Annotated in this window: 244 protein-coding genes, 1 tRNA gene, 4 pseudogenes and 1 riboswitch (1 of these 250 cut by a window edge); of the genes and pseudogenes, 201 read left to right on the top strand and 48 right to left on the bottom strand. The window is 43.5% G+C overall.

Annotated elements, in window-relative coordinates:
- The 5 genes from ACHBIE_RS00005 to ACHBIE_RS00025 form a co-directional block, all read left to right on the top strand.
- Positions 1-252: IS30 family transposase (locus ACHBIE_RS00005; protein WP_394732406.1), on the top strand; the 252-nt coding region annotated here is incomplete at its 5' end.
- A gap of 49 nt (positions 253-301) precedes the next feature.
- The gene (locus ACHBIE_RS00010; RefSeq protein ID WP_394732407.1) at positions 302-1,132 is read left to right on the top strand and encodes a DNA/RNA helicase; all 831 of its coding nucleotides are present in this window, start codon (positions 302-304) and stop codon (positions 1,130-1,132) included.
- Between the two features lie 50 nt (positions 1,133-1,182).
- Positions 1,183-4,443 (top strand): DEAD/DEAH box helicase family protein, encoded by a 3,261-nt coding sequence (locus ACHBIE_RS00015; RefSeq protein WP_394732408.1) that lies wholly within the window; start codon positions 1,183-1,185, stop codon positions 4,441-4,443.
- A gap of 211 nt (positions 4,444-4,654) precedes the next feature.
- Positions 4,655-5,068 (top strand): hypothetical protein, encoded by a 414-nt coding sequence (locus ACHBIE_RS00020; RefSeq protein WP_394732409.1) that lies wholly within the window; start codon positions 4,655-4,657, stop codon positions 5,066-5,068.
- Between the two features lie 19 nt (positions 5,069-5,087).
- The gene (locus tag ACHBIE_RS00025; protein WP_105123571.1) at positions 5,088-6,791 is read left to right on the top strand and encodes a hypothetical protein; all 1,704 of its coding nucleotides are present in this window, start codon (positions 5,088-5,090) and stop codon (positions 6,789-6,791) included.
- Positions 6,792-6,907: 116 nt separating this feature from the next.
- On the opposite strand, the gene ACHBIE_RS00030 is transcribed toward ACHBIE_RS00025, so the two are convergent.
- Both ACHBIE_RS00030 and ACHBIE_RS00035 read right to left on the bottom strand, forming a co-directional pair.
- Positions 6,908-8,773, bottom strand: coding sequence for a heavy metal translocating P-type ATPase (locus ACHBIE_RS00030; RefSeq protein ID WP_394732410.1), 1,866 nt, complete (start codon positions 8,771-8,773; stop codon positions 6,908-6,910).
- 148 nt (positions 8,774-8,921) lie between these two features.
- Positions 8,922-9,380: a Fur family transcriptional regulator gene (locus ACHBIE_RS00035; protein ID WP_394732411.1), complete on the bottom strand. Its 459-nt coding sequence runs from the start codon at positions 9,378-9,380 to the stop codon at positions 8,922-8,924.
- A 162-nt stretch (positions 9,381-9,542) separates the two neighbouring features.
- Between ACHBIE_RS00035 and truA the strand changes: the two genes are divergently transcribed.
- The 11 genes from truA (at position 9,543) to ACHBIE_RS00090 (ending at position 18,301) form a co-directional block, all read left to right on the top strand.
- A complete protein-coding gene (gene truA / locus ACHBIE_RS00040) occupies positions 9,543-10,292 on the top strand; it encodes a tRNA pseudouridine(38-40) synthase TruA (protein ID WP_394732412.1) in 750 nt (249 codons plus the stop codon).
- Positions 10,282-11,043 (top strand): bifunctional hydroxymethylpyrimidine kinase/phosphomethylpyrimidine kinase, encoded by a 762-nt coding sequence (locus ACHBIE_RS00045; RefSeq protein WP_394732413.1) that lies wholly within the window; start codon positions 10,282-10,284, stop codon positions 11,041-11,043. The genes truA and ACHBIE_RS00045 overlap by 11 nt, the downstream gene beginning before the upstream one ends.
- Entirely contained in the window at positions 11,033-11,512 is a 480-nt protein-coding gene (locus tag ACHBIE_RS00050; RefSeq protein WP_394732414.1) for an ECF transporter S component, read from the top strand. Before ACHBIE_RS00045 ends, ACHBIE_RS00050 begins: the two co-directional genes overlap by 11 nt.
- Positions 11,499-12,062 carry a TIGR01440 family protein gene (locus ACHBIE_RS00055; protein ID WP_394732415.1) on the top strand — a complete coding sequence of 188 codons (564 nt, stop codon included), beginning with the start codon at positions 11,499-11,501 and terminating at the stop codon, positions 12,060-12,062. The genes ACHBIE_RS00050 and ACHBIE_RS00055 overlap by 14 nt, the downstream gene beginning before the upstream one ends.
- Positions 12,063-12,170: 108 nt before the next feature.
- Positions 12,171-12,599, top strand: a complete 429-nt coding sequence (locus ACHBIE_RS00060) for an Rrf2 family transcriptional regulator (RefSeq protein WP_172066956.1) — start codon at positions 12,171-12,173, stop codon at positions 12,597-12,599.
- 76 nt (positions 12,600-12,675) lie between these two features.
- Positions 12,676-13,677: an NADP-dependent oxidoreductase gene (locus ACHBIE_RS00065; protein WP_105111371.1), complete on the top strand. Its 1,002-nt coding sequence runs from the start codon at positions 12,676-12,678 to the stop codon at positions 13,675-13,677.
- Positions 13,678-13,688: 11 nt separating this feature from the next.
- Complete coding sequence (locus tag ACHBIE_RS00070) at positions 13,689-14,525, top strand: alpha/beta fold hydrolase (RefSeq protein ID WP_394732416.1); 837 nt, start codon at positions 13,689-13,691, stop codon at positions 14,523-14,525.
- 134 nt (positions 14,526-14,659) lie between these two features.
- Entirely contained in the window at positions 14,660-15,259 is a 600-nt protein-coding gene (locus ACHBIE_RS00075) for a DUF1349 domain-containing protein (protein WP_394732417.1), read from the top strand.
- Between the two features lie 102 nt (positions 15,260-15,361).
- Positions 15,362-16,645 carry a trigger factor gene (tig, locus tag ACHBIE_RS00080; RefSeq protein WP_105123578.1) on the top strand — a complete coding sequence of 428 codons (1,284 nt, stop codon included), beginning with the start codon at positions 15,362-15,364 and terminating at the stop codon, positions 16,643-16,645.
- 164 nt (positions 16,646-16,809) lie between these two features.
- Entirely contained in the window at positions 16,810-17,940 is a 1,131-nt protein-coding gene (locus ACHBIE_RS00085; protein ID WP_105111367.1) for an ABC transporter ATP-binding protein, read from the top strand.
- Positions 17,941-18,082: 142 nt separating this feature from the next.
- Positions 18,083-18,301: a hypothetical protein gene (locus ACHBIE_RS00090; RefSeq protein WP_002942208.1), complete on the top strand. Its 219-nt coding sequence runs from the start codon at positions 18,083-18,085 to the stop codon at positions 18,299-18,301.
- On the opposite strand, the gene ACHBIE_RS00095 is transcribed toward ACHBIE_RS00090, so the two are convergent.
- Both ACHBIE_RS00095 and ACHBIE_RS00100 read right to left on the bottom strand, forming a co-directional pair.
- Positions 18,298-19,266, bottom strand: coding sequence for an aromatic acid exporter family protein (locus ACHBIE_RS00095; RefSeq protein WP_394732418.1), 969 nt, complete (start codon positions 19,264-19,266; stop codon positions 18,298-18,300). The genes ACHBIE_RS00090 and ACHBIE_RS00095 overlap by 4 nt on opposite strands.
- A gap of 74 nt (positions 19,267-19,340) precedes the next feature.
- Positions 19,341-19,730: a DUF1761 domain-containing protein gene (locus tag ACHBIE_RS00100; protein WP_105111365.1), complete on the bottom strand. Its 390-nt coding sequence runs from the start codon at positions 19,728-19,730 to the stop codon at positions 19,341-19,343.
- Positions 19,731-19,876: 146 nt separating this feature from the next.
- On the opposite strand from ACHBIE_RS00100, the gene rlmB reads away from it, so the two are divergent.
- From rlmB to rpsI, 6 genes are all read left to right on the top strand, one after another.
- Entirely contained in the window at positions 19,877-20,605 is a 729-nt protein-coding gene (gene rlmB, locus ACHBIE_RS00105) for a 23S rRNA (guanosine(2251)-2'-O)-methyltransferase RlmB (protein ID WP_394732160.1), read from the top strand.
- Complete coding sequence (locus ACHBIE_RS00110; RefSeq protein WP_105123580.1) at positions 20,605-21,126, top strand: NYN domain-containing protein; 522 nt, start codon at positions 20,605-20,607, stop codon at positions 21,124-21,126. Before rlmB ends, ACHBIE_RS00110 begins: the two co-directional genes overlap by 1 nt.
- Entirely contained in the window at positions 21,123-21,986 is an 864-nt protein-coding gene (locus ACHBIE_RS00115; RefSeq protein ID WP_394732419.1) for a DegV family protein, read from the top strand. The genes ACHBIE_RS00110 and ACHBIE_RS00115 overlap by 4 nt, the downstream gene beginning before the upstream one ends.
- Positions 21,987-22,040: 54 nt before the next feature.
- Positions 22,041-22,934 (top strand): PEP phosphonomutase, encoded by an 894-nt coding sequence (locus ACHBIE_RS00120; protein WP_105161027.1) that lies wholly within the window; start codon positions 22,041-22,043, stop codon positions 22,932-22,934.
- 184 nt (positions 22,935-23,118) lie between these two features.
- Entirely contained in the window at positions 23,119-23,565 is a 447-nt protein-coding gene (gene rplM / locus ACHBIE_RS00125; RefSeq protein WP_257104088.1) for a 50S ribosomal protein L13, read from the top strand.
- Between the two features lie 19 nt (positions 23,566-23,584).
- The gene (gene rpsI / locus ACHBIE_RS00130; RefSeq protein WP_002942223.1) at positions 23,585-23,977 is read left to right on the top strand and encodes a 30S ribosomal protein S9; all 393 of its coding nucleotides are present in this window, start codon (positions 23,585-23,587) and stop codon (positions 23,975-23,977) included.
- A gap of 107 nt (positions 23,978-24,084) precedes the next feature.
- Here rpsI and xerC read toward each other — a convergent pair whose 3' ends face one another.
- The 5 genes from xerC to ACHBIE_RS00155 form a co-directional block, all read right to left on the bottom strand.
- Positions 24,085-25,302 (bottom strand): tyrosine recombinase XerC, encoded by a 1,218-nt coding sequence (xerC, locus tag ACHBIE_RS00135; protein ID WP_394732420.1) that lies wholly within the window; start codon positions 25,300-25,302, stop codon positions 24,085-24,087.
- A 64-nt stretch (positions 25,303-25,366) separates the two neighbouring features.
- Positions 25,367-25,630 carry a helix-turn-helix domain-containing protein gene (locus ACHBIE_RS00140; protein WP_105106609.1) on the bottom strand — a complete coding sequence of 88 codons (264 nt, stop codon included), beginning with the start codon at positions 25,628-25,630 and terminating at the stop codon, positions 25,367-25,369.
- Between the two features lie 195 nt (positions 25,631-25,825).
- A complete protein-coding gene (locus ACHBIE_RS00145; RefSeq protein ID WP_105106610.1) occupies positions 25,826-27,193 on the bottom strand; it encodes a hypothetical protein in 1,368 nt (455 codons plus the stop codon).
- Between the two features lie 120 nt (positions 27,194-27,313).
- A complete protein-coding gene (locus tag ACHBIE_RS00150; protein ID WP_105106611.1) occupies positions 27,314-27,913 on the bottom strand; it encodes a hypothetical protein in 600 nt (199 codons plus the stop codon).
- Positions 27,914-27,981: 68 nt separating this feature from the next.
- Entirely contained in the window at positions 27,982-28,947 is a 966-nt protein-coding gene (locus ACHBIE_RS00155) for a site-specific integrase (RefSeq protein ID WP_029170893.1), read from the bottom strand.
- A 633-nt stretch (positions 28,948-29,580) separates the two neighbouring features.
- Here ACHBIE_RS00155 and ACHBIE_RS00160 point away from each other — a divergent pair.
- Positions 29,581-29,991: a hypothetical protein gene (locus tag ACHBIE_RS00160; RefSeq protein WP_105106613.1), complete on the top strand. Its 411-nt coding sequence runs from the start codon at positions 29,581-29,583 to the stop codon at positions 29,989-29,991.
- Between the two features lie 169 nt (positions 29,992-30,160).
- Here ACHBIE_RS00160 and ACHBIE_RS00165 read toward each other — a convergent pair whose 3' ends face one another.
- Positions 30,161-30,508, bottom strand: coding sequence for a helix-turn-helix domain-containing protein (locus ACHBIE_RS00165; protein WP_029170891.1), 348 nt, complete (start codon positions 30,506-30,508; stop codon positions 30,161-30,163).
- A 159-nt stretch (positions 30,509-30,667) separates the two neighbouring features.
- Here ACHBIE_RS00165 and erm(B) point away from each other — a divergent pair, with 159 nt between their 5' ends.
- From erm(B) to ACHBIE_RS00195, 6 genes and pseudogenes are all read left to right on the top strand, one after another.
- Complete coding sequence (gene erm(B), locus ACHBIE_RS00170) at positions 30,668-31,405, top strand: 23S rRNA (adenine(2058)-N(6))-methyltransferase Erm(B) (protein WP_088196767.1); 738 nt, start codon at positions 30,668-30,670, stop codon at positions 31,403-31,405.
- Between the two features lie 169 nt (positions 31,406-31,574).
- A pseudogene (locus tag ACHBIE_RS00175) lies at positions 31,575-31,835 on the top strand (topoisomerase DNA-binding C4 zinc finger domain-containing protein); the annotation flags it as partial.
- 48 nt (positions 31,836-31,883) lie between these two features.
- Positions 31,884-32,162 (top strand): hypothetical protein, encoded by a 279-nt coding sequence (locus tag ACHBIE_RS00180; protein WP_153047870.1) that lies wholly within the window; start codon positions 31,884-31,886, stop codon positions 32,160-32,162.
- A 232-nt stretch (positions 32,163-32,394) separates the two neighbouring features.
- Positions 32,395-33,153 carry a DUF6414 family protein gene (locus ACHBIE_RS00185; RefSeq protein WP_105107987.1) on the top strand — a complete coding sequence of 253 codons (759 nt, stop codon included), beginning with the start codon at positions 32,395-32,397 and terminating at the stop codon, positions 33,151-33,153.
- 50 nt (positions 33,154-33,203) lie between these two features.
- Entirely contained in the window at positions 33,204-34,277 is a 1,074-nt protein-coding gene (locus ACHBIE_RS00190; RefSeq protein ID WP_238142209.1) for an AAA family ATPase, read from the top strand.
- 53 nt (positions 34,278-34,330) lie between these two features.
- Positions 34,331-35,086 carry a hypothetical protein gene (locus ACHBIE_RS00195; protein ID WP_105107989.1) on the top strand — a complete coding sequence of 252 codons (756 nt, stop codon included), beginning with the start codon at positions 34,331-34,333 and terminating at the stop codon, positions 35,084-35,086.
- Positions 35,087-35,355: 269 nt separating this feature from the next.
- Here ACHBIE_RS00195 and ACHBIE_RS00200 read toward each other — a convergent pair whose 3' ends face one another.
- The 3 genes from ACHBIE_RS00200 to ACHBIE_RS00210 all read right to left on the bottom strand — a co-directional run bounded on the left by ACHBIE_RS00200 (position 35,356) and on the right by ACHBIE_RS00210 (position 36,744).
- A complete protein-coding gene (locus ACHBIE_RS00200) occupies positions 35,356-35,763 on the bottom strand; it encodes a type II toxin-antitoxin system death-on-curing family toxin (protein WP_105106820.1) in 408 nt (135 codons plus the stop codon).
- On the bottom strand, positions 35,760-35,981 hold the full coding sequence (locus ACHBIE_RS00205) for an AbrB/MazE/SpoVT family DNA-binding domain-containing protein (RefSeq protein WP_105106819.1): 222 nt from the start codon (positions 35,979-35,981) through the stop codon (positions 35,760-35,762). The genes ACHBIE_RS00200 and ACHBIE_RS00205 overlap by 4 nt, the downstream gene beginning before the upstream one ends.
- Positions 35,982-36,453: 472 nt before the next feature.
- Positions 36,454-36,744 carry a helix-turn-helix domain-containing protein gene (locus ACHBIE_RS00210; RefSeq protein ID WP_394732421.1) on the bottom strand — a complete coding sequence of 97 codons (291 nt, stop codon included), beginning with the start codon at positions 36,742-36,744 and terminating at the stop codon, positions 36,454-36,456.
- Between the two features lie 197 nt (positions 36,745-36,941).
- Here ACHBIE_RS00210 and ACHBIE_RS00215 point away from each other — a divergent pair, with 197 nt between their 5' ends.
- The 14 genes and pseudogenes from ACHBIE_RS00215 to ACHBIE_RS00280 all read left to right on the top strand — a co-directional run bounded on the left by ACHBIE_RS00215 (position 36,942) and on the right by ACHBIE_RS00280 (position 48,114).
- Entirely contained in the window at positions 36,942-37,841 is a 900-nt protein-coding gene (locus ACHBIE_RS00215) for an ROK family protein (protein WP_394732422.1), read from the top strand.
- Between the two features lie 112 nt (positions 37,842-37,953).
- Positions 37,954-38,796, top strand: coding sequence for an HAD family hydrolase (locus ACHBIE_RS00220; protein WP_394732423.1), 843 nt, complete (start codon positions 37,954-37,956; stop codon positions 38,794-38,796).
- A 94-nt stretch (positions 38,797-38,890) separates the two neighbouring features.
- Positions 38,891-40,321: a 6-phospho-beta-glucosidase gene (locus ACHBIE_RS00225; RefSeq protein WP_172008953.1), complete on the top strand. Its 1,431-nt coding sequence runs from the start codon at positions 38,891-38,893 to the stop codon at positions 40,319-40,321.
- A 203-nt stretch (positions 40,322-40,524) separates the two neighbouring features.
- On the top strand, positions 40,525-40,854 hold the full coding sequence (locus tag ACHBIE_RS00230) for a hypothetical protein (RefSeq protein WP_125265994.1): 330 nt from the start codon (positions 40,525-40,527) through the stop codon (positions 40,852-40,854).
- Between the two features lie 112 nt (positions 40,855-40,966).
- Positions 40,967-41,206, top strand: coding sequence for a SemiSWEET transporter (locus tag ACHBIE_RS00235; protein WP_125265995.1), 240 nt, complete (start codon positions 40,967-40,969; stop codon positions 41,204-41,206).
- Positions 41,207-41,448: 242 nt separating this feature from the next.
- Positions 41,449-41,766 (top strand): PTS cellobiose transporter subunit IIB, encoded by a 318-nt coding sequence (locus ACHBIE_RS00240; protein WP_125265996.1) that lies wholly within the window; start codon positions 41,449-41,451, stop codon positions 41,764-41,766.
- A gap of 53 nt (positions 41,767-41,819) precedes the next feature.
- The gene (locus ACHBIE_RS00245) at positions 41,820-43,811 is read left to right on the top strand and encodes a BglG family transcription antiterminator (protein WP_394732424.1); all 1,992 of its coding nucleotides are present in this window, start codon (positions 41,820-41,822) and stop codon (positions 43,809-43,811) included.
- Positions 43,808-44,122, top strand: coding sequence for a PTS cellobiose transporter subunit IIA (locus ACHBIE_RS00250; protein ID WP_125265998.1), 315 nt, complete (start codon positions 43,808-43,810; stop codon positions 44,120-44,122). The genes ACHBIE_RS00245 and ACHBIE_RS00250 overlap by 4 nt, the downstream gene beginning before the upstream one ends.
- A gap of 12 nt (positions 44,123-44,134) precedes the next feature.
- Positions 44,135-44,623, top strand: a complete 489-nt coding sequence (locus ACHBIE_RS00255; RefSeq protein ID WP_394732425.1) for a hypothetical protein — start codon at positions 44,135-44,137, stop codon at positions 44,621-44,623.
- A gap of 11 nt (positions 44,624-44,634) precedes the next feature.
- Entirely contained in the window at positions 44,635-45,990 is a 1,356-nt protein-coding gene (gene celB / locus ACHBIE_RS00260; protein WP_172008947.1) for a PTS cellobiose transporter subunit IIC, read from the top strand.
- A 167-nt stretch (positions 45,991-46,157) separates the two neighbouring features.
- Positions 46,158-46,337 (top strand): annotated as a pseudogene (locus tag ACHBIE_RS00265) (hypothetical protein).
- A gap of 158 nt (positions 46,338-46,495) precedes the next feature.
- Positions 46,496-46,825 (top strand): Fic family protein, encoded by a 330-nt coding sequence (locus tag ACHBIE_RS00270; protein WP_394732426.1) that lies wholly within the window; start codon positions 46,496-46,498, stop codon positions 46,823-46,825.
- Positions 46,826-46,992: 167 nt separating this feature from the next.
- Complete coding sequence (locus ACHBIE_RS00275; protein WP_394732427.1) at positions 46,993-47,160, top strand: hypothetical protein; 168 nt, start codon at positions 46,993-46,995, stop codon at positions 47,158-47,160.
- Positions 47,161-47,271: 111 nt separating this feature from the next.
- On the top strand, positions 47,272-48,114 hold the full coding sequence (locus ACHBIE_RS00280) for a hypothetical protein (RefSeq protein ID WP_394732428.1): 843 nt from the start codon (positions 47,272-47,274) through the stop codon (positions 48,112-48,114).
- A 112-nt stretch (positions 48,115-48,226) separates the two neighbouring features.
- Here ACHBIE_RS00280 and ACHBIE_RS00285 read toward each other — a convergent pair whose 3' ends face one another.
- Positions 48,227-48,556 (bottom strand): antibiotic biosynthesis monooxygenase, encoded by a 330-nt coding sequence (locus tag ACHBIE_RS00285; protein WP_172066968.1) that lies wholly within the window; start codon positions 48,554-48,556, stop codon positions 48,227-48,229.
- A 249-nt stretch (positions 48,557-48,805) separates the two neighbouring features.
- Entirely contained in the window at positions 48,806-49,720 is a 915-nt protein-coding gene (locus tag ACHBIE_RS00290) for a helix-turn-helix domain-containing protein (protein WP_394732429.1), read from the bottom strand.
- Between the two features lie 111 nt (positions 49,721-49,831).
- Between ACHBIE_RS00290 and ACHBIE_RS00295 the strand changes: the two genes are divergently transcribed.
- The 10 genes from ACHBIE_RS00295 to ACHBIE_RS00340 all read left to right on the top strand — a co-directional run bounded on the left by ACHBIE_RS00295 (position 49,832) and on the right by ACHBIE_RS00340 (position 59,821).
- The gene (locus ACHBIE_RS00295) at positions 49,832-51,313 is read left to right on the top strand and encodes a family 1 glycosylhydrolase (protein WP_257104099.1); all 1,482 of its coding nucleotides are present in this window, start codon (positions 49,832-49,834) and stop codon (positions 51,311-51,313) included.
- Positions 51,314-51,359: 46 nt separating this feature from the next.
- Positions 51,360-51,743: a VOC family protein gene (locus ACHBIE_RS00300; protein ID WP_125266004.1), complete on the top strand. Its 384-nt coding sequence runs from the start codon at positions 51,360-51,362 to the stop codon at positions 51,741-51,743.
- A gap of 11 nt (positions 51,744-51,754) precedes the next feature.
- The gene (locus ACHBIE_RS00305) at positions 51,755-53,236 is read left to right on the top strand and encodes a 6-phospho-beta-glucosidase (protein WP_394732430.1); all 1,482 of its coding nucleotides are present in this window, start codon (positions 51,755-51,757) and stop codon (positions 53,234-53,236) included.
- An 8-nt stretch (positions 53,237-53,244) separates the two neighbouring features.
- Positions 53,245-53,847 (top strand): histidine phosphatase family protein, encoded by a 603-nt coding sequence (locus ACHBIE_RS00310; RefSeq protein WP_394732431.1) that lies wholly within the window; start codon positions 53,245-53,247, stop codon positions 53,845-53,847.
- Between the two features lie 11 nt (positions 53,848-53,858).
- Positions 53,859-54,476, top strand: a complete 618-nt coding sequence (locus ACHBIE_RS00315) for a histidine phosphatase family protein (protein WP_172063960.1) — start codon at positions 53,859-53,861, stop codon at positions 54,474-54,476.
- Positions 54,473-55,912, top strand: coding sequence for a 6-phospho-beta-glucosidase (locus tag ACHBIE_RS00320; RefSeq protein ID WP_105138495.1), 1,440 nt, complete (start codon positions 54,473-54,475; stop codon positions 55,910-55,912). The genes ACHBIE_RS00315 and ACHBIE_RS00320 overlap by 4 nt, the downstream gene beginning before the upstream one ends.
- A gap of 87 nt (positions 55,913-55,999) precedes the next feature.
- Positions 56,000-56,989 carry a lipoate--protein ligase gene (locus ACHBIE_RS00325; protein WP_172021242.1) on the top strand — a complete coding sequence of 330 codons (990 nt, stop codon included), beginning with the start codon at positions 56,000-56,002 and terminating at the stop codon, positions 56,987-56,989.
- Positions 56,990-57,138: 149 nt separating this feature from the next.
- The gene (locus ACHBIE_RS00330; protein ID WP_394732432.1) at positions 57,139-57,987 is read left to right on the top strand and encodes an S-adenosyl-l-methionine hydroxide adenosyltransferase family protein; all 849 of its coding nucleotides are present in this window, start codon (positions 57,139-57,141) and stop codon (positions 57,985-57,987) included.
- Positions 57,988-58,011: 24 nt separating this feature from the next.
- A complete protein-coding gene (locus ACHBIE_RS00335; protein WP_172021244.1) occupies positions 58,012-58,563 on the top strand; it encodes an ECF-type riboflavin transporter substrate-binding protein in 552 nt (183 codons plus the stop codon).
- Between the two features lie 274 nt (positions 58,564-58,837).
- On the top strand, positions 58,838-59,821 hold the full coding sequence (locus tag ACHBIE_RS00340; protein WP_105110867.1) for a rhodanese-related sulfurtransferase: 984 nt from the start codon (positions 58,838-58,840) through the stop codon (positions 59,819-59,821).
- Between the two features lie 76 nt (positions 59,822-59,897).
- Here the strand turns inward: ACHBIE_RS00340 and ACHBIE_RS00345 are convergent.
- The 6 genes and pseudogenes from ACHBIE_RS00345 to ACHBIE_RS00370 form a co-directional block, all read right to left on the bottom strand.
- Positions 59,898-60,259: pseudogene (locus ACHBIE_RS00345) on the bottom strand (transposase); the annotation flags it as partial.
- Between the two features lie 238 nt (positions 60,260-60,497).
- Positions 60,498-60,833 (bottom strand): hypothetical protein, encoded by a 336-nt coding sequence (locus ACHBIE_RS00350; protein WP_105110868.1) that lies wholly within the window; start codon positions 60,831-60,833, stop codon positions 60,498-60,500.
- Positions 60,834-60,837: 4 nt separating this feature from the next.
- Positions 60,838-61,164 carry a hypothetical protein gene (locus ACHBIE_RS00355; RefSeq protein WP_394732433.1) on the bottom strand — a complete coding sequence of 109 codons (327 nt, stop codon included), beginning with the start codon at positions 61,162-61,164 and terminating at the stop codon, positions 60,838-60,840.
- On the bottom strand, positions 61,161-62,264 hold the full coding sequence (locus ACHBIE_RS00360) for a DUF3278 domain-containing protein (RefSeq protein ID WP_394732434.1): 1,104 nt from the start codon (positions 62,262-62,264) through the stop codon (positions 61,161-61,163). The genes ACHBIE_RS00355 and ACHBIE_RS00360 overlap by 4 nt, the downstream gene beginning before the upstream one ends.
- A gap of 11 nt (positions 62,265-62,275) precedes the next feature.
- Positions 62,276-62,494, bottom strand: coding sequence for a hypothetical protein (locus ACHBIE_RS00365; protein ID WP_172021249.1), 219 nt, complete (start codon positions 62,492-62,494; stop codon positions 62,276-62,278).
- Positions 62,495-62,509: 15 nt separating this feature from the next.
- Positions 62,510-62,698 (bottom strand): helix-turn-helix transcriptional regulator, encoded by a 189-nt coding sequence (locus tag ACHBIE_RS00370; RefSeq protein ID WP_105122471.1) that lies wholly within the window; start codon positions 62,696-62,698, stop codon positions 62,510-62,512.
- A gap of 207 nt (positions 62,699-62,905) precedes the next feature.
- On the opposite strand from ACHBIE_RS00370, the gene rsmH reads away from it, so the two are divergent.
- The 20 genes from rsmH to ACHBIE_RS00470 all read left to right on the top strand — a co-directional run bounded on the left by rsmH (position 62,906) and on the right by ACHBIE_RS00470 (position 84,400).
- Positions 62,906-63,856, top strand: a complete 951-nt coding sequence (gene rsmH, locus ACHBIE_RS00375; RefSeq protein WP_394732435.1) for a 16S rRNA (cytosine(1402)-N(4))-methyltransferase RsmH — start codon at positions 62,906-62,908, stop codon at positions 63,854-63,856.
- Positions 63,857-63,865: 9 nt separating this feature from the next.
- Positions 63,866-64,189: a cell division protein FtsL gene (gene ftsL, locus ACHBIE_RS00380; RefSeq protein ID WP_105110874.1), complete on the top strand. Its 324-nt coding sequence runs from the start codon at positions 63,866-63,868 to the stop codon at positions 64,187-64,189.
- Entirely contained in the window at positions 64,189-66,438 is a 2,250-nt protein-coding gene (gene pbp2X / locus ACHBIE_RS00385) for a penicillin-binding protein PBP2X (RefSeq protein WP_394732436.1), read from the top strand. Before ftsL ends, pbp2X begins: the two co-directional genes overlap by 1 nt.
- A gap of 7 nt (positions 66,439-66,445) precedes the next feature.
- Positions 66,446-67,444, top strand: a complete 999-nt coding sequence (gene mraY, locus ACHBIE_RS00390) for a phospho-N-acetylmuramoyl-pentapeptide-transferase (protein WP_394732437.1) — start codon at positions 66,446-66,448, stop codon at positions 67,442-67,444.
- Positions 67,445-67,611: 167 nt separating this feature from the next.
- Positions 67,612-69,189 carry an ABC transporter substrate-binding protein gene (locus ACHBIE_RS00395; RefSeq protein WP_394732438.1) on the top strand — a complete coding sequence of 526 codons (1,578 nt, stop codon included), beginning with the start codon at positions 67,612-67,614 and terminating at the stop codon, positions 69,187-69,189.
- Positions 69,190-69,480: 291 nt separating this feature from the next.
- Positions 69,481-70,440: an ABC transporter permease gene (locus ACHBIE_RS00400; RefSeq protein WP_394732439.1), complete on the top strand. Its 960-nt coding sequence runs from the start codon at positions 69,481-69,483 to the stop codon at positions 70,438-70,440.
- Positions 70,440-71,273, top strand: a complete 834-nt coding sequence (locus tag ACHBIE_RS00405; protein ID WP_172094727.1) for an ABC transporter permease subunit — start codon at positions 70,440-70,442, stop codon at positions 71,271-71,273. Before ACHBIE_RS00400 ends, ACHBIE_RS00405 begins: the two co-directional genes overlap by 1 nt.
- Positions 71,273-72,133 (top strand): ABC transporter ATP-binding protein, encoded by an 861-nt coding sequence (locus ACHBIE_RS00410; RefSeq protein ID WP_394732440.1) that lies wholly within the window; start codon positions 71,273-71,275, stop codon positions 72,131-72,133. Before ACHBIE_RS00405 ends, ACHBIE_RS00410 begins: the two co-directional genes overlap by 1 nt.
- Positions 72,126-73,007 carry an ATP-binding cassette domain-containing protein gene (locus ACHBIE_RS00415; protein WP_394732441.1) on the top strand — a complete coding sequence of 294 codons (882 nt, stop codon included), beginning with the start codon at positions 72,126-72,128 and terminating at the stop codon, positions 73,005-73,007. Before ACHBIE_RS00410 ends, ACHBIE_RS00415 begins: the two co-directional genes overlap by 8 nt.
- A gap of 86 nt (positions 73,008-73,093) precedes the next feature.
- Positions 73,094-73,783 carry a gamma-glutamyl-gamma-aminobutyrate hydrolase family protein gene (locus ACHBIE_RS00420; protein ID WP_257104109.1) on the top strand — a complete coding sequence of 230 codons (690 nt, stop codon included), beginning with the start codon at positions 73,094-73,096 and terminating at the stop codon, positions 73,781-73,783.
- Positions 73,784-73,956: 173 nt separating this feature from the next.
- Positions 73,957-74,838, top strand: a complete 882-nt coding sequence (locus tag ACHBIE_RS00425) for a MetQ/NlpA family ABC transporter substrate-binding protein (protein WP_105122480.1) — start codon at positions 73,957-73,959, stop codon at positions 74,836-74,838.
- A 73-nt stretch (positions 74,839-74,911) separates the two neighbouring features.
- On the top strand, positions 74,912-76,291 hold the full coding sequence (locus tag ACHBIE_RS00430; RefSeq protein WP_394732442.1) for a M20/M25/M40 family metallo-hydrolase: 1,380 nt from the start codon (positions 74,912-74,914) through the stop codon (positions 76,289-76,291).
- A complete protein-coding gene (locus tag ACHBIE_RS00435; RefSeq protein WP_105122482.1) occupies positions 76,284-77,345 on the top strand; it encodes a methionine ABC transporter ATP-binding protein in 1,062 nt (353 codons plus the stop codon). Before ACHBIE_RS00430 ends, ACHBIE_RS00435 begins: the two co-directional genes overlap by 8 nt.
- Position 77,346: 1 nt before the next feature.
- Positions 77,347-78,039, top strand: a complete 693-nt coding sequence (locus tag ACHBIE_RS00440; RefSeq protein WP_105110886.1) for a methionine ABC transporter permease — start codon at positions 77,347-77,349, stop codon at positions 78,037-78,039.
- Positions 78,040-78,120: 81 nt separating this feature from the next.
- Positions 78,121-79,206, top strand: coding sequence for an iron-containing alcohol dehydrogenase family protein (locus ACHBIE_RS00445; protein ID WP_105122483.1), 1,086 nt, complete (start codon positions 78,121-78,123; stop codon positions 79,204-79,206).
- Positions 79,199-80,140, top strand: coding sequence for an L-lactate dehydrogenase (locus tag ACHBIE_RS00450; protein WP_105122484.1), 942 nt, complete (start codon positions 79,199-79,201; stop codon positions 80,138-80,140). The genes ACHBIE_RS00445 and ACHBIE_RS00450 overlap by 8 nt, the downstream gene beginning before the upstream one ends.
- A 587-nt stretch (positions 80,141-80,727) precedes the next feature.
- Complete coding sequence (gene glyQ, locus ACHBIE_RS00455) at positions 80,728-81,645, top strand: glycine--tRNA ligase subunit alpha (protein ID WP_002939388.1); 918 nt, start codon at positions 80,728-80,730, stop codon at positions 81,643-81,645.
- Entirely contained in the window at positions 81,645-83,681 is a 2,037-nt protein-coding gene (gene glyS, locus ACHBIE_RS00460; protein ID WP_394732443.1) for a glycine--tRNA ligase subunit beta, read from the top strand. Before glyQ ends, glyS begins: the two co-directional genes overlap by 1 nt.
- A gap of 29 nt (positions 83,682-83,710) precedes the next feature.
- Positions 83,711-84,124, top strand: a complete 414-nt coding sequence (locus ACHBIE_RS00465; RefSeq protein WP_394732444.1) for a hypothetical protein — start codon at positions 83,711-83,713, stop codon at positions 84,122-84,124.
- Between the two features lie 18 nt (positions 84,125-84,142).
- Complete coding sequence (locus tag ACHBIE_RS00470; RefSeq protein ID WP_044681104.1) at positions 84,143-84,400, top strand: DUF896 family protein; 258 nt, start codon at positions 84,143-84,145, stop codon at positions 84,398-84,400.
- A gap of 38 nt (positions 84,401-84,438) precedes the next feature.
- Here the strand turns inward: ACHBIE_RS00470 and ACHBIE_RS00475 are convergent, their stop codons facing one another.
- From ACHBIE_RS00475 to recX, 3 genes are all read right to left on the bottom strand, one after another.
- Positions 84,439-84,756, bottom strand: a complete 318-nt coding sequence (locus ACHBIE_RS00475) for a DUF960 domain-containing protein (RefSeq protein WP_105122486.1) — start codon at positions 84,754-84,756, stop codon at positions 84,439-84,441.
- Between the two features lie 60 nt (positions 84,757-84,816).
- Positions 84,817-85,350 carry a DUF402 domain-containing protein gene (locus ACHBIE_RS00480; protein WP_105110663.1) on the bottom strand — a complete coding sequence of 178 codons (534 nt, stop codon included), beginning with the start codon at positions 85,348-85,350 and terminating at the stop codon, positions 84,817-84,819.
- A 76-nt stretch (positions 85,351-85,426) separates the two neighbouring features.
- Positions 85,427-86,203: a recombination regulator RecX gene (gene recX, locus ACHBIE_RS00485; protein WP_105122488.1), complete on the bottom strand. Its 777-nt coding sequence runs from the start codon at positions 86,201-86,203 to the stop codon at positions 85,427-85,429.
- Between the two features lie 37 nt (positions 86,204-86,240).
- On the opposite strand from recX, the gene rlmD reads away from it, so the two are divergent.
- On the top strand, positions 86,241-87,593 hold the full coding sequence (rlmD, locus tag ACHBIE_RS00490) for a 23S rRNA (uracil(1939)-C(5))-methyltransferase RlmD (RefSeq protein WP_394732445.1): 1,353 nt from the start codon (positions 86,241-86,243) through the stop codon (positions 87,591-87,593).
- A 152-nt stretch (positions 87,594-87,745) separates the two neighbouring features.
- Positions 87,746-88,477: a GntR family transcriptional regulator gene (locus ACHBIE_RS00495; RefSeq protein WP_105123070.1), complete on the top strand. Its 732-nt coding sequence runs from the start codon at positions 87,746-87,748 to the stop codon at positions 88,475-88,477.
- A 123-nt stretch (positions 88,478-88,600) separates the two neighbouring features.
- On the opposite strand, the gene ACHBIE_RS00500 is transcribed toward ACHBIE_RS00495, so the two are convergent.
- Positions 88,601-88,900, bottom strand: a complete 300-nt coding sequence (locus ACHBIE_RS00500) for a DUF3270 family protein (protein ID WP_172009369.1) — start codon at positions 88,898-88,900, stop codon at positions 88,601-88,603.
- 158 nt (positions 88,901-89,058) lie between these two features.
- Between ACHBIE_RS00500 and ACHBIE_RS00505 the strand changes: the two genes are divergently transcribed.
- Together ACHBIE_RS00505 and ACHBIE_RS00510 are read left to right on the top strand one after the other, a co-directional pair.
- Positions 89,059-89,988 (top strand): peptidase U32 family protein, encoded by a 930-nt coding sequence (locus ACHBIE_RS00505; RefSeq protein ID WP_105110674.1) that lies wholly within the window; start codon positions 89,059-89,061, stop codon positions 89,986-89,988.
- A 536-nt stretch (positions 89,989-90,524) separates the two neighbouring features.
- Positions 90,525-91,811, top strand: a complete 1,287-nt coding sequence (locus ACHBIE_RS00510) for a U32 family peptidase (RefSeq protein ID WP_105123072.1) — start codon at positions 90,525-90,527, stop codon at positions 91,809-91,811.
- Between the two features lie 18 nt (positions 91,812-91,829).
- Here the strand turns inward: ACHBIE_RS00510 and ACHBIE_RS00515 are convergent, their stop codons facing one another.
- Positions 91,830-92,150 (bottom strand): hypothetical protein, encoded by a 321-nt coding sequence (locus ACHBIE_RS00515; RefSeq protein WP_105123073.1) that lies wholly within the window; start codon positions 92,148-92,150, stop codon positions 91,830-91,832.
- Positions 92,151-92,242: 92 nt separating this feature from the next.
- On the opposite strand from ACHBIE_RS00515, the gene ACHBIE_RS00520 reads away from it, so the two are divergent.
- Complete coding sequence (locus ACHBIE_RS00520) at positions 92,243-92,455, top strand: YdbC family protein (RefSeq protein ID WP_105123074.1); 213 nt, start codon at positions 92,243-92,245, stop codon at positions 92,453-92,455.
- 13 nt (positions 92,456-92,468) lie between these two features.
- Here the strand turns inward: ACHBIE_RS00520 and ACHBIE_RS00525 are convergent, their stop codons facing one another.
- On the bottom strand, positions 92,469-93,008 hold the full coding sequence (locus ACHBIE_RS00525) for a biotin transporter BioY (RefSeq protein WP_105123075.1): 540 nt from the start codon (positions 93,006-93,008) through the stop codon (positions 92,469-92,471).
- 208 nt (positions 93,009-93,216) lie between these two features.
- Between ACHBIE_RS00525 and ACHBIE_RS00530 the strand changes: the two genes are divergently transcribed.
- Positions 93,217-93,954 (top strand): cyclase family protein, encoded by a 738-nt coding sequence (locus ACHBIE_RS00530; RefSeq protein WP_105123076.1) that lies wholly within the window; start codon positions 93,217-93,219, stop codon positions 93,952-93,954.
- 46 nt (positions 93,955-94,000) lie between these two features.
- On the opposite strand, the gene gorA is transcribed toward ACHBIE_RS00530, so the two are convergent.
- Complete coding sequence (gorA, locus tag ACHBIE_RS00535; RefSeq protein ID WP_105123077.1) at positions 94,001-95,350, bottom strand: glutathione-disulfide reductase; 1,350 nt, start codon at positions 95,348-95,350, stop codon at positions 94,001-94,003.
- A 286-nt stretch (positions 95,351-95,636) separates the two neighbouring features.
- Between gorA and ACHBIE_RS00540 the strand changes: the two genes are divergently transcribed.
- The 5 genes from ACHBIE_RS00540 (at position 95,637) to ACHBIE_RS00560 (ending at position 100,588) form a co-directional block, all read left to right on the top strand.
- Positions 95,637-96,803, top strand: coding sequence for an efflux RND transporter periplasmic adaptor subunit (locus ACHBIE_RS00540; protein ID WP_394732446.1), 1,167 nt, complete (start codon positions 95,637-95,639; stop codon positions 96,801-96,803).
- On the top strand, positions 96,784-97,479 hold the full coding sequence (locus tag ACHBIE_RS00545; RefSeq protein ID WP_105123079.1) for an ABC transporter ATP-binding protein: 696 nt from the start codon (positions 96,784-96,786) through the stop codon (positions 97,477-97,479). The genes ACHBIE_RS00540 and ACHBIE_RS00545 overlap by 20 nt, the downstream gene beginning before the upstream one ends.
- Positions 97,479-98,729, top strand: a complete 1,251-nt coding sequence (locus ACHBIE_RS00550; RefSeq protein ID WP_105123080.1) for an ABC transporter permease — start codon at positions 97,479-97,481, stop codon at positions 98,727-98,729. Before ACHBIE_RS00545 ends, ACHBIE_RS00550 begins: the two co-directional genes overlap by 1 nt.
- Before the next feature lie 111 nt (positions 98,730-98,840).
- Positions 98,841-99,899 carry an LLM class flavin-dependent oxidoreductase gene (locus ACHBIE_RS00555; RefSeq protein WP_105123081.1) on the top strand — a complete coding sequence of 353 codons (1,059 nt, stop codon included), beginning with the start codon at positions 98,841-98,843 and terminating at the stop codon, positions 99,897-99,899.
- A gap of 104 nt (positions 99,900-100,003) precedes the next feature.
- Positions 100,004-100,588: a 3'-5' exonuclease gene (locus tag ACHBIE_RS00560; protein ID WP_105123082.1), complete on the top strand. Its 585-nt coding sequence runs from the start codon at positions 100,004-100,006 to the stop codon at positions 100,586-100,588.
- Positions 100,589-100,795: 207 nt separating this feature from the next.
- On the opposite strand, the gene lysS is transcribed toward ACHBIE_RS00560, so the two are convergent.
- From lysS to ACHBIE_RS00590, 6 genes are all read right to left on the bottom strand, one after another.
- A complete protein-coding gene (gene lysS, locus ACHBIE_RS00565) occupies positions 100,796-102,286 on the bottom strand; it encodes a lysine--tRNA ligase (RefSeq protein ID WP_105123083.1) in 1,491 nt (496 codons plus the stop codon).
- Between the two features lie 89 nt (positions 102,287-102,375).
- Entirely contained in the window at positions 102,376-102,999 is a 624-nt protein-coding gene (locus ACHBIE_RS00570) for a histidine phosphatase family protein (protein ID WP_105110687.1), read from the bottom strand.
- 1 nt (position 103,000) lies between these two features.
- A complete protein-coding gene (locus ACHBIE_RS00575) occupies positions 103,001-103,480 on the bottom strand; it encodes an aminoacyl-tRNA deacylase (protein WP_105110688.1) in 480 nt (159 codons plus the stop codon).
- 11 nt (positions 103,481-103,491) lie between these two features.
- Positions 103,492-104,334: a DUF368 domain-containing protein gene (locus ACHBIE_RS00580; RefSeq protein ID WP_105123084.1), complete on the bottom strand. Its 843-nt coding sequence runs from the start codon at positions 104,332-104,334 to the stop codon at positions 103,492-103,494.
- Positions 104,335-104,417: 83 nt separating this feature from the next.
- Complete coding sequence (thiT, locus tag ACHBIE_RS00585; RefSeq protein ID WP_105123085.1) at positions 104,418-104,975, bottom strand: energy-coupled thiamine transporter ThiT; 558 nt, start codon at positions 104,973-104,975, stop codon at positions 104,418-104,420.
- 48 nt (positions 104,976-105,023) lie between these two features.
- A riboswitch (TPP riboswitch) is annotated at positions 105,024-105,119 on the bottom strand.
- Positions 105,120-105,128: 9 nt separating this feature from the next.
- On the bottom strand, positions 105,129-105,974 hold the full coding sequence (locus ACHBIE_RS00590; RefSeq protein WP_394732447.1) for a glycoside hydrolase family 25 protein: 846 nt from the start codon (positions 105,972-105,974) through the stop codon (positions 105,129-105,131).
- 222 nt (positions 105,975-106,196) lie between these two features.
- Here ACHBIE_RS00590 and ACHBIE_RS00595 point away from each other — a divergent pair, with 222 nt between their 5' ends.
- From ACHBIE_RS00595 to tpiA, 8 genes are all read left to right on the top strand, one after another.
- Positions 106,197-106,685 (top strand): hypothetical protein, encoded by a 489-nt coding sequence (locus ACHBIE_RS00595; RefSeq protein ID WP_394732448.1) that lies wholly within the window; start codon positions 106,197-106,199, stop codon positions 106,683-106,685.
- Positions 106,682-107,074 carry a DUF4430 domain-containing protein gene (locus ACHBIE_RS00600; protein ID WP_105123088.1) on the top strand — a complete coding sequence of 131 codons (393 nt, stop codon included), beginning with the start codon at positions 106,682-106,684 and terminating at the stop codon, positions 107,072-107,074. The genes ACHBIE_RS00595 and ACHBIE_RS00600 overlap by 4 nt, the downstream gene beginning before the upstream one ends.
- Before the next feature lie 270 nt (positions 107,075-107,344).
- Positions 107,345-108,577: an FtsW/RodA/SpoVE family cell cycle protein gene (locus ACHBIE_RS00605; protein ID WP_105110288.1), complete on the top strand. Its 1,233-nt coding sequence runs from the start codon at positions 107,345-107,347 to the stop codon at positions 108,575-108,577.
- Positions 108,578-108,585: 8 nt separating this feature from the next.
- Positions 108,586-111,282 carry a phosphoenolpyruvate carboxylase gene (gene ppc, locus ACHBIE_RS00610; protein WP_105110289.1) on the top strand — a complete coding sequence of 899 codons (2,697 nt, stop codon included), beginning with the start codon at positions 108,586-108,588 and terminating at the stop codon, positions 111,280-111,282.
- Positions 111,283-111,404: 122 nt separating this feature from the next.
- The gene (locus ACHBIE_RS00615; protein WP_394732538.1) at positions 111,405-111,902 is read left to right on the top strand and encodes an RNA polymerase sigma factor; all 498 of its coding nucleotides are present in this window, start codon (positions 111,405-111,407) and stop codon (positions 111,900-111,902) included.
- Complete coding sequence (locus ACHBIE_RS00620) at positions 111,889-112,842, top strand: anti sigma factor C-terminal domain-containing protein (protein WP_105123092.1); 954 nt, start codon at positions 111,889-111,891, stop codon at positions 112,840-112,842. The genes ACHBIE_RS00615 and ACHBIE_RS00620 overlap by 14 nt, the downstream gene beginning before the upstream one ends.
- Before the next feature lie 123 nt (positions 112,843-112,965).
- On the top strand, positions 112,966-114,162 hold the full coding sequence (gene tuf, locus ACHBIE_RS00625; RefSeq protein WP_012775011.1) for an elongation factor Tu: 1,197 nt from the start codon (positions 112,966-112,968) through the stop codon (positions 114,160-114,162).
- Positions 114,163-114,335: 173 nt separating this feature from the next.
- A complete protein-coding gene (gene tpiA, locus ACHBIE_RS00630; protein ID WP_044760247.1) occupies positions 114,336-115,088 on the top strand; it encodes a triose-phosphate isomerase in 753 nt (250 codons plus the stop codon).
- A 53-nt stretch (positions 115,089-115,141) separates the two neighbouring features.
- Here tpiA and ACHBIE_RS00635 read toward each other — a convergent pair whose 3' ends face one another.
- The 7 genes from ACHBIE_RS00635 to ACHBIE_RS00665 form a co-directional block, all read right to left on the bottom strand.
- On the bottom strand, positions 115,142-116,782 hold the full coding sequence (locus ACHBIE_RS00635) for an oligosaccharide flippase family protein (protein ID WP_394732449.1): 1,641 nt from the start codon (positions 116,780-116,782) through the stop codon (positions 115,142-115,144).
- A 27-nt stretch (positions 116,783-116,809) separates the two neighbouring features.
- Positions 116,810-117,871, bottom strand: coding sequence for a peptidoglycan bridge formation glycyltransferase FemA/FemB family protein (locus ACHBIE_RS00640; protein ID WP_394732450.1), 1,062 nt, complete (start codon positions 117,869-117,871; stop codon positions 116,810-116,812).
- 187 nt (positions 117,872-118,058) lie between these two features.
- Complete coding sequence (locus ACHBIE_RS00645) at positions 118,059-119,288, bottom strand: aminoacyltransferase (protein WP_394732451.1); 1,230 nt, start codon at positions 119,286-119,288, stop codon at positions 118,059-118,061.
- 9 nt (positions 119,289-119,297) lie between these two features.
- Positions 119,298-120,533, bottom strand: coding sequence for an aminoacyltransferase (locus ACHBIE_RS00650; RefSeq protein ID WP_105123096.1), 1,236 nt, complete (start codon positions 120,531-120,533; stop codon positions 119,298-119,300).
- Positions 120,533-121,750 (bottom strand): aminoacyltransferase, encoded by a 1,218-nt coding sequence (locus ACHBIE_RS00655; protein WP_172067581.1) that lies wholly within the window; start codon positions 121,748-121,750, stop codon positions 120,533-120,535. The genes ACHBIE_RS00650 and ACHBIE_RS00655 overlap by 1 nt, the downstream gene beginning before the upstream one ends.
- Positions 121,750-122,559, bottom strand: a complete 810-nt coding sequence (gene yidA / locus ACHBIE_RS00660; RefSeq protein WP_105123098.1) for a sugar-phosphatase — start codon at positions 122,557-122,559, stop codon at positions 121,750-121,752. Before yidA ends, ACHBIE_RS00655 begins: the two co-directional genes overlap by 1 nt.
- Complete coding sequence (locus ACHBIE_RS00665) at positions 122,549-123,862, bottom strand: HD domain-containing protein (protein ID WP_125265770.1); 1,314 nt, start codon at positions 123,860-123,862, stop codon at positions 122,549-122,551. The genes yidA and ACHBIE_RS00665 overlap by 11 nt, the downstream gene beginning before the upstream one ends.
- A 100-nt stretch (positions 123,863-123,962) precedes the next feature.
- On the opposite strand from ACHBIE_RS00665, the gene ACHBIE_RS00670 reads away from it, so the two are divergent.
- From ACHBIE_RS00670 to ftsX, 9 genes are all read left to right on the top strand, one after another.
- Positions 123,963-124,880 carry a TSUP family transporter gene (locus ACHBIE_RS00670; RefSeq protein ID WP_394732452.1) on the top strand — a complete coding sequence of 306 codons (918 nt, stop codon included), beginning with the start codon at positions 123,963-123,965 and terminating at the stop codon, positions 124,878-124,880.
- On the top strand, positions 124,858-125,244 hold the full coding sequence (locus ACHBIE_RS00675) for a DUF1934 family protein (protein WP_172067583.1): 387 nt from the start codon (positions 124,858-124,860) through the stop codon (positions 125,242-125,244). Before ACHBIE_RS00670 ends, ACHBIE_RS00675 begins: the two co-directional genes overlap by 23 nt.
- A 211-nt stretch (positions 125,245-125,455) precedes the next feature.
- Positions 125,456-128,140, top strand: coding sequence for a cation-translocating P-type ATPase (locus ACHBIE_RS00680; protein ID WP_394732453.1), 2,685 nt, complete (start codon positions 125,456-125,458; stop codon positions 128,138-128,140).
- A gap of 91 nt (positions 128,141-128,231) precedes the next feature.
- Positions 128,232-128,645 (top strand): TM2 domain-containing protein, encoded by a 414-nt coding sequence (locus tag ACHBIE_RS00685; protein WP_394732454.1) that lies wholly within the window; start codon positions 128,232-128,234, stop codon positions 128,643-128,645.
- Positions 128,646-128,835: 190 nt separating this feature from the next.
- Positions 128,836-129,324, top strand: a complete 489-nt coding sequence (locus ACHBIE_RS00690) for a VanZ family protein (protein WP_394732455.1) — start codon at positions 128,836-128,838, stop codon at positions 129,322-129,324.
- A gap of 38 nt (positions 129,325-129,362) precedes the next feature.
- On the top strand, positions 129,363-130,490 hold the full coding sequence (gene queG / locus ACHBIE_RS00695; protein WP_394732456.1) for a tRNA epoxyqueuosine(34) reductase QueG: 1,128 nt from the start codon (positions 129,363-129,365) through the stop codon (positions 130,488-130,490).
- A 35-nt stretch (positions 130,491-130,525) separates the two neighbouring features.
- Positions 130,526-131,621 (top strand): peptide chain release factor 2 gene (gene prfB, locus ACHBIE_RS00700; protein ID WP_105110303.1). Its coding sequence is split into 2 segments (ribosomal slippage): positions 130,526-130,597 and positions 130,599-131,621, totalling 1,095 coding nucleotides; the frame shifts between segments, so codons are not numbered across the junction.
- A gap of 125 nt (positions 131,622-131,746) precedes the next feature.
- Positions 131,747-132,424, top strand: a complete 678-nt coding sequence (gene ftsE / locus ACHBIE_RS00705; protein ID WP_105110314.1) for a cell division ATP-binding protein FtsE — start codon at positions 131,747-131,749, stop codon at positions 132,422-132,424.
- Entirely contained in the window at positions 132,417-133,346 is a 930-nt protein-coding gene (gene ftsX / locus ACHBIE_RS00710; RefSeq protein WP_125265766.1) for a permease-like cell division protein FtsX, read from the top strand. Before ftsE ends, ftsX begins: the two co-directional genes overlap by 8 nt.
- Before the next feature lie 44 nt (positions 133,347-133,390).
- On the opposite strand, the gene ACHBIE_RS00715 is transcribed toward ftsX, so the two are convergent.
- Positions 133,391-134,026, bottom strand: coding sequence for an MBL fold metallo-hydrolase (locus ACHBIE_RS00715; protein ID WP_105123105.1), 636 nt, complete (start codon positions 134,024-134,026; stop codon positions 133,391-133,393).
- A gap of 103 nt (positions 134,027-134,129) precedes the next feature.
- Here ACHBIE_RS00715 and ACHBIE_RS00720 point away from each other — a divergent pair, with 103 nt between their 5' ends.
- The 4 genes from ACHBIE_RS00720 (at position 134,130) to proC (ending at position 139,966) form a co-directional block, all read left to right on the top strand.
- A complete protein-coding gene (locus tag ACHBIE_RS00720; RefSeq protein ID WP_394732457.1) occupies positions 134,130-136,592 on the top strand; it encodes a bifunctional DnaQ family exonuclease/ATP-dependent helicase in 2,463 nt (820 codons plus the stop codon).
- A gap of 93 nt (positions 136,593-136,685) precedes the next feature.
- The gene (proB, locus tag ACHBIE_RS00725; protein WP_394732458.1) at positions 136,686-137,762 is read left to right on the top strand and encodes a glutamate 5-kinase; all 1,077 of its coding nucleotides are present in this window, start codon (positions 136,686-136,688) and stop codon (positions 137,760-137,762) included.
- Positions 137,763-137,932: 170 nt separating this feature from the next.
- Entirely contained in the window at positions 137,933-139,171 is a 1,239-nt protein-coding gene (locus ACHBIE_RS00730) for a glutamate-5-semialdehyde dehydrogenase (protein WP_394732459.1), read from the top strand.
- 9 nt (positions 139,172-139,180) lie between these two features.
- Positions 139,181-139,966 (top strand): pyrroline-5-carboxylate reductase, encoded by a 786-nt coding sequence (gene proC, locus ACHBIE_RS00735; protein WP_394732460.1) that lies wholly within the window; start codon positions 139,181-139,183, stop codon positions 139,964-139,966.
- A gap of 172 nt (positions 139,967-140,138) precedes the next feature.
- Here proC and ACHBIE_RS00740 read toward each other — a convergent pair whose 3' ends face one another.
- Positions 140,139-140,543 (bottom strand): TetR/AcrR family transcriptional regulator, encoded by a 405-nt coding sequence (locus tag ACHBIE_RS00740; RefSeq protein ID WP_394732461.1) that lies wholly within the window; start codon positions 140,541-140,543, stop codon positions 140,139-140,141.
- Between the two features lie 129 nt (positions 140,544-140,672).
- On the opposite strand from ACHBIE_RS00740, the gene ACHBIE_RS00745 reads away from it, so the two are divergent.
- Positions 140,673-141,518 (top strand): DegV family protein, encoded by an 846-nt coding sequence (locus ACHBIE_RS00745; protein ID WP_394732462.1) that lies wholly within the window; start codon positions 140,673-140,675, stop codon positions 141,516-141,518.
- Between the two features lie 125 nt (positions 141,519-141,643).
- Here the strand turns inward: ACHBIE_RS00745 and ACHBIE_RS00750 are convergent, their stop codons facing one another.
- Positions 141,644-142,894, bottom strand: coding sequence for a PLP-dependent aminotransferase family protein (locus ACHBIE_RS00750; protein ID WP_394732463.1), 1,251 nt, complete (start codon positions 142,892-142,894; stop codon positions 141,644-141,646).
- A 110-nt stretch (positions 142,895-143,004) separates the two neighbouring features.
- On the opposite strand from ACHBIE_RS00750, the gene yaaA reads away from it, so the two are divergent.
- From yaaA to ACHBIE_RS00850, 20 genes are all read left to right on the top strand, one after another.
- Positions 143,005-143,736 (top strand): peroxide stress protein YaaA, encoded by a 732-nt coding sequence (yaaA, locus tag ACHBIE_RS00755; RefSeq protein WP_394732464.1) that lies wholly within the window; start codon positions 143,005-143,007, stop codon positions 143,734-143,736.
- Between the two features lie 122 nt (positions 143,737-143,858).
- Positions 143,859-145,301 carry an LCP family protein gene (locus ACHBIE_RS00760; RefSeq protein WP_394732465.1) on the top strand — a complete coding sequence of 481 codons (1,443 nt, stop codon included), beginning with the start codon at positions 143,859-143,861 and terminating at the stop codon, positions 145,299-145,301.
- A 1-nt stretch (position 145,302) separates the two neighbouring features.
- Entirely contained in the window at positions 145,303-146,031 is a 729-nt protein-coding gene (locus ACHBIE_RS00765; protein ID WP_394732466.1) for a CpsB/CapC family capsule biosynthesis tyrosine phosphatase, read from the top strand.
- A gap of 15 nt (positions 146,032-146,046) precedes the next feature.
- Complete coding sequence (locus ACHBIE_RS00770; protein ID WP_394732467.1) at positions 146,047-146,736, top strand: YveK family protein; 690 nt, start codon at positions 146,047-146,049, stop codon at positions 146,734-146,736.
- A 9-nt stretch (positions 146,737-146,745) separates the two neighbouring features.
- Positions 146,746-147,447: a tyrosine-protein kinase gene (locus tag ACHBIE_RS00775; protein ID WP_394732468.1), complete on the top strand. Its 702-nt coding sequence runs from the start codon at positions 146,746-146,748 to the stop codon at positions 147,445-147,447.
- A gap of 16 nt (positions 147,448-147,463) precedes the next feature.
- Positions 147,464-148,105 (top strand): sugar transferase, encoded by a 642-nt coding sequence (locus tag ACHBIE_RS00780; protein WP_394732469.1) that lies wholly within the window; start codon positions 147,464-147,466, stop codon positions 148,103-148,105.
- Between the two features lie 15 nt (positions 148,106-148,120).
- Entirely contained in the window at positions 148,121-149,572 is a 1,452-nt protein-coding gene (locus ACHBIE_RS00785) for a flippase (protein ID WP_394732470.1), read from the top strand.
- Positions 149,573-149,581: 9 nt separating this feature from the next.
- The gene (gene glf, locus ACHBIE_RS00790) at positions 149,582-150,691 is read left to right on the top strand and encodes a UDP-galactopyranose mutase (RefSeq protein WP_394732471.1); all 1,110 of its coding nucleotides are present in this window, start codon (positions 149,582-149,584) and stop codon (positions 150,689-150,691) included.
- A gap of 51 nt (positions 150,692-150,742) precedes the next feature.
- Positions 150,743-151,534, top strand: coding sequence for a DUF4422 domain-containing protein (locus tag ACHBIE_RS00795; RefSeq protein ID WP_394732472.1), 792 nt, complete (start codon positions 150,743-150,745; stop codon positions 151,532-151,534).
- A 9-nt stretch (positions 151,535-151,543) separates the two neighbouring features.
- Positions 151,544-152,737 (top strand): polymerase, encoded by a 1,194-nt coding sequence (locus ACHBIE_RS00800; RefSeq protein ID WP_394732473.1) that lies wholly within the window; start codon positions 151,544-151,546, stop codon positions 152,735-152,737.
- A 45-nt stretch (positions 152,738-152,782) separates the two neighbouring features.
- A complete protein-coding gene (locus ACHBIE_RS00805) occupies positions 152,783-153,775 on the top strand; it encodes a glycosyltransferase (protein WP_394732474.1) in 993 nt (330 codons plus the stop codon).
- A 3-nt stretch (positions 153,776-153,778) separates the two neighbouring features.
- On the top strand, positions 153,779-154,726 hold the full coding sequence (locus ACHBIE_RS00810; RefSeq protein ID WP_394732475.1) for a beta-1,6-N-acetylglucosaminyltransferase: 948 nt from the start codon (positions 153,779-153,781) through the stop codon (positions 154,724-154,726).
- 21 nt (positions 154,727-154,747) lie between these two features.
- Positions 154,748-155,818, top strand: a complete 1,071-nt coding sequence (locus tag ACHBIE_RS00815; RefSeq protein ID WP_394732476.1) for a glycosyl transferase — start codon at positions 154,748-154,750, stop codon at positions 155,816-155,818.
- A gap of 1 nt (position 155,819) precedes the next feature.
- Positions 155,820-156,812: a Stealth CR1 domain-containing protein gene (locus tag ACHBIE_RS00820; protein WP_394732477.1), complete on the top strand. Its 993-nt coding sequence runs from the start codon at positions 155,820-155,822 to the stop codon at positions 156,810-156,812.
- A 13-nt stretch (positions 156,813-156,825) separates the two neighbouring features.
- On the top strand, positions 156,826-157,884 hold the full coding sequence (locus ACHBIE_RS00825; protein WP_394732478.1) for an acyltransferase family protein: 1,059 nt from the start codon (positions 156,826-156,828) through the stop codon (positions 157,882-157,884).
- Between the two features lie 254 nt (positions 157,885-158,138).
- Positions 158,139-159,629, top strand: coding sequence for a nucleotide sugar dehydrogenase (locus tag ACHBIE_RS00830; protein WP_394732479.1), 1,491 nt, complete (start codon positions 158,139-158,141; stop codon positions 159,627-159,629).
- A 227-nt stretch (positions 159,630-159,856) separates the two neighbouring features.
- Entirely contained in the window at positions 159,857-161,677 is a 1,821-nt protein-coding gene (mltG, locus tag ACHBIE_RS00835) for an endolytic transglycosylase MltG (RefSeq protein WP_394732480.1), read from the top strand.
- A gap of 74 nt (positions 161,678-161,751) precedes the next feature.
- Complete coding sequence (gene greA, locus ACHBIE_RS00840; protein WP_105111151.1) at positions 161,752-162,234, top strand: transcription elongation factor GreA; 483 nt, start codon at positions 161,752-161,754, stop codon at positions 162,232-162,234.
- Positions 162,235-162,351: 117 nt separating this feature from the next.
- Positions 162,352-164,700 (top strand): DNA translocase FtsK, encoded by a 2,349-nt coding sequence (locus ACHBIE_RS00845; protein ID WP_394732481.1) that lies wholly within the window; start codon positions 162,352-162,354, stop codon positions 164,698-164,700.
- Positions 164,700-165,086 (top strand): VOC family protein, encoded by a 387-nt coding sequence (locus tag ACHBIE_RS00850; RefSeq protein ID WP_394732482.1) that lies wholly within the window; start codon positions 164,700-164,702, stop codon positions 165,084-165,086. Before ACHBIE_RS00845 ends, ACHBIE_RS00850 begins: the two co-directional genes overlap by 1 nt.
- 37 nt (positions 165,087-165,123) lie before the next feature.
- Here ACHBIE_RS00850 and ACHBIE_RS00855 read toward each other — a convergent pair whose 3' ends face one another.
- The gene (locus ACHBIE_RS00855; protein WP_172009321.1) at positions 165,124-165,477 is read right to left on the bottom strand and encodes a DUF3397 family protein; all 354 of its coding nucleotides are present in this window, start codon (positions 165,475-165,477) and stop codon (positions 165,124-165,126) included.
- Positions 165,478-165,632: 155 nt separating this feature from the next.
- Between ACHBIE_RS00855 and rplK the strand changes: the two genes are divergently transcribed.
- From rplK to ACHBIE_RS01055, 40 genes are all read left to right on the top strand, one after another.
- The gene (gene rplK / locus ACHBIE_RS00860; RefSeq protein ID WP_172079570.1) at positions 165,633-166,058 is read left to right on the top strand and encodes a 50S ribosomal protein L11; all 426 of its coding nucleotides are present in this window, start codon (positions 165,633-165,635) and stop codon (positions 166,056-166,058) included.
- Between the two features lie 43 nt (positions 166,059-166,101).
- On the top strand, positions 166,102-166,791 hold the full coding sequence (rplA, locus tag ACHBIE_RS00865) for a 50S ribosomal protein L1 (RefSeq protein ID WP_004194879.1): 690 nt from the start codon (positions 166,102-166,104) through the stop codon (positions 166,789-166,791).
- 93 nt (positions 166,792-166,884) lie between these two features.
- Positions 166,885-167,172, top strand: a complete 288-nt coding sequence (locus tag ACHBIE_RS00870; RefSeq protein WP_105123133.1) for a hypothetical protein — start codon at positions 166,885-166,887, stop codon at positions 167,170-167,172.
- A gap of 11 nt (positions 167,173-167,183) precedes the next feature.
- Positions 167,184-167,972: a glutathione-dependent disulfide-bond oxidoreductase gene (gene yghU, locus ACHBIE_RS00875; protein WP_172021508.1), complete on the top strand. Its 789-nt coding sequence runs from the start codon at positions 167,184-167,186 to the stop codon at positions 167,970-167,972.
- A 104-nt stretch (positions 167,973-168,076) separates the two neighbouring features.
- Positions 168,077-168,808 carry a UMP kinase gene (gene pyrH, locus ACHBIE_RS00880; protein WP_161943050.1) on the top strand — a complete coding sequence of 244 codons (732 nt, stop codon included), beginning with the start codon at positions 168,077-168,079 and terminating at the stop codon, positions 168,806-168,808.
- A gap of 23 nt (positions 168,809-168,831) precedes the next feature.
- A complete protein-coding gene (gene frr / locus ACHBIE_RS00885) occupies positions 168,832-169,389 on the top strand; it encodes a ribosome recycling factor (protein WP_105111144.1) in 558 nt (185 codons plus the stop codon).
- Between the two features lie 162 nt (positions 169,390-169,551).
- Positions 169,552-170,406: an RNA-binding virulence regulatory protein CvfB gene (gene cvfB / locus ACHBIE_RS00890; protein ID WP_105161049.1), complete on the top strand. Its 855-nt coding sequence runs from the start codon at positions 169,552-169,554 to the stop codon at positions 170,404-170,406.
- 10 nt (positions 170,407-170,416) lie between these two features.
- The gene (locus ACHBIE_RS00895) at positions 170,417-171,337 is read left to right on the top strand and encodes a 2-dehydropantoate 2-reductase (protein ID WP_394732483.1); all 921 of its coding nucleotides are present in this window, start codon (positions 170,417-170,419) and stop codon (positions 171,335-171,337) included.
- 60 nt (positions 171,338-171,397) lie between these two features.
- On the top strand, positions 171,398-172,747 hold the full coding sequence (locus tag ACHBIE_RS00900) for a DUF1958 domain-containing protein (protein ID WP_394732540.1): 1,350 nt from the start codon (positions 171,398-171,400) through the stop codon (positions 172,745-172,747).
- A 445-nt stretch (positions 172,748-173,192) separates the two neighbouring features.
- Positions 173,193-173,408, top strand: a complete 216-nt coding sequence (locus ACHBIE_RS00905) for a YozE family protein (RefSeq protein WP_105111139.1) — start codon at positions 173,193-173,195, stop codon at positions 173,406-173,408.
- Positions 173,409-173,726: 318 nt separating this feature from the next.
- Positions 173,727-174,749: a PhoH family protein gene (locus ACHBIE_RS00910; protein WP_394732484.1), complete on the top strand. Its 1,023-nt coding sequence runs from the start codon at positions 173,727-173,729 to the stop codon at positions 174,747-174,749.
- The gene (locus ACHBIE_RS00915) at positions 174,739-175,236 is read left to right on the top strand and encodes a GNAT family N-acetyltransferase (protein ID WP_394732485.1); all 498 of its coding nucleotides are present in this window, start codon (positions 174,739-174,741) and stop codon (positions 175,234-175,236) included. Before ACHBIE_RS00910 ends, ACHBIE_RS00915 begins: the two co-directional genes overlap by 11 nt.
- Positions 175,237-175,297: 61 nt before the next feature.
- Positions 175,298-175,370: transfer RNA gene (locus tag ACHBIE_RS00920), tRNA-Thr, on the top strand.
- A gap of 268 nt (positions 175,371-175,638) precedes the next feature.
- On the top strand, positions 175,639-177,369 hold the full coding sequence (locus ACHBIE_RS00925) for an ABC transporter ATP-binding protein (protein ID WP_394732486.1): 1,731 nt from the start codon (positions 175,639-175,641) through the stop codon (positions 177,367-177,369).
- On the top strand, positions 177,366-179,105 hold the full coding sequence (locus ACHBIE_RS00930) for an ABC transporter ATP-binding protein (protein ID WP_394732487.1): 1,740 nt from the start codon (positions 177,366-177,368) through the stop codon (positions 179,103-179,105). The genes ACHBIE_RS00925 and ACHBIE_RS00930 overlap by 4 nt, the downstream gene beginning before the upstream one ends.
- 226 nt (positions 179,106-179,331) lie before the next feature.
- Positions 179,332-179,490, top strand: a complete 159-nt coding sequence (locus ACHBIE_RS00935; RefSeq protein ID WP_161948244.1) for a hypothetical protein — start codon at positions 179,332-179,334, stop codon at positions 179,488-179,490.
- Between the two features lie 425 nt (positions 179,491-179,915).
- Positions 179,916-180,155, top strand: coding sequence for a GlsB/YeaQ/YmgE family stress response membrane protein (locus ACHBIE_RS00940; protein ID WP_105110353.1), 240 nt, complete (start codon positions 179,916-179,918; stop codon positions 180,153-180,155).
- Between the two features lie 21 nt (positions 180,156-180,176).
- Positions 180,177-180,752 carry an alkaline shock response membrane anchor protein AmaP gene (amaP, locus tag ACHBIE_RS00945; RefSeq protein WP_105123188.1) on the top strand — a complete coding sequence of 192 codons (576 nt, stop codon included), beginning with the start codon at positions 180,177-180,179 and terminating at the stop codon, positions 180,750-180,752.
- Between the two features lie 8 nt (positions 180,753-180,760).
- Entirely contained in the window at positions 180,761-180,952 is a 192-nt protein-coding gene (locus ACHBIE_RS00950; protein WP_105123189.1) for a DUF2273 domain-containing protein, read from the top strand.
- A gap of 34 nt (positions 180,953-180,986) precedes the next feature.
- The gene (locus ACHBIE_RS00955) at positions 180,987-181,484 is read left to right on the top strand and encodes an Asp23/Gls24 family envelope stress response protein (RefSeq protein ID WP_394732488.1); all 498 of its coding nucleotides are present in this window, start codon (positions 180,987-180,989) and stop codon (positions 181,482-181,484) included.
- Positions 181,485-181,508: 24 nt separating this feature from the next.
- On the top strand, positions 181,509-181,700 hold the full coding sequence (locus tag ACHBIE_RS00960) for a CsbD family protein (RefSeq protein ID WP_105101041.1): 192 nt from the start codon (positions 181,509-181,511) through the stop codon (positions 181,698-181,700).
- A 29-nt stretch (positions 181,701-181,729) separates the two neighbouring features.
- The gene (locus ACHBIE_RS00965; protein WP_105110349.1) at positions 181,730-182,254 is read left to right on the top strand and encodes an Asp23/Gls24 family envelope stress response protein; all 525 of its coding nucleotides are present in this window, start codon (positions 181,730-181,732) and stop codon (positions 182,252-182,254) included.
- Between the two features lie 137 nt (positions 182,255-182,391).
- On the top strand, positions 182,392-183,018 hold the full coding sequence (locus ACHBIE_RS00970; RefSeq protein WP_394732489.1) for a TrkA C-terminal domain-containing protein: 627 nt from the start codon (positions 182,392-182,394) through the stop codon (positions 183,016-183,018).
- Positions 183,019-183,034: 16 nt separating this feature from the next.
- Positions 183,035-183,736, top strand: coding sequence for an HAD family hydrolase (locus ACHBIE_RS00975; RefSeq protein WP_105123257.1), 702 nt, complete (start codon positions 183,035-183,037; stop codon positions 183,734-183,736).
- A 198-nt stretch (positions 183,737-183,934) separates the two neighbouring features.
- A complete protein-coding gene (locus tag ACHBIE_RS00980; RefSeq protein WP_105123190.1) occupies positions 183,935-185,443 on the top strand; it encodes a PTS transporter subunit EIIC in 1,509 nt (502 codons plus the stop codon).
- A gap of 197 nt (positions 185,444-185,640) precedes the next feature.
- Entirely contained in the window at positions 185,641-186,342 is a 702-nt protein-coding gene (locus ACHBIE_RS00985) for an N-acetylmannosamine-6-phosphate 2-epimerase (RefSeq protein ID WP_105123191.1), read from the top strand.
- Positions 186,343-186,396: 54 nt separating this feature from the next.
- The gene (locus tag ACHBIE_RS00990) at positions 186,397-187,710 is read left to right on the top strand and encodes an ABC transporter substrate-binding protein (RefSeq protein WP_105123192.1); all 1,314 of its coding nucleotides are present in this window, start codon (positions 186,397-186,399) and stop codon (positions 187,708-187,710) included.
- Between the two features lie 94 nt (positions 187,711-187,804).
- Positions 187,805-188,692, top strand: coding sequence for a carbohydrate ABC transporter permease (locus ACHBIE_RS00995; RefSeq protein WP_161943016.1), 888 nt, complete (start codon positions 187,805-187,807; stop codon positions 188,690-188,692).
- 13 nt (positions 188,693-188,705) lie between these two features.
- Complete coding sequence (locus ACHBIE_RS01000; protein ID WP_105110344.1) at positions 188,706-189,536, top strand: carbohydrate ABC transporter permease; 831 nt, start codon at positions 188,706-188,708, stop codon at positions 189,534-189,536.
- A gap of 331 nt (positions 189,537-189,867) precedes the next feature.
- Positions 189,868-190,317 carry a YhcH/YjgK/YiaL family protein gene (locus ACHBIE_RS01005; RefSeq protein ID WP_105123193.1) on the top strand — a complete coding sequence of 150 codons (450 nt, stop codon included), beginning with the start codon at positions 189,868-189,870 and terminating at the stop codon, positions 190,315-190,317.
- 9 nt (positions 190,318-190,326) lie between these two features.
- Positions 190,327-190,953 (top strand): DUF624 domain-containing protein, encoded by a 627-nt coding sequence (locus ACHBIE_RS01010; protein WP_105123194.1) that lies wholly within the window; start codon positions 190,327-190,329, stop codon positions 190,951-190,953.
- A 43-nt stretch (positions 190,954-190,996) separates the two neighbouring features.
- Positions 190,997-191,917, top strand: a complete 921-nt coding sequence (locus ACHBIE_RS01015) for a dihydrodipicolinate synthase family protein (RefSeq protein WP_105123195.1) — start codon at positions 190,997-190,999, stop codon at positions 191,915-191,917.
- 12 nt (positions 191,918-191,929) lie between these two features.
- Positions 191,930-192,826, top strand: a complete 897-nt coding sequence (locus tag ACHBIE_RS01020) for an ROK family protein (protein ID WP_105123196.1) — start codon at positions 191,930-191,932, stop codon at positions 192,824-192,826.
- A gap of 4 nt (positions 192,827-192,830) precedes the next feature.
- On the top strand, positions 192,831-193,799 hold the full coding sequence (locus tag ACHBIE_RS01025) for an acetylxylan esterase (protein WP_105123197.1): 969 nt from the start codon (positions 192,831-192,833) through the stop codon (positions 193,797-193,799).
- A 116-nt stretch (positions 193,800-193,915) separates the two neighbouring features.
- Complete coding sequence (locus ACHBIE_RS01030) at positions 193,916-194,851, top strand: manganese-dependent inorganic pyrophosphatase (protein WP_394732490.1); 936 nt, start codon at positions 193,916-193,918, stop codon at positions 194,849-194,851.
- A gap of 43 nt (positions 194,852-194,894) precedes the next feature.
- A complete protein-coding gene (locus tag ACHBIE_RS01035) occupies positions 194,895-195,359 on the top strand; it encodes a phage tail protein (RefSeq protein ID WP_105123199.1) in 465 nt (154 codons plus the stop codon).
- A 151-nt stretch (positions 195,360-195,510) separates the two neighbouring features.
- Positions 195,511-196,464, top strand: coding sequence for an ABC transporter permease (locus ACHBIE_RS01040; RefSeq protein WP_394732491.1), 954 nt, complete (start codon positions 195,511-195,513; stop codon positions 196,462-196,464).
- Positions 196,461-197,429: an iron chelate uptake ABC transporter family permease subunit gene (locus ACHBIE_RS01045; protein ID WP_105160637.1), complete on the top strand. Its 969-nt coding sequence runs from the start codon at positions 196,461-196,463 to the stop codon at positions 197,427-197,429. Before ACHBIE_RS01040 ends, ACHBIE_RS01045 begins: the two co-directional genes overlap by 4 nt.
- The gene (locus tag ACHBIE_RS01050; RefSeq protein WP_394732542.1) at positions 197,429-198,181 is read left to right on the top strand and encodes an ABC transporter ATP-binding protein; all 753 of its coding nucleotides are present in this window, start codon (positions 197,429-197,431) and stop codon (positions 198,179-198,181) included. The genes ACHBIE_RS01045 and ACHBIE_RS01050 overlap by 1 nt, the downstream gene beginning before the upstream one ends.
- A gap of 13 nt (positions 198,182-198,194) precedes the next feature.
- On the top strand, positions 198,195-199,160 hold the full coding sequence (locus tag ACHBIE_RS01055) for a siderophore ABC transporter substrate-binding protein (protein ID WP_394732492.1): 966 nt from the start codon (positions 198,195-198,197) through the stop codon (positions 199,158-199,160).
- A 50-nt stretch (positions 199,161-199,210) separates the two neighbouring features.
- Here ACHBIE_RS01055 and ACHBIE_RS01060 read toward each other — a convergent pair whose 3' ends face one another.
- Positions 199,211-200,527: a DUF2974 domain-containing protein gene (locus ACHBIE_RS01060; protein ID WP_394732493.1), complete on the bottom strand. Its 1,317-nt coding sequence runs from the start codon at positions 200,525-200,527 to the stop codon at positions 199,211-199,213.
- 98 nt (positions 200,528-200,625) lie between these two features.
- Here ACHBIE_RS01060 and ACHBIE_RS01065 point away from each other — a divergent pair, with 98 nt between their 5' ends.
- The 7 genes from ACHBIE_RS01065 (at position 200,626) to ACHBIE_RS01095 (ending at position 206,728) form a co-directional block, all read left to right on the top strand.
- Positions 200,626-201,309 carry a response regulator transcription factor gene (locus tag ACHBIE_RS01065; RefSeq protein ID WP_105123205.1) on the top strand — a complete coding sequence of 228 codons (684 nt, stop codon included), beginning with the start codon at positions 200,626-200,628 and terminating at the stop codon, positions 201,307-201,309.
- The gene (locus ACHBIE_RS01070) at positions 201,302-202,282 is read left to right on the top strand and encodes a sensor histidine kinase (protein WP_394732494.1); all 981 of its coding nucleotides are present in this window, start codon (positions 201,302-201,304) and stop codon (positions 202,280-202,282) included. Before ACHBIE_RS01065 ends, ACHBIE_RS01070 begins: the two co-directional genes overlap by 8 nt.
- A gap of 210 nt (positions 202,283-202,492) precedes the next feature.
- On the top strand, positions 202,493-203,251 hold the full coding sequence (locus tag ACHBIE_RS01075; RefSeq protein WP_394732495.1) for an ABC transporter ATP-binding protein: 759 nt from the start codon (positions 202,493-202,495) through the stop codon (positions 203,249-203,251).
- Between the two features lies 1 nt (position 203,252).
- Positions 203,253-205,256, top strand: coding sequence for an ABC transporter permease (locus ACHBIE_RS01080; RefSeq protein ID WP_394732496.1), 2,004 nt, complete (start codon positions 203,253-203,255; stop codon positions 205,254-205,256).
- 188 nt (positions 205,257-205,444) lie between these two features.
- Positions 205,445-205,609 (top strand): hypothetical protein, encoded by a 165-nt coding sequence (locus ACHBIE_RS01085; RefSeq protein WP_105123209.1) that lies wholly within the window; start codon positions 205,445-205,447, stop codon positions 205,607-205,609.
- Positions 205,606-205,923 (top strand): PadR family transcriptional regulator, encoded by a 318-nt coding sequence (locus ACHBIE_RS01090; RefSeq protein WP_105123210.1) that lies wholly within the window; start codon positions 205,606-205,608, stop codon positions 205,921-205,923. The genes ACHBIE_RS01085 and ACHBIE_RS01090 overlap by 4 nt, the downstream gene beginning before the upstream one ends.
- Before the next feature lies 1 nt (position 205,924).
- A complete protein-coding gene (locus tag ACHBIE_RS01095; protein WP_105123211.1) occupies positions 205,925-206,728 on the top strand; it encodes a hypothetical protein in 804 nt (267 codons plus the stop codon).
- A gap of 253 nt (positions 206,729-206,981) precedes the next feature.
- Here the strand turns inward: ACHBIE_RS01095 and ACHBIE_RS01100 are convergent, their stop codons facing one another.
- On the bottom strand, positions 206,982-207,074 hold the full coding sequence (locus ACHBIE_RS01100; RefSeq protein WP_153047860.1) for a type I toxin-antitoxin system Fst family toxin: 93 nt from the start codon (positions 207,072-207,074) through the stop codon (positions 206,982-206,984).
- Positions 207,075-207,327: 253 nt separating this feature from the next.
- On the opposite strand from ACHBIE_RS01100, the gene ACHBIE_RS01105 reads away from it, so the two are divergent.
- From ACHBIE_RS01105 to ACHBIE_RS01160, 12 genes are all read left to right on the top strand, one after another.
- Positions 207,328-207,564: a DUF2829 domain-containing protein gene (locus ACHBIE_RS01105; RefSeq protein ID WP_105123212.1), complete on the top strand. Its 237-nt coding sequence runs from the start codon at positions 207,328-207,330 to the stop codon at positions 207,562-207,564.
- Positions 207,557-208,255 carry a 3-oxoacyl-ACP reductase gene (locus ACHBIE_RS01110; protein WP_105123213.1) on the top strand — a complete coding sequence of 233 codons (699 nt, stop codon included), beginning with the start codon at positions 207,557-207,559 and terminating at the stop codon, positions 208,253-208,255. Before ACHBIE_RS01105 ends, ACHBIE_RS01110 begins: the two co-directional genes overlap by 8 nt.
- Positions 208,252-208,533 (top strand): hypothetical protein, encoded by a 282-nt coding sequence (locus ACHBIE_RS01115; RefSeq protein ID WP_105123214.1) that lies wholly within the window; start codon positions 208,252-208,254, stop codon positions 208,531-208,533. Before ACHBIE_RS01110 ends, ACHBIE_RS01115 begins: the two co-directional genes overlap by 4 nt.
- 95 nt (positions 208,534-208,628) lie before the next feature.
- Positions 208,629-208,895, top strand: a complete 267-nt coding sequence (locus ACHBIE_RS01120) for a hypothetical protein (protein ID WP_330836917.1) — start codon at positions 208,629-208,631, stop codon at positions 208,893-208,895.
- 15 nt (positions 208,896-208,910) lie between these two features.
- Positions 208,911-209,219: a DJ-1/PfpI family protein gene (locus ACHBIE_RS01125; RefSeq protein WP_330836918.1), complete on the top strand. Its 309-nt coding sequence runs from the start codon at positions 208,911-208,913 to the stop codon at positions 209,217-209,219.
- A 124-nt stretch (positions 209,220-209,343) separates the two neighbouring features.
- On the top strand, positions 209,344-209,889 hold the full coding sequence (locus ACHBIE_RS01130) for a GNAT family N-acetyltransferase (RefSeq protein WP_105123215.1): 546 nt from the start codon (positions 209,344-209,346) through the stop codon (positions 209,887-209,889).
- A complete protein-coding gene (locus tag ACHBIE_RS01135) occupies positions 209,889-210,329 on the top strand; it encodes an ASCH domain-containing protein (protein WP_105123216.1) in 441 nt (146 codons plus the stop codon). The genes ACHBIE_RS01130 and ACHBIE_RS01135 overlap by 1 nt, the downstream gene beginning before the upstream one ends.
- Positions 210,330-210,721: 392 nt before the next feature.
- Complete coding sequence (locus tag ACHBIE_RS01140) at positions 210,722-211,033, top strand: hypothetical protein (protein WP_125265667.1); 312 nt, start codon at positions 210,722-210,724, stop codon at positions 211,031-211,033.
- A 301-nt stretch (positions 211,034-211,334) separates the two neighbouring features.
- A complete protein-coding gene (gene glmU, locus ACHBIE_RS01145; RefSeq protein ID WP_394732497.1) occupies positions 211,335-212,717 on the top strand; it encodes a bifunctional UDP-N-acetylglucosamine diphosphorylase/glucosamine-1-phosphate N-acetyltransferase GlmU in 1,383 nt (460 codons plus the stop codon).
- Positions 212,718-212,726: 9 nt separating this feature from the next.
- Entirely contained in the window at positions 212,727-213,272 is a 546-nt protein-coding gene (locus tag ACHBIE_RS01150) for an NUDIX hydrolase (RefSeq protein ID WP_105123219.1), read from the top strand.
- Between the two features lie 8 nt (positions 213,273-213,280).
- On the top strand, positions 213,281-213,604 hold the full coding sequence (gene macP / locus ACHBIE_RS01155; protein WP_105123220.1) for a cell wall synthase accessory phosphoprotein MacP: 324 nt from the start codon (positions 213,281-213,283) through the stop codon (positions 213,602-213,604).
- 8 nt (positions 213,605-213,612) lie between these two features.
- A complete protein-coding gene (locus ACHBIE_RS01160; protein ID WP_105123221.1) occupies positions 213,613-214,302 on the top strand; it encodes a 5'-methylthioadenosine/adenosylhomocysteine nucleosidase in 690 nt (229 codons plus the stop codon).
- Positions 214,303-214,328: 26 nt separating this feature from the next.
- Here ACHBIE_RS01160 and ACHBIE_RS01165 read toward each other — a convergent pair whose 3' ends face one another.
- A complete protein-coding gene (locus ACHBIE_RS01165; RefSeq protein WP_172079434.1) occupies positions 214,329-215,138 on the bottom strand; it encodes a peptidylprolyl isomerase in 810 nt (269 codons plus the stop codon).
- Between the two features lie 122 nt (positions 215,139-215,260).
- On the opposite strand from ACHBIE_RS01165, the gene ACHBIE_RS01170 reads away from it, so the two are divergent.
- The 16 genes and pseudogenes from ACHBIE_RS01170 to ACHBIE_RS01245 all read left to right on the top strand — a co-directional run.
- Positions 215,261-215,617, top strand: a complete 357-nt coding sequence (locus tag ACHBIE_RS01170) for a DUF2500 domain-containing protein (protein ID WP_105110993.1) — start codon at positions 215,261-215,263, stop codon at positions 215,615-215,617.
- 258 nt (positions 215,618-215,875) lie between these two features.
- Positions 215,876-216,286 carry a VOC family protein gene (locus tag ACHBIE_RS01175; RefSeq protein ID WP_105123258.1) on the top strand — a complete coding sequence of 137 codons (411 nt, stop codon included), beginning with the start codon at positions 215,876-215,878 and terminating at the stop codon, positions 216,284-216,286.
- Positions 216,287-216,368: 82 nt separating this feature from the next.
- Positions 216,369-216,917 (top strand): hypothetical protein, encoded by a 549-nt coding sequence (locus ACHBIE_RS01180; protein ID WP_394732498.1) that lies wholly within the window; start codon positions 216,369-216,371, stop codon positions 216,915-216,917.
- A 373-nt stretch (positions 216,918-217,290) separates the two neighbouring features.
- Positions 217,291-218,280 (top strand): LacI family DNA-binding transcriptional regulator, encoded by a 990-nt coding sequence (locus ACHBIE_RS01185; protein ID WP_394732543.1) that lies wholly within the window; start codon positions 217,291-217,293, stop codon positions 218,278-218,280.
- Between the two features lie 156 nt (positions 218,281-218,436).
- Positions 218,437-219,357, top strand: coding sequence for a sugar ABC transporter permease (locus ACHBIE_RS01190; protein ID WP_105110989.1), 921 nt, complete (start codon positions 218,437-218,439; stop codon positions 219,355-219,357).
- Positions 219,358-219,366: 9 nt separating this feature from the next.
- A pseudogene (locus ACHBIE_RS01195) lies at positions 219,367-220,253 on the top strand (carbohydrate ABC transporter permease).
- A gap of 46 nt (positions 220,254-220,299) precedes the next feature.
- The gene (locus tag ACHBIE_RS01200; RefSeq protein WP_394732499.1) at positions 220,300-221,910 is read left to right on the top strand and encodes an ABC transporter substrate-binding protein; all 1,611 of its coding nucleotides are present in this window, start codon (positions 220,300-220,302) and stop codon (positions 221,908-221,910) included.
- A 17-nt stretch (positions 221,911-221,927) separates the two neighbouring features.
- Complete coding sequence (locus ACHBIE_RS01205; RefSeq protein WP_394732500.1) at positions 221,928-223,289, top strand: glycoside hydrolase family 32 protein; 1,362 nt, start codon at positions 221,928-221,930, stop codon at positions 223,287-223,289.
- A 132-nt stretch (positions 223,290-223,421) separates the two neighbouring features.
- Positions 223,422-224,450: a YeiH family protein gene (locus ACHBIE_RS01210; protein WP_394732501.1), complete on the top strand. Its 1,029-nt coding sequence runs from the start codon at positions 223,422-223,424 to the stop codon at positions 224,448-224,450.
- Positions 224,451-224,598: 148 nt separating this feature from the next.
- Positions 224,599-225,474 (top strand): tRNA pseudouridine(55) synthase TruB, encoded by an 876-nt coding sequence (truB, locus tag ACHBIE_RS01215; RefSeq protein ID WP_394731885.1) that lies wholly within the window; start codon positions 224,599-224,601, stop codon positions 225,472-225,474.
- Between the two features lie 33 nt (positions 225,475-225,507).
- Positions 225,508-226,431, top strand: coding sequence for a bifunctional riboflavin kinase/FAD synthetase (locus ACHBIE_RS01220; protein ID WP_394732502.1), 924 nt, complete (start codon positions 225,508-225,510; stop codon positions 226,429-226,431).
- Positions 226,424-227,155: a potassium channel family protein gene (locus ACHBIE_RS01225; RefSeq protein ID WP_105110984.1), complete on the top strand. Its 732-nt coding sequence runs from the start codon at positions 226,424-226,426 to the stop codon at positions 227,153-227,155. Before ACHBIE_RS01220 ends, ACHBIE_RS01225 begins: the two co-directional genes overlap by 8 nt.
- Positions 227,156-227,234: 79 nt before the next feature.
- Positions 227,235-227,636, top strand: a complete 402-nt coding sequence (locus ACHBIE_RS01230; RefSeq protein WP_105110983.1) for a Spx/MgsR family RNA polymerase-binding regulatory protein — start codon at positions 227,235-227,237, stop codon at positions 227,634-227,636.
- A gap of 6 nt (positions 227,637-227,642) precedes the next feature.
- Positions 227,643-227,921, top strand: coding sequence for a UPF0223 family protein (locus tag ACHBIE_RS01235; protein WP_394732503.1), 279 nt, complete (start codon positions 227,643-227,645; stop codon positions 227,919-227,921).
- Positions 227,911-228,672, top strand: coding sequence for an inositol monophosphatase family protein (locus ACHBIE_RS01240; RefSeq protein WP_394732504.1), 762 nt, complete (start codon positions 227,911-227,913; stop codon positions 228,670-228,672). Before ACHBIE_RS01235 ends, ACHBIE_RS01240 begins: the two co-directional genes overlap by 11 nt.
- A protein-coding gene (locus tag ACHBIE_RS01245) for an RsmF rRNA methyltransferase first C-terminal domain-containing protein (RefSeq protein ID WP_172010044.1) crosses the window boundary here: on the top strand, positions 228,669-229,939 show its 5' portion. 31 nt of this gene lie beyond the right edge of the window; only the first 1,271 of its 1,302 coding nucleotides appear in the window; the start codon lies at positions 228,669-228,671; the stop codon falls past the right edge of the window. Before ACHBIE_RS01240 ends, ACHBIE_RS01245 begins: the two co-directional genes overlap by 4 nt.

Below are 229,939 nucleotides of genomic sequence, written 5' to 3' on the forward strand. Positions count from 1 at the left end.
GCGGAGTTTAGTTTACTCTCAGACCTGGAAGCCGTTGATGTTTACTTTGCACATCCTTATTCTTCACATGAGAGAGGAACAAACGAGAACTTCAATGGTCTCCTCAGAGAATATATCCCTAAAGGAGTCTCACTTAATTCACTAACCTCTGAAGAACTGGACAAGTATATCACTGCCATCAATGAGCGCCCCAGACGACTTCTTCAATATCAATCCTCGAAATTTCTGTTTGGGCTAGCCCAGACAGCTTAACCTCTGGATCTCTAGTTATCAATGAACTTGTTGCACTTGACTTGACAATGTGCGACAAGTAAAAGTTGTGAAGTATTGGTTAAAAAGTAATGAGGTATTTTCTGCGACAGATATAAAAGGTGGAGTTGCTATAACCTATAGAGATTCTGAAAATATCTTTGGGAAAATTGGGACATTTACAGTTTTTGAAACATTGAATAGCATTGTTCAGAAAGTTGAAAACAGAAGTGATTTCTCACCTTTTTCAGAAATAGTTTATCCACAAGGAATTTATAGATTCTCAAATAAATTTTTTGAAGACTTTCCTGAGGCAGAGCAACTACAAGGTAAAGGTACAAAGAATAAAATTGTATCCAAATCATTTACAAATTTCGATTTTGCCTTTTTTAATAATGTTGAGAACGAAGATGCGTATGTTAAGATTTTAGGTCGTTCGGGCACGGAAAGAACATATAAATTTATAAAAAAAGAGTACATAGATTTTCCAGAACCCTTTGCAAACTATAATATATTTGTTCCTGAAGCGAATGGTAGCGGAGCTTTAGGAGAAGTGTTAAGTACACCCCTAATCGGGGAACCCCTAATCGGGCATACTGATACGTTCTTAACTATTGGCAATGTAACAACAGAATTTGAAGCAAATGCCTTATTAAAATACATAAAGAGTAAGTTTGCGAGAGCATTATTAGGTGTTTTAAAAATTACTCAGCATAACTCCCGCTCCACTTGGGCAAAAGTCCCTCTCCAAGATTTTACGTCAAGCTCGGACATCGACTGGTCCCAGTCGGTGGCGGAGATTGACGCCCAGTTGTATAAAAAATACGGCCTTTCTCAGGAAGAGATTGACTTTATTGAATCCAAAGTAAAAGCCATGGATTAGTCCTTGTTCATTAGGATATGAAAAGCTAGAAAAAGAGAAGTAGGTAATCTATGTCCGTTTTGATTAAAACTTCAGAAGAGATTTCTCCAAAAATCTACGCCTATACCACACCCCATGTGACGACCAATGACGGCTGGATCAAGATTGGTTATACCGAGCGTCAGGTGGAGCAGAGGATTAAGGAGCAGACCCACACGGCGGGGATTGAGCCGTCTATTCTGTGGCAGCAAGAGGCTAGGTACATCGAAGAGCCTGACAAAGGCAAGCCTTTCAAAGACCATGACTTCCACCAGTTTTTGAACTTCCATGCCATCGAACGCCGTTCCAAGACCGAGTGGTTTTATTTCAATGGCCATCCAGAACAGGCCAACCTCCTGTTTGACAGGTTTGTCCGTCATGATGTTTCAGGTTACCAGCCTGGGGAGCAGGTAGACTACCAGCTCAGACAGGAGCAGGAAGAAGCTGTCCAGCAAACCTTGACCTATATCCAGACCAATCAGGACGCGCGTAAGAAAGAGTTTCTCTGGAATGCCAAGCCACGCTTTGGCAAGACCCTGGCCACCTATGACTTGGTCAAGCGACTCAACTGTGACCGAGTCTTGATTGTGACCAACCGCCCAGCCATCGCCAATTCCTGGTTTGATGATTTTCATAAGTTTATCGCGGGATCGACCTCCTATAAGTTTGTTTCGGAGTCGGATTCCCTCAAGGGCAGACCATCCCTATCACGAGAGGACTTCCATAAACTCCTCTTTACCGAGGAAGACGCTAAGGAAATCGCCTTTTTAAGCCTTCAAGATCTGAAAGGGTCCAAATACTTCGGCGGCGCTTATGATAAATTGCAGTGGGTAGCCAAGACCCAGTGGGATCTCTTGGTCATTGATGAGGCCCATGAAGGAGTGGATACGGAAAAAACAGATGTTGCCTTTCACCAAATCCAGCGCAACTTTACCCTCCACTTGTCTGGAACTCCCTTTAAGGCTCTAGCCAAGGGCAAATTTTCGGAAAACCAGATATACAACTGGTCCTATGCGGATGAGCAGGCTGCCAAGCAAGATTGGCTCTCAAGCTCCGAGCAAGAAAATCCCTATGAAAACCTTCCCCAGCTCAACATGTTCACCTACCAGATGTCCAAGATGATCACGGACAGGGTTCGAGATGGTGCGGATTTTGGCAGTGAAACGGTTGATTTTGCCTTTGACTTGAATGAATTTTTTGCGACCAATGAATCAGGCAGCTTTATCCATGAGAGAGAAGTCAAAGAATGGCTGAACACCCTGACCACTAATGAAAAATACCCATTTTCAACTAGAGAGCTCCGTCGGGAAATCAAGCACAGCTTTTGGCTATTAGACCGAGTGGCCTCTGCCAAGGCCTTGAAAGACTTGTTGGAAGACCATCCAACCTTTGACCGGTATAAGATTGTGCTGGCTGCAGGTTCTGTCAGTCAGCGAGAAGCTGAGGATACAGAAGCCAATGGCAAGTCGCTCGATATGGTCAGGAAGGCCATTGCTGAGTATGACTATACCATCACCCTGTCTGTCGGTCAGTTGACGACTGGTGTGACCATTCCAGAGTGGACAGCAGTCTTGATGTTGAGCAATCTTCAATCTCCAGCCCTCTATATGCAGGCTGCCTTTCGTGCCCAAAACCCTTACAGTTGGGTGGAAGGAGACAAGGTTTACCGCAAAGAGCGGGCCTATGTCTTTGATTTTGCTCCTGAACGGACCCTGTCACTCTTTAGTGACTTTGCCAATAACCTCAGTCTAGCGACAGCGGGTGGTGCAGGAATCAGTCAAACTAGAGAAGAAAATATCCGCAACCTGCTCAACTTCTTCCCTGTTATCGCAGAAGATAGGGAAGGCAAGATGGTGGAAATTGACGCTCAGGCAGTCATGACCATTCCAAGCCAGATACGAGCAGCAGAAGTCATCAAGCGTGGCTTTATGTCCAACTTCCTATTTGACAATATCGCAGGCATTTTCCGTGCTAGTCAGCTAGTCTTGGACATCTTGGATGAACTCCCTGTTGAGCAACAAGGGAAAATCAGTCATGCACCTGATACACTTGAATTTCCAGATATTGAGGTGGATGAAGAAGGACAGGTTCAGGTGGCAGAAGACTTGGTCATCAACCGTCAAGAAGTCCTTTTTGGGACAAAAGTTTATGATCTGTTAGACACTGTGGAAGAGTTGGTTGACCAGGTAGAAACAGTTGACAAGGCTTTTGTAAAAACGGTTCAGAAAGAAATATCTTCTACCTTGGTGGCAGACCTAACTGCTGGCTATGACTTGACCAACCGGGAAAGTAAACAAATTGAGAAGCAGATTCATACGGAGATTGAAAGCCTCATCCAGCGTAGCGAAAAAGAATTTGATATTCAGCAGGCTCATCTCGAAAATGAATACCAAGAAGCCTTGAAGGAAACGGTGGATAGTCAGCAACAAGAGGAACTAGAGCAGGCCTATCAAGCCAAGAAGATAGAAGCGCACCAAGCCCATCAAGCAGAGTTACGGCAACGGCTGGCAGAAAAAGTGCAGGATTTGCCGCATGATCTGGTCAAACAACAGGAAGTCAAACAGCGAGAACGCACCAAGGCTCAGGCTGAGGACGAGATTCGCGGTCACTTACGTGGCTTTGCACGCACCATTCCAAGCTTCATCATGGCTTATGGAGATGAACATCTAACCCTAGCAAACTTCGATAGCTACGTACCAGATGAAGTCTTCATCGAGGTAACGGGCATCAACCTCAACCAATTCCGTTATTTGCGTGATGGTGGACCTGAATTTGCCGGCCATCTCTTTGACCAGCCGACCTTTGATCAGGCCATCCAAGAATTTTTACGGAAAAAAGCAGAGTTGGCAAACTATTTTGAAGATAGGACAGAAGACATCTTTGACTATATTCCACCTCAAAAGACCAACCAAATCTTCACACCGAAGAAGGTGGTTCAGAAAATGGTGGATGAGTTGGAAAAGGAAAATCCTGGTATCTTCGACGACCCATCCAAAAACTTTATTGACCTCTATATGAAATCAGGGCTATATATCACAGAGTTGGTCAAACGCCTCTATAATAGCCAAGGCTTACAAGCAGCCTTTCCAGAAGGGCATGAGCGGCTCAAGCATATCTTGGAAGAGCAAGTTTACGGCTTTGCGCCAACGGCTATTATCCATAAGATCGCTTTGGAGTTCATCTTTGGCACCTTACCTGACACCATTAGCCGGAAAAACTTCTTACAAGTAGATACTGTTCCTTATGCCAAGGAAGGCATGATGCAGGAGTTGATTGATAAATCTTTTGGATAAATTGAAGGAAAACTTGTCATTTTTGGCAAGTTTTTTCAGATAAGGTGCTATACTAAAACTAGGAATGGAGGGTGGATATGTTATGGCAAATTATGTTTATCAACAGGTCATTTGTTCCAAAGATTTTTTTGAAACCTACTTTTTAGATTACTACCCGATAGACGAAAAAAGGATTGATCCACCGTATATTAGTTTTAATAAACTTGTCTGTGTGAAAAATATTGGTGAATATAGGGAACAATTCGGTGAATACATCTATTATGGTTATGGCTTCACTCATAAGATACGGTCAGATGGCTTGATGGTCCTAAAGTTTGCGACAAAACGTGATGTTCCTATCGCTGCGATTAGAGCCGCTATTCAACTGGACCATAGCTTGGAGTGGTATGCGGTTGAAGAAAATTGTATCTATGTTTCTCGTTTTTATTGGAATCATGGTGTCCAAGAAGAGATTTATTTACTAGATGATGATGATGACTTTGGAAGATGGGTAGAGGCTAGATATGAGTTTGAAGAAGCACTGGCCGACTCAGATCATATTGTCTGGTATTATTTATTGGAGAATAAGAATAACTGGCTCGACAGGGCTACCTTGCTTGACCTACCGAGATATTATGAGGAGTGATTTGTGAGAGGAGAATATCATGTGGACAAAGAGAATAGGGTACATTACCGAACCTGGGAAATTGGTTGATTATTTCTTATCTGTTGGACAGTTTCATGATTATTTGATTGGTTCTTTTTCCTATGATAGTCAGTCAGCTAGTCTACGTTTAACCATTGAGGAGGATTGTTTAGCAGAAAGTCCTTCTAATGCGCCAGCCTTGGTTTGGGATTTGGAATGCCAGGGAGTGACAGATTTTAGAATGCAAGACATGGAGGGACTTTCGAGGTGGTGGATTTATGAAGTTTTATATGATGGCACTACTTGTCAATTTCAGCTTGTAAATGGCTATTTTTCCTTCTCGGCAGAAAGTTTTAAGTTGGGAATTCCCCATAAACCGACTACAGTAGGGCATCCAGCCATTACTCGTTTGCAGTATGATTATTTCTTGCAAGAATTTGAGGCGGGGATGAATGTTGATGAGACTGCTTTTCGTTTTGAGACAGATAATCAGGATACTCTTCGATATATTGGATATTCAGGAAATGAAGCTCCCTACTGGGCAGGTTTGTCAGATCTACCAGATGGAGGTAGATTTAATACAGCTCAGGAGCTCTTTGAGGCAAAAATCTATGATGGTCAATCTCTCAAGGAGAGATGGAGTGAGGTCAAGATTTATAGTATTCTTTCTTTGCCTTTGGATGACTGGTTGAGTTGTGTACCGCATTCTGTTGAAACGCATGTGTATGAACCGGAGGATGACTATGGTCTCTATATCAATGGTGTTGAATTAGATGGTTTTATCGATGAGGATGGGAAGCCTTGTCCATCTTGTGGTATAGCCCCATGTTATTTAGATGATTATGACGAACATTTTTGTCCTTATTGCAATAGCTGGATGACGGAGGACTGGTGGGATAGAGATGAGGTACACTACTTTGAAAAACGACCTCTTGAGCCGGCTCTCTTATGGAAACCGAATAAAATGCTACGATTTTGCCAGGTACAATTTTCAGTTGACGGCAAACCCTATACCTACTATTGTCCTGACCAAACGATAGAAAGGGGAGACTGGGTGGAAGTTTTAGTTGGCAAGCAAGCTATAAAAAAAGCTGTTCCAGTAGTGGCTATCATTACCGCGCCAGCAGACCGTCCTCCCTATCCTCTCAACAAGATAAAAACTGTGCTTGGTAAGTCAAGAGAGTGGTCGGAAATAATTGCCGAAAAACTGGAGAATTTACTAACTCACGGCTATATCTGTGATCTATCGGAAGAAAAAATCCCAGCCGATTCATCGGTAGCTTACGACCTCTTGAAAACTCCGATCGGCAATTTCTGGTTGGAATTTAATGGTCAGCCCATAAAAATGTCCATTATAGCTCGGTATCCAAATCTTGAGGATACGTACTTTGTGGAAGGAAGTTATCATCTGAAACCTTTTGCGCCGGATTTTGTTGATTTTAAGAGTTTATCGATTTGTACAGATATTGACTTTAGAACTGGCAGATTGATTGACAACTTAGGCGGTGAACATCAATACGGGAACAATTGGCAAGTTGGGGATTACGATATTGGAGTTGTCGCGCACCCATACTCATACGATGAAGCTGAAGTAGATGAAAACATGTTAGGAATTCCCTATTTTCGTGAATGGATAGAAGACTATCAGCATCTAACTTGCTTTTCGGTTGCTTGGAAATACTATGCTTCCGATGAGGATTTATCCATCTGGTTCAATGTCTAACTGAATGAAGCACCTTCTGTATGAGCTAGGCTAGGTTGTAAATCTCTATTCATTTCAATAATAAAAGTATTTTTCCATATCAATAAAGAAACCGCCAACTATATGGCGGTTTGAAGCTATTTAAAATACAAGAGTCTCAACCCGTTCAAAATCACCAAAATCGTTGATCCTTCGTGGCCCACCACACCGAGTGGCAGGTTGATAGACTGGAAGAGGTTGGAGATGATAAGAAGGGCAATGACAGATAGAGCAAAGATGATGTTCTGCTTGATGATGCCCCGCATTTTCTTAGAGAGACGAATAGAGTAAGGAATTCTCGTCAGGTCTTCCATGAGTACGATGTCAGCTGACTCCATAGCGATGTCCGTTCCGCTTCCCATAGCATAGCTGACATTGGCTTGAGCCAGGGCGGGAGCGTCGTTGATGCCGTCTCCGACCATGCCGACAGACGCAAACTCGGTTTGTAATTCTTGGATAACAGCAGCCTTATCCGTCGGCAGACAGTTGGCAATCACACGGTCAATACCGACCTGACTCGCCACGTAACGAGCCGTCTTTTCTTGGTCGCCCGTCAAGAGAATTGGCGTCACTCCCATTTCTTTCAACTGGGCCATTAGCTGCTTGCTCTCAGGTTTCAAACTATCTTCCACCATGAAGATCGCCACCAGCACATCATTTTGGCTGACATAGACCAGGGTTTTCCCAGTACTTTCCGCCTCATCGATCTGTGCCAGCAAGCCAGCAGACAGGGGACTGACCAAGCTGTCCACCACAAAGCCCGCCTTACCGATTTTCCAGCTGTCGCCCTCATAGCCAGCCACCAAGCCTTTTCCGGTCACGTCTTCTAGGCTTTGGAGGGCAATGGCAGAGCTGTCAGCCGTATAGGTCATGAGGGCCTGAGCAATCGGGTGGCTAGATTGTTTTTCGACAGCTTGGACCACCTCTTTGATCAAATCTTGCTCCCCAAGATAAGTAGCATCGACAACCTGAGGTTTCCCGATGGTTAAGGTGCCTGTCTTGTCAAAGACAATGGCCTCCAGTCCAGCGATATTATCTGCAATATCACCGCCCTTGATAATCATGCCCTTACGAGCAGCTCGGCTGATGGCTGCCAAGGTAGCTGGAGAAGAAGATGCCACCAAGGCGCAAGGAGAAGCAATGGTCAATAAAATCATACCGCGATAGAAGGCGGTCAACCATTCCCAACCCAAAGCAAAATGAGCAAAGAGGATGAACAGTGGGACTACAGCAAGCACAATCTTGACGTAGGTATCTTCCATGTTTTCAATAAAAGTAGCTGTTTTTGACTTGTTCTCTTGGGCGTTTTCCACCATCTGAACAATCTTATCAAAAAGGGCGTCGCCCTTTTCGGCAGTTACTTGCACCAGAACAGTTGGACCTTGGTTGATGGTCCCTCCGATGACCGTCGCGCCTTCTACTTTTTCCGCAGGCAATGGTTCACCAGTAATCATAGATTCATCAAAAATAGACTGAGGGCTGAGCAAGGTGCCGTCAAGTGGAACGGTGTCGCCTTTACGAACCTGAATGGTATCACCGACATGAATAGATGCCGTATCCAGAACAGTAATCTCACCATTTTCATCGACTTTTCGTGCAGTTGGCGGTGTCATATTCATGAGTGAGGCGATAGCATTTCTGCTCTTTTCCATGGCCAATTCTTCCAGAGTAGAAGAAAGGGAGAAGATAAAAATGAGCAGGGCACCTTCCATCCAGTAGCCGATAATGCCAGAGCCGATGGCTGCCAAAATCATGAGAACGTCGACAGACAGGTGCTTGTCGAAAATCAGCTCAGAAAGTCCTGCCTTGGCAGACAGGTAGCCACCGATGACAAAGGCCAAAATGAAGGAAGGTGCTGCAAGTGCCTCTTGTCCTGTGTTGAGCAAGATGATACCAACGATAATGAAGAAGAGACAGAGTGCAGTCGTGATAATATGGATATTTTTCTTTAATTTGTCTAACATTGTTTTAAGTTCCTTATCTATTAGGATAAGTTAATTATAACAATTCTAAATAAAAAGTCAATACTTATTTAGAATTATTTTAAATAAGAGTTGTCAGACAATTCCCATAAAACGAAAAAACGACCGCTGTGGTCGTTTTTTCGGATTCTCACTTAGTTTGGCAATCCGGGCAAATCCCGTAGATAGACAGGACTTCCTTGGTAATTTTGTAACCTGTTTGTTCGTGGGCTTCGCGTTTGAGGCTAGGGATTTCTACGTCCATGAAGTCGGTAATCTTCCCGCATTTTTCGCAGATGACATTGAGATGTTCGTGGCCCATAAAATCGTAATAAGTCGTATTGTCACTGGTTCGTTTGATTTCTGTTACAAATCCTTCTTCCAACAGAAGTTTCAGATTGTTGTAAACAGTGGCTAGGCTCATTCCCGGGTAGTCTGGTAGAAGATCTTGGTAAATCATTTCTGCACTAGGATGGGCATCGGTCTCGATGATATAAGCCACGACAGCTTTACGCGTTTCTGTGATGCGGACGCCTTTTTCCTTTAAGTGTCGAATAACATGCTCAAAGGCAGTTTGGTTTTCTGCATTCAGGTGAGAATGTAGCTCCATTCCGGCCTCCTTTTCTTTTTATAATAATTCTAATTTATTCTTCTTCATTATAGACTTTTTTTTCAGGGCTGTCAAATGTGAATTTGGTAGCTTTCTTCTGTGCTAGGACAGTTGTAATTTCCTTCTCTTTTTTTCCAGTATCTTTTATGCTACAATCAGAACATGACACGATTTAAGGCAATTATTTCCTACGACGGACATGACTTTTCTGGTTTTCAACGCCAGCCCCATGCCCGTACCGTTCAGGAAGAAATCGAAAAAACACTAGTAAGACTAAACAGTGGCCAGCGGGTGACAGTGCATGGTGCAGGTCGGACAGACGCAGGAGTGCACGCTTATGGTCAGGTGATTCATTTTGACTTGGCTGGCAGTCGAGATGCTGAGAAGCTCCGCTTTGCTCTTGATACTCAAACACCTGAGGACATTGATGTGGTCAGTGTGGAGCAGGTAGCGGATGATTTTCATTGCCGCTATGCCAAGCACAGCAAGACCTATGAGTTTCTGGTGGACATTGGTCGGCCCAAAAATCCCATGATGCGGCACTATGCGACCTTTTATCCCTATGATTTGGACTTGAGCTTGATAGAAGAAGCCATTCAGGACTTAGTTGGGACCCATGACTTCACAGGCTTTACAGCTTCGGGGACATCGGTCGAGGACAAGGTACGGACCGTCACAGCGGCGACAATGGAGTATGACCAGCGGCGGCAGTTTTTGATTTTTACCTTTTCAGGCAACGGTTTTTTGTACAAGCAGGTGCGGAATATGGTCGGGACCTTACTGAAAATTGGTAATGGTCGGATGCCTGTGGGGCAGATCAAGCGGATATTAGCGGAAAAGGATCGGAACTTGGCAGGTCCAACTGCGGCAGGCAACGGCCTCTATCTAAAGGAGATTATCTATGAAGACTAAGTATATTTTGGCGCTTTCGGGCAATGATATTTTCAGCGGTGGCGGTCTCCATGCAGACTTGACCACCTACACTGTCCATGGCCTGCATGGTTTTGTGGCGGTGACCTGCTTGACAGCTATGACGGAAAAAGGTTTTGAGGTTATTCCGACAGATGCAGCGGTGTTTGCCCAGCAGTTGGCTAGTTTGAAGGATGTGCCCTATTCGGCTATTAAGATTGGATTGCTTCCGACGGTGGAAATAGCAGAGCAGGCTTTGGAGTTCATCAAGGCTCGTCAAGATATTCCTGTGGTCTTGGATCCAGTCTTGGTCTGCAAGGAAACACACGATACAGAGGTCAGTCAGCTTCGCGATGAACTCTTGAAGTTCCTTCCCTATGTCAGCATCACCACGCCAAATCTGGCAGAAGCTCAGCTATTGCTCCAAAAGGACATCAAAACGGTGGAGGATATGAAGCAGGCGGCAGTGGCCTTGTATGACTTGGGAGCCAAGGCGGTGGTCATCAAGGGAGGCAATCGTCTGGGCGGCTCAGAGGCGGTCGATGTTTTCTACGACGGTCAGGAAGTGGTGGTGCTCCAGTCGCCTCTGTTGCCAGAAAATAATGTAGGGGCAGGCTGTACCTTTGCGTCTAGCATTGCCAGTCAGCTTTTGCTGGGTCAAGATTCTTTAGAGGCAGTCAGACTATCCAAGGATTTTGTCCATGCGGCGATTGAAAAATCAGATGATTATGGGGTGATTCAATATGAGAAATAAAAAAACACAAGAATTAGTATTATTAGCCATCTTAACAGCCTTGACCCTGGTCTTGGCCCATGTCCATATGCCGACCCTATCCGGCTTTGTCACACTTTTGGATGTGGGAGTTTACTTTACAGCCTTTTACTTGGGCAAGAAAGAAGGAGCTATTGTCGGCGGTTTGTCTGGACTCTTGATAGATTTCTTGCTGGGCTATCCCCAGTGGGCATTCTTTAGTCTAGTCTTCCACGGAGCTCAGGGTTATTTTGCGGGTTGGACAGGCAAGAAACGGATTTTCGGTCTAGTCTTGGCGTCACTCTCTATGGTTGGGGGTTACTACCTGGCATCTCGGATTTATTTTAATGACCTCAAAGCCATTGAAAGTGTTTTTGGCAATAGCATGCAAAATTTTGTCGGTATGGGCTTAGGGTTTGCAGTGGTCAAATTAGTAGAGAAAAGTGGAGCTATTGGCTATGTCACTCGATAAAATCAAAGTTCAAACCCAGCACGTTGTGCAAGAAGTCCTAGAACTCAGCAATCTTCAAAAGGGTCAGATATTTGTATTGGGTCTGTCTTCTAGTGAGGTGATAGGGGGGCATATTGGCAAAAATTCCAGTCTGGAAGTTGGTGAGGCGGTTGTTGAAACCATCTTGGAAATTCTGGAGCCAAAAGGTATTTATCTAGCTGTCCAGGGCTGCGAACACCTCAATCGTGCCTTGGTGGTGGAGCGTGAATTGGCTATTCAGAAAGACCTGGAAATTGTTAATGTCTTGCCAACCCTTCATGCAGGTGGTTCCGGTCAGTTGGCGGCCTTCAAGTATATGACGGATCCGGTGGAAGTCGAGTTTATCACCGCTCAGGCTGGTGTAGACATCGGCGACACAGCTATCGGCATGCACATCAAGCACGTCCAAGTTCCGATTAGACCTAGCCTGCGTGAGATTGGTCAGGCTCATGTCACCGCCCTTGCCAGCCGTCCTAAACTGATCGGCGGTGCCCGTGCAGCTTATCTGGAAGATCAAATACGGAAAAATTAATCACAGCCAGAAGGTTGTGATTTTTTTGAATACAAAATCCTTGCCAAGTAGATTTCTTTTTGCTAAACTTGTTCTTGTGGTTGATACAAGTTCAAAGGGAGGATTTCCATGGATACCAAATTTTCAGTAGCTTTGCATATCTTGACCATGATTAGCGAGAGTAGTGATGTCATGACGTCGCAGGCCTTGGCAACCAGTGTCGGTACCAATGCCAGTTATATCCGCAAGGTCATCGCTCTCTTGAAGAATGCAGGCATCATACAGTCCCATCAGGGCAAGGCTGGCTATGAGTTGAGCAAGGATCCGTCGGACATCAGCCTCCTGGACATCTACTATGCCACCCAGGAAGTCACGCATATCCAGCTCTTTCAGCAGCACCAACACGCCAATCAATCCTGCCCAGTTGGTCGGCACATTGCAGGGGCTGTCCAGCCAATCTTTGCGACCATTGAGCAGGATTTGCAGGATAGATTATCCCAAGAAAGCTTGGCCCAGGTCATTGCTAACTTGTATCAAGAGGCAAAAAAATCCAACTGACTTTTACAAGTCAGTTTCTATTTCGCACAACTTGGACTTGTATCAGATACAAGTCTGTAAATAAAAGGAGTAAACCATGAAAGCAGCACAACACACATCTTATAACAAAGACAATATCGCACTCAACCTAACAGACATTGCTAAGCCAAACATCAAACCAGACCAGGTCCTTATCAAAGTGACCGCAGCAGGTGTCAATCCTTTGGACAACATGATTTCTCGTGGAGATGTCAAGATGATTGTCCCTTACAAATTGCCACAAACAGCGGGCAATGAGGTCGTTGGCTTGGTGGAAGAAGTCGGCTCAAGCGTGACCAATTTTGCAGTTGGTGACCGTGTCTTTGGTCGTCTTCCTCTCGACAATATCGGTGCCTTTGCCGAGTATGTAGCGGTGGAGGCTGCTGCACTTGCTAAAGTTCCTGCCTATCTGACGGATGTGGAAGCGGCTGCCGTTCCCCTGACTGCCCTGACCATTATGCAGGCATTGGACCTCATGGGTGCAGAGGCTGGCAAGACCATTTTCATCTCAGGTGGTACAGGCGGTGTCGGTGGTATGGCCATTCCCATTGCCAAAGCCAAGGGTTTGACGGTCATTACCAACGGTGATGGGGCAAATGCAGAGCGGGTATTGGCGTTGGGTGCCGACCAGTTTATCGACTACAAGACAGAAGATTACACTAAAACCCTCTCCCAAATCGACTATGTACTGGACACACTTGGTGGTGCAGAAACCGAAAAACAAATGTCGATTATGAAAAAAGGCGGTCAGTTGGTTTCCCTCCGTGCTATGCCAAATGGCGAATTTGCCAAACGCATGAACCTACCAAAATGGAAACAATTCCTCTTTGGTTTGGTTGGTCGCAAATTTGACAAGATGGCGGAAAGCTACGGTGTGCACTACCATTTCATCTTCGTAGAAAGCAATGGTCAACAGTTGCAAGAGGTAGCAGACATTTTCAGCAAGTTAGAAATCAAACCGTCTATCGATACCGTTTATCCATTTGAAGAAGTCAACGCAGCCTTGGACAAGGTCGCAAACGGTCGCTCACGTGGAAAAACTGTCCTCAGTTTTAAATAGTAGGAGTACTTATGTCTTATATCACAACTAAAAATCAATACATAACTGTCGCTGGCAATCAGATTGCCTACCGTGAACTAGGTAAAGGCAAGTCTAAACTGCCCTTGGTCATGTTAGTCCATTTGGCCGCAACCTTGGATAACTGGGATTCAAAATTGCTGGATTTACTGGCTGAAAAAGAGCACATCATCGTCCTTGATTTGCCTGGCGTCGGAGCCAGTCAAGGCAAGGTAGCTCCTACGATTCCAGGAATGGCAGAGCAGGCTCATGCTATTATCAAGAACTTGGGGCATACGAAAATTAACCTGCTCGGTCTTTCTATGGGTGGTTTTATTGCCCAAGAAATCGTCCGTCTTGATAGTCAAATGGTTAACCGCTTGATTCTAGCAGGAACAGGACCTCGTGGCGGTGTTGAAGTCGATAAGGTGACAGGAAAAACTTTTCGCTATATGCTGAAGGCTGGTATGGAGCGCGTGGATCCAAAACGCTACATTTTCTACAACCACGATGAAGCAGGCCGACTGGAAGCTGAAAAAGTTTTGGGTCGTATGGGAGAAAGAAAAGCCGAGTATGCAGACAAGGACATGAATGTCCCAGGATTTTTAACACAGCTGAAGGCAATCAAACGCTGGGGTAGAGATCCTCAAGACGATATGACCTTTATCACGCAACCAACGCTGATCGTCAACGGTGACAAGGATATGCAAGTTCCGACTGAGAACTCTTATATCATGCATGAGAAAATCAAAAACAGTCAACTCATCATCTATCCCAATGCAGGTCACGGGTCTATCTTCCAAAATGCAGATGACTTTTCAACAGCCTTGATAGACTTTTTGGAGGAATAGTCCCTATTACTCTTGCATATACAAGGCCTGCAAAGTCCCCAAAATCACCTTAGCCTGCTCTTGAAAGAGTTGATTGAGTTACTTGTCTTCCTTATCTTTTGTCTGTATAATAATCTAAAACGAAAGGAAATCAAATGAACACAAAAGATTTTTACTGGGTACGAGAACCAGAAAACTATCAGATTTCGGAAAAAGAAATTAGAATCACAACCCAAGCTCATACAGACTTGTGGCAGAAAACCTACTACCATTTTATCAATGATAATGCTCCCCTGCTCTTGATGGACACAGAGGAAGAGTATTTTTCCTTTACGGTTAAGACGGATTTTTCCAATAGCCATACTCGTTTCGATCAGTGCGGTGTAGTAGTCTATCAGGATTCGGAAAACTGGATTAAGGGCTCGATTGAGTATGAAAATGAAGATTTTCAGCACCTAGGTAGCGTCGTGACCAATCAGGGCTTTTCAGACTGGGCAACTCAGGAAGTACCTGCTTCTGTCAAGTCAATCTATTACCGTTTGAGCCGAAGGGGTAGCGATTTCTGCATTGAAAACTCTAAAGACGGTGTCCATTTTGAGCAGATGCGGATTTGCCACTTACATGAAGGTAATGGTAAAATCCATTTTGGTATCTATGCTTGCTCGCCAGAAGATTCTTCTTTTGAAGCGGTCTTTTCCGAAATGAGCTTGACTGACTGCAAGTGGTTGGCCCACGACGGTCAGCAACCAGATTAGAAGCTCTGCCATTTCCCAAAAGTCCGTTATAAAATCGTTGAAATCCTTGTCAATTGTGTTATAATGAAGAGTATGCAATAAAATTTTAAGGAGAATGACAGAATGTCTGTATCATTTGAAGCAAAAGAAACAAACCGCGGCGTTTTGACTTTCACAATCGGTCAAGATGCCATCAAACCAGAATTGGACCGCGTTTTCAACAAAGTTAAGAAAGATATCAATCTTCCAGGTTTCCGTAAAGGTCACTTGCCACGTGCCGTCTTCAACCAAAAATTTGGTGAAGAGTCATTGTACCAAGATGTCGTAAATGCATTATTGCCAGCAGCTTATGAAGCAGCAGTTGCTGAAGCTGGTCTTGAAGTCGTTGCACAACCAAAAATTGATGTAGTGTCAATGGAAAAAGGTCAAGACTGGACAATCACTGCGGAAGTTGTGACAAAACCTGAAGTAAAATTGGGTGACTACAAAAACTTGGCAGTTTCAGTAGAAGCTACTAAAGAAGTAACTGACGAAGAAGTAGATGCGAAAATCGAACGCGAGCGCAACAACTTGGCTGAGTTGGTCATCAAAGAAGATGCAGCAGCTGAAGGCGATACAGTGGTAATCGACTTCGTAGGTTCAGTTGACGGCGTTGAATTTGACGGCGGTAAAGGTGAGAACTTCTCACTTGGACTTGGTTCAGGTCAATTCATCCCAGGTTTTGAAGCACAATTGGTAGGTCACGCAGCTGGTGAGGAAGTAAACGTTGAAGTGACTTTCCCAGAAGACTACCAAGCAGCAGACCTTGCTGGTAAACCAGCCCTCTTCGTAACAAAAATCCACGAAGTAAAAGCAAAAGAAGTTCCAGCCTTGGATGACGAATTGGCAAAAGACATCGACGAAGAAGTAGAAACACTTGATGAGTTGAAAGCTAAATACCGCAAAGAATTGGAAGCAGCAAAAGAAGTTGCCTTTGACGATGCAGTTGAATCAGCAGCTCTTGAATTGGCTGTAGAAAACGCTGAAATCGTTGAATTGCCAGAAGAAATGATTCACGAAGAAGTTCACCGTGCCATCAATGAATTCTTGGGTGGTATGCAACAACAAGGTATCTCACCAGATATGTACTTCCAAATCACTGGTACAACTCGTGATGACCTTCATAAACAATACGAAGCAGATGCTGAAAAACGTACTAAGACAAACTTGGTTGTTGAAGCAGTAGCTAAAGCAGAAGGATTCGAAGCAACTGACGCTGAAATCGAGAAAGAAATCGAAGACTTGGCAGCAACTTACAATATGGAAGTGGCACAAGTTCGTAGCTTGCTTTCACCAGAAATGCTCAAACACGACATCGCTGTGAAGAAAGCTGTAGAAGTAATTACAAGTACAGCAACTGTAAAATAGGATTGACATGAACAAAGGTTGGGCAATTTTCCCAGCCTTTTTTCAATGCGAAGGATTTTTGGTAGAGTTGCACAAAAACGTTTTGCTATTTTTGTATACCTTGACCTAGTTTCTACAAACGCTTTCATTTACAATATAACTATCAAAGAAAGAGAGGATTGAACATGGTTCAATTAAATTTAAAAAACATTTACAAAAAATACCCAAACAGCGAGCATTATTCTGTTGAAGACTTCAACTTGGACATCAAGGACAAGGAATTTATCGTATTCGTAGGTCCTTCAGGATGTGGTAAGTCTACAACCCTACGTATGATTGCTGGTTTGGAAGACATCACAGAAGGGGAAGCTTACATTGACGGCGTGTTGATGAACGATGTGGCACCTAAAGATCGTGATATTGCCATGGTATTCCAGAACTATGCTCTTTATCCACACATGACTGTATTTGACAACATGGCCTTTGGTTTGAAATTGCGTAAGTACAGCAAGGACGAAATCAAAAAACGTGTGGAAGAAGCGGCACAAATCCTTGGATTGACAGAATTCTTGGAACGCAAACCAGCTGACCTTTCAGGAGGACAACGCCAACGTGTTGCCATGGGGCGTGCCATCGTTCGTGATGCAAAAGTATTCTTGATGGATGAACCTTTGTCAAACTTGGATGCCAAACTGCGTGTTTCCATGCGTACAGAGATTGCTAAAATTCACCGCCGTATCGGTGCAACAACCATCTACGTAACCCACGACCAAACAGAAGCCATGACCTTGGCTGACCGTATCGTTATCATGTCTGCGACTAAAAACCCAGCAGGTACCGGTACAATCGGTCGTATCGAGCAAATCGGTAGCCCAGAAGAGCTTTACAACCGTCCAGTCAACAAGTTTGTTGCTAGCTTCATCGGTAGCCCTGCTATGAACTTCTTCACAGTGACACTTCAAGATGGTGTTCTTGTTGGAGATGGTTTCAAAGTGGATCTTCCAGAAGGTCGTCGCAAGCACTTGGAAGAAAAAGGCTACAATGGCAAATCATTTACCCTCGGTATCCGTCCAGAAGACATCAAGGCTTCTCAGTTGGAATTAGACACATACCCTTCTTCTATCGTGGAAGCAGAAGTGGTGGTATCTGAGCTTCTCGGTGCAGAAACTATGCTTTACTCTAAAGTCGGTAGCACAGAGTTTGTATCTCGCGTTGATGCGCGTGATTACCACAACCCAGGCGAAACTGTTCGCTTGACCTTCAACCTTAACAAGGCTCACTTCTTCGATGATGAAACAAGCAAGGCGATTGTCTAACCTTTCTAAAATCGTTCATAAAACACCTGACCGCTAGATGAAAATCTGGCGGTTTTTTTGGGGGTTAAGAACGCATAAATACTTGTTTTTTTTGTTAAATTCTATATAATAAATATAGAAAACACTTACAGGAGGTCCCCTTATGAAGAAGCTACTGAGAAAAATTCGTATAACGGCTCTTTATATTTTGCTTTACAATCTCATTTTAATCCTCTCCATTTGGCTAGGAAAGGTATCTTCCAAGGAAGAATTTATGATTGCAGTCGCAGGGAATGCGGTCATGATGGGCCTATCTTTCGTGCATTTGCACAACCAAGTGTCAGATGAATTTCATGGAAAAGTAGAAGAACCGTCGGCTTAAACTGACGGTTCTTGGTCTTTATAGACTTCGTAAAAATCAACCTTGAGGCGAATAAAAGCCTCCATATCGTGTAGGAGTTGGAAGAGGGTGGCCCGGGTTTCAAATTCTTCTCGGGTTTGCGGTAGAGGTCGCTCGCGGAAGGTGGCATGGAAGAGCTCGATGTCTAGGAGTAGTTCCTTGGCAGAATTTTCTCGGCTCAGTTGTTGGGCTGCTCGCTCGAAGAGGCTGGACAGGATGACATTTTCTCTGCCTTCCAGTAAACATTTGTTGATATTTCCTGCCATGGTCCGCAGGATTTTGTTTTGTGCGGCCCGCATTTCAAAGTAATGGACCTGGTAGTTGGTCTGCTGGAAGAGCTGGTTGTGGCGGTCTAGGTAGACGACTTTCAGGGCCTCATTCAAGGTCTGATCCAGCTGCGTAATCAATTCTGCCTCGTTTCGTCCGTCGCCGTTGAGTAGAAAGGCTTCAAAGCGGAGGAGAATCTGCTTGAGCAGGTCTTCGACTTGGTCGTGATAGGCCTGGATTTTCTTTTCTTGCGAAGGCATATAGAGGTTAAACAAAAGTGCCAGTCCTGCCCCAATCAGAAAAAGCGTTAGCTCATTTCCCAAAAAAATCAGTGAAATATCCTGCTCCAGCAAGAGATGGGTAACGAGGACGGTTGATGGGGCAATACCTGCCTCCCAGTTGAAATGGTAGGCCAGGGGGACGTAGAGGGCTAGGTAGATGCCTAGGGTCCAGATGCCGAAGCCAAATAGGGCGAAGGTCAGGACGGCTATGGTCAGGGCCAGGAGGGTGGAAAAGAGACGGTTACGGGCCATTTTGAAGCTGGACTTGCGGGTGTCCAAGATGCTGAGGATGGCGATAATCCCAGCCGACGTCGCATAGGACAATCCCAGCGCTGTCGCTAGGTAAACGGCTAGGACGGTGGCAAATATCAGTTTGATAGTGCGGAGGGAGATTGACATGATAGCTCCTTTGGTCTTGTTCTCTTTCTATTGTACCACAAAACAAAATCCTCCTAAAGCTAGGAGGGGAATGGTTATGCAAATAGAGCTAGGACACCAACTACCAAGTAGCAGACCAATTTGTAGCTTTCATTGATAAGGATGAGCTGGATAGAACGTTGCTCAAATAAATAATTTTTCAGCGATGAAATGATAGCGAATACACCCATGCCACCTGCTGCATGAAGTGGTGATACGCCAAGTGTTTGGATGTAAATCATTAACAAGACCGCAAAGATGACCTCGATAATGACAGACAGCATCATTTCTTTTTGTCCATTTTTACCAGCCTGACGATCAGCCTCAATCTTTTTCATATCAATGCCAGAGGCCTTAATCCAAGCATCGCGGAAAATCAAACCATACCACAAACCACCAATAGCAAAGGCTACAAGCCCTGCAACAATACCTAAAATAATCGACATAAGTTCTCCTTAATAGTTCCGCTTGTACGGACAATTTTTGAGATAAGGATACCACAGGGAGATGGGAAAGTCAAGATTAGAAAATAAATCGATAGTCAAAAGTGACTTTGACCTTTTTTGCGGGCAATCTATGCTATAATGGCAATATGGAAACAAATGACATCGTATATGGCGTGCACGCCGTTGTGGAGAGTTTGGAGGCCAACACTGGCAACAAGCTCTACATCCAGGACGACCTGCGCGGTAAAAATGTAGAAAAAATTAAAAATCTGGCAGCAGAAAAGAAGGTGTCCATTTCTTGGATGCCCAAAAAGACCCTGTCTGACATGACAGAAGGTGCGGTCCACCAAGGCTTTGTCCTGCGGGTGTCTGAGTTTGCCTATGCGGAACTTTCGACTATTTTGGACATAGCAGAGCAGCAAGACAATCCCCTTATTCTCATCTTGGATGGTCTGACAGACCCCCACAACTTCGGCTCAATCTTGCGGACGGCAGACGCTACTCAGGTAGCTGGGATTATCATTCCCAAGCATCGTGCCGTTGGCGTGACGCCGGTTGTGGCCAAGACGTCGACAGGTGCGGTGGCCCATGTGCCCATTGCCCGTGTGACCAATCTTAGTCAAACCCTTGATAAGCTCAAGGAGGCTGGTTTCTGGGTATTTGGTACCGATATGAACGGAACTCCAAGCCACAAGTGGAATACAGCTGGTAAGTTGGCGCTGATTATTGGCAACGAAGGTAAGGGGATTTCGCCCAATATCAAAAAACAGGTGGATGAGATGATTACTATTCCTATGAAGGGACATGTCCAATCCCTTAACGCCAGTGTGGCAGCCGCTGTTCTCATGTATGAAGTGTTTCGGAAGAAAATCTGATGAAGGAAAAAGTGCTCATTGTCGATGGCTACAATATGATTGCCTTCTGGCAGTCCACCAAGCAGGATTTTAAGAAGGGAAATCTGGATGCAGCTAGGACGTATTTACTGAGGACCTTGTCCCATTACGCAGCCTTTGAACATTTAGAAATCATCTGTGTCTTTGACGCCCAACATGTGCCCGGCCTTCGACAGACCTATGACGAATACAGGCTGACGGTGATTTTCACTGAGGAAGAGGAAACAGCTGACAGCTATATTGAGCGTTTGAGTGCAGAGCTTAATAGCAACCGGTGCAGGCAGGTTTCGGTGGCAACCAGCGACCTCAATGAACAGTGGGTGGTTTTTTCGCAAGGTGCCTTGCGTGTTTCTGCGCGAGAACTAGAGGAACGGACCAGGGTGGTCAAAAAAGATTTAGATAAATTTGTGGACCAGGTGGACCTCTACACGCCTAGATTATCTCCCTGGTCCCAAGGAAATTTACAAGATTTGCAACATTTAATGGAGGAATTGGATTCGTGACTTTTAAGATTGTAACAGACTCAACGTCTGATTTGCCACAGGAGTGGTTAGCAGAAAATGATGTGACCGTGCTCGGTTTGACCATCAATTTGGACGGAACGACCTATGAAACGGTAGGATCAAATCGACTAACAAGTGCAGAGCTGCTCAAAAAAATGGAGGCGGGTAGTCAGCCGACGACCAGCCAGGTCAATGTTGGTCAATTTGAAGAGGTATTCGAAGAGGCTGCTAAGGCAGGACAAGATGTGCTTTACCTAGCTTTTTCAGCAGCCCTATCCGGAACCTACCAGAGCGGTGTCATTGCGTGTGACATGGTCTTGGACCAGTATCCAGAAGCAAGTATTGAGATTGTCGATACCAAGGCAGCTTCTATCGGTGAAGGTTATCTGGTAATGAAGGCGGCAGCAGCGCGTGCGGAGGGTAAGACTCTGGCAGAAACTAAGGCACTTATTGAAGAATTGGTGCCACGCTTGCGGACCTATCTCTTGGTCGATGACCTCAACCACCTGGTGCGTGGTGGTCGCTTGTCCAAGGCAGCTGCTCTCATTGGCGGTCTAGTCAATATCAAACCTCTTCTTGCTCTCAATGCGGAAGGGAAGTTAGATGCCATTGCCAAAATTCGTGGCCGTAAAAAAGGGATAAAGGAAATGTTGAACCTGACCTTGGATAATTTGGATCATTCAACGGTTATGGTCGCTTACACAGGTGATTTGGCAGCAGCCCAGGACATTCAGTCTACCCTTTTGGAAAATGACCAGGTAACCGATGTTATCTTGACCGAGTTGGGACCTATTATTGCTACACATACAGGTACAGGTTCCCTAGCCATTTTGTCTATTTCTACCGAGAAGAGAGCCTAGTATCAGCTCTCTTTTTACCAGTTTTGGAATAAAGCGCTTACAAGGAGAATGCATATGAAACGTTTACTATCTGCTTATGCCAGCGAGATTGCTCAGATGACTCCTGCCCAGCTCAAGCAGGCTATTTTGGCCAGCGAAGGCCGGACTGTTCTGGGGGAAACGGTCGTTACGGCTGCCCCGCTGATTGCGGGTGTTTCCAATGCCGAGATGATGGCAGCTTTTAGCTGTGATTTGCTGGTGCTCAATGAATTGGATGTTTTTTCTCCCCAGATTGTCGGTTTTTATGATTGCGACAATCCCATTGCAGAGCTGAAACGATTGACAGGTCGGCCCATAGGGATTAACTTAGAGCCAGTTGATGAGGAGCAGGATTTACTTGAAGAACGCATTTCCCTCTCCGAAGGTCGTCTGGTCAGTCCAGTCAGTCTTAGAATGGCAGAGGAGCTGGGCGTAGACTTCATCATGCTAACTGGAAATCCAGCTACGGGGGTATCCTTGTCGGCTATCCGCTCTGCCATTTCCCAAGCAAAAGAGCACTTCAAGGGGCTAGTCTTTGCTGGGAAAATGCACGGTGCTGGTCTGGGCGAGTCGGTGGTCAATGAAGAGGTTCTGCTGGACTTTGTTGCTTTGGGAGCAGATGGTGTTTTAGTTCCTGCTGTCGGGACGGTTCCGGGAGTGCGAGAGGAGCTGGTCGCACCGATTGTCGAGAAAATCAAGGACAAGGGTGGCTTGGTTATTTCGACCATTGGGACCAGTCAAGAGAGTGCGGATCCGCAGACCGTGCGGGAATTTGGGCTTAGTAACAAGCGGGTCGGTGCGGACATTCATCATATCGGAGACGGCGGTTTTGGCCGTATGCCAGACCCTGAAAATATCTTGGCCTTGTCCCTGGCGGTCAGAGGCAAGCGCCATACTTACTTTAAGATAGGACAATCTGTGAGACGATAAAACGCGGTTCAAAAAGTGAAAAAAGTAAAGTAAAATATCTTGACGCCGACTGCTAGATTTGATACAATGGTAGACGGTATTGTTTACCCCATTTGAAAGGCCCCGGAACCTTCCAAATACCTTTGGTGGGACGGAACACCCGCCACACTGTAAACAAATAATCGCACTATATATAGGAGAAATCATGAACAAAACAACTTTTATGGCTAAACCAGGCCAAGTTGAGCGCAAATGGTACGTAGTTGACGCTACTGATATACCTCTTGGACGTCTTTCTGCAGTAGTTGCTAGCGTACTTCGCGGAAAAAACAAACCAACTTTCACACCTCACACTGATACTGGTGACTTCGTTATCGTTATCAACGCTGAGAAAGTGAAATTGACTGGTAAAAAAGCAACTGATAAAATTTACTACACTCACTCAAACCACCCAGGCGGATTGAAATCAATCTCAGCTGGTGAATTGCGTTCTAAAAACGCTGTTCGTTTGATCGAAAAATCAGTTAAAGGTATGCTTCCACACAACACACTTGGTCGTGCACAAGGCATGAAATTGAAAGTGTTTGTAGGTGCTGAGCACACTCACGCTGCACAACAACCAGAAGTACTTGATATTTCAGGTCTTATCTAAGGGAAAGGACGTAATCTAAATGGCACAAGCACAATACACAGGTACTGGTCGTCGTAAAAACGCGGTTGCACGCGTACGTTTGGTCCCAGGTACTGGTAAAATCACAGTTAACAAAAAAGATGTAGAAGAGTACATCCCACACGCTGACCTTCGTTTGGTTATCAATCAACCATTCGCAGTAACTTCAACACAAGGTTCATACGACGTTTTCGTTAACGTGAACGGTGGTGGTTATGGTGGTCAATCAGGTGCGATCCGTCACGGTATCGCGCGTGCATTGCTTCAAGTAGACCCAGACTTCCGCGATTCATTGAAACGCGCAGGCCTTCTTACACGTGACGCTCGTATGGTTGAACGTAAGAAACCAGGTCTTAAGAAAGCTCGTAAAGCTTCACAATTCTCAAAACGTTAATATACCGCGATATATCAACGTTTCAAAGCACTCGCAGGGTTTCCCCTACGGGTGCTTTTTTCGTGATTTTTTGAAAAGTTCACCTCAAAATTTACCTTATTTTTACCTTATTGTTTCAGAGAGTTTAAGGCAAATTCTCCAACCGCCATAGGGATGACATTGGAGGTATTGACATAAATTTGAGTTGTAGTAGTATCGCTGTGGGTTAGAGCCTGTGAAATAGCTTCTAAGCTCATACCTGCTTGTTTAGCAAGTGTTGCTCCAGTGTGCCGTAATTTATGAGGTGTAGCGTGTGTCAAATATGGGTGACGATTTTTAACTGTTCTCATCTTATTGTTAAGATAATCTGCGTGTAGGGGTTTATTTACGTTTCCTTTAGTATCTACATAGGTAAATACAAATTGCTCAGAGTTCGTAATGATACCAAACTTTGCAAGTTCACGCCTTTGTTGTTTTTTCCAACTACGGAGAAGTTGAAGTAATTCAGCTGAAATAGCAAAGATTGTTTTCTTATTCCCTTTAGTTGCTTTCGTATCGCCATATCTGTCTAGTGCCTGGAGTAGCTGAATTTGAGATTTTTCAAAGTCAATGTGTTTCCATTGAAGAGCGTAGCTTTCGGATTTTCTATCTCCTAAGAAGAAGGTAAGATAGAAGAGTAAATAATCTTTGAGAGAAATTTTTTCATTAGCCAAATCCTCTTGGAAGGCTAAGAACCATTCCTGTAACTGCTCATGTGTTAGGTAGAGGTCTTCATCTCGCCTAGCTTCTGCCAACTGGATTTTCTTGGTTGCTTTGATACGACGCAAGGTTTTAGCAACTTTATTTGATTCTATATATTCTAATTCCTCTGCCCAATCAAATATGGAAATTACATAGCTTCTCAAGGTCTTGAAATTGGCGTATTCATTAGCTTTAGCAGTCATCAAGTTTAGAATAACTTGCTTGTTCTGATTGAGAAATTGAATAGTGTAATTACCTAGCATAGGTAAAATATGTTTTTTGAAACAAGTTTTTGTATTGGCTATAGTTGACCTGCTTGGGGGCTTTGTAGTTGAAGTGGTCTGTCCTGCTTTATAATACTCCCACCAGACATTTTCGTAAAAATCTTTGAATAGAATGTCTATCTTGCCTAGCCCTGTAAACTCATTGTTCTCAATCTGATTGATTTTTGTTAAAAGGTCTATCTCTGCTTGTCGTGCCTCCTTTTTACTTTTGAAACGCTTATCAAAATAGTTATTATTGACGATACCAAGTGGCATCCGTGCTTCCGTTGGAATATACACTTTTAAGCGATATGTTCCGTTTTTTGTCTTAGTGATAGTCATGATATTCTCCTCTTTTCGAACCAGAAAATATCAAGACAATTATAAAATAAAAAGTTAGATATTTCTAGTTTTGCGAAAGTAGCCATGAGTCGATGGCTTGTTTGTTGAAACGAACTGTTTTTCCGATCTTAATAGATGGAAGCCCTTTGCGAATCCATTCATCCAACGTGTTATTTGAAATTCCAAGGTAGTCACATGCTTGTTTTTTGTTTAAGTATGAATTGTCTATATTTCGATGATGAATTTGTTTTTCAATTTCTGATGTAATTAAACTTGAAATTAATATCTGAATTTGTTTGATCTGATCGTCTGGTAAGATAACTTGCATTTTAACCTCTTTTCTCGTAAAATTTGCAATTGTTTTTTGATATTAGTTATTATGCCACAGTGTGAACTAAAAACTGTTATTTTTGGAAAAAATTAGAAGAATGCTGTTAATTTGTCTTCTGTTTCGGAAGACAATTTTTTTACGAAATGCTGTAATATCAACGTTTTGGAGGTTTTACAAAGTTGTAAAATCATATTAAAAACCGTTAAATAATTCTTTTAAATTCAACAATCGATTCAAAATTAATTTATATAAATCAATTTTATAATGATGTTTTCGACGTAATTTATTGTTCAATGAGTATATTTCATTTCTGAATTCTTTTGTAAACTTTGGGATTTGAACAAAGTGTAATTCATTTGTGTTGTAATTTTTGTGACAACCTAAACCATGTTCCTTTGCAAAATCAAGAGCATCAAACATCAATCGTATAACAATTAATACATTCCACGTTATCATCTCGGATAAATAAAATGATTCCGAATTAATATTTAATTCTTTCTGACTTTTGGCAATCAAATTTTTTCTATAACGCGATCTATTTTCTTTCGAAACAAATTTAGCATTTATAAGACTAAGTATTTCTTCATCTAAAACTAGCGGAGTGTTTGTTGAATGTGACACGTTAATCTGTTTTTTCAACAATTCTTCGAATGTCGCACGTGGTTTTGCTTTGAAAATTTTGGATAATTCTCTGTCAGTATTTATTACTGATTGTTCGATTTCTTTTATGAAATTGAAGACTCCACTAGAAACTAATTCTTCTAAGTATTGAATGATTTTCAGATCATCAATTTCTGCTAGAACACAGGTACGAAGAAAGGATTTAATCTTATCTTTTTGCAAAACGGTCTCGAAACGATACACTTCAAAATCTTCTGTTTTTGCTTTATCAAGTTGTCCAAGCTTTTTGGCTTTCTTAGTTTTATTGTAAAGAACTTGCTGATTGTTTTTATAGGCATTGGTCGTCAAACGATCATAATCTTTGTCTTTGATACTTTTTGAAGAGGAAGCAAAATTCACTTTCTTATGTGTCAGACAACGTAGAAGTAATGCTCTTGTTTGCAAATGGAAAGCTGAATGTATTGCCATTGTAAATGCAAGTTCAATTTCGTGGAATTCGCAATGATATATTGTACATGAAATTCCTATTTCAAGTTCCAACAATGACAATGCTCTATTTAATCTTTGATAGATACCTTCGATTGAATCTGTGGATATGTTTAAACCACAGTGGATCAATTCAATACGATAAAAATAACTGCTGTCAAATGGATTTTTTCCCATAAAGAATGAACCAAAAGTAGATGATTTGACAAATAATTCGGAGACAGTACCTGAACTGTCATATTGCTTCTCGATAGTAAAATTGTTATTTTCATAATTAGCTAGCTCGAATTTCTGGTTATTAATGTGAATCTGTCCTTTTACATTAAGAACGACCTTGTCGATGCCCCAGTAGGCATTTGTTACAGAAAAACAACTTTCCATTTCCTTTGCATTCTCATCGTAGATTTTTTGTTTTTCCTCTTCGGACATACCTCTTGTAATTTTTGAGACCATTTTTTCCTCTTTCTTTTTTCGAAAGAATTATGCCACATTCAGAACTTCGTCAGAGAAAAAAATACAAAAAATGACAAAAAATAGAGATAAATTCCAAAAAGAAATTTATCTCTATACTTTCTATTTTTGTTCTACCACTATATCTTCAAGTATATAATTCTCAAAGATAAACATTTCCTCATGAATTGTCTTTTGAATGGATATAGGTAAGGCTGATAAATACACATAATCCCCTATTTCAAAATTTGTTTCATTGACACGCATTTTTGTGCTGTATTGTACTTTGACTCTATTTTCACAGTTATCCTTGATAATCATTTCGATCCAATTCGAATTTGGTTTTAAATGTTTATCAATAACTTTTCCAAAAACAAACATCTTTGCGAAATGGCTTGGATATGCAAAACCGAAGTTAGGCTTTTTATTGAAGAATACCGCCAGTTCAGTCTGCTCTTCTTGGATGGAATCTATAATAATTTCGTAGCTATTCTTTGTATTAATGTTTTCGATATGACCTGATATCGATACCGTCATTCCCTTCTTCAATTGAAATTTTTCACGATTAAAATAACATTTCAAATATGTGTGCTTACGACCGGCGCCGTTTCTGATAAAGAGACCAAGATATGGCACGATATCTTGGTCATTTACTTCAACGATTTTTCCTCTTGCTAAAATTGTGTTTCGATTTATTTTTTGTAGATTATTTTGATTCCTCATTATATGTCCTCCATTTGATCAATTTTCTACACAATCATTATGCCTGAATCTTAAAATCAAAAAATTCGTTACAAAATATAATTAGTAACCGTAACAGAAAGACGCCAATGCGACAGATTTAAAACCGAAACAGCCATTAGTGCAAGTCGATTATAAGCAATTGGCATTCCTGACGCTAATGCTTTGGATTTGTTTGTGCCGCGTAGAATATACAACTCATCACGTAGATCATAAATAAAATTTCTACGCTGTCTTTCGTATTTGCTTTGTGATTCCTTTTTCAATTTCTGATGGCCATTTTCCCATCTTTGAATTAGAAGAGATTTCAATGAATGTTTAATGTTTGGATTAGAATTAATTTTATCAAGATAGTAGAAATAGCTATCTCTTGAATGTTGAGCGCGTAATGCATGTAAATTAATCTGATTGTTCATCTCTTCTTCTGTGAAAATAGGCTCATTTTCTCCTATTCCAGAAAAAGTCTGTTTCACTAGCTTGATGTCTTTTGGCAATATATACTGCATTTGTTTCTTACCACCTTTGCCACGTTTGACGAAAATATAGCAGTTACCATACTCGTCTATTTTCAGGTCTTGACCGGTTAGGTTTTTGAGTTCATTACGGCGAATTCCAACGACTTTCTGGAATTCGATTAGGCGAGAGAAGAGAGAGTTCAATTCTTGTCTTTTCCCTTGTTGATTCGCTTCATGTTTTCGTCCTCTAACTATTTTATCACTTGTGCGTTTTTGTTTTCGAATTCGGTTTAAATTGATTCCTGCTGCCTTCGCAATTGGCGCAAGGTATGTATGAATTGTTGCTGCGGTATATTGTTTTGGGTCTTGTTGAAGATCATCATGATATTGTTGAAGAACCTCTTCGGTGATATCTGAAATACTCTTAATGTTATTTTCTTTTGCCCATTTCGCAAAACGTGTTGCAGAACGTTTGTATGATGTTCGTGAGGTATTGTTTGTAACATCTTTTGTTGCTGCGACGAAAATGTCGTGTTTCAAAGAATTTCGTTTTCTAGGCATTTTCTTTCTCCTTTCTTTCCTAAAATGCTTATTATTGGTAAACTGCCTCCCACCCTTTTTTAGATCGAGCTGGGTATGCTCTGAAAATTTCCGATGAGGCTGTCCTATGGGACTATCGTTTTCAATACTCTTCAGTAGCACCGTCGAATATCTCTGAAATCTTCGTTTGTCATTGAACTGGTTATTTTTCAAACCGAACTTTCTACTTTTACTTTCACTAAACATCTTTTACTGTACTATATTATGTGATAAATGGTTATTCTGTACTTCATTTCATTCCGCAGAATAACCATTTATTCTATTCTTGTTCATTCCCTTATCAGTCAATGACAGCTGACAAGAGATATCCATATCAATTGAAAATATGATTTACACCGAGCCCAGTGCGTATTTTCAAAAGAATATAGTGTTATCACTCCTTTCTCTATTTACTTCAATATGTTCAATTGTATTATGTCACTTTTTCAAAAAAATAAAAAAACGAAAAACATTTCTCGCTTACATTGATTCGCAACACGATTTTTTTGTTTTGAAAAAAAGTGGCATACTAATAACGAATCAGATTGGAGGTGTGTATATGGAATAAAATATTTTCTAAACACATAACAATATTAAAGGAAAGGAGTGAGTATTATGACTGATGAAGTTCTAATTGAAGAGATAGTATCAATTATTGTTGATGTGGAAATGAAGTGTAAGAAATTTCTGCTATTAAATGGACATTGTATCGATGTTGTCAGTGATTATTATTATTCAGATGAAGATTGTGCGACGATTTCTTTTTCAAGAAATAATGATAAATTGACCATTCGATTTGATAATCAGCAATGTATTGTTACTGTAGAAAATGAAATATTTACTGTTACTTCAGAAGTAATTGAAGAAGGTATTGAAATTCAAATTGAGATTTTGATAAAGCAGGCTATTCTTGGAAAATGGAAAATGTTTATGAATGATGTAAAGAATAATTCATTATTTGAAGCTATTCAAAAACATAGATTCGATGATTATTCAAGTGGTCCTGATTCGGTAATATATTACTAGCACGCTTAAAAACGAACTAGAAAAAATGTCTAGCAATTAGAAAAATAATTCTCAAAAGACGAATGAATAAAACTAAACAAATAGAAAAACGCGTAAATCCTAAAAAGTTGGATCTATGCGTTTTGTTTTGTATGAATATATAACATATTTTATTATGTGCATTAAAGGATTACATGTTCTCTACATTTATTATTGCCTCAAACAATGTTAAATATTCCTTCCGCTTTTTTTGAGAAATTGGGAGGAGCGTTTTTTGAAACTTCTCAAATGATGGATCGTTTGAGGTGTTTTCGTTTTTATCTTGGACATGTTGTTGGAAGAATGTACTCATTGATATTCCAAAAGCATCAACAATTTTTTCTAATGTATTCACCTTAATATTAGAGCGTTCGCCACGCTCTATTTTTGCTATTGAAGAAACATCTAAGCCAGCTGCCTCAGCCAATTGCTCCTGAGTTAGATGAAAGTCTTTCCGTAAAGTTTGAATTCTTTTTGCGACAAATTGATCTAAAGCCATTATCTGTCCTCCTTTTATTTAAGGATATAGGTTTTAAAGGACAGTTGAAAGGTTACGAAAGGCTAGTTATTCTATCCTTTTAAGGACTTATTGTGGTATAATATATCTATTGAAGTTAAATTAGATGCTAAAAATTTGTAATTAAGAAGGAGTGATTACATGAACAAAAATATAAAATATTCTCAAAACTTTTTAACGAGTGAAAAAGTACTCAACCAAATAATAAAACAATTGAATTTAAAAGAAACCGATACCGTTTACGAAATTGGAACAGGTAAAGGGCATTTAACGACGAAACTGGCTAAAATAAGTAAACAGGTAACGTCTATTGAATTAGACAGTCATCTATTCAACTTATCGTCAGAAAAATTAAAACTGAATACTCGTGTCACTTTAATTCACCAAGATATTCTACAGTTTCAATTCCCTAACAAACAGAGGTATAAAATTGTTGGGAGTATTCCTTACCATTTAAGCACACAAATTATTAAAAAAGTGGTTTTTGAAAGCCATGCGTCTGACATCTATCTGATTGTTGAAGAAGGATTCTACAAGCGTACCTTGGATATTCACCGAACACTAGGGTTGCTCTTGCACACTCAAGTCTCGATTCAGCAATTGCTTAAGCTGCCAGCGGAATGCTTTCATCCTAAACCAAAAGTAAACAGTGTCTTAATAAAACTTACCCGCCATACCACAGATGTTCCAGATAAATATTGGAAGCTATATACGTACTTTGTTTCAAAATGGGTCAATCGAGAATATCGTCAACTGTTTACTAAAAATCAGTTTCATCAAGCAATGAAACACGCCAAAGTAAACGATTTAAGTACCGTTACTTATGAGCAAGTATTGTCTATTTTTAATAGTTATCTATTATTTAACGGGAGGAAATAATTCTATGAGTCGCTTTTTTAAATTTGGAAAGTTACACGTTACTAAAGGGAATGGAGATAAATTATTAGATATACTACTGACAGCTTCCAAGAAGCTAAAGAGGTCCCTAGCGCCTACGGGGAATTTGTATCGATAAGGGGTACAAATTCCCACTAAGCGCTCGGGACCCCTTGTAGGAAAATGTCCTAAGTGTGGCAACAATATTGTATTAAAAAAATCGTTTTATGGTTGTTCAAATTATCCTGAATGTAAGTTTACTTTAGCTGAACATTTTAGAAAGAAAAAACTAACCAAAACGAATGTAAAAGAATTACTGGAGGGAAAAGAAACCCTGGTAAAAGGAATCAAAACGAAAGATAGAAAGTCCTACAATGCCGTTGTAAAAATCGGAGAAAAGGGATATATTGATTTTATATCTTTCTCAAAATAAACATAAAATGTGTTGTTGGTAATTTCGCAACTATTGCCATTCAATATTATGAATAAATTCTTGCTTGCGACACCAGCTTTTGCTGATCATCCTATAGTTTCATCGGTAATATGGATAGTTGCATTTTTACTAGTATCAAATTTATTACAAGGTAATACAAATAATGTAAGACGTTATGCAATTATTGAAATTGCTTCAGTATTAATTTGGAATCCATTTTATGTTTATAGATTCGGAACTCCTGGATTGGGTTATCTAATCTATCTAGTTGGATTGGGATTGTTAGTTTATTCTATTTTCGGAGCAAAGTTGAAAACTGTTAGTTGATAAAAGCCATTTTATTTTAATATCAATACAAAAACGCTCTAGATTTCTAGGGCGTTTTAAGGTGCATTGTGAAGTGGAAGAAGTTGTTACAATTATCTATTCTCTGGATATAGAGATTAAATAATAATTTTTTGAGTTTAGTGATTTAAGTACGTAGAGGAGTAGTTTTTAGGAATTTTGGTATAATAGGATTGCTCAAATAGTCTGAAAATATAGTAACAAGGAGGAAGTAATGGCCAATTTTTTTGCTGGGAAAATTGTTTATCTTGATGAGCAAGCCGTTTTTGATTTTTTAGAATTACATCAAAATGGGATACAATCTGATATCATAAAACGTGTGTCCGAAAATATGGTTGAGGTAGATGCCGAGGGAAGGGTTGGTATGAATTTCTTTTCTCGATTTAAGATAGGACTCTCTGGTAATGCTTCATATCAACGAAGTGGTGTAGTAGAATCACAGATTACCTCTACATTGCTAAGTAACTTTAAAAAGTTTGTAACCAATAAAAAAGGTTCTTCAAAAGTAGAATGTTTAGATAACGTTAAGTTGTTTATTGAAAAAGATTCTCCTGCTTTTTACCGTAACATCACTCCTGTTCTCGATATGATTAGTGATATTACTAAAATGAATAGTATTACGGATGATGATAAAAATAATTTTCAAGGTATTGAAATAAAGAATATTGAACGAACTTTAGACCGACTTTCTGGATATTATGAAATTAGGGGTATTAGCTCTGAGAGTAAAGAAAGTGTTTTTAGATTCAATATATCGGGTCTACGTAATAATTATACGTTGAGTGACTTAACCAAGATGGATATCAAACTCTATGGAATTAAGGTTGGAGAAGTAGATTCGATTGATTTAAGTTTTAATACCATGATAGATAGATTATCAAGCAATAGGCGGTCGCAACTTGGAACTGACTTTGATGAAGAACAAGATAATGAGAAAATACCGATATATGATGTTCTAGTGGCAGGTGTGTAATGGTAAGATTTAATATTTTTTTTGAGCCGGTTCAAAAGTTTAATGAAAGAGTGGCTAAATTAGATAACTACGTTTCGTTTAATGAAGTACTTATAAACTGGACAAATGGAGCTAAAATTCAGGAAATAGCAGAACCACTAGTGGGAAAGGATTACTGTGTTTTTAGGATGGACTCATATTCGTTATCGACAAGTTTAGTTTTTGAAAATATCGATTTATTAGTAAAAATATTTGAATTTGCCGATATTCTAGAAGTGTACCTTCATAATCCGCCTAAAAAATTTTTCCACTTAATTAGGCAACAAATTCCTTCAGAGAGTGTACATATTGAACAAAGTACTTTTAAGAAAATTGAAAAGAAACAGTTTCAAGACGTTATACATGACTTAAATGAAAATATAATTGGCCAAGGAGAAGCTAAGAAAAGTTTATTAAGAAAACTAGTTGCTCAACTAATACGTCCAAGTTCAAAACCATTAGTTTTAATGTTCTATGGTGAACCAGGGATTGGAAAAACGGAGACAGCAAAACAACTATCAACGACACTATATGGGAATGACAATATTATTAGAGAACAAATGTCGATGGTTGGTGGTGAATCAAGCGTAAAATATTTTAAATCAACAAATCATAGCGAAGACTCATTTTCTAAAACATTATTAAACAGAGAATCTAATGTTATTTTGCTTGATGAGTTTGCTCTGGCACCTGCATTTTTTCATAGTACCTTCTTTCAAATGTTTGATGAAGGCATCTATGAGGACCAAAATTATAAGGTAGATCTCAGTAACTCAATCATTATTTGCACATCTAATTTTAAAAATCTTTCAGAAATGGAGAATAATATTGATGTAGCATTATTAAGTCGATTCGATGGTTTTGTTAAATTTTCTCCTTTATCTTTTGATGAGAAAAGGCAGATTTCAAAGATAGTCTATTCAAAAATTATTGACTCAGAATCCATGACTAAGGAGTATAAGGGATATTTAGATGAAGTTAAGATTTTAGAAATCTTGGAATCTAAATTAAATGCACTTCCTAACGTTCGAGCGATAAGAAAGTATGTTGAAGATATTGTTGCAGATAAGCTATTGGAAGTAATTATAAAGGATAAATCATGCTGACTATGTTAATTCTCTGAGAACATACGATAGAAACATGAGGTGGTGAACTTAATTTGAAAAAACAATATTTCTATAAAAATTTTTGGTTCTGGGTGGCGCTATCCTTATTGATTTATGTATTGAGGCAGTCTGAAGTATCAGGTGTTGAATTATTAGTTAATATAATTGTTTATGTTTATAAGCAGGTTATAAGTGAACCAATTGCATTTTTGGCATTTCTTATTAGTATAATTACTGTATACATAGAAAGAATTAATGTTTTGAAAACTGATAGGAGAGCTAAGCTATCTATTTCTTATAAAATAGAAGGTAAGTCGAAAGTAAAAGCTTCATTCAATGGTGCGGAGAAGGAAATCGAGGTGCCTAGAATCAGGATGTATGAAAATTCAGGAACAATAAAGTCTACCTATATGCTTACACCGTATGTTAAAGAAAATAATCTAAATATAGATACTATAGATAGTGATTATTTTTCGTTTAATGCAGTACATATACATTTAAACGAAAATACTAACTCTTTTAAACCAGATGATTTACATCATGAGAATTACATATTTCCTAAATCATTTATTTCAAATAACCCAAATGAAAACCAATCTCATTTTATCTTTTGTCTATTCGAGGGAGAAGATGGTTCATTTAAACTATTATTACTTGTCTATTTAAAAAATATAGTCGGGAATTATTATCTTGAAGTAATTGATAGAGTAGATGCTCTAAATAAAAATGCAAAAGATTTACAACAGTATTATGATCAGTTTAAAAAATGTGAACAATATCTTTTTGAAAATAAAATAATTATCTCTTAAGCTCAATGTAAATAGACTTCTTTAGTGAATATTATAAAAATAATACTCAGAGAAAGTAAACGAACATATGGCTGCATCATTAACTGAACTTATTAGTGATGGCCTCCTAGAAATCCTAGAATTACCTGAACTCTGATTTAGTTTGGCTGAGTCTAAGTAAAAATGACTGCAATCAATGTTGATAAGTAATTGCAGTCAGGTTACTATTGGTAATAAGAATACTGTAGAAAGTAAAAAGTGGATATCAACTTTGGTCGATAACCACTTTTCTATTTTTTGTATACTCGATTTTCTTCTTTCAAAAACTGGATAATCCTATCTTTTAATTCCACGAAGTCACCTTGAAACGTAGCAATATCAATCGTTTTTTCCAGTCCATCGTTTAAGGAAAGATTGGATTGATATCCATTCATTGCTAGAAACATATGTAAAGCAAGCACTGCAGTTCGCTTGTTGGCGTTCTTAAATGGGTGTTTTTTGATCAGGTTTATCCAGATAATGGCAGCCTTACTATAAATGTCGGGATAGAGTGTTTTTCCAAAAATCTCTTGTTTTGGCTGCTCAATAATCATCTGTAGGCTGTTTGAATCAGCAATCCCAACGGGCTCTTTTGGGGAATATCTTCCAATAACCATGACATTGATTTTGATAATGTCTTCGGCGGTTAGGTATTTCATTTATCTACCAACTCTTTCAATAATTCATCGTATTGATTCATGGCTTTTTCAAGTTCTCTATCAAAATCAAATTTTGGCTCAGCTTTACGAATAATGACATTATTTCCTGAAGTGACGAATTCGATTTCTTCACCAATTTCTGCACCAAGTGCTTCTTTTATAGCGTTTGGGATAGTGATAACAGTGCTGTTACCTGTTTTGCGTAATAAAACATTCATCGGATATACCTCCTGTATTTGTAAATACATTATACATGATATATACAAAAATTAAAAGTGAATACTTCTGTTTGACACATTTTCTAGAATCAAGAATAAGGTAAACTTTTATATTTTCTGGTCCGATTTTGCATATTTTGATTGAAAATTTACCTTATTTTGATGAAATTAGTTGAAATTGGATGAAATTTTGAGTTTTGAAAACTCGTGTAAACGTTGATATTAAAAGGTTTTGAAATTGATTGAAATAAAAGATGCTCCAACCAGGTCTTAAGAAAGCTCGTAAAGCTAGCCAGTTCTCTAAACGTTAAGAACCAGCTACATTACAGCATTTACAACACTTCATGGTTCACACCATGGGGTGTTTTTTGATGATTTTTTAGCAAAATTCACCACGTTTTCTTCTAGTTATTTAATATTCAGGTAGCTTATTAACACTAATGAAGCGTTTTGATAATGTGAATGATTGCTTTCACAGTCTCCTTTTATTTTTAGGCAGTTCAGCCAATAGCAGTATCAATTCGTTGATATTTTCATCTTGGCTGACTTGAACATCAAAGAAAGCAGGGATATCTATTTCGAGCGTATCAATAATTTTATGCAGTGTGTGGATGGTGATGTTGCTTCTCTTGTTCTCTAGCTTATTGATGTAATTGAAACCAAAATCAGCCTTTACTTCCAACTCTGTCTGCGTCATACCGGCCTGAATGCGTAATATTTTTATTCTGTTAGCAATGAAATATTGTAAATTATTTATCATCATAAAATCCTCCAATAAACAAAAAAGTAATATCTATTGCTTGAAACAAAAAAGGCAAAATTGTGTCAAGAAAATGATTTCATCAGGAAATACTCTTTGTATCAATTGTCACCAAAATTTAGGGAATGAAGTGCTGTATCACGGCCTTGTCATTTACCTAGCTTTTGATACAATAGAATGAAAAGAGAAAGGAGCAAGTTATGAAAAAATATCTTTCCATTGACATTGGGGGTACTCTAATTAAATATGGGGTACTGTTAGAGACCGGGGAGCTACTTTATAAGAAGGATAGACCAACGCCTTCAGACTTGGAAGCAATGAAGCTGGCGCTGGAGTCTATCTATCGTGAGACTGCGGATAACGAGGAGCTGGAAGGAATTGCCATTTCCTGTCCAGGCAAGGTAGATAGCCGTGAGGGAGTCGTTTATTATGGTGGAGCGCTGACCTATCTTCATCAATTTCCTATCGCAGATTTCATGAAGAATTTGAGTGGCAAATCTGTCGTCGCTATCAATGATGGCAAGGCTGCTGCCCTAGCTGAAAAATGGCAGGGAAATTTAGCAGACGTTGAAAATGGTATGGCTCTTGTCCTTGGAACAGGGCTTGGAGGAGGGATTATTTTGAATAATCAGCTCTTGCAGGGCCACCATTTCCAGGCTGGAGAATTCAGTTTTCTCCTTCCAAATGATGAACACCCAGATGGTGAACACGGTGCTGGCTTCCGTTATTCGCCTGTGCAAATGATTGGGAAAATTGCAGATGTACTTGGCTTGCCAGATAAGAAGGACGGCCGACAAGTATTTGAGTACATTAACGCAGGAAATGAAGAAGCTCTTGCTATCTTTAAGCAATTTTGTAAATACTTGGCTATTCTCATTTATAATACCCAAGCGATTATCGATACCCAGAGGGTTGTAATCGGGGGAGGCATTAGCGCCCAGCCTATTTTGCTCCAAGAAATTGAAAAGCAATATAGAGACCTGCTAGCAGGCCTGCCTTTTGTAGGGGCTATGATTACTCCGGTGGAAATTTTACCATGTAAATTTGGCGGTGATGCGAACCTAATGGGTTCTTTGTATCAATTATTGCAGGAAAACTAGGCCCATGTGTCTAGTTTTTTTCATAGAATAGTATCACTTTATCACATTTTTTTACTATTTTTTTCTATAAATACATACTATACTAGAATTAAGAAAAACATGAGGTGAAGAAATGTCGAAAATTATTTTTCTAGATGTAGACGGTACCTTGGTTGATTACCACAATCGTATTCCTCAATCGGCTATCGAGGCCATCCAGCAGGCACGCCAAAATGGGCACCTTGTCTATGTCTGTACAGGTCGCAGCCGAGCTGAAATGCAGCCAGAATTGTGGGATATCGGCTTGGATGGCATGATTGGTGGCAATGGATCCTATGTAGAGCACCACGAGGAAGTGGTCATGCACCAAATGATTTCAGAAGAGGATTCCAAGGCCATTGTAGATTGGCTCCAAGGCCGTGGCTTGGAATTTTATTTGGAAAGCAACAACGGTCTATTTGCCAGCGAGAATTTCCGTGAACGTGCGCGTGAAACGCTCAAGATTTACAGTATGTCTAAGGGGAAAACGGCCGAAGAGGTGGCTCATCAAGAAGTAGAAGATGTCATGCATGGCATGGTATTTGGTGGTCAGCTCTATCGCAATGACCTCAATAAAGTCAGCTTTGTCCTCGATTCTTATCAGGATCATCTGGATTCAAAAGCAGCCTTTCCGCACTTGAAGGCCAATACTTGGGGAGGACGCGGCGAGACGGCCTTGTTCGGTGACCTGGGAGTAGCCAATATTGACAAGGCCCATGCTGTTGAGGTTGTCCTGGAGCATTTGGGAGCCTCGCAGGCAGATACCATTGCGTTCGGCGATGCTAAAATTGACATTCCGATGTTGGAATACTGTGCGATTGGTGTTGCCATGGGAAATGGCGGTCCTGAGATTCTAGCCATGGCTGATATGGTGACAGACGATGTGGAGGAGGATGGCCTCTACAATGCCTTTGAAAAATTGGGGTTGTTAGACTAAGAGCGTTCACTTCCGTATCAGTGAGGAAGAAAACGCTATCAACATTTCAAAAGGAATAGTTTATACTAGACTCATCAATAACAGGAGGGACAAGATGTCTACATTTAAAGAAGGATTTTTATGGGGTGGAGCTGTTGCAGCTCATCAACTTGAAGGTGGCTGGCAAGAAGGTGGTAAAGGTATCAGTGTTGCCGATGTGATGACCGCTGGACGTCATGGAGTTGCGCGTGAGATAACGCCAGGTGTCTTGGAAGGCAAATATTATCCGAACCATGAGGCGATTGATTTCTATCATCGCTATAAGGAAGATATTGCTCTATTTGCAGAATTAGGATTTAAATGCTTCCGTACATCAATTGCATGGACCCGGATTTTCCCAAAAGGTGATGAATTAGAGCCAAATGAAGAAGGCCTACAATTCTATGATAATCTTTTCGATGAATGTTTGAAGCATGGCATTGAGCCAGTGATTACATTGTCACATTTTGAAATGCCCTATCACTTGGTTACAGAGTATGGTGGTTGGAAAAATCGTAAGTTAATTGATTTCTTCGTACGATTTGCTGAGGTTGTATTTAAACGTTATAAGGACAAGGTTAAATACTGGATGACCTTCAATGAAATCAATAACCAAGCCAACTATCAAGAAGATTTTGCTCCATTTACAAACTCAGGGATTGTTTACAAAGATGGAGATAATCGCGAGGAAATCATGTACCAAGCTGCTCATTATGAGTTGGTAGCATCTGCACGTGCTGTTAAAATCGGTCACGAGATTAACCCAGATTTCCAAATTGGCTGTATGATTGCTATGTGTCCAATCTATCCAGCAACTTGCAATCCAAAAGATATTTTGTTGGCACAAAAAGCAATGCAAAAACGCTATTACTTTACAGATGTGCATGTGCATGGTTTCTATCCAGAACATATCTTTAAGTACTGGGAGCGTAAAGGCTATCAGATCGATATCACAGAAGATGATAAGCTAGACCTATTGGCAGGATGTGTAGATTATATCGGCTTCAGTTATTACATGTCATTTGCGATTAGTTATCACCGTGAAAATCCTCATTATGATTATTTGGAAACAGAGGATTTAGTGCGGAATGAATATGTGAAGGCCTCTGATTGGGACTGGCAGATTGACCCAGAAGGACTTCGCTATGCACTCAACTGGTTTACAGACATGTATCATCTACCGTTATTTATTGTTGAAAATGGTTTTGGGGCCATCGACCAACTAGAAGAAGATGGTATGGTCCATGATGATTATCGGATTGATTATCTTGGTGCCCATATTTCTGAAATGAAAAAAGCAGTGGTAGAAGACGGTGTCGATCTCATGGGTTATACACCGTGGGGTTGTATCGACCTAGTGTCTGCAGGAACTGGTGAAATGCGTAAACGGTATGGATTTATCTATGTAGATAAGGATGATGAAGGAAAAGGGACATACGCTCGTAGTCCGAAGAAATCCTTTGCTTGGTACCAAGAAGTCATTAAGACAAATGGTGCTAATCTATAAGTAGCCCCCTAAAAACTTCTCTAATGTTAGAGGAGTTTTTTTATAAAAACTATTGAAAAGGTTTTTAAAAAGAGTTATACTGTAACTATAATAAAGACGTTTTAGGCGATGTAGCGATATAAGATGTGTTAGTTCTATATTGCCACATTTAGAGTAAGCAAATAATATAGTTAAGCGAGAGAATCGTTAGAAAGAGGTCACATATGAAATTTATTAACTTACTCATATTAGTATCTGCGATGATTTTGGTGGTCTGGGGCTCGCTGATTTTAATCTTTTGGTTACTAAGGCTTGGTATAAAAGCAACGAAAGATAGGAACATCTATTTCTTCAAGTTCAATCCTAAAGAAAAAAAGCTGACAGTGTCATCAACTGAGGCTTATGTGGTCACTTATGCAGGTAAGAATCAACTTTCCGTTCGATCATATTTGGCACCAGATCAGCTTTTAGAACTTCTAAAAAGAGACTATCAGCTGACCGACGACGAAATCAGCCTACAAACAATGCCCTTCTTTCTTTTTCCTAGCTGGTAATACTCCTGCCGATTGCAGGAGTATTTCCGTATCCTAAGGAAAATATTTCTATGAAGCTATTTCCTGGAATGTACTATACTAGCTACAATTGACGCATTGAAAAGGAGAAGCAATGATTGGATTTGTAGCAGCATGTTTAACTACATTTGGTTTTTTACCACAGGTAATCAAAGTTATTCAGACTAAGGATACCGCAGCTATATCACTCGGCATGTATAGTATGTCTGTAGCTGGTATTAGTTTATGGCTTATTCATGGGATAATGATTGGAGACTTAGCTTTAATATTGGCAAATGGTGTTTCGGTCATTCTATCTGGCATAATTTTGTTGCATAAGCTAAAATATAAGTAATCGGGTTTGTTGTAACTGGTCTAGGAATTTACTCCAGATAGGCATTCTGTCGTAGTAGTAATATAAAAACTGAGTAAATACACTTTATTCATATTCAACATATGGCTGGGCTTAGGCTCAGCCAATTTTAATGTTTTATACAAAACAAATTCCATTTCCGCTTTGAAACGGAAAAAGACTCTATGGAGAATGACAACGCTTTCTTTTATAATAAATGTATTAAAGAAAAGGAGAATAAAATTATGAAGAAAGCATTAATTATTTGTGCAGCAGGTATGTCATCATCCTTGATGGCTAAGAAAACTACAGAGTTATTTAAAAGCAAAGGTGTAGACATCGAAGTGGATGCAATCAATGCTACTGAGGGAGGTAAAGCTATTGCAAATGCAGACTTTGACCTATACCTTGTAAGTCCTCAAACCAAAATGTTCTTCAAGCAGTTTGAAGAGGCAGCGCAAAAAGTTGGAAAACCAGTTGCGCAAATTCCGCCACAAGCCTATATTCCAATTCCAATGGGAATTGAGAAGATGGCTACCTTGATTACGGAGAACATTGGATAGAACTTGAGTTGATGATATAATAGGTCTATTACGATTTTTTGGAGGGGTATTCCATGTTAAGTAAAAAAGAACGCCAACTGCTTCAGTATTTAGAGAATCATCGGGATTCTTATACGACTAGTAAGCAGTTGGCGGACTACCTATCGTGTTCAGATAGGACAGTCAGGACCTATTTAAAACAAATCAATGAAGTAATAGAATCCCCAACCTACTCTAATGTATTGATTATCCACTCTAAGCAAGGATACGGTTATCAACTTGAAATTATGGATGAAGGACGCTTTCAGGAAATGATGAGTGAGTCTACTAATCTAGATGGGATGAGTGATAGTCATGGTCGTTACCATTATATTCTAAACAAATTATTATTTGAGCAAGCTGAGTTATATTTTGATGATTTGGCAGATGAATTATTTATTAGTCGCTCTACTTTGTCGCATGAATTTAAGAAAATCCGTCGCGACTTAAGTAAATACAATTTGATTATAGAGAGTAAGGCCAATAAAGGTGTCTATGTTTTGGGAGATGAATGGGACAAACGTCGCTTTATCATGGATTATTTCTTTAGAGATAATTTTTTCAAAAGCATGCATAATTATATTGGTGGTAATATTGGTCAATCTCCAATTAGTCTTGAAGAATTGACATTGATTGTTCTAGATGAGTGTCGGGAAGCCAATTTAAAACTATCTGATTTTGTGATTCAAAACCTGGTTATCCATATTTCTCTAGCCTTGAGACGAATTAGCGAAGGTTTTAGAATGGCTCCAATTGAAGAGCTTGCTTCGGAACTCTACCAAGCAGAGCAGATGACCGCACAAAAAATATTGGATAGGATTTATAAGGCAACAGGGATTATGTGTCCCAAAGAAGAGATAGACTATATTACCTTGCACCTTGTATCAAAGGGGAAATTACTTGCGAAAGAAAGTCACCAAGACGAAGAAATGCAGCTGAGAGAAGAGTTGGTCTCTGTCCTTGAAAGTTCAAGTTTGGCAAAAGAATATCAGTTCCAACAAGATTCGCAATTGTTGGAGGGTGTGGTTACTCACATGACGACCTTGTTGGTCAGATTGAAAACAAAAGTTCATCTAGAAAATCCATTGCGCGATGAAATTAGAGAACAGTATTCACAAGCTTTTGAATTGACCAGAACTATTTTGCAGGAGATGCCACTCCTATCTGCTTTTCACATTTCAGATGATGAGGTTGCTTATGTAGCTTTGCATTTTATGGCAGCTATGGAGCGCTTGAAAGAGAAGTATAAATATCGGATTTTGGTGATTTGTGCGACAGGTTATGGTAGTGCACAGCTGTTGCGAAACCGAATTGAGCGTGAATTGGGGAATATGGTCCATATTGAAGATGTTATTGGCTACTATGACTTGAGTGATGCTCGGCTGGAGAATATTGATTTCATTATTTCATCAATTGACTTATCAAATTTAGTGTTTAGTGTTCCAGTATTTACGGTTAGTGTCTTTTTAACATCTGACGAAGCAAGACAGATTAAGCAGTCGGTCAAAGAGCTACGATTTTCTTCGCGTCCGACAATTGATTTTGAGAGACGACGTTTTTCAAATCTTGAAACTCTCTTTGAGCAGTATTTCTCAGAAACTTGTTTTATGAAAGTGGAACGGATTGATAAGGAGAGTTTGCTACAGGAGATGGCCAAACAATTATCGCTTGGAGAAGCTCCAGACTTTGCTGGTAACTTGCTAGATCATATCCACCAACGGGAACAGATGAGTTCAATTGTATTTAGTGAACGGATTGCTGTGCCTCACCCAATTAAGCCGATTTCTAATCGTCATAAGATTGGAGTAGCAATTATTTCAGATGGTTTGAAGTGGAATGAGGCTAGCCCATCAATTCAATTAGTATTTTTACCCTCACCGTCTGTGTACCAGAATGAGGGAATGGTGCAATTAACATCGCAAATTGTAGCTTTATTGGAGGAAGAAAATCTACAGCAAGAAATGCTGGCTTGTCAGACCTTCCAAGAATTTAAAGAGATATTTTTAAAAATAGGAGATAAAAAATGAATCAGGAAGAATTGCAAGTAGCAGCCTTTGAAATTATCTTGCACAGCGGAACTGCACGAACGGAAGTTCATGAAGCGTTTGCTGCCATGCGTGCCGGTGATTTTGAAGCTGCTTATGAAAAGTTAGAAATTGCCAACAAGGAACTGGTGGAAGCCCATCATGCCCAAACCCATTTACTACAAGAATATGCAAGTGGTGTTGAGATAAAAATTGAAATTATCATGGTACATGCTCAGGATCATTTGATGACTACGATGACATTGAGAGAAGTTGCTCTCGAAATGCTAGAACTGTATAAAAAGATAGGATAGGAGAAAGTCAAGATGCAGAAAAGTACGCTTACAAGTATGAAGGAACAGCAGGCTGCGAAAAATAGAGCTTTTCAACGCTTTATGCTCTTTCGCTACAGTATAGCTCTTTTCTTCTTTGCAAATTGTTACTGGCTCATCCAGTTATGGTTTCAAAAATCTTGGCTCTTAGCCTTTCCTCTTATTTTACTAGTTTTTTGGGTGATGGCTAGTGCTGAACAGATGGCCTTATATGGTCGTAAAAATATTTCTTTACGATTAACTTCACGAGCCTTGCTTGTTCAAATAGTGACCAATATTGGATTGTGTCTAGCAGTCGGAATTGGTTTCGGTAAACAATTGTTTCCTATATTTTCGGATCGCCCAGCGACATGGTTGGTTCTGATTGGACTTCTCTTGATTGGACTTGGCATCTTAGCTTTTAATCGCAAGCGAATTGAACAAATCAAAATCAATCGTGATCCATACTATTTACGGTTTCAAAATATAATCTATCACACATAAAGGAGTTTATTATGGAAGAACAAAACGGATTGTTCGGTCTCTTAGAAAAACATTTGATGGGACCAATGGGTAAATTAGCCCAAATGAAGATTGTACGTGCTATTACAGCAGCAGGTATGGCTGCCGTACCTTTCACAATTGTGGGTTCAATGTTTTTGGTGTTCTCAATCATTCCACTCGCATTCTCATTCATCCCTGCTATTCAAACATTCTTTGATGCGACAATTGCAAACTATACATCAATGTATATGGTTGCCAATACAGCTACGATGGGTATCCTAGCTCTCTACTTTAACCTTGCAATTGGTTATGAGTTGACAAAGATTTATGCTGAAGAAGAAGGATTAAACTTGACACCACTGAATGGTGCTCTCCTTTCCCTCTTTGCTTTCGTTATGTCTGTTCCAGAAGTTATCTTCGGAAATGGCACTTCTAGTCTAGTTACAAATTTGGATCCAGATAAAGGCGCTATTGTAGTTGATGGTTTCCAAGTTGGTGGAGGAATTGCTCGCTTTGGTACATCTGGTATCTTTACAGCGATTATCATGGCAGTTGTTGCAGTTCTGCTTTACCGTCTCTGTGTAAAACGTAACTGGGTAATTAAAATGCCCGATTCTGTGCCAGAAGGTGTGTCTCGTGGTTTCACTGCTTTGGTACCAAGTTTTGTCATTGCATTTGCTGTCATCATTGTAAATGGTGCTCTTGTATTGATGGGAACAGATATCTTCAAAGTGATTGCTATCCCATTTGGCTTTGTTACTAGCTTGACTGATACTTGGATTGGTCTCATGGTTATCTATCTCTTGACCCAGTTGCTCTGGCTTGTTGGTATTCACGGCGCAAACATTGTCTTTGCCTTCGTTAGCCCAATCGCTCTGGCGAATATGGCGGCAAATGCTGAGGGGGCACGTTTTGTAGTAGCAGGTGAATTCTCAAACATGTTCGTTATTGCTGGTGGTTCAGGTGCGACTCTCGGTCTGTGTATTTGGTTAGCAACACGTGCACGCTCAGAGCAATTAAGTGCTATTGGTAAAGCTGCACTTGTTCCAGGTATCTTCAATATCAACGAACCATTGATTTTTGGTCTCCCAGTTATTTACAATCCAGCTTTGGCAATTCCGTTTATTCTTGCACCAATTGCATCAATGACTGTATACTATGTTGCGATGAAACTCAACATGATTAATGCAGTTATTGCTCAAGTTCCATGGCCTACACCAGTAGGTATCGGTGCTTTCCTTGGAACAGCTGACGTGAAAGCGATTGTTCTAGCTTTGGTTTGTGCACTCACTGCCTTCTTGGTTTACTACCCATTTGTTCGTGCTTATGATAAGAAACTCTTGGCAGAAGAGCAAGCACAAGCTTAAACAATATCAATTGATTTGAAACAGTGAAGAGGAGCCGTCATAGGTTCCTTTTTACTGTTTGCTTAATGTGACTAGGTGATTAGTTGCATTCTTTCATCGAGAATAGAGTCATTTTTGGGCCTCAAAATGTGTAAAAATGATATAATCATGATAGATAGAGGTTGAAGATGACTCTAGAAGTAAACAAAGATGCGATGACGATAATGGGTGTGACTTTTGAGAATTGAATGGTTTTTAAAAGTGTTTGGTATGCACTCAATACCAATATGATTGAATGTTGGGTACCAACAGTTGAAGATGTCGAGCGTTTGCGGACAGAAGCAATGGCTCTAAGGGTGCCGTGGTGATACGAAAGCATTATGATGATTATGACCATATAGACCCAACTAATATTTAGACCTATCCTGGAACTTCAGTCCTAATCAATAAATTTGGTGTAAGGGATGCAAAAAGAGTTAGTGAGCAGGAGTTTAGTTTTGTGGCGAGTCAAAGCATCAAACTCTTTATGTCACCAATTGAAGTGCATAGTGTCTCTGATATTTTACAAATCCACAAAGTGCTCTTTGGAGAAATCTATGGTTGGGCTGGAGAATATCGACGGGTCAATATTTCTAAAAGTGGCCATGCCTTTATGCCAATTCAATCCTTTGGAACAGCAGAGGAGTATTTGAACCGTTTAATTCGCCATCATATTGAAGAAGCCAGTAGCCGGTCAGAGATTTGCAAGAGCTTGGTAGATATTTTGGACAATCTATATTATTTTCACGCTTTTCGTGATGGCAATGGTCATACCCAACGTGAGGTCATTCGTTCTCTAGCACTTATGAAACAATAGGAATGTGAAATTTCCATTGGTGAAGATGATGAAGATATTTTTGCAACTGCACTAGCTCCATTAGTAGTAGAAGACGGGGTAAAGTCCACAGAGCTTGAAGAAAAAGAATGGTTGTTATCTAACGATCGTCAAGTAGCTGATTATCTTTTGGAACAGCAGAGGAGTATTTGAACCGTTTAATTCGCCATCATATTGAAGAAGCCAGTAGCCGGTCAGAGATTTGCAAGAGCTTGGTAGATATTTTGGACAATCTATATTATTTTCACGCTTTTCGTGATGGCAATGGTCATACCCAACGTGAGGTCATTCGTTCTCTAGCACTTATGAAACAATAGGAATGTGAAATTTCCATTGGTGAAGATGATGAAGATATTTTTGCAACTGCACTAGCTCCATTAGTAGTAGAAGACGGGGTAAAGTCCACAGAGCTTGAAGAAAAAGAATGGTTGTTATCTAACGATCCTCAAGTAGCTGATTATCTTTATGGACTTCCTGCGGAGCGTTTGGCTTCGTTGATGGGAAATGCTGGTATTCGTATGTCTGTCTTTCCGCACCTGTATAAAGATGGGGTAGTCATTCCGAAGGAAGGATTTGATACTTCAAATTATAATGATGTGCCTCTACTTTTAATAACAGGAACTAGTGAATTTTCTTTATTCACAGCTTTCGATCCCTATTTTGCAAATTCTGTGACAGATGGCAGTCTATTTTCAGATGCTGACAAATTAAAAGAATTTATATTTACTGAATCATATGGTAGTGCTCTGTATCGTCTGTCTAACACTGTAAATAGTGCTAGAAAATTGCAAGGAACATATAAATTACCAATATACATTGGAGAAATTTCTTATGGAGATAATGCAGAGACTACTCCAAAAACAGCTCAGTTGTTGGGTGCGTTTCATGGAGTATTTGAACCCTTGCTTCAACAACCATCAAATTATGCAACATTTATTGGTGAGGATTTTGAAGCCGACGGTAGCAAGCAATTAATTCAACAGTTTAAAGCATATTTGAAAGAATTCATCGCAAATGGTAGTCCTAATGGAAAAGATTTACCACAATGGAAAAAGTGGATAGCAGGTGGGAATCAAGTGATGAAGTTTGACGCTAGTCTAGAAAATGCAGAAATTGAATTGGGTGAAGATTCACAAACTGCTGAGGATATTGTCGTGAACCTTCGAGCAGATAGCACTTTATCTGCAGATAAAAAACAAGTTTTAATTGACAATGTGTTGAACGGTCGCTGGTTCAGTCAACCATTGGATGGTTTGAAGGTTAATGAATAGTTTATTTTTGATGTATTAAAAAATATAAAAGTAAAAAGCAACACAAGGTGTTGACAACGGTCAAATAAAAAATAAAGTGGTTGGCAGTGCCAATCACTTTTTTGAATCTTGTTTAGCAATGAAGAAAATCCTTATCTCGCTCAGGAATGCCCGCCTCATCACTCTGATAGCGTTCAGCGGTGACAGTCAGCTGGTACTTGCTTCGCAAGTCTAAGATCTCCTGCATCATTGGGGAAGCATGGTGGATATCTAAGGCGGTTTGGTCCGTCCAACTATCGACCAAGAGGATGGAATGGGGATCATCGAGCGGTGCAAAGTATTGATAATGTGTATTCCCAGCCTGCTGGCGAATGCGGTCAGCAATGCCACTAGCTTCCATTTCCTGAGCGAAAGCACGCGCATTGCTAGCTGGTCCAGTGTAGTAGAGGTGCATGGTGATCATAGTATAAGATATAGAGGGCGCTAAGCGGACACTGACAAAATATAGTCTTTTAGTTTACTTTTAGTACTAGGCAATGAGCTGCAGGCAGTACTGAAGTACGGCAAAGCGAATTAACGAAGTAATAAAAGAAAAACTAAATGACGTAGGAAACAGAACGACGATGCAAGCGTCGAGTTCTCGTTTATCTTTTTATCACAGTCCGTAGCCCGTATTTAGTTCAACCAAATATGGAGGCCCTAGTCCTTTCTATTATTTATCAAAATTAGTATAGGTCCTATTCTTCCGCAATTGTTTGCGATAGCTGCTAGGGGTGGTATGGTAGTATTGTTTGAACTGGCGGTTGAAATTGGATAAATTATTAAAGCCAACTTCGGTCGCAATTTCAAGCACAGGTTTGAGAGTGTTTGTCAGGAGCTCGGTGGCTGCCCGCAATCGAACTTGGATGATAAATTCCATACAGGAAGTTCCTGTTTGTTGCTTGAAGATTGTCATAAAATGGGTTTTTGTATAGCCCATTTGCTCTGCTAGCTGCTCGATGGTGAGATTTTCTGCATAATGGTGTTGGATGTATTCAATCAACAACCGCAGTTTTTCATTTTTCCGATACATATCATCGGTATTTTTTCGGACGATGTAGCGGTAGCGGTAGAGCAGGTAGAAGAAGTCAAAGAGTCGGCTCTTGAGAGGTAGCTCAAAGTAAGGTGGCTGGTGTCTGACCAACTCAAAAATGGTGAGCAGGCATTGTCTAATTTCTGTGTAGCCAGGGTCTTGGGGCTGGATGCGTGGAATACACTTGAAAACATCTGTCTGTAAGGGTTGCAGGTAGAGCATACTGGTCTGATCCAGGTGAGATGCCCCCAGCATATCCAAGTGAAAGAGAAGGGTATCCGTTTCATGCCCCCGTTGCTCAATCGGATGGATGGAATGCGCAGCATTGGGTCGAATCAGGATAATATCACCAGCTTGACTATTGAAATAATCATAGTCGATATGGTAACGGGCCGTCCCTCCGTAAACATAGTTGATTTCAAATTCATTGTGCCAATGAAAGAGAATGTCAGGAATACCATCCATGACACAGGTATGGTAATACTTGTAGGGTAACAAACGACTATCGTAGTCAATGGTGTGCTTAAACTGTTTATCCGTTAATGGCGGTTGCATATATTCCTCCTATTCGTAGGATAGTATCATTATAGCATATTATTTGAGAAGAAAAGGGTTTCAAATCTGTTTATACTATATTTGTTAGAAAAAAGATAAGGGAGAAGGAACATGTCACGATTTCCAAAAAATTTCCTCTGGGGAGGAGCTATCGCAGCCAACCAGGCGGAAGGTGCCTATAATGTGGACGGACGCGGTTTAGTCCAGACAGACGTTACAACAGGAGGAACTGTCAACAGCCCCCGCTATACAACCTACATTGATAAGGACGGCAAGCCAGGTAAATATGCTTCTATGGGGCATGCTGGCGGTCATCTGCCAGAAGGGGCGACCTATGCCGTCCTAGAAGACCACTATTATCCAAACCACAAGGCTGTGGACTTCTACCACCGCTATAAAGAAGATATCAAGCTCTTCGCAGAAATGGGTTACTCCGTTTTCCGCTTGTCAATTTCATGGGCACGGATTTTCCCAAACGGTGATGATGCAGAGCCAAACCAAGCAGGTCTTGATTTCTATCGTTCTGTCTTTGAAGAATGCCGCAAATATGGTATTGAGCCATTGGTTTCCATTTGGCACTTCGATACACCTTTGAGCTTGGAGCAACGCTATGGTGGTTGGACCAATCGTAAGTTGATTGATTTCTATGTCCGCTATGCTGAGACAATTTTTAATGAATATAAGGGGTTGGTGAAATATTGGATTACCTTCAACGAGATTAACAACACTATCATGTTTTTGGATATGTTTAGTGAACCAACGGATTCTGATTACCAAGATGCCTACCAACACTTACATCACCAGTTTGTTGCCTCTGCCAAGGCTGTAAAATTAGGACATCAAATTGATCCGAACTATCGATTCGGAAACATGATTTGTGGCATCACTTTCTACCCAGGAACCTGTGACCCTGCGGATATTTTAGAAAATCAACACAAATGGGAACAGAATATTTTCTATTGTAGTGATGTTCAAGCCAAAGGTCGCTATGGTTCCTATGCAAACAGATTGTGGAAGGAACACAATGTGGAATTGCAAATGGAAGAGGGAGACCTAGAAATCCTTGCTGAAGGCAAGGTGGATATGTATACCTTCTCTTATTACATGTCAACAGTTGTGACCACTCATAAAGTGGAAGACACGGTTTCAGGCAACTTCTCAATCGGTGCCAAGAACCCTTACTTGACCTATTCAGACTGGGGTTGGGCTCAAGATCCGACAGGACTTCAATACTACCTTGAGAAAATCTACGACCGCTATGAAATTCCGATGATGATTGTAGAAAATGGTTTGGGAGCTTTGGATACAGTTGAAGAAGATGGCTCTATTCACGATGATTACCGTATTGACTACCATCGTGCCCATGTCAATGCTATGGCAGATGCCATTGCCAATGGTGTTGATTTGATTGGCTATACGACTTGGGGCTGTATTGACCTAGTATCAGCAGGAACAGGTGAAATGCGGAAACGCTACGGCTTTATCTACGTTGATATGGATGACGCTGGAAATGGGACACTTGCTAGAACACCAAAAGATTCATTCTACTGGTACAAGAAAGTCATTGCCAGCAATGGTGAAGATGTAGAATAGGAAAACGGCAATGTGCCGTTTTTCTTGAAGAAAGGTTGAAAATTTCGTGAAAATAGAACACCTTGCCATTTATACTCAAGATTTAGATGGCTTGCGTATCTTTTTTGAATCTTATTTTGGCGCAGAGTCGAATCAGCTTTATCATAATAAAAAAACGAGTTTCAAATCGTATTTCCTGACATTTGAACATGGAGCACGTCTTGAAATTATGACAAGAGATGATGTGATAGATAAGCCAAGCCAACTCAATCACCTAGGTCTCATTCACCTCGCTTTTAGTTTAGGGAGCAAAGAAGCGGTGGATAACTTAACAGCAAGACTTCAGCAGGATGGTTATCCCATTCTTAGTGGACCACGGGTAACTGGCGATGGCTACTACGAATCGTGTGTGTTAGGTTTTGATGATATTCAAATAGAATTAACATTATAAGGAGGTAAACAATGTCAAAAAAACAATTTCCAGAAGGTTTTCTGTGGGGTGGTGCAACAGCAGCCAATCAATACGAAGGTGGTTGGGATTTAGGTGGTCGTGGTCCTGCAACTTCGGATACTTCGCGTGCAGTGGCACCAGAAGAACGCAAAAGTATGGGAAGTGAGTTTACCAGCCCAATGACGCGTGAAAAGTTGGATTTTGCGCTTAACGATACGGAAGGACTATATCCAAAACGATGGGGTTCAGATTTCTATCATCGCTACAAAGAAGACATCTCTTTATTTGCAGAGATGGGTTTCAAAACTTTCCGTTTGTCAATTTCTTGGTCACGAATTTTTCCGAAAGGTGATGAACGTGAACCAAATGAGGAGGGACTAGCATTTTACGATGCTGTCTTTGATGAGTTGAATAAATATGGCATCGAACCTTTGGTCACATTGTCCCACTATGAGTTTCCAATTCATTTAGTTACAGAATATGGTGGTTGGAAAAATCGTAAAGTGATTGATTTCTTTGTTCACTATGCTGAAACAGTTTTCAATCGTTACAAGGGAAAGGTTAAATATTGGCTAACTTTCAACGAAATCAATATCCTTGGTATGACTGGTTACTTGTCAGGAGGCTTATTATTTGAAGATGGTCAACTGCATTTAGATGAGATGTATCAAGCAGTCCATCATCAGTTTATTGCTTCAAGTTTAGCAACTAAAGTAGCCCATGAGATTGATCCAGAGAATAAGGTTGGTTGTATGCTGGCGCGAATGGAGGCTTATCCGGCAACCTGTCATCCTGATGATGTGATGCATGCTATTCAAAAAGATCAGAGCAATCTCTTTTATTCTGATGTGCAAGTACGTGGGGCTTATCCACGCTATATGAAGCGTTTCTTTAAGGAAAACAATATTCAAGTACAGTTTGAACCAGGCGATGAGGCGATTTTGAAACAATATCCAGTCGATTTCATGAGTTTCTCCTATTATATGACTTCTGTTACACGGCATCCAAATAACCTAACACCAGAGCAAAAATCAACTGCAGGTAACTTGATTTTGGGAGAAGCAAATCCCTATTTAGAAGCTTCTGATTGGGGCTGGCAAATTGACCCAGTTGGGTTGCGTGTGACGCTGAATAAGCTATATGATCGCTATCAAATTCCACTTTTCATTGTAGAGAATGGATTGGGTGCTTTGGATACTGTTGAAGAAGATGGAGCTATTCATGATCCATATCGGATTGACTATTTGGAACGACATATTCAACAAATGTATGAAGCCATTGAAGATGGTGTGGAGCTTATGGGTTATACACCTTGGGGATGTATTGACTTAGTTTCTGCTTCAACGAGTGAAATGTCTAAACGCTATGGCTTTATCTACGTTGATGCAGATGATCAAGGCAACGGCAGTTTTGACCGTTCACGGAAGGCATCATTCTACTGGTATAAAGATGTCATTGCCAGCAATGGAGCCAATGTATTGACAGAAAAATAGGAGGTCTTATGACAAAAACGATTTATCTCATGCGTCATGGTGAAACCCTCTTTAATACGCAAAAACGAGTGCAGGGTTGGTCGGATTCTCCCTTGACAGAACGTGGTATCGCTCAGGCCCAAGCCGTTGGTCAGTATTTTAAGGAGCAGGGAATCGTCTTTACCAGAGCCTATTCTTCCACGCAAGAGAGGGCTACTGATACACTAAAATTAGTCACGGATGCTCCCTACCAACAGCTCAAGGGGCTCAAGGAGATGAACTTCGGGATTTTCGAAGCCAGAGAAGAAGAGTTGCTACCCAAGCATCGTCCAGGAGCTCGCTCTTTCGAAGACCTCTTGGTTCCATTTGGAGGAGAGGACATTCGAGCAGTTGGAAGTCGTGTCAAAGAAGCGATTCTCTCTGTCGCGGAAAACGATCCAGCTGATCCAATCCTCATGGTCAGTCATGGTGCAGCCATTTGGGGATTGGTGCAGGTTTTGGAGGTTACCTTTCCACCAGGCGTCTTCCTGCCCAACTGTGCCATTTGCCAGCTGACTGTTGAAAATGGGCAAATACGATTTGAAAAACTGATTGATTCCGCACATGATTTTAAGGTTTATGACTTCAAGTAAGGAGGTTTAGTATGAACTATCTTTACTTGATGCGTCATGGACAGACGCGGTTCAACCTCCAAGGACGGATTCAAGGTGCTTGCGATTCTCCTCTGACAGATGAAGGAAAGGAACAAGTACGGGCTGCTGGTCGGTATTTTCAAGAGCAGTCTATCTCTTTTGATAAGATTTATTCTTCCACTCAAGAACGGGCCTGTGATACGGCAGAATTGGTTACAGGGAGGACGGACTATGTCCGCTTGAAAGGGTTGAAAGAACAGGATTTCGGAGCCTTCGAGGGTCAACAGGAATACCTCAATCCTCCCTTACAGGGAGACATTGGCTACGGTGATTATTTTGTCACCTTTGGAGGCGAATCCTATCGAGATGTCCGAAAGCGTATGGAAGAAACCATTGGAGGCATTATGGAAGAAGCGGACAATCAATCCGTTTTAGTAGTTAGCCATGGAGCCGCCATCGCCCAATTTTTCAGACAGGTATTGACAGATTTTCCGCGAGTGCGGATGCGGAATTGTGCCATACTGACTTTTACTTATGAAGACGGTCACTACGATTTGCAAAGCATTGTGGATCCCGTTAATAAAGAAACTCTCTATCAAAAAGAAGGAAAGGAAAAGGAGAAAAAATGACAGTAACAAAAGTATTTCCAAAAGGATTTTTATGGGGTGGTGCAACAGCAGCCAACCAATGTGAAGGAGCTTACGATGTAGACGGACGTGGTCTTGCCAACGTCGATGTCGTGCCGATTGGCGAAGACCGTGGACCAATTATCACAGGTCGCAAAAAAATGTTTGACTTTGAGGATGGTTATTTCTATCCGGCTAAAGAGTCTATCGACATGTACCATCATTTCAAGGAAGATATTGCTCTCTTTGGTGAAATGGGCTTTAAGACTTATCGTCTTTCTATCGCTTGGACACGGATTTTCCCTAAGGGAGATGAGTTAGAGCCAAATGAAAAAGGCCTGCAATTCTACGAAGACCTCTTTAAGGAATGTCACAAATACGGGATTGAGCCTTTGGTGACCATTACCCACTTTGATTGTCCGATGCATTTGATTGAGCACTATGGTGGCTGGCGCAATCGCAAGATGCTGGAATTCTACGAGCGTCTTTGCCGGACTCTCTTCACTCGCTATAAGGGCTTGGTTAAATATTGGTTGACCTTTAATGAAATCAACATGATTCTTCATGCGCCATTTATGGGTGCAGGACTTTACTTTGAAGAAGGTGAAAATGTAGAAGAGGTCAAATACCAAGCGGCCCACCATGAGTTAGTGGCTTCAGCTATTGCGACCAAGCTTGCCCATGAAATCGACCCAGAAAACAAGGTCGGCTGTATGTTGGCGGCGGGTCAATATTATCCAAATACTTGTCATCCGCGCGATGTCTGGGCGGCTATCAACCAGGACCGTGAAAATTATTTCTTCATTGATGTACAAGCGCGTGGGGAATACCCAAATTATGCCAAGAAGCATTTTGAACGCGAAAACTTGAATATCGTGATGACAGAGGAAGATTTGACCCTTTTGAAAGAGTATACAGTTGATTTCATTTCCTTCTCTTATTATTCAAGCCGTGTGGCATCTGGTGACCCAGAAGTCAATGAAAAGACAGCTGGTAACATCTTTGCCTCTATCAAAAACCCATATCTGGATGCCTCAGAGTGGGGCTGGCAGATTGACCCACTTGGCTTCCGTATCACGATCAACTCTATCTGGGATCGCTATCAGAAGCCAATGTTCGTTGTTGAAAATGGTCTGGGCGCTGTCGATACGCCGGATGAAAACGGCTATGTGGCAGACGACTACCGGATTGATTACCTCCGCAAGCACGTTGAAGCCATGCGTGATGCCATTGTTGAGGATGGCGTAGAATTGCTGGGCTACACAACTTGGGGCTGTATTGACCTGGTGTCTGCAGGTACCGGTGAAATGAAAAAACGCTACGGCTTTATATACGTAGATCGTGACAATGAAGGTAATGGAACACTCAAGCGTTCTAAGAAAAAATCATTCGACTGGTACAAGAAGGTTATCGCCAGCAACGGTGCCGATATTGATTAATATAAAACAAGCCTCGTGCTTGTTTTTTGTTATAGTTTCCAATATAATAAAAGGTGGTTAACAATTTATAAAATCAAGGAGTCTAGCATGAAATACATTGTAAATAACAGTAACAATCCTGCTTATAATATCGCTCTCGAAGCCTATGCCTTCAAGGAATTGACCGATATTGATGAAATCTTTATTCTCTGGATCAATGAGCCTGCCATTATCATCGGTAAGCATCAGAATGCTATTCAAGAAATTAACAAAGAGTACACAGATGAAAACGGCATTCATGTTGTTCGTCGTTTGTCAGGTGGTGGCGCGGTTTACCACGACCTCAACAACCTCAACTACACCATTATTTCCAATAAGTCTGAAGAAGGTGCTTTTGACTTCAAAACCTTCTCCAAACCTGTGATTGACACGCTGGCAACTCTGGGTGTTGAGGCTAATTTCACAGGACGTAACGACCTTGAGATTGATGGGAAGAAAATCTGTGGAAATGCCCAAGCCTATGCTAAAGGTCGTATGATGCACCACGGCTGTCTCCTCTTTGACGTGGATATGACCGTCCTTGCCAATGCGCTCAAAGTTTCCAAGGACAAGATTGAGTCTAAAGGGGTTAAATCTGTCCGTGCGCGTGTGACCAATATCAATGATGAATTACCAGAAAAAATGACTGTTCTGGAGTTCAAGGATGCCATCCTTAACCAAATGAAGAAGGAATATCCAGATATGGACGAGTATGTCCTGACTGACGAGGACTTGGCTCGTATCCAAGAAATCCATGATACCCAATTTGGTACTTGGGACTGGAATTTCGGTCAAACGCCTGAGTACACTGTGGAGCGCAACGTTCGCTACCCAGCAGGTAAAATCACAACCTATGTGAAAACGGAGAGATCTGTTATCGAAAATATCAAGATTTATGGTGACTTCTTTGGTATCGGAGATGTTTCGGATATTGAGAAATTGCTGATTGGTACACGCTACGAATATGCGGACGTCCTTGCCAAGTTGCAAGAAATCGATACCACGCATTACTTCTCACGCATGACGACAGAAGAAGTGGCTAAGGCTATTGTAGCCTAAGGAATAAGGAACTTGGGTGTATTTTTAATCAGACACTCAGGCTCCTTTTCTTGTTATAGTTAAAACTTATAACAGAGCTTAGAAATTACCTATTGGATTCTTGAAGCGTTTTTTGTTATCCTAGAACAGTATCAAATTTGGGAGAACTTATGTCTAATAATTTACTTGTTTTACAATCGGATTTTGGTCTTGTTGACGGAGCGGTTTCAGCCATGATTGGTGTAGCCCTCCAGGAATCACGTGACCTTGTGGTTCACAATTTGACCCACGATATCACCCCTTACAATATTTTTGAGGGCTCTTACCGCCTCTTCCAGACAGTGGAATACTGGCCAGAAGGCACTACTTTTGTATCGGTTGTTGATCCAGGTGTTGGCTCCAAGCGTAAGAGCGTGGTGGCATTGACCGAGCAAAATCATTATATCGTTACCCCTGACAACGGTACTCTGTCTTTCATCAAGAAGCACGTTGGTATCAAGGCAGTACGCGAGATTTCTGAAGTGGCCAATCGCAGAGCTAATACAGAGCATTCCTATACTTTCCATGGTCGCGATGTCTATGCTTATACCGGTGCTAAGTTGGCATCTGGGCATATCACTTTTGAAGAAGTGGGGCCAGAACTGCGAGTAGAAGACGTTGTTGAAATTCCAACCGTTCCAACAGAACTTGGACAAGACTTTGTCAAGGGCGCCATCGACATTCTCGATGTTCGCTTCGGTTCTCTCTGGACCTCGATTACCCGTGAGGAGTTCTATACCCTCATCCCGCAGTTTGAAGACCGCTTTGAGGTGACCATTTACAACAACGATATGCTGGTCTACCAAAACCAAGTGACCTATGGCAAGTCCTTTGCGGATGTCCGCATTGGTCAGCCACTCTTGTATATCAATTCCCTCTACCGTGTTGGTCTTGCTATCAACCAGGGTTCATTTGCCAAGGCCTACAACGTTGGCGTCGGTCAAAACTGGCATATTGAAATCAAACGCATTGTTAACTAAACATATTTTTTAAGGAGATTTAGGATGAAAAATAATTCTATCAAAACAGTTGTCGCAACCGGTATTGGTGCAGCCCTCTTTGTGGTAATTGGGATTTTAATCAGCATTCCGACACTTGTTGTACCAAATACTTCGATTCAGCTTCAGTATGCTGTCCAATCCCTCTTTTCTGTTATCTTTGGTCCAGTTGTTGGTTTCTTGGTCGGCTTTATCGGTCATGCTTTCAAGGATTCATTGCAGTATGGTTCACCATGGTGGTCATGGGTTTTGGCATCAGGTGTATTTGGTTTAGTGCTTGGTTTTGCCAAAAATCGTCTTCGTGTCCAAGAGGGAATTTTCGAGAAAAAAGATATTCTTTCCTTCAACATTTTCCAAATTATTGCTAACGTAGTAGCTTGGGGAGTAGTTGCACCTGTTTTGGATATCCTGGTTTATAGCGAGCCTGTAAATAAGGTTTTTGCGCAAGGCTTGGTTGCTGGTATTGTGAATGGCCTGACAGTGGCTATCGCAGGAACAATTTTGGTGGCCGTTTATACCAAATCACAAACTCAAACTGGAAGTTTGTCAAAAGATTAAGAAATGTGCCTGAGAAGAGATTCTCAGGTATTTTTCTGTTATAGCTTCAAATCATAATAACATGCAAATAGTCCTACCATCGGAGCAGCTTGGGAAATTGCAGGCATTGAGGGAAGAATTGTCAGACCAATAGTTCAAATCAAGATTTTTGTATTTCTGCCGGATTCGGGGTATAATTTTACAGACTGTGTTATTGAAAAATAGCAGAGCTTCGAGCTGGTCAAATCGCTTGATTAGCGCTAATCTATTGCAAAGATTAAAGGAGAATCACACCATGTCAAAAGACATTCGCGTATTGCTATATTATAAATATGTTCCAATCGAAAATGCGGAAGCTTATGCAGCTGAGCACTTGGAATTCTGTAAATCGATTGGTCTCAAGGGTCGTATCTTGATTGCTGATGAGGGCATCAATGGTACTGTTTCTGGTGACTATGAAACAACTCAAAAGTACATGGATTATGTCCATGCTAACCCGCTTTTCAGCGACCTTTGGTTTAAAATTGATGAAGAAAATGAACAAGCATTCAAGAAAATGCACGTTCGCTATAAGAAAGAAATCGTACATTTGGGTCTAGAAGACAATAACTTCGATAGTGATATTGACCCGCTTGAAACAACAGGTGCTTACTTGTCACCAAAAGAATTCAAAGAGGCGCTTCTGGACGAAGATACCGTTGTTTTGGATACCCGTAACGACTATGAGTATGACCTAGGTCATTTCCGTGGCGCAATCCGTCCTGACATTCGCAACTTCCGTGAATTGCCACAATGGGTCCGCGACAACAAGGAAAAATTTATGGATAAGCGTGTCGTGGTTTACTGTACAGGTGGCGTCCGCTGTGAGAAATTCTCTGGCTGGATGGTCCGCGAAGGCTACAAGGATGTCGGTCAGCTCCACGGTGGTATCGCAACCTATGGTAAGGATCCAGAGGTTCGTGGCGAATTGTGGGATGGTAAGATGTACGTATTTGACGAGCGTATTGCAGTTGATGTCAACCATGTAGACCCAGTTGTTGTTGGTAAGGACTGGTTTGATGGCACACCATGTGAACGCTATGTCAACTGTGGTAACCCATTCTGTAACCGCCGCACGCTCATGTCAGAAGAAAATGAGCACAAGTATGTTCGTGGATGTTCTGCAGAATGCCGTGCCCATGAGCGCAACCGTTACATCTCTGAAAACGGCTTGACCCGCGAAGAATGGGCAGCACGTTTGGAGGTAATTGGTGAGAGCTTGGCACCAGTGCATGCTTAATTATATGTAGGAGTTTGGAGAAATCCGAGCTCCTTTTTTCTGCCATTTTCTGGAACCTTACACTTAATACTCATACTCAACTAAATTCAAAAATAGCCAACCTCCAATCTCTACGTACAATTGATTTGAGTTGGGAAGGAGATAGGTTTTGAATAACCTCTTGAAGTTTATCAATAACCTCATTCAAGCTTCTAAATATCTTATTCTTGAAACCACGTTTGCGGGTTTCGGCCCAGACTTGCTCAATAGGGTTCATCTCTGGTGTGTAAGGTGGAATAAAGGTAAATTCTATATTCTCAGGGATATTCAATGTCTGAGATTTATGCCAGACAGCATTGTCCATGACTAGAATAATGTAGTCATCTGATAAGCTTCTGACAATTGGTGTAGAAATTCATTCATCCAATTACTATTACAACCACATGCTAAATGGACAAAGCCCACTGATTTTACGCTAGCTGTTAGGTTCTGGTTTTCTGAGTAAAGAATGAGAGCCTGAATTTTTCTGTGATGTGGAGCATTTGTCTTGTCTCTGAGGGCTTGTTTTAATTCGTGAACTTGAGTGGGGGTGAGTTTGTTTGTCATAATACCATTAAGCCACTATTTTTGATTTTTGTTAAGTATAAGAAATAATTGTCCGAAGACAAAGAAAAAGTTCGAGCTTGTACATCTCGAACTAGGTTCTTTTGAAAATTGACGGCAGTAAAAGTAGTAGTAACCAGACCAGGGAAGCTAGGAGCAGTAGCAGGTCAACATGCCCCGTAGCATAGCCCACTGCCAGGGTTAAAAGGATTCCCAATGCAGCGATAAGACGAAGAATACTGTTGTGTCTGTATAGAACCTGCCCCACTGTGGACTTGGTCTCCACTAAATGGAGAGTAAAGATAGGAATAGACAGGATGAACAATATTATCATGGGTTTGGGCTGATTGGTCAGAAAGCCATCAATGAGCAGACCAGTAATGGTCAGGTAGCCTATGGCGAAGAGAAGGAGGGGTGTTTTCGATTTCATGTGTCTACTCCTTTTTGGTAATAAGGTAGACGAGGTAGAGTCCCATTGCCAATAGGAACAGGAGTCCGATTGGCTTGACCTTTTCTAGCCAGACCCCAATACCAAATACCAGAAGCAAGGCTAGCAGAGCGACGGCGATTTGGAGGAGGTAGTAGGCAATATCTTCTTGACTAGGTGACACACGCAGGCTAATGGTGATAGGGACGGTGAGGAGGCTAGGAGAGGCAAAGGGCTCTGGGGCCCAATAGGAGACCAGGCAAATGCTGGTAACGAAGATATAAATGATGCAGTATAGAATGGACTGTCGTTTAGTTGATAGGTGATTCTTCATTTTTTCCTCCTCTCCATTTTCCGTTGGTTTTCTTGGTCTTCCAGTCGTTTGACATAGTTGGTAGCAGAGATGACAATGCTTGCAAATAGTCCCATAAAACCAGCGTAGAAGAGGTTTTTAGGTTGGAAGAGAGTTTCGAGGACAGGACCATTGCTGTCAAACAAGTCTGAGACACTAGAAAAAATCAAGCTGAATAGGCTGACACCAATTCCCCAACGCAAGGGGTGGCGATAGGGTCGGGCTTGCTCCTCTGGACTGATTTCTTCAGGGTCGAATTGACCAAAATCACGGTTGAGCATCTGGACACTGAGCACAGCGATGAGAATAAAGAGAATGGCACCGAGCAGGATAGGATACCAGGTTGCAACCTCGGTTGTATAGCGAACAGCTAGCATAAAAGCGACAGCATTGCTTATCAAAAGAAACCAGCTTAGATAGACAAAAGCAAGACCGCCAATTTCATCAGCCTGTTCCCGCCGGCATTCATCCAAGGGACCTCGCACACCGTAGAAATGTTTGATGAGCTTGGTCATCCAGGGTTTTTCTTTTTTGGAAATAGCAGAGCTACTAGTCAGATTTTGAGCCTGTTTCTGGCGATAAACTAACTGAATGTGAGTCACAATCCCCACGAAGATACCGCCTAAACAAGCTGCGAAGAAAAAGCGAGGAGTGGTCAGATTGGTTATGAAGTCCATGTCTTTGTCCATCCAGGCCCCGAAAAAGGCATTCCAGAGATACATGACCAGAGTGAAATATACAGCGAATTTCACACTAGCCCACTTGAGGCCACGTACCTCTTTCTCCGACAAATCCTCCCTATCTAGTGCAGTCAGCTGGCTGCGATAGCTTTGGAGAGCCAGATAGCTCTGAAGTCCTAGCAAGATGATTTCTAAAAAGACTGGGTAGCCGTAGCCAACCTGCTCCGGAAATCGTTCGGACAAGGAGAGAGCCAGAAGAAGAGTAAACAGGAGTCCGATGAAGAGGAAGATGAAGGCCATATTGCCCAATCTCATGGCCTCTTTGCGGCGAAATTCATCCAGCGGACCTGCGATGCCGTAAAATCGTTTGATGAGCTTGTTTTGAAAAGTTTCCTTGTTCATAGCCTGTCTCCTTAGTTGAGATTATACCGTTTGATGAGGTAGGGTGTGATGTGATGAGTCGCTAGGAAGTAGACCAATCCCATAATGGCAACCTGAAGCCAACTGGTCGGTTTACTTGCTTGAGCAAGGAAATGGTCCAAGCTATAATCAGCGATATTCCAAATGGCCATCAGAAGAAGGAAGAGAATGGTTGAGAGGCTAGAGCGTACGATAGTTCTTTTGTTTTTCATAGTATTCTCCTTTCTTTAATCAATCCAAAAAAGGCTGTTGAGGTCGGTCTGTAGGATCTTGGCTAGGTTGATGCAGAGGTCCAGCGAGGGGTTGTATTTGTCATTTTCAATCATGTTAATGGTTTGACGTGAGACTCCGATAGCCTTGGCTAATTCTAGCTGGGACAGACCGAGTTCCGTTCGGAAGGATTTGACACGATTCATATGACCTCCTATCTTATGTCACATATATGCGACATCTCTGTATAAAATTTTTTGAGGACGTCTCCTCTATTTTTGTCAAATATATCTGACACGGTTCCTAATGTTATTATAAGAAAATATTAAAAATATGTCAACTATAATTGACATATTTTTTGTAAAAAGTTTGCAACATGGTTTAAGCTGATTTTATGGTACAATAGATAAGATATGAGCAAGGAATTTAATCACACAACTGTTCTCTTGCATGAGACAGTCGATATGTTAGACATCAAACCAAATGGAATTTATGTAGATGCAACGCTGGGGGGAGCAGGTCATAGTGAGTACCTGCTTAGTCAGTTGACAGATGGTGGGCATCTCTATGCCTTTGACCAGGATCAGACGGCCATTGACCATGCCCAAATCCGCTTGGCTCCCTATATTGAAAAGGGACAGGTTACCTTTATCAAGGATAATTTCCGCAATCTAAGGGCGCGTTTGGCTGAGCTGGGTGTGACGGAGATTGATGGGATTTGCTATGATTTGGGTGTTTCCAGTCCCCAGTTGGATGAGCGAGAGCGTGGCTTTTCCTATAAACAAGATGCGCCGCTGGACATGCGGATGAACCGAGAAGGGCATTTGACGGCCTATGATGTGGTCAATAGCTATGACTACCATGACCTGGTGCGGATTTTCTTTAAATATGGTGAGGATAAATTTTCCAAGCAGATTGCTCGTAAGATTGAACAGGCGCGTGCGGTCAAGCCGATTGAAACAACGACTGAGTTAGCAGAGCTGATCAAATCTGCCAAACCAGCCAAGGAACTCAAGAAGAAGGGCCATCCTGCCAAGCAGATTTTCCAGGCCATTCGGATTGAGGTCAACGATGAGTTGGGAGCGGCAGACGAGTCTATTCAGCAGGCCATCGATTTGCTGGCGGTGGGAGGACGGATTTCGGTCATTACCTTCCATTCTCTGGAGGATCGCCTAACCAAGCAATTGTTCAAAGAGGCTTCGACAATTGATGTTCCCAAAGGCTTACCCTTTATCCCAGATGATTTGAAGGCACCACTTGAATTGGTTATAAGAAAGCCAATCTTGCCAAGTCAAGAAGAATTAGACAGTAACAACCGTGCGCATTCAGCCAAATTGCGCGTAGCAAAGAGAGTGCATAAGTAGGAGTAAGCTATGTTGCAGGAAAAACGTAGAGAAACGACCATGCGTCTGATTAGTGAAAAAATCAAAACCTTTAACCGCGTTGAAAAGGCTTTTTATGCTAGCCTGGTATTTACAGCGCTGTTCTTGGCTATTGGGGTTATTTTCATCCAGACCAAGCTCTTGCAGGTGCAGGGCGAAATGGCACGGGTCAATCAGCAAATCAACTCCAAGCAGGTCGAAATTGACGATACTAAGCAGGCTATCCAGGAATTGACGCGCTCGGGTCGATTGATGGAAATTGCTGAAAAAGAAGGATTGACCTTAAACAATAATAACGTAGGGGTTGCCGAATAATGCAGACGAGACGAAAGAAATTATTACGGTACATATTGAAACAACGCTACCGGCCTTCGCAGAACCGGCGTAGGGTCGGTCAGAACCTGATTTTACTCAGTATTTTTACCTTTTTGGTTTTCCTTATCAACTTTGCTATCATTATTGGGACCGACTCCAAGTTCGGAGTGGATTTGTCAGTGGCCGCTAGTCGTGTGCACCAGCAAGAGGTAACAGTTCAAGCAAGGCGTGGGACCATCTATGATCGACTGGGCTTCCCAATCGCAGAAGATTCGACCACCTATACGGTCTATGCAGTCGTTGATAAGAATTATGTATCAGCTTCCAATGAGATTTTATATGTAGAGTCGAGCCAATTCTCCAAGGTGGCTTCTATTTTTAAAAATCTTCTAGATATTGATGAGGAGTATGCTCTCAAGCAGTTGAAGCAGCCAGAATTGAGCCACATTTACTTTGGTGCTAAGGGGAAAAATATTTCCTACAATACCATGATGACCATTAGTCAGGAAATGGAAGCGGCCGGCATCAAGGGCATTAAGTTTAATATGAGCCCTGGTCGAATGTATCCAAATGGGAATTTTGCTTCAATTTTCGTGGGGTTGGCTAACCCGGTTGAAAACAAGGATGGTAGTCATAGTTTACAGGGTGTGAGCGGTATGGAATACTACCTTAATGATATTTTGGCAGGTCAAGATGGTAAAGTACTTTATGAGAAAGATAGCCAGGGGCGGATTTTACCAGGTACTGAAAATGTAGAACAAGAAACTGTAAATGGTCAAGATGTTTATACGACTCTATCTGCTGATTTGCAACGTTCGCTAGAAACCAACATGGATATTTTCTTTGATAAGACAAAGGGGAAATACGCCAGTGCGACCTTGGTATCAGCCAAAACTGGGGAAATTTTAGCAACAACTCAACGACCAAGCTATGATGCGGATACAAAAGAAGGGTTAGCTGATAAAGATTTGCTCCAGTACTCCCTTCTGTATCAGGCCACTATGGAGCCAGGTTCGACCATTAAGGTCATGACCTTGGCATCAGCAATCGATAGCAATGTCTTTGATCCTAATCAGATGCTTGTCAATAATGGCTATACCATTGCGGATGCAACGGTTAACGACTGGACGGTCAATGGGGGAGAGTCTGCTGTTTCCCTCAATATGGCCCAGGCATTTGCCCTATCCAGTAACGTCGGGACGATCATGTTGGAACAAAAAATGGGCAATGAGAAATGGTTGGATTACCTAGCCAAGTTCCGTTTTGGCTATCCGACACGTTTTGGAATGGGGTCTGAAAGTGCAGGCCTCCTGCCGGGCGACAACATCGTAACCATTACCATGTCTTCATTCGGTCAGGGTATTTCAGCGACTCAGGTCCAGATGTTGCGGGCCTTCTCGGCTATTGGTAATGACGGAACCATGTTGCAACCCAAGTTCATCTCAGGCTTGTATGATCCAAATTCCGATTCGGTGCGTATTGCCAAACCTGAAGTGGTTGGCCATCCTGTATCTGAAAAAGCAGCTTCAGATACACGGGATTACATGATCACAGTTGGGACTGATCCAGTTTTTGGTACGCTCTATAACAAGTGGACTATGTCTCCTGTTATTCAGGTTAATGGTTATGATGTGGCAGTAAAATCAGGTACTGCCCAGATTGCCAAGGAAGATGGAACGGGTTACATTGATGGTCGATACCTTCAGTCAGTCGTAGCCATGGTTCCAGCTGAGGATCCAGAATTTATTATGTATGCAACCGTGAGAGAGCCAGAATCCTATACTGGAATGGAGTGGGAGGATATATTTAATCCAATACTGAAAGAGGCTATGTTATTGAAAGATAATTTAAACTTGGATAATGTTGCTCCTTCATTGCAGTTTGTGGAAAATGAAACAGAATTTAAGTTACCAGATGTTATTGGTCAAGGCCCAGGCACAACTGCTGAGGAATTGCGTCGTTATTTAATTCAGCCAGTTATTGTAGGGAATGGTTCCGAAATAAAGAAAGTATCTGTAGATGTCGGAACAAATCTTTCTTCAAACCAGCAAATTCTCTTGCTGACAGATTCAGTAGAAGATATGCCTGATTTATATGGTTTGACAAAAGAAAATATGGATATTCTTGCAGAATGGCTAGGTCTTGAAGTCACTTATGAAGGAGCAGGTTCGATGGTTGTTGAACAGAGTATTGAGTTTGGTACAAAAATCAGTAAACACAAAAAAATAACGATTACACTAGGAGAGTAAAATTAAAATGCAATTTTCACTATTATCGGGATTGGTTGCTTTTTTAGCAACGGTGATTCTGATACCACGCTTTATTACTTTTTATCAAGCCAAACGCATCGAAGGGCAACAGATGCACGAAGATGTAAAACAACATCAATTTAAGGCAGGTACACCAACAATGGGGGGAACAGTTTTTCTCGTTGTTGCTATCTTAGTTACATTTATTTTTGCTGCTAGCCTTAACATGTTAACTGGTGGTGTTTTAGCTATTCTCTTCATCCTTGCACTCTATGGATTGGTCGGTTTTTTGGATGATTTCTTGAAAATATTCAAAAAAATCAATGAAGGTCTTAACCCTAAACAAAAATTAGCATTACAGATTTTAGGTGGACTTGTTTTCTACTTTGTCCATGTAAGAGCTGCTGGTGGTGGTGAACTCAATGTATTTGGTCAAATCATCAATCTCGGTATGCTTTATTTACCCTTTGTTCTTTTCTGGTTGGTTGGTTTCTCAAATGCAGTCAACTTGACGGATGGTATTGATGGCTTGGCCTCCATTTCGGTTGTTATTAGTTTGCTTGCCTATTCTGTCATTGCCTACAAGGAACAGAAGTTTGACATTCTTTTGGTCTGTGTAACCATGATTGGTAGTCTGCTTGGCTTCTTTGCCTACAACCGCAAACCCGCAAAAATCTTTATGGGGGATGTCGGTTCGCTAGCACTGGGCGGCATGCTAGCTACGATTTCAATCGCTCTACGTGTGGAATGGACCCTGCTCCTCATCGGCTTTGTTTATGTCCTTGAAACGTCATCCGTTATGCTACAGGTGTCCTATTTCAAATACAGCAAGAAAAAGTTTGGAGAAGGTCGACGGATTTTCCGCATGACTCCTTTCCACCATCACTTGGAACTAGGCGGTTTATCTGGCAAATCCGAAAAATGGAGCGAATGGAAGGTAGACTTCTTCCTTTGGGGTCTTGGCCTTGGAATGAGTCTATTGACACTTGCGATTTTATATCTGTAAATAACAAATACTCTCAGTCTTGGACATGTAGCTTCTAGGACAGAGAGTTTTTTCTTTGAAGACGATCTGTATAGATAAATTTTAAGTCTTCATAAATTTTATATATTGGTCAAGCCAGTTGATTCTTGGTAAACTAGTACTACTTTTGTAAAATGGAGGAAAATGACATGAAAAAGAAATGGCTTACTGGCCTCTTATCAACTGTAGCAGTTTTGACCTTGGCGGCTTGCGCCAATGGCGGAGCGTCCAATACAGGTTCTAGCTCAAAAGCTGCATCATCAGCAGATACGGAAACCTTTACCTATGCTATCGACGGCGACCCAAGTTCGACCAACCCGCTTAACACCAGCGACCGTTGGGGCTTGACCTTGACCAATTTTATCTACTCGCCATTGATTCGTATCGAGGCAGACGGTAGCTATGTCAATGAATTGGCAGAATCTTACGAGATTGCAGAAGACGGCCTTAGCATCACGGTTAAACTCCGCCAGGATGTTAAATGGTCAGACGGCGAAGCCTTTAACGCAGATGATGTTGTCTTTACTTACAATGAAAAAGTGAAGAAAGAAAATGGTGGTTCAGACGGCCTTTATATCAACGACCAACCTGTGACGGTTGAGAAGGTAGATGACTATACGGTCAAATTCGTCCTTCCAGCAGTATCTGCACCTGCCTTGGACAATATCGTAGCAGAGACCTACATTATCCCAGAGCACATCTTTAAAGATGAGGCAGACCTATCTGTTAACCAATTGAAGGCAACCCCTGTCGGTACAGGACCTTACAAATTTGTAGAGTACAAGAATGGTGAGTACATCAAGTTGGAAGCCAACGAGAACTACTACAAGGGTGAGGCAGAAATCGACAATCTGGTCCTTCGTATCGTCGAAAGCCCAGATACGACTAAAGTTGCTCTTCAAACAGGTGAAGTAGATGCAGCTTTTGTTCTTCCGGCGGTTATCAAGGACTTGGACAAAGATACACTTGAAACCTATGCATATAGTGAAAACCGTGTTGGCTACCTGGGTCTCAATACGACGACTGAAGAGTTGAAGGATGTCAAGGTCCGCAAGGCTATTCTCTTTGCACTAAACAAGGATGAATTCAACCAGGCAGCTTACTTGGATAAAGAATACTATGAGACACCTTATTCTTTCCTTCCAGTTGCCAACCCATACAAGACAGATGATGTTGAAAAATATGAGCAAAATGTTGAGAAGGCCAAAGAGCTCTTGGCTGAAGCAGGTGTCAGCAATCTGACCCTCAACCTGGGTTACAACTCATCTGACGCAGCACAAACCCTACAAGCAACCTTGATCCAACAGCAATTGGCTGCTATCGGTGTAACGGTTGAATTGGCTGGTGGCGATTCATCTGCCCTCTTCACAGAATTGCGCAAGGAAGGCTCAACAGCCTACAATCTCTTCCTGGGTGGCTACATCATGGGGAATGACCCAGACCAATATGCTCGTCTCTTCAAGTCAGGTGGAGCGTCTAACTACTTCAAATTGACTTCACCAGAGATTGACGGCTACTTTGCAGAAGGCGCGGTTGAGCTGGATAAGGCTAAGCGTGAAGAAATCTATGACAATTTGCAGAAAGAATTGGCTGACCAAGCGGCTATCTACCCAATTGTGGACAACAAGAAAATCTTGGTTGTTAACAAGCGTGTGAAAAATGTCGAAGAGGCTGGTTTGGTCCCAATCTTTACCTTTGAAGATCCGTCTAAATTGACGATTGAATAAGGGAGTCTTTTGTTCAACAAGACGAATGGGCCTGACTAATCTTAGTCAGCCCATTCAAACAATAGTGGGAAGTTAGGTCCGAACTTTATAAGAACCTGTATTCACAAGTAAGGTACATTTAGATAGGAAATAGTTTTTTGCACATCAAGGCCGTTTTTCTAGAAATACTGTCAGTATTTCTAGAAAAACGAACGCTGAGTGGCAGAAAAATAGCCTTAGCTAAAGGTGCCGAGCTGTGAATACAGGTTCTAGGGTTTTGGCCGGCTCCCTTTTCGTGTTTTTGGAGGAACTATGTTTCGTTATATTGTAAAGAGGATTTTGCAGGCCATTCCTCTCTTATTACTCATTTCCTTTATCGTCTTTTCTCTGATTCAATTGGCCCCCTTTGATGTGATTGATTCCATGACAACGCCCAATATGGATCAGGAGCAAATTGACCTGCTCAAGGAACGGTATGGGCTCAACCAACCTTTCTTGGTTCAGTACGGTATCTGGCTAAAGGGCCTCTTGACAGGGGACCTTGGTTTTTCTCTGATGACCCAGCATTCGATTGGGGCGGATTTGGCGGAGAAAATTCCTAATACCATTTCGCTGGTCTTGCCTTCTTACTTGACTGCTCTGGTCATGGCAGTGGCCTTGGGTTTGATTTCAGCTTCCCAGCGAGGGAAGTGGGTTGATAAGGTTATCGATGCCTTTGCCTCTATCGGGATTGCCATGCCGACCTTCTGGTTTGCCATGATTTTGATTTACCTCTTTGGTTATAACTGGCGCCTTTTTCCTTTTATCGGTATGTATACTCTGGGCAAGGAAGGGGATTTTCTGGATTTTCTCTCCCATTTCACCCTGCCCTATCTGACCTTGACCATGGCTTTCCTGCCAGAATTAATTCGTTTCATCCGGGCATCAGCCATTGTGGAGGTGGACAAGGACTATGTGACCGTACAAGAGGCTTTCAAGGCTAAAAAATCAGAAATCTTCGGCAAGCATGTGGCACGAAATGTCTTGATTCCTGTAGCCACCCAGGTGGGGATGGCCCTGCCTATGTTGGTGACGGGAGCTATCATTACAGAAACCATTTTTGCCTGGCCGGGAGTGGGACCTTATCTGACAGCAGCAACCAAGGCCCTGGACTATCCGGTGATTATGGCGGTTATGCTCCTGTCTGCCAGCCTTGTCATCCTGGGCAATCTCCTGTCGGATGTCTTGTATGCCCTAGTGGATCCACGTGTCTGGAAAGGAGGAGAAAACTAATGTTGATACTCAAACAATTGAAGGCAACACTCAAAGAATCTCCCCTCTATCTCTTTTCAGTCATCTTTATCCTCTTTTTGGTAGTCCTGTCTCTCTTGGCCCCCCTTATCCCTATCGATCCCAATCTGACGGATGTGACGCAGATGAACCAGGGACCGAGTGCGGAGCATTGGTTTGGAACGGACCAGGTCGGGCGTGACTACTTTATCCGCGTTATCTACGGTGGACGGATTTCCCTTTTAGTCGGTCTCATGGCCATGGTCGCCTCGGTGACAATCGGCAGCCTGGTCGGGATAACGGCTGGTTATCTTGGCGGAAAATGGGACAATGTCATCATGCGGATTGTTGAAGTTCTGTCTTCTATTCCCTGGCTGGTTTTGGTCATCGTGCTCAGCGTCTTCTTGAAACCTGGCTTGTCAACTATTATTATCGTTATTGGTGGCTTTTCTTGGATGAGCATTGCCCGAATTTTACGGGCCGAGACCATGAAAGCCAAGGTGGCAGACTATGTTGGCTATGCAGACTTTATCGGTGTAAAAAAGCGGAAAATCATCTGGCGCCATATTTTACCAGCAATCCTCCCAACCTTGATAGTAACGGCATCGACCAGCATTTCGTCGGCCATTATGACGGAGTCTGCCCTCAGTTTCTTGGGAATGGGGATCCAGCAACCGCTGGCTTCTTGGGGAAGTCTCCTGCAAAATGCCCAGTCAACCTTGCAGAGTGCTCCACATATGGCAATCTTGCCTGGACTTTTTATCCTTCTGACCATTTATTCCTTTAACAATATTGGTGACTTGATTCGTGATTGCCTAGAAAGAGAGGTCTACTAATGACAGAGAATTTGATTAGCTTAAACAATCTGACCATTACCAATCAGAAACGGACCTCTCAAATGGTCTTGGTGGACGGTATTGACCTCAGCATTCCCAAGGGAAAAATCGTCGGTATCGTTGGCGAGTCGGGTTCTGGAAAGAGCTTGACCATGAAGTCTCTGATGGGGATTTTGCCCAAAGGTTTGGAGGCAAGTTATAGCAGCTTTGAGATGAACGGACAGGCTGTTGACAATCCAAAAGCTCTGCCCTTGTCCATGATTTTCCAGGATCCTATGACCTCTCTCAATCCCTTGCGGACCATTGGTTTTCATCTGAGGGAAGTGGTGCGTCGTTTCCAGCCAGGTTTGAGCAAGGACCAGGTGGAAACAGAAATATTATCGATTCTAGAAAAGGTTGGTATTGCGGATCCAGCTTTACGTCTCAAGCAATTTCCCTTTGAGTTTTCAGGTGGTATGCGGCAGCGGATTGTCATTGCTATGGCTTTATTAGCCAAACCCCAGCTCTTGATTGCGGATGAGCCGACAACGGCCTTGGATGTGACTATTCAGGCTCAGATTTTAGCCCTCCTCAATGAGTTGCAGGAGTCCTTTGGCTTGACCATTGCCATTGTCAGTCATGATTTCAGTGTGATTGCTGGCATTTGTGACCTGGTCTATGTTATGCGTCAGGGCAAGGTGGTAGAGAAGGCTAATGTGGAGACCATTTTTGCTGAACCGCAGCATGCTTATACCCAGGCCCTGCTCAAGGCGGCCCGTTTAGAAACCTTTGACGGCAGCTTGCCAGTAGATAGTCCGACCAGTCAGTTGGTTGAGGTCAGTCCGGACCATTGGGTAAGAAAGGAGCAAGCAGATGCCTAAAGATATTATGGTAGAAGTTGCTGGTGTCAGCAAGACCTATCGGAAAAAATCCTGGTTGGGTCAAGAACAGGTGGTTCAGGCCCTGAAAGATATTGAATTGTCCATTTTCAAGGGGGAAACCCTGGGCTTGGTAGGTGAGTCAGGTAGTGGGAAATCAACCCTGTCCAAGATTATTTTGGGACTGGAAACAGCCAGCCAAGGGGACATTCGTTTTCCAAGCCTATCGGATCAGGAGCTGAAAAAACAGGCCTTGCAGGTCATTTACCAAGATCCCTATTCGTCTCTCAATCCCAACTTATCAGCCTTGGAATTGGTCAAGGAACCCCTCTACGCCCTGCCTAAGGAAGAGGCGGAAAGCAAGGCCTTGGCTATTCTGGAGCGGGTGGGAATCAGTGGGGATGCGGTCCACAAGCGTCCCAAATCCTTTTCAGGTGGTCAACGTCAGCGGATTGGGATTGCACGGGCGGTCGTCTCGCAGCCTCAGTTTGTGGTCTGTGATGAGCCGACATCAGCCTTGGATGTTTCCATACAGGCGACCATTTTGGATTTGCTACGGGGCTTGCAGGATGAATTTGGTTTGACCTATCTCTTCATCTCACACGATTTGACCTTGGTGCGGCACTTTGCAGATCGGATTGCTGTCATGTATAAGGGTAGTCTAGTCGAACTGGGTTCTGCGTCGGCTATTTTCCAAAATCCCCAGCACGCCTATACCCGCTATCTGCTAAAGTCCAATCTGAGTTTGGATCCAGCTCAGGCCCGGCAGGAATTGGCTGATTTGGCAAAGAATAAGCAGAGCCACGACTTTGTCACTCAAGGTCAGTGGTTAGAGGTGGAGGAGGGACATTTTGTCCTTTCAATCCCTGATAAATAAAATTTATAACGAGATTGAAAATCTATATTAGACGATGTTTCTTGCTCGTGATAGAATAATAAAAAAATTGATAGAGAGGATTTCCTATGAAGAAGGTTGTGATTGGTATTTCGGGTAATGAGCAAGAATTTCCAAGCAAATCGGGCCGTCATTATGTGACGGTGGCGCGTGAATTATCAGACGGTGTGCGCCAGGCTGGTGGCTTGCCAATCGTGATTCCTATGGGAAGTCCGGATTCGGCCAAGGATTACATTGACATGGTGGACAAGTTGATTTTATCTGGTGGTCAGCATGTAGACCCTAGCCTGTATGGCCAGGAAAAAGAGATTGACAGTGACGATTATTTGTTGGCGCGTGATGAGTTTGAATTGGCCTTGATTAAGGAGGCTCTTCGTCAGGGCAAACCGATTTTTGCGGTCTGCCGTGGGATGCAGTTGCTCAATGTGGCCCTGGGTGGTAGTCTGGAGCAGTCCTTGGAGGACCATTGGCAGAATGATTGGGCAGGAACCTCTCACCAGCTAGAAGTCGAGGGCCACAGCCGTGTCAGCCACCTCTTTGCCCAAGGTAGTCAAATCAATTCCTTCCACCACCAGCGGATCAAGGAATTGGCACCTGGTTTAGTAGCAACAGGACGTGATCCACGAGATGGGACCATTGAGGCTTATGAAAGCAAGGGCAAGCAGGCCCTATTTGGCCTTCAGTGGCACCCAGAGTTCTTGTTTGAGGATTGCCGTCAACACAGAGAACTTTTCCAATACATTGTTGATCGATTTTAAGTTAACCAGCTGCTCGTAAGAGTGGTTGGTTTTTGCATGTTTTCAAAAGCTATAGTGAAACTGGGTTTTGATATAGTTAAAACTTATAACTATCTATAAAAAATACCAATTGGTCAGATTTCATTTTCTGTGTTAAGATAAATACAGTTCAAAAATTAAGGAGATTACTTTCTATGAAACTTAAAAAATTATTTACCTTTGCAGCAACAGCTGCCCTATCCATTGCGACACTTGCAGCATGTGCTCCAGCATCTGAATCAGGTTCAACTTCTTCAGATGCAGCGGAAACAACCTTGAAGGTTGGTATCATGACGCGCAACACTTACACGACTGATGTTTGGAACAAGGTTACGGAAAATGCTGCCAAAGAAGGTGTGAAGTTGGAGTTCACAGAATTCACAGACTATTCACAACCAAACAAGGCCTTGGCTGAGGGCGATGTGGATGTCAATGCCTTCCAACACATTTTCTTCTTGGATAACTGGAACACAGAAAATGGTGAAAACTTGCAGGTTGCGGGCTACACTCTTTACAGCCCAATTCGTTTCTACTCAGGTATCGCAGACGGTAAAGACAAGTATGCAGATGTCGAAGACCTTCCAGAAGGGGCTGAAATCGCAATTCCTAACGACCCAACAAACGGTAGCCGTGCCCTCTTCTTGCTTGAGTCACTTGGCTTGATCAAATTGGAAGTGAAAGACGGTGACTTGGCATCACTTGCTGATATTACTGAAAATCCAAAAAATATCAAAATCACTGAATTGGATGCTAGCCAAACAGCTCGTTCATTGGAATCAGTTGACGGGGCAGTTATCAACAATAACTACGCTCAAGAAGCAGGTATCGATACAGACACTGCCTTGTATATCGAGGAAAAAGGTCCAAATACAAAAGTTTGGTACAATGTCATCGCTGCTCAAGACAAGTGGGAAGAGTCAGACAAGGCTGACGCTATCAAAGCCCTTGTCAAAGCATACAACACTGATGAAGTTGGTAAGTTGATTGAGGACGGCTCTAAGAAAACAGATTTCCCAATCTGGAACGAAGTAGAATAAAAAGAATTAAACAACAGGATAGAGGCTGGGAGACCCCCAGCTTCTCTTCCTATTTTTGGAGGAGGTAGAAAAAATGGGACAGACAAATGAGCAGGCACAAATCGCAGCCTTCCAGGAAGACAAGATTGTCCAGGAGGGGATTGGGCATCTGAGAAAACTGATTAGTATGAAATCTATCTTTGCCCAGCAGATTGGTCTTTTGGAGGTTGCTACTTACCTCAAGAATTTGTTTGAAAGTGCAGGGGCAGAGGTTATCTTGGACCAGTCTCATACGGCTCCTTTTGTCATGGCTCGTTTTGCAGCGACGGTGCCCAATGCCAAGACCCTGATTTTCTACAACCACTATGACACAGTGCCGGCTGATAGTGACCAAATTTGGCTCAAGGGGCAACCCTTTGAACTGACAATGGACGAGACCCACATGTATGGCCGCGGGGTGGATGATGACAAGGGGCATATCACAGCTCGCCTATCCGCCCTTCAGAGCTATCAGGCTAAGAACGACGGTCAACTACCGGTCAATGTTATTTTCATCATGGAAGGTGCTGAAGAGTCGGCATCGGTTGATTTGGATAAGTATTTGGTCAAGTACAAGGACCAGTTATCAGGTGCAGACCTGCTCATCTGGGAACAAGGTCACCGAAATGCCCTCAATCAGCTAGAAATCGCCGGCGGAAACAAGGGAATCGTGACTTTCGATGTCTCTGTCCAATCGGCAGAGCTGGATATTCATTCGTCCTATGGCGGAGTGATTGACTCCGCTAGCTGGTATCTCTTGTCCGGCCTCCAGTCCCTCCGAAGTCCTGATGGTCGTGTCCTGGTGGATGGTCTCTATGACCAGGTTCAGGAGCCGAATGAGCAGGAGTTAGCCTTGGTAGAGGAGTTCGCCCTGACCAGTCCTGAAAATCTTACGGAGATTTACAGCTTGACCCTGCCAACACTCTTGGAAGAGCGAAAAGCATTTTTGAAACGCCTTTATTTTGAGCCGTCCATTACCATTGAGGGTCTTTCCACAGGCTATCTGGGCCAGGGAGTCAAGACCATTATTCCAGCCCAGGCTTCTGCCAAGATGGAGATTCGTCTGGTACCGGATTTGGATCCTCAGGATGTGCTGGACAAGGTCCGTAAACAGCTGGTGAAGAATGGCTTTGACAGGGTTCAGGTCGATTTCACCCTAGGTATCAAGAGCTACCGTAGCGACATGACTGCGCCAGCCATTGCCAAAGTTATCGAGTTAGCTAAAAAGTTGACGGTTGACGGGGTTTCGGTGTTGCCAACCTCGCCGGGGACAGGCCCTATGCATACGGTCTTTCATGCCCTGCAGGTGCAAATTGCTGGATTTGGACTGGGCAATGCCAATAGCCGAGACCATGCGGGCGATGAAAATGTAAAAATTGCTGACTATTATAGTCATGTTCAACTAATTGAGGAGTTAATAGCAAGTTATGAGTAAGGAAATGATTAAGCTAGATAATATCGATGTGACCTTTCATCAGAAAAAGCGCACGATTGAGGCGGTTAAGGATGTAACCATCCATATTAACCAAGGCGATATTTATGGAATTGTCGGCTATTCTGGGGCGGGGAAATCAACCCTGGTCCGTGTTATCAACCTCTTGCAGGTGCCGACAGCAGGTAAAATCACTATTGATGAAGATGTGATTTTTGAAGGTGATAAGGTTACGTTGACACCAGCCCAACTGCGAATCAAACGCCGTGAAATTGGGATGATTTTCCAGCATTTCAATCTGATGGCCCAGATGACTGCTGCGGAAAATGTGGCTTTTGCCCTCAAGCATTCTGGCTTGACCAAGGAAGAAAAGGCAACCAAGGTTGCCAAGCTCTTGGACCTGGTTGGTTTGGCGGACCGAGCAGAAAACTATCCGTCTCAACTTTCAGGTGGCCAAAAGCAGCGGGTCGCTATTGCGCGTGCCCTTGCCAATGATCCCAAAATCTTGATCTCTGACGAGTCAACCTCTGCCTTGGATCCCAAAACAACCAAGCAGATTCTGGCTCTCTTGCAAGAACTCAATGAGAAATTGGGCTTGACCATTGTCATGATTACCCATGAGATGCAGATTGTTAAAGACATTTGCAACCGGGTGGCGGTGATGCAGGATGGTCAGTTGATTGAGGAAGGGTCTGTTCTTGAGATTTTCTCACATCCTAAGCAGGAATTGACCCAGGACTTTATCAAAACAGCAACAGGAATCGATGAAGCACTGGTCAAAATTTACCAGCAGGGGATTGTGCAAAATCTGCCGGAAGACAGTCTTCTGGTCCAACTCAAGTATTCGGGTGCCAGCACGGATACGGCTATTGTCAATGATTTGTATAAGATGTACCAGGTGACATCCAATATTCTTTACGGAAATATTGAGATTTTGGACCACACGCCAGTGGGTGAGCTAGTCGTTATCTTATCAGGTGAACCTGCCCAATTGCACCATGCCTTGGAGGCTGTGGCAGAGGCACAGGTAGAAGTGACTGTTTTGAAGGGAGCGTAAGATGAATCAGTGGATTGAAACAACATTTGAAAATGTGATAAAAATGGGCTGGGATACGCCTTACGGTTGGTTGCCAGCCATTCAGGCGACCATTTATATGACCTTCTGGTCCTTTATCTTTGGAGGCCTTTTGGGCTTGGTCGGAGGTCTTCTTTTGGTATTGACAGGCCCTCGTGGCATTTTGGAAAACAAGTATGCGTTCTGGATTTTGGACAAGGTGGCCTCTCTTTTTCGGGCGGTTCCCTTTATCATCCTTTTGGCTGTCCTCAACCCTGTAACCCGTGCGATTGTAGGAACAGGTATCGGTCTCAAAGCTGCCTTGGTCCCTCTGTCCCTGTCTGTATTTCCATTCTATGCCCGTCAGGTTCAGGTTGTCTTGTCAGAGTTGGACCGGGGTGTGATTGAGGCAGCCCAGTCAGTAGGAGCCACTATTCCTGATATTATCAAGGTTTACCTACGCGAAGGTCTGCCAGACTTGATTCGTGTAACAACCCTGACTCTGATTTCCCTGGTTGGTTACACCGCTATGGCAGGTGCCATTGGTTCCGGTGGCCTAGGTAACGTCGCTATTTCCTATGGTTATAACCGTTCGGATGATGATGTAACCTTGGTTGCGACACTCCTCATCTTGATCATGATCTTCTTCATCCAGTTTGTCGGAGATTTTGTGACCAAGAAAATCAACCATCGTTAATAGACAGAAAACAAAGATGTCGGCTAATGGTTGATATATCTTTGTTTTTTTCATATCATAAATAAAAAAGAGGTGAATAGTATGGAATTTGAAAAATTAGTGCGGGGTGAGCCGGGGCAATATGTGGCATCCAGCGGTGCCATTAAAGAATTGCCAGCAAGATTGGTAATCTTCAAGCAGCCGGTCATTGTGACAGGGCAGAAATCCTATGCGGCCTTTGTCAAACACGGTGGCAATCAACCCAATTGGCCGGTGCTCTTCTATGACCAGACAGCCAGTCATGAAGATATGAATCGCTTGGCAGAAAAGGCTAAAAGTCTAGGTGCAGATGTCTTGATTGGCGTAGGTGGCGGCAAGGTCATGGATACGACCAAGGGGATAGCCGACCGTCTGGGTATTGAGGCGGTTTTTGTACCGACCCTGGTTTCTACCTGTGCCTGCTCGACCCCGCTCTTGGTGGCCTATCATCCAGACCATACCTTCAAGTCTATTGATTACTGCCAACGGTCGGGTTTTATGACGGTGGTGGATTATGACCTGCTATTGGATTCGCCACGGGAGTTTTTCATTTCAGGCATTTCGGATACCCTGGCTAAATGGTATGAGCTGGAGGCGATTCACAGAGGGAAAAATCGTGCGGACCTACCTGCCCTTGTTCAACTGGCGCTAGCGACAGCCAAGGTCTCGCTGGATATTTTACTTCAGGACACGGAGACAGCTGTTGCGGATTTTGACCAGAACAAACTTAGTCCAGCCTTTCAGCGGATTGTGGATACGACCTTTGCCATTGCGGCTAATGTCGGCTGTCAGACCAGCGACTATGTATCGGGGGCTCACGCTCTTCATAATGGATTGACCCTGCTCCATGAAACCCACTGCATTGCCCACGGACTCAAGGTTTCTTATGGGATTTTGGTGCAATTATGCCTGACGGGTGACAGGGATGAGGTCAGAAAACTCCTGCCTTTTTACCAAAAGAACGGCTATATCTATTCTTGGAAACAGCTGGGTGTGACGGAGGATAGGGCAGCTGCTATGCAAAAGGTGGCTGAGTTTGCGACCTCTAGCAAGGAAAGCTACATCAATATCGATCAGAATATTCAAACTCAGGATGTGGTTAAGGCCATGTTGACCTTGGAAAGTCTGGTGGAGGAAGTCTATGGCTAGAAAAATCGGTATCATAGGTCTGGGCCATGTCGGAGCCACCCTCCTGCATGATTTGGTGGCAGGCAATCTCTTTGACGACTATGTCCTGATTGACAAAAATGAAGAGAAACTTGCGGCAGATATTCTGGATATGGAGGACCGTGTGGCCAATACGGGGCAGTCTGCCACTTTCATTGCCAATGATTACAGTGCTCTATCGGACGCAGATATTATCGTGTCGAGCCTTGGGAAAATCAGTCTCCAGGCCAATGCGACCAATAGCCGCTTTGCGGAACTGCCTTTCACTAGTCAAGAGGTCAAGGAAGTCTCGAGCAAGTTGGTTGCTTCAGGTTTTTCTGGTATTTTGATTGTCATTACGAATCCCGTCGATGTCATCAGTCAGCTCTATCAGACCTATACTGGTTTTCCTCGCAATCGGGTGATTGGCACAGGTACCTTACTAGATACGGCCCGGATGAAACGTGCGGTGGGGCATCGATTTGGGGTCTCTCCGACGGCCATCTCAGGCTACAATCTAGGTGAGCATGGCAATTCCCAATTCACTGCATGGAGCCAAGTGGTGGTGGCGGGTCAGCCTATTCAGGCACTTTTGCTCAAGAAAGAGCTGGACCAGCTGGCAGAGGAGGCGCGCATGGGCGGACACACCGTCTTTTTCGGCAAGGGCTATACCAATTTTGCCATCGCAGCGGCGGCCAAACGCTTGGTTGAGGCGGTTTTGGGCAATAGCAGAGCAGTGCTACCGGTTTCTCATTACCAGCAAGAGTACGGGGTTTATCTAGGTTATCCAGCAGTTATCGGCAAAGCGGGCATTGTAGACAGGGTGCCACTAGACTTGACCCAGGAGGAATGTGACCTCCTAGCAGCATCTGCAAAGCAAATCAGTAGTCGAGTAGAGATTGCCCAGACAGGAGACTGGGATAGCTTGAGTTTGTGATATGGTAGTAGACAAAGCCCAGCAAATCTGCTATACTATTCAACAAGAAAGAAGGTTGTTTCAGCATCTTTGTTTAGCGAGCTTGGGAGAGTGGGAGCCGAGCCGGGGTGGAAATAATTGGCGCTTTCAGTGAAAAATTATATAAAATGAAGTAATAAATTAGGGTGGAACCGCGTTCTCAACGCCCCTATGTCGCAAGGCAGGGGGGAGAGAAGGTGGTTCTTTTTCGCACCTGTACATCTTTCGGTTTATCTTTTACTACGTCGACGAATGATGAAACTCCGTTTCTTCATTACCAACCTCAAACAATTGTTATTGTTTGAGCTCGCTTTGCCGTACTCCAGTACAGCCTGCAGCTCGTTGTCTAGTACTAAAAGCAAACTAAAAGATGGTATTTAAAGAAAGAGGATTTTATGTCAAAAATTTCACCTAGACATTGTCAGTAGCCTCCTTTCTCCGTCAGTCAGGCTGACAAACGGAAGTCGCTAGGGCGAACTTCCTAGCCTATGCACTAGTTCCGGTTCTTAAAAAAATGTCGTTTTAAGAACTGGAACGTCACCAAATCATCTAATAGAAAGAAGAACAATATGTCAAAAAAGCTTACTTTTCAAGAAATTATCTTGACCTTACAACAATTTTGGAATGAGCAGGGGTGCTTGCTCATGCAAGCCTATGATACGGAGAAGGGTGCGGGTACCATGAGCCCATACACATTCTTGCGTGCTATCGGGCCTGAGCCTTGGAATGCGGCTTATGTGGAGCCTTCTCGTCGTCCTGCTGATGGTCGTTACGGGGAAAACCCAAACCGTCTCTACCAACACCATCAATTCCAAGTAGTTATGAAACCATCTCCATCTAATATCCAAGAACTCTACTTGGAGTCTTTGGAGCGTTTGGGCATCAATCCTTTGGAACATGACATTCGTTTCGTTGAGGATAACTGGGAAAACCCTTCAACAGGCTCAGCTGGTCTTGGCTGGGAAGTTTGGTTGGATGGTATGGAAATCACGCAGTTTACCTACTTCCAACAGGTCGGTGGCTTGGCGACAGGTCCTGTCACAGCCGAAGTAACCTATGGTTTGGAGCGTTTGGCTTCCTATATCCAAGAGGTTGACTCCGTTTACGATATCGAATGGGCTGACGGTGTTAAATACGGTGAAATCTTTATCCAGCCAGAGTATGAGCATTCAAAATATTCCTTTGAAGTATCCGACCAAGACATGCTCCTTGAAAACTTCACTAAGTTTGAGAAAGAAGCAGAGCGGGCTTTGGAAGAGGGCTTGGTTCACCCAGCCTTTGACTATGTGCTCAAATGTTCTCATACCTTTAACCTGCTCGATGCCCGTGGAGCTGTGTCTGTAACCGAGCGTGCAGGCTATATCGCCCGTATCCGTAACCTTGCCCGTGTCGTTGCCAAAACCTTTGTGGCAGAGCGCAAGAAACTTGGCTTCCCACTTTTGGATGAAGCAACACGAGCAGAATTGTTGAAGGAGGACGCAGAATAATGACAAAGAATTTACTTGTTGAACTTGGCTTGGAAGAAATCCCTGCCTACATCGTAACCCCAGCCATGCACCAGTTGCGTGACCGCATGGCGACTTTTTTGACAGACAATCGCTTGGCTTTTGACAGCATTGATGTTTTTTCAACGCCACGCCGTTTGGCTGTTCGTGTGCGTGGTTTGGCAGACCAGCAGACGGATCTTACAGAAGATTTCAAGGGTCCTGCTAAGAAGATTGCCTTGGATGCAGATGGGAACTTCACCAAGGCGGCTGAGGGCTTTGTCCGTGGCAAAGGCTTGACGACAGCTGACATCGAGTTTCGCGAGATCAAGGGCGAAGAGTATGTCTATGTGACCAAGCATGAAGCGGGTCAGCCAGCAAAGGCAGTCTTGGCGGGCATTCCAGAGGTCTTGAAGGCTATGACCTTCCCTGTCAGCATGAACTGGGCGTCCAACAAATTCGCCTACATCCGTCCTGTCCACACCTTGACCGTTCTCTTGGACGATGAAGCATTGAATATGGATTTCTTGGACATTAGATCAGCTCGCATCAGCCGTGGTCATCGTTTCCTTGGAAATGAAACTGAGATTGCAAGTGCAGATTCTTACGAGGCTGACTTGCGTGCACAGTTTGTTATTACAGACCCTGCAGAGCGTCAAAATATGATCGTCGAGCAAATCCAGGCTATCGAGGACAAACACAATGTGACAGTTGAGATTGATGAAGATTTGCTCAATGAAGTTCTCAACTTGGTCGAGTATCCAACTGCCTTTATGGGTTCCTTTGACACCAAATACCTAGAAGTGCCAGAGGAAGTCTTGGTAACTTCTATGAAAAATCACCAACGTTACTTCGTGGTGCGTGATAAATCTGGCAAGCTTTTGCCAAACTTCATCTCCGTCCGCAACGGTAACGACCAACACCTTGACAATGTTATCAAAGGAAATGAAAAAGTCTTGGTGGCTCGTTTGGAAGATGGCGAATTCTTCTGGCGTGAAGACCAAAAACTCAAGATTGCTGACTTGGTGGACCGTCTTAAAGTCGTAACCTTCCATGAGAAAATTGGCTCACTTTACGAGCACATGGAACGCACCAAAGTTATCGCAGAAAAACTGGCTGACCTGGCAGGCTTGTCTGCGGATGAAAAAGCAGATGTGACGCGTGCGGCAGACATCTACAAGTTTGACCTCTTGACAGGCATGGTCGGCGAGTTTGATGAATTGCAAGGGATTATGGGTGAGAAGTATGCCCTTCTTGCAGGGGAAAAACCTGCGGTGGCAGCAGCAATCCGTGAGCACTACTTGCCAAACTCAGCAGAAGGCGAATTGCCTGAGAGCAAGGTCGGTGCGGTCTTGGCACTGGCTGACAAATTTGATACCCTCCTATCTTTCTTCTCAGTAGGCTTGATTCCTTCTGGCTCAAACGACCCTTACGCTCTTCGTCGTGCAACACAGGGTATCGTGCGGATCTTGGAAGCCTTTGGTTGGGAAATTCCATTGGATCAGCTGATTGCGGAGCTCTACAGCTTGAACTTTGCTAGCTTGACCTATGACAACCAGCCAGCTGTTATGGACTTTATCCGTGCCCGTGTAGAGAAAATGATGGATAAGGCTATTCCGAAAGACATCCGTGAGGCTGTACTGGCCAGCTCAACCTTTGTCGTTAGACTGCAACTGGCAGCCAGCTCTGCTATTTTCCAAAAATCAAAAGAGGCTGACTACAAGGAAGCCGTGGAAAACTTGTCACGGGTCTTCAACTTGGCTGAAAAGGCGGAGGCGACTGCGATTGACAAGGCCCTCTTTGAAAATGAGCAGGAGAAAGCCCTTGCTGCAGCAGTGGCAGGCTTGGAATTGACGGAAGACATGGCAGGTAACTTGGACAAGCTCTTTGCTCTCAGCCCAGTCATCGCGGCCTTCTTCGACAATACCATGGTTATGGCAGATGACGCAGCAGTCAAAGCCAACCGCTTGGCTCTTTTGAAAGCCTTGGCGGATAAGGCAAGTGCTGTGGCGGTCTTCAATCTCTTGAATAGTAAGTAGGTAGTATGTCTCTTTTCAGAATTATAGAGTTGTATGTTATCATTCCTTTGCAAGCTTTGGCGATCATTGTTCTTATGTTTTTCTTTATTCGTTGGATGTGGCGAACATCTAAGATAGAAAAGGGCAATGCTAAACCTGCTATTCGCAAAAAGTCCAAACAGAAACTTTGTACTGCTGAAACGCAAGGGCGTTTTATGAGGCAACTACGTTTTAAGAAGAATTATGTCTATGTTTATGCTTATGATGTGGATGGAAAAACCTATGAAATTTATGATGTTATAATTTATAGGATAGGTGAAGTTATTAAGTTAGGTCCAATTCCGGTTAGTTATACAGGCAAAAGACAATTAGAGAATGTTGATGTGGTGAGAATTGCCTATAATCCTCTGATGCCACAGGAAGCGTATTTACCGGACAATCAAGGGAAGTGGACCGTGTTTTAAGAGATAAAAGGAGTTATTATGGAACAAGCAAAAATTGATCGCATCAATGAACTGGCTCGCAAGAAAAAGGCGGAAGGCTTGACAGAGGAGGAGTTGCAGGAACAAGCTGCTCTTCGTGAGGAGTACATCGAGGGTTACCGCCGTAGCGTGCGTGCCCATGTGGAAGGTATCAAGGTCGTCGATGAGGACGGTAATGATGTGACCCCTGAAAAACTCCGCCAAGTCCAACGTGAGAAAGGCTTGCACGGACGTAGTTTGGATGATCCTAATTCCTAAGACAAAGAAAAGGCTTGAGTTTCGGCTCAAGTCTTTTGCTATATATAATTCAATTCCTTCGGCAGGGCGACGGTTTCTTGCCCCTCTTTATCGAATACCAATACTGTTGACGGGAAGAAGGGGTCGAATTTGTTTTGGAAATCAATGGTGAGAACCTCTTTATAGCCTTCCTGTGAAAAGGTAATGCTGAGTTTGCCCTTGCGATTTTTCAGGGAGAAACGCAGAACCTTTTTCAAGGGTAGGACTCCTTTTAAATAATTATCAATGATAAACCAAAAATGGTCAATCACTTCGCCAGGAAGGGAAGTGACGACGCCGAAGCTGGCATAGCGCCCTTTTGTCTCTTGAAATGCCATAGTGACCTCCTCTCAGGTAAGAAAAAAGCCTGCAAAACAGGATTTTCTTTATGAATGACTTTATCGATTTCGCAGTTCTAAATAGCGTTTGTACCAAATATTGACATAGGCTGGAGAGAAGGGACCACGCTGATTGTTGATCCAGTCTACCAGGATTTTGACATTTTCCTTCAAGATATAGTCAATATCCGTCGAATAATTCATCGATTTCCGGTGGCGCTCGTACTCATCTACATCCAGCAATCGCTTTTCTCCATCCGCAAAGACTTTTACGTCTAGGTCATAGTCGATGTACTTCAAAGCCTCATTGTCTAGGACATAGGGGCTGGCAAGGTTGCAGTAGTAAGAAACCCCGTTCTCTCGAATCATGGCGATGATATTGAACCAATATTTTTTATGGAAATAGACAATAGCAGGTTCTCTTGTCACCCAACGTCGACCATCATTTTCAGTGACTAATGTATGATTATTGACTCCAATGATGGCATTTTCTGTTGTTTTTAGTACCATGGTGTCACGCCAGGCGCGATGAATTTCACCATCATGTTTATAACTTTGAATTGTAATAAAGTCGCCTTCTTTTGGTAATTTCACCTTGTTACCAACTTTCTACTATTACAATTTATCTTGACTATTATATCATATTTTTGGCACTTGGGCGAAATTTTTGTCATAGATAGTCGCGTAAAGCCGAACGAATGTCACCGTAATCATAGCCTTTTCGGGCCAGGGCTTGGGTCAGACGTTGTTGAAGCTCATAGCCTTCATATTTTCGGCTATATTTGCGGTATTGCTTGTCCAGTTCTTTTTCCAACAAATCGGCTTCTGCCTCCTCATCACTGTCCAAGTCCAAGTTAGCTACCACGCTTTTGGCCAGTTCATAGGAGAATCCCTTAGTCACCAGTCCTTGGGCAATCTTATCCTGCAGGGCGCGGAGAGGCAATTTGTGGCCATATTTTCGTAGAATCTTGTCTCCAACCTTTGCCGCTAGCTCAGAAAAGTCTGTATCAGTCAGTGCCTGGTCAATCAGGGATTTTTCAAGACCCTTGAGTTGCAATTTTTGCCGAAGGACAGCTGGCCCCTTGTCCCCGTTCAAGCTATTCTGCCGAACATAAGTTTCCGCATAGGCTAGGTCGTTGACCCAGTTTTCCTCCTCTAGATTGCGCAAAATTGCTGGGATGGTGTTCTCATCAACTTCGTACTTTCGCAGATAGTCAGCCACTTCCTTCTTGGTCCGCTGCTTAAAGGAAATAAAATAAAGAGCCAGGTTTTTCCCATAAGAAAATTGGGCAAAGTCCCGAATCTCCGCCAACTCCTGTTCAGAAATTTCCTTGTCCTTGGTCAGCATAAAGCGTACAATGGTGTCCTCAGTGATATAGAGCTTATCTGAACTATCCAGCTCCAGCAAATAGAGCCTTTTTTTCTTTTCAATCTTTGTTACTCTCATTCTTTCATTATACAGGAATTTTCGGTAAAATAGAAACATGAATCTACAAGTAAACCAACGAATTCCTCTAAAAATCAAGCGCATGGGCATTAACGGCGAAGGTATCGGTTTTTACCAGAAAACTCTCGTTTTTGTCCCTGGCGCTCTCAAGGGAGAAGAGATTTATTGTCAAATTACCGATGTCAAGCGGAATTTTGTCCAGGCCAAGCTTCTGAAAATCAATAAAGAGTCCAAGTTTCGTGTCCAGCCAGCCTGCGAGATTTACCAGGCCTGTGGTGGTTGCCAGATTATGCACCTCCGCTATGACAAGCAGCTGGACTTCAAGCAAGATTTGCTGCTACAAGCCCTGAAAAAATTCAAACCAGCAGGCTATGAACATTTTGACATCCGTCCGACCATCGGCATGGACCAGCCCACCCACTACCGAGCAAAACTGCAGTTCCAGACCCGCTCCTTTAAGGGCAAGGTGACTGCTGGGCTCTACGCAGAAGGTAGCCACCGCTTGATTGGGATTACAGATTGTCTAGTCCAAGATGAAGAAACCCAGACCATTATCAATGCCGTGTCAGACTTACTGACTAAGCATCGGATTCCTATTTACAATGAGCGAAGAGAGCAGGGGATTCGGACGGTGATGGTTCGCAGGGCCCGCCAGACTGGCCAGGTGCAGCTGATTTTCGTCACCTCTTGCCAGGTCAATTTGACGCGATTGATTGAGCAATTGACGAAGCAATTTCCTGCCATTGTCACCGTTGCCCTCAACTGGAACCAGTCCAAATCCAGCGAGATTTACGGGGAGCGAACGGATATTCTGTGGGGACAAGAAGCCATTTCTGAAGCTGTTTTGGACTTTGAATTTTCCTTGTCACCTCGGGCATTTTACCAACTGAACCCGCAACAGACAGAGGTTCTTTATGGAGAAGCTGTTAAGGCCTTGGACTTAAGGGGCGATGAGCACTTGATTGATGCTTACTGTGGTGTAGGGACTATCGGTTTTGCTTTCGCGAGGAAGGTGCAGTCACTGCGGGGAATGGATATAATCCCTGAAGCTATCGAAGATGCGAAGAAGAATGCAGCTAGGATGGGACTGACCAATACCCATTATGAGGCAGGAAAGGCGGAGGAGATTATTCCTAAATGGTACCAGGAAGGCTATCGGGCAGATGCTTTGGTAGTGGATCCTCCTCGGACGGGCTTGGACGACAAGTTATTGGAAACCATTTTGGACTTCCGACCTGAAAAAATGGTCTATGTTTCCTGTAATGTTTCGACCTTGGCACGAGATTTAGTAGCGCTCAGCCGGGCCTACAAGGTTGAATACATCCAATCTGTTGATATGTTTCCTCATACTGCTCGAACTGAAGCGGTGGTTAAGTTGGTGAGGAAATGAGTCTATTACTGGCAGTCACGGATGATTTACCGACATTTTTCTTGAAATTTTCCTAAAAAATGAAAAGTAGGGAAAATCTCTATAAATTCTTGATTTCCGAACGTTTTTTTACTATACTAATAGTGGTTATAACCAATGGAAGAGGTGATAATATGGTTACCGAAGCAGGTGACAAACCGCTATATTTACAATTGGTAGACGAATTGGAAATGAAGATTCGGAATACCATGGAGCCGAATGATAAATTATCTTCTGAGCGCAAGTTAACTCATATTCATGGGGTGAGTAGGATTACAGTCCGCCTGGCAATTCAAGAATTGGAAAGAAGGGGACTTGTTTATAAAAAACATGGTAAGGGAACCTATGTTTCAGAGATAAGAGAGCCTGCTGTTGATTTGTCCTCTGCCTATAGTTTTACAGAGCAGATGCGGAAAATCGGCAAGGTTCCAAAGACCCAGATTTTGTCGTTGCTTGAGAAAAATGCGTCCGAGTATCTGGCCAAGCAGCTGCAAATCGACATCAACGAGCCCATCGTTGAATTAGAACGGATTCGCCTAGCTGATAATGTTCCAATGATGCTGGAAAAGACTTATATTCCAGCTGAAGTTGTACCTGGAATGACTGAAGAGCGCCTTAATCACATGCCGCTCTATGAAATATTTGCTGAAGATTACAATCAAACCATTCGGCTGGCAGAAGAAGAATTTTATGCCAGTATTGCACTAGACCATGAGGCCAAGGTCCTGGGCATTAAAAACAATAGTCCCGTTCTTCATATCACTCGGAAGACCTACAATCAAAAAAATAAGATTATTGAGTTTACCTTTAGTATTGCGCGGGCAGACCAGTTCAGATATAAGATTAGCCACGTCCGTCAAGAGTAGTGGATTTCTACATCAAGGCTATTGAATCAATATTAGTTTTTTTACGAAGACAGCGAGCTAGGACAGGATTACTGCCCTGGCTTTTTTGCAAGAAAAAGAGGGCTTTGAGCCCTCAGGTGATGTTTACGAGAATAATCGTTTAAATATTTTATTTGATGAGTATTTGAGCAGCTGCATGCCAATAAAACCACTTGGAATAGCCAAGCAGAAGGACAGGAAGGCAGGGATGTTCAGCGAAAGATACACGTAAGTTGCTAGAACCGTCAAAATACTAAAAACAACAATATTCACAAAAAATAATAATTCATTGATTCGTGGAAGACTGGATTCTCTTGCTTGGTACGCTTTATAAGGGGCCTGTTTCTCTTTCGGGATATACTCTTCAGTGGGGATTTGGTCAGGCCGATATTGTCTAAGTGCCATATCGTCTCCTTTATTTTGCTTTTCAAGAATACCATAAAATTGAGTGGAAACTGTAACAAGATTATTACAATATTGTTACAAAGAAATTAGAAAAGTCTGAAGATTAAAATTCGGGTCCGCTTCCTTTTTTAGAAAATCTTTGTGATATAATGAACATTATGAAAAATATTATTATAACAGCAACAGCTGAAAGCATTGAACAGGTCAAAGAACTGTTAGCAGCAGGTGTTGACCGTATTTATGTTGGTGAGGCAGACCATGCCCTCCGAATTCCGACCAATTTTTCCTATGATGAGCTTCGCCAAATAGCAGAGCTGGTTCACGAGGCAGGCAAGGAATTGACTGTCGCAGCCAACGCTCTCATGCACCAAGATATGATGGACAATATCAAGCCTTTTATGGAATTGATGAAAGAAATCAAGGTCGATTATCTGGTCGTTGGGGATGCAGGTGTTTTTTATATCAATAAGCGGGACGGCTACAATTTCAAGCTTATTTACGACACATCTGTCTTTGTAACATCCAGCCGACAAATCAATTTCTGGAAGGACCACGGCGCTGTCGAGGCTGTCTTAGCAAGAGAAATCCCATCGGCAGAACTCTTTGATATTTCGGAAAATCTGGAAATTCCTGCGGAAATATTGGTTTACGGTGCCTCTGTTATCCACCATTCCAAGCGGACCTTGCTCAAAAACTACTATAACTTCACTAAGGCGGATGAGACGGATTTGTCCAAGGAACGTGGACTTTTCTTGGCAGAACCTGCAGATCCAGAAAGTCATTATTCCATTTTTGAGGATAAACACGGAACGCATATTTTTATTAACAATGATATCGACATGATGACCAAGTTGACAGAGCTTTATGAACATGGCTACCGAAATTGGAAGTTGGATGGTATTTTTTGTCCAGGTCAGAACTTCGTCGAGATTGCCAAATTATTCGTCCAAGCGCGTGATTTATTGGAAAAAGGAGAATTCACCTACGACCAAGCCTTTCTCTTGGACGAACAAGTACGCAAGTTCCACCCAAGCCAACGCGGTTTGGACACCGGATTTTACGAATTTGACCGGAACAAGGTGAGGTAATAAAACAGTCCGGGGGACTGTTTTATCCCGAGCCTAGAAATAGAGAAGCGAGGCCAGTCCGGGGGACTGTTTTATCCCGAGCCTAGAAATAGAGAAGCGAGGCCAGTCCGTGGGACTGTTTTATCCCGAGCCTGTCAATGGGAAAGCCCGGTCCAGAGGGTTGTTTTAGTCATCGCCAATTCTTAGATTTTATCTTAATTCTATCCTGGTAACTGACTTAGTGTCGGCTTCTAAAGGAGCTTGACACTAAACGGAAAGTTCCATTGAACCTTTCCTAGTCAGTTACACTAGACAGCTAGGTCAAAAAGTGTCGTTTTGACCTAGCTATCGTCGCATATTTTAATTCAAATCAATCTATACTGGCAGAGCCAACTTTGCCACTTAATATAGGTAAGGTCCAAGTACGGAACCGCCTTTAGGCGAGTTCTAGGCCCTGCAATAGGTTTTCAAGTGGAAAAATATCGTTCCATTTGAAAACCGTCGCCAATTCTTAATTTTTATCTTAATTCTATCCTGCAAATAGAAAGAGGAATATTATGTCAAAAGCATTAAAGCGTCCCGAGGTCTTGTCACCTGCTGGGACATTGGAGAAATTGAAGGTTGCCATTGATTATGGTGCCGATGCTGTCTTTGTTGGCGGTCAGGCCTACGGTCTGCGTAGCCGGGCTGGGAACTTTACTATGGACGAGATGCGGGAAGGGATTGAATACGCCCACGCCCGTGGTGCCAAGGTCTATGTTGCGGCTAACATGGTGACCCATGAAGGGAATGAAGAAGGAGCGGGAGCCTGGTTCCGTGAACTGCGGGATATGGGCTTGGATGCGGTTATCGTGTCTGACCCAGCCCTCATCGTCATTTGTGCCACTGAAGCGCCGGGACTTGAAATCCATCTGTCCACCCAGGCTTCATCGACCAATTATGAAACCTTCGAGTTCTGGAAGGAATTGGGCTTAACCCGCGTTGTTTTAGCCCGCGAAGTGACCATGGAAGAGGTAGCTGAAATTCGTAAACGGACAGATGTTGAAATCGAAGCCTTTGTCCACGGTGCCATGTGTATCTCCTACTCAGGACGTTGCGTCCTCTCCAACCACATGAGCAAACGTGATGCCAACCGCGGCGGTTGCTCCCAGTCTTGCCGCTGGAAGTACAACCTCTATGACTTGCCATTCGGTGAAGAGCGTCGTTCGATTAAGGGGGAAATACCAGAGGAGTTCTCCATGTCTGCGGTGGACATGTGTATGATCGACCATATTCCAGACATGATTGAAAATGGGGTTGATAGCCTAAAAATCGAAGGCCGGATGAAATCTGTCCACTACGTGTCAACCGTAACCAACTGCTATAAGGCTGCGGTCGATGCCTATCTAGAAAGTCCAGAAAAGTTTGAAGCGATCAAACAAGACCTGATTGACGAGTTGTGGAAAGTAGCCCAGCGTGAACTGGCAACTGGTTTTTACTACAATCCACCAACTGAAAATGAGCAATTGTTTGGTGCCCGTCGCAAAATTCCTGAGTACAAATTTATCGCTGAAGTTGTTGCCTTTGACAAGGAAACCATGACAGCAACTATTCGTCAGCGCAATGTCATCAACGAAGGAGACCAAGTTGAGTTCTACGGGCCAGGTTTCCGTCATTTTGAAACGACCATTCAAGGCCTGCATGATTCCAATGGAGATAAGATTGACCGTGCCAATAAGCCTATGGAACTGCTGACTATTAAGCTAGACCGTGAAATCTATCCAGGCGATATGATCCGCGCCTGCAAGTCAGGGCTCATCAATCTCTATCAAGAGGACGGCAAGGCTGTTACTATTCGTGCATAAGAAAAAGGCTGGAGAAATTCAGCCTTTTGATAATTGTGATTTTTTGATGTTTTCTGGAACCAGAGAGATTTTTTTAATCTCATCAATCCGAATGATACTGGTCACGCGCCGTTTGAAATTTTTCATAATCAAGCGTTGTCGTTCCTTGTCATACTTGACAATATCCCCGGTAAAGCTACGTTCACCATAAATAACATGGATAGCAGCCTTCTTTTGAATGGCCAGCTCAAGATACTCTTGAATCTCTTCTCTGGTTGCAGGCTCCATAGGCTTTGGTTGGGATCTGTAAACCAGAAAATCATTGATACGGTCGAAAATGGATTCCAAAAACCTCTTCATGGCAATATCCTTTCAAACTTGCTATAATCATCTTATACAATTTTTATAAAAATGACAAGTGTTTGCGAACAAATAAGTGAAGGAGGTAACAAATGGCAGAATTTACATTTGAAATCGAAGAAAAACTCTTGGTCCTATCTGAGAATGATAAGGGCTGGACCAAGGAGCTTAATCGTGTGTCCTTTAACGGGGCACCAGCCAAATATGACATCCGCACTTGGAGTCCCGACCATACCAAGATGGGCAAGGGCATTACCCTCAGCAATGAAGAATTTCAAGTCATGCTGGATGCATTTACCAATTAGTAAGATGAGGAGCCTAAGCGATTAGGTTCCTTTTTCTCATAACTGGTTGGAGGAGTTTGTGTGCCACTGTGGCGAGGGAAATTTTTGCTAAATCAGGCAGGATGAAGGGCAGGACTGTCCAGCCAAGTGTATCTGTCCAGCTAGCACCGCTGACCAGTTTGAATACTAAACATCCCAGTCCAAAGCAAGTAGCGGTTCCCAGCAGACAAGCCAGAAAGACCTGGAATGGAGAACTATTATTTGTCGTCAAGCTGGATGTGATAGCCGCGTAGGCCAAAAAGCCCCAGAGAAATCCAGCAGTCGGTCCGAAAAGATTGGCCACTCCACCTGACAATCCTGCGAATACAGGCAGTCCAATGGCACCCAAGGTCAGATAAATTCCGACACTTGCCAGGGCCAGTTTCCTTGGGTAGAGGCAGGCAATCAGGGCGATAGCCAGGGTTTGGAGAGTAAAGGGAACAGGACCAATGGGAAGGCTGATTTGTGAAAGGGCTGCAATGAGGGCCGCACCGATTGCAGTGTAGACCAAATGGAGAGTTGATTCTTGTTTCATGGGATGGTTATCCTTTTATAATAATTGGTTAACAAAATTATAGTTTGATTTTCAAAGGAAGTCAATCCATTGACTATCAGCTGTCACAGTTATAGGAAAAATCTATAGCTATTCATAAAAAAGTTATATAAGCAAAAAACTATGTTTTTTAAGTAGACTGGTCCATTCTCATGCTACAATGGATAAAAATAAGAAAGCGAGACATCCTATGTCAGAATTATTAGCTATTTACCGTACCTTAAAAGCTAAAAAATGGGTGGATTTGACCCATCAAATCAATGAAAATAGTCCTCATTTCCCTGCCCTGCCTGCCTTGGAGAAGAAGACCTTGTTTGACCACAAGGACGGATTTTTCGTAGAGCAGTTCACGGTCGTTGGCCAGTATGGTACCCATATCGACCCGCCTGTTCACTTTGTGGAGGGGGCTCGTTATTTGGACGAGATTGACTTGAAAGATTTGCTCCTGCCTCTTTATGTTATCGATAAGTCGCAGGCAGTTGCAGCAAATCCAGATTACCAAATCACCAAGCAGGATATTTTGGATTTTGAAGAGGAACATGGTCCTATTGCAGAGGAGTCCTTTGTTGCCTTCCGCTCAGACTGGTCTAATCGCTGGCCAAGCCAGGATGCCATCCGTAATTTGGATGATAATGGAGTGCAACATACCCCAGGTTGGAGCCATGATGCCTTGGAGTATCTGATTGAGGAACGCAAGGTCAAGGCCGTTGGTCATGAGACCCTGGATACAGACTCAGGAGTATCAGCAGCAGAGAATGGTGGTAGCCTTCCAGAGGAATACTATCTTCTGTCAAAAGACATTTACCAGGTAGAAGTCCTCAACAATCTTGATCAGGTTCCAGCGACGGGGAGCTTGATTTCCATCGCCTTTCCACATTGGGAAAAGGGCTCGGGTTCACCAGTTAGAGCCATTGCTATTTTGCCATAAGATGATAAAACGCCCAGATGAAAGTCTGAGCGTTTTTATGAAATTTCTATCGCATGGTGACAAATTCTTCTGAGCCAGTTGGGTGGATTGCCACAACGGCGTCAAATTGTTCCTTGCTAGCTCCCATTTTGATAGCAACTGAGAAACCTTGGATCATCTCGTCGACACCGTAGCCGATACCGTGGAGGCCGACCACTCGTTCTTCAGGACCAACGGTGACTAGTTTCATCTTGGTCAGCTGGCGGTTGTCTGCCATGGCTGTGTACATAGAGGTAAAGGCTGAAGTGTAGCACTTGACTTGGTCCGCACCGTATTGAACAAGGGCCTGGTCTTCTGTTAATCCGACCGTACCGATAGCTGGGTGGGAGAAGACAACAGTTGGAATGTCTGTATAGTCCATTTTGGCATCTGTTTTACCGTTGAATAAGCGTTCCGATAGGAGCCGTCCAGCCTTGATAGCAACGGGTGTCAACTCTTTTTCACCCGTCACGTCGCCCAAGGCATAGATGCCAGGAACCACTGTTTCTTGGTATTGGTTGACTTCGATGTGGCCCGATTTTGTTAGTGTCACACCAGTAGCTTCTAGGTTAAGCTGGTTGGTATTTGGCTTGCGCCCAACAGCCCAGAAAACCTGGTCAGTAATGTGGGAAGTGCCGTCCTCAAAGAAGATTTGGATTTTTCCTTCTGGCGTTTTCTCCAGCTTGCTTGGCGTTTTATGGGTGTGAAGTGGGAGCTTAGTTCGCTCCATCTCTTCCATGAGGGCATCCGTAATGTAGGTATCGAAGTTACGCAATGGGCGGTCGCCGCGGACAAAGAGCTGGGCATCCACTCCCAAACCGTGTAGGACGCCAGCCACCTCAACGGCAATATAGCCAGCGCCGATAACAGCGACAGACTCTGGCAATTCTTCCCAGGCAAAGAAGTCGTCGGACACGACACCCAATTCAGCACCTGGAATGGCGGGAATAACTGGAAGACCACCAGTAGCGATGACAATGTGTTTGGCTTTGATTCGCTCACCATTGACCTCGACCGTATGGCTATCTACAAATTTAGCAAAACCTTGAATGACCTCAACCTGATTGTTTTTGAAGGTATTGCTATAAGAGGAACGAGAACGCTCGATATAGGCCTCACGGTTCTGACGCAGGGTTGCGAAGTTGAAGTGAACATCCTGGCTGGTGAAACCGTATTCTGGTCCATAAGTGTGAATGGCTTCAGCTACTTGAGAACCGTACCACATGATTTTTTTAGGAACACAGCCTAGATTGACACAGGTTCCACCGATATAGCTGCCTTCAATAACGGCAGCCTTGGCACCATACATAGCCGCTCGGTTCATAGTGGCAATGCCACCACTTCCTCCACCAATGCTGATAATATCAAATTCTCTCATTTTCTTCCTCCAAAGATTTCTTGACTACATTCTACCCTTTTTTTATCTTTCAATCAAAAATCCGCTACGTCTATCGTGAAACCTTGTTTAGGTTTTTCTTACTATTATTTTGTAAAAATACTGGCCATACCTGCATGATTGATAGAAGCTATTTCTTACAAAAATGTAAGTGGGATAATTGACAAAAATATTATAAAATTAGTATGGAAAACACTTGCAAAAAACGATGTATAGGTGTATTATCTGTATAAGACAATTATTTTTGTAACATGTAAAGGAGACTGATATGTTTAAGTCCAAAAAAGCAAAAATTGCCCTTTTTTCTGGTCTTGGGGTTGCATCGGTAGCCCTGGTCGGTGGGGCCTTACTCTTCTCTAATGCCTTAGGTGGTTCAGGTAGCGCAGGTGAAGACTTTACATTACCCATGACCTACAGGGTGGTTCAGGAAGGTTCGATTGCTTCGTCGACCTTGTTGACGGGGACAGTGGCTGCGGGTGAAGAGCAGTTTGTCTATTATGACCCCTCTAAAGGCGATATCAGTGAATTTTACGTTGAACAGGGGAGCCAGGTAGAGGCTGGAACGGCCCTGCTTCGCTATGATGCTTATGAATTGCAAACGGCTCTTGATTCGGCTGTGCGCGGACGGGATAAGATTGGACGTCAAATATATGAGGTGCAAAATGGTGGTCAGACCTTGCCAACAACAGGTGACCCAGCCTTGGATGGAGAAGCAGCGGCCTCTGCCCAACGTTCCATTGATTTGCAATTGGCGGATTTGAATGATGCCTATGCGGATGCCCAAGCGGCGGTAGACAAGGCGTGGACGGCCGTCAATGAAGCGACCGTTGCCAGCACCGTGTCAGGTACAGTTGTTGAGGTCAATAAGTCTGTTTCTAAGAGCTCAACCAATAGCCAGACAGTCATTCACATCGTCAACCAAAATAGCCTGCAGGTGACAGGTCAGCTTACAGAATATGATTTGGCCAATATCAAGGTTGACCAAGAAGTGAAATTAAGCACTAAAGTCTATCCAGAACAGACCTGGACTGGTAAAATTTCCTATATTTCAAACTATCCAGCCAATGATCAAACTGCGGTAGCAGTACCGGGTGGCGGCGGATCTGGTGGTGGTGCCAAGTATACTTTCAAGGTGACTTTGACTAGCGATATCGGCGACCTCAAGCAAGGTTTCACTGTCAATATGGAAGTGGTCAACACCAGCAAAAATATCTTGGTCCCTGTGACAGCTGTTGTCTATGAGGATGATAAGACCTTTGTTTGGACATTGGTAGATGGTAAGGCTAAAAAAGTAGAGGTGACTCTGGGTAATGCAGATGCTCTTAACCAGGAAGTGATCAAGGGCTTGTCTGTTGGTGACCATGTCATTGTCCTCCCAGATTTTGACTTACAAGAGGGTCAAGAGGTAGAAGCCGATGAAGAACCAGCTAATTAAACTCACACAAATCAACAAATCCTATAAAAACGGTGACCAGGAGTTGCGAGTTCTCAAGGATATTGATTTGGAAGTCGAAGAGGGAGAATTTCTAGCCATTATGGGACCGTCCGGGTCTGGTAAATCCACTCTCATGAACATTATTGGTTTGCTGGACAGGTCTAGTTCTGGCAACTATTGGCTAGAAGGCGAGGAAGTCAGCCAGTTATCGGAGAAAAAGTTGGCCCAGGTCCGCAATGACCAAATCGGTTTTGTCTTCCAACAATTCTTCCTCCTTGCCAAGCTCAACGCCTTGCAGAATGTGGAGTTACCCCTAATTTATGCAGGAGTACCGTCCAACCAACGTAAGAAAAAGGCCAAACGTTACCTAGAAAAAGTTGAATTGGCAGAACGTATGGACCACCTGCCGTCGGAATTGTCTGGAGGTCAAAAGCAACGGGTGGCTATTGCGCGTGCCTTGGTCAATAGCCCAGCCATTATCTTGGCGGATGAGCCGACGGGGGCCCTGGATACCAAGACTGGCCAGCAGATTATGGAGCTTTTGACTGAGCTCAATAATGAAGGTAAGACCATTATCATGGTCACCCACGAGCCAGAGATTGCCGCCTATGCCAAGCGGAAAATCGTTCTTCGGGACGGGGTTATCACTGAGGACAGAAGAAGGGAGGAGGCTTAATGGAAAATTGGAAATTTGCCTTAAAATCAATCCTAGCCCACAAGATGCGCTCCCTCCTCACCATGCTGGGTATCATTATCGGTGTGGCTGCTGTTGTTATCATCATGGCTCTAGGTGAAGGCCTACAGAAATCCATGGAGAAGGCCCTGGCTGGTGAGCAAAATAATGTCTCTGTCCATTTTTCTCCTTATGTAAATTTAGAAGAGGTTTCGTCGGGTTTATTTAATGCTGGCTTCACTGGGGAAATGTCTATGGAAGAAGAGCCTGACTTGACCCATAGCATGTTGCAAGGACTTCTGGAAATTGACGGTTTAAGCAACTACTATATCAATTTGAGTAATATGGGAACAATAGAAGCCGGTAACAAATCAGCTGATAATGTGACCATCAATGGGGTCAGCCATTCCTATTTTGATGTCAAAAATCTAGAAATTTTGGCAGGACGCAAGTTCACTCCTAATGACTATAGTCGCTTTGCTCGCATTATCATGCTGGATGTCAATCTGGCTGAAAAACTGTTTGGCTCCATGGAAGCCTCCCTCAACCAGACGGTTTCTCTCAATGGCAATGCCTATCTAGTTATCGGTGTTTATAAGGAGCCCAATGCTGGTACGGCCATGTTTGGGATGAACTCAGGCGGTAATGCCATTATGGCCAATACCCAGGTTGCTGCAGAGATGGGCATGAAAGAAAATTCTGGACTCTATGTCTATGTCGAAGATGTGACCAGGGCCACAGAGGTTGGTCAGGCTGCTGCGGACTATCTGACTAGGGTTTCTGGTCTAAAAGAGGCTCGCTATGATATTTTTGACATGTCTGCCATGATTGAAAGTTTCAAGAGTGAGCTAGGTATTGTGACCACCTTTATAGGTGCGGTTGCAGGTATCTCCCTCTTGGTCGGCGGTATCGGCGTGATGAACATTATGCTGGTATCCGTGACCGAGCGGACACGGGAAATCGGTCTGCGGAAGGCACTGGGAGCGACTCGTGCCAATATCTTGAGTCAGTTCTTGATTGAGGCTATGGTCTTGACCACTCTGGGCGGTGCCATTGGTCTCTTAATCGCCCAAACGACTGTCGTTTTGCTCAATATCAGCAAGGTCATGGGTGAGGGTATGTCCGCCGTCATCTCTATCCCAGTGGTTCTGGGGAGTCTCGCCTTCTCAGCCCTGGTTGGTATCATCTTCGGTGTCCTCCCAGCAAATAAGGCTTCTAAATTGGATCCAATTGAAGCACTGCGATATGAATAACATTCAAAACGATTAGGTTTTTCCTAGTCGTTTTTCTGTGAGCAAACGGCTTGACATTGTCACTAGTTAAAGATAAAATAAGGACATCATTCAGATTAAAGGAGTAACATCATGGTAGAATTAGGTATTTCAACATTTGGAGAAACAACCCCTCTTGAAAAGACAGGAGAAACGTACAGCCACGACGAGCGCATTCGTCAGCTGGTCAAAGAGATTGAACTGGCAGATCAGGTTGGCCTGGATGTCTATGGGATTGGGGAGCATCACCGCGAAGATTTTGCGGTCTCTGCACCTGAAATTGTCCTGGCAGCAGGTGCTGTCAATACCAAGCATATCAAACTGACATCAGCAGTTTCGATTCTTTCCTCTATGGATCCAGTCCGCCTCTATCAGCAGTACACCACCATTGATGCTTTGTCAAACGGCAGAGCGGAAATCATGGCTGGCCGTGGTTCCTTTACGGAGTCCTTCCCCTTGTTTGGTTATGATTTGCATGACTATGAAGAACTGTTCGATGAAAAATTGGATATGCTTTTAGAGATTGACAAGGCTACCAACTTGAATTGGGGTGGTAAATTCACCCAGTCGGTGGACAATAAGCCTGTATATCCGCGACCTGTTCAGGAAGATTTTCCTATCTGGGTAGCGACTGGTGGCAATGTCGAGTCAACCATCAAGATTGCCCAAAAAGGCCTGCCAATCGTTTATGCAGTCATTGGAGCAGGGGCTCATCGTTTTAAACCGCTGGTAGATGCCTACCGAAAGGTGGCTCGCAATTCCGGTCACTCACCTGAGAAAACTAAGGTTGCAGCCCATTCTTGGGGTTGGATAGCAGACGACCATGACAAGGCTGTTGAGGAATACTTCCACCCAACTAAAGTGGTCACTAACAATATCGCAAAGGACCGGCCACACTGGTCTGAAATGACCAAGGCCCAATACCTCTATTCTTTGACAGATGAAGGAGCAAGCATTGTTGGCGATCCACAGCACGTCGCTGCAAAAATTATCCAAACTATCGAAACCTTGGATTTGGAGCGTTTCTTCCTCCACTTGCCAATTGGCTCTATGCCACATGAGGATGTCCTCCGTGCTATCGAGCTTTATGGTAAAGAAGTCGCACCGATTGTGCGAGAATATTTTGCTAAAAAAGAAGAAGCTGAAAAGTAAATTTGCCCTCACTGAAAGGCTGGTATTCGCCAGCCTTTTTATCTGTCCATTTTAGGAAAAAATGATGTATAATAGATGCAGAAATAGATGTTTGAGGGCGCAAAATGGAAAATTTACAGGAATATGTAGCGTTTGATTTGGAATTTAATGCGGGCAACGGTGCCTATCAGCTGATTCAGCTGTCGGCAGTTAAGTTTGTCAACCATGAGGAAGTGGACCAGTTCGACAGCTATGTTTACACAGATGTTCCCCTCCAGTCCTTTATCAACGGTTTGACAGGTATCACCGCAGAGAAGATTAAAACTGCCCCTAAAATAGAGACAGTTTTAGCAGATTTTCAGGCCTTTGTGGGACAAGCAGCCCTCATCGGTTACAATGCTATGAAGTCTGATCTACCTATTTTGGCAGAAAATGGTCTGGATTTGAAGGACCAGTACCAGGTTGACCTCTATGAAGAGGCCTTGGAGCGTCGGTCAACAGACTTAAACAGTATCGTCAATCTCAAGCTGACCTCAGTGGCGGACTATCTGGGTGTCAAGGGACGAGGGCACAATAGCCTAGAAGATGCTCGTATGACCGCCCAGGTATATGAGAAATTTTTAGAGTTTGATGAAAACCAACAGATGCTAGGTCAGCAGGAAGTCGTGACCAACAATCCCTTTGCCGGACTAGGAAATTTGTTTGATTAGAAGAGAAAATGAGCTACAGCAATGAAACTGTAACTCATTTTTTTGATTTTCTAGTTGGCATTGGTGTGAAGCTATAAATTTGCGTTCAGCTAGAGCATATTTCAATTAGGGAGTCCAATAGTCCAGTGGACTATTGGAGCCAATCGCTGAGAAATAAGAGAGCGATTGGAATTGATATGAGTCCCTAAAACTGCACTCATCTCAAACTTACTTCATCGTAGGGAAAAGAAGTACATCCCGAATGGTTGTTGTATCTGTTAAGAGCATGCAGAGGCGGTCGATACCGATTCCCAGTCCGCCTGTTGGTGGCATACCGTATTCGAGGGCTTCGATATAGTCGTAGTCTACGCCAGTCGCCTCGTCATCACCCAGTTCTTTAGCTTTAGCTTGGGCTTCAAAACGTTCCAATTGGTCGATTGGGTCGTTCAATTCTGTAAAGGCATTTCCGTATTCCTTTGTCATGATGAAGAGCTCAAAGCGGTCTGTGAAGCGTGGGTCTTCATCGTTTTTCTTAGCTAGTGGTGACACGGCTACTGGGTGACCATAGACAAATGTTGGTTGGATAAGAGTTGCTTCAACGTACTCTTCAAAGAAGCTGTTGATGATTTGGCCAACTTCTGTATGGTGTTTTTCTACAGGAACCTTGTGTTCGTTTGCCAGGGCGATAGCTTCTTCTAAGCTCATCTCCTGCCAGAAGTCCACACCAGTTTGTTCCTTAATAGCATCGACCATGTGGATACGCTTGAATGGCTCGTGGATAGCAATTTCAGTTCCTTGATAAGTAACAGGACCGTCGCCGACAACTGCCTTAGCAGTATGTTGGATAATGCCCTCGGTCAAGTCCATGATGTCTTGGTAGTCAGCATAGGCCTGGTAGACCTCAATTGAAGTAAACTCAGGGTTGTGAGTGGCGTCCATACCCTCGTTACGGAAGATACGGCCGATTTCATAGACACGCTCCATACCACCGACAATCAGGCGTTTGAGGTGCAATTCAGTCGCGATACGCAAGACCATATCAATGTTTTGTGCATTGTGGTGGGTAATAAATGGACGGGCAGCAGCACCACCAGCCTCATTGTGGAGAACGGGCGTTTCCACTTCCAAAAAACCAAGTCCGTCCAGGTAACGACGGATTTCAGAAATGATTTTTGAGCGCGTGATAAAGCGGTCAAAGCTCTCACGGTTGGTAATCAAATCCAAATAACGCTTGCGGTAGCGGGTTTCGATGTCTGTCAAACCGTGGAATTTTTCTGGCAATGGGCGGAGCGCCTTAGACAGATGGGTCAGCTTGCGAGCGTGGATAGACAATTCGCCCACGTTTGTTTTGAAGACGTCGCCCTCAACACCGACAAAGTCACCCAAGTCAGCTTTTTTGAAGATTTCGTAATTTTCTTCGCCAACATCATCCTTACGGACATAAATTTGAATTTGCCCTTCACGGTCTTGGATATGGGCAAAGCCAGCCTTACCCTTACCGCGTTTGGTCATGATACGACCAGCGATAATAGCCGTTTGACCCAGCTCTTCCAATTCTTCTTTTGATTTGTCTTCGTATTGTTCCTTCAACTGAGCAGAATCAGCAGAGCGTTCAAATCGCTTACCGAAGGGGTCAATGCCCTGTTCTGCAAGAGCTGTCATTTTCTCACGACGGACAAGTTGTTGGTCATTCAATTCTTCAAAATGTTCAGTAGACATAAAATTTTCATTCCTCCAAAGTCTGTTCCTTCTATTCTATCATAGAAGAGGTAAAAAATCAGCAAAAAAGAAAGCAGGAAACTGCTTTCTTAGTGAGATTTATAGCGAGTATCATTCCAAACCAGCTCGGTAAAGTGTTCAAAGTCTGTCGTTTCCAAAATGGAAATGGAAGCATTATCCAAACCACCGCGGTGACGGAGCTGGGCGGGTGTAAATCCGAGCAGCCGGTGGATGGAAGCGGTTAGGATAGCTCCGTGGCTGACAATTAAGACCCTATCCATGTCCTGTCTTTTTAATGATTGGATAAAATCCACCATCCGTTGAGTAACTTGATGGACACTTTCTGCTTCAAATAGGTCATTGTCAAAAAGGGCTAGATTATGTTTGAGTGCCCAGGCTTGTTTGGGGTAGATGGCACGAAAAATTGCCATCTTGCTTCCTTCTAACGTTCCAAAATTCCATTCACGTAATTGTTGCGTGATTAGAACGGTTTGGCAATGGTGATTGGCTTTGGCAATTTCTACGGCAGTGCTATGTGCGCGCTGCAAATCACTAGAATAAATAGCATCAAAGGGGATTTCAGCAAGGTATTTGCCTAGTTTTTCTAAATCCTGATAAGATTCAGGCAAGAGAGCCGAATCTCCAGAATAACCCTGAAATCGACCTTCCAGATTCCACTCGGTCTTGCCGTGGCGGATAAAGTAAATCCTCATGCTAGTCTCCCTCGGTCAAATCGGAAAAACTAGCCTTGACAAAATCAGCCAGGACCTGACTATCAATGCCGATGGAACGGCCCACTTCACCAGCAGAGACAATCATGTAGCCCGTTTCCAGTGCTGACTGGTCTATGTAGATAGGAAAATTGTGCTTTTGCCGGATACCGACAGGGTTGTTGGCACCGTGGACATAGCCGGTTGTCTTTTCCAGATCCTTTTGTGGAATCATGGTGACCTTCTTGTTGCCAGAGACCTTGGCCAATTTCTTTTCGGACAGGTGCTCGGTAATGGGAACAATTCCGATAATGGGCCCTGTCTTATCACCTTTTAGGGCCAGGGTTTTGTAGATTTGTTCCATTTGGATACCTTCAGGTACCTTGCCTTCAAGGGCATTGATGACCAGACTGTCGTGGGCAATTTTGGCCTTGTCCAGAATCTGGTCGACCAAGGTTTTCTTGATTTTTTCTTTCTTTGCCATAGGATGACCTCCTACTTGTATTTTTCCTCGAGTTTGCTCATCCAAAGGCCTAGCCAGGCACCAAGAACAAAGAGGACAAGGGCAGCAAGCCAGGTTCCGATGCCAGCTCCAGCATAGGAAATGGCTTCCTCATTGCCAGCTTGTGGGATAAGGATGAGAATGGTGGATGAAGCGACGATACCGATGATAAAGTGGTAAACGCGGGAGTGGTAGACCTTGAGAGCATGGTCCATGGACTTAGAAAAAGCCACCATAGCTAGGGCCCCACCGATAGCGATAGGCAGAAAAGTGCCAAGCAGGTCCAGGGACTTGAATCCATTGAGCATAGGCGTGTAAATCCCTAAAATCAAAAGCAAGTTAGACGGGCTGAGCCCAGGTACCAAAATCCCCAGAGCAATCAGAGCACCAGCCAAGACAAAACTAGCAAAGCTAGCTGGCAGGGTTCCGACCAAACTGTTCAAATTGTAGAGCAAAAGACCAGAGACGATAAAGGTTGCAACCAGCCAAATCCAGTCAATGCTGTCACGCTGGCTCTTTTGAATAGATTCCTTGAGCAGGCTAGGAATGGTTCCTACAATGGCACCGGCAAAGGCCCAGAGAACGGGTACCTGGAAGTGCTTGAGCAGGAATTCAACCGGGAAGGAGAAGAGAGCAATACCCAAAATTCCCCCGATTCCAACAGGGATAAAATAGCGAAAATTTTCCTTGAAATCCTTGCGAATATTGGCTAAAAAGCCGATGAGCCGCTCATAGATGCCCAAAATCGCAGCCAATACACCACCAGAAACACCGGGCAAAATAAATCCAAGGGCGATAATCATTCCCTTGATAATTCTTGAAATCCAAGATGACATAAATTCCTCCAAAATTATGTAATGGACCCATTATAGCACATAGACCGAATTTCGTCGAAAAAAGCCTGCCAAAACGGACAGACTTAGGATGATTTGACTTTAAAGAAGGCAGGTCTTGATTTGTAGAGAATAATCAACAGACCTGCTGCAATCAGGGTCGATGGCAGAATATAGCTGATATTGTATTGAAGAGAGTAGAGCCAGACAGGCATACCAGGTGTAGCGTAGTCAGCATAGAAGATGATTCCGGCCAGGAAGTTGGCCAGGAAACGAATATTGCCTCCAAGTAGACTGGCTAGTCCAATCCAGCTGATTGCACTTGTGCTGGTCTTACTGGCTTTAAAAGGTCTTGTAAATAGCCCTGCCAACCCAATTCCAGCATAGGATAAGGCGTAATCCAGAAAGACCTGGAAGGGATTGAGGAAGTAGCCTCCGTAGAAGAGTTGGATGGTACCGACAATTCCACCTGCTAGCACACCGATAGCCAGGCCATGTCTGAGTGCCAGAAAGAGAATGGGCAGCATGACCAAGGAAACCGATCCACCTTGAGGCATAGTGAAGAGCGGTAGTTTGTCAAAGACCAGGGCAATGGCAGAGAAGATGGCTACTTCAGCCAGGGTACGTAATTTAGTATGGGACATAAAAAACCTCCTTTATGGTTGCAATGAAAGGAGGGTTGGCTTTTTATGATATCCATAAAACACAATCCCTACGCTAGTCTTACCTAGATCAGGTTCGAGGATTTCGCAGATGCGATCTCAGCCGAAGCACTCCTTTGTGAAATTATTTAGTTGTTACTCAGGAACGGTAAAGAGCTTTTGATAGACCTCGTTAGGGTCTTTTAAGCTAGTGATGAGGTTGAGGTCCAGATGGTATTTAAAGCCATTCAAGTAACCTCGTGAAGTATATTGGTGAAGGTCGTAGGCCAAATCAGTGTTGGGAGCGGCATTGTAGTAACCCGAGTCCGTCCCATAGGTTGGAATCCACAGGGCATCAAACTTATCTACTGTGATGCTATGTTCATCCATAAAATAGGTGCCAATATAGAGTCCAATATTTCTAGCACCAAGGTCTACCAACTCCTGTCTGAAAGCCTCGACGCCGGCATCCATATCACCCATGGTCTTTTCCTCAACGTCCATCCAATAGAAGGTTGGCTTGTAAGGCGAGGACAGCTTGTAGAAGGATTGGGCTTCTTTTTTCATGGCTTCTATAGAATTTCCTGTCACATAAGCATAGACAGCGATGGGAACTCCCCGCTTTTGAAATTCTTCAATATGCTGCTTATAGGACTTGTCAATTCCATTTTTATCGGTGGCAGAGTTTTCTTTCTTTGTATGGGAACCACTCTGAATCCGGATAATAGCTCCAGAAATCTGTTCGCTGAGCGTATCGTAGTCGATATCCTCAGGTCGTTGCCATGCGGAAACGTCAATGATTGGCTTCATTTCTAAAGCATTCTCTATGACATAGGTAGAGCTTGCGCTTGTGATCTTCTTTGCTTCCTTTTCTATTTGAGCTTCTTGAATTGCTGCCGCCCGTTTTTCAGCTTGGATAGCCATGGTCCGAGTCAAGAGAATCAAGGAAGTGAATAGAGCAAAGAAAACAATCACAATGATAGGTTTAATTCTCTTTCTCATCTTTTTTATTTTAACTCAAAGATCTGGAAAAATCAAAAAAAATAGTCTCATTTATGCAGGAAATAGCTAACTTTCATCCGCTTGACATATCCTGGCTATTGGGGTATGCTACTAATGGATATAAGAACCTGTCATTAAAGGGCGGAACCTTTCTCCGTTGCGAATTTGTCCAACAAGTTTCTTGCATGAGAATACAGGTCCTAAAAATGAAGTAGGAGTTGCATGACTACCCAGAAAATTAGTAGAATTGCTATCTTAGCCAGCCTTTGCATAGCACTTCGATTTGCCTTTTTTCCTTTTGCTAATATCAAGCCCATTACAGCTATATTTTTAGTCTCCAGCCTTTTTTTGCCCATGGCAGATGCTTTCCTCATCATGGCTTTGACCATGTTTGGGACGGCTATTTATATGGGGTTTGGGATAGTTGTTTTGTGGCAGATTCTCAGTTTTGCAGCTATCATGCTAGTGTGGAAATGGGTATGGTCCGGCCTGCGGTTGAGCTATTGGAATTCAGTCCTCATACCTATGTTGTTAGCTGCTGTAGTCACTTTTCTATATGGATTGGTCATTAGTCTTCTGTCAGCCCTACAATTTGGGGTCAATCCATGGGTCTATTGGCTAAATGGCTTGAGTTTTGATGTGGCCCATGCAGTATCAACTGCCTTATTTTACCCAATTATTGACGGGATTTTTCGGAGGTTTATAAAATGAAACGGTTACTAAGAATTTGTGTTAGTGTCCTATCTGTCTTGGTTTTGCTAGGGTGTTCGACAACGAGTAACCAGCCTACAGCTAGCAGTCAGGTAGAGGAAACCAGTCAGCTACTTGAGGCCACTTTGAGGATTACGACTGATGGTCAGAATTCTACCGAAAATGTCCGATTTGAAGCTGGTGATTCTGTCATGGATGTCCTGGAAGAGTACTACGATATCGAGGAAGAAAACGGCATGGTTACGGTCATCGACGGAAAAAGTCAGGATCCAGCCAGCAATACCTACTGGATGTATAAGGTCAATGGTAGCTTGGCAGAAAAAGGTGCTGCAGAACAAATTCTACAAGAAGGCGACGATGTTGAATTCTACCTTGAAAGCTTTCAATAAACTCAAATAGCTAGAGCACTTAAACAAACTAGGTCAGAGGATTGCCTCTGGCTTTTTATATGCTTTGAAAAACAAATTATAGTTGTGAAAATGGTCAATTGACATTCCTGATTTTGCAGAGAAATAGGCCGGTATATTTTATTAAAATTGAGTGAACAGAATAATGTTCCTTATTTTTGAATCTGCTTGGCTATTCTCTCGTTTTTTGATGAAACTATGCTATAATAGAAATAATATACAGCATAGAACTTGTTTTTTATAGGAGGACCAATGAAGATTGATAAACGGCATTTGCTGAACTATTCTATTCTCTTGCCCTATCTGATTCTTTCAGTGATTGGCTTGATTATTGTCTATTCAACAACCAGTGCCCTACAAATACAAAAGGGCGGAAATCCTTTTAGCATGGTCATTAGCCAGGGACTTTTCTGGATTCTGAGTTTGGTAGCCATGTCTATCATCTACCGGATGAAATTGACGGTCCTGAAGAAGAGGGGGCTGATTCGCTTATTTCTCCTCTTGGAAGTAGCCATGTTGGTCGCGTCGCATTTCTTTGATCCGGTCAATGGTGCCCACGGTTGGATTCGCTTGGGACCGGGGGGGATCATCGGTCTCCAACCGGCGGAATACTTGAAATTATTGATTGTCTGGTACCTGGCGGCACGATTTTCCGCTATGCAGAGGGATATCCAGGTTTATGATTACCAGGCCTTGATTAAGGGAAGCTGGATGCCCAAGGCCTTTAATGATTGGCGGATTGTCAGCCTGTTTTTCCTGGGGTTGGTAGCAAGCCTACCCGATTTGGGGAATGCTACGATTGTAGTTTTGATTATTTTGGTCATGGTAACGGTCAGTGGTGTGGCTTATCGCTGGTTCTCAACAGTCCTGATGGGCTTGGTCCTGGGAGCAACCATTTTGTTGGGCTCCATTCGGATTTTAGGGGTTGATTTGGTGGCACGGATTCCCGTCTTTGGCTATATTGCCCGTCGCTTCTCAGCCTACTTCAATCCCTTTGAAAACGCGACAGAATCAGGTTTGCAGCTGACCAATTCTTACTACGCCATGAGTAATGGCGGTTGGCTGGGCAGAGGCTTGGGAAATTCTATTGAGAAAAATGGCTATCTGCCAGAAGCCCATACAGACTTTGTCTTTTCCATTGTCATCGAAGAATTAGGCTTTGTCGGAGCCTCCCTGATTCTCGCCCTCTTATTCTTTTTGATATTGAGAATTATTGTGGTGGGTATCCGGGCTAGACGCCCCTTCAATTCCATGATGGCTTTGGGAGTAGCAGGGATGATGCTGATTCAGACCTTTGTCAATGTCGGTGGTATTTCCGGCTTGATTCCTGCTACGGGAGTGACCTTCCCCTTCCTATCACAAGGAGGGAATAGCTTGTTGGTTATTTCTATAGGAATTGCCTTTGTTTTAAATGTTGATGCAAATGAGAAACGGGAGCTCTGGGAAGAGGAAATAGAGCAGACTATGGCTAAAACAGAAAGTTAGGGAGAAATATGAAAATTCAGAAGTTAGAAAACTACAACAACAAGGATGCTATCAAGGAAGAAGTTGCTATCCTGACCACTATCCTTGAAGAGGTAGCTGGACAGATGATGTCTGCAGATACCTTTCAGAAGATTTTGGAGCTTTCTCAGCTCTCACATGAGGATGATTACCAGGCCTTGATTGATATTATCGGCCAGTTAGACAATGACGAATTGGCTGTGATTTCTCGCTATTTCGCTATCTTACCTCTCTTGATTAACATCTCTGAAGATGTGGACTTGGCCTATGAAATCAACCATCAAAATAATATTGGTCATGATTATCTAGGAAAAATTTCCACAACAATTGATATGGTGTCCAAACATGAAGATGCGGCTGAAATCCTTGAAAAACTCAATGTCGTTCCTGTCTTGACGGCCCACCCAACTCAGGTTCAACGCCAGTCCATGCTGGATTTGACCAAGCATATCCACGAATTGCTCCGTCGTTACCGCGATGTCAAATTGGGCTTGATGAACCGGACCAAGTGGGAAGACCAACTGCGTCTTTATATCGAAATCATCATGCAGACGGATATGACACGGGAGAAGAAACTCAAGGTTACCAATGAAATTACCAATGTCATGGAGTATTACAATTCCTCCTTCATTAAGGCAGTGACCAAGCTCCAAGGAGAGTACAAGCGTCTGGCTGCCGAGAAGGGCATTGAGTTGGATAATCCGCGTCCTATTACCATGGGTATGTGGATTGGTGGTGATCGTGACGGAAACCCATTTGTGACGGCCGAAACCTTGAAATTATCAGCCCTGACCCAGTGCCAAGTGATTATGAACTATTACGATGAGCAGCTTTACAAGCTCTACCGTAATTTCTCACTGTCGACCACTATTGTCAAGGTCAGTCCGGCAGTTCAGCAATTGGCTGATTTGTCACAGGATCAGTCTGTCTATCGTGAAAACGAACCCTACCGCCGTGCCTTCCATTATATCCAGATGAAGTTGGCAAACACGCGTGATTACCTCGTGCACAACAAACCAACTGATGATCGCTATGAAAACGTTGCTGCTTTCAAGGCTGACCTGCTGGCTATCAAGAAATCCCTGAAAGAAAATAAAACAGCGGCACTGATTAAGGGAGATTTGACAGAGATTTTAGAAGCGATTGAAGCCTTCGGCTTCTACTTGGCCAGCATCGACATGCGTCAGGATTCATCTATCTTAGAAGCAAGTGTAGCAGAGCTCCTAGCATCTGCACGGATCGTTGAAGATTATTCAAGCCTGTCAGAAGAGGCTAAGTGCCATGTGCTCCTCAAACAATTGGAAACAGACCCACGCATCCTGTCAGCAACCCATGTAGCCAAGTCAGAGCAGTTGGAAAAAGAGTTGGCAATCTTTGCTACAGCGCGTGAACTCAAGGATAAGCTGGGTGAAGAGGTCATCAAACAGCACATCATTTCCCACTCAGAGAGCGTATCAGACTTGCTAGAATTGGCAGTCTTGCTCAAGGAGGTTGGTCTGGTTGATGTCGACAAGGCCCGTGTTCAGATTGTTCCACTCTTTGAAACCATTGAAGATTTGGACAATGCTGCTGCTACCATGCGTGATTATCTGAAATTAGACCTGACCAAACGCTGGATTGCTGGCAATAAATATTACCAGGAAATCATGTTGGGCTATTCGGATTCCAATAAAGACGGTGGTTATCTGTCATCAGGCTGGACCCTCTACAAGGCTCAGAATGAATTGACCCAAATCGGTCAAGAAAATGGTGTCAAGATTACCTTCTTCCATGGCCGCGGTGGTACGGTTGGTCGTGGTGGTGGTCCATCATATGATGCCATTACCTCCCAGCCATTCGGTTCTATCAAAGACCGTATCCGTTTGACCGAGCAGGGCGAGGTGATTGGTAATAAATATGGTAACAAGGACGCAGCTTACTACAATTTGGAAATGCTGGTGTCTGCAACGCTGGATCGTATGGTAACGCAGATGATTACGGATCCGGATGAAATTGGTAGTTACCGTGAAACCATGGATGAGATTGTGGCGGATAGCTATACTATTTACCGCGACCTGGTCTTCAATAATCCTCGTTTCTACGATTACTTCTTTGCCGCGACGCCAATCCGTGAGATTTCCAGTTTGAATATCGGTTCTCGTCCAGCAGCCCGTAAGACCATTACTGAAATCGGTGGGCTCCGTGCCATTCCTTGGGTATTCTCTTGGTCACAAAACCGTGTCATGCTGCCAGGTTGGTATGGTGTTGGTTCTAGTTTCAAACGCTATATTGACAAGGCGCCTGAAAATCTAGCTAAACTACAAAAAATGTACGAGAGCTGGCCTTTCTTCCGTTCACTCTTGTCAAATGTAGACATGGTCTTATCCAAGTCCAATATGAACATCGCCTTTGAATACGCCAAAATGTGTGAGACAGAGGAAGTTCGCAATATCTTCCATGCCATTTTAGATGAGTGGCAGCTGACTAAAGACATGATTTTGTCTATTGAGCAACATGAAGAGTTGCTAGACGAACTGCCTTTCCTCAAGGCCAGTCTGGACTACCGCATGCCTTACTTCAATATTCTTAACTATATCCAAATTGAGCTCATTAACCGCCTCCGTCGTGGGGAGCTCAGCAAAGAGCAGGAAAGCCTGATTCACATCACCATCAACGGTGTGGCGACAGGTCTCCGAAATTCAGGATAAGAGACGAAAACAACTTCTGCGGAGGTTGTTTTTTGCTTGTCAAAAAATATATAATGGATATAGAAAAGTTGTGTAACCGATTGCAGATTCATTCGTTAGATTAGTGAAGGGAGGGGAGCAGTATCAAACTAGATGATTATGAAAAAGAAGTCATTGCTATAGCTGAGGAAATTTCCTACTATCTGCAACAGTCAGGCGCCAATCCTTCAGATAGCCAGGATATTGCCCAGGATGTTCTGGTCAAAATTCTCACCTCCGATATTGTCCTTCCTTTCGAGAAACTCAGGGCCTGGCTCTATCGATCGGCTGTCCGAGCTTACATTGACAAATACAGGCGGGACAAACATTATCATGACATCTTACAGAAGGAATTTTTCCACCAAAATGGTTGGACAAAATTTGACGACAGGTCTTATGAGCCGCTCTATCGGGCAATAGCAGAGCTGCCGAGCAAGTATCAGCTAGTCTTGGACCTCTACTATTTTCAGGAGATGACAACCAAGGAGATTGCCAAAATTTTAGGTCAATCTCAAAGCTTAGTTAAAATCAATCTCCACAGAGGGCGGAAACAATTGGCCAAGACCTTGACAGAAAAGGGGTATCACTATGAAGACTTTTGAAATTGTAACCAAGAAGAGTAGAAGGAAACACCTGCTAAAAACAATCAGCTTATCCCTGCTCATTGGTTTTGTTTTTCTTTTTATTGGTTCTTGGATGGTTAAAATGATTTACGGTGCACGCATTAATAGCGAGCGAGAACGGTACAATTTGCTGACAGAAATCGCCTATCCCAACATTCGCCATGACGGGATAAAAATACAAGAAACGGGATTTCTTTCAGGTAAAATCTACTATAATTTGAGCAAGGATATAGCTGGTGTCCCTATTTCTTTTGGTCAAAGGGAAGTCTACTTTACCCTCTTTAGTATGCACTATGACCCTACTCAGAACTCCCCAGGGGCTAGTTTAGATTTTCTCTATGATTATTCAAGCAATACCAAGCTTCCCACTTTTACGGAATGGGGAGAAAAGAATCAGCTCAAATATCTTAAGGACATGGACGGTCAGCTGGTAGAAGTTGCCATTCGATTTGATAAGAAGTACACACTGGGTCAGATTAAGCAGATGATTCCAGAAAATCTTAAGCAAAATTGGTACTGGATTGGGACCTGTCACAGGGACCGTACCTTGGTGACCCCGGATGAGCTGTTCGGCTTCAAAGAGCAGAGTCTGAGAAGTTTTCCAGCTGATATTCCAGCAGAACACCAGGTGGAGTTTAAGTCTGGTATTCAGATGATGAAGGAATATATTGAACTCTCAAAAAAAGATAAGGGAAGTTTTGACCGATTTCCTCTCAATGATGTAGAAGACTACATTGCTAAATTCGGCGATACAGACTTCACCAAGCAGGAGGAAATTGACAAGCTAGAATTTGCTGGTGTCATCCTGACAGGACCGGCCGAAAACTTTGTTTCCTTAGAAAATCAAACTTGGATTGCATCCTCAAGCATCGGTGCTTCCATCCAAAATCAGCCCTATTATCAGCTCTACATGGAATAAATCACAAAAAAAATAGAAAATGCTTGCATTTCTGCTACAATTTGATAGAATAGTAAGGTAAAGTTAGACCGTATTGCCTACTGTCTATCTATAAAATATATTTTATTGGAGGCTTTTACCAAAATGGCAAAAGAAAAATACGATCGTAGTAAACCCCACGTTAACATTGGTACAATTGGACACGTTGACCACGGTAAAACTACTTTGACAGCAGCTATCACAACTGTATTGGCACGTCGCTTGCCTTCATCAGTTAACCAACCTAAAGACTATGCGTCTATCGATGCTGCTCCAGAAGAGCGCGAGCGCGGTATCACTATCAACACTGCACACGTTGAGTACGAAACTGAAAAACGTCACTATGCTCACATCGACGCTCCAGGACACGCGGACTACGTTAAAAACATGATCACTGGTGCTGCTCAGATGGACGGTGCGATCCTTGTAGTAGCTTCAACTGACGGTCCAATGCCACAAACTCGTGAGCACATCCTTCTTTCACGTCAGGTTGGTGTTAAACACCTTATCGTCTTCATGAACAAAGTTGACTTGGTTGACGATGAAGAATTGCTTGAGTTGGTTGAAATGGAAATCCGTGACCTTCTTTCAGAATACGATTTCCCAGGTGATGATCTTCCAGTTATCCAAGGTTCAGCTCTTAAAGCTCTTGAAGGTGACTCTAAGTACGAAGACATCGTTATGGAATTGATGAACACTGTTGATGAGTACATTCCAGAACCAGAACGCGACACTGACAAACCATTGTTGCTTCCAGTCGAGGACGTATTCTCAATTACTGGTCGTGGTACTGTAGCTTCAGGACGTATCGACCGTGGTACAGTTCGTGTCAACGACGAGATCGAAATCGTTGGTCTTCAAGAAGAAAAATCTAAAGCAGTTGTTACTGGTGTTGAAATGTTCCGTAAACAACTTGACGAAGGTCTTGCCGGCGATAACGTTGGTGTGCTTCTTCGTGGTGTACAACGTGACGAAATCGAACGTGGTCAAGTTATCTCTAAACCAGGTTCTATCAACCCACACACTAAATTCAAAGGTGAAGTTTACATCCTTACTAAAGAAGAAGGTGGACGTCACACTCCATTCTTCGACAACTACCGTCCACAGTTCTACTTCCGTACAACTGACGTAACTGGTTCAATCAAATTGCCAGAAGGTACTGAAATGGTAATGCCTGGTGATAACGTAACTATCGACGTTGAATTGATCCACCCAATCGCCGTTGAACAAGGTACTACTTTCTCTATCCGTGAAGGTGGACGTACTGTTGGTTCAGGTATGGTTACAGAAATCGAAGCTTAATTCGATTACGTTCCCAGATATAACAATTATAGTCAGACAACTTAATTGTAAACTCTCTGTCTCTGGCAGGGAGTTTTTCTGTATGCTTTCATAAAAGGCATGAAATACTTTAATCTTCCATGACTTTGTGATATAATGAACCTTGTACAATAAAAATAGAAGAGGTATGTGAAATGTCACGTAAACCAATCATTGCCGGTAACTGGAAAATGAACAAAAATCCTCAAGAAGCACAAGCTTTCGTTGAGGCGATTGCAGGTAAATTGCCTGCTGGCGATAAAATCGAAGCAGCTATCGCAGCTCCAGCTGTTGATTTGAACGCACTTTTGTGGTTCGCAAAAGATTCTGAATTGAAAGTTGCTGCTCAAAACTGCTACTTTGAAGATGCTGGTGCCTTCACTGGTGAAACATCTCCAAAAGTATTGGCTGAAATGGGTGTTAACTATGTGGTTATTGGTCACTCAGAACGTCGTGATTACTTCCATGAAACAGATGAAGACATCAACAAGAAAGCACACGCTATCTTCCGTAATGGTTTGACACCAATCATCTGCTGTGGTGAGTCACTTGAAACATACGAAGCTGGTAAAGCAGTAGAATTTGTAGGTGCTCAAGTTTCTGCAGCTTTGAAAGACTTGACTGCTGAACAGGTAGCATCACTTGTGATTGCTTATGAGCCAATCTGGGCAATCGGTACTGGTAAATCAGCTACTAAAGACGACGCACAAAACATGTGTAAAGCAGTTCGTGATGTTGTTGTTGCTGATTTCGGTCAAGAAGTTGCAGACAAGGTTCGCGTTCAGTACGGTGGATCTGTAAACCCATCAAACGTTGCTGAATACATGGCTTGTCCAGACGTTGACGGTGCCCTTGTTGGTGGTGCTTCACTTGAAGCAGAAAGCTTCTTGGCATTATTAAATTTTTAATAAAATAAAAAATAGGATTTCCTACGACGTGATGGTGGGAAATCCTATTTTTATTATTTGGGTGTAATGTTGAATTTTCTTCGTAGAGAATTTGCCTTCGTCCCAAGAATATCATCAAGAATCTGTGATCTTAGAGTTAGGTAGCCGTAAGTAAGAACACCAATACCAGATAAGAGCACTAGTTTAATCAACATGGTTAGTTTTCCAGTACCGATTAGGAATAAATCCAGACCAATTCTCCCAAGGAAGACAAGTGTTCCCATTAGGATTGTGGCAAATAGAACTTGGATAAGGTGTTTTATGAGTAGGCTTTGATCAAGTCCCACCAACTGGTGGATACGGCGATACATAAGAATGATGGCGGTTAAGGTAGCCAAACTAGTTGCTGCAAGTGGACCATTTGAATGAAATAGGTAGATGAATGGAATCTGTAAAATAAGTTTTACGATGAAACCAATAAGGAAGTAACTAATCGCTCGTTTGCCTTCGAAAAATGCTAATAGAGTTGGTGATAAAAGTCCATACACGGATAAGAATAATGTCTGAATTAGTGCATGGTTGAATAATTGCAGGGCGATCGATTCCGGTTGGGAATAGAAAATAGTATACAGTTCATTTGAAAGGAGCAGGGCACCAGTAAGAGCTGGGATGATGAATAGATTCATCAATTTTATATTGTGTTGCAATAAACTAGCAGAAGCTTCGTGATCTTTTTTCAAGAAATTAGCTGTTAAAAGTGGGATGCTAATACCACCTATTGAATTGACAATTGAAATTAATATCATGACAATTTTATTGGGATTGGCCGACATATATGAGTAGAGAACCATTAACCGTTTGACATCAAAGTTTGTTACGGATTCCATCACTCGTATATAGGTCATTTGATCAATCAACTGGTAGGCTTGGATAGCAGATCCGATAATGATAAATGGAATAGCTTCTTTAAAGGTTTCAATTACTAAGGATGTAACATCAATTTCCAATGTGGACGATTTTGGTTTTTTTAGAAGGTGAAAAAGTCCTTCTTTTTTTAGGAAATAAAGCAATACGATAACACTGGCGACCATACCAATAAATGCTGCCAAAGTCGATTGCATAACGGCAACCTTGTAGTCTCCATTGCCCACCTGCATAATCATATACGTCGTCAATAACATCCAGATGACACGAATGATTTGCTCCCAAATTTGACTAAGAGCATTTGGTTTCAAATTGGCATAGCCCTGAAATATCCCACGAATCGTTGACATTGCTGGGAATACAAGGACTGAAAGGCATAAACTATGGAGAATTGGGACTAAATCGTGTCCGAGTCCCATACCTTCAGATAATAGTGGAGAAGTGAAGTACATCAAGGTGGAAAAGAAGAGGCCAGAGACAACCATTAGTTTCAAAAAGCCATTTATCAATGCTGCAATTGTTTCGGTTTGATTCTGTACACTGTAGCGCGCAATTTGTTTAGAAAGCGCGACATTGATACCTGATGTTGAAAAAAGTAGGATGGTTGCATAAATATTATAACCCATGGAAAAGAGGGCATTTGCTTCATTTGCAAATTGGCCCATCCAATAATACCATGGAATAATATACAGTGCTCCGAGTAATCTGCTAATGAAATCACTGATTGTGGACCAAAAAGTTCCACGAAGCATTTGATCTTTTTGTGTAAGTTGTTTTTGTGTTTGTGACATGTGTTTTCTCAAAATTTCTACTAGGGGTTACAAGCGTCGCAATAGTTTTTTGATCAATCGATAGAATTGATACTTATAGGGTCTAGGCAAGTAAGTAAAAACACCAGGTGTTCTCATGATATAGCCATTAAAATTCTGTTTAAAACGTAGGACGCCGTCTTTACCGTCAAACTGACCGCTAAAACAAAGAAAATTATACGTTTGGCAACCGCGTTTTATGGCTTCCAACATGACGAATTCTTGTAAAAGGGAAGGTGCAGGAAAATGACAAAATTCAGGAGAGGATCCGCTATGTAAATAGTAGGCTTCCTTGTCGAGATAAGCGAAAAGTCCTACTGCTAGTGGGGTCACTCCATTTCCATGTTTCTCAATAATACGATTGACCTCTTCAATAGTTTCTTTGATTTTACGAAGTTGCTCGTTAAGATTAGCTAGTTTACTTTTTTGTTTTTTTCCGGTTGGGGTAGCACCAAAATCAGATATGATTTGGTTTTGGTGCTGCTCATAGTCTGCTTTTTCGTTTAATAATATGTTGAGGTATTCTTGAAAATCGATTGAGGCGCTTAGGAATGAGGCATCTTCTCCGAAGGCATCAAAAATACAGTGGTAATACTCTAGATCCTTGTCTAAAAAGCCGTTTCGTTCGGCTGTTTCATTAGTGATCGCTTTAAAAAGTTCTAACCGTTCTTTTGGCAATTTTTCAATCTGAATTCCCATCCCTCTAGCTTTTTTTACTAGCTGTTGACCGTTTTTGTTAAAGGAAGGCAGCAGGGTTTTAGAATCAAGTTGAGAAAGGTCCTTAAGGTAGTACCAATCGCCACTATCAAATCCTCTCTGCAAACCCGAGTGTGTGTAACCAATGCTAGTCAGTTGTTCGATGAAGAGATCATTTGGTTCAGAAGTTGGTGTACCTTGACTGTCAAAGTATTGATATGGGATATGGGGTTTGACAACCAATTCAATCACATTGTTTGTTTTTGCAAAATCCTGGAGTTGTTTAAAAAAATCGTGCAAGTAGGCGCTGTCGGTTACAATGGGACCATTGTGTAGCTCCATTCGATAGCCACCTGCAATTGGCTGACTGTACACAATCGCAGAAATCTATATCTCCTTTTCGACTACGTAGGCAAGAATTTGTACCGTATATCCCCTTTTCCGTAAATGAGTCGCCATTTGGGGTGATTGTTCGTAAAATTGACGATTCGCTTTTTTGATATGTTCCTGGAACAATTCGTCAGTTATTAGCTCTAAAGACATAGGAGTCCTCCTAGATTTATCAATATCGACCTAAAACTTTCTTGACAACTTGAATGAGACTGTGCTTAAGTGGATTTGGATAGTACATGAATACTCCGGGTGTACGTTTAATATAGCCGTTAAAATTCTGCTTAAATCGTAGCACACCATCGCTTCCATCAAAATGTCCACTTATCCCTAAGAAGTTATAGGACTGGCATCCGCGCTTGATAGCTTCAAGCATTACATGTTCTTGAAGTATTGCTGGCGCATAGAATTTATTAAATTCAGGATAGGAACCACTATTGAGATAGTAGGCTTCCTTTTTTAGGTAGACAAAAAGGCTTGCACAAAGTGGGACATCTTGTTGCCCATATTTTTCTATCATGTTTCGTGCTTCTTCTTTACGGATTTCAAATGTTTCATACTGACTCTTGAGTTCGCGTAATTGATTTTGCTTTTTTTCTGAAGTTGGATTTTGGAGCAGGTCAACTTGGAGTTGATCAATCTTACCTGATAGTCCCTCTTGTTCTCGAGCCAAATTGTCTAAATAGTTCTTGAAATTCAAGCTAGCGACAAGAAACTCTGCCTTATCACCGAAACTATCATATAGGTACTCATAATATTCTAACGGTTTGTCATTAAAATCTCGTCTATCGGAAGTTGCAACTGTTATTTTTTGGAAAAGTGCCAATTGATCCCGCTCTAACTTACGGATGGAGATGCCAAATGTTTTAGCTTTCTTTATGAGTGGCTTCCCTTTCTTACTAAAAGATTGAAATAGATTTTCTTGAGTTAGACCGGTCAGATCTTTGATGTAGTACCAATCCCCTGTAGAATAGCCGACATGTAATCCTTGATGATGGTATCCAATAGAGGTTAATTGGTCAATGATGGTATGATTGATGTCCGTAGTTGGATTGCCATTGGTATCAAATTCCTGTAGGGATTGGTAGGGTTTTACCTTGAGTTCAATAGCCTGCATTTTTTTTGCGAAGTGTTGTAATCCCTTATAAAAATCCTGAAGATAGGTTTCATCAGTACAAATAGGTCCATTGTGAAGTTCCATATGGAGTCCACCAGCAATTGGAGTGCTAAATAAGATAGCGGATACTTTCAAATCTCCTTCTACTTCATAACCTAGGATGGTCACTTCATAGCCCCGCTTTTTTAACAGACTGGCCATTTCTGGAGATTGCTCAAAAAGTTGGGATTTTGCTTGATCAATGTGGGCTTGAAATTCTTGTTCAGTGATTACTCTTAATGTCATAGTTTTCCTTTATTTTCTGCCTAAAATAGTTTTTAAGGAGCGAATGAGTTTATATTTTATAGGATGTGGGTAGTAACGAAAGGTTCCCATTTTTCGTACGATTGTCCCATTAAAGTTTTGTTTGAAACGGAGAACGCCATCGGAGCCATCAAATTCTCCACGAATGCCTAAAAGGTTGTAGAAAGGGATATTTTTATCTAGGGCTTTTCGCATAGCGAATTCTTGAAGGGCAACAGGGGCATAAAAAGCATTGAATTCTGTCAGTGAACCGCTGAAGAGATAGACAAGTTCATGGTCGGTATAGACGAAAAGGCTGGCTGCTAGATCGATATCAGCTTCGCCATACTGGTCAATCCATTTCAAGGCTTCTTCTTTGCGGGTTTCAAAGCTCATTACCTGGCTGGTCAACTCGCGGTGCTCGTTTTGTTTTTTTCTAGAATTTGAATTCTTATCTAGTTCTTCTTGGACAGCATCCAATTTTTGTTGGACCTGCTTTTGGCTATCTTCCAAGTGTTGGAGATAGACGCGGAAGTTAATGCTAGCCATAGTGAAGGCAGCCTTTTCGCCAAAGGCATCGAAAAAGTCTTGGTAATAGTCTAGAGATTTATCTGGATATTCTCTTCTTTCTGAGGTGGCGGAAGTGATGGCTTTGAATCGTTCCAGTTGGTCTCTGTCCAACTCACGGATCGTTAGTCCAAAACTATTGGTTTTCTTGACGAGTGTTTTTCCTTTCTTACTAAAGGACGCAAACAAGCTATCTTGAGTCAAGGTTGACAGGTCTTTTACATAGTGCCAGTCTGGTTCTCCTCCTGGATAACCTGTCAAAAGTCCGTCGTGTAAGAATCCGTTGTCGGTCAAGTCTTTGATACGATCTGGCTGTTCAGGCCCAGTAGCCTTTCCGTCGCTGTCAAAGGTTTGGTAGCTGTCATAGGGTTTGACTAAGACTTGCAAGGCACCGCGTTCTTTGGCATAGGTTTTGAGCAAGCGGTAGAAGTGGTGCAAGTATGCCGGGTCTTGGCAAACAGGTCCAGAATTAATTTCCAGATGGAGGCCACCGGTCATCGGAATTGCATAGATAATAGCAGATACAAGAGTTTGCCCTTTGTCAGTCAGGCCGATATAGCGAACATCCATGCCACGTCTTCTTAGGAGTTCAGCCATCTCCTCCGTTTGCATGAATGAACGCTGTGAAACTTGATTGGCATGTTTCTGATAATCTACTAAATTCAGTTCAATTAGCTGCATTAGTGTCGGTTCCTTAATTGTTTTCGGATTGTATAGGCGGTGGTTGTTAATTTGTAGAGGAAGCGATTTACTGGGACGGTAAATTCCCCAAGATACTCTTCAATGAGAGGGTTGAATTTTGATTTATAACTAAAGAGTCCACCATCTAGTTGGTTTTCAATCCCTCCCATATTTTGCCATGAGGCACCGCGATTAAACGCCTGTCTTGCTGTTTCATACCAAGTCAGAATGGCAGGTTGGTAACGGCGGTATTCTTCATCCATTCCAGCATAGAGATTGTCAGAAGTTGGGCCAAAATCAACTGAAAGTGTTGCAGCAAGAGAGGCAAGGTGATGCCCCTCAGCTAATTTCTTTTCCAGGAAAGCCAGTTCTTCTAATGTTTTTTCTGTATCTTCCCTATTTTGGGATCGCTTACCTGGCTTAGTCTTTTCTGTAAATTTAAGAGCTTCCTGTGTCAATTTCTCTTTTTGAGCAAGGAGTGTGCTATAACGTTTATCTAAATCCAACTGCGTAATGGTTATAAAGGAATGTTCTGGATAGGTTGTCAGTATTTTTTCATAATAGGCTTTATCTCTCAAAGAGATTGATTTGCGTTTCTCAGTTTTTTTCATGAGTGCAGCAAATTCATCTAGCCATTCGACGCCCCCAACTTGAACTACAAGTCCTTTATTCAAGGATGTGCGAATGGTTTGGCGTGTGCTTTTCGACAGAGTTTCGTCGGAAAAGTAGTCCCTGTGGATATTAGCTTGAAAACGGGGTTGGATACTTTGTGCCATATCCTGAGTCCGTCCTGTCCATTCAGCGCCTGCCTTTTGGAGAATGGCTAGTTGTGCAAGGGTTGTAGGGTTTTCTTCAACTTCTTGTCCAATTTTGTACTGTTTGAGTAGGAGGGCTGGGTCAAATTTAATGAAGAGGGCTCGCTTGATTTTGCCGAATTTTTTTAGAGAAGCAAGGACAAATTGAACCAAGTCTTGGTTTGAGTAGTCCATAATCGGACCACGTGGAATATAGAGCATGCTAAGGCCAGCAGGTAAGGGGCGGATTAGGACAGAAGCAACGGCCACTAAACTGTCATCTTGGTAGAATCCCAAGCGCTCATTTCCCCAGTTGTCCTTAATCTTTGCCCAGGAGCTGCTTTGCAGGAGGTTGACCTGTTCATGGATTTTTACAAATTGATCGTGTTCCTCGGCGGAGATGCCGATTTTATATGTAAACATTAGTCTAATACCCACTCTCTAAGGGCGTAGGCAACGCCCGATTCGTCATTTGATTTGGTAATGTACTTGGCGATTTTTTTCAATTCGGAATTGCCATTTTCCATGACAACAGGACTGCCAACCACCTCTAGCATAGAGCGGTCGTTTTCCTGGTCGCCGATGGCCATGGTCTGATCCATAGTCAGGCCTAATTTAGCAGCCAGCTGAATAATGGCCTGGCCCTTATTGACTGTCTTAGGTGTGATTTCTAAGTAAAATGGGGCTGATTTTGCGACATTGTACTTATCTGTCAGGTTGCTAGGTAGTTGTGGAATAGCAGCATCTAGTACTTCAGCCTCATCGACCATCATGCATTTGATTATTTCCTTGCCCACCATTTCCTCTGAGGTTCTATAAAAGACCGGCGAGCTCACCAACATGGCCTCATAGACAGTGTACTTGCCGATATTGCGGTTAGCAGTGTACATGCCTTCCTTGGTGCTTGCATGCATAGGCAAGTTGAGCTTGCGGGCAGCCAGTTCAATATCCAAATAATCATCGTATGAAAGCGTGTCTTTGACAATATCCTCGCCGGTAGCTGCATCCTGGACTAAGCCACCGTTGAAGGTGATTACGTAATCACCAGCCTCTGTCAGGTTGAGCTGGTCTAGGATTGCACGGACACCAGAAATAGGTCGTCCTGTGGCGATAACAATTTTGACACCTGCTTTTTTAGCATCCTGAATAGCCTGGAAGACCTCAGGTGTGATTTCGTGTTGGCTGTTTAAGAGGGTGCCGTCGATGTCGATAGCAACTAGTTTAATGGTCATGTTGGTCTCCAATTACAAATTGATCATTGTGAACATGGCTGATAAATGCCGCTGTTTGCTGGGAGAAAATCCCAGACTCATCCAGCATTTCCTTGGGGAAATAGAAACGGCTGTCGCCATGGATGGTTCCAGATAGGGCAGCGACGATAGGAGAGAGGGCAGATAGTTCTACCAAAATCTCATCCTTGCGGTGGATTTCAATCTGGGTCCGTTTTTTCTCGGCATTGGGCCTGTAGATATCGTAAGGCAGGTCAAAATTATGGTGGATAGCTGTATAGTATTCGGGGTCAAAGCCGACATCGGCCACCAGGCTGCGAAGAGAGTCTAATTGAGCCTCTTGCTCGGCCTTAAAGGTAATGGACTTGAAGACCTTACGATTGATATAGCGCTGGGCCAGGTCCGACAAAATGCGGTCTGGTCCGTCAACCCAAGACTGGAAGTAGGTATTCATAACCCCGTCGTCCAAGGACAAGTAGTCTGCTAGGGTAATGCGATGTTCGAAAAATGGCAGCAGTCGTGGTGAGGTTCTGGCAAAGAAATCCTGCTCGCTAGTATAGAGCAATTTAGCACGGTTGAGCAGGTTTTGCAGCAGGACCTCCATAGAGCGGCTGGCTGGGTGGAAGTAGACCTGCATATACATCTGGTAACGGCTGAGGACATAGTCTTCCACCGCATGCATCCCCGACTCCTTAAAGGCAATGCCATTTTCAGTCGGACGAATAACTCGGAGAATGCGGGTCAAATCGAATTCCCCATAGTTGGTTCCTGTAAAGTAGGAATCCCGAAGGAGGTAGTCCATTCTGTCCACATCAATCTGGCTGGAAATCAACTGGACCACCTGTTTATTGGGATAGGTATGGTTAATGACGCTGGCGACTTTATCTGGAAAATCAGGGGATACCTGCCTCAGAATGCTGTTTATTTCTGTTTCTGGACTGCTAATGATGGCGCAGGTCATTTCCTCGTGGTCGGTATCAAAGAGGCGCTCAAAAGTGTGGGAATAAGCCCCGTGGCCCACATCATGCAAGAGAGCAGCCACCATGGTCAGTAGAGAATCAGACGGGTCCCAGAGTTCGGCATACTTGTCTTCAAATTTTTGGGTAATCCGTCTGGCAATTTCATAGGCACCGAGACAGTGGGAAAAACGGCTGTGCTCACCACCATGGAAGGTATAGGAAGTGGTTCCCAATTGCTTGATGCGGCGCAGTCGTTGAAATTCCTTGCTGTTAATTAGTTTGTAGATAAGTTCATGGTCCACATGGACGTAGTTATGAACCGGATCACGAAAAACTTTTTCAATCATAACCTTCATTATAGCAAAAAAATAGATTTTTTTCTTCAATTTGAGACACTACAAGGATATTGAGATGTACCCCGGTGCAGTTTTTGAGTATAATGGAGGAATGACAGATCAACTTATTTTGCGTGCCATTCAGTTCTTGCTGATGAGCTTGATTATTTACATGCTTTATTTGATTTTTTCCCATATCTGCAAGCATAAAATATCTATAACAGACCGTTTTTGGACAGGGTTTGGTATTGGCTTTGTGACGGACTTGTTGGATACCTTGGGGATTGGAACCTTTGCGACGACCACCAGTCTCCTCAAGGCGACCAAAATCATCCAGGACGACCGGAAAATTCCAGCAACTATGACCACGGCCCACATTATTCCAATTTTGATAGAGTCCTTGATTTTCATCACTATTGTTGAGGTGGAAATGACCACCCTAGTACCTCTCGCTATAGCAGCCTTTGCTGGAGCCTCGGTTGGTGCACGGGTGAGTCAAGATTGGGATACCCGCAAGGTTCAGCGTGTCTTGGGGATTTTGTTGCTAGTGGCGGCGGGCATCATGGTCTATCGTATGATAACTAATCCTGGTGCTGACCTAGATAACGCCGTTCGCGGTTTGATGGGCTGGAAATTGTTGGTCGGCATCATCTTTGACTTTTTCATTGGCATGTTGCTTAGCATGGGCCTTGGAAATTATGCACCGGAATTGATTTTCTTTTCCCTGATGGGTATCAGTCCAGCAGTAGCTCTGCCTGTTATGATGCTCAATGCGGCAGTCATGTTATCAGCAGGTGCACGACAATTTATTCAGTCTGGTCGTGTCAATTGGCCAGGCGTTCCAGGAATTATCCTGGGAGGAGTGCTTGGCGTTCTGACAGCGGCCTTCTTCCTGTCCAATCTCGATATAAATAAGCTGAAAGTGCTGGTTGTTTTCATCGCAGCCTATACAGGCCTCATGTTGCTCCGCTCATCCTTTATCAAAAATGCCAAACAGGAGAAAGTATATGCAGATTCGCTTGAGAAATGAAATTGACCTGGACGGTCAGCTAGAAGTGGTAGATCAGGTCTTTCCGGTAGATGTCAAGGAAAAAGACGGTTCCCTCTATCTGCTCTATACCAATGATGAGAAGGAAAAAGTAGCGATTAAATGTGGTGAGGCCGAGCTAACCATGACGCGCTTTTCCAATCCCAAGTCCATTATGCGCTTTCTGGCGGATGGTGAGGCTATCGTGACCATTCCCACGCCCATGGGTATCCAGCATTTTGTGACCCATACCAAAGGCTACCAGCTAGATAGGGAAAATCAATCGGTTTTACTGGCTTACGATTTGAAGGGACTAGAGAACCAGCTACTCTTTGCTTCCTATCAAATGGAAATTTCTTGGAAATAAAACGTTTTCAAGTGTAAATCTATTTGACCTGTCAAAAAATTTTGGTATAATAGAGGATAAATCGAGGGAGTAGCTAACGGACTTGTCCGTGATAGTGTCGTCAATCCGAAAATCGTTTCCGGCACTATCTTAAATAGCGAGACTTGTTTTAATAAAACAGGTCTCTTTTTTATTTCTTTAAGTAAAAAGGGGATCGAAAAGGAGAAAAACAGTGTCAAAAGAACAAAAACGCGATTTGTTTTATACTCAAAGCGAAGAGCAAGTATTGTCTAGCTTAGGTTCATCCTTGGACGGTTTGACCAGCGACGAAGCTGGTAAGCGTCTGGGAGAATATGGTCGTAACGAATTGGATGAGGGTGAAAAACGTACCCTTCTGGCTAAATTCCTAGACCAGTTCAAGGACTTGATGATTATCATCTTGATCGGTGCAGCTATTCTTACAGTTATCACTGAAGGTTCACACGGTTTGACAGATGCCATCATCATCTTGGCCGTTGTTATCCTCAACGCAGCCTTCGGTGTTTACCAAGAAGGTCAAGCTGAGGCAGCCATCGAAGCTCTTAAAAACATGTCTAGCCCAGTGGCGCGTGTCCTTCGCGATAACCATGTCACTGAGGTGGATTCAAAAGAATTGGTTCCAGGTGATATCGTCTTGCTCGAAGCAGGTGATGTCGTTCCAGCTGATATGCGTTTGTTGGAAGCTAACTCCCTCAAAATCGAAGAAGCCGCTCTTACTGGTGAATCTGTTCCTGTTGATAAGGACTTGAGTGTTGAATTGGCAGAAGATGCGCCAATCGGTGACCGTGTCAATATGGCCTACCAAAACTCAAACGTGACCTACGGTCGCGGTCTTGGTGTGGTAACCAACACAGGTATGTTTACTGAGGTTGGTCACATTGCGGGCATGTTGGCAAATGCTGATGAGACAGACACACCACTTAAGCAAAACTTGCACCAATTGTCTAAGGTCTTGACCTACGCCGTTTTGATTATTGCAGTTATCACCATGTTGGTATCTGTATTTGTCCGTGGTGAAGGTATTTTGCCAGCCCTTATGACATCCGTTGCCCTTGCGGTTGCGGCAATTCCAGAAGGTTTGCCAGCTATTGTTACTGTTGTCCTCTCGCTTGGCACCCAAGTATTGGCTAAACGGAATTCTATTATCCGTAAGTTGCCAGCGGTTGAAACACTTGGTTCAACAGAAATCATCGCATCAGATAAGACTGGTACCTTGACCATGAACCAAATGACCGTAGAAAAAGTCTACACAAATGGTCAATTGGTGGATGCAAGCGAAGCAATCGATGCATCAAACACGACTCTTCGTGTTATGAACTTCGCCAACGATACAAAGGTTGACCCAACTGGTAAATTGATTGGTGACCCAACTGAAACTGCTCTTGTTCAATTTGGTTTGGACAAATCCTTCGATGTTCGTGAAGTTTTGGCTAGCGAGCCACGTGTGGCTGAATTGCCATTTGACTCAACACGTAAATTGATGTCTACCATTCACCAACAAGCTGCAGGCAATTTCTTTGTAGCGGTAAAAGGTGCACCAGATCAGTTGCTCAAACGTGTGACTCAGATCGAAGAAAATGGTACTATCCGTCCGATTACAGATGCGGACAAGGATGCTATTCTTGCAACCAACAAATCACTTGCTAAGCAAGCTCTTCGTGTCCTCATGATGGCTTACAAGTATGTGGATGCTATCCCAGAATTGGAATCTGAAATTGTGGAAAATGACCTTGTCTTCTCAGGTTTGGTTGGTATGATTGACCCTGAGCGTCCAGAGGCTGCTGAGGCGGTTCGTGTCGCGAAAGAAGCGGGTATCCGTCCAATCATGATTACCGGTGACCACCAAGATACAGCTGAGGCTATTGCTAAGCGTCTTGGTATCATCGATGAAAACGATACAGAGGACCACGTATTTACAGGTGCTGAGCTAAACGAATTGACAGACGAAGAGTTCCAAAAAGTCTTCAAGCAATATTCAGTTTATGCGCGTGTGTCTCCAGAGCACAAGGTTCGTATCGTTAAGGCTTGGCAGAATGACGGTAAGGTTGTTGCCATGACTGGTGACGGTGTAAACGATGCACCATCGCTTAAGACAGCCGACATCGGTATCGGTATGGGTATCACAGGTACGGAAGTTTCAAAAGGTGCCTCTGATATGGTCCTTGCAGATGATAACTTTGCAACTATCATCGTAGCGGTTGAAGAAGGGCGTAAAGTCTTCTCAAACATCCAAAAAACGATTCAGTATCTTTTGTCAGCTAACACTGCTGAGGTATTGTGTATCTTCCTTGCAACCCTCTTTGGTTGGGACGTTTTGGAACCGGTTCACCTTCTTTGGATTAACTTGGTAACAGATACACTTCCAGCTATCGCCCTTGGTGTTGAACCTGCTGAGCCAGGTGTTATGCAGCACAAACCTCGTGGTCGTAACTCAAGCTTCTTCTCAGGTGGTGTTCTCAGCTCTGTCATCTACCAAGGTATTTTGCAAGCTGCCCTTGTATTGGGCGTGTACTGGTTTGCCTTAGTATTCCCAGAGCATGCAACCTATGAAGAAATCCACGCTGATGCCCTCACAATGGCTTACTTGACACTTGGTCTGATCCAATTGGTACATGCCTTCAACGTGAAGTCTGTTTACCAATCCATCTTTACCGTTGGACCATTCAAGAACAAGCTCTTCAACTGGTCTATCGTTGCTGCCTTCTTGCTCTTGATGGTTACTATTGTTGTTCCAGCTATTAGCAAATTCTTCCGCGTGGCAGTATTGACTCCAACCCAATGGCTTGTAGCTATCGTTGGTTCAATTCTCATGGTGGTGATTGTTGAGATTGTTAAATTTGTTCAACGCAAGATAGGCTTGGATGAAAAAGCTATCTGATTTGAATAGAATGAGCTAACTCAGGAAACTGGGTTAGTTTTTTTGTTGAAGTTGGCATAAGGGAGTGGTAAACTAGAGGAAAGGAGTTTTTATGAATTACCCACAAACCTATGTTTTGAACAACAGCTCGTCTTTCCCTAGTGAAAAATTGCCCCTCTTGCAGCAGGAACTGGCTGGTCTTGACGATTCAGCTCTCAATGCTTTGATGATGGTACCCTTGAAGAATCCTCTGGTGGCTCTCTTGTTGGCTATTTTCTTTGGTGAATTGGGAGTGGACCGTTTTTATGTTGGAAATAAGGAATTAGGATTTCTCAAGCTGGCTGCCATGGGCATTACCTTTGTCCTTATGTTTGTCTTGGTTGGTTTTCTACTTCTGCCTTTGATTTACCTCTGGAAACTAATCGACTGCTTTTTGATTATGAAGGCTTGTAAGGAGGCCAATTACCAGCGTCTGATGAAACAGATTTATGAATTTAAGGCCTTTCAAGAAGGGCATCATATTTAGCGAAACTCGGTCTGACCGGGTTTTCTTTCTTTACAGGTGTGGAAAGTTTGAGCTGATTTTGTCACAGAAGTGTCATTTTTGAACCTTCTATTTGTGGTATAATGATAGAGCTTGTGTTCACAGATGGACACTTTTATATCAGTTAACGGTGAACTCGGGTTTGATATGTAGCTTGAAGGGAGGAGTCATGATGACAAGAAAGATAGCACGAATTTCTTTTATTATCTATCTGCTGGCGCTGATTTGGATCATCGTTTTTAAGATGGATTTGTCCACTTTGTACGGTCGCTATGGCTATGCCAGTCTCAATCTTATTCCTTTTGCTGGGACGGCTGTTTATCATGGTGTTCTGGATTATCCAGAAATCATTTTTAATATTGCCAGCTTTATTCCCTTTGGGTTCTACATGGAAATAATCTTTCGGAAGGCCGAGTGGGAGCGAAATTTAGCTGTCATTCTGCTGGCCAGTCTGGGCTTTGAAGTGGTGCAATACCTGCTCCTGTTGGGGGTGGCAGACATCACGGACCTGCTGGCAAATGGTCTGGGCGGAGCCATTGGGATTAACCTCATGTACCAGGCGACGGCTGTTTGGCGGGAAAAGGCCTACTGGAGAATGACTATTTTTGCTGGCCTGGCTACAATTTTCTTCATTCTTTTAACTTATTTTTATATCTACTAGCTTGAAAAACATATACTAAATTTGTTACAATAGACATAATGACAATCAAAGAAGAAATTATCAAATTGTCCCAAGAAATTGGCATTTCTAAAATTGGCTTCACCACAGCGGATGATTTTGATTATTTGGAAAAATCCCTGAGGGCTGGAGTCGAAGAGGGGCGAACAACAGGTTTTGAGCATAAGAATATTGAGGAACGGATTCGGCCAAGATTAAGTTTAGAATCCGCCAAGACCATTATCTCCATTGCTGTAGCCTATCCACGTCACTTGCCGGTCAAGCCTGTCAAAACCCAGCACAAGCGCGGTAAGATTACACCCAATTCTTGGGGCTTGGATTATCATTATATTCTCCAAGATAAGTTGGAGCGCTTGGCTCGCGGCATCGAACAACTGACCGAGGGCTTGGAATACAAGGCCATGGTAGATACGGGCGCCCTCGTTGATACGGCTGTAGCCAGACGGGCAGGTATTGGCTTTATCGGCAAAAATGGCTTGGTCATCTCCAAGGAATTTGGTTCCTATATGTTTCTTGGGGAATTAGTGACCAATCTGGACATTGAACCCGACCAGCCAGTTGATTATGACTGTGGTGATTGCAACCGCTGCGTTGAGGCCTGTCCGACCTCCTGCCTGATTGGAGATTCGACCATGGATGCGCGACGATGTCTGTCCTTTCAAACTCAGGACAAGGGCATGATGGACTTGGAATTTCGCAAGAAAATCAAGACTGTTATCTACGGTTGCGATATTTGCCAGATTTGTTGTCCTTACAACAAGGGAATTTCCAGTCCCCCTGTAGTAGAAGTGGATCCCGATTTGGCTGAGCCGGAGTTAATTCCCTTTCTGAACTTGTCCAATGGGCAATTCAAGGAAAAATTTGGTATGATTGCGGGCTCTTGGCGGGGGAAAAATATTCTCCAGCGCAATGCTATTATTGCACTGGCAAATGCAAATGACCGCTCTGCCATTCCCAAACTGATTGAAATCATTGATAAGAAGCAAAATCCGATCCACATGGCGACAGCGATTTGGGCTCTGAGCCAGCTGGTTAAGCAACCCAATCAGGAGCTGGTAGACTTTATCGCAAGTCTGACTTCTGATCATGAGGATGTGCGTGCGGAGCAGGCTGCTTTCTTAGAACTGGTGAAATCTAGGCAACTATGATATAATGAAAAGATAAAATTTTGAACGAGGTACTTATGGATACAGCAGAAATTCGCCAAAAGCTGGAAGAGCTTGGCAACAAATTAACATCATTTAGGAGGTCTCTTTGACTTAGAAGGTCTGGAAGAAGAGATTGCCATTCTTGAGAATAAGATGACGGAGCCAGATTTTTGGAATGATAATTTGGCGGCTCAGAAAACCTCTCAAGAATTAAATGAACTGAAAAATACCTATGGAAATTTCCATCAGATGATTGACCTCTACGACGAGGCTGAAATTCTCTTGGATTTCCTAGCGGAGGATGAGTCGGTTCGTGAAGAATTGGTTGAAAAATTGGCGGAGCTAGACAAGCTCATGACCAGCTACGAGATGACCTTGCTCCTGTCTGAGCCCTATGACCACAACAATGCCATCTTGGAAATCCATCCGGGCTCTGGTGGAACAGAAGCACAGGATTGGGGTGAGATGCTCTTGCGCATGTACCAGCGTTATGGTAATGCCAAAGGTTTTACAGTCGAAACGCTGGATTATCAAGCGGGTGACGAGGCTGGTATCAAGTCTGTGACGCTTAGTTTCACAGGACCAAATGCCTACGGGTTGCTTAAGTCAGAAATGGGTGTCCACCGTTTGGTGCGGATTTCTCCCTTTGACTCAGCCAAGCGTCGCCATACCTCCTTCACGTCTGTTGAAGTCATGCCTGAGTTGGACGATACTATTGAAATTGAAATCCGTGATGATGAAGTCAAGATGGATACCTTCCGTTCGGGTGGTGCCGGTGGTCAGAATGTCAACAAGGTGTCGACCGGTGTGCGTTTGACCCACATTCCGACAGGAATTGTGACCCAATCAACCGTGGATCGTACCCAGTATGGCAACCGTGACCGGGCTATGAAACTCCTGCAGGCTAAATTGTATCAATTGGAGCAGGAGAAGAAGGCGGCAGAAGTCGATTCGCTCAAGGGTGACAAGAAAGAAATCACTTGGGGAAGCCAAATTCGTTCTTACGTCTTTACGCCTTATACTATGGTCAAAGACCATCGGACGGGATTTGAAGTGGCTCAAGTCGATAAGGTCATGGATGGAGACATTGAAGGTTTCATCGATGCCTATCTCAAATGGCGGATTAGCTAAGAATACAGAAAGGACTGTCACAGACAGGAAATTCTATGGGAATTTTTAAAAAGAAAAATAGAAGAAATGCGAGTGGTCGCTATCTAGACTCAGATCAGCCGGCCGCTCCAAGACGTATTATTGAAATGAAGGACGTTACCAAGAAATATAGTAACGGAACGACTGCTCTTCGCGGAGTGTCCATCAATGTCGATGCGGGCGAGTTTGCCTACATCGTTGGACCATCAGGAGCAGGGAAGTCTACCTTCATCAAACTCCTCTACCGTGAAGAAAAATTGGATAAAGGTAGCTTGACGGTTGGGAATTTCAACCTTGCTAAGATCAAGAAAAAGGATGTTCCCCTCCTCCGTCGTAGTGTGGGAGTTGTCTTCCAGGACTACAAGCTCTTGCCTAAGAAAACGGTCTATGAGAATATCGCCTATGCCATGGAAGTTATCGGTGAAAAACCGCGTAACATCAAAAAACGTGTCATGGAAGTTTTGGACCTGGTGGGACTTAAGCACAAGATCCGTACTTTCCCGAATGAGCTTTCAGGTGGTGAGCAGCAGCGGATTGCCATTGCGCGTGCCATTGTCAACAATCCCAAAGTCTTGATTGCGGATGAGCCGACAGGTAACTTGGACCCGGAAAATTCATGGGAAATCATGAGCTTGCTGGAGCGCATCAATCTGCAGGGGACAACGGTTCTCATGGCTACCCACAACAGCCAGATTGTAAACACTCTCCGTCATCGCGTTATTGCGATTGAGGATGGTCGAGTGGTTCGTGACGAAGCGGAAGGAGACTACGGATACGATGATTAGACGATTTTTTAGACATCTATGGGAGTCGCTCAAGAGTCTCAAACGAAATGGTTGGATGACGGTTGCGGCGGTTTCTTCTGTGGCCATTACCCTGACCTTGGTGGGAATCTTTGCTTCTGTCATTATCAATACCGCTAAGTTGGCTTCGGATTTGGAAAACAATGTCCGTATCAATGTATTCTTGCGGGCCAATTCGACAGACCAGGCTGAAACCATTGTAGATGACGAAGGTAAGACAGTTGCCAATCCTAACTTCAAGGCTGTTTACAATAAAATCACAGCCCTGCCAAACGTTGAGACGGTGACTTATTCTAGCAAGGATGAGCAGTTGCAGAAGTTGACAGCGACCTTGGGTGATACCTGGAATCTCTTCCAGGGGGATGCCAATCCGCTCTATGATGCCTATATCATTGATACGACTGAGCCACAATATGTCAAGTCTGTGGCGGCTGAAATTGCCAAAATTGACGGTGTGACAGAGGTTCGAGATGGAGAGGTTGAGACGGAGCGTATCTTTAAGTTGGCTGGGATGGTTCGGACCTGGGGTCTGGCTGCAGCAGCCTTGCTTCTCTTTACAGCAATTTTCTTGATTTCCAATACCATTCGGATTACCATCATTTCCCGCAGTCGTGAAATTCAGATTATGCGACTGGTTGGAGCGAAAAATTCCTACATCCGTGGTCCTTTCCTCTGGGAGGGAGCTTGGGTAGGTTTGCTGGGAGCGGCTCTTCCAGCAGCTCTGGTCTATTTCCTCTATCAAATGGTTTACAAATCCGTGAATGCGAGCTTGGCTAGTCAAGACCTATCCCTACTTCCGGTTGATATCTTTGTTCCCATCATGGTGGGGGCGCTGGTTGTCATCGGTGTGTTGATTGGTTCAATCGGATCGGTTATCTCAATGAACCGCTATTTAAAAATTTAAGAATACTAAAAATCCTAAGAAGTTTGGCTTCCTAGGATTTTTGATTATCTAAAAAAGGGATTGAAATTTTTCTCGTGGGCAACGGTAGTGTTTTGACCGTGGCCTGGATGGACTGTGTAGTGGTTGGGGAGGGTGAAAATATGCTCCTGGATGCCGGCAATCAAATCATCAAAATTGCTGGTTGGAAGGTCTGTGCGGCCGATGTTTTCCCGGAAGAGGGCGTCGCCGGTGACAACAGCTTTGACTTCAGGAAAAATGAAAGAAACACCGCCAATCGAGTGGCCAGGCGTAGGAACAACCTTGAAATGAAATCCGTCAAGCTGGTAGTCTTCCTGATATTGGAAAACTTGCTCTGCGGGCTTGCAGATGACATTTTCTATATCATCATGACGGGGTAGACCAGACAGGTTCATCTCCGGAGTATAGAGCCAACTAGCCTCGCTTTCGGCCACATAAACGGGTGGAAAACCGTAGGTCTCACGCAGGATGTCTAGACTTAGGATGTGGTCATAGTGGGTGTGGGTAAGCAGGATGGCTGTGATAGGCTTGCCAATTTTTTCGATAGTGGCCTGGATTTTATTCCAATCGCTGCCTGGATCGACCACCAGCAGATGGCTATCGTTTTCGATATAATAAGTGTTTTGGGTGGCAACTTGGTTGACAGATTTGTGGATTTTCATGGGGGCTCGCTTTCTCTCCTTATTCTATCTAATAGTCTAACAGAAAATGGGGCATCCTTCATGGATTTTGTTTTTCATGGCCTATCTATGCTATAATGTTTTTATGAAAGAGACGAAATCAAGCAATCGGTATACTGTTGTTGATTTGGAAGCAACGGGTACGGGTATTGAGGCTAAAATTATTCAAATAGGAATTGTCATTGTTGAAAATGGTCAGATTGTCGAAACTTTTTCAACGGACATCAATCCCTATGAGCCCCTGGATGAACATATTGTTGATTTGACGGGGATTACGGACAAGCAATTGTCCCAGGCACCTAGTCTGGGCCAGGTGGCCGGTCAGATTTATGAATTGCTGGCTGATGCTATTTTTGTCGCCCACAATGTGACCTTTGATGCCAATTTGCTGGCGGAAGCCTTGTTTTTTGAGGGGTATGAACTCCGCACACCGCGGGTAGACACTGTCGAGCTATCCCAGGTCTTTTTCCCTACCATTGACAAGTACAGCTTGGGCAATCTTTCTGATAAATTGGACCTGGGTTTGGATCAGGCCCATACGGCCTTGGCAGATGCTACTGCGACAGCCAACTTGCTCTTGAAAATCCAGGAAAAAATCCTCTCCCTGCCCAAATCCATGGTGGAACAACTAGTGCAGTTATCTGATTGCCTGCTCTACGAGTCTCGCTTAGTCATTGAGGAATTGCTACCACAGCTGTCGGAGCAGGTCTCGTTAGACCTGGTTTGCTGCCACGGCTTGTTTTTGCAAGAATCTATTGAAGTTCCGGTTTCGCGCAAGTTTTCGGATGATTTTGTGACCAATCTGGGACTGCTGGGTCTCTATGAGCGGAAAAAGCAAACGGCCTTTGCAGGCTTGGTTGAGGAACGACTAAGTGATGAACAACAGGTTCATTTTATCCAGGCCCAGGCTGGTCTTGGGAAGACCTACGGTTATCTCTTGCCGCTCCTGGCTAAAACTGACCAAAAATTACTGGTCTCCGTGCCAACCAAGCTCTTGCAGGAACAGATTATGTCCAAGGAAGGCAAGCGCTTATCAGAAGTTTTTCACATTTCTATTAGTTCCCTCAAGGCACCCCAGCATTTTATTAAGCTAGACAACTATTGGCAGACCCTGCAACGCCAGGATGACAACCGTCTGGTCAATCAGTTTAAAATGCAGGTCCTGGTCTGGCTTAGTGAGACGCAGACAGGGGACTTGGACGAGCTCAAGCAGAAACAGCGTTACCAGGCCTATTTTGATGAAATTGCCCATGATGGCAAGTTGTCGGAGGATAGCCTTTTTTGGGACCAGGATTTCTGGAGAAAGGTGCAGAGAAGGGCTGTAGACAGTCGGCTCTTAATCACCAACCACGCCTATTTTTTGAGCCATCTTAAGGACCAGGACCCCTTGATGAACCAGCGCCTGGTGGTCATTGATGAAGCGCAAAAATTGCTATTGGCAGCGGAGAATTTGGCCACTGGGCAGGTCAATATGACCCAGCTTTTGCAAACCCTGCAGAGCAAGAAAGACAGGACCAGCAACCTGCTGGACCAGCGCTTGTATGAATCCTGCCAATTTGAGCTGCAGCATCTGATGACAGATTTCCGCAAGCAGGCTGACCGCGAAATCACTCGGACAGACTTGGACCAGTTGCGTCAGAATCTGCTGGAGTTGCAGGATTATGATTTGCAGGAATTGACGGATTTGTTGACCTACTATGAGCGTTTTTGGCTGGAAGACCATCGCCTGGCCGACAAGCGACTGACCTACCTGCGTGGGACCAAGGAGGATTTGCTAGATGTCAGTAGCTACCTGCCCCAGGGTAAGATTTTCTGTATCAGTGCCACACTGGACATTAGTAGTAAGGTCAATCTGGCGGATTTGCTGGGCTTTCAGGAAGTCACGTTTGACCGTCTCCCTCATCAACTGACCACCAACCAGCAGATTATTATTCCCCGTGGGCTGCCGGATATTCAGAGCCTGACCAAGGAGGAGCATGCTGGATTTATTGCCGAGCGTTTGGGGGAAATAGCAGAGCTAGGACGACCGATTTTGGTTCTCTTTACCTCTATTTCCCTGCTCTTGGAGGTAGCGGATCTATTGGAAGAGGCAGGATTGCCCTATCTAGCCCAGCATAAACATGGGACAGATGCCAGTTTAAAACGACGATTTGAACGGGGAGAATGTCAAATTCTTCTGGGAACGGGCATCTTCTGGGAAGGTGCAGATTTTGCCGACCAGGACCAGATGATTCAAGTCATTCCCCGCCTGCCGTTTGAAAATCCCAAGGATTCCTTTGTTCAAAAGGTAAATAGGAAACTGATTCAAGAGGGGAAAAATCCTTTTTATGATTACCATTTACCTATGATGATGATAAAGCTCAAGCAGGCTATTGGTCGGACCAATCGCTATGACCGCCAAGAATCTGCTGTCCTTCTCCTTGATAATCGCCTCCAGACCAAACAATATGGGCAACAGGTTATTGATTTTCTAGAGCAGGACTACCCGGTAGAAGGGGTGCAAGAGACGGCAATCATGGATGCCCTGAGCTATTTTTTCAGTGAGTGAGCCGAAAGGCTCTTTTCTTCTAACATGAACATAGAAAATTCATGCATTCTATGGTATAATTTTTCAAATATACTCATTTTGAAAGAGATTGCTATGACAGAAAAAACGATTGTATTTAAGGTAGGAACCAGCTCTCTGACCCAAGCAAATGGCAGTTTGGACCGCATTAAGATTGCTCGGATTACCAATCAGCTAGCTCAGTTGCACCAGAAGGGTTACCAGATTGTGCTGGTGACCTCAGGCTCTATTGCTGCTGGTTTTCGAAGACTGGGCTTTGAGAAACGACCGACAAAGATTGTGGAGAAACAGGCTTCTGCGGCCGTTGGACAGGGCTTGCTGATTGAGGAATACACGCAGAACCTGATGAAAGACGGGATTGTATCAGCTCAGATTTTGCTGACCCAGGATGATTTTGCGGATGCCAGACGCTATCAGAATGCCTCTCAGGCCTTGCAGGTCTTGCTCAAGCAACGGGCCATTCCCATTATCAATGAAAATGACACCATTGCCATTGAGGAGATTAAGGTGGGAGACAATGATACCCTGTCTGCTCAGGTGGCTTCCCTTTTGAAAGCAGACCTCTTGGTGCTTTTAACAGATGTGGATGGGCTTTACACGGCCAATCCCAACAGCGACCCCAATGCCAAACATTTGCCAGAGATTAAGGAAATTACGGAAGACTTGTTTGCCATGGCAGCAGGAGCTGGCTCGTCCAACGGAACGGGTGGCATGACCACCAAATTGCAGGCGGCACAGATTGCGACCAAGTCAGGCGTACCAGTCTTTATCTGCTCATCCAAGGAGGATACAGCCCTTTTGCAAGCCGTCACTCAAGCCAACCGTGGCACTCTCTTTTTAGCAGATGACCATGCCATGAACCAACGCAAGCAGTGGATGGCCTTCTATGCTCGGACAGATGCTGCAGTTGAGGTGGATGCTGGTGCGGTTGAGGCCATGTTGCACCAAGGCCGCAGTTTGTTAGCTGCTGGTGTCAAAGCCCTGGAAGGCGACTTTGAGGTAGGACAGGTCGTGGAAGTTTACAGTCAAGCAGATCACCGTTTGATTGGTAAAGGGCGGGTTAGACTCTCGTCCCGGGACTTGCAGGACCAGTTGGCAAATGGCAGAGCGGAAGGTGTGTTTATTCACCGCAATGATTGGGTTAGCTTATAGTCGTTCAGTTTATCTTTTATTACTTCGACGCATGAGGAAACGTCGTTTCCTTATTTCCAACTTCAAACACTCCACCGGATTGTTTGAACTCGCTTTGCCGTACCCTGGTACAGCCTGCAGCTCGTTGCCTAGTACTAAAAGCAAACTGAAAGACTAAATAGGAGAAAAATATGACCACAACACAAGCATTATTAGACAGTTTATTGGCCCACAAGGCTTCTATCAATCTAGCGACAACAGAACAAAAAAACCAGGCCCTATCTGCCATGGCAGACCAGTTGGTTGCCCAGACTGAGGCAATTTTAGCAGGTAATGCCATTGACATGGAACATGCCCAAGGCAAGATTAGCCAAGTTATGCAAGACCGATTGCTCCTGACACCAGAGCGAATTGAAGCCATGGCAGATGGTATTCGGGCCTTGATTGGCTTGCCAGATCCTGTCGGATTAGTCTTGGAAGAATCCACTCGGGCAGATGGGTTGAAGATTAGTAAGAAGTCTATTCCCTTTGGCTTGGTGGGAATGATTTACGAAAGCCGTCCAAATGTGACCTCAGATGCTGCAGCCTTGGCAATCAAGAGTGGTAATGCGGTCATCTTGCGTGGTGGCAAGGAAGCTTTTCATTCGGCCCAGGCTATTGTCACAGCCCTCAAGGCAGGTTTGGAAGAAGTTGGCCTATCACCTAAGGTCATCGAGTTAGTCCAAGATACCAGCCGTGCCTCTGCGACCGAGTTGATGACTGCCAAAGGCAAGATTGACCTCTTGGTGCCACGTGGCGGTGCAGGACTTATTCAAGCCGTAGTAGAAAATGCGACTGTGCCAGTTATAGAAACAGGCACAGGTATCTGCCATGTCTATGTGGACAAGGATGCGGACTTGGACAAGGCCTTGCGGATTGTGGCCAATGCCAAAACCAGTCGTCCCTCAGTCTGCAATGCGGCGGAAGTCTTGTTGGTTCACGAAGCAATTGCCAGTCAATTCTTGCCTCGTTTGGAAGAAGCTCTTTCTGGTCAGGTGGAATTACGTGCTGACAGTCAGGCCCAGGCTCTTCTTAACCAATCTATAACAGCAGGTGAGCAGGATTTTGATACTGAATTTCTGGACTTTATCTTGGCTGTCAAAGTCGTTTCAAGTGTGGAAGAAGCTATCAGCCACATCGCTCAACATTCGACTGGACATAGCGAGGCCATTGTGACGGAAAACAGCCAGACAGCAGATTATTTCACACTCTATGTGGATTCGGCGGCTGTTTATGTCAATGCCTCGACCCGCTTCACAGACGGTGGCGAGTTCGGTCTGGGTTGTGAGCTGGGTATTTCCACCCAGAAGATGCACGCCCGTGGTCCAATGGGACTGCGTGAGATGACCACTTACAAGTACATCATCACAGGCGACGGCCACATTCGTTAGGAGGACAAGATGAAGATTGGATTTATCGGACTGGGCAACATGGGAGCGGCCCTGGCCCAAGCGGTCAGCCAGCAAGCAGATACCCAGCTCCTCCTCAGCAACCATAACCTAGCAAAAGCTCAGGCTCTACAAGATCAGCTGGGGGGTCAGCTTTTTTCTAATGGGGAAATAGCAGAGCAGGCCGAGATTATTTTTCTTGGGGTTAAGCCTCACCTGATTCAGACAGTCTTGTCAGGCTTGCAGGACCAGATTAGCCAGAATTCATCTGCTATCTGGATTTCTATGGCAGCGGGTGTGACCCTTGACAGCCTGGCAGAATTTGTGTCGGCAGACAAACTCATCCGTATCATGCCCAATACACCGGTCGCTATCGGCCAAGGCATGACAACCTATAGCTTGGTTAATCCAGAGCTGGCTCCGCTATTGGAACAAATTCTAGAAAAATCAGGTAAGGTCCAGCAGGTGCCAGAGAGCCTGATTGACGCAGCAACGGCTATCGCAGGCTGCGGGCCGGCCTTTGTCTATCAGATGATTGAGGCTTTGACGGATGCCGGTGTGCAAAATGGGCTGACGGCTCAGGATGCCAAGGTTTTGGCGGCTCAAACCCTAGCAGGAACTGCTCAGATGGTCTTGAACAGCGACAAGCACCCAGCCCAGCTCCGACAGGAAGTAACCTCGCCAGGAGGCTCGACCATCGCAGGCGTGGTAGCACTGGAAAAAGCAGGCTTCCGCTATGCCATCATTAAGGCAGTCGCCGCCGCCCTCAAAAAGACTAGAAAATTAGGCAAAAAATAGATTAGATATAGAAAATTTTTGGTTGCAACGTATTTTTCAGTCCTAAGACCGATGGCAACGGTTGGCAGTTGGGGTATACTATAGTCAATCCTAAATATTTTTCATAATCTCCTTAAAAACTTGGCTAATTGGTCAAGTTTTTTTGCGTTTGAGAGAAAGAAAAAACGAGACATTAATCTCGTTTGGTCTTGTCTTTGATCCATTGACTGACATTGGAAAAGGTTTTGCTTTGCTCTGCCTTGAGTTTTTGTTCTTGGACAAAATCTGCAAAACTTTGTTTGACGCCATCTTTTTGAACCTTATCTTGCAAATCATGCCATTTCTTTTTAAGGTTGCTGGAAGTCCGTTCGTAGTAGATTTCCAAAATTTCTTCCTTGGATTTGTAGTTGCGGTAGAAGGCGTTGCGCGAAACACCTGCCTTGCGCACTAATTCAGAGACGGAAATGTGCTTGAGTTCCTTTTTTTCAAGGAGAAATAGCATAGCGGTCTCGAGAGATTCCTTGGTCAGCTGATTGGCCTCCTTGTTGGATTGATAGAGATTTTTCAAGGATTTTGGTGAAATTTTACGCTCGGTCATATTCTTCCTTTCTACTGCGACATCCGATTGGAAATGCTTTCATAACTAATGATTTAATGATATAATTGTAGAGTAAGATAGAGCACCTTGTCAACTAATTAAATCATTCAAAAGAAAAGAGATAAGAAAATGTCAAAATGGAAAATTGTTGCAGACTCTGGTTGTGATTACCGTCAACTAGCTCAGCTTGCGCCGGATACGGAGTTTGTCAGTGTTCCCCTGAGTATTCAGATAGGGGACCAGACCTTTGTTGATGATGCGAGTCTAGATATTGATCAGATGGTCTCTGTCATGCAGTCAACTTCTGAGGCAGCGACATCTGCCTGTCCTAGCACTCAGGCCTATGAGGAGGCTTTTGCAGGTGCAGAAAATGTTATCGTTGTGACGATTACCGGTGGTTTGTCTGGCTCTTTTAATGCGGCTCGTGTTGCCCGCGATATGTATTTGGAAGAGCATCCAGATGCTAAGATTCATTTGCTTGATAGTTTATCAGCTGGAGGCGAGATGGACTTACTGGTTACGGAAATCAATCGTTTGATTGCCTCAGGCTTAGAGTTTGAAGAAGTCGTATCAGCTATTACCACCTACCAAGAAAATAGTAAATTATTGTTTGTCCTTGCTAAGGTCGACAATCTGGTGAAAAATGGTCGATTGAGTAAGCTAGTAGGTGCTGTCGTTGGTTTGTTAAACATCCGTATGGTCGGTGAAGCTAGTGGCGAGGGCAAGTTGGAATTGCTCCAAAAGGCTCGTGGCCACAAAAAATCGGTCACCGCAGCTTGGGAAGAAATGAAAAAGGCTGGCTATAAGGGCGGACGCATCATTATGGCTCATCGTAATAACGATAAGTTCTTCCAACAATTTTCGGATTTGGTTAAGGAAACCTATCCAGAAGCTAGTATCGAAGAAGTTGCGACTTCCGGCCTTTGCTCTTTCTATGCAGAAGAGGGCGGCCTATTGATGGGGTATGAGAGATAGAAGCACTGGACAATATGTGTTGGTGGTTAAGCAAGAGAGAGTGCATCTTACTTGCCAGCTCATTGCTAACTGGATTTCCTTGATGGAAAGGCAGGAAGCTATCCTTTAAAATAAGAATAAAGAGCTTAGTCCTTGAAGAAGGTGCTAAGCTCTTTTAATGTGTCTTCAAGATGTGGATGGAGACGGAGGAGAAGATAGGCAAAGGTACCATTACGGATAAGCTGGTGTCGTCCTTCAAGTCTTGCAGTTCTCGGATTATCTGGAAATTGAACGATTAACTGGTCGCGCACCACCTGATAGGGATAAGCAAGAGGATATTTTTTGATCAAATCTTGTATTTGAACTTCTTCATTTAAGGATTGCTCCCGCAGCAGCTGCGTGTTACGAGCGAACATCCCATTATCGATATACAAAGAAAGTGCCTTTTGCATGATCAGGTTGGTATCGTAGTCAATCAATCCTTTATAGGTTAAAAAAGCATTGAGGAGAAGAGGAGGCAGGCTAACGGCACCTATCCGAAGAGCTGGAAATAAGGTTGGTGAGAAAGACTTGATATAGACGACAAAGTCGTTCTTGTCAAGGTAATGTAAGGGTAGTTGACGGTTTCCATCAAAATCAGCCAAGTAGTCATCTTCGATGAGATAGACCTGATAGCGCTTGGCAAGGTGAACAATCCTCTCCATGGTTTTTCTATCGTAGCTTGTCCCCAGTGGGTTATGCAAACGTGGAATGGTATAGAAAAATTTTATGGTTCCAGTCTTAAAAAGATCTTCCAATCGGTCCAAGTCAATACCCTCCATACTACGTTGAATGGTCAGGTAAGGTAGGCCTTGTTGGCGAATCAATTCCTCCATTCGAGAATAAGTAGGAGACTCGATGAGGATATGGGTTCGATCGGGACCAAAATCCATTTGGCTCAGGATATAGAGGGCTTGTTGACTTCCAGCAGTGATGACCAATTGGTCTTTTCGGCTATAGACATGGTAGTCCATTAGGAGCAGTTGAACAGATGTGATTAATTCTGTCAAACCGGCCTGCTGATGGTAATAATTGAAGAGGTAATTTTCGCGGCCAATCAAACTTTGGTGTAAACAAATACGGAAGTCCTCATAAGGCAGTTCCTCAAAATCAGCCAGATCCAGATCAATGGGCTCTTCCAAAATGTCACGGTCATCCAAAACATAGTAGCCACTTTTTTCGACCGCATAAATCTTGTTTTGATACTTGAGTTCCTGCATAGCCTTTTGAACAGTATCCTTGCTGCACTCGTACTGCAGACTTAATTGGCGAATGGAAGGTAGTTTTTCTCCTCGCTTATAGTCTTGCCGTTCGATTCCTTCTAGGATGTCTTCAACGATGTCCCTGTATTTACTCATCAACTGTCCCCCTACAGATCTATGGTCCTAGTATAGTATAAAACTGTTCTGTGAACAAGTGGCGCGTGTTTTCAAGTGTCTACCCTTACCATTCGTGGTATACTAGAAATATGAAAATCATACTTCCAAATGCAAAAGAACTCAATACCACTATTGAAAACCATTCCTTTCACCCCTTGGACCCCACCAGTTTAGCGGTCGCTCAAATCTGTAGCCAATTCCAGCAGGAAGAATTAGCTTCCATTTATAAAATCTCTCATGACCGTGCTGGATTGGAGTTGGATCGCTGGAAGCGGATTGAAGCCAAGCAAGCTAAAACCTATCCAGCCTGGTTGCTGTACGACGGATTGATGTACCGGTATATGGACCGAAGAGACCTGACAATAGATGAGGAGGACTATCTAAAAAAACATGTCCTCCTAGCTACAGCCTTGTATGGGCTCATCAGCCCGGAACACCTTATTTCTCCCCATCGGCTTGATTTTCAAGCAGGGATCAAAGTGGGAGGAAAATCCCTCAAGCAATACTGGCGGCCGGCCTATGACAAAGTCGTCGAAGAAGAAGACTGGATCCTATCCCTCGCTTCTTCTGAATTTGAACAGGTATTTTCTCCCCAGATTCAGAAAAAACTAGTCCGGGTGACCTTTATGGAGGAAAAGGATGGCAAACGAAGGGTACACTCAACCATTTCAAAAAAGGGCAGAGGACGCCTTGTTTCTGTGATGGCCAAGGAAGGGATTACTGAATTGGAAGCTCTTCAACAGGTTACCGTTGATGGATTTTCTTATCAATCAGAACTTTCCGATCAATTGAATCTTGTTTTTGTCAGAAAGACCAATTGAAAACCATTACATGTGCCTTTTGTAACAAAAATGTTAACTTAGGGCAGTAATTTGTTAGAAGAGGCACAGAACTTATGATATAATAGTAATGTTACAGTTTTGAATGAAAGGGTTAAATTACCATGAGTCGAACAAAAACATCATCCCGAAGAAACCAGCTGCATTGGGCAAACCTAACCTTGCTCATCCTCTACACAGGAGCAGTTGGTTTCCTACTGTATCAAGTGTTTCGGTATGACATTCTTGCCTTTCGCAATCTCAACCTGGTCCTGGCTGGGTTGGCCATTATCTTGGGACTTGTTTGTTTGTTCCTTATTTTAGGAAAAAGAGCTAAAGTAGTGACCGCATTCCTGCTTATTCTAGGCCTTGTCGTTAGTTCTGTCGGTCTCTATGGAGTCCAGAGTATCGTCAACCTTTCGAACAAGTTGAATTCAAACGCCACCTATTCTGAATATGAGATGAGTGTTCTGGTTCCTGCAGATAGCCAGGTCTCGGATATCAGTCAAGTGACAGAATTGTTGGCGCCTACCGGAAATGACGGCGACAATATCCAAGCCTTGTTGGACAACCTGTCTCAGACAGAAAACCTATCTCTGACACCAACCAAAACGGATTCCTATCTGGATGCTTATCAGAAGATGCTTGCTGGTGAGAGTCAGGCCATGGTCTTGAACGGAGTATTTGCAGATATCCTGTCTGCGGAAGACCCAGACTTTGACACCAAGGTCAAAAAGATCTACAGTTTCACCTTGACAAAAAAGGTTGAAACAGCAGTCAACCAACCGACTGGTGATGTCTTGAACATCTATATCAGCGGCATTGACACCTATGGGCCAATCTCGACCGTTTCCCGTTCGGACGTCAATATCATCATGACCATCAATCAGGCTACCAAACAGGTACTCTTAACCACCACCCCTCGTGATAGCTATGTTGCGATCGCAGATGGCGGGCAAAATCAAAAAGACAAATTGACCCACGCAGGGATTTACGGGGTAGAAGCCTCCATGCATACCTTGGAAAATCTCTATGACATCGATATTCATTACTATGCGCGTGTGAACTTTACATCCTTCCTAAAATTAATTGACCTCGTAGGTGGGGTGGATGTCGTCAATGACCAGGCCTTTACCAGAGGGAGTCATGATTTCCCTGTCGGAACCATCCATTTGGATTCTGAAAAAGCTTTAATTTTTGTACGCGAACGCTATTCGCTACAGGGCGGTGACAATGACCGTGGAAAAAACCAGGAGAAAGTCATTGCGGCTCTCATTCAAAAATTAAGCAGACCTGAAAATTTAACCAATTACCAATCCATCATCAACAACCTACAAGATTCAATCCAGACCAATATGAGTTTGGAAACCATGATGAAATTGGTCAATACCCAGATGGAAAGCAGTGGCAGTTACACAGTTCAATCCCAAGCCTTGCAGGGTACTGGAAGTACAGGTCTCTTGCCCTCATATGCAATGCCAGGTTATCAATTGTATATGATGGAGGTCAATCCAGATAGCCTCAACCAAATGAAAGCGGCTATGCAGGCAGTCATGTCAGGAGAGTAGTATGTTAGATATTCATTCACATATCATATTTGGTGTGGACGATGGTCCAAAAACTGCAGAAGAAAGTTTGGAGCTTTTAAAGCTCAGCTATCAACAAGGGGTGCGCGGTATCGTAGCCACCTCTCATCGCCGCAAGGGCATGTTTGAGACTCCGGAGGCGGTCATTAGAGAGAACTTCAAGCAGGTCCAGGTCCTGGCCAAAACCATATCAGAAGATTTCTTTATCTTCTACGGGGCGGAGATTTACTTTACCGATGATGTCATTGGTAAGTTAGAACGAAAAGAATTGCCTACTTATGGAAATTCTAGCAGTGTCTTGATTGAATTTGGCGAGTCAACTAGGTACAAAAAAATTCAGGAAGCTGTGCGTGACGTCTTGCGGTTGGGCTTGACTCCCATTCTCGCCCATATCGAACGATATGATGCTTTGGCGGGTGAAGGTGGAAAAGTTGCAGATCTCATCGCCATGGGTGCCTATATGCAGATCAATAGTTCTAGTGTCTTGAAACCCAAACTATTTGGAGATCGGCACAAAACTTATAAACAGCGGGCCCAATACTTCTTGGACAATGAACTAGTACATTTTGTCGCAAGTGACATGCACAATACTAGTAGCCGACCACCCTATCTGGACCAGGCCTTCCGTCTCATTGAAAAAGAATACGGACGCGATCGCGCCAAGGCCTTGTTTATTGAAAACCCAATTGCCCTTATGCAAAATAAACTTTAAATTTTAGGAGACAATATGAACAACCAAGAAGCGAATGTTATGGAGATTGACGTTCTGTATCTATTAAAAAATTTATGGCGAAATAAGTTTTTGATCCTTTTGAGTGCCCTGTTGGGTGTATCCTTGGCGTTTGCCTATTCCGTTTTCCTTGCGACACCGCAGTATGACAGTACCACACGGATCTATGTGGTCAATAAGGTGGCAGATGGTGGTCAAAACTTGACGGCTCAAGAACTCCAAGCGGGTACCTATCTGGTAAAAGACTATAAGGAAATCATCCTTTCTCAGGATGTATTATCAAAGGTTACTGAGGAGTTAAACCTTGATGAGGAATTGGCTAACAAAGTTTCTGTTAGTATCCCTGTTGATACCCGTATCGTGTCGATCACAGTGCGAGATGCAGATCCAAATGAAGCGGCTCGTATCGCCAATGGACTTCGTGCAGAAGCAGCACAAAAAATTATCGATGTGACAAAGGTTAGCGATGTGACAACCTTGGAAGAAGCACGCCCGGCTGAGCATCCTTCAACACCAAACACCAAGCGCAATATTGTCCTAGGCTTCCTGGTTGGTGCTTTTCTAGCAGTGGCCTTGGTTCTGGTGAAAGAAGTCTTGGATGACCGCATCAAACGCCCAGAGGACATTGAAGAAAATATGGGCTTACCATTGCTTGGTGTAGTACCAGATGTAGCCAAATTGAAATAGGAGAGAATCATGGCAGTATTAGAAACGTCTAGAAATAAAAAAGTATTATTAAAAAAGACGGAAGAGTATTTCAATGCAATCCGTACCAACATCCAGTTGAGTGGAGAGAATATCAAGGTAGTGGCCATTACGTCTGTCCAATCCAATGAAGGAAAGTCAACCACTTCAGCCAGTTTAGCGGCGGCCTATGCGCGTGCGGGCTATAAGACTGTATTGGTGGATGCCGATATCCGTAATTCCGTCATGTCTGGCTTCTTTAAGCCAAAAACTAAGATTACGGGCTTGACGGACTATTTGGCAGGAACGACGGACCTTTCCCAAGGTCTCTGTGATACAGACATTCCAAATCTGACTGTCATCGAGGCAGGGAAGATATCGCCAAACCCCACAGCCCTCTTGCAAAGCAAGAATTTTGAAAACCTCCTTGCGACCCTCCGTCGTTATTTTGACTATGTCATCGTCGACTGTGCCCCACTTGGTGTGGTCATTGATGCAGCCATCATTGCTCAAAAGTGTGATGCTGTTTTGACAGTGGCAGAAGCTGGAAAAATCAAACGGAAAGCTCTACAAAAAGTCAAAGAGCAACTCGAGCAAACAGGGACTCCATTCCTCGGCGTTATCTTAAATAAATTTGACACCAAGTTGGAAAAATACGGTTCATACGGTGCTTACGGTGCCTATGGCAATTATGGAAACTACGGAAAGAAATAGTAATTGTTGAGAGATTATGAAAGAGATAGCTGATGATATATACCTCAAATATGGGAAAAGAACCTTTGATATCATAATTGGATTAGTTGGAACTATTTTCTTATTTTTGCCCTCTTTAATTATCATTTTTGGATTATATCAATTCGGTAATAATAGAGGGCCAGTCTTATTTTCTCAAGACCGACTCGGAAAAAACGGCAAAATGTTTAAAATCTTTAAATTTCGATCAATGGTCAAAGACGCGGAGAAAGTGCTATTAGAGGACAAAGTGTTATATGAAAAATATGTAGCAAATAGTTATAAGTTGCTTCCAGAAGAAGATCCACGGTTGACAACAATCGGTGCATTTATTCGGAAAACAAGCATTGATGAATTTCCACAATTTGTCAATGTGTTGCTTGGGGAAATGAGTTTTATCGGACCGCGTCCTATTTTGGATAATGAATTACAAGAATACACACCAGAACAACAGGAAAAATTCTTATCAGTAAAACCTGGAATAACTGGTTGGTGGCAGGTATCAGGAAGAAGTGAGGTCTTGTATCCAGAACGATGTGAATTAGAACTCTATTATGTTGACCATTACTCACTGGCATTGGACTTTAAAATTGTTTTCTTAACCATTTGGAAAGTGCTGCATGGACATGGTGCACACTAAGAAAGATAACTAACTATGAAAAAAGTAAGTTCCGTTAAGCTAAATTTCATTATGAACTTTATCTTGACGATTTCAAACTTTATTTTTCCACTGATTACATTCCCTTATGTCTCTAGAGTCTTGCAAGCAGAGGGAGTTGGAACGATTAACTTTGCCACCTCCATTGTGACTTATTTTTCTATGATAGGGATGCTTGGAATCCCTACTTATGGAATTAGGGCCTGTGCAAAGGTTCGTGATGATAAGGAGGAGTTGGATAAAACCGTTCTTGAAATCATGCTGCTGAATGGGTTGGTAATGGGGGCTTCCCTCATCTTACTATTCGTTTCTGTTATGACCATCGAGAAGTTACATAGTGAGAAAATGCTTTATCTGGTCTTGTCTTCGACCTTGATTTTCAATGTTCTTGGTGTCGACTGGCTATATCGTTCTTTGGAAAAATATTCCTACATAACCATTCGTTCCATACTCTTTAAGATTGTATCGGTCATCCTGATGTTTTTGTACGTAAAAACATCGGATGATTATGTTATCTATGGAGCGATTACGGTAGTTGCTGCTGTTGGTTCAAATCTATTGAATTTTATCAACTTGCGAAAGATTATTTCGTGGATGAACCTGAAAGAGTTGGACATTTTTCGACATTTAAAACCGACCTTGACCTTCTTTTTATTGACAGTTTCTACAACAATCTACCTGAATGTTGATACAACCATGTTGGGCTTTATCAAGGGGAGTGGGGAAGTCGGCTATTATTCCGCCGCTGTCAAGGTCAAGCAGATATTGGTTAGTGTCGTGACTTCTCTAGGGGCTGTTTTATTGCCCCGCTTGTCATATTACTATGAACAAGGGAATATGGAAGAATTTGAAAGATTGACGCAGAAGGCACTTAATTTTGTCTTCATACTCTCATTACCAATGGTTACATACTTTGTTTTAGTTAGCAAGTATACCATTCTGTTCTTATCAGGTGAGAGTTTTTTACCTGCGGTTCTGCCAATGCAGTTGATTATGCCGACAGTACTATTTATTGGCTTATCAAATCTTATGGGAATTCAGATACTGGTTCCTACTAACAGAGAAAAACTAGTTGTTTATTCAACAATTGTTGGAGCGGTGGTTGATATCCTTGTCAATATTTTTGCTATTCCAAGTATGGGTTCAAGTGGTGCAGCTATTGCAGGAACCATTGCGGAATGTTCAGTAGCAGTCGTTCAATTTTACTTCTTGAAGGAATTTATCTTGCCTATCTTTAAAAAGGTTCATTTTAGCAAGATAGTGAGTAGTCTATTGGTCGCAACAATCGCTACAGTTGGGCTCCTCATGTTCTTACAAGTTAATGTTTTCTGGACTTTGGTTGTTTCAGCTAGTATATATTTTGCCTTATATGGTATTGTTTTGTTCCTTCAAAAAGAAGAGTTCATAATAGAATTATGGAAGATGGTTTCATCTAAAGTCAGAAAATAGGAGATTAACATGAAAAATTACGATTATCTTGTAGTCGGTGCCGGCTTATTTGGCGCGGTTTTTGCTCATGAAGCAGCCAAAAAAGGCAAAAAAGTCAAAGTGATTGAAAAACGTGACCATATCGCCGGTAATATCTACACCAAAGAAGTAGAAGGCATCCAGGTCCATGAGTATGGTGCGCATATCTTCCATACTTCTGAAAAGGAAATTTGGGACTATGTTAACCAATTTGCAGAATTCAACCGCTACACAAATACACCAGTTGCCAACTACAAGGGTGAGATTTACAATCTTCCATTCAACATGAATACCTTTAACAAGCTCTGGGGTGTGGTTACTCCTGCAGAAGCAGAAGCTAAAATTGCAGAGCAACGTGCTGTGTTGGGTGGAAAAACACCTGAGAACTTGGAAGAGCAAGCTATCTCACTCGTAGGTACAGACATCTATGAAAAATTAATTAAGTCATACACTGAGAAGCAATGGGAAAAACCATGTACGGAACTTCCAGCCTTTATCATCCGTCGTTTGCCAGTACGTTTGACTTATGACAATAACTATTTCAATGATACTTATCAAGGTATCCCAATTGGTGGCTACACGCAGATTGTTGAAAAGATGTTGACTCATGAAAATATCGATGTGGAGACAAATGTTGATTTCTTTGCCAATAAAGAAGAATACTTGGCAAGCTATCCCAAAGTTGTCTTTACAGGTATGATTGATGAGTTCTTTGGTTATGAACTGGGTGAATTGGAATACCGTAGCCTTCGTTTTGAAACGGAAGTCTTGGATATGGAAAACTATCAGGGGAACGCGGTTGTCAACTACACTGACAGCGAAACACCCTTTACTCGTATTATCGAACACAAACATTTCGAGTTTGGTACACAAGAAAAAACCATTATTACACGTGAGTATTCGAAGACTTGGAAACGTGGGGATGAGCCATACTATCCAGTCAATAATGACCGCAACAACAAACTCTATACTGCTTACAAGCGCCTAGCTGAACAACAGGAGAATGTTATTTTCGGTGGTCGTCTAGGTCACTATCGTTATTACGATATGCACCAGGTTATCGGGGCAGCCTTGCAGTGTGTCAGAAATGAAGTGAAGTAAAAATGAGGAGAGGGACCTATCCTCTCCTATTTTTAGAATTGAGGAAAGACAGTGAAAAATATTAAGCTTATTGTAGCTACTCATAAACAAGCGACAATGCCAAAGGATCATAACTTATATATTCCTATCCATGTTGGTCGTGTAGGAAAAGATGATATTGGGTACTTAGGCGACCATACAGGTGATAATATTTCCAGTCAGAATGCTTTTTACAGTGAATTATCAGGTCTTTATTGGGCTTGGAAAAATTTGGAATGTGATTACCTGGGTCTAGTACACTATCGTAGGTATTTTACTTCTGTATCTAAAAAGTTTGACGAAAATATCAAGATTGATGATGTTGTTCTGAATCAGACCGAGATTGAGCAATTACTGACAGAAGCCGATGTGGTTGTTCCCCAAAAACGTAAGTACTATATTGAAACGATTTATTCTCACTATGACCATACCTTTGATGGTCAGCATTTGGATTTGACACGGGCTATACTTGAAAAAAGTTCACCAGAGTATCTACCTGCTTTTGATAACTTTATGAAGCAGAGAGGTGGCTATGTTTTCAATATGTTTATCATGCGTAAAGAATTGGTAGATGAATATTGCAAGTGGCTGTTTCCAATTTTGGACGAGTTGCTTAGTCGAATCGACACTGAGAATATGACAGCTTTTGAAGCCCGGTTTCCAGGGCGCATAAGTGAACGCCTCTTCAATGTTTGGTTAATACATAAAGGATATTCAATTAAGGAAGTGCCGTTTATGTATTTGGAAAAAGTCAATCTCTTCCAAAAAGGGAAGTCGTTCTTAGAAGCTAAGTTTCTTGGTAAGAAATATGGAAAGAGTTTTTAGGGAGTAGAAATGAAAATTAGACTTTACTGGAATAATTCAAATGAATTATTTGTTTATATAGGTTTGCTAATCTATATTAGTGTTTCATTGTTGAGTACAACCTTTTATGTTAAATTGATACCTGGTTTTGTATTTCAAACAGCCATGTTAGCTTCTGTCAGTCTGCTTTCCTTTTACAATATTACTCACTTTAAGGGAGTGACGAAGTGGCTTAGTGGCTTTATGACTTTTGCTATTTTGATTTTTCTAACCTATTTATCATCTAGGACATTTTCCCACTATGCTTTTTCATTGGTTATCGTTTTTCTATTGAAAGATTTTGACTTTGATAAATTGGTTAGGTTTGTAACTCCGATAATTATTGGAATATTGTTGTTTGTAGTTTTAAGCAGTAAGATCGGTATCATTCAAGACTATGTTGAGATAAGTTCTAGCCGGATTCGACACTATCTTGGATTTCGGTACTCACTGTTTCCTTCAACGGTAATGCTAAATATAGTAGCGCTGTACATTTATAATAAAAGAGATAAAATTTTATACAGGGAATTATTTCTTTTAGGATCAGCAGTTCTGTGGATTTTCTTACAAACGAATTCACGACTGACAGCAATTTCTTCTGCTGTGTTGTTAGTATTAGGGTTTTGTATAAAGAGATTCCCTACCTTTCTTGAAAGAATTCGAGCAGTATTATTTCTCCTCATTCCCTCGTACATCTATGCAGCGATTTTGAGTTATATTACGGCAAACCAATACATATTCTCAGCTAACTGGATATTATCATTAGATAAATTTTTGGGTAGTCGTATCTATTTAGCAAGTAAGTCTTTATCAATGTATGGATTCGGCCTTCTTGGCCAGAATATTCAGTGGGTTGGTAATGGATTGAATGCTGACGGTCAAAGAAGTACCATGTCATACTTGTATGTTGATAATATGTATATCCAAGTTCTTCAGAGGTATGGACTGCTCTTCTTGATCATTTTTCTTTGCTTGATGACAGTATCAATGCTGATTTTATATAGAAGAAAACAATATCTGTTACTACTTACGCTAGCATTACTAGCATTTCATGCAACTATTGATGACTTAACATTTAACCTGCATTATAATTTTTTCATAGTATTGTTGAGCTTACCATTTGCCTACCTCAAAAATTCTGATAACTTAGAGACTTTAAGTTCAATCAGACCGAATGAAACCTAATTATAAAACTATTTACAAGTAATTTCGTTTTAAGAAAGGAAGTATATGTCACCATTAATTAGCGTTATTATTCCAATTTATTACGTGGAAAAATATCTTGCAAGATGTTTGGATTCGGTCATTCATCAGTCTTACACTAACCTGGAAATCATCTTGGTCAATGATGGTACGCCAGATGGTTCAGTTGCTATTGCTGAGGCCTATCAAGAAAGGGATAAGCGTATTAAACTGATTCATCAGGAAAATGCAGGTCTTAGTGAGGCTAGAAACACTGGAATTGCAGCTGCTACAGGTGACTACATTGCTTTTCTAGATTCTGATGATTGGCTAGAGCTGGATGCCTATGAATATTTGCTACAGTTGTTGGTTGCACATGACGCCGATATCAGTATCGGAGGTATTAGACGGACGGAAAGAGTCGTCTCTGAAACGTCCAGTGAAAACCAAGTAGAGTTGTTAACTCAAAAAGAGTACGCAAAGCGGTATTTCAAAATTGGTAGTCAGGAAATTCATTATTACGTCTGGAATAAGCTTTATCGCCGAGACGTAGTTATTGAAGTTAAACAACCTAAAGGTCTGTATGCAGAAGATGTGCCATCAACTTTTATGTATATCTTAAACGCATCAAAAGTTGCGATTTCAGATAAAGTAATCTACAATTATTTCGTCAATTTAGATGGGCTTTCAGCAAAATTTAGCAATCGCCATTTCGATGTGTTAAAAGGTTGGGATATGGTTGTAGATAAGGCTAATAAATCAGGAGACTTGGACTATCAGAATTGGGCAGTTTTCAATCGTAAACGAGCTAACTTCGCCCTTTTGACCGAACTGGCTTTGTCTGAAAATTATAGTCAGGTCAAGGCAGACAATGTGGTTATGGTAGATGAGTTGGCAAAAGCAGTTCGAGAAGATTGTTTAACCCTCTTACAAGGTCCCATGCCTCTTAATCGTAAACCATTAGTCCTTGCTTTTGCTTTAAATTACAGTTTTACAGCTGGAGTCTTGAATAAGCTCTTGCAGTTAAAAAGAAAAGGATAAGAGATGAAGAAACACGCCTATTTGATAATGGCACATGGTTCTTATGAACAATTGGGCTTTTTAATCAGTCTTTTAGATCATGAAAAAAATGATATTTTTCTTCACATTGATAAAAAGTCAACCTTTACCGAACTTGATCAGCAAAAACTACAAGAAAAAGTTGAAAAATCTCAGCTAATTTTTGTTCCGAGAGTTGCAGTTTACTGGGGAGGCTATTCGCAGATAGAGGCTGAGATGAGCCTCTTTAAAACGGCTTATCAGCATGGCGACTACTGTTTCTACCATCTACTGTCTGGTATTGATTTACCACTTCAATCTCAAGAAACGATACATAGCTTTTTTGAACAACATCCAGATAAGGTCTTCTTAACTATGATGACTTTGGATGGGGATAAAGAGAATGTTGATCGCTTAAAATATTATCACTTATTTGGACGATTGACGCCTCGAACGTTTCCAGGAATATTCGGCAAAGCATCCTTTAAAATCTATCGTCATACAGAAGTCTTTCTGCAAAAGATGTTGGGCATTAACCGCTTAAAGCGTGACAATTTAACACCAATAAAAGCAGCGAATTGGGGAAGTTTTCCTCAGGATATTGTCAAATTGGTAGTGGAATCAGAAAAACAAATTGAACAAACGTTCAAGTACAGTTTTTTAGCGGATGAGGTTTTTATTCCACACCTACTTAATCAAAAAGGCTTACTGGGACGTCTATACGATGATAATTTATCTTATGATCAAAAAGAAGATTTTCAAGGAAATCTTAGATATATCAACTGGTGGGATGGTAATCCATATACTTGGACAGATACTGAAAAAGACATTAGTGACTTGGAAGAGGCAAGAAATTTGGGGTATTTGTTTTCTAGAAAATTTGATATTTCTTCTAGTCCAATATTAAAAGATAAAATTTTGATATGGACCGGAAGAGGTAGTGATTCCGTATAGATAGCCTATACTATATAAAAGATGATAGAAATGAAAGAAGAAAAAATGAAAATTTATCAAATTGTCGAAGATTATAATAATGAAAAACATGCAGGGAGTAAAGCTACAAATGATGCGGTTGCTATTCTCAGCGAATTGGGTGCAAAAGGTGTGCCTGTTTTAGTTGCAACTCGTGACCAAGGAATTTTAGGTAAAGTTAAGCGTCAAATTAAGTTCTATAAAGATTGGAAGAAGGTTTATAAGGCTGTGGATCGAGATTCTATTCTTATTTTACAGAACCCTTTTAAGATTAGAGCTTTGGGACGTTTTCAGGTTTTGACAAAACTAAAGCGTAATAAAAATGTTCGCATTATTTCCCTTATTCATGATGTAGAATTATTACGCTATGATACTGCAAAATCAAGAGCGGAGTTTAAGGAAACACTTGAAATAGCTGACCAACTTATCGTACATAATGATTCTATGAAACAGTGGTTTATCGAGCATGGAGTACCTGAAAGCAAATTGGTATCATTGGAGATTTTTGATTATCTCAGTGATAAATCATCGGACATTCCTACAGAATTTTCTAAAAAAGTAATTATTGCAGGAAATTTAGCAACAGAGAAGTCACCATATGTTTATGAATTGGGGAAGGTGTCTAATGTTGCATTTGACTTACTAGGTGTTTACTATGAACCTGTTGAACAACCTAGCAATATCAATTATCGTGGAGCATTTCCACCTGATGATGTTCCAAATGAGTTGTCAAGTGGTTTTGGACTAGTTTGGGATGGTCCGTCTGTTGAAAGTTGTGTTGGTGAAACTGGTGACTACCTTCGTTATAATAATCCTCATAAACTATCTCTCTATATTTCTTCCTCTCTACCAGTTGTTATCTGGTCAGAAGCAGCAGAAGCTAAATTTGTGGAACAGCACCAAGTTGGTATCACTGTGTCTTCTCTTCATGAGTTGAAGGAAAAATTAGATACCATTAGTGAAGCTGATTATCAACAAATGGTTACAAATACTAAAAAAATAAAAGAACAATTGCAGGATGGTCACTATTTGAAAACAGCGATTTCTACTGCATTGAAACAGCTAGGAAAGTAATATGGAAAATGCAATAGATGTCGTAGTGACTTGGGTTGACGGGACAGATCCGGTTTGGTTAGCCGAAAAGAAAGTCTATTCACCAGATGGAACTTTTGATGAAGCTGATAATATTCAGCGATATAGACCGTCTGATTTATTTCGTTACTGGTTTCGTGGCATTGAGAAGAATGCCCCTTGGGTGAATAATATTTTCTTTGTTACTTATGGTCATGTTCCAGAGTGGTTGAATACCGATCATCCTAAGCTTCGAGTGGTCACTCACAAAGAATTTATTCCTGAAAAGTATTTACCAACGTATAACTCAGCAGTGATTGAATTGAATCTTCATCGTATTGAAGAATTAAGTCAACGATTTGTGTTATTTAATGATGATTTTTATTTGGTCAATAAGACTAGTCCTGAAGACTTCTTTGTTGGTAACAATGTTAAAGAGTTTGGTATCTACAAACCAATAATTCCAAAGGAAAGTTTTAGTCATACGGAATTAAATAATACAATTCTGATCAATAGAAATTTTTCTAATCATAAAAAGCGTGTCCTGAAGTCAGTTAGAAAGTTTTTCCGCTTAGATTATGGAATGTTTAATGTTAATAATCTTTTTGCACTTCTTTATTCAGGAATCATGGGTTATAAGAGTTTTCATATAACTGTTCCCCATCTCAAATCAACTTTTAAAGAGGTTTGGGAATTGGAAGGGGAATATTTGGATAAGGTTTGTCAACATCGTTTTCGATCTATCGAGGATATCAACCACTGGGCAATGTCGCATTGGAATATTGAAAGTGGTCGCTTTGTTCCACAAAAGATTAACTTTGGACATTATTTTTCAGCAGAATTTGAAGATGAAATTGTCGAAGCAATGTTGAAGAATAAATATAAAGTTATCTGTATCAATGATGAAAATAATAACCATGATTACGAAGAAAGTACTGCGAAAGTAAGGCAAGCTTTTGAGAAAAGATTCCCAGAAAAATCGGAGTTTGAGAAATAAAGGAGTTATACTATTGAGCAGAGCAGAGCAGAGCAGAGCAGAGCAGAGCAGAGCAGAGCGTATTGAATGGATTGACTTTGGTAAGGGGATAACAGTTTTGATGGTAGTACTGGGGCATGTCCTATTAGGCTTGTTTGAGTCCAATCGTTTTGAAGCTAGTGAGACGATTTTGTTATTCGTTACGCAAATCTTATATCTTTACCATATCCCAGTTTTTTTTGCTTTATCAGGTTTTTTCTTTAAGCCAATTTCAAATACTTCTCATTTGTGGACTTACATAAAGCAAAAAACAATTGCATTAGGCATCCCTTATCTTTTCTATTCTGTTATCCAGTTTGCCTTACAGAGCATCGGTGGAGCAAGTGTTCGAAATGCAGCGAGTCTGTCTGATTTGTTTAACATTTATCAGACACCACTTGGGGTATCCTGGTATCTTTATGTCTTATGGTGGCTTTACTTAGTACTTGGTATTCTATCTCTGTGGATAAAAAAGGTAAAGCACTGGATGTTGGTGGCAATAGTTGCATTTTGTATAGCTATCTTTCTCCCAATAGAGATTTATATCGTTCAAAAACTATTGTTGTGGGCATTTTTCTTTATTCTTGGTTACTGGCTTCGCCAGTCAGGTATATATAAAATACTTGAGGAAAAATGGGAAGTTGTATCTATCGTTTCCATAGCTATCATTAGTGTGTTTATGGTTTTTTGGCAAATGTCAAATCCGGAGTTTTATATTTCCTATGATACACCGGGTAGCTGGGGGTTGATTTTCCCTGTATCAGTTTTCGTGGCTTTTGCTGTTTACCCAGTAATGAGTCAATTGGATGGTATTGGAAACTATTTTCGAGGTATCGGTAAGGATAGTATTGTCATCTATCTTCTCCATGCCCCTATTGTATCGGTGACGAGAATTATTTTGCTTAAGCTAGGAATTGATAATGTTGTTTTACATATTCTTCTTGGCTTAGCAGTAGGTTGGTATGGTAGTGTTTTAGCTCTATACTTGATGAAGAGAGTTCCTTACTGTGATTTTGTATTTTATCCACTAAAATATATAAAGAAGCAAAAGTAATGCATGGTTTAGGGGAAAATAAGTTGTTAGCTATGAAGGGAAGAAAAAGACAGGTCTATCTCCTGTCTTTACTGTTTATTTCGTTATTTATTGGTTTCCTATGTAACCGCCCCATAACAAGGTATTTGTCTTCTGTTTGAGTGTAATGAAATTTTACACTGTAATTATTGTTCGATAAATTCAGAATAAACAAATTGTAGTTTTTTTTAACAAATGGTATGCTATGTATACCATTTTTTAAATGAGGTGTTAAAATGAGTAACAAGGTATTTTCAATTGAAGAGTTAAAAAGTAAAGTATTAATAAATAGAAAGGCTAAAGGTTTTTCCCAACAAGAACTGGCAGTCGCAACGGGGATAAACCGCGCCATGATCAGTAAGATCGAGCAAGGAGAGCATCTTCCCTCCATTCCACAACTTGAAAAGTTGGCCCAGGTCTTGGACATTGATGTATTTTCCCTCTTTACTAGTCAAGTTGAGAAAATAGAGACCGAGATTCCCAAAACCAATATTGCTATCGCAGGTACGGGCTATGTCGGTCTGTCTAATGCCGTTCTCTTGGCGCAACACCATCGAGTAGTGGCGGTCGATGTGATTCCTGAAAAAGTTGAGTTGATCAATGCTAGGAAATCACCGATTCAGGACGACTACATCGAGCAGTATTTGGCGGAAAAGGACTTGGACCTGGTTGCGACCTTGGATGCCGAAACAGCCTACAAAGAAGCCGAAATTGTCATCATAGCTGCACCGACCAATTATGATAGCGCGGAGAATTATTTTGATACCAGTCATGTGGAGGCAGTCATTGAGACAGTGTTGAAGGTCAATCCTCAAGCTCTAATGGTCATCAAGTCCACCATTCCTGTAGGCTTTACGCAGTCGGTTCGTAAAAAGTTTGGTACCAAGAACATTCTTTTCAGTCCAGAATTTTTACGGGAATCCAAGGCCTTATACGATAATCTGTATCCTTCTCGGATCATCGTTTCCTTTGAACCCGATGACACTCCAGAAGTTATTGCAGGTGCCAAAAAAGTTGCGATGCTCTTGCAAGAAGGTGCTCTGAAAGACCAGATTGAGGTCCTGCATATGGGGGCAACTGAAGCCGAAGCAGTCAAGCTCTTTGCCAATACCTATCTGGCCTTACGGGTTTCGTACTTTAATGAATTGGATACCTACGCAGAACTGAAGGGCTTGAACTCCGAATCCATCATCCGCGGGATTGGCTTGGATCCTCGGATTGGAGACCATTACAACAATCCTTCCTTTGGCTATGGGGGTTACTGCCTGCCTAAAGACACCAAACAACTCTTAGCAAACTATGATAAGGTGCCTCAGAATATGATGACTGCCATCGTGGAATCCAACCGTACTCGTAAGGATTTCATTGCCGATCAAGTCTTGAAATTGGCAGGCTATTACGACTATTCAGGCCATGATCAATTTCATCAGGATGTGGAAAAAGAGATTACGATTGGCATTTTCCGCTTGACCATGAAGAGTAATTCGGACAATTTCCGTCAGAGTTCGATACAAGGGGTGATGAAGCGCTTGAAAGCCAAGGGGGCTAAAGTCATTATATTTGAACCTACCTTGGAAAATGGTTCGACCTTTTTTGGCTCCAAAGTTGTCAACAACTTAAAGAAATTTAAGGAAATGAGCCAGGCGATTGTGGCCAACCGCTATGATGTCAGTTTGGATGATGTGACAGACAAAGTCTATACACGGGATATTTTTAGACGGGATTAAGGGAATTCCTGTCTCCTCAACGTGTGCTATGGGAATCCCGCAAAACGTTCAGTTGTCACTAATAACTTGGAGAATTGAATGAAATAATGATAAAAAAACGTTGCATGTTATCAGAAAATGGTTGCATGCATTTTTTCATACAATGTCGTGTTAATGGCTTTAAATTCCTTGATTTTGTAATTTTTTTAAGATATAATAAAGGGTAATTGTGTGAAAGGAGTAGTATTGTGCCAAAGGATTTTGAAGATAAAGACACACAATCTGCTAGTTTTCGTGATCAGATATTAAGAGAACTAGAGGAATTGAAATCAAAACGCCAAAACACAGATTCGGACCTTCCGAGTAGACAGGATATTGTTGAATCCTTACAAGAATCTACAGAGAAGAAGCAAGCAACTCCAACGCATCTGCCTTTGACAGAAGCCTTGGAACAAACAAAAGAAACAGCGCCACAAACCATTCGGATTAACAAGATTGCTTTTGAGGACGAGGTTGGCCTTGATGAAACAAAGGTTATGCCAAAGATTGCAGAAGATTTGCCTCCGAAAGCGGTTGAAGTGGATTTGTCGGTCAAGGAAGAAGAAGTTGAACTGCCTCCAATAGCGCCAGAATTTTCTCAAGAAGAGGGGAACGAGACAGTAGAACCTCCATTGGAAGATACGGTTGAGCGCAGTCTGCAACAGTTGCGGACCATTGCGGCTGGAATGGATTATCCGGAAATAGCCGAAGAAGAGCCACTTCCTCAACCTGAACCGATGATTTTACCTCCATTGGAAGATGAGCCGGTATTTACAAGTGATGAGGTAGAGGTTGCTCCTGCAGTAACTCCTCAACCTGAACCAGTGACTCCCGTTGTTGAAAAGGAAGAACCCTTGGCAAGAAGACGCGGTGCGACCAAGCAAGTTAAGAAGAAACAAGATAAAGCAGCTAAGAAAATTGTCGGGACCATTGTTTCCTTGGTTGCCTTGGCCCTGGTGGCTACCTTGGTTGCTGGTTTCTTCTATGTCAAGTCAAGCTTAGAACCAGTCAATGTGGAAGCTTCAGAGACTATTCAAGTGGAAATTCCAGAAGGTTCTTCTACTAGTCAAATCGGTCAAATTCTTTTAGAAAATAAGCTGATTAAGAACGCGACAGTCTTTAACTACTTCTCTAAATTAAAGAGCTATAATAGCTTCCAGAGTGGTTTCTATAATTTGAACCAGGCCATGTCTGTAGAAGATCTGGCTAAGAAGTTGCAAGAGGGTGGAACTCCAGTCGCTGAAAAACCTGCATCAGGTAAAATCCTGGTTATTGAGGGGTACACCATTGAGCAGATTGCTCAAGCGATTACCCAAAATAGTGCTTCAGAGGATGAAAAAACGGAATCTCCATTTAGCTCGGATGCCTTTATGGCAACGGTTCAGGACCCAGCTTTCATCACGCGAATGACAGAGACTTATCCAGACCTCTTTGCAAGCCTGCCTGCAGCGGATAGTGGTGTCAAGTATCAGTTGGAGGGGTATCTCTTTCCAGCTACTTATGAGTATTACGAAGACACGACTGTTGAGCAATTGGTAGAAGATATGATTGCGGCGACCAATACTGCCATGCAACCATACTATGCGGAGCTTCCAAACAAGGGCTTGGATGTGAATTCAGTATTGACCATGGCTTCACTGGTTGAAAAGGAAGGTACTACAGACGAGGACCGTCGGAATATCGCAAGCACTTTCTACAATCGTATGAACATCGGCATGCCTTTGCAGTCTAACATCGCTGTTTTGTATGCAATGGGCAAATTGGGTGAGAAGACAACCTTGGCTGAGGATGCAGGAATCGACACTGCGATTGATTCACCTTATAACAACTACGTACACCTAGGTCTAATGCCTGGTCCTGTAGGAAGTCCAAGTTTGGCAGCTATTCAGGCGACCATCAATCCAAACCAGACAGACTATCTCTACTTTGTAGCAGATGTGACGACTGGAGAAGTGTATTTTACCGCTTCATTTGACGAGCACAATCAAAACGTTGAAACACACGTAAATAGCAAATTAAATAATCAATAAGGTTGAGGCAAAATTATGTGGATTTTCCGCATAATTTTGTTTTCATCCCTGACAAACATGAAAAGGAAGTAAAAATGGCAGAAAAAACCTATCCAATGACCTTGGAAGAAAAGGAATTGTTGGAAAAAGAATTAGAAGAACTGAAGTTGGTCCGTCGTCCGGAGATTGTGGAGCGTATTAAAATCGCCCGTTCTTACGGAGATCTTTCGGAAAACTCTGAATACGAAGCAGCTAAAGATGAGCAGGCTTTTGTAGAGGGTCAAATTTCAACTATCGAGAACAAGATTCGGTATGCGGAAATTGTCAATAGCGATGCTGTTGCAGCAGATGAAGTGGCTATCGGTAAGACAGTTACTGTTCAAGAAATCGGTGAAACAGACGAGGAAGTGTATCACATCGTTGGTGCTGCTGGTGCGGATGCCTTTGCCAATAAGATTTCAAATGAAAGTCCAATCGGTCACGCCTTGATTGGTAAGAAGACTGGAGAGGTGGCTCTGATTGAGACACCAGCTGGAAGCTACCAGGTGAAAATCTTGAATGTTGAAAAGACAAAATAAGAGTGCGGGGAGAGTCGAAAGATTCTCTCTTTCTCGTCTCGTCAGTACCTGCATTTCTAGCCTGAATTCGGACTAAAAATATGGTAAAATAAAGAGATTGAGAAAGTTGAGGTTGAGATGAAGCAAGCAAATAAAAAAGGAAAGAAAACAAGGAGGCCGACCAAGGCTGAACTAGCTCAGCAGGACAGGGTCAAAAAAATCTTGATTCGGATTTTTGGCGTCCTATTCATTATTTTGACAGCTAGTCGGCTGGGTGCCTTTGGTGTGACGGCCTACAATGTCTTCCGCCTGCTATTTGGTAGTCTATCTTATCTAGTCCTGGCAGGACTTCTAGTCTACTTTGTTTTCCCCCAATTTTGGCAGCGCAGAGAAGGGATGATTTCGGGTTTTTACCTGATTGTGGCCGGTCTCCTGATAGGCTTTCAGGCCTATTTGGATGTTTCTTACAGTGGGTCGGACCTCTTTACCTATAGTTTGCGGCTGAGTTTGAATGAGCTGTCGCGTTTTCAGGTCAAGGAGTTTTTGGGTGGAGGCCTGCTGGGTAGCGCCTTCTATATGCCCATTGCCTTCCTATTTTCTAATCTAGGCTCCTTTTTCATCGGTCTTCTCTTGATTGCCTTTGGTATTTTCTTTATGAGTCCATGGTCTGTCTACGATGTGGCCGATGGCCTGGCAGTTCTCAAGGATAAGATGACGGAGGGCCAGTTAAAAAGGGCAGAGCTTCGGGAGTTGAAGCGGGTCGAGCGAGAAGAAAAACGCCAGCTAGAATTGGCTCGTTTGGAGGAAGAGCGCCTGCGTTTGGAGGAAGAAGAATCATTAGCCTTGGATAGGCCAGTCGATTTGGAAACGGGTGAAATTCTAGACGCAGAACCAGTTCAAGTGCCCATTATTTCAGAATACGATCATTTAGAAGAGGTAGAAGATGAATTTCCAGTTATGCTGGTTGAGGATGAGGAAACACACCTAAGTGCCGACCTTCCAGAAGAAGTGGATGATGTCGAAGTTCAAATCGACTTCAAACCCAAGCTCAAGCAACGCTTGGCCTACAAATTGCCATCCATTGACCTCTTTGCGCCAATCAAGGCCAAAAGCCAGTCCAATGAAAAACGTCTGGTCCGACAGAACATTAAGATTTTGGAAGACACCTTTGCCAGCTTTGGTATTAAGGTGGTCGTAGAGCGGGCAGAAATCGGACCGTCGGTCACCCGTTATGAATTAAAGCCAGCTGTCGGTGTCCGTGTCAATCGGATTTCCAATTTGGCGGATGATTTGGCTCTGGCTCTAGCTGCCAAAGATGTCCGTATCGAAGCACCAATTCCGGGCAAATCCTTGGTCGGTATCGAGGTACCCAATTCCGAAGTGGCTATGGTGCCCTTCCGTGAACTTTGGGAACAATCTAAGACGGATGCTAACAAACTCTTGGAAATTCCGCTTGGAAAGGCAGTCAACGGCTCTGTCAAATCCTTTGACCTTGCCAAAATGCCTCACTTGCTGGTAGCAGGATCGACCGGTTCTGGTAAATCTGTCGCGGTCAACGGTATTATTTCTTCTATTTTGATGAAGGCCAGTCCTGACCAAGTCAAGTTTATGATGATTGACCCCAAAATGGTTGAATTGTCGGTCTATAATGATATTCCCCACCTGCTCATCCCTGTTGTGACCAATCCTCGTAAGGCAGCGCGCGCCCTGCAAAAGGTGGTGGACGAGATGGAGAAACGCTACGAACTCTTCAGTCATATCGGCGTCCGCAACCTTGAAGGCTACAATGCCAAGGTTGAGGAATTTAACAGCCGTTCCGAGGAAAAACAAATTCCCCTACCTTTGATTGTCGTTATCGTGGACGAGTTGGCTGACCTGATGATGGTCGCTAGCAAGGAAGTGGAGGATGCCATTATCCGTCTGGGTCAAAAAGCTCGTGCGGCGGGCATTCACATGATTTTAGCAACCCAGCGTCCGTCCGTTGATGTTATTTCAGGTCTGATCAAGGCAAATGTGCCGTCTCGTGTGGCTTTTGCGGTCGCATCGGGCACGGATTCGCGGACCATTTTGGGAGAAAATGGCGCCGAAAAACTCCTCGGTCGCGGGGACATGCTCTTCCATCCTATTGGCGAGTCGGCTCCAATTCGCTTACAAGGCTCCTTTATCTCGGATGATGATGTCGAGCGGATTGTCAGCTTTGTCAAAGACCAGGCCGATGCCGAATACGACGAGTCCTTTGATCCGGGCGAAGTAGCAGAAGGCGATGGTGGTTTCGATGACAATGGCGGAGCTTCTGAGGGTGACCCGCTCTTTAATGAGGCGCGTGCCCTCGTCATCGAAACGCAAAAGGCTTCCGCATCTATGATCCAGCGCCGCCTATCGGTCGGTTTTAACCGCGCAACCCGTTTGATGGAAGAATTAGAGGCAGCTGGTGTCATCGGTCCAGCTGAAGGTACCAAACCTAGAAAAGTATTGGAGACACAGTAATGACCTTTGAAACGGTGCACCACCTAGCCATTATCGGCAGTAATTATGACAAAACCAGAGAATTTTATGTGGACAAATTGGGCTTTGAACAGCTGGACGAGCATATTCGCCCAGAAAAAAATGACATTCTTTTCAATGTCAAAAAGGGCAATCTGGTCTTAGAAATCTTTATCAAGTCTGACGCTCCCTTGCGCCCCAAAATGCCTCAACCAGAACACACTGGCCTACGGCATTTAGCTTTTAAGGTCGCAGATGTAGAGGCCTGTCTGGCGGAGTTTGACCGCTTGGACATTCCCCACGAAACCCTGCGATATGACGATTTTGATGGCAAGAAGATGGCCTTCTTCTTTGACCCAGATGGTCTACCATTAGAAATTCATGAATAGAAAAAATCCCTTCTGACAATTTCTCAGGAGGGATTGCTTATTTTTGGGTAAAGATGGCGACGAGAAGACCGATGTACATGAGAAAGGTCAGGAGAAAACCAGCTCTCCAGTAAACCTTGAAAAAACGCTTGTAGTCTAATTCTCTTTTTTTATAGAGAGTGCCAGTTAGCAGAATCAGCAAGAGCAGAGAAAGAGCTAACAGTAGGTGGGGTAGCAGGCTGCTGTAGTAGAGCTTATCTGTTAGGATGATAAATTCAAAAGCGAACATAGGAAAAGCCAGGTCAGCAAAGTTCCAACCCCTCTTATTTAACTTTAATAATTTGACAAATAGAATTGAAATAATCAGCGTAACAATTGGATAAAGAACCGCTGCAATTTTCAGTAATAACATACTTATATTCTATTAAAAAAATAAAAAAAAGTAAACATAAAGCTTGTATTTTTCCTGAAATCGTGTATAATGAAAAGGTATGTGTAAATGCGCATATTTGTGGGAGGTAAAAATCTTTAATTACCGCCAAAACCACAATAGGAGGATTTTATATCATGGCTAAAAAAGTCGAAAAACTCGTAAAACTTCAGATTCCTGCAGGTAAAGCTACTCCAGCTCCACCAGTCGGACCAGCACTTGGTCAAGCAGGTATCAATATCATGGGATTCACTAAAGAGTTCAACGCTCGTACAGCTGACCAAGCTGGTATGATCATCCCAGTTGTTATCTCTGTGTATGAAGATAAATCATTCACTTTCATCACTAAAACACCACCAGCTGCTGTTCTTTTGAAAAAAGCTGCAGGTGTTGAAAAAGGTTCAGGTACACCAAACAAAACTAAAGTTGCAACAGTTACTCGTGCACAAGTACAAGAAATTGCTGAAACTAAAATGCCTGACTTGAACGCTGCATCTGTAGAAGCTGCAATGCGTATGATCGAAGGTACTGCTCGTTCTATGGGATTCACTGTTGCTGACTAAGCAGTAGCACCCAAGATTATCTGATTACAAGGAGACATATAACATGGCTAAAAAAAGCAAAAACTTGCGTGCTGCTCTTGAGAAAATCGACAGCACAAAATTGTACAGCGTAGAAGAAGCTGTTGCTCTTGCAAAAGAAACAAACTTCGCTAAATTTGATGCGTCAGTTGAAGTGGCTTACAACTTGAACATCGACGTACGTAAAGCTGATCAACAAATCCGTGGTGCAATGGTATTGCCAAACGGTACTGGTAAAACTTCACGCGTTCTTGTTTTCGCACGTGGTGCTAAAGCAGAAGAAGCAAAAGCTGCTGGTGCAGACTTTGTTGGTGAAGATGACCTCGTTGCTAAAATCAACGGTGGTTGGTTGGACTTCGACGTTGTTATCGCAACTCCAGATATGATGGCAGTTGTTGGACGTCTTGGTCGCGTACTTGGTCCACGTAACCTCATGCCAAACCCTAAAACTGGTACAGTAACTATGGATGTTGCTAAAGCAGTTGAAGAGTCTAAAGGTGGTAAAATCACTTACCGTGCTGACAAGGCAGGTATCGTACAAGCTCTTATCGGTAAAGTATCATTTGACGCTGACAAACTCGTTGAAAACTTCAAAGCTTTCCACGATGTAATGGCTAAAGCTAAACCAGCTACAGCTAAAGGTACGTACATGACTTCAGTATCTATCACTACAACACAAGGTGTTGGTATCAAAGTTGATCCAAACTCATTGTAATGAGTAGAGGGACTGTCTTCGGGCAGTCTTTTTCTGTTTGAAAATACCTGAATTTTAGTGTATAATATGTCCAGGCATATCAAGGGGGTTAGTATGAGAAAAGCAAATTCTGACGAATTTTACAGCCATTTATCTGCTGTTTACAATTTAGAAGAAGGTATTATTTCGGATGTCTTGCGTGAGAAGATTGTGGAGTTTGCGCAGAAATTAGACAAGTCGGACAATCTCTATCTCTTGGCAGATCAACTCTCTGTTTTTGTCAATGCAGAAGTGACTGCTCTGACCTGGCGGGCGCCCAAAGAACTGGTTGAATTGGCCCGCTATATCCAGGATTTGCAAGTAAGCTACAATCGCTATGTCATGGGTTTAAACAGCCTATAGGAGGAAATAGAATGACAGATTATGTGAAACCACAGGTATGGAAGTGGGAAGATGAAAATGACAATCGGACTGGTAATCGTCCTACCGCAGGTAGCCGTTTTGAGCAAACCTTGCCCAAAGGCGACAAGCCCTTGCAGGTTTACTCACTTGGAACACCCAATGGTATCAAGGTGGCTATCATGCTGGAAGAACTCAAGGAATTGGGGATATCGGATGCGGCTTATGACCTGTTTTTGATTGAAATTGGCAAAGGCGACCAGTTTGGTTCAGATTTTGTAGACATCAATCCAAACTCAAAAATTCCTGCCATGGTGGATTATTCAGGGGCAGATCCTGTCCGTGTCTTTGAGTCTTCTCATATTTTGCTCTATTTGGCTGAGAAATTTGATGCCTTCTTGCCAAGGGACTGGGCAGGTCGCACGGAAGTCCTCAATTGGCTCTTCTGGCAGACTGGTGCAGCACCCTTTGTTGGTGGTGGCTTTGGACATTTCTATCACTACGCGCCAACTGCCCAGGAATATCCGATTAACCGCTATGCCATGGAAACCAAGCGTCAACTAGATGTGTTAGACCAGCTCTTGGCGACCCGTCCCTATATTGCTGGCGACGAATATACTATTACGGATATTGCCATCTGGTCTTGGTATGGTCGTCTGGCTCAGGGCAATCTCTATCCAGGTTCCAAGGAATTTTTAGATGTTGCTAGCTATCAGAACCTCAATCAGTGGGTGGAGAAAATTGCTAAGCGTCCAGCAGTTGCGCGGGGCTTGGCAGTGGAGTACCAAAAATTGGATGCATAAATTTTAGAAGGAGATTCGTTTGGAAATCTCCGTTTTCTCAGATATTTTTCTATAAAAATCCCCGATTTTATGATAAAATACTAAGGATGAAATAGAGGAGAGAGATGATGAAACCTAAATACGAACGTATTCTAATCAAACTATCTGGAGAGGCCTTGGCTGGTGAACGTGGTGTCGGAATTGACATCAAGACAGTTCAGGAAATGGCCAAGGAAATCCAGGAAGTGGCTGAGTCTGGTGTGCAGATTGCCCTTGTAATTGGTGGTGGGAACCTCTGGCGTGGGGAGCCTGCAGCAGAAGCTGGTATGGATCGTGTACAAGCAGATTACACAGGGATGCTGGGAACAGTTATGAATGCCCTGGTGATGGCGGATTCCCTCAAGCAGCTTGGTGTGGATACTCGTGTGCAAACAGCTATTTCTATGCAGTCTGTGGCAGAGCCTTATATTCGCGGTCGTGCTCTCCGTCATTTGGAAAAAGGTCGTATCGTTATCTTTGGTGCTGGTATCGGCTCACCGTATTTCTCAACCGATACGACGGCTGCTCTTCGTGCAGCAGAAATCGAAGCAGATGCCATTCTCATGGCTAAAAATGGGGTCGACGGTGTTTACAATGCAGACCCTCGTAAGGATGCCAATGCGGTTAAGTTCAATGAATTGACCCACCGTGAAGTTATCCATCGTGGTCTTAAAATCATGGATGCCACAGCATCAACTCTTTCAATGGACAATGACATCGACCTGGTTGTCTTTAACATGAATGAGCCAGGCAATATCAAACGTGTTGTTTTCGGTGAGCCAATCGGTACAACCGTTTCTAACAAAGAAGAAAAATAAAAACTAAAAGAAAAGGATATTTTATGTCGAAAGAAATTATTGCCAAAGCGCAAGAGCGTATGAATCAATCTCACCAGAGCTTGGCGCGTGAATTTAGCCATATCCGTGCAGGTCGTGCCAATGCTAGTCTCCTGGACCGTATCTCTGTGGATTACTACGGAGCGCCAACACCGCTCAACCAGTTAGCTGGTATCACTGTGCCAGAGGCGCGTGTTCTTCTTATCACACCGTTTGATAAGTCTATCTTGAAAGATATCGAGCGTGCCTTGAATGCGTCTGACCTTGGCTTGACACCACAATCTGACGGTACAGTTATCCGCTTGGTTATCCCTGCATTGACAGAGGAAACACGTAAGAATTTGGCAAAAGACGTGAAAAAAGTGGGTGAGAACTCGAAAGTAGCTATCCGTAACATCCGTCGTGACGCTATGGACGAGGCCAAAAAAGCTGAGAAGGCCAAAGAAATCACGGAAGATGATTTGAAGACGCTTGAAAAAGACATCCAAAAAGTCACTGACGATGCGATTAAGACCATCGACAAGATGACAGCTGACAAGGAAAAAGAACTCTTAGAAGTTTAACCAGCACAAGGGGAATGGGAGGACAAAGATCTACAGAATCCTTGTCTTTCCTTCCTTTTTTTGCTAGCTTTGTTGATTGTTTTCCTAGAGATTTGTCTAAAGAGTAAGCAGCAGAGCCTCCAAAAATGCAGGCACCCAATGGTTGCCTAGAAAGAAATAGCTATGAATGATTTACTAGCTCACTATATTGTCGGATTAGTGACCGACCAAAATGACCAGTTTTACTTCATCCAAAAGGATGGCAAGACCTTTGCCCTGTCCAAGGAAGAAGGGGATTTTCAGCTGGGTCAATCTGTCAAGGGCTTTGCCTACACAGATATGAAGCAGAAATTGCGCTTGACGACCAAGGAAGTGGGAGCAACCCGCGATACCTTTGGCTGGGGAACGGTAACAGAAGTGAGGAAGGACTTGGGTGTCTTTGTTGATACGGGCTTGCCGGACAAGGAAGTGGTTGTGTCCTTGGACATCCTTCCTGACATCAAGGAACTCTGGCCCAAGAAAGGCGACCAGCTCTATGTCAAGTTGGACGTTGACAAGAAAGACCGAATTTGGGCTTTACCTGCCTTTCAAGAGGAATTTCAAAAGATGGCAGGTCCTGCTTATGACAATATGCAAAACCAGACCCTCAAGGCCATTGTCTACCGCTTGAAACTCAATGGGACCTTTGTTTACTTGCCAGACAACAATATGCTGGGTTTTATTCATCCTAGCGAGCGTTATGCAGAGCCACGTTTGGGCCAGGTCCTGGAGGCCCGTGTCATCGGCTATCGGGCTGTTGACCGGACCCTCAATCTGTCGCTCAAACCACGCTCATTTGAGATGTTGGAAAATGATGCCCAGATGATTTTGACTTATCTGGAAAGCAATGGCGGCTTTATGACCTTGAATGACAAGTCTGCTCCGGAAGACATCAAGGCCACCTTTGGCATTTCCAAGGGGCAATTCAAAAAAGCCCTGGGTGGGCTGATGAAAGCCGGTAAAATCAAGCAAGATGCGATTGGGACAGAATTGATTTAGGAGACGAATCATGCGTGTATATATTGCTGGTAGTGGAGCCATGGGTTGCCGTTTTGGTTATTCTCTGTCTAAGACTGATCATGAGGTTATTTTGCTGGACAATTGGGAGGACCATATTCAGGCTATCCGTAAAAATGGCCTCAAGGTGACGGGGGATTTTGACGAGACGGTCAAGCTGCCGATTATGAAACCGACTGAGGCTGTGGAAGTGGCGGATTTGATTATCCTCTTGACCAAGGCAGACCAGTTACCAAAAATGTTGCAGGATATTAAGGGGATTATCGGTGAACAGACCAAGGTACTCAGTCTGTTGAATGGGTTGGGTCATGCGACCACCATGCGCCGCTATGTGCCAGATGAGTCGATCATGGTTGGAGTGACCATTTGGTTGGCTGGGCTCAAGGGGCCAGGTCATGCTCATCTGGAGGGACCAGGATCCATTTTCCTGCAAAATATGTCTGGGGACGGTCAGGCTGTTGCCCACATCGTGGACATGTTTAACCAAGCGGGACTCAATGCGACCTATGATGAGAATGTGATTGAATCTATTTGGCGCAAGGCCTGTGTCAATGGGGTCATGAATCCGACCTGTACCATTATGGACTGTACCATTGGGGAACTTTTTGGAACGGAAGGTGGACTCAATCTGGTTCAGGGGATTTTCAAGGAATTTATCGCTGTGGCGCGTGCGGAAGTAGGGAATATCGATGAAGAGGGGATTTGGAAGTACATCATGGAAACTTCTAAAAAGGCCTCACATCATTATCCGTCCATGCATCAGGACTTAATCCAACATGGTCGCAAGACGGAAATTGACTATCTGAATGGAGCGGTAGTTTTCAAGGGCAAGCGGGTTGGTATTTCAACGCCTTATTGCCAGATGATGACGGACATGGTTCATGCCAAGGAAGCCATGTTGGGATTGCGTTAGGAGGAAGGTGCAGGGTTTGTAGTTATCCTCCCGTTTATCAATAAAAAATCAATGGAGTTTATAGTGAAAAGAATACTACTTGCTCTACTGTTAATTGGCCTGGTTTGGGGCGGTCCGGTAGTAAAAGCAGATGAATTGATGGATATTGCTAGAGCTTCTGGTTATGAGGTTTATGAGGGATACAGGCCCAAGTCTTCTATATTGATTGATGGAAATACTGGGGATATTGTTTGGCAAGATAATATTGATGAGTCAAGGGATCCGGCTAGTATGAGTAAGCTCATGACCTTGTATCTGGTCTATGAAGCCATTGGTCAGGGCAAGTTGACAGAAGATACGATTATCAGGGCAACGGAGACTGACCAGGCGATTTCTGCTATCCATGAAATTTCGAACAATCCGATCTATGCTAGTGTTGATTATACAGTGAGTGATTTGATTGCCATGACCTTGGTACCATCTTCCAATGTAGCGACAGTCATGTTGGCCAATTATTTGTCTAACAATGATCCGGATGCTTTTATGGACATGATGAATGCCAAGGCCAAGGAGCTGGGTATGACCAATTCTGTTTGGAACAATCCAGGAGGAGCAGGGGCAAGTGGCTTTAGAGGTTACTATAGTCCCAAGCGTTATGACAATTCGGCTTCCAACCAAACAACAGCGCGTGATATGGCCATTTTGGTCTACCATTTGACCAAAAAATATCCTGCTATTTTGGAATATACGCGCCATCGGGTCATTGTTACGATGGTGGACACTCCCTACCAGCAGGCCTATAATTCCTATAATTATTCTTTACCAGGAAATATCTACGGTTTAGAAGGGGTCACTGGTCTCAAAACCGGTTCCAGTCCTCGTGCGGCCTTCAATATTACCATGACCATCGATCGAGGCGGGCAAAAGATGATTGCAGTCATTATGGGTGTGGGTACCTGGTCTGATATGAATTCGGATTTCCAGCGCCATGCCTTTGCTAACGCCTTGATTGATAAGGCTTATCAGGACTTTGAATACAAGAAAGTCTTGACAGCTGGTAAACATAGCCAGGACGGAAAGCATTACCAGGTTGAGTCGGACCTATATGCGACTGTCCCCGTTGGGACTAGTCCCAAATTGGTATATAAGGATGGGCAGGTCTATGCGGATAATGGCTTGGATTCGGTCAGTCCCTTGATTCAGGATTCTGTGAAGGCTGAAGATACAGGCGTCTTGGCAACGGTCAATAAGGCCTTGGTCAAAAAGCAATCCGCTGAAGCTGACAATCAAACAGATTTCACCCTAACTTGGATTGGTTCTAGTCTGGTCTTGTTACCACTGGCTCTGGTTTCCTATTTTATTTTTAGGAATGAGCAGAAAAATCGTGCCCAATTTAAGGAAAGACGCAAGAGTCGTTCGAGAAATAAATAGTTTGTTAGAATGTCGATAAACTAAATTCTGGATAAATTAACTGAGTAACTCTGCTAAGAAAAAACAAAAATTTAGTTTATTTTGCGAGCGGAGCGAGCCCTAAACCAGGACTTTCCGCCGTGACGAAAATACCTGAAACGTTGTCGTTTCAGGTATTCGGAGTATTTGAGACCTTAGTCTCAAAGTAACAGAGAATTTGAGGAACTGCTCAGTAGTTCCCTATTTCCAACCTCCGAAAGTCACTCCCCTGACTAAATGAATCGAACTGCGTTCGTTCTATTTCCAACCTCCGAAAGTCACTCCCCTGACTTTCGGAGCCATCCAACATCACCTCAGGAAAGTCTGAAAAGAGACTTTGCCTACAAACTGAGTTTGTTTTACTTTATGGAGAATCCTTTGGTTCTGAACTGAAGGATTCTTTCATTATTAAGGAGAATAGGATATAATGAGAAGAACCTTTTATAGCTGGTTGATGACCCAGCGCAATCCCAAGTCCAACGAGCCTGTGGCTATTTTGGCTGATTATGCCTTTGAAGAGTATGATTTCCCAAAGCAATCAACGGATTTTGATGAGGTCAGTCGCTTTTTGGAGGAGTCGGCCAGTTTTGCTTTTTCAATGTCTGATTTTGACGCCATTTGGGAGGACTATATGGCCCATTAGCCTACTCTGCATATAGGATTGTTTCATATAATCATACTAATATAAAAGCAAAAATGTAAAATATACATAAAAATAAAAAATTAATGTTCATTTAGTTGCAATTTATCACTAAATAGGGTTATAATACAAGTGTAAGAATAATTCCTTACGAAAATCGTGGAGATCTACTTATTCCTTTATAACCTAATCCCTTTATATAATGAACACGGTCTCCATAGGAGCAGAGAGGTGATCTTCTCTGTTCTTTTTGTTTTCACAAGGCCAGTTTGAGAGATTTTTGGTATAATAATAGAAAAGCACAGGTAAAGGAGCAAGTCTTTGCAAGAACATTCTATTGATATTCAACTCAGCCATCCGGATGATAGTTTTAGTCTTTTTGGGTCCAATGAGCGCCATTTGCGTCTGATGGAGCAGGAGCTGGGAGTGGTCATTCATGCTCGGACAGAAAAGGTCCAGGTCATTGGTCAAGCTGACCATGTTGAGCAGGCCCGTCTGGTCATCCAGTCCCTCTTGGTCTTGGTCAATCGCGGGCTAACTGTGTCAACGCCAGATGTGGTGACGGCTATTTCCATGGCCAAAAATGATGAAATCGAAAAATTTGTCGCCCTCTATGAGGAAGAAATCATCAAGGACAATTCTGGCAAGCCCATTCGTGTCAAGACCTTGGGGCAGAAGGTTTATGTGGATGCTGTCAAGCGACATGATATTGTCTTTGGTATCGGTCCAGCAGGGACGGGAAAAACCTTCCTGGCTGTGACCTTGGCTGTCACCGCCCTCAAGCGTGGCCAGGTCAAGCGGATTGTCCTGACTCGTCCTGCGGTTGAGGCTGGTGAAAGTCTGGGCTTTTTGCCGGGGGATTTGAAGGAGAAGGTTGATCCTTATCTGCGTCCCGTTTACGATGCCCTCTATCAGATTTTGGGTAAGGAGCAGACCACTCGTCTCATGGAGCGGGAGATTATCGAAATTGCACCTTTGGCTTATATGAGGGGGCGGACGCTGGAAGATGCCTTTGTCATTCTGGATGAGGCGCAAAACACTACTATCATGCAGATGAAGATGTTTTTGACCCGTCTCGGTTTTAATTCCAAGATGATTGTCAACGGGGATATTAGTCAGATTGACCTACCTCGTAAGGTCAAGTCTGGTTTAATTGATGCTACGGAAAAATTGAAAAATATTTCGCAGATTGATTTTGTCTATTTTTCTGCCAAGGACGTGGTCCGTCATCCGGTTGTTGCTCAGATTATCAATGCTTACGAACAAGATGCATTAGCAGCAGATAGCCGAGTAAGTTTTGAGGTGATTGGGGAGCCTAGTGGGAGCGAAGAGGATGAAGATTAGTCAATTTTCAAATCATTATCAAGTCCGAAAGCTAACTGAAGCTGACTTAGAGCGGGTTTTGGTTCTTTACCAGACCAATCCCCTCTATTTTGAACATTATCCGCCTAGTCCGAGTTTGGAAGGTTTGCGGCAAGATTTAGTCAATTGTCCGCCTGGGAAGGACCTGTCAGATAAGTATTTTGTCGGTTACTGGTGGGACAATCAGTTGGTGGCAGTGCTGGATTTGATTGCTGGCTATCCTGATGACCAGATAGCTTACATTGGTCTCTTTATGGTGGACGGTAGCTGGGTTGGTCAGGGGATAGGCTCCAAAATCATGGCAGAGCTAGAAAGTCAGTTAGGACAGTATTTCCAAAAAGTCAGACTAGGCTATGTGGCGGCCAATCCACAGGCCAGTCGATTTTGGCAAAAGCAGGGCTTTGAAAGAGTTGCTGAGAAAACTGTAGAATCTATTCAGATATGTATAGCGGAAAAGAGTCTTTTATAGGCTTTTTTTCTTTCAAAAAATATTGACAAATTTCCAGAGTATGATATACTGATAAGGTACTGCTGGTTTAGCTCAGTCGGTAGAGCGCATCCATGGTAAGGATGAGGTCGCCGGTTCAATCCCGGCAACTAGCATATAGTTGACAAACGGTCCGGATGGGTCGTTTTTTTACCTAAAATACCTTGACAAGTCAATATATTTTGATAAAATAAGTGGTAGAATAAGGAAAGGAGTACTACAATGAACAATACAGTATTTATCACAAAACAAACTGTTTTTCATAAACCACTCCTTTTTAAGCAACTATAATAGTCTATTTGAACGGACTTGAGGGAGCCTAGGCGGAGTGTGTCGTCTAGGCTTTTTTGCGTGCTTAGAAAGGTTTTAAGATAAGGGAGATATATGTTCAGCTTAATTTTTGATTATGTCAAGCGGCACAAGTGGCTCTACTTGCTGATCGCTGTGACCTTGATTATTTACGACGCCACGCTCTTGGTGCCGACCCAGGTTATCCAAAGAATGGTCGACACCCTGGCGTCTAATGGCTTGACCGAGAAAATGTTGGTCCAGGATATGACCCTGCTTTTCCTGGTGACCCTGGTCAACTATGCTACAGCCTTCATTTGGCATCTCAAGCTTTTTCAGTCTTCTATCAATTTCAAATTTGACATGCAGCAGCGGGCCTTCCGAAAAATGGTTGTCATGCGGACGCCTTTCTATGAGAAGTTTCGCTCTGGGGATGTCATGACCCGCTTTTCAACGGACGTGGACGGGCTGATGGAAATGGTTGGTTACGGGCTCATGATTGTGGTCTATGCAGGAGGCATGTTTGCCTTTGTCATTCCATATATGTTTATCATCGACTGGAAGATTTCTCTGGTGGCTCTGCTTCCTATGCTGGCTATGACTGCGGCTATCTTTTTCATCGGCCGCAAGCAGGATGAGGCCATTGAGGCCAACCGGGAGGCCGTTGCCCAGCTCAATAATGAGGTTTTGGAAGTCGTAGAAGGTATTCGGGTCACACGTGCCTATAGCAAGAAGGCCACTCAGAAGGCCAAGTTTCAGGAGCGGACACGGCAGCTTGCCAAGGGAGGAGACCGGATTACCTCCCTCCAGTCCCTCTACAATCCCTTGGCTACTTTGGCTCTGGGCTTATCCACTATTTTGGTTCTGGTCATGGGGACAGTGGCTGTCAAGTCCGGTCAACTGTCTATCGGCCAGGTCATCGCCCTCCAGCTCTACGTTGGTTCACTTCTCGAGCCTTTCTGGATGCTGTCGGATTTCATCTTGGTCTACCAGACCGGCAAGACCTCATTTGAAAAGCTGCAGGAGCTGATTGATACAGGGGATGATTTGGAAGTTGATGGTTTTGGGGAAATAGCAGAGCTGTCCAGTCTGGCTTTTGAAGGGTACAGCTTTAGCTATCCACAGGCAGACCGGCCGAGTTTGCAGGACATCCATTGGACCCTGAAAAGAGGGCAGACAGTCGGTATCGTTGGGAAAACAGGGTCAGGCAAGACCACTCTGGTCCGCCAATTCCTCCGTCAATATCCAGTCGGTCAAGGCAGTTTTACGATAAATGGCCAATCAGTTCTGGACTTTAAACGCGCATCTATCGAGGAAAAAATTGGCTACGTTCCTCAAGAGCATATCCTCTTTTCCAAATCGGTCGGCGAAAATATTGCTCTTGGTAAGCTGGATGCCAGTCCTAAGGAGATTGAGCAATCGATTGCGACAGCGGCCTTCATTCAAGACTTGGAGCGGATGAGTGATGGGCTGTCGACCATGATTGGTGAGCGGGGTGTGTCCATTTCTGGCGGCCAGAAGCAACGGATTTCCATTGCACGGGCCTTTCTGCGAAAACCAGACCTGCTGATCCTGGATGATTCCCTGTCGGCAGTAGATGCTCGTACAGAACGCCAGATTATTGAAAATATCCAAAAAGAACGGGTGGGTAAAACCAATGTCATCGTTACCCATCGCCTGTCGGCTGTTAACCATGCAGACTGGGTGCTGGTTCTGGATGAGGGCCGCATCGTTGAAGAGGGCCGTCCAGCAGATTTGCTGGCGCAAGGTGGCTGGTACTTTGAACAATACCAGCGACAACAAAGCCAGGAAGGAGGAGGGGAATGAAGATTTTAGGATTTTTATTGCGACAAATCAAGCAGGTCAAATGGCTATTTGCCATTGCGATAGCCTTCTATCTCCTGGCTTCTGCCATGGTGCGTTTGGCACCGCTCATTGTCCAGCAGGCTATTGACGGTCCCTTGACGGATTTGAGCAAGGGGCTGCCCTTTGATCAGGCTGCCTTTTTGACCAAGGCTAGTCAGTATATGGGGATGACGGTCATCGGTAGTCTGGGCTTTTATCTGTCCATGCGCCTGCTTATGCACTGTGCCAATCGGATTGCGGAGCTTTTGCGAAATCAGGCCTACGATGTCATGCAGCGCCTGCCTATTTCCTACTTTGATGACAAACCAGCAGGTAAGATTGCGACTCGGATTGTCAATGATACCGAGACCCTGCGCAACCAGTTCTATGGGACCCTGGTCTACGCCTTTAATAACCTCATCCGTCTGGCATTTACCTACGGTGTCCTCTTTTACATGAATGCCACCCTGGGCTGGCTCATGCTGGTCTTGATCCCACTCTATATCGCTATCCAGTATGCCTATAAGCGGATGACAGACAAACCCATGAAGGACTTTTATGATGCCAGGAGTGATGTCAATACCCAGGTCAATGAAACCATGAACGGGGCTAGTCTGATCCAGCTTTTCGGTCAGGAAGAGGCAGTCATGGAAGAGTTTGAGGCAACGGCAGATAAGATGCGACGGGCCGATAACCGAATTATCTGGGCCCAATCCTTGGCGACCTGGAACCTGAGTGGTTTCCTGCAAAACTTGGTGGTCACTGGTATTCTTACGGTGGTTGGCTATCAGTTTCTCAAGGGCCAGCCGGGGGTTAGTCCAGGCAAGCTCTTTGTCTATGTCAACTATATTGAGGGAATTTTTATTGCCCTGGGTTCCTTGGTACAGCAATTTCCAAATATGCTGCGGTCCTTTGAAACGGGCAAGCGTTTGATGGCCCTCTTGGAAGAAGAGACGGAGCCAGATAGAGAAGAGATCTTGCAGGTGACTGATGGTCAAGTTATATTTGATCATGTCCAGTTTGCATATGAAGAAGGCAAGGCAATCTTGAAGGATATCTCTATCCAGGCGGACAAGGGACAGACAGTGGCTCTGGTGGGCCATACTGGTTCGGGTAAGACGTCGATTATGAACCTACTCTATCGCTTTTACGATCCCCAGGTTGGGCGGGTCTTGATTGATGGTCAGGATATTCGCGACTATTCTCGCGAAAGCCTGCGCAGCCATATGGGGATTGTCCTGCAAGATCCTTATCTCTTTACGGGGACCATTGCCAGCAATGTGGCCATGGATGTGGACCAAATGGACCGGGAGCGCGTGCACCAGGCTCTGGAAAAGGTTGGAGCTGGGCCGATGTTGGTTCGTCTGGAAAAGGGAATCGATGAGCCTGTTGTCGAAAAAGGTTCGGCCTTCTCCAGTGGAGAGCGGCAGTTGATTGCCTTTGCCCGGACCCTTTATTCTGACCCAAAGATTCTGATCCTGGATGAGGCGACTTCCCACATTGATACGGAGACTGAGGAAATCATCCAGCATGCCATGGAAGTGGTCAAGGAGGGGCGGACAACCTTTATCATCGCCCACCGCCTGTCGACCATTCAAAATGCAGACCAGATTCTGGTCCTGGACCAAGGTCGCATCATTGAACAAGGCCGTCATGATGACTTGGTCGCTCTAGGTGGTGTCTACGCCCAGATGCAGGCTATTCAGTCTAAAGTCTAGTGTTTATAAATCTATTGAATCTCAGTCTACGGGCTGGGATTTTCTTTGTTTCTATCTATAATACTCAATGAAAATGTCCATGGTTGAACTCTGTCGTGCCCTTATTTCAAGGCGATAGGCTGAAAATTTCCCCCGAAACTCTTCACTCAACAAGGCTGTTGACAATGGATAGATTTGATTTTTCAAGAGTAAAGATAGTATAATGATAGTACAAGGAGATTTGCCTATGAAATTTGATTTGAAGAATATCTACATCCGCATCGCTTTGGCCTTGTTCTATGTCCTAGTGGCCAGCCTTGGCAAGTATCTGCTCCATATGGAGGTCAAATGGTGGATTTCGGTCGGAATTGTGCTCCCCTTTGTGCTCTTTTATAAGGAGAAGTAGCTTAAGTTGTCTCATTTGAGGAAGTCGTTGGATATTCAACGGCTTTTTTTGTTCAGAAAAAGTGACAACTTATAAATTAAAAAAGCTAGTCAATGTGGTTTCTTTTGAAGTGAAAACTGAAAAATCGTGTTATTTTTTCCTCTTATTTTCCTCATTATCTGACATTTTAGGTTAGAAACTGGCTCCTCCTGAAAAGAAATATCAAAAAAACAGCACCTAAAAATCGCATAAAATAGGCATTTTTAAGAAATTTTCCAACTTTTTTTGAAAAAATAAGAAAAAAGACTTGCCAATTCTCCAAATTGATGATATACTGACAACATAAAGATGAATAAAAGTTGTCACTTATAAAGTGACATTGCTATTATTCATCTTTATAACCCAAAAATCGATTTTTACTATTTTTATCTAAAAGGAGAATTTATATGATTTGGTCACTTATTGTTGGTGGATTTATTGGAGCTATCGCTGGTGCGATTACGAAAAAGGGTGGTTCAATGGGTTGGATCGCGAACATTATCGCTGGTCTAGTCGGATCATCTGTTGGTCAAAGTTTGTTTGGTCACGGCGGTCCGAGCCTTGCAGGTATGGCCTTGTTCCCATCTATCCTTGGTGCGGTTATCGTTGTAGCAGTTGTATCCTTCTTCTTTGGCCGTAAGGGTTAATGAAACTAGAAAGAGGCCTCGATGTCTAAAGTAAAAAAAATACTGACTGCTAGCCTCTTATTGCTGGTCCTGCTCTTCCTCTTGCTGACTTCTTTGAAGTTTGCAGGAGGGGGCCATCTTCCAGCGGAGCTAGTAGCATGGATTCCTCAATGGCCTGTCCATCAGGTTGTTGCTCCCTTTCTCAATCCCCTTGCATTTTGGGGCTTGATAGGACTGGCAATTCTGACTGCGGTCCTGCTCCTGGTAGTCCTTTTCTACCCTAAGCGCTATGCAGAGATTAACCTCATCCAGGAAAATGGTGGCAGTCTTCTAATGAAAAAATCTGCTCTCGAGTCCTATGTAGCGATCCTAGCAGAAGAATCTGGCTATATGAAATCTGCAAGTGTAACAGTTATTCCCTATAAGAAGCGTCTTAAAGTCAAGCTTGCGGGTGATCTTGCTAAAGCTGGCTCCCTTGGTGAGCAGACTAGTCTTTTGGAGAAAAGCATTCAACATGGTTTGCGTCAATTCTTTGGAATGGAGCAGCCAATCAACTTTACTGTTCTTGTCAAAGATGTTGCAAGCAGTAAACAGTCGCGTCCTTCTCGCGTAGAATAGAGGTGTACATGAAATCAGTCAATAAATGGACTCTTCCTCTAGTGGGAGGTGCCGTCGGTCTTGTATTATCTATCTTATTTCTGAGTCTTGGATTTTTCAAAACTCTCTTAGTCTTAGTTTTGGTTGCAATCGGAGTAGGGGTAGGCTTCGGCCTCCAGGAGACAGGTCTCTTGGAAAACTATTTCAATAAGCGCTATTAAGTTTAAATAGAATTTTATATTTTCGGAGGTCATTATGACAGAACAAAATACACAGGTAATCAATGGTGAATTGACCTATGCGGACAAGGTCATTGAAAAAATTGTTGGCTTAGCTTTGGAATCAGTAGACGGCTTATTGGCTGTGGATGGCGGATTTTTAGCTAACTTGAAGGATAAATTGGTCAACACTGAAAATGTCCGTTCAGGTGTGAATGTAGAAGTTGGGAAAAAACAGGTTGCAGTCGATTTGTCGATTGTAGCTGAATACCAAAAACATTTGCCGACTATCTACAAGGCTATCCAGACAGTTGTTGAGTCAGAAGTCAAGCGTATGACGGACTTGGAAGTTGTTGAAATCAACGTTGAAATATCTGACATCAAGACGCGGGCTCAATTTGAAGCTGATTCTATTAGCTTGCAGGACCGTGTTTCAGATGCAACTCAATCAGTAGCAGATTTTACAGGTAGTCAGGTCAAGAAAACTTCAAGAGGTATTGAAGAATTGACTGCTAAAGAACCCCGTGTCATTTAAGAAATAAAAGAAAGAGGAAATCCTATGTCAGAAGAAAAAGTAAATGCAAAAGCAGAAGAACTTGTTGGTGGTGCTAAAAACCTTGTCGGTAAGGCAACTGGCAACAAGGAAGTAGAAGCAGAAGGTAAGGTAGAGCAATTGGCTGGTAAGGCTAAGGCTGCTATTGCCGACGCTAAAGATGCCGTTAAAGGCGCTGTTGAAGGTTTGAAAAAATAAGTTTTATCTATAGAAAGAGAGAATAGGAAATGAAAGAAACGAAGAATACACAAGTTGAAGCTGTAAAAGGTACTGTAGAATACGCAGACCAAGTGATTGAAAAAATGATTGGCTATGCCTTGAAAACTGTTCCAGGTCTTTTGTCAGTCAGCGGTGGTTTCTTGACGGATTTCAAGAACAAGCTGGTCAATAGTGACAATGTGAGAGAAGGCATCAACGTCGAAGTTGGTACCAAACAAGTTGCAACAGACCTGAAGATTGTGGTAGAATATGGTAAAGATATTCCAGCTATCGTTGAACAAATGAAAGCTGTCATCAGCAAAGAAGTTGCGGCTATGACTCACTTGCAAGTAGTAGAAGTGAACGTAGAAGTTGTAGACGTACAAACGCGTGAAGAGTTTGAAGCGGCATCTGTTACCTTGCAAGATCGTGTAACTGAAGCAGGTCAAGCTACAGGTCAGGCTATCGCTTCTCAAGCAAACAAGGCTGGTGAATTTGTCTCAGAAAAAACAGGACAAGTGAAGGAACAAATCCAATCATCTCGCGTAGAGTAGACTCAGTCTAATCAGTTCATCAATTAAATAGGGTTCAGGGCATGATTCTTGCCTAGGACCAATTAAAGGAGTGAGTTTCGGGATCATGGAAGGTGATACGGTACCGCTCCTTTTGTCTATGGAAAGAAGGAAGATTTATGCCAAATCGAAAAATTGTAAAAGCGTCTAAGTACCAGCAGATTGCGGTCGGAGTGGCGCAACGGATTGTCTCAGGTGAATATGAAGTAGGTGAGCGAATCAAGTCTCGTTCGACCCTGGCTAGTATGTTTGGGGTCTCGCCGGAGACCACTCGTAAGGCCTTAAATATTCTGGCCGACCTCCATATCGTGTCGGTAAAGCATGGTAGTGGAGCGATTGTCTTATCCAAGGAAAAGGCCCACGATTTCATTGATAATTTTGAAATGACCAGCTCCCTAAAATCGCAAAAAGACCGGATTTTGGAGAAGATGGACCAGCAGGAAAATATGCTCAAGGAATTGCGTGGCTTGGTTTCTGTCTACTTGGATCAGACCAAGCGCGTGCAAAAGAAATACCCTTTGGAGCCCTACGGTTTAAAGTTGACAGCTGACTGTGAGTTGCTGGGCAAGCAGTTGGTGGATGCACGTATCTGGCACCACACAGGAGCCATCATTGTCGGTATTGAGCGCAATGAAGAGCTCTTGATTTCTCCTAGTCCATACCAGACTCTGGAGAAAAATGACCTGGTGTATTTTGTCGGAGAAGAGCAGAGTTATCTGCGGATGAAAAATCTCTTCGGTTTATAAGAGGTAAGTAATGACAATAAAGGCACTTGTATTTGACTTAGACGATACCTTATATGACCAGATTCAGCCCTTTGAACGGGCCTTGAAACGACATTTGTCGGTGCCTGAGGAGCAATTGGTTCACCTGTATCTGGCCTTTCGCCACTATGCGGATCAGGTTTTTGAAGCGGCTGCGACTGGCAAGATCAGCCTCAAGGACAGTCATGTTTATCGGATGAAGGCAGCCTTAGCTGATTTTGGTTACCAGGTGTCCGATGGGATGGCCTTGACCATTCAAATCGACTACGACTATTATCAAGGGCAATTGGAACTCAGTCCGATTTATCCAGCTATTTTTGAGGCTTGCAAGCAGCGGGGTATTTCTCTTGGCATCATTACCAACGGTCCCCATCGGCATCAATTGCGGAAAATCCGAACCTTGGGCCTACAAGATTGGATAGAGCAGGAGAAGATGGTTATCTCGGGGCAGGTTGGGATGACCAAGCCCAATCCAGCTATTTTCAAGCTGATGGAAGAGCGCCTGGGAATGGCGGGTCAAGAAATCTGTTATGTCGGTGATTCATTTGAAAATGATATCATCGGTGCCAAATCAGCTGGCTGGCAGGCCATCTGGTTCAACCACAGAAAACGGCAGCAGCCGGAGACAAGTGTGGAACCGGATAAGGTTGTGACCGAATGGCTTGACTTAGAAACAGCTATTATAGAGATGGGAAACTAGCTTAGGCTGGTTTTTTATTTTGGAGCTAATCGAAAGTAATTTCACAATTTATAAAATTTATCTATAATCTTAAAACTACTTTCTAAACAAGTTCAGATGGTTGAAATTCCTAAAAACTATGCTTATAATGTTTTTGTAAACGTTAACATTTTGTAAAAGAGCGATGATGTCGCTCCATGCTTTAGAAAGGAGTTTCTGATGAACTTCAAGAAGTTTTCTCAGTTGGGGCAGGCTTTCATGCTGCCCATATCTATCTTACCGGTTGCTGGTTTGCTCCTGGGTATCGGGGGTGCCTTGTCCAACAGCAACGCGGTTTCTCAATTTCCTGTATTAGACCAGGCTTGGTTACAGGCAACTTTCACCATTATGAGTACAGCTGGTAGTGCTGTCTTTGCTAATTTGGCCCTTATTTTTGCGGTCGGAGTTGCAGTTGGTCTGGCAGATGCCGACAAGGGAACAGCTGGTTTATCAGCTGCGGTGTCCTACTTGGTGTATACAGCTACGATTAGTGGTTTTCTACAGTTATTTGCAGAAGAAGGTGCTAGTATTGACACAGGAGTGGTCGGTGCTTTGGCTATTGGTATCACAGTAGCAAATCTCCACAATAAATATAGGAAAATTGAGTTACCAGCCTTCCTAGGTTTCTTTGGAGGTTCGCGCTTTATTCCAATAGTGTCGTCTTTTGCAGCCATTGCCTTTGGTGGGATTTTCTATTTGATTTGGCCACCGATTCAGGGGCTTTTGGTGACATTCGGTGAAACAATATCAGAAATGGGAAGTCTAGGAACGTTCCTTTATGGATTTGGCTTACGGTTAACCGGAGCTTTTGGTTTACACCATACTATCTATCCGATGTTCTGGTATACTTCACTGGGTGGAAGTGAAGTAGTTGCCGGTGAAACGATTCAAGGTGCTCAGAATATTTTCTTTGCTCAATTGGCTGATCCCAACCATACTGGATTATTTACATACGGGACTCGTTTCTTTGCTGGACGCTTTGCGACTATGATTTTTGGTTTGCCAGCTTCTTGTTTGGCGATGTATCATGCCATTCCAAAGGAAAATCGTAAAAAAGTTGGCAGTTTCTATTCAAGTAGTGCCCTTACGTCCTTGTTGACAGGTATTACAGAACCAATTGAATTCTCCTTCCTATTTGTTGCTCCATGGTTGTACGTCGTCCATGCTTTCCTAGATGGTGTCTCCTTCTTGGTAGCTGACTTGCTACAAATTCGTATCGGGAATTCCTTCTCTGGTGGTTTGATTGACTATCTTATCTTTGGTGTTTTCCAAGGCAATGACAAAACCAACTGGCTCTTGGTGCTTCCAGTCGGTTTGGTCTGGGCAGCTATGTATTATGTTGTTTTCAAATTCCTAGTGACCAAGTTCCATGTTCTAGTGCCTGGTATGGAAACGGGTGATAGCTCTGCAAATTCTGATAAGGTATTGAAAAACGGCTCAACCCTCTATGATAGTGCCATTTCAATCATTGATGCCTTGGGTGGCGAAACCAATATTGAACACGTGACAGCCTGTGCGACTCGCCTCAGAGTATCCTTGAAGGACAGTCAAATGGTTGACAAGGATGTCCTGAAAGCGATTGGAGCAACAGCAGTTCTGGATGTGAAAGATGGTATTCAAGCCATCTATGGCGGACGGGCTATTCTCTATAGCCAAGAAATCAATCAGATTTTGGGCAGAGAAGAATAGCAAGGACAATCGACCAGCTTCGGCTGGTTTTTACTTTTGAAATTTTCTGACTTCTGAAAGTAGTTTTAGGAATATGTTAGATTTTACAATTTTTGAAACTGAAACCTATTATATGGCAATATATTGAATTATTGTATCCGAGGCGTTATAATAACAATGTAAGCGCTAACTCGGATCCGTCATTGAAAGGAGAATTCATGGCTAAATTGAGTAAGGAGGCCTTGATTGAACAAATAAAACCAGGAATCATCATTTCTTGCCAAGCCCTACCAGGTGAGCCTCTGTATAGGGAAGAAGGCGGGATAATGCCCCTCATGGTTAAGGCAGCCCAGGAAGCAGGAGCTGTTGGTATTCGGGCCAACAGTGTTCGAGATATTAAAGAAATTAAAGAAGTGACCAACCTACCTATTATCGGTATTATCAAGCGGGATTACCCACCACAGGAGCCTTTTATCACAGCGACCATGAAGGAGGTCGATGAGCTGGCAGCCCTGGACATTGAGGTCATTGCACTAGATTGTACCAAGCGGGAGCGGTACGACGGTTTGACTATCGTCGAGTTTATCAAGCAAATCAAGGAAAAATACCCAGACCAGCTCTTCATGGCAGATGTTTCCACCTATGAAGAAGGTCTGACAGCCTACGAGGCAGGTATTGACTTTGTCGGCACCACTCTCTCAGGCTATACCTCTTATAGCCGTCAGGGAGAAGGACCAGATATCGAGCTAGTAGATCGATTGGTCAAGGCCGGTATCGATGTCATTGCTGAAGGGAAAATCCACTATCCAGACCAGGTCAAGACCATTCACGACCTTGGTGTAGCAGGAATTGTGGTCGGCGGGGCCATTACCCGTCCAAAAGAAATCGCAGAGCGTTTTATCAAGGCTTTGCAGGCTTAAATTGTCATCAAACTCCCCACAGGGGAAAATTTAAAAAATAAAAGGAGTAGAATGATGAAAAAAATCATGCATTCATTGTTAGCAGGTGCAGCTATTTTGTCACTTGCAGCGTGTGCCAATAAGGCAAGCGACACTACCGCATCATCTGCAGCAGAGTCAGGCAGCTCTGACAAGACAGAAATCACTTGGTGGGCCTTCCCAGTCTTCACGCAAGAAAAAACAGAAGATGGTGTGGGTACCTATGAGCAAAAAATTATTGCTGCTTTTGAGGAAGCAAACCCGGATATCGATGTGAAATTGGAAACCATCGACTTCACATCTGGACCTGAAAAAATCACGACAGCTATTGAAGCGGGCACTGCGCCAGATGTGCTCTTTGACGCACCAGGTCGTATCATTACCTACGGAAAAAATGGTAAATTGGCTGATTTGAACGACCTCTTTACAGATGATTTTGTTAAGGATGTCAACAACGATAACATCATCCAAGCGTCTAAAGCTGGTGATACAGCCTACATGTATCCAATCAGCTCTGCTCCATTCTACATGGCCTTCAACAAAGCGATGTTGGAAGATGCTGGTGTCCTTGACCTTGTAAAAGACGGCTGGACAACAGATGACTTTGAAAAAGTTATCAAGGCTCTCAAAGACAAGGGCTACAACCCAGGTTCTCTCTTCTCGAATGGTCAAGGTGGTGACCAAGGTACTCGAGCCTTCCTTGCTAACCTTTACAGCGGAAGCATCACAGACCCTGAAGTAACCAAGTACACAACTGACTCAGAACAAATGATTAAAGCCCTTGATAAGGCAGCTGGCTGGATCAAAGATGGCTACATGATGAACGGTTCTCAATATGCTGGTGGTGACGATATCCAAAACTTTGCAAATGGTCAAACATCTTACACCATCCTTTGGGCACCATCTCAAAATGGTATCCAACAACAATTGTTGGAAGCATCAGGCGTAGAAGTGCTTGAAGTTCTCTTCCCATCAGAAGATGGTAAACCAGACCTTGAATACCTTGTAAACGGCTTTGCAGTCTTCAACAATGGCGACGAAGCGCGTGTAGCAGCATCTAAGAAATTCCTTCAATTTATCGCAGATGATGCTGAGTGGGGACCTAAGAACGTTGTTCGTACAGGTGCTTTCCCAGTTCGTACATCCTTTGGCGAATTGTACACTGACGACCGTATGGCTATGATCAATGGTTGGACTCAATACTACTCACCATATTACAACACAATTGATGGCTTTGCTGAAATGAGAACTCTTTGGTTCCCAATGTTGCAAGCTGTATCAAATGGTGAACAAGACGCGGAAACAGCTTTGAAAGACTTCACTGAAAAAGCGAACGCAACCATTAAATAATATTTGAAAGTAGGCTCCTTTTCTAATCCCATTTCTAACGAGATCTAGAAAGGGAGCTCTTGCTTTCTAACTTGAAAGAATTGAGGTGTTTGCATTGCAAATCAACAAAATACGAATGCGGGAAACCATTGTTTCCTACACGTTCTTGGCCCCAGTTTTGGTATTCTTTACCGTCTTTGTCTTGGCACCTATGGTCATGGGATTTGTGACTAGTTTCTTCAACTACACCATGACGGACTTTACCTTTGTCGGCTTAGATAACTATGTGCGGATGTTCAACGATCCTATCTTCATCAAATCCTTGATTAACACCTTGGTTATCGTTGTGGGATCAGTGCCAGTCGTGATTTTTTTCTCGCTCTTTGTAGCGGCCAATACCTACCAGAAAAACGTCATCGCTCGTTCCTTCTATCGAGCAGTCTTCTTCCTACCGGTGGTTACTGGTTCGGTAGCCGTAACGGTTGTCTGGAAATGGATTTACGATCCTCTGTCGGGTATTCTTAACTTTGTTTTGAAATCAGGTGGTATTATTGAACAAAATATCTCTTGGCTTGGAGACAAACAGTGGGCCCTCTGGGCAATTGTCATTATTCTCCTGACTACATCTGTCGGTCAGCCCATTATCCTCTATATCGCTGCTCTGGGAAATATTGATAATTCCTTGGTAGAAGCAGCACGGGTAGACGGTGCCAATGAAACCCAGGTTTTCTGGCAAATCAAGTGGCCTAGCCTATTGCCTACAACCCTTTACATTACAGTTATTACAACCATTAACTCCTTCCAGATTTTCGCGCTTATCCAGCTCTTGACATCTGGTGGACCAAACTATTCAACATCGACCCTCATGTACTATCTCTACGAAAAAGCCTTCAAGCTTTCTGAGTATGGCTATGCCAATACCATGGGTGTCTTCCTTGCAGTCTTGATTGCTATCATTTCCTTTATCCAATTCAAGGTTCTTGGAAATGATGTGGAATATTAGAAAGGAGGTCAAGATGAAAAAGAAAACCATTACCCCATTTTCAATCCTATCTTCAGTGATTTTGTTGACCTTGACTGTCCTCTTTATCTTTCCTTTCTACTGGATTATGACAGGGGCCTTCAAGTCTCAACCCCATACCATTGTCATTCCGCCCCAGTGGTGGCCAACTGAGCCAACCCTGGAAAACTTTGTCAAGTTGACTGTGCAAAACCCAGCCCTGCAATGGTTGTGGAACTCAGTCTTTATTTCCTTAGCTACCATGATTTTGGTCTGTGCGACCTCATCCTTGGCAGGCTATGTTCTGGCCAAGAAACGCTTCTACGGTCAGAAAATTCTTTTCTCTATCTTCATCGCGGCCATGGCCCTGCCTAAGCAGGTAGTCTTGGTGCCGCTGGTACGGATTGTTAATTTCATGGGTATCCACGATACGCTGGCAGCGGTTATTTTGCCACTGGTTGGCTGGCCATTCGGTGTCTTCCTCATGAAGCAATTCTCAGAAAATATCCCGACTGAGCTTTTGGAATCAGCTAAGATTGACGGTTGTGGCGAGCTATCTACCTTTTGGAATGTGGCCTTCCCAATCGTAAAACCTGGCTTTGCGGCCCTGGCAATCTTTACCTTTATCAATTCTTGGAACGACTACTTCATGCAATTGGTGATGTTGACCTCTCGTCAGAACCTGACCATTTCCCTGGGGGTTGCGACCATGCAGGCCGAGATGGCGACCAACTACGGTCTCATCATGGCGGGTGCTGCCATGGCGGCCGTACCGATCGTAACCGTCTTCCTTGTCTTCCAGAAATCATTTACACAGGGGATTACCATGGGTGCTGTGAAAGGCTGATGCTCGTCGAGAATGGCTTTGTCTCGTCGTTAAGTCGTCTTGGTAAACTTTAGTTAAACCTTCGACTTCCTTGCCTAGATGCCAAGCCATTTTCTTAGAGCATCCCGTTGGAGTGTTGATGAAGACTGTTTCAGCTAGGCTAAAAGAAATTTACATTGCCAAATCCCGTTGGGTTGGTTGATCAGTCTTCGTGGGAAATAGTACGAGACTTGGTCGATTTGGTTTGACGAGTGAAAACCTCCACCGTAGCTTTTCACTCACCAAGGCTCTTGACAACGGATGATTTTGATTTTCGCAGAGTATTAAAGCAAATATAGATTAGAGGTTGTATATGATTTACGATCTGATTGAAAATATTGCAACATATAAGGGGCTGGATCCGCATCTGGATTTGGCCATCGATAGTATTTTGAGTGGTGACTTCAAGACACAAGATCCTGGCAGGTACGAGCTGGCTGGGGACAAGGTTTTCTGCTTTGTTCAGGACAATCAGCTAGTGGAGCCAGGGCAGCGTTTTGAATACCATAGAAATTATGCAGATCTGCATTTTCTTCTAGCTGGTCAAGAAATGATTTCCTACGGATATGACGGTCTGGAGGACTTAGAACCTTATCAAGCCCAGTCAGATGTTGGCTTTGTGATGGCATCCAGTCAGCTTGATTTGACCATCAATGATGAGTACTTTGCCTTTTTCCTGCCAGGAGAGTCTCATTTGCCCAACCAAAAAGCGGGTGAAGGAGAACAGGTCCGCAAACTTGTGTACAAAATTTTGATAGAATAGGAGATTTCCATGAAAAAGACAGGTGGTCAGCTATTACAATCTTTATTCGATGTCAATCACCCATTTTGGCAATCGGTGGAAAAGGTCTTCACCATTTTCCTTCTGAATATTTGCTTTGTGGTGACCAGTTTGCCTGTCTTGACCTTTGGAATTGCCCGCCTGGCTCTCTTTGCCAGTCTGGACATCCTTAGAAAGGAAGGAAAAGTGGCTGTTCTTGCGACCTATCCTGTCATGGTGAAGCGGTATTGGAAACAGGGCTTGACCTTGGGTCTGCTGGAAGGTCTCTTGGTGGGAGTCTGCATCCTGAACTTATTCTTGACTTCGGGTGTGACCTCGCTGCCCATACAAATTCTGCGCCTGGTCTGCTTTGCGACCCTCATCTTTAGTCAGTTGATGATTCCTTACCTCTATCGAGTGGCCAGTCAAGTAGAATTGCCCTTGGTTCAGCTGGGCCTGACTGCCCTGATGCAGTCGGCTCGAAACCTTTGGTTGACCTTGGCTATTGTCGTGGTACTTCTGGTCCTAGTCTTTGTAGCTTTCTTCAATGGTCTGACCTTTTTGGTCGTCCTCTCATTGCTGGCTACTTTCGGCTACGCGGGCCTGGTCTATCTCTTCCTTCTTTACTATAAATCCTGAAATCTTGAAATCCTGAAAAACTGATAAATTTGAAAGGAATCTTATGTCTCATTTAGAAAAATACAAAGGAATTATCCCAGCATTTTATGCCTGTTACGGCGAAAATGGAGAAATTGATTCGCAACGTGTCAAAGAACTGACCCGCTATTTTATTGAAAAAGGAGTAAAAGGACTGTATGTCAATGGTTCTTCTGGTGAATGCATTTATCAGAGTGTGGCGGATCGTAAGTTAGTCCTTGAAGCAGTCATGGAAGAGGCGCGTGGTAAATTGACCATTATCAACCATGTGGCCTGCAACAATCTCAAGGACAGTCAAGAATTGGCCCGTCACTCTGAAGAATTGGGTGTTGATGCCATTGCGGCCATTCCGCCGATTTATTTCCGCTTGCCAGAGTACGGCATCGCTGACTACTGGAATGGCATCAGCAGTGCCGCACCAAATACGGACTTCATGATTTACAACATTCCGCAGTTGGCTGGTGTGGCTTTGACGCCAAGCCTCTACAAGGAAATGTTGAAGAATCCACGTGTCATCGGGGTGAAAAATTCATCCATGCCAGTGCAGGATATCGACACCTTTATCAACATTGCTGGTCCAGACTATATTGTCTTCAATGGTCCAGATGAGCAATTCTTGGGCGGTCGTCTCATGGGAGCTGGCGGTGGTATCGGTGGTACTTATGGTTCTATGCCGGAACTCTTCCTGGCCCTAGATGACTTGATTACCAAGAAAGAACTGGAAAAAGCCCGTGAACTCCAGGCTGAAATCAACCGAATTATTACGAAACTCTGCTCCGGTCACGGTCACATGTACGCTGTCATCAAGGAAGTTCTCCGCATCAATGAAGGCCTGAACATCGGCTCCGTTCGGGCCCCCCTATCTTCACTAAATGAGGCAGATTTGGTCATTGCCAAGGAGGCGGCAGACATGATTGTGCAGGCTAAGGCAGTCTTTATCGGCTAATGGAGGTGACCTATGACACGCTATTTAGCAGTAGATATAGGAGGTACCCAGATTAAGTATGGCCTGGTTGACCAGGAAGGGCAGCTCCTAGAGCAACATAAAATGGATACCCAGGCTCACCTGGGAGGGCCACATATCCTTGCGACAGTTAAGGATTTGGTAAGAAAATACAAGGATAATTCTGATATTTCAGGTGTAGCTATTTCTTCAGCAGGAATGGTCGACCATGTTAAAGGGGAAATCTTCTACTCTGGACCGCAAATTCCTAACTACGCCGGAACAAAATTCAAGGCTGAAATCGAGGCAACATTTGGCCTGCCTTGTGAAATAGAAAATGATGTCAACTGTGCAGGTCTAGCAGAAGGAATTTCGGGTTCGGGTCAAGACAATCAAATTTGCCTTTGCCTGACGATTGGCACAGGTATTGGTGGCTGTCTTCTTATCGACAAGGAAATCTACCACGGATCCAGTAATGCAGCCTGTGAAGTAGGCTATCTCCCCTTGTCTGACGGGGCCTTTCAAGATATTGCTTCAACGACAGCTCTAGTTCAGCATGTGGCAGACCTGCATGGGGATAATCCATCCGAATGGGATGGTTATCGGATTTTTCAAGAAGCCCAAAATGGCAACAGCAAGTGTCAAGTGGCTATTCATCAACTAGTGGACAATCTTGGTAAGGGCATTGCAACCATTACTTATGTAGTCAATCCGGAGATTGTCATCCTAGGTGGTGGAATAATGGGGCAGAAAGAATATCTGGAACCCATGATTCAAGAAGCAATAAAACGTCATTTATTACCAAGCTTGGTTGAAAAAACAAGGATTGCATTTGCTAAACATGAAAATGCAGCTGGCATGCTAGGGGCCTTCTATCATTTTGCCCAAAAACAGGGCTTGAAAGTTGGGTGAGTCTATGATTGATACCATGTCCCTGGAGGCTATGCGTACCTATCGTGGTCGTCATGAGCTTCCAGAAGATTTTGATAGTTTTTGGCAGCAGCAACTAGCTGCATTGCCAGAACTGCCAGATTATGATTTGCTTGAAAAGCCAGCTGGTTTGCCTGGTGTGATTTGCTATGAACTCTATTTTACAGGTACCAACGGCTCACGGGTCTTTGCCAAAACTATTTTTCCGAAAGCTGAACAGCCTGTGCCTGTTCTCTTCTATTTCCACGGTTACCAAGGCCAATCACCTGACTGGGCTGAATTGCTCAAGTTTTCGACAGCCGGCTACGGTGTTGTGGCCATGGACGTGCGTGGTCAGGCCGGTTGTTCCCAGGATTTAGGCCAATTTAAGGGCCTGACAGTCAAGGGGCAGGTCATTCGTGGCATGTTGCAGGGACCAGACCATCTTTTCTACAAGGATGTTTACCTGGATGTCTACCAGCTGATTAAGCTAGTGGCTGGCTTTGACTTTGTGGATAAGCACCAGCTGATGAGTTATGGGGCCTCCCAAGGTGGTGCCTTGGCTCTGGTAGCGGCCAGCCTCTATTCAGACCTATCAAAATGCCTGTCTATTTATCCTTTCCTATCGGACTTCAAGCGAGTCTTGGAATTGGGCAATAACAGCGAGGCCTATGATGAGCTCTTCCGTTATTTCAAATACTCGGATCCCTTCCATGAGACGGAGGAGCAGGTATTGCAGACCCTGTCCTACATTGACATTAAAAACTTGGCTCATTTGGTAAAATGCCCTGTGGCCATGGTGACTGGTCTAGAGGACGGAGTTTGTCCACCTTCGACCCAGTTTGCGGCCTATAACCGCTTGGAAGTTGAAAAAGAAATGAAAATCCTTCCAGACTATGGGCACGATGCCCTCAACGTCAAGGTTAATGACTATGCCTTTGATTACTTGGTAGGGACACGATTTTTAGGTGATTAATTTTTCGATACAATGAATGCAGAAACTAGGTCGTGAAAAGCCTGGTTTCTTTTGTTTTCAAGCGTCAGCTTTTATGGTAAAATAGAGGAGATTTTAAGATAAATGAGGTTTAAGACATGTCAAAATTTTTAGTTTTTGGTCACCAAAATCCTGACACAGATGCCATTGCATCATCATACGGCTGGGCTCACTTGGAGCGTGAAGTGTTTGGTCGTGATGCGGAAGCAGTTGCACTTGGAACGCCAAATGAAGAAACAGCCTTTGCGCTTGATTATTTTGGTGTAACAGCACCTCGCGTGGTTGAGTCTGCAAAAGCAGAAGCTGTTAGTCAAGTTATCTTGACTGATCATAATGAATTCCAACAATCAATCGCAGACATCAAGGATGTGGAAGTTGCAGCTGTTATTGACCATCACCGTGTTGCCAACTTTGAAACGGCAAATCCATTGTACATGCGTTTGGAGCCGGTTGGTTCAGCATCTTCAATCGTTTACCGTGCCTTCAAAGAAAATGGTGTGACGCCTCCAAAAGAAGTAGCTGGACTTCTTCTATCAGGTTTGATTTCAGATACCCTCTTGCTCAAATCTCCAACTACTCACGCAACAGATCCACAAGTAGCAGCTGAATTGGCGGAAATTGCTGGTGTAAACTTGGAAGAATACGGCTTGGCACTCTTGAAAGCAGGTACCAATCTTGCTAGCAAGTCAGCAGAAGAATTGATTGACATCGATGCAAAAACATTTGGCTTGAATGGCAATGACGTGCGTGTAGCCCAAGTCAACACAGTGGACATTGCGGAAGTCTTGGAACGTCAAGCAGAAATTGAAGCAGCTATGACAGCAGCAGCAGCAGCAAATGGCTACTCTGACTTTGTTTTGATGATTACAGACATTGTGAACTCAAACTCCGAAATCCTTGCCCTCGGTAGCAACATGGACAAGGTGGAAGCAGCCTTCAACTTCAAGTTGGAAAACAACCATGCCTTCCTTGCTGGTGCCGTTTCCCGTAAGAAACAAGTGGTGCCACAATTGACAGAAGCGTTTAACGCATAAATACCTAGCACCTTCGGGTGCTTTCTTTATTGAAAGGAAAATCATGGCTTACACAGTAAATTTTAAAGAAGTCGAAACGACAGGCTTGGAAACTAGTCCAGTCGCAGAAGTCTTGGCCGGTCTGCGTGCCAACGAAGCCCGCTATTTCTGGAACAAATACAAGCAGGAGTTCGTGGTCTATAGCCCAGAGGAGAAGCTTGAAATCCTGCCCTTCATCGAGAAAGTGCTGGCAGAGCGGGACATGGTCTTCCCCTACAAGGTCCTCAACGTCACCCAATTTGAGGTGGACGGCATTCTCTGGTCATTTGTCTTTTATGACAATGGCCTGGCTGTCAATGTCCTCTATACGCTAGAAGAAGGAGGCAAACGAGCTGTCGGATTCAAATTGTCAGACGGGATTGACATTCCCAAAGAATTTGAAGGCAAATTCAAGTTTGCCCGCCAACGCTCCAAACTAGCTGGGGAAATCCGTGGGACTTATTTTAATGTTAAGGGTGAATATTTATAAGTTAGAATCTCAAGCAGTTGATTTTGCTTGGGATTTTTTTATGCTGTTGAGACTGATTCTGTTTTAAATTAGAATTATCTGACAATTATAATCAAAGATTGACATTTACCTGCTTTTCTGTTAAGCTTGTACTATTGAAAAATGAGGTATCATGAAAAATAAAATTCTCCTAGCTGGTCTGACGGCTAGTTTAATCATTCTTTCTTTATCCATTGGCAGTCATGCCGGCTTTTCCTGGCTTGGGCTTTTTCAGGGACAGAATACGTCTAGGATCCTCTTTTGGGAATCGCGACTTCCCAGAACTCTTGCCATTATCTTAGCCAGTGGGGCCATTTCCTTGTCGGGCTTGCTCATGCAAACCGTGTCACAAAATCCCTACGCAGCCCCCTCGACAACAGGGACGACAGAGGCAGCCCAGCTGGGCATTCTCTTGTCTTTATTTGCCTTTCCCAAGGCCACTCTCTTTCAAAAAATGAGTTTTGCCTTTCTTACTGCCCTGCTCTTTACAACGGTTTTCATCCAAGTTATCCGGCGCTTGCAGTTCAAGGAAAAGTGGGTTCTGCCCCTGGTAGGGCTGATTTACAGTGGTATTATCGGTTCTTTTGCCCAGATGATTGCCTTTCGGTTTAACCTCATTCAGTCCATGACCGCATGGAGTCAGGGTTCTTTTTCCATGATTCAGCGCAATCAGTACGAATGGCTCTTCTTGTTGGTTTTCGTCTTGATTGCCATTTGGTACTATTCGGATGCCTTTTCGGTCATGGCTCTGGGTGAGGATGCCAGTCGGAATTTGGGTTTGCCTTACCAAGCCTATGAGACCTTGGATCTAGCTTTGGTGTCTCTGACCTCGGCTGTGACCATGATTACGGTCGGCGCTCTGCCATTTCTGGGGGTTATCATTCCCAATCTGGTTCGGCAGTACGCAGGCGATTATTTCAAGAAAGTCAAAGGCTTGGTGGTCATCTGGGGCATCCTCTTGGTCTTGGTCTGTGACATCTTGGCACGTTTGGTCATCTGGCCTTACGAGGTCTCAGTTTCTTTGATTTTGGGAGTGGTCGGCACCCTAGCCTTTCTCCTCATTATCTGGCAAGGAGCGCGTGCATGAACCGTATCAAACGCTCAACCTTGCTTCTGATTGGCATTTTGTCGGCCATCGCTGTTTTGGGGACGCTATTTTATCTCCTGCCAGATGGTAGCCTGCCCAATTCTTACATCCTGAACCTACGCTTGAAAAAATTGCTGGTCTATCTGGTGGTGGCTGTCATTGCTAGTTTTTCCACCTTCAGCTTTCAGGCGGTGACGGGCAATCGATTCCTGACCCCGTCTGTGCTGGGACTGGAAAGTTTCTACGTCCTTATGCAGTCTCTTTTCCTATTTTTCTTTTGGAAATGGTCGCAGGGATTGGCACCCAATTCCCTGACCGAATTTTTCATGGTGCTGGGCTTGCAGGCTGGATTTTTCTTGCTCTTGCAACCAGCTATCAAGGCACTTTTGAATAAGGGAATTGGTCTTATTCTTCTCATTTGCATGACCTTGGGAACCTTTTTCCGTAGTACATCCACCTTTCTACAAGTCTTGATGGAGCCCAATGAATATGACAAACTGCAGTCCAAACTCTTTGCCTCCTTGCAGAATGTCAATGAGGGCGTCCTACTTGTGGTGGTGGGATTGGCCATTCTGATTTGTGGTTTGCTCTACCGCAAGGGCAAGGTACTGGATACCTTTTATCTGGGAAAAGACAATGCTCGGCTCTTGGGCGTGGACGTGGAAAAGGAGCAGCAACAGCTTCTCTGGTTAGTTGCTCTGTTAGTTTCAGCCTCCACAGCCTTGGTCGGTCCCTTGTCTTTCTTGGGCTTCATTCTGGCCAATCTCACCTATCAGCTGGTCAATGATTTTCGTCATCGAACTCTCTTTTTAGTTGGCTCTCTGCTCGGCTTTGTTAGCCTTTTACTGGCTCAAACCTTGGTCGAAAGAGTCTTTAACTTCAATATCAGCATTCGGACGGTCATTGAATTGATCGGTGGCATTTTCTTCTTTTATCTCTTGTACAAGGAGCGTAATAAGCTATGATTAAAATGGAAAATATTTCCAAGAAATATGGGACCAATCCAATCTTAGACGAAATTGGTCTTAACATCGAAAAAGCTAAGTTTACCGCCTTTATCGGACCAAATGGCGCAGGCAAATCAACGCTTTTATCGCTGATTAGCCGACTTTTGCCCAAGGAGCAGGGGCTGCTCTATATCAAGGGGCAGGAAATCGAAAGTTGGGACTCGGTTGAATTAGCCAAGGAATTATCCATGCTCAAGCAAAAGGTAGATTATCAAGTCAAATTAACGGTCGAGGAGCTAATTTCCTTCGGTCGCTATCCCTACAGCAAGGGACGCTTGACAGCTGTCGACTATGAGCATATCAATCAGGCTATTTCCTATATGGAATTGGATAATTTCCGCGATCGTCCTATTGACCAGTTATCGGGGGGGCAGTTGCAGCGGGTCAACATTGCCATGATTTTGGCTCAGGATACGGAGATTATCCTCTTGGACGAGCCGCTCAATAATCTGGACATCAAGCAAGGGATTTTGATGATGAAAACCCTCCGTCGTCTGGTGGATGACCTGCACAAGACGGTGGTGGTTGTCATTCACGACATCAATGTAGCTAGCCAATTTGTCGACCAGATGGTCGCTTTTAAAGACGGCAAGGTCTATGCCCAGGGGCAACCCCATGAGGTCATGACGGAGCCTATCCTCAGCTCCCTTTATGATATGGAGCTGACCATCGCCGATATTGACGGCAAGAAAATTTGTCTCTATAAATAGAAAGGAAAAAATTATGAAACGCATCACACTCGCATTTTTAGCACTCTTTAGCATCATTGCCCTAGCTGCTTGTTCGTCAGCGGAGCAGGTCAGCACCTCTCAGGACATTACTATTCAAACCTCGACGGGTGAGACAACCGTTCCAAGTAATCCCCAAAAGATTGTGGTTTTGGACTACGGTGTGGCTGACAGCCTGCGTGCCCTTGGCAAGGAAGACACTATCGTCGGGATGCCAAAAGACAGCCTGCCAACCTATTTGAAGGACTTGAAGGATAAAAAAGAGATTACAAACGTTGGTAATCTGCGCGAAGTCAACCTTGAAACGGTTGCGGAGTTGGAACCGGATTTGATTATCCTGTCCAGTCGTACGCAGGACCAGCAGGCAGAGTTTGAGAAAATTGCGCCAGCTATATACTTTGAGAACTCTACTTCTGATTATTTGAACTCTGTCAAGACCAATGCTACTGAATTGGCAAAACTCTTCGGAGACGAGGCAGTCAAAGAAGCTGAAAGCAAGCTGGCTGATATCGACACACTTGTTCAAACGGCTCAAGACAAAAACAAAGACACCCAATTGACCACTCTAACTGTCCTGCTCAATGAAGGCAGTATGGCAGGCATTGCTCCAGACGGCCGTTATTCCTTTATTTATAAGACATTGGGCTTTCAACCAACTGACCTCAAGCTGAAAGAAAACACCCAAGGAAATCAAGGCAGAAGTCACGGTTCCAGCCTGAGCTTAGAGAGTGTCAGCCAGATCAACCCAGACATCATCTTTGTTGTTGACCGCACCCTGGCCATCGGTGGCGACGATACGCAAAATTCGGACATTCTCAACAACGCCCTCATCCAGGAAACCAATGCTGGTAAGAACAAGAAAATCATCACGCTGACACCAGACCTCTGGTACCTGTCAGGTGGTGGTCTTGAGTCAACCAAGCTTATGTTTGAAGAAGTAGTTGCTCATCTTGAAAAATAAAATGCTCGACTAGAACATCAAATATAATAGAAAAAACTAGCTTTTCCAGGCTAGTTTTCTTTGTCTTTCTTATCGCTTGGTCCTCTCAACCAGTCGTTCCAATCCGGGAATTTGAAGTTAGGTACTCTGAGAAAATCGTCCGGCTGGACCTTCCTTCTATAATTTACATAGTTTTCTGTGTTTTGTTTAAAACCAGGAACCTTCAATTCAGGACTGGGAAAATGGAGGGAGAACTGAGGCAATTTGAAATGGGTATGAGGCAGGTTTTGGTAGATGCCTTCCAGCCAGATTTTATAGCGGGTGTCAATTAGTAAGCGGCTCAATTTGTCCAACATCTGGGCCTTTTCATCTGGCAATTCCTTGCGCAGTCGGTCGATTTCCTGCAATTTTTGGAGGGGGTTGACGGTCAAGTCCGCTAGTTTTTCAATACCAGCCTCCATGATGAGCCCGAAGAAGAGGTCGAAAAATTCCTGTAATTCCTCCTCTGTCAGGCTGGCTGTCCAGGTTTTGAGGGTTTGGTCTACCTGCAAGCTATCCTCTGTTAGGGCTGGAGCAGGCTTGAAGTCGTTGCCGTTAATTTCCCAGGAAAAGCTAATATGCTGGAGGAGTCCAATGGTATTGCTCTGGACGATTTGAACATGGTCAGGAGTTTCCAGCATCATACCGACCACAGAATTTTGCGGGATAATGGGGTGGACCCTATCAGCAAGCATCAGGTAGCTCGGACTTTCCAGGTGTTTCTTATGGAGTCCAGGAGCATCGTAGGGATAGACCTGCAAAATCCGTTCCTGCAAGTCAGCCGCAAGCTTGCTGCTGGCATAGAGTGCCAGGTTGCCCCCCTTGGAGTGACCAGAGATATAAAACAGTCCTGGCTGGCTCCCTATCAGCCCTTCCAAGTATTCCTTGGCGGACTTTTGGGCAGGAATCTCCTCCATGTAGGTCATGTGGAAATCTTCCTTCCAGCCGATAATGGTATCATCTGTCCCCCGGAAGCAGGTGACAATGGTCTGCCGGTCTAGGCGGTAGCTGATGACCGCAAACTGTTTCTGCAGGTCCAGTTCATATTGGTCGACATAGGCAAAGGCCCGTAGATGCTTGAAGCGCTTGGCCTGGGCTAGCAACTGAAACATGGCTAGTCGGCTCTTTGTCACCATAGAAAAAGGTGGGAACTCATCCTGGTATTTAGCTGCGAAATCTTCTGCTAATTGGTCGATTCGGACGCCTTTTTCAGTAAAGTCAGCTGGGACTAGACTATCGAAGGGCAGATAGGCTAGCTCGGTCAGGGCCAAAATATCTAGCTTGTTGAGCGGCCGATCATAAAAACTATCGAATTGACTTTCTTTTAGGTAATCAAGTAGGTTTGCCATAGTAGTCTTAGTATAGCGGATATTGTGGAAAATGACAAATTTGAAAGGTTTCTGGAGCGATTTTACGATATAATAATAGTATAGCCAAGGAGGTCCCTATGCAAAAGATTCTATTGATAGAAGACGATAAGGTCATCAGCCAGCTGGTGGCCAAGAATTTACGAAATTGGAGCTATGAGGTGGAGGAAGTGGCTGACTTTCAGGATATTCTCAGCCAGATTGACCGCTTTCAGCCACACTTGATTCTCCTGGATATCGGTTTGCCCTTTTTCAACGGTTACTATTGGTGCCAGGAAATTCGCAAGACCTCCCGCATTCCGATTATGTTTTTGTCCTCTCATGACCAGCCCATGGACATTGTCATGGCCATTAACATGGGGGCTGATGATTATGTGACCAAGCCCTTTGAGATGACGGTCCTCTTGGCCAAGATACAAGGCCTGCTCCGTCGGACCTATGATTTTGTTGGTGAACAGAGCCTGCTCTGGTTTGGAGAGATTTCCCTTGACCTCAAGACCATGCAGGTTCAGTACGACCAGAAGGTGGAGGAGTTGACCAAGAACGAATTTCAGATTTTGCGGGTTCTTTTCGAGCATGGCCAGGAAGTGGTCAGCCGGGAGGAACTCATGCGCCAGCTCTGGAATAGCGATATTTTCGTAGATGACAATACCCTGTCTGTCAACATGGCCCGCCTTCGGAAGAAGTTGGATGAACTGGGGCTACCGGGCTTGATTGCTACCAAGAAAGGGGTCGGCTACGGCCTGGTGAAAGCTCATGACTAGAGAAGATTATCGGCTCTTTCTGACCAGCTGGATCCGCCACCGCCTGCCCTATCTCCTGGCCTACCCGGCCCTGGCCCTCTTCATCTACGGTCTCAGTTACCTCTTTGAGGTGGACCGCCCCCTCATCTCCTATGGTCTCTTGCTCCTGAGCCTGGTCTGGCTCTTGGCATTAGGCTGGGACTTGTTGGCGGATGTTTCTCGCTTTGGTAAATACTGGCGTGGCCAGCAGGCGGCATCAGGCAGCCCAGCAGAGCGGTATTTGCAGGAAAAGGTCCAGCAGCTAGAAGCCCAAAACAAGCTCTTGCAGGAGCAGCAACTTCAAGCCAAGACCGAATTGGACGACTACTATACCCTCTGGGCCCACCAGATGAAGATCCCGATCGCTGCCAGTCAGCTCCTGGCCAAGGAAATCGACCAGCCAGACATCCGTTACCAGCTGGAAAATCAACTTTTCAAAATCGAGCAATACACAGGTCTGGTCCTCAATTATCTCCGCCTGCAATCCTTTCATGACGACCTGGTTATTGAGCGGGTGGACCTGGAAGAACTGGTCAAGAACCTGGTCAAAAAATATTCCCTCTTTTTTATCCAGGCCAGAACCAAGCTGGATTTGGGAGACCTATCGCGAGTCCTAAAAACAGACAAACGCTGGCTGGGTCTCTTGATTGAACAAGTCCTCTCCAATGCCCTCAAATATTGTGAGAATGGGACCATTTCCATTTTCCTAGACGGTCATGACCTGGTCATTCGAGACACGGGTCTGGGGATTGCGGAGAGTGACCTGCAGCGGATATTTGAGCGTGGTTTTTCAGGTTTCAACGGTCGTAGAACCCAACAGTCTTCGGGCCTTGGGCTTTATCTCTCCAAGAAAATCGCTGCGGAGCTGGGTTATTCCCTCACCCTCAAATCCAAGCTAGGCCAAGGCACTGAAGTCCGGATTGGGATAAAAGAGACAGAACTGGCCTTGGATTAAGTGACAATTTTGTAAGGTAAATGAAAGTTTGGGCTATGGCAGGCCTTGGGTTGAAACTGTAAAATGGGATTATAAAAATAAGAACTTGTATTCACAGTTCGGTAACTGATTTAAGGCTAGTTTGCTACCCCTCATAGCCCTTGATTAGCAAAAACTATCTCTTATCTCAGTGACCGCACTTGTGGATACAGTTTCCAAAGGAGAAGTATCATGGTTCTACTAGACGTGCAACACGTACAAAAGATTTATAGTTCTCGGTTTAAGGCGGGGCAGGTCGAGGCTCTCAAGGATATCCATTTTACGGTGGAGGAGGGCGAATACCTGGCCATCATGGGTGAGTCAGGTTCTGGAAAATCCACCTTGCTCAATATATTGGCAACCCTTGATAAGCCAACGCAGGGTCAGGTCTTGCTCAATGGTGTCAATACAGAAACGATTAAGAGCAGGGAAGCAGCAGCCTTTCGTCGGGAGAAATTGGGCTTTGTCTTCCAAGATTTCAATCTCTTGGACACTCTCTCTGTCAAGGACAATGTGCTCTTGCCTCTAGTTCTATCCCGCTATCCAATTGATGAGATGAACAAGCGACTCATTCATACGCTTAATAGCCTAGGAATTGCGACCTTGCAAGACAAGATGCCCTACGAGATTTCGGGTGGTCAGCAGCAACGGGTTGCGGTGGCGCGTGCCATCATCAGCCAGCCAGAGATCCTCTTAGCGGATGAACCGACTGGAGCCCTCGACTCCAAATCAACGGCAACCCTACTCGATATTTTTGAAAAAATCAACCAAGAGGGGCAAACCATCTTGATGGTGACCCACTCGACTGCGGCAGCCAGTCGCGCCAAACGGGTGCTCTTCATCAAGGATGGTATCCTCTACAATCAAATCTACCGAGGTGAAAGAAACAATCAGGAGATGTACCAACTGATTTCAGATACATTGACTGTTATGGCGAATCGAGGTGAGTAGTATGTTTGGACTAACCTTTCGATTGGGATTAACCAATCTCAAAAAGAACCGCAGGATCTATTTTCCCTATGCCTTGATGACCATCTTGTCCACAGCCATTGCCTATATTTTTACCTCGCTTGCCTTTCATCCTGATTTAGGTCAGGTCAAGGGAGCCGATGGGGTAACCATGGTATTGGGCTTTGGTATGATTGTGGTCATGTTGGCGGTTGCCATCATGGTCTTCTATGCCAATAATTTTGTCATGAAGCAACGGTCAAAAGAGTTTGGTGTCTTTAGTATCCTAGGCTTGGAGAAAAAACACCTCCTCTTGATGACGTTTCTGGAAAATCTGGTCTTTTCAGCTAGCACTATTCTTTTAGGCTTACTCTTGGGCTTCGCTCTGGATAAACTCTTCTATGCCCTCTTGCTGAAGGCTATGCAGATGCCTGTGGTCCTAGCTTCAACCTTCCAGTTGACAAGTCTGGTCACTGTAGTCATTTTTCTCTTTGGGATTTTTGCCTTGGTCAGCCTCTTTAATATTGGAAAATTGGGCTTGACCGACTCACTCAAACTAGTTCAGGGCAAGAAGCGTGGGGATAAGAAATCGGGCTTCCTCTGGCTACAATCCCTCTTAGCCCTTATCCTATTGGGGGCAGGCTACGCCATTGCCCAGCTAGTGACCGATCCCTATCAGGCGATTCCGAGTTTCTTTGGTGCAACCTTACTAGTTATCTTTGGGACTTATTTGCTTTTCCAAGCAGGTGTTATCAGTCTGTTAAACTGGCTAAAACAGCGTCAGACCTATTATTATATGCCAGATAATTTCATTTCTGTATCCAACTTGATTTTCCGTATGCGGAAAAATGCTCTAGGGCTTGCGACCATTACCATCCTCTCAAGTATGTTCTTGGTGACTATGGTTGGAGGGCTTAATATTTACATCGGTGGCAAAGATTATATCGCCAATCAAAATCCAAATGATTATTCTATTGATGTTGGTATGCAGCCAAACACTTCAAAATATCAAACGGAGGAGTGGGCGGATGCTATCTTGGAAAAGGCAAAAATTCCTGTTGAAAGTAAGGTAGTCTATCCCTATCAGCAAGCCTATTTTTCTGAGGTGACAAACCAGCAAGTAAGTTTTATGACGGATGAAGAAACTTCTAGCATCCCTTTCTCTGACCGCATCGGTATCGGTTTTATCATTGATCAAGGCAGCTATGAAAAGATGACTGGAGAAAAACTTCAGTTGGCATCTGACCAAGTGGCCATTTATAGTAAGGGAGTCCAGTATAAAACTGGTCAAACCCTCACCTTTGATGAAAAGGAGATGGAAGTTGCCCAAGTCTTGTCCAAGAATGTGACTTTAGGACATCTACCAGACCATGGGTCCTTCCTTCTAAGTCAGTACTTGGTCATTGTGGTGCAGGACTTGACTGTTTTTGAAATGCAAACTAGGAGTCGCTATTATATGGGATTTGAAAGCAGTCTGTCGGAAGAAGAGCAGGTTGATCGCTATGAGGTATTCTTATCGAATAGTTTTGAAAGCGAACTATGGAGTTCAAGTATGTTGCCAGACGGGGCTAATACGATTGGTCTCTCCTACCGTGCCTATGCGATGCGTAAATTCTTCAGTTTTGCAGGTTCACTTTTCTTCATTGGCCTCTTGCTATCACTCATCTTTTTGATGGCAGTGGTGCTGGTAATTTACTTCAAACAGATTTCAGAAGGGTTTGAAGACCGTAGTCGCTTTGTCATCATGACCAAGGTTGGTTTGGATGAGGACCAGACCAGACAGTCCATTCGCAAGCAGTTGCTGACAGTGTTCTTCTTGCCAGTCTTGCTGGCTATTGTCCACCTCAGCTTTGCCTACAAGATGCTCTCGTCTATCTTGTTGTCTATCGGTGTGGTCAATGCAGAGCTGATGTTGCAGGTGACAGTGGCTATCTGTGGCGGTTATTTTTTAATTTACTTGATGGTTTATGCGATCACAACCCGATCTTATAAACAGATTATTTCCTAAAACTTGGGGCAACCCAAGTTTTTTATTTTTTGAATAGTTTTCGCTATTTTGCTTTACATACTAGCTACCTTGTGTTAGACTATAGATACAAAGTTAATAGGTAAAACAAACTAGTGATAGAAGATAAAGAAAATCGCTTTTATTTTTATCAGACTAGTATGTATTACAAACTAGATTGGAGATGAAAGATGAAATTAGACAAGATGAGACGAGAAGATTGGGAAGTGGCAGGCATCACGCTTGTGACGGCTATTATACCTGGCTGGACTTTGGATTCTATTTTGATCTTAGGCATCCTGTTAGTATCAGGCTTACTGTTTGGTTTTTTTACAGATGAAGAGGTGGGCTTATGAAAGAAACCCAGATGCTCAAGGGGGTCCTGGATGGCTGTGTCTTACAAATTATCAGTCAGAAGGAGATTTATGGTTATGAGTTGGTCCAGGAGTTGAGAAAGCAGGGCTTTGAAAACATGGTCGGAGGAACAGTCTATCCCCTCCTTCAGAAGTTAGAGAAAAATAGTCTGATTTTTAGTCAGAACAAGCCCTCGCCAGAAGGACCTGACAGGAAGTATTTTTATTTGACGGACCAAGGGCAGAGCTACTTAAACGATTTTTGGGTCCAGTGGGGAGAACTCGTCGAAAAAGTGGAGAAAGTGAAGGGAGAGTAAGATGAGCAAACAAATGGAATACCGCAAGCAGATTGAAGTGATTGAAAGCCAGCTGACCAAGGAAAACAAGGAATACATGGGCCGTATCAATGGCTACATGATGATTGCATCTGTTTTTCACAGGCAGGAAGAAGCAGTGACTGCCCAGCTTTTATCTATTTACCAAGATGTCCTTGAAGCTCAAGAAGCCGGGCTTTCGGCGGAGGATTTTCTGGGCAAAGACAGCAAGCAGATGGCTGATGATTTGTTGAACTATTTGCCTCCGATTGGAGTCAAGGAAGTTGGACGCCTGGCAGGGCTTGTCTGGCTGGTCTATGTCGGCAGTCGATTTCTCATGGAATTTGCAGGATCAGGCACAGTCCAATTTAATTGGTTAGCACTGGTGTGTGATAGTTTGCTGGCCTTTCTACTGCCGGCTGGCATCATGCTCTTGTTACGGAATTTGATTTACCAAACTTCTAAACTGAAAATTTGGGCGACCTATATTGGTTTTCCACTGGTCTATGTAGCAATTTTGGCCGGTCGTTTCATCCTATTGCCGGATGGTACAGACATCTCTTTGACTGGTTGGACAAGCCTGATTCCAGTCATCCTCATCGGTCTCGCTCTGCTATGTTACCGTAAGGAAAAGCTGGTCAGCCATGTCTTTCTGCCTAGTTATCTGTTTATGATGGTTGGCGGTGTGGTGAATATGTTCATGACCGTCCCAGTTTGGCTCAATCTGGTTTTGGTTATTCTGCCAGCGGTGGTTTTCTGGATTGGTTCTATGGTCTTGCTGGTGAGAAAACCGAAAGTGGTCAAGTAATTTTTTGGTATAATGAGATGAACTATGAAATAATTAACTAAGATGTTCGGAGGATGAGGTGATATATTCCAGAGGAGAAAGACTAGAAGTCAAACGACATGTTGGTTAAAAACATTTGACAATTGAATGAGGGGATGCTATGCTTTAGCTAATGATAAGTAAGTTCCATTGGAACACAAAAAGCCCCTGACAGATTCCACAATGTCAGGGGTTTTCTTTTGGCTCTTAGCTAGTTCTAGCTAGCGCCCTAGGGTTATTTGTTGCGTGAGTTGAGCCAATACTCAAACAATGCTGTTAGGATAGATACCAGCAAAGGTGCAACAAACACGATGATAAATAAGTCCATTAGACCACTTCACCCCCTCTCTATCCCAAAGGGGCAAGGAAAGATACCAGAAATCTGTCCAGCCTATCAAAGGCTCAAAAAGTCTTTGGATACATTCTATTTTCCTGATAAACCAACAAGATTGTATTTTCAACGGTCGGATAGATACAAATCACTGTAACTTCACATAAAGGTGAACAAATTACAAAATTAACTCAATACAAGGTGCTAGAAACCTTATTAAATCAACGTTTAGACAACAAAGGAGAAAACCATGACATTTGAAGAAATTATACCAGGCTTGAAGGCCAAGAAAAAGTACGTCCGCACAGGTTGGGGTGGGGCGGAGAACTACGTCCAGCTCTTTGACACCATCGAGGTCAACGGCCAAAAGCTAGAAGCGACGCCCTATTTCCTCATCAACGTGACTGGCGAGGGCGAAGGCTACTCCATGTGGAGCCCGACCCCTTGCGATGTACTGGCGACCGACTGGGTGGAAGTCCATGACTAAGACGGCCCTCATCACCGGCGTTTCCAGCGGCATTGGTCTAGCACAGGCAAAGATTTTTTTGGAAAATGGCTGGCGTATCTTCGGGATTGACCAGGCCAGCAAGCCTGATTTGGCAGGCGATTTCCACTTTCTACAGTTAGACCTGACAGGCGATTTATCGCCTGTATTTGACTGGTGTCAGGAAGTTGACTTGCTCCTTCACACAGCTGGCGCTTTGGACGATTACAAGCCACACTTGCAAGTCACCGATGAAGCATTAGAGCAACTCTTCGCCGTCAACTTTTTCTCGGTGACCAGACTAACTCGTCCCTATCTGCAACAAATGGTGGCTAGAAAATCGGGGACAATCATTACCATGTGTTCCATTGCTTCTAGTCTGGCTGGCGGCGGAGGTTCTGCCTATACAGCCTCCAAGCACGCTCTAGCAGGCTTCACCAAGCAATTAGCCTTGGATTACGCCAAGGACCATATCCAAGTGTTTGGCATTGCACCGGGCGCGGTTCAGACAGGTATGACGGCTGCCGATTTTGAGCCGGGAGGACTAGCGGAATGGGTAGCAGACCAGACTCCGATTGGACGCTGGACCCAGCCTGAGGAAATCGCAGAGCTGACATTTATGCTGGCTTCTGGCAAACTAGCATCCATGCAGGGACAGATTATCACCATTGACGGTGGTTGGAGTTTGAAATGATGAAAAATGTTTTACTAGGCTTGGTCAAGACCATGCTTGTTCCCATAGTCTTGTTGCTAATTACAAAATTTTGGTGGGGCTGGCCCGGTGCCTTGGTTTATTCGCTCATTTTGAATGCCTATCTGATGTCATTTTATCTGTTTGAAGTGCCAAAGCAGCATTTGAAAAAAAGGTTGGCATTTATCCGATCGGCGCTCTGGTGTCAGTTGATTTTCTTGGCTTTCTTCCTCACCATTGGTCTGCCCAATCGACATGGTCAGACCAGTGAGAGTTTTTAGCAAATGACCCATCCTGTCAAATTTCTAATCGTCGGCTTGGCAGTAGCCAGCGTCATCTGTCTGTTCCTATGGAAGAAAAAGGAAGAGGGGCAGTCATGAAATGTGTAGCCTTGGTATTTGAAGATTTTGAAACCTTGGATTTATTTGGTCCGGTGGAATTGTTGGCTGGTATTCCAGCTATTGACTTTTCCTATCAGTCTCTAGCTGGTGGGCTAGTCCGCCATCGTCAGGAAGTGGAATTGTTGACTCAGCCTCTTGATTTGACTAGTCCTATTGACGTTTTGCTCCTACCGGGTGGTCGGGGAACCCGTACCTTGGTTGAAAATGAAGCCTTCTTGACCAGGTTAGGACAACTGGCTTAGCAGGCATCATGTGTTTTGTCTGTTTGTACTGGCAGCGTCCTCTTAGCAAAAGTGGGTCTGCTTGATACTAAGGAGGCGACCAGCAATAAACTTGCTTTTGGCTGGGTGACCAGTCAAGGTCCAGCGGTCAACTGGAAGAGACAGGCACGCTGGGTTCGTGAAGGGAAGTATTACACTTCTTCAGGTGTCTCCGCGGGCATGGATATGGCGCTCGGTTTTGTGCGGGACCAATTTGGTCAGGAACTGGCTGAGCAGATTGCCCGACAGGCAGAATATCATTGGCAGGATGACCCAGACAGGGATGATTTTGCTCCTGCCGGGTAATTTGGAAACAAGCAGCTTGGCCGTTGAACTCAGTCTTGAGAAGGTAGAGATTTGTTTGGGATGAACTGGTTGCTGCGTAGAGGGCAGATTATCAACAGTTAGAGTTTTGAAATAGGAGAATTTTATGATAGAAACACCACGTTTATTGCTCCGTCCTTGGACGGTGGATGATGCGGAGAACCTCTTTGCTCTGGCCTCGCATCCTGAAATCGGACTGCGTGCAGGGTGGCCAGCCCACCAATCCTTAGAAGAAAGTCGAAACGTTATCGAGACGGTCTTTACCCAACCAGAAACCTATGCTCTTGTAGATAAGATTACTGGAAAGCCTGTCGGTGCTATTAGCTTAATGATTGGCGGTGCTAGTAAATTGACGACTTCGGATAAGGAAGCGGAGCTGGGCTACTGGCTAGGACGTGATTATTGGGGACAAGGTTTGGTTCCAGAGGCAATCCGAAAACTGCTCTGCCATGCCTTTGAAACCCTAAAATTAGAAACTGTCTGGTGTGGCTATTTTGAGGGCAATGAGCAATCCAGGCGTGCCCAGGAGAAGTGTGGTTTTACCTATCATCACAAGCTGGAGAATGTTGAGTGTTCGCTGATTGGTGAGGTTCGGACGGAGCATGTGACCCGTCTGACCAGAGCTAGTTGGCTAGAAAGTAAGGAGGAATGATGATTCCAATACAATTATGGCAAGAATATTTGACCGTCAATCCGCAGGCGGGCCCTGAGCCAGAGGCTTGGGCTTTTGGTGCAGTACCAGATGAATTAGCTGACCTAGTGGCGCGTGGAATCAAGACGGCAACCAGCTCTGCTTACCCACTTTACGAACTAGAAGGGGAAGAAATTCCACAGATTGGTGGTTACGACATCATTCTTGATAGCCAAGGTAATTCCGTTTGCATTATCGAAACGACCAAGGTTTATGTTACCCCTTTTTCGCAAGTGACGGAAGAACATGCTTTTAAAGAAGGCGAGGGTAATCGTAGTCTGTCCTATTGGCGTCAGGTTCATGAGGAACTCTTCACCATTTGGCTGGAAGAGGGAGGTCTGACCTTCTCTGAAGATATGCTGGTGGTCTGCGAAGAATTTGAATTAGTCTATCCAAAATAGAGAATATTTCCGAGTTTGTAGACAAAGTCTCTTTTCGGACTTTCCTGAGGTGATGTCGGACGGTAGTAAACTTTCTAGTTTCTGGGTTTACTCCTCAAACAGTCTCCCAGACTGTTTGAGCTACCTTCGGAATTCCATACCTAGTCATTGAGCCTAAGGTCTCAATGACTCCGAACGCTAGAAACGACAACGTTTCTAGCGTTTTCATCACAGCAGAAAGTCCCGACTTAGGGCTCACTCCGCTCGCAAAATAAACTTAATTTTTATTTTTCATAGCAGAGCTACTCAGTTTATTTATCCAGAGTTTAGTTTGTCTACGTTCTGTATTTCCTTGTATTTTTTTGTTGATTTGATATAATAAATATAAATAAAAGATTCACAAGGAGGTCTTTATGGACAAAGAAAAAGTGCTTGGTTTGTTGGACCAGTTGAAACCCATACTGGCTGGTAAGGCAGAGTCAATCGGTGCTGAAACGGCAAAACAGCTGACTGCAACCCTTGACCAAACTCGGGCTGAAGTAGTGCAGGGCGAGGGGATGGCTCTGGGAATAAGTTTGCAGGGCTTGGTTCAAGCTGTTTCCAATGCTAGTCTACCGGGAACAGAACTGCGTTTCACAGACGAGGAAAAACCTGTCTGGGAAGAACTAAAAAGCTTGACAGATAAGGAACGGACAGATATTTTTCGAGGTGTCCACTTGTTTTAATTGTCGGCCAGGAGGATGACCAGATGAAGCGATTATTGATGATGATAGTTATATTTTTGTCCGTCTTTGGTGTGTTTTTCGGACTGCTCGATTTACCAGATAATTGGTTCACTATGTTACTAGCAGTTTTTAGTGCCACTTTGTTATCCGAACTGGCCTATAGAAAATGGCTCCATAAATTCTAAAGAGGTTTCGACCTCTTTTTCTTTATCCAATGCAGACTTGATTTTTGCTCTGCCATTTTCCAAAACAATCAAAATTTGCTATAATGGTAGCAGTATCAATGAAAAGAGAGTAAATCATGAGCAATAATTATGCAATTATCCTAGCGGCGGGCAAGGGAACCCGCATGAAGTCAGACCTGCCAAAAGTTCTACATAAGGTGGCAGGCATCACCATGTTGGAGCATGTCAAGCGAGCTGTGGATGCTGTCAATCCTGCCAAGACCGTGACGATTGTGGGTCACAAGGCAGAATTGGTCCAAGCGGTCCTTGAAGGTCAGTCCGAGTTTGCCCTGCAATCAGAGCAGTTGGGAACAGGCCATGCAGTCATGATGGCGGAGCCAGCTCTAGCAGGTCTTGAGGGCCAGACTTTGGTTATCGCAGGTGACACACCTTTGATTACGGGTGAGAGCTTGAAAAATCTGATTAGCTTCCACATCAGTCATAAGAACGTGGCGACGATTTTGACAGCTCAGGCGGACAATCCTTTTGGCTACGGTCACATTATCCGTAACGCTGACGGCGAAGTTCTGAAAATCGTTGAGCAAAAGGATGCCAGCGATTTCGAACAACAGGTCAAGGAAATCAATACAGGTACCTATCTCTTTGACAACAAGCGTCTCTTCGAGGCTCTCAAGGATATCAACACGGACAATGCCCAAGGGGAATACTATTTGACCGATGTTATTTCTATTTTCCGTCAGGCTGGTGAGAAGGTCGGGGCCTATATCCTCCGTGATTTTGATGAGAGTTTGGGGGTCAATGACCGTATTGCTCTTGCGACGGCGGAAGCTGTTATGCGCAAGCGGATCAATGAAAAACACATGATCAACGGCGTAACCTTTATCAATCCAGATGCGATTTACATTGACATTGACGTAGAAATCGGTACGGAGGCAGTCATCGAGGCCAATGTTGTCCTCAAGGGCGCAACGACCATCGGTGAGCGGACAGTTTTGACCAACGGCACCCGAGTTCGTGATTCCAAGATTGCAGCGGATGTGGTTATTACAAACTCCGATATTGAAGAATCTGTCATTGAAACAGGCGTGACAGTGGGGCCATTCGCCCATATCCGTCCTCAGTCCATTCTTGGTAAAGATGCCCACGTCGGCAACTTTGTTGAAGTTAAAGCTACGACAATCGGTGAACAGTCCAAGATTGGTCATCTGACTTATCTCGGTAATGCAACCATCGGAAAAGATGTCAACGTCGGTGCTGGTACGATTACAGCCAATTACGACGGGCAACACAAGTACCAGACAGTGATTGGTGATGGTGTATTTGTCGGCTCAAACTCAACCATCATTGCACCGGTAACTGTTGGCGATAATGCTCTCCTAGCAGCAGGTTCAACCATTACCAAAGATGTTCCGACGGATTCGATTGGAATCGGTCGCGGTCGCCAGGAAAATAAGGAAGGCTCTGCCAAACGTTTTCCTTTCCACCCTAGTCAAAAGTAGGAGTTTTTCATGAACTTTGAAGAAAAAACTATTGTGCGGACAGAGATTTTTAAGGGCAAAATTTTTGACGTCGTTGTCGATGATGTTGCCCTGCCAAATGGCGGAACCAGCAAGCGTGAGCTGGTTTTCCACAAGGGAGCAGTCTGTGTGCTAGCTCTGACAACGGAAGGTAAGATTATCTTGGTCAAGCAGTATCGCAAGGCCATTGAACGCGCTATTTATGAAATCCCCGCTGGCAAGCTGGAACTGGGTGAAGAATTTACACAAGAAGATGCAGCCCTGCGGGAATTGGAGGAGGAAACCGGCTATCGGGCAGACAAGCTGACCCTCTTGGCAGACTTCTATTCTGCTATTGGTTTTTGTAACGAGCGCATCTATCTTTATCTGGCTGAAAATCTGGTCAAGGTAGAAAATCCCCGTCCCATGGACGAGGACGAGGTCATCGAGCACTATGAAGTGACCTTGGATCAGGCTCTGGACTTGGTGGCAAGTGGTGACATTTGCGACGCCAAGACCATCATGGCCATTCAATATGCACAACTAATGAGAAAGTAGGTCTAAACATGGGCAAGCCCCTGTTGACAGATGAAATACTAAAACGATTTAAGAAGGGTCAGAAACTGGAAGATACCAGTCAGTTTGGCCATTACAATCCGGATAAGGAAGTCTATTTGGAACCAGATGATTTTCAGGACTATCTGGACGAGGAAGGATACGAGGGCTATGTAGAAGGGCAGACCATCCGCATCCCTGTCCAACCCTCGGTTGTTAAAAGTCGACGGATTGAGACCAATAAGCGCGAAGCCTTTCGCAGCAAGGTCAATACAATCTTGTTTTGGGTAGTGATTCTTGTTCTTCTGTTTATCGTAGCGGTTATTTTTTGGTAGGAGAGATTATGAAATTTGGAATTATCGCAGCCATGCCCCAGGAACTCAAGGTTTTGGTGGACTATTTGCAGGAGCCAGTCGAGACAGAAGTGCTTGGCAGAACCTATTATCAAGGCAAACTTGGCCAGCATGAGGTAGTTTTGGTCCAGTCAGGCATCGGTAAGGTCATGTCAGCCATGTCGGTGGCCATTTTGGTGGACCGCTTTGAGGTTGATGCCATTGTCAATACAGGATCGGCTGGTGCAGTGGCAGAGGGCATTTCAATCGGTGATGTGGTAGTGGCTGACAAGCTAGCCTACCATGACGTGGATTTGACAGCCTTCGGCTATGCCTATGGGCAAATGTCAGGGCAGGAACTGTATTTCCCGGCTGACCAGGCCTTGCTTGAGAAGGTGACAGCCGTTTTGGCAGAGCAGGAAATCGACAGCCATGTGGGTCTGATCGCAACAGGAGACAGTTTTATTGCAGGTGCTGATAAGATTGCGGCCATCAAAGGACATTTTCCAGAGGTCCTTGCTGTTGAAATGGAAGGAGCCGCCATTGCCCAGGCAGCAGTCAATCTGAGCAAGCCTTTCTTGGTCATTCGTGCCATGAGCGACACGGCTCAAGGCGATGCTAATATTACCTTTGATGAATTTATCATCCAGGCAGGCGAACGTTCTGCCAAGACATTGATTGCCTTTTTGGAGAAAGATTAAAACCCAGTCGTCGACTGGGTTTTGGTCTATTCTGTCGGGAAGGTGTAGTCTTTCAGGATTTCGATGCTTTCGATTTTCACATCTGTTTTGGGTTTGTCGTTTTCGCCGGTTTCTACAGCGGCGATTTTATCCACAACGTCCATGCCTTCGGTAACTTGACCAAAGACGGTGTGCTTGGTATCCAGGTTTGGATTGCCCCCGTTTTTGTAGGCTTGTAGGATTTTTTCAGGATAGCCTGCGCCAGCCAATTGACCGGACATATCGGTTGTGTTTTGGTTGATGAAGAACTGACTGCCGTTTGTCCCCGCACCAGCATTGGCCATGGAAAGAGAGCCACGGATATTGTAGAGGAAGGCAGAAATTTCATCCTTGAAACCATAGCCGGCATCCTTGGTCGTCCCCTTGCCAGCCCAAATGGACTCGCCACCGGTACCATTGCCCAGGGGATCTCCGCCTTGAATCATAAAGTCCTTGATAACCCTGTGGAAAATCGTACCATCGTAGTAGCCTTCTTTGGCGTGGGTCAGGAAGTTTTCCACCGTCATAGGGGCCAATTCAGGGAAGAGCTTGATGGTGATGTCTCCCTCGGTTGTTTTTATCTTGACCAGGGCCTCATTGTCAGCAACCTCTGGGCTCAACTGTGGAAAAACGGCATCAGGATTGTTGACAGCGTAGGCCAGATCTTTTTTGAATTTGCTGGCTGCTGTCGAGTCAGAAGTTGTTTGCAGGGTAGAGCTTGAATTAGCCTCTTCAGTGCTGCTTGGTGTCATTGTTGAGTTGGCGCAGGCTGTCAGTAGGAGGCTGCTAGCAAGGCCTAGAAAAAGTAGTTTTTTCATCTGTATCATCACTTTCATTTCAAAATTATGCTTCATTTTATCATGATTTTAGTCAATATTCAATTTCCTGGCCATTCAAATTATGATATACTATTCTTATAAATGTAAAAGGAGTATCTACTATGTTTGACAATCTTTTAGGTCCAGGTGGAAGTGTGGATGTAATTATGCTATTCATTTATGCAGTTGCCACCATTATTTTGGGGATTGTTGTCTATCAAATCGTCCGAAATTTTTTGGAATGGCATCGCAATAACCAGTCTCCGGTGGAAATTCGGCAGGCCAAGCTAGTGTCCAAGCGCACTCATGTCTTTGGCAATGAAATGGCTAGGACCAATTACTATGTGACCTTTGAATGGCAGAAGGAGCGCAGGGAGTTTCGTGTCAAGCCTGAGGAATATGCCCTACTTGCTGAAGGTGACCAGGGAGAATTGACCTTCCAAGGCAGCCGCTTGCTCCAGTTTAAAAGACAAGATTAGACCAAGTTCCTGCAGTCATCTTCTGGCTAGCAGGAATTTTATTTGATTAAAAATAACTAAAGATTTACAAATGATTTTAAGTTAATCTTTTAATAAATATCGATAAAAAGTTGATTATTCCAATATTTATGAATTGACTTTAATTATCTGAAATTCGTTTGTTTTTGAAATTTTCTACAAAAATTGTATAATAAAAATTGCCGTTTTGTATAATGAAGAAGTTGCAGAATGCTTATTTATCAATGTGAGGATGTTAAAATGATACAAGCGCTAGAAATCAATCTAGTAACGAATGGAAATGGGGTGGAAGCGGTCCAGTTTTACCAAGATGCCCTGCAGGCTGAGGTCTGTAATCTGAAGAAATGGGCAGACTTTGTCCATCCTTGTCCCAAGGAGCACGAACATTTGCTCTTGAGCGCTGAATTAGTGGTCGGAGAGCATCGACTGATGATTTCGGATGAAAATCCTGCCTTTGAATACCGACAGGGCTACAATTTTTCGGCCTTTATTGTGGTGGATACGGCGGATAATGCTAGACGTATTTACGAGAAATTGAGCCGGGATGCACGGAAGATTATTGCTGAATACCAGGAAACACCTTGGGCTCCTGCCTATGCCAACCTTGAGGACCAATTTGGTATCTGCTGGCAGATTATGGTTGGTGCCTAACAATCTGCAGTTCTTCTTCTTGTTCTATGCCCATAAATAGGCTATAATTGAGTAGAAGTTTAAGTTTGGTGAGGAAGAGAACATGTCATTTGAGAAACGCATTGAGGAAATGTATAAAGACCATGAGGTCAAGCCTTATATTTCTCATGAACGCGATTTGGGTCAATGGTTGCTAGAACCCAAGCCGGTTCCCAAGCGCAATATGGTCCGTCTGGAAGAGGGAATTTTGCCGGGCGATATTATCTTGCTCTGGCGCATTAGTCTAGGTTCTTTTGAAACGACGACGCCCTATTCCAAGTATTTTGAGTACAGCTATGGGATTGACGGTCCTGCCCATATGGAACAACTGATTGCGGATGGCTATGCCTGCGTCGAAACAGCATTTGAGTCGCTGGATCACATTACTTCAACGGCCAAGAAAAATATTCTTAAGGCAGAAGGTGTGACAGGTTTGTCGAAAATGAAGGCGGCAGAAGTTGATCAAGCCCTCAAAGACCATTTGACGGAGGAGCAATTGGCACCTTACTTCAAGGTTCGTGGCTACGCCTTGACCGAAAAAGGCCAGGCAGCACTGGACAATCACCCAGAAGTCATTGCCAAGCACCCGATGAAGAAGATGTATAAATCGTAAGGAATGGACGGCTCTATTTAAAACAAAAGGCTATAAACATTTCACGGACTTTAGGGGTAAATAACAATGAGCAAACTATTTAAAAATAAGAATTTCTATTTAGTATTATCTCTTCTAGTTTTGGTTGTTTTGTATTTTAGCAATCTTGATTCAAGAAGGTTCTTTCTAGCTTATTTTGTTTATCTTATTCCTTATTGTTTGTTGGATTTATTTGATTATTTGAAAAGAAAGAAAAAGAAATAATTAGATTTTGTTAAACTCAATGGACTGGCTCAGCTGGTCTATTTTATTTTTTTCTTGACAGAAAACGCTATCAATGATATCCTAGTATCAAATATTGAAACGTTTCAAAAAATGTTTTGGAAAGGAGATTATTGTGGAAGAACAAAAATCAATTACCATGAAAGATGTAGCAAGACTTGCTGGTGTCAGTGTTGGAACGGTTTCAAGGGTCATCAACAAGGAGTCTGGTATCAAGGAAAGCACCCTTGAAAAAGTTCAGACAGCCATTCAGGAATTGAATTACATTCCGGATGTCTATGCCCGTGGTATGAAGAAGAACAAGACCGAAACCATTGCCTTGATTATTCCGACTGTTTGGCATCCCTTTTTTGGAGAATTTGCCTATCATGTTGAAGTGGAACTGAGTAAGAAAAATTACAAGTTGCTCCTTTGCAATATCTCAGGACCCAAGAGGGAACTGGACTACCTGACCATGCTCCAGCAAAATAAGGTGGACGGCATTATCGCCATCACGTATAGTCCCATTGACGATTACCTATCATCTAATATTCCTTTTGTGAGTATCGACCGCACCTATGAAAACAAGGAAATAGCCTGTGTCAGCTCGGACAACCAAGCTGGTGCAGAACTAGCAGCGGACACCTTGATTGAAAAAGGTGGTAGCCATTTTGCCTTTATCGGTGGGCACAATAAAACCATCAACGAAACCAAAAAACGCAGAATTTATTTTGAAAAACGAATCACAGAAGCTGGCTATCCCTGCCATGTTCTCGATTTGGAAGAACCCTATAATGATTTTGTTGGAGAAGTAGAGAAATTTTTGATTGCCAACCCGCAAATTGATGCCATTTTCACCATCAATGACTTTGTAGCTTTGGAAACGGTAGAAGTTTTGGAGAAACTGGGTAAACGAATTCCTGAAGATGTCCAGGTCATTGGCTATGATGGTATCCAAATCGCACGAGATCGTCCGATGTTCCTATCGACCATTCGTCAGCCGTTAGAAAGAATGGCTCAAGAAGCAGTGGCTTGTTTGATTGATATCATTGATAAAAAAGGACAGCCACAACAAATCACCCTGCCAATTTCCTATGTTGAAGGAAAAACGACAAAAAATTGAAATTGGGGTTGACAGAAAACGGTTACAATGTTAGAATAAAATCATCAATAAATAGTTGGTTTTATTTTTACAAGAAAAATGAAACGTTTCAAAAATAGAGGAGTTCATCCTCTTTCTAAAACAGAAAATTTTGAAACGTTTCAAAAAGGAGTTCTTATGAAAACATCAAAACTGCAACAAGCTAGTATAGTTGACAGAATAAAGCAACAGAAACTCTTGTTGCTGATGTTGCTACCAGGTTTGGCCTTAACCTTCATCTTCCGTTACATTCCTATGTACGGGGTGCTGATTGCCTTCAAGGACTACAATCCGTTAAAAGGGGTACTTGGCAGTGAGTGGATTGGGTTTGAAGAGTTTACCAAGTTTCTCTCTTCTCCAAACTTTGGTAATTTGCTTGCCAATACCTTGAAATTAAGTGTCTACGGCCTGCTCCTAGGATTTCTTCCACCCATTATTTTGGCCATCATGCTCAATCAATTATTGAGCGATAAGGCTAAAAAACGGATTCAATTGGTGTTATATGCTCCAAACTTTATCTCGGTCGTGGTCATCGTCGGTATGATTTTTCTCTTCTTCTCGGTAGGAGGACCGGTCAATTCCATCCTAGGTATGTTTGGGTTGGAGGCCAACTTCCTGACGAATCCTGATTACTTCAGACCTCTCTATATTCTCAGTGGTATCTGGCAGGGAATGGGTTGGGCCTCAACGCTCTACACAGCAACCTTGGTCAATGTTGATCCTGCCTTGATTGAAGCAGCAAAATTAGACGGTGCCAATATCTTCCAACGTATCTGGCATATTGACTTACCAGCGCTAAAACCAGTTATGGTCATTCAGTTTATCCTGGCAGCTGGGGGCATCATGAACGTTGGTTACGAAAAAGCCTTTCTGATGCAGACCTCCCTCAACCTGACCAGCTCTGAAATCATCTCAACCTATGTCTATAAAATTGGTTTGGTGTCAGGGGACTACTCCTACTCAACAGCGGTTGGTTTGTTCAATGCCTTTATCAATATTATCCTGCTGATTGCAGTCAATAAGATTGTCCAACGCATTAACGACGGACAAGGCTTATAGGAGGTTCGTATGAATACACAAATGTACACAAAATTTGACAAGCGAATGCTGGTTGTCAATAAAATCTTGCTGGCATTTCTTGTTCTCATAACAGTTGTGCCTATGGTCTATATCTTAGTCGCTTCCTTCATGGATCCGCAGGCTTTGGTCAGCAAAGGCATTAGCTTTGATCCAAAGGACTGGACAGTAGAAGGCTACCAAAGGGTATTTTCAGACAAGTCTATCCTACGCGGATTCTTCAACTCCCTCTTTTATTCCTTCTCCTTGCCTTTGTGACTGTAGCCATTTCGGTCATGACTGCTTATCCTCTTTCAAAAAAGGATTTGGTTGGGAAAAAATGGATCAATGCCTTTCTAGTTTTCACCATGTTCTTCGGTGGTGGACTCGTTCCGACCTATCTCTTGGTTAAAGATTTGGGAATGTTGAACACTGTCTGGGCCATTATTATTCCTGGAGCAGTCAATGTTTGGAATATCATCTTGGCACGGACCTATTTTCAAGGCTTGCCAGATGAGTTGGTTGAAGCAGCCGTTATGGACGGTGCCAATGAATTTCAGATTTTCTGGAAAATCATGATTCCGCTGGCAAAACCGATTATGTTTGTACTTTTTCTCTATGCTTTTGTCGGTCAATGGAATTCTTACTTTGATGCTATGATTTACATCAAGGATCCAGACTTGGAGCCACTCCAACTAGTACTTCGTAAAATCCTCATTCAAAGCGAGCCTGCTAAGGACATGATTGGTGCCCAGGCTGCCATGAATGAAATGAAACGAATCGCAGAAATGATTAAGTATGCGACCATTGTCATCTCTAGCTTGCCACTCATTGTTATGTATCCATTCTTCCAGAAATACTTTGACAAGGGTATCATGGCTGGTTCATTAAAAGGTTAAAATTATTCAAAATTTTTATAGAAAACAAAACAGGAGGTTGTTTCTGATGAAACACAAATTTGGAAAAACAGTTGTTACGCTTCTAGCAAGTACCGTTTTGTTGGCTGCTTGTGGCTCGAAAAATACCGCATCAAGCCCTGATTATGAATTGAAAGATGTTCAGTTCCCTTTGGAAAAATCCGTTACGCTTAAGTTCATGACAGCTAGTTCACCTCTAGCTCCAGCTGATCCTAATGAAAAGTTGATTTTTCAACGTCTTGAGGAAGAAACTGGCGTTCATATTGAATGGACAAACTACCAGTCAGACTTTGGTGAAAAGCGGAATTTGGACATTGCTTCGGGTGACTTGCCAGATGCCATCCATAACGACGGGGCTTCTGATGTGGAATTGATGAACTGGGCTAAACAAGGTGTTATCGTACCAGTTGAAGACTTGATCGATGAGCATATGCCAAACCTCAAGAAAATTTTGGATGAAAATCCAGAGTATCGTTCCATGATTACAGCACCAGACGGACATATCTACTCATTCCCATGGATTGAAGAGTTGGGTGAAGGCAAGGAATCTATCCATACTGTCAGCGATATTGCTTGGATTAACAAGGAATGGTTGAACAAGCTTGGTCTTGAAATGCCAAAAACAACCGATGACTTGATCAAGGTCCTTGAAGCCTTCAAGACAAAAGATCCAAACGGCAACGGTAAGGCAGATGAAATCCCAATGTCCTTTGTCAACGGTAACGGCGGCGAAGACTTCAAGATTCTCTTTGGTGCCTTTGGCGTCGGAGATAACGACGAGCACATCGTTGTCAACAATGACGGCACTGTTGACTTTACAGCGGACAATGAAGACTACAAAGAAGGTGTTGAGTTCATGCGTACCCTTCAAGAGAAAGGTCTTATTGACCCAGAAGCCTTCGAGCATGACTGGAATACTTATCTTGCTAAAGGTAGTGAAAATCTCTACGGTGTATACTTCACTTGGGATAAAGCGAACATTACAGGGATGAACGATACTTATGACATCTTGCCAGTCTTGGCAGGTCCTGACGGAACCAAGCACATCACACGTACAAACGGTATGGGCTTTCAACGTGACCGCATGGTCATTACTTCAGCTAACAAAAACTTGGAATTGACTGCTAAATGGATTGATGCCCAATACAAACCAATCCAGTCTGTTCAAAACAACTGGGGTACCTATGGCGATGAAACCCAACAAAACATCTTTGAACTTGACACAGCAACTAATAGTCTTAAGCACCTACCATTGAACGGTACAGCTCCAGGCGAATTACGTCAGAAGACAGAAGTTGGTGGACCACTTGCTATTCTTGATGAATACTACGGTACAGTGACAACCATGCCAGACGATGCCAAATGGCGTTTGGACTTGATGCACGCTACTTATCTTGACTATGTAACCAACGATGATATCTATCCTCGTGTCTTCATGGAACAAGAGGATTTGGACAAGATTGCCCAAGTTGAAGCAGATATGAACGACTTCATCTACCGTAAACGTGCAGAATGGATTGTAAACGGTGGTATCGAAGAAGAGTGGGATAGCTACTTGAAAGAGTTGGAAAGCTATGGTCTTTCTGACTGGTTAGCTATCAAGCAAAAATACTACGATCAGTATAAAGAAAATCAGTAATCAAAAGGAGGCTGCCTGTGAAAACAGTAGTAGAAGCCAATCAATTTATTCAGACAGAAAAAGGAAAGGTCAATCCGATTTTCAAACCGCAAGCCCATTTAACACCAGAAACAGGCTGGATGAACGACCCCAATGGATTTATCTACTTCCGTGGAGAATATCATCTCTTCTACCAATTCAACCCTTACGAGAGTGTTTGGGGACCGATGCACTGGGGTCATGCGAAAAGTAAGGACTTGGTCAATTGGGAGCAGCTTCCAGTTGCCCTAGCTCCTGATAAAGCTTACGATAAAGACGGCTGTTTCTCGGGCTCTGCCATTGTCAAAGATGATGTCCTCTGGCTCATGTACACAGGTCACATCGTCAATGAAGACGGGACAGTTAGCCAAGTTCAGAACATGGCTTTCTCGACTGACGGTATTCACTTTGAAAAAATCGAGCAGAATCCAGTCGCCACAGCAGAAGGACTACCAGAAGAAGTGATCGCCAATGACTTCCGCGATCCGAAGATTTTTGAGAAAGATGGTCACTACTACTCTGTTGTCGCAACTAAGCACAAGGACAATGTCGGCTGTATCGTCTTACTCAGCTCTCCCAACTTGACGGATTGGAAATTTGAGTCTATCTTCTTGAAAGGTGAGGCCAACCAAGGCTTTGTCTGGGAATGTCCTGACTACTTTGAAGTAGATGGTCAAGAGTACCTGATTATCTCTCCAATGCGTTACCAAAAAGATGGGAATGACTTTATCAATATCAACTCCAATATCTTTGTGACGGGTCATGTGGACTGGGACAAGAAGATCTTTGTGGCAGATTCCTTTAAGGAAATCGACCATGGGCATGATTTCTATGCAGCTCAAACGACTGAAGGTCCAGAAGGGGAGCGTGTCATGGTAGCCTGGATGCACACTTGGGGTCGCAAGTTGGTGACCAATGACCTTGGACACCAATGGTTTGGTCAAATGACCCTACCACGCATTCTCAAGAAGACTGAAAACGGATTGCACCAAGTTCTGCCAACAAGTGTCTTGGAAGCCTTCAAGGATATTGAAATTGGACAAAGCATCCAAGGTCCAAGTAAGCTCTCTCTTAAACTGGAAGACAGTCTGGAACTAAAACTTGGAAGTGACCAAGATTACCTGCAATTTGGTTACGATAAAGAAAGCCAAGAAGTCTATATTGACCGTAGTCACCTCAAAATCCAGCAGTCTGGTGAAGAAGAGTGGCCAACGGTTCGCCGAGCAGTTACTGTTCAAGCGACAGACCTGCTGGTCTTGGTTGACAGCAACTGTGTGGAAATCCTTGTCAACGAAGGGCAGGAAAGCCTGACATCGACTTTCTATATTGAGGGTGATTACCAAGTCACCGATCTAGATTAACTGCCCCCTAAAATTCAAGACCTGCTTGTGCGGGTCTTTTCTAATGGGCCTGAGGTGTTTATCATCCCTCCCAGGCATTTTTTACAGAAAAAGAGTATAATGTTTGAAAAGTTTCCTTTGGGGGAGGTTAGGATGGAATTTAGGAGAAAAGCAGCTGGTATCGGTGTTTGTGTCATTATTGCCTTGGCCAGTCAGTGGCTGGGAAGTCAATTTCCGCTGGTTGGTGGAGCAGTCTTTGCCTTGATAATAGGACTGGTCTTAGCATTTTTTATCAAGGATAGCTATGTTTTGGATGCTGGATTGGCCTTTACATCTAAAAAAATATTGCAATATGCGGTTATTCTACTAGGGTTTGGTCTCAATCTGGGTGTCATCTGGGAGACTGGCAAGCAGTCCTTGCCTATTATCCTTGCGACAATTTCAACAGCCCTGCTAGTGGCCTATCTTGGGCACAAGTATTTTGCGATTGAAGCACCGATTGCAATCCTGGTCGGAGTTGGTTCTTCGATTTGTGGGGGTTCTGCCATTGCAGCGACAGCGCCTGTTATCAAGGCCAAGGATGAAGAGGTTGCCCAAGCCATCTCGGTGATTTTTTTCTTTAATCTCTTGGCAGCACTGCTATTTCCCAGTTTAGGAAAAATCCTGGGATTTTCCACCCAATCGGGTCAAGAATTTGGCTTGTTTGTAGGAACTGCCATCAATGATACCTCCTCTGTCACAGCGGCAGCAAGCACCTGGGATAATCTTTACCAGCTGGGAAGTCAGACCCTAGATACAGGTGTAACAGTCAAATTGACACGAACTCTGGCCATCATACCGATTACTCTTGTTCTGGCCATTCTACAAGCCCAAAAAGCTCGGTCCAGCCAGTCAGATTTCTCGCTCAAAACGGTCTTTCCGACCTTTATCCTCTTTTTCCTTGGGGCCAGTCTTTTTACGACGATTTGGACTGGTCTGGGCTATTCTCAAGCAATTTTTGCGCCCATCAAGGATTTGTCTAAGTTCTTCATCACCATGGCCATGGCAGCGATTGGACTCAAGACAGACCTGCTTCATCTGCTCAGGACAGGTGGAAGAGCCATTCTGCTAGGGGCCAGCTGCTGGATTAGCATTACCTGCATCTCCCTCCTCTTGCAGTATTTGCTAGAGATGATTGGCTAGTCAGGAATTTATAAACCTGTATTTACAGTTCAACACCTTTAACTAAGGAAATTTTCTAAATGACATTTACTTGTAAATACAGCTTCTTAGAAAGTAAGCGAGGACTTGCTCACAAGAGCGGTCCTTTTATGGTATAATTAAATCTATGATTTCAGGAATTATCAATTTAAAAAAAGAGGCTGGCATGACCAGTCATGATGCGGTTTTCAAGCTCCGCAAGATCCTACAGGAAAAGAAAATTGGCCATGGCGGGACCCTGGACCCAGATGTGACAGGTGTTCTGCCCATTGCGGTCGGCAAGGCTACTCGCATGATTGAGTTCATGCAGGAGGAGGGCAAGGTCTACGAGGGCGAGATTACCATTGGCTACTCGACTACGACAGAAGATGCGTCCGGGGAAACTTTGGAGACGACGCCTGTTTTGGAAATAGCAGAGCAGGCAGTGGATGAGGCTATGGCTAGCTTTGTCGGTCGGATTACCCAGATTCCGCCTATGTACTCAGCTGTCAAGGTCAATGGCCGTAAGCTCTATGAATATGCACGAGCAGGAGAGCAGGTAGAGCGTCCCCAACGCCAGGTGGACATTTACAGCTTTGAACGCACTAGCCCTATTCAGCTGTCAGACGGCTGTGCCAGATTTACGTTCCGTGTCAAATGCGGCAAGGGAACCTATGTTCGGACCCTGTCTGTGGACCTGGGTGCCAAGCTAGGTTATGCCAGCCACATGTCCAAATTGGAGCGGACTGGTTCAGCAGGCATGTGCCTGGATGACGCACTGACCTTGGAGGAAATAGCGGCCTTGGTTGCTAGAGATGATTTCTCCTTCCTTCGTCCCATTGAGCAAGGCATTGGTGACCTGCCGATTGTGACCTTGAATGAAGAGCAGGTGGCAGATGCTGGCTTTGGCCGTTTTCTCCAATTGGATGCCAGTGCAGACCGAGTAGCTGGCTTATATGAGGACAAGTTGATTGCTGTTTTTGAAAAACGAGACGACCTCTACAAACCAAGCAAGGTTTTTGCCTAGTTTTCGTCCAAAAATATGATAAAATAAACTGTTATGGAAATTATAGAGATAAATGATTACAGGGATTTGAACCAGCAGGAGCCTACGGTGCTGGTTTTGGGTTATTTTGATGGGATTCACCTGGGCCACCAGGCACTCTTGCAGCGGGCCAGAAAAATTGCGGATCAAGAGGGGTTGACCGTGACGGTTTTGACCTTTCCTGAGTCCCCCAAGTTGGCTTTTGCCCGCTTTTCGCTGGACTTACTCCTTCATTTGACCAGCCGGGAGAAACGCTACCAGCTCTTGGCAGACCATGGTGTAGACCGGCTATTTTTGACGCCCTTTACCAGTGAATTTGCCAGCAATCAGCCAGAGCAATTTGTAGAACGCTACATCAAGGGGCTCAAGGCTCAGGTCTTGGTGGCAGGTTTCGACTATCATTTTGGCAATTGCAGAGCAGATGTTACGGCTTTGGCAGAACTGTTTGATGGTCGGGTTGATGTTGTGGAGGCAGTGACCATGGGCGGTGAAAAAATTTCTTCCACCCGCATTCGCCAAGCTATTAAAGAAGGGAATGTCCCCCTTGCTAATCAATTGCTGGGCCACCCCTTTACGACTCAAGGCCTGGTTGTTCACGGGGATGCTAGAGGTCGAACTATTGGCTATCCTACCGCTAATCTGGCTCCTTACGATAGAGTTCATCTACCGTCGGACGGTGTTTATGTAGCAGATGTAGAGGTCGGTGGCCGACGTTACCGAGCCATGACCAGCGTAGGGAAAAATGTCACCTTTGATGGGACTGAACTGCGGATTGAGGCCCATATTTTTGACTTTGAAGACTTTATCTACGGAGAAAGCATGACTATTTTCTGGTTGGAAAAAATTCGTGACATGATTAAGTTTGATGGCATTGAGGCTCTGATGGAGCAGATGAAGAGTGATGAAGCCTATTCACTCAACTGGGGGCAGCATGATTAAAAAATGGGTCCAACACCCTATTTATGAAAAGGTCATGACCTATCTGGCCCTGGCCTACGTTCTTTTGATTGTCTTGGAACTGCTGGATACCAGCCTTGTGTATAATTCTGGCTTTCAGACCTTGGATTGGTGCCTCTGGTTCATTTTTGTAGTGGACTATTTCGTTCAGCTTTATTATGCAGAAGATAATCTGCAATATATACAGGACCATATCTTGGAATTGATTGCCATTATTCCCTTCGATTCGGTCTTTCGTTTCCTGCAGATTGGTCGGCTGGCGCGGCTTTTTCGCCTGGTCAAGGTTGCCCGCATTTTTGCTCTGTCCAATCGTTTCTGGGACACGCTCAATAAGCTCCTCCACACCAATAGCCTGTCCAAGGTTCTGATGCTCAATGTATCAGCTGTCCTAGTGGCCAGTGGGGTCCTGTCTATCATCGAGAAGAAGTCCTTCTTTGATGCCCTCTGGTGGTCTATTGTAACCATGACAACGGTTGGTTACGGGGATATTGTTCCTACGGATACTATTTCAAAAATTATGGCCATCCTCCTGATGTTGATTGGCATCTGCACCTTCGGTATGGTGACCTCGACCATTACCCGCTTTTTTACCGACAATGAGCGCGAGACCAAGATGGATATTCTCCTTGCCAAAATCGAGGAACAAGGTCTGAAGATTCAGGAGCTGGAGAAAAAAATCGACATTTTGATTAAGAAAGAGGAATAAATCCAGGAATAGCCTTGAAAACGTTCTAAAGTTACGATATAATATAAGTGATTAGGAATGTAGAAGGGAGCTGAAACAGATGATTACCTTGTTTTTATCGCCGAGCTGTACTAGTTGTCGCAAGGCGCGTACATGGTTGACCAATCATGAAGTCCCTTTTATTGAGCACAATATTATGACCAGTCCGCTGACTGCTGTCGAGCTTAAGCAAATTTTAGCCTTGACAGAAAATGGAACGGACGACCTCATTTCGACACGTTCTAAGGTTTTTCAAAAGTTGAATGTGGATGTCGATGACCTGTCCATTGGTCAATTGATTGAATTGATAGAAACCTATCCGAGTCTCTTGCGTCGTCCCATTATCTTGGATGAAAAGCGGATGCAGATTGGGTTTAACGAAGATGAAATCCGTGCCTTCCTTCCTAGAAAATACCGTAAACAAGAATTAAAAAATGCTACATTGCGAGCAGAAATAGGATAAATTGATATGAACAAAAATTATTCATATCCACTTGATTTTTCGTGGAGCACAGAGGAGATTTCCTCCGTGCTTTCTTTTTTGAATCAGGTGGAGCTGGCCTATGAAAAGGGAGCTGATGCAGGACAGGTTTTGACAGCCTACTGTGCCTTCAAGGAAGTGGTTCCCAGTAAGGCCCAAGAAAAGCAAATTGACCGTGATTTTGAGGATGTTTCTGGCTACTCTAGCTACCGTGTAGTCAAGGCTGCCCAAGAAAGGCAGAAGGGGGTGGTCAGACTTGGACGCTAAATACCAGTTTGCCCTGACGATTGTCAAGGAAGCCGGGGACTTTCTCCTGGAACATCTGGACGACCAGTTGGAAATAATTGCAAAGACTAATCCCCAGGACTTGGTAACCCATGTGGATATGGCTATCCAGGAGCGTCTCAGTCAGGCTATTTTATCGCATTATTCTGACGACCATATCTTTGGTGAAGAGGGTGGCGATGTTTTCAGCATTGATACTGGTCATGTCTGGGTCATCGACCCTATTGACGGGACCACGAATTTTATCGCGCAGAAGGCGGATTTTGCCATTATGCTGGCTTATTTTGAAGAAGGAAAAGGGATTTTTGCGGTCATTTACGATCTCATGAATGATGAGATTTTGCATGGTGGTGCTGACTATCCTGTCAAGCTCAATGACCAACTCTTGCCTGCTCCCCAGAAGAAGGATTTTGCCTACAGTTTGCTGGGGCTCAATGCCAAGATTTATGCAGAAAATGCCTATGGTTTGCGGGATTTGGCCCAGCAAACCCTGGGGACGCGATCGGTAGGAAGTGCTGGAATTGGCTTTTTACAGGTTTTGAAGGGTCGTCTTCTGGCCTACGCTTCCTATATTTACCCCTGGGATTATGCGGCAGCAGCCATACTTGGTCAGGCCCTTGGGTTCAGTCTCCTGAGTTTGGAAAATGACCAGCCACTTTACCAGGGACGGGAGTATGTTCTCTTGGTGGCCGACGCCAATGTTGAAGAAGTAAAAAGGTATCTGACATCATGAATTTACCACAAGATTTTATTGATAAATATAGTGAATTGCTTGGACCAGAAGCCCAAGCATTTTTTGAGAGTTTTGACCAGCCAGCTGTTTCAGGGTTTCGTACCAATCCGCTTAAAGAGGCCCAGATGGAATTTGTGGATGCCATTCCGGACATGCCCTGGTCTTACTATGGCAAAGTTTCAGGAAAATCCCCTGAGCACGTGACAGGTCTGGTCTATTCCCAGGAACCGGCCGCTCAGATTGTCGGTCAAGTAGCTGCGCCTGCAAAAGGGATGAAAGTCCTGGACTTGGCGGCAGCCCCAGGAGGCAAGTCGACCCACCTGCTTTCCTATCTGGATAATACTGGCCTCTTGGTCAGTAACGAAATATCGACCAAGCGTTCCAAGATTTTAGCTGAAAATATTGAACGGTTTGCTGCCAGAAATGTTATCGTGACCAATGAATCAGCCGACCGTTTGGCAAAGGTTTTCCCTTCCTATTTCGATATGATTGTTCTGGATGCCCCCTGCTCAGGTGAGGGCATGTTCCGCAAGGATCCGGATGCCATTCAGTACTGGTCTGCGGACTACCCGGCCCAATGTGCGGCTCTACAGAGAGAAATCTTGGAGTCTGCAATAGAGATGCTGGCTCCCCAGGGACAACTGATTTATTCAACCTGCACCTGGTCGCCTGAGGAAAACGAAGAAATTGTAGCCTGGTTAGTAGAAGAATTTCATCTAGAGTTGGTGGATATTCCTAAAATAAATGGAATGGTGGAGGGCATTGGCTGTCCTGAGACGGCTCGTATGTATCCGCACCATTTCAAGGGGGAAGGGCAATTTGTGGCCAAGTTCCGCTATGTCGGTCAGGGAAGAAGCAAGAAAGTCAAGTCTGGCAAGTCCAATCTCAACCGGGAACAAAGCCAGCTCTGGAAGGAGTTTGCGGAACAGCAGTTGCGGGTTCAGTTGGACGGTCTCCTGCAGGTCTTTGGCGACAATCTCTATCTCTTGCCTGCCGGTCTGCCAGACTTATCCAAGGTTAAGATTGCCCGAAATGGTCTTCATCTGGGCGTTTTCAAGAAGAAACGTTTCGAGCCAAGTTTTGCCCTTGGTCTTGCCCTGCATAGCCATGAGGTGAAAAAACGAGTGGACATTGGCTTGGATGATTTCACCGCCTATGTGGCTGGTCAGCCTCTTGAAGTGTCCAAGGATTTGCCTAATGGTTGGTATCAGGTAGCGGTTGCTGGCAATGGTCTGGGATTTGCAAAAATTGTCAATGGGACCTTGAA

The organism is Streptococcus sp. A23 (genome assembly GCF_043674155.1).
Taxonomy (GTDB): domain Bacteria; phylum Bacillota; class Bacilli; order Lactobacillales; family Streptococcaceae; genus Streptococcus; species Streptococcus suis_V.

Coding starts and splice junctions, on each gene's coding strand:
- rlmD (WP_394732445.1), top strand. CDS start 86,241: ATGAATCTACAAGTAAACCAACGAATTCCTCTAAAAATCAAGCGCATG.
- lysS (WP_105123083.1), bottom strand. CDS start 102,286: ATGTCTACTGAACATTTTGAAGAATTGAATGACCAACAACTTGTCCGT.
- ACHBIE_RS00405 (WP_172094727.1), top strand. CDS start 70,440: ATGTTGATACTCAAACAATTGAAGGCAACACTCAAAGAATCTCCCCTC.
- ACHBIE_RS01020 (WP_105123196.1), top strand. CDS start 191,930: ATGACACGCTATTTAGCAGTAGATATAGGAGGTACCCAGATTAAGTAT.
- ACHBIE_RS00340 (WP_105110867.1), top strand. CDS start 58,838: ATGTCAAAAGACATTCGCGTATTGCTATATTATAAATATGTTCCAATC.
- ACHBIE_RS00905 (WP_105111139.1), top strand. CDS start 173,193: ATGAGAAGAACCTTTTATAGCTGGTTGATGACCCAGCGCAATCCCAAG.
- ACHBIE_RS01225 (WP_105110984.1), top strand. CDS start 226,424: ATGATTAAAAAATGGGTCCAACACCCTATTTATGAAAAGGTCATGACC.
- ACHBIE_RS00140 (WP_105106609.1), bottom strand. CDS start 25,630: ATGCAAGTTATCTTACCAGACGATCAGATCAAACAAATTCAGATATTA.
- ACHBIE_RS00720 (WP_394732457.1), top strand. CDS start 134,130: ATGAAAGAGACGAAATCAAGCAATCGGTATACTGTTGTTGATTTGGAA.
- ACHBIE_RS00560 (WP_105123082.1), top strand. CDS start 100,004: ATGGAAAATTTACAGGAATATGTAGCGTTTGATTTGGAATTTAATGCG.
- ACHBIE_RS00110 (WP_105123580.1), top strand. CDS start 20,605: ATGAAGGAAAAAGTGCTCATTGTCGATGGCTACAATATGATTGCCTTC.
- ACHBIE_RS00160 (WP_105106613.1), top strand. CDS start 29,581: ATGACTGATGAAGTTCTAATTGAAGAGATAGTATCAATTATTGTTGAT.
- ACHBIE_RS01055 (WP_394732492.1), top strand. CDS start 198,195: ATGAAACGCATCACACTCGCATTTTTAGCACTCTTTAGCATCATTGCC.
- ACHBIE_RS00355 (WP_394732433.1), bottom strand. CDS start 61,164: ATGAAGAATCACCTATCAACTAAACGACAGTCCATTCTATACTGCATC.
- ftsX (WP_125265766.1), top strand. CDS start 132,417: ATGATTAGACGATTTTTTAGACATCTATGGGAGTCGCTCAAGAGTCTC.
- ACHBIE_RS00305 (WP_394732430.1), top strand. CDS start 51,755: ATGTCAAAAAAACAATTTCCAGAAGGTTTTCTGTGGGGTGGTGCAACA.
- rlmB (WP_394732160.1), top strand. CDS start 19,877: ATGGAAACAAATGACATCGTATATGGCGTGCACGCCGTTGTGGAGAGT.
- proC (WP_394732460.1), top strand. CDS start 139,181: ATGAAGATTGGATTTATCGGACTGGGCAACATGGGAGCGGCCCTGGCC.
- ACHBIE_RS00655 (WP_172067581.1), bottom strand. CDS start 121,750: ATGTTTACATATAAAATCGGCATCTCCGCCGAGGAACACGATCAATTT.
- ACHBIE_RS01130 (WP_105123215.1), top strand. CDS start 209,344: ATGATAGAAACACCACGTTTATTGCTCCGTCCTTGGACGGTGGATGAT.
- ACHBIE_RS00370 (WP_105122471.1), bottom strand. CDS start 62,698: ATGAATCGTGTCAAATCCTTCCGAACGGAACTCGGTCTGTCCCAGCTA.
- cvfB (WP_105161049.1), top strand. CDS start 169,552: ATGAATGATTTACTAGCTCACTATATTGTCGGATTAGTGACCGACCAA.
- ACHBIE_RS01160 (WP_105123221.1), top strand. CDS start 213,613: ATGAAATTTGGAATTATCGCAGCCATGCCCCAGGAACTCAAGGTTTTG.
- ACHBIE_RS00330 (WP_394732432.1), top strand. CDS start 57,139: ATGTCTAATAATTTACTTGTTTTACAATCGGATTTTGGTCTTGTTGAC.
- ACHBIE_RS00530 (WP_105123076.1), top strand. CDS start 93,217: ATGTCAGAATTATTAGCTATTTACCGTACCTTAAAAGCTAAAAAATGG.
- ACHBIE_RS01015 (WP_105123195.1), top strand. CDS start 190,997: ATGTCTCATTTAGAAAAATACAAAGGAATTATCCCAGCATTTTATGCC.
- ACHBIE_RS00085 (WP_105111367.1), top strand. CDS start 16,810: ATGGTTCAATTAAATTTAAAAAACATTTACAAAAAATACCCAAACAGC.
- ACHBIE_RS01080 (WP_394732496.1), top strand. CDS start 203,253: ATGTTTGGACTAACCTTTCGATTGGGATTAACCAATCTCAAAAAGAAC.
- ppc (WP_105110289.1), top strand. CDS start 108,586: ATGAAAATTCAGAAGTTAGAAAACTACAACAACAAGGATGCTATCAAG.
- ACHBIE_RS00575 (WP_105110688.1), bottom strand. CDS start 103,480: ATGGCAAAGAAAGAAAAAATCAAGAAAACCTTGGTCGACCAGATTCTG.
- ACHBIE_RS00925 (WP_394732486.1), top strand. CDS start 175,639: ATGTTCAGCTTAATTTTTGATTATGTCAAGCGGCACAAGTGGCTCTAC.
- frr (WP_105111144.1), top strand. CDS start 168,832: ATGTCGAAAGAAATTATTGCCAAAGCGCAAGAGCGTATGAATCAATCT.
- ACHBIE_RS00475 (WP_105122486.1), bottom strand. CDS start 84,756: ATGGCATTTCAAGAGACAAAAGGGCGCTATGCCAGCTTCGGCGTCGTC.
- ACHBIE_RS01065 (WP_105123205.1), top strand. CDS start 200,626: ATGCAAAAGATTCTATTGATAGAAGACGATAAGGTCATCAGCCAGCTG.
- ACHBIE_RS00030 (WP_394732410.1), bottom strand. CDS start 8,773: ATGTTAGACAAATTAAAGAAAAATATCCATATTATCACGACTGCACTC.
- ACHBIE_RS01210 (WP_394732501.1), top strand. CDS start 223,422: ATGGAATTTAGGAGAAAAGCAGCTGGTATCGGTGTTTGTGTCATTATT.
- ACHBIE_RS00800 (WP_394732473.1), top strand. CDS start 151,544: ATGAAAATTAGACTTTACTGGAATAATTCAAATGAATTATTTGTTTAT.
- ACHBIE_RS00850 (WP_394732482.1), top strand. CDS start 164,700: ATGACCTTTGAAACGGTGCACCACCTAGCCATTATCGGCAGTAATTAT.
- ACHBIE_RS01165 (WP_172079434.1), bottom strand. CDS start 215,138: ATGAAAAAACTACTTTTTCTAGGCCTTGCTAGCAGCCTCCTACTGACA.
- ACHBIE_RS00050 (WP_394732414.1), top strand. CDS start 11,033: ATGAGAAATAAAAAAACACAAGAATTAGTATTATTAGCCATCTTAACA.
- ACHBIE_RS00670 (WP_394732452.1), top strand. CDS start 123,963: ATGACAGATCAACTTATTTTGCGTGCCATTCAGTTCTTGCTGATGAGC.
- rplM (WP_257104088.1), top strand. CDS start 23,119: ATGAACAAAACAACTTTTATGGCTAAACCAGGCCAAGTTGAGCGCAAA.
- ACHBIE_RS00690 (WP_394732455.1), top strand. CDS start 128,836: ATGACAAGAAAGATAGCACGAATTTCTTTTATTATCTATCTGCTGGCG.
- ACHBIE_RS00065 (WP_105111371.1), top strand. CDS start 12,676: ATGAAAGCAGCACAACACACATCTTATAACAAAGACAATATCGCACTC.
- gorA (WP_105123077.1), bottom strand. CDS start 95,350: ATGAGAGAATTTGATATTATCAGCATTGGTGGAGGAAGTGGTGGCATT.
- ACHBIE_RS01040 (WP_394732491.1), top strand. CDS start 195,511: ATGAAAAATAAAATTCTCCTAGCTGGTCTGACGGCTAGTTTAATCATT.
- tuf (WP_012775011.1), top strand. CDS start 112,966: ATGGCAAAAGAAAAATACGATCGTAGTAAACCCCACGTTAACATTGGT.
- pyrH (WP_161943050.1), top strand. CDS start 168,077: ATGATGAAACCTAAATACGAACGTATTCTAATCAAACTATCTGGAGAG.
- greA (WP_105111151.1), top strand. CDS start 161,752: ATGGCAGAAAAAACCTATCCAATGACCTTGGAAGAAAAGGAATTGTTG.
- ACHBIE_RS00580 (WP_105123084.1), bottom strand. CDS start 104,334: ATGTCATCTTGGATTTCAAGAATTATCAAGGGAATGATTATCGCCCTT.
- ACHBIE_RS00435 (WP_105122482.1), top strand. CDS start 76,284: ATGAGTAAGGAAATGATTAAGCTAGATAATATCGATGTGACCTTTCAT.
- ACHBIE_RS00665 (WP_125265770.1), bottom strand. CDS start 123,862: ATGATTGAAAAAGTTTTTCGTGATCCGGTTCATAACTACGTCCATGTG.
- ftsE (WP_105110314.1), top strand. CDS start 131,747: ATGAAGGACGTTACCAAGAAATATAGTAACGGAACGACTGCTCTTCGC.
- ACHBIE_RS00505 (WP_105110674.1), top strand. CDS start 89,059: ATGAAAAATATTATTATAACAGCAACAGCTGAAAGCATTGAACAGGTC.
- ACHBIE_RS00950 (WP_105123189.1), top strand. CDS start 180,761: ATGAAATCAGTCAATAAATGGACTCTTCCTCTAGTGGGAGGTGCCGTC.
- ACHBIE_RS00220 (WP_394732423.1), top strand. CDS start 37,954: ATGTCGAAAATTATTTTTCTAGATGTAGACGGTACCTTGGTTGATTAC.
- ACHBIE_RS00500 (WP_172009369.1), bottom strand. CDS start 88,900: ATGGCACTTAGACAATATCGGCCTGACCAAATCCCCACTGAAGAGTAT.
- ACHBIE_RS00780 (WP_394732469.1), top strand. CDS start 147,464: ATGAAAGAGATAGCTGATGATATATACCTCAAATATGGGAAAAGAACC.
- ACHBIE_RS00120 (WP_105161027.1), top strand. CDS start 22,041: ATGAAACGTTTACTATCTGCTTATGCCAGCGAGATTGCTCAGATGACT.
- ACHBIE_RS00180 (WP_153047870.1), top strand. CDS start 31,884: ATGAATAAATTCTTGCTTGCGACACCAGCTTTTGCTGATCATCCTATA.
- ACHBIE_RS00775 (WP_394732468.1), top strand. CDS start 146,746: ATGGCAGTATTAGAAACGTCTAGAAATAAAAAAGTATTATTAAAAAAG.
- ACHBIE_RS00165 (WP_029170891.1), bottom strand. CDS start 30,508: ATGGCTTTAGATCAATTTGTCGCAAAAAGAATTCAAACTTTACGGAAA.
- ACHBIE_RS00445 (WP_105122483.1), top strand. CDS start 78,121: ATGGAATTTGAAAAATTAGTGCGGGGTGAGCCGGGGCAATATGTGGCA.
- ACHBIE_RS00595 (WP_394732448.1), top strand. CDS start 106,197: ATGACTACCCAGAAAATTAGTAGAATTGCTATCTTAGCCAGCCTTTGC.
- ACHBIE_RS00830 (WP_394732479.1), top strand. CDS start 158,139: ATGAGTAACAAGGTATTTTCAATTGAAGAGTTAAAAAGTAAAGTATTA.
- ACHBIE_RS00420 (WP_257104109.1), top strand. CDS start 73,094: ATGAAGAAGGTTGTGATTGGTATTTCGGGTAATGAGCAAGAATTTCCA.
- ACHBIE_RS00230 (WP_125265994.1), top strand. CDS start 40,525: ATGAAATTTATTAACTTACTCATATTAGTATCTGCGATGATTTTGGTG.
- ACHBIE_RS00290 (WP_394732429.1), bottom strand. CDS start 49,720: ATGCAACCGCCATTAACGGATAAACAGTTTAAGCACACCATTGACTAC.
- ACHBIE_RS00400 (WP_394732439.1), top strand. CDS start 69,481: ATGTTTCGTTATATTGTAAAGAGGATTTTGCAGGCCATTCCTCTCTTA.
- ACHBIE_RS01150 (WP_105123219.1), top strand. CDS start 212,727: ATGAACTTTGAAGAAAAAACTATTGTGCGGACAGAGATTTTTAAGGGC.
- ACHBIE_RS00805 (WP_394732474.1), top strand. CDS start 152,783: ATGTCACCATTAATTAGCGTTATTATTCCAATTTATTACGTGGAAAAA.
- ACHBIE_RS00150 (WP_105106611.1), bottom strand. CDS start 27,913: ATGAGGAATCAAAATAATCTACAAAAAATAAATCGAAACACAATTTTA.
- ACHBIE_RS01035 (WP_105123199.1), top strand. CDS start 194,895: ATGGCTTACACAGTAAATTTTAAAGAAGTCGAAACGACAGGCTTGGAA.
- ACHBIE_RS00310 (WP_394732431.1), top strand. CDS start 53,245: ATGACAAAAACGATTTATCTCATGCGTCATGGTGAAACCCTCTTTAAT.
- ACHBIE_RS00965 (WP_105110349.1), top strand. CDS start 181,730: ATGAAAGAAACGAAGAATACACAAGTTGAAGCTGTAAAAGGTACTGTA.
- ACHBIE_RS00425 (WP_105122480.1), top strand. CDS start 73,957: ATGAAACTTAAAAAATTATTTACCTTTGCAGCAACAGCTGCCCTATCC.
- ACHBIE_RS00915 (WP_394732485.1), top strand. CDS start 174,739: ATGAAGATTAGTCAATTTTCAAATCATTATCAAGTCCGAAAGCTAACT.
- ACHBIE_RS00605 (WP_105110288.1), top strand. CDS start 107,345: ATGAAGATTGATAAACGGCATTTGCTGAACTATTCTATTCTCTTGCCC.
- tpiA (WP_044760247.1), top strand. CDS start 114,336: ATGTCACGTAAACCAATCATTGCCGGTAACTGGAAAATGAACAAAAAT.
- ACHBIE_RS01000 (WP_105110344.1), top strand. CDS start 188,706: ATGAAAAAGAAAACCATTACCCCATTTTCAATCCTATCTTCAGTGATT.
- glmU (WP_394732497.1), top strand. CDS start 211,335: ATGAGCAATAATTATGCAATTATCCTAGCGGCGGGCAAGGGAACCCGC.
- ACHBIE_RS01075 (WP_394732495.1), top strand. CDS start 202,493: ATGGTTCTACTAGACGTGCAACACGTACAAAAGATTTATAGTTCTCGG.
- ACHBIE_RS00185 (WP_105107987.1), top strand. CDS start 32,395: ATGGCCAATTTTTTTGCTGGGAAAATTGTTTATCTTGATGAGCAAGCC.
- ACHBIE_RS00715 (WP_105123105.1), bottom strand. CDS start 134,026: ATGAAAATCCACAAATCTGTCAACCAAGTTGCCACCCAAAACACTTAT.
- ACHBIE_RS01200 (WP_394732499.1), top strand. CDS start 220,300: ATGAAACACAAATTTGGAAAAACAGTTGTTACGCTTCTAGCAAGTACC.
- ACHBIE_RS00820 (WP_394732477.1), top strand. CDS start 155,820: ATGGAAAATGCAATAGATGTCGTAGTGACTTGGGTTGACGGGACAGAT.
- thiT (WP_105123085.1), bottom strand. CDS start 104,975: ATGTCCCATACTAAATTACGTACCCTGGCTGAAGTAGCCATCTTCTCT.
- ACHBIE_RS00205 (WP_105106819.1), bottom strand. CDS start 35,981: ATGAATGTTTTATTACGCAAAACAGGTAACAGCACTGTTATCACTATC.
- ACHBIE_RS01010 (WP_105123194.1), top strand. CDS start 190,327: ATGAAAAAGACAGGTGGTCAGCTATTACAATCTTTATTCGATGTCAAT.
- ACHBIE_RS01170 (WP_105110993.1), top strand. CDS start 215,261: ATGTTTGACAATCTTTTAGGTCCAGGTGGAAGTGTGGATGTAATTATG.
- ACHBIE_RS00470 (WP_044681104.1), top strand. CDS start 84,143: ATGGAACAAGCAAAAATTGATCGCATCAATGAACTGGCTCGCAAGAAA.
- ACHBIE_RS00620 (WP_105123092.1), top strand. CDS start 111,889: ATGAAGACTTTTGAAATTGTAACCAAGAAGAGTAGAAGGAAACACCTG.
- ACHBIE_RS00100 (WP_105111365.1), bottom strand. CDS start 19,730: ATGTCGATTATTTTAGGTATTGTTGCAGGGCTTGTAGCCTTTGCTATT.
- ACHBIE_RS00350 (WP_105110868.1), bottom strand. CDS start 60,833: ATGAAATCGAAAACACCCCTCCTTCTCTTCGCCATAGGCTACCTGACC.
- ACHBIE_RS00070 (WP_394732416.1), top strand. CDS start 13,689: ATGTCTTATATCACAACTAAAAATCAATACATAACTGTCGCTGGCAAT.
- truA (WP_394732412.1), top strand. CDS start 9,543: ATGACACGATTTAAGGCAATTATTTCCTACGACGGACATGACTTTTCT.
- ACHBIE_RS01095 (WP_105123211.1), top strand. CDS start 205,925: ATGAGCAAACAAATGGAATACCGCAAGCAGATTGAAGTGATTGAAAGC.
- ACHBIE_RS01230 (WP_105110983.1), top strand. CDS start 227,235: ATGATTACCTTGTTTTTATCGCCGAGCTGTACTAGTTGTCGCAAGGCG.
- proB (WP_394732458.1), top strand. CDS start 136,686: ATGACAGAAAAAACGATTGTATTTAAGGTAGGAACCAGCTCTCTGACC.
- tig (WP_105123578.1), top strand. CDS start 15,362: ATGTCTGTATCATTTGAAGCAAAAGAAACAAACCGCGGCGTTTTGACT.
- recX (WP_105122488.1), bottom strand. CDS start 86,203: ATGAGAGTAACAAAGATTGAAAAGAAAAAAAGGCTCTATTTGCTGGAG.
- macP (WP_105123220.1), top strand. CDS start 213,281: ATGGGCAAGCCCCTGTTGACAGATGAAATACTAAAACGATTTAAGAAG.
- ACHBIE_RS01030 (WP_394732490.1), top strand. CDS start 193,916: ATGTCAAAATTTTTAGTTTTTGGTCACCAAAATCCTGACACAGATGCC.
- xerC (WP_394732420.1), bottom strand. CDS start 25,302: ATGACTATCACTAAGACAAAAAACGGAACATATCGCTTAAAAGTGTAT.
- ACHBIE_RS00255 (WP_394732425.1), top strand. CDS start 44,135: ATGCAGAAAAGTACGCTTACAAGTATGAAGGAACAGCAGGCTGCGAAA.
- ACHBIE_RS00365 (WP_172021249.1), bottom strand. CDS start 62,494: ATGAAAAACAAAAGAACTATCGTACGCTCTAGCCTCTCAACCATTCTC.
- ACHBIE_RS00570 (WP_105110687.1), bottom strand. CDS start 102,999: ATGAGGATTTACTTTATCCGCCACGGCAAGACCGAGTGGAATCTGGAA.
- ACHBIE_RS00815 (WP_394732476.1), top strand. CDS start 154,748: ATGATAGAAATGAAAGAAGAAAAAATGAAAATTTATCAAATTGTCGAA.
- ACHBIE_RS00740 (WP_394732461.1), bottom strand. CDS start 140,543: ATGACCGAGCGTAAAATTTCACCAAAATCCTTGAAAAATCTCTATCAA.
- ACHBIE_RS00285 (WP_172066968.1), bottom strand. CDS start 48,556: ATGATCACCATGCACCTCTACTACACTGGACCAGCTAGCAATGCGCGT.
- ACHBIE_RS01140 (WP_125265667.1), top strand. CDS start 210,722: ATGGACAAAGAAAAAGTGCTTGGTTTGTTGGACCAGTTGAAACCCATA.
- ACHBIE_RS00410 (WP_394732440.1), top strand. CDS start 71,273: ATGACAGAGAATTTGATTAGCTTAAACAATCTGACCATTACCAATCAG.
- ACHBIE_RS00245 (WP_394732424.1), top strand. CDS start 41,820: ATGTTAAGTAAAAAAGAACGCCAACTGCTTCAGTATTTAGAGAATCAT.
- ACHBIE_RS01180 (WP_394732498.1), top strand. CDS start 216,369: ATGTCATTTGAGAAACGCATTGAGGAAATGTATAAAGACCATGAGGTC.
- ACHBIE_RS00955 (WP_394732488.1), top strand. CDS start 180,987: ATGACAGAACAAAATACACAGGTAATCAATGGTGAATTGACCTATGCG.
- glyQ (WP_002939388.1), top strand. CDS start 80,728: ATGTCAAAAAAGCTTACTTTTCAAGAAATTATCTTGACCTTACAACAA.
- ACHBIE_RS00525 (WP_105123075.1), bottom strand. CDS start 93,008: ATGAAACAAGAATCAACTCTCCATTTGGTCTACACTGCAATCGGTGCG.
- ACHBIE_RS01105 (WP_105123212.1), top strand. CDS start 207,328: ATGACATTTGAAGAAATTATACCAGGCTTGAAGGCCAAGAAAAAGTAC.
- ACHBIE_RS00940 (WP_105110353.1), top strand. CDS start 179,916: ATGATTTGGTCACTTATTGTTGGTGGATTTATTGGAGCTATCGCTGGT.
- ACHBIE_RS01190 (WP_105110989.1), top strand. CDS start 218,437: ATGAAAACATCAAAACTGCAACAAGCTAGTATAGTTGACAGAATAAAG.
- ACHBIE_RS00845 (WP_394732481.1), top strand. CDS start 162,352: ATGAAGCAAGCAAATAAAAAAGGAAAGAAAACAAGGAGGCCGACCAAG.
- ACHBIE_RS00320 (WP_105138495.1), top strand. CDS start 54,473: ATGACAGTAACAAAAGTATTTCCAAAAGGATTTTTATGGGGTGGTGCA.
- ACHBIE_RS00430 (WP_394732442.1), top strand. CDS start 74,912: ATGGGACAGACAAATGAGCAGGCACAAATCGCAGCCTTCCAGGAAGAC.
- ftsL (WP_105110874.1), top strand. CDS start 63,866: ATGTTGCAGGAAAAACGTAGAGAAACGACCATGCGTCTGATTAGTGAA.
- ACHBIE_RS00225 (WP_172008953.1), top strand. CDS start 38,891: ATGTCTACATTTAAAGAAGGATTTTTATGGGGTGGAGCTGTTGCAGCT.
- ACHBIE_RS00075 (WP_394732417.1), top strand. CDS start 14,660: ATGAACACAAAAGATTTTTACTGGGTACGAGAACCAGAAAACTATCAG.
- ACHBIE_RS00635 (WP_394732449.1), bottom strand. CDS start 116,782: ATGTCACAAACACAAAAACAACTTACACAAAAAGATCAAATGCTTCGT.
- ACHBIE_RS00960 (WP_105101041.1), top strand. CDS start 181,509: ATGTCAGAAGAAAAAGTAAATGCAAAAGCAGAAGAACTTGTTGGTGGT.
- yaaA (WP_394732464.1), top strand. CDS start 143,005: ATGAAAATCATACTTCCAAATGCAAAAGAACTCAATACCACTATTGAA.
- ACHBIE_RS00600 (WP_105123088.1), top strand. CDS start 106,682: ATGAAACGGTTACTAAGAATTTGTGTTAGTGTCCTATCTGTCTTGGTT.
- ACHBIE_RS00155 (WP_029170893.1), bottom strand. CDS start 28,947: ATGCCTAGAAAACGAAATTCTTTGAAACACGACATTTTCGTCGCAGCA.
- ACHBIE_RS01085 (WP_105123209.1), top strand. CDS start 205,445: ATGAAATTAGACAAGATGAGACGAGAAGATTGGGAAGTGGCAGGCATC.
- ACHBIE_RS00685 (WP_394732454.1), top strand. CDS start 128,232: ATGAATTACCCACAAACCTATGTTTTGAACAACAGCTCGTCTTTCCCT.
- ACHBIE_RS00855 (WP_172009321.1), bottom strand. CDS start 165,477: ATGTTATTACTGAAAATTGCAGCGGTTCTTTATCCAATTGTTACGCTG.
- ACHBIE_RS00440 (WP_105110886.1), top strand. CDS start 77,347: ATGAATCAGTGGATTGAAACAACATTTGAAAATGTGATAAAAATGGGC.
- ACHBIE_RS00870 (WP_105123133.1), top strand. CDS start 166,885: ATGAGAAAAGCAAATTCTGACGAATTTTACAGCCATTTATCTGCTGTT.
- ACHBIE_RS00090 (WP_002942208.1), top strand. CDS start 18,083: ATGAAGAAGCTACTGAGAAAAATTCGTATAACGGCTCTTTATATTTTG.
- ACHBIE_RS00250 (WP_125265998.1), top strand. CDS start 43,808: ATGAATCAGGAAGAATTGCAAGTAGCAGCCTTTGAAATTATCTTGCAC.
- ACHBIE_RS00930 (WP_394732487.1), top strand. CDS start 177,366: ATGAAGATTTTAGGATTTTTATTGCGACAAATCAAGCAGGTCAAATGG.
- ACHBIE_RS00025 (WP_105123571.1), top strand. CDS start 5,088: ATGTGGACAAAGAGAATAGGGTACATTACCGAACCTGGGAAATTGGTT.
- ACHBIE_RS00450 (WP_105122484.1), top strand. CDS start 79,199: ATGGCTAGAAAAATCGGTATCATAGGTCTGGGCCATGTCGGAGCCACC.
- ACHBIE_RS00215 (WP_394732422.1), top strand. CDS start 36,942: ATGAAAAAATATCTTTCCATTGACATTGGGGGTACTCTAATTAAATAT.
- ACHBIE_RS00035 (WP_394732411.1), bottom strand. CDS start 9,380: ATGGAGCTACATTCTCACCTGAATGCAGAAAACCAAACTGCCTTTGAG.
- ACHBIE_RS00550 (WP_105123080.1), top strand. CDS start 97,479: ATGGAAAATTGGAAATTTGCCTTAAAATCAATCCTAGCCCACAAGATG.
- ACHBIE_RS00760 (WP_394732465.1), top strand. CDS start 143,859: ATGAGTCGAACAAAAACATCATCCCGAAGAAACCAGCTGCATTGGGCA.
- celB (WP_172008947.1), top strand. CDS start 44,635: ATGGAAGAACAAAACGGATTGTTCGGTCTCTTAGAAAAACATTTGATG.
- ACHBIE_RS00675 (WP_172067583.1), top strand. CDS start 124,858: ATGCAGATTCGCTTGAGAAATGAAATTGACCTGGACGGTCAGCTAGAA.
- ACHBIE_RS01235 (WP_394732503.1), top strand. CDS start 227,643: ATGAACAAAAATTATTCATATCCACTTGATTTTTCGTGGAGCACAGAG.
- amaP (WP_105123188.1), top strand. CDS start 180,177: ATGTCTAAAGTAAAAAAAATACTGACTGCTAGCCTCTTATTGCTGGTC.
- ACHBIE_RS01060 (WP_394732493.1), bottom strand. CDS start 200,527: ATGGCAAACCTACTTGATTACCTAAAAGAAAGTCAATTCGATAGTTTT.
- ACHBIE_RS00045 (WP_394732413.1), top strand. CDS start 10,282: ATGAAGACTAAGTATATTTTGGCGCTTTCGGGCAATGATATTTTCAGC.
- ACHBIE_RS00495 (WP_105123070.1), top strand. CDS start 87,746: ATGGTTACCGAAGCAGGTGACAAACCGCTATATTTACAATTGGTAGAC.
- ACHBIE_RS00510 (WP_105123072.1), top strand. CDS start 90,525: ATGTCAAAAGCATTAAAGCGTCCCGAGGTCTTGTCACCTGCTGGGACA.
- ACHBIE_RS00210 (WP_394732421.1), bottom strand. CDS start 36,744: ATGATGATAAATAATTTACAATATTTCATTGCTAACAGAATAAAAATA.
- ACHBIE_RS00590 (WP_394732447.1), bottom strand. CDS start 105,974: ATGAGAAAGAGAATTAAACCTATCATTGTGATTGTTTTCTTTGCTCTA.
- yidA (WP_105123098.1), bottom strand. CDS start 122,559: ATGACCATTAAACTAGTTGCTATCGACATCGACGGCACCCTCTTAAAC.
- ACHBIE_RS00770 (WP_394732467.1), top strand. CDS start 146,047: ATGAACAACCAAGAAGCGAATGTTATGGAGATTGACGTTCTGTATCTA.
- yghU (WP_172021508.1), top strand. CDS start 167,184: ATGACAGATTATGTGAAACCACAGGTATGGAAGTGGGAAGATGAAAAT.
- ACHBIE_RS01025 (WP_105123197.1), top strand. CDS start 192,831: ATGATTGATACCATGTCCCTGGAGGCTATGCGTACCTATCGTGGTCGT.
- rsmH (WP_394732435.1), top strand. CDS start 62,906: ATGAGCAAGGAATTTAATCACACAACTGTTCTCTTGCATGAGACAGTC.
- ACHBIE_RS00745 (WP_394732462.1), top strand. CDS start 140,673: ATGTCAAAATGGAAAATTGTTGCAGACTCTGGTTGTGATTACCGTCAA.
- ACHBIE_RS00060 (WP_172066956.1), top strand. CDS start 12,171: ATGGATACCAAATTTTCAGTAGCTTTGCATATCTTGACCATGATTAGC.
- ACHBIE_RS00315 (WP_172063960.1), top strand. CDS start 53,859: ATGAACTATCTTTACTTGATGCGTCATGGACAGACGCGGTTCAACCTC.
- ACHBIE_RS00515 (WP_105123073.1), bottom strand. CDS start 92,150: ATGAAGAGGTTTTTGGAATCCATTTTCGACCGTATCAATGATTTTCTG.
- rplA (WP_004194879.1), top strand. CDS start 166,102: ATGGCTAAAAAAAGCAAAAACTTGCGTGCTGCTCTTGAGAAAATCGAC.
- glyS (WP_394732443.1), top strand. CDS start 81,645: ATGACAAAGAATTTACTTGTTGAACTTGGCTTGGAAGAAATCCCTGCC.
- ACHBIE_RS00095 (WP_394732418.1), bottom strand. CDS start 19,266: ATGTCAATCTCCCTCCGCACTATCAAACTGATATTTGCCACCGTCCTA.
- ACHBIE_RS01220 (WP_394732502.1), top strand. CDS start 225,508: ATGGAAATTATAGAGATAAATGATTACAGGGATTTGAACCAGCAGGAG.
- pbp2X (WP_394732436.1), top strand. CDS start 64,189: ATGCAGACGAGACGAAAGAAATTATTACGGTACATATTGAAACAACGC.
- ACHBIE_RS01175 (WP_105123258.1), top strand. CDS start 215,876: ATGATACAAGCGCTAGAAATCAATCTAGTAACGAATGGAAATGGGGTG.
- ACHBIE_RS00335 (WP_172021244.1), top strand. CDS start 58,012: ATGAAAAATAATTCTATCAAAACAGTTGTCGCAACCGGTATTGGTGCA.
- ACHBIE_RS00240 (WP_125265996.1), top strand. CDS start 41,449: ATGAAGAAAGCATTAATTATTTGTGCAGCAGGTATGTCATCATCCTTG.
- ACHBIE_RS00325 (WP_172021242.1), top strand. CDS start 56,000: ATGAAATACATTGTAAATAACAGTAACAATCCTGCTTATAATATCGCT.
- ACHBIE_RS00540 (WP_394732446.1), top strand. CDS start 95,637: ATGTTTAAGTCCAAAAAAGCAAAAATTGCCCTTTTTTCTGGTCTTGGG.
- ACHBIE_RS00555 (WP_105123081.1), top strand. CDS start 98,841: ATGGTAGAATTAGGTATTTCAACATTTGGAGAAACAACCCCTCTTGAA.
- ACHBIE_RS00750 (WP_394732463.1), bottom strand. CDS start 142,894: ATGAGTAAATACAGGGACATCGTTGAAGACATCCTAGAAGGAATCGAA.
- ACHBIE_RS00990 (WP_105123192.1), top strand. CDS start 186,397: ATGAAAAAAATCATGCATTCATTGTTAGCAGGTGCAGCTATTTTGTCA.
- ACHBIE_RS01100 (WP_153047860.1), bottom strand. CDS start 207,074: ATGGACTTATTTATCATCGTGTTTGTTGCACCTTTGCTGGTATCTATC.
- ACHBIE_RS00145 (WP_105106610.1), bottom strand. CDS start 27,193: ATGGTCTCAAAAATTACAAGAGGTATGTCCGAAGAGGAAAAACAAAAA.
- ACHBIE_RS01135 (WP_105123216.1), top strand. CDS start 209,889: ATGATTCCAATACAATTATGGCAAGAATATTTGACCGTCAATCCGCAG.
- mraY (WP_394732437.1), top strand. CDS start 66,446: ATGCAATTTTCACTATTATCGGGATTGGTTGCTTTTTTAGCAACGGTG.
- ACHBIE_RS01110 (WP_105123213.1), top strand. CDS start 207,557: ATGACTAAGACGGCCCTCATCACCGGCGTTTCCAGCGGCATTGGTCTA.
- ACHBIE_RS00200 (WP_105106820.1), bottom strand. CDS start 35,763: ATGAAATACCTAACCGCCGAAGACATTATCAAAATCAATGTCATGGTT.
- ACHBIE_RS00520 (WP_105123074.1), top strand. CDS start 92,243: ATGGCAGAATTTACATTTGAAATCGAAGAAAAACTCTTGGTCCTATCT.
- ACHBIE_RS00015 (WP_394732408.1), top strand. CDS start 1,183: ATGTCCGTTTTGATTAAAACTTCAGAAGAGATTTCTCCAAAAATCTAC.
- ACHBIE_RS01070 (WP_394732494.1), top strand. CDS start 201,302: ATGACTAGAGAAGATTATCGGCTCTTTCTGACCAGCTGGATCCGCCAC.
- ACHBIE_RS00730 (WP_394732459.1), top strand. CDS start 137,933: ATGACCACAACACAAGCATTATTAGACAGTTTATTGGCCCACAAGGCT.
- ACHBIE_RS00395 (WP_394732438.1), top strand. CDS start 67,612: ATGAAAAAGAAATGGCTTACTGGCCTCTTATCAACTGTAGCAGTTTTG.
- ACHBIE_RS01005 (WP_105123193.1), top strand. CDS start 189,868: ATGATTTACGATCTGATTGAAAATATTGCAACATATAAGGGGCTGGAT.
- ACHBIE_RS00810 (WP_394732475.1), top strand. CDS start 153,779: ATGAAGAAACACGCCTATTTGATAATGGCACATGGTTCTTATGAACAA.
- ACHBIE_RS00970 (WP_394732489.1), top strand. CDS start 182,392: ATGCCAAATCGAAAAATTGTAAAAGCGTCTAAGTACCAGCAGATTGCG.
- ACHBIE_RS00650 (WP_105123096.1), bottom strand. CDS start 120,533: ATGCAGCTAATTGAACTGAATTTAGTAGATTATCAGAAACATGCCAAT.
- ACHBIE_RS00545 (WP_105123079.1), top strand. CDS start 96,784: ATGAAGAACCAGCTAATTAAACTCACACAAATCAACAAATCCTATAAA.
- ACHBIE_RS00765 (WP_394732466.1), top strand. CDS start 145,303: ATGTTAGATATTCATTCACATATCATATTTGGTGTGGACGATGGTCCA.
- ACHBIE_RS00985 (WP_105123191.1), top strand. CDS start 185,641: ATGGCTAAATTGAGTAAGGAGGCCTTGATTGAACAAATAAAACCAGGA.
- ACHBIE_RS00415 (WP_394732441.1), top strand. CDS start 72,126: ATGCCTAAAGATATTATGGTAGAAGTTGCTGGTGTCAGCAAGACCTAT.
- ACHBIE_RS00295 (WP_257104099.1), top strand. CDS start 49,832: ATGTCACGATTTCCAAAAAATTTCCTCTGGGGAGGAGCTATCGCAGCC.
- ACHBIE_RS00785 (WP_394732470.1), top strand. CDS start 148,121: ATGAAAAAAGTAAGTTCCGTTAAGCTAAATTTCATTATGAACTTTATC.
- ACHBIE_RS00895 (WP_394732483.1), top strand. CDS start 170,417: ATGCGTGTATATATTGCTGGTAGTGGAGCCATGGGTTGCCGTTTTGGT.
- ACHBIE_RS00360 (WP_394732434.1), bottom strand. CDS start 62,264: ATGAACAAGGAAACTTTTCAAAACAAGCTCATCAAACGATTTTACGGC.
- queG (WP_394732456.1), top strand. CDS start 129,363: ATGACAATCAAAGAAGAAATTATCAAATTGTCCCAAGAAATTGGCATT.
- ACHBIE_RS01090 (WP_105123210.1), top strand. CDS start 205,606: ATGAAAGAAACCCAGATGCTCAAGGGGGTCCTGGATGGCTGTGTCTTA.
- ACHBIE_RS01115 (WP_105123214.1), top strand. CDS start 208,252: ATGATGAAAAATGTTTTACTAGGCTTGGTCAAGACCATGCTTGTTCCC.
- glf (WP_394732471.1), top strand. CDS start 149,582: ATGAAAAATTACGATTATCTTGTAGTCGGTGCCGGCTTATTTGGCGCG.
- ACHBIE_RS01120 (WP_330836917.1), top strand. CDS start 208,629: ATGAAATGTGTAGCCTTGGTATTTGAAGATTTTGAAACCTTGGATTTA.
- ACHBIE_RS01045 (WP_105160637.1), top strand. CDS start 196,461: ATGAACCGTATCAAACGCTCAACCTTGCTTCTGATTGGCATTTTGTCG.
- ACHBIE_RS00645 (WP_394732451.1), bottom strand. CDS start 119,288: ATGACATTAAGAGTAATCACTGAACAAGAATTTCAAGCCCACATTGAT.
- ACHBIE_RS00935 (WP_161948244.1), top strand. CDS start 179,332: ATGAAATTTGATTTGAAGAATATCTACATCCGCATCGCTTTGGCCTTG.
- ACHBIE_RS00235 (WP_125265995.1), top strand. CDS start 40,967: ATGATTGGATTTGTAGCAGCATGTTTAACTACATTTGGTTTTTTACCA.
- rplK (WP_172079570.1), top strand. CDS start 165,633: ATGGCTAAAAAAGTCGAAAAACTCGTAAAACTTCAGATTCCTGCAGGT.
- rpsI (WP_002942223.1), top strand. CDS start 23,585: ATGGCACAAGCACAATACACAGGTACTGGTCGTCGTAAAAACGCGGTT.
- ACHBIE_RS00980 (WP_105123190.1), top strand. CDS start 183,935: ATGAACTTCAAGAAGTTTTCTCAGTTGGGGCAGGCTTTCATGCTGCCC.
- ACHBIE_RS00270 (WP_394732426.1), top strand. CDS start 46,496: ATGTCACCAATTGAAGTGCATAGTGTCTCTGATATTTTACAAATCCAC.
- ACHBIE_RS00055 (WP_394732415.1), top strand. CDS start 11,499: ATGTCACTCGATAAAATCAAAGTTCAAACCCAGCACGTTGTGCAAGAA.